Origin of the sequence: Dactylosporangium sp. CA-139114 (assembly GCF_050955725.1) — a bacterium.
Taxonomy (GTDB): Bacteria; Actinomycetota; Actinomycetes; order Mycobacteriales; family Micromonosporaceae; genus Dactylosporangium.
This window is the reverse complement of the sequence record NZ_CP192080.1, coordinates 6,927,612-7,150,775: the sequence shown is the minus strand read 5'-3', so window position 1 is coordinate 7,150,775 and position 223,164 is coordinate 6,927,612. Positions and strand designations below refer to the sequence as shown.

Sequence of the window (223,164 nt, the reverse complement as noted above, 5' to 3'; positions counted from 1 at the left end):
GTTCTGGGTCCAGGTGGCCCGCTGCGAGCGCTGCGAGAAGAAGGTCGCCGGCAGGCCGAGGGCGGTGGCGAACACCTCCTGCATGGCCAGCGCCACCCGGGTCATGTGCCCGGTGTACTCCCGCGCGGTCGCCTCGAACTCCGGCATCTCCCGCGGCCACTTGTTGTCCGGGTAGTAGGCGTGGTCGAAGGCCGCGTCACCGGTGCGGTGGTCGGGGCCCATGTGGAACGCCTCGTGCAGGTCGGGCGACATGGTCAGGCCGTCGACCGCGCTCGCCTGCAGCGCGCCGAGGCCGCGCCAGCCGTTGTCGTACGGCCGCTGCACCTCGTACTGCCGCTTCAGCTCGTCCGGCAGCTGCAGCAGGGCGTGGCCCTGGCGGCGCATCCGGTCGGTCAGCTCGGCCGGGACGCCGTGGTTGCGCAGCAACAGGATCCCGGTGAGCCGCAACGCCGCGTCGAGCTCCGCGGCGAGCTCGCCGCGCCGGCGGTCGTCGGCCGACTCCCACTCGGCCAGGTCGAACACGGGTACCGCGTCGTGCATCTCGGTGTCCTCTCTGCTCGTACGGTTGTCACACGCGCGCCGGGTCACCGCTGCGGCGGACGAAGCGCTGCAGATCGCCGATCGGTCCGTCGGGCCGCCAGCTCAGCGCCGGGATGTGTGCGTTGATGAGCTCGCCGTCCTCGCGCAGCGCGGACGACGACGGGTGGTACATGTGCAGCAGCGGGTCGTCGTAGTGGTCGAACGCCGAGTTGATGTCCATCCGGTAGGCGAAGTCGTTGTCCTCGCCGCCCCAGCCCTCGAAGCGCTCGTCCATCCCGCCGATGCGGTGGTACGCGCTGGTGCGCACCCAGACGCAGCAGCCCGGCGGCCGGCGCAGCACGAAGGCCCGCAGGTGGGCCGGGTCGACCGCGCCCTCGCCGCGGCGCAGCCGGGCGTCGATCGCGTAGGCCGTCGACGGCTCGTCGAGGCACCACATGTCCCGGTAGCTGAGGTGGCCCATCGTGCCGGCCCGGCGGAACCGGGCGGCGTTGCGGGCGATGAAGTCCCGGTCGACCAGGACGTCGGCGTCGAGGACGCAGACGACCTCGGCGTTGCCGGGGCAGTTGACGACGGCGGCGTTCACCGCCCACGCCTTGTTGAACAGGCCGCCCTTCTCGGCGAAGAGGTAGTGCTCGGCGTACGGCTCGATGACCTCCTGCCACCGGGGCACCTCGTCGGTCTCCACCACCGCGACCCGGTAGGAGCCGCGCGGCGCGGACTGGTCCCGCAGCGCGGTCAGGCAGGCCAGCAGGTTGCGCAGCCGGTTGCGCGACGCCGTGCGGTCGCGGAACGGCACCACGACCAGGACCTCGCAGTCGCCGGCGGCCGGCCGCGCCGGACCGGCCGGCAGGCGGCGCAGTGCGTCGGGGCCGACCGGGCCGACGCCCGGGTCCGTGCGGTAGCGCGAGCCCAGGTGGATGCCGAGCCGGCAGTTGGACTCGGCGTCCCAGGCCCGCACGAACAGCGGCTCGGCCGCCGCGGCCGGGTCGGCCGCGACGATGTCCGCCAGCGCGGCCCGCAGCGCCAGGTAGGCGGCCGGGTCGCGGGGGTCGGCCATCAGCCGCTCGGCCAGCGCGGCCACGGCCGGGTCCCGGTACTGCCGGGCCGCGTCGGCGACCGCGTGCAGGTACGGCCCGCCGCGGTCCCAGTAGAAGATGCTCGCCTCCGGGCTCTGCGGGTCGGCCGCCAGCACCAGGCTGTCCACGACGGCGCCGGCGAGGGTCTGCGGGTCCGATGGATGGATGAGCGACATGTGAGGGGCTCCCTTCCAGTCAGCGGTCGAGGTGGTGTCGGTGGCGGTCATCGGTCGGTCCACCGCAGGTCGCCGGCGGCGCGTCGGCGGCCGGCCGACTCCCGCTCGTAGGGCAGGGCACCGTCGGGCATCCGGACCAGCTCGATGTGCAGGCCCAGCGGCGAGCGCACATAGACCCAGCGGTCCCCGGCGATCGGGCCGTCCGGGATGGTCTGCGGTTCGCCGAGCACGGTGAAGCCGGGCTGGGCGGCCAGATACGCGGCCGCGGCGTCCACGTCCTCGACGTGGATCGCGAGGTGCCGCCCGCCCACGTCGCTGTTGCGGGGCGGGGACCCGGCCGCGCCCGGGGGCGAGGTCAGCTCGAGGTTGTCGGTCGGGCCCAGGCGCAGCGCGGCGTGCTCGACCGCCCCGCCGGTGCGGTAGAGCAGCTCGGCGCCGAGCACCCCGGTCCAGACGGCGATTGCCGCGTCGAGGTCGGCCACCGTGTACCCGACGTGGTCGACGCAGCGCAGCCCCGGCACCGGCGACGGCTCGGGCCGGCCGTCGTCGCGGTTGGTCCAGTACGGCTCCGGCTCGCACCGCCGCGCGGCCGTCTCCCGCTCGTACGGCAGCGAGCCTGGCGTGGTGCGCAGGTCGATCGGCAGGCCCCAGGGCGCGATGAGGCGCATCGAGCGCGTGCCGGCCTGCGGGGCGCAGGGCGGCGCGGTGAGCACCGGCCCGGCCGGGCGCGCGCCCCCGGCCACCAGCGCGGCCGCCGCCGCCTCGACGTCGTCGACGGCCAGCCCGAGGATCTGGCAGCCGGGCCGCGACGGCGGGGGCGGGACCGGGTCGTGGTCGGGCGCGCGGTATTCGAACAGCTCGAGGTTGGTCCGCGGGCCCAGCCGCACCAGGGCGATCTCCGCCGACGCGCGCGGGTGCACGTCGAGCTTGTCGCGCATCCAGTCGTCGTCGCGGGTCAGCGGCGGCAGCCGGTAGGCCACCCGCCCGCCCAGTGTCCCCACGGCGAAGGCGACGGCGGCGTCGAGGTCCGGCACGGTCAGGGCGATGTGGTCGACCCGCTGCGCGCCGGGGATGCCGGTCACGGCCCGGGTGCTCAGCGATGGTGCGGTGCCGGTCAACGGAGGCTCCTCTCCTGGGCGGTGTGCAGGTCGTAGAGGGCGAGCGCGGCGAGCGACGCCGCGTCGGTCAGCCGGCCCGCGCGCACCAGCGCATCGAGCTCGGCCCGGCTCACCAGCCGCTGGCGCATGTCCAGCTCGGTGGCCTCGCGCTCGGCCGGGCCGGCGGTGAGGTCCTCGGCCAGGAACACGTGACAGCCCTGGGAGGAGTAGCCGTACGCGGTGTGGATGCGGCCGAGGCGGCGCAGCCGGCCGGCCCACAGCCCGGTCTCCTCGCGCAGCTCCGCGGCGGCCAGGCGCAGCGCGTCGGCGTCGGCGTCGGCGACCTGCCCCGCCGGCGCCGGCCCGGCCCAGGAGCCCTGCGGGAACTCCCAGAACCGGTCGCCGACCGGGTAGCGGTACTGCTCGACGAGGTGGAACCCGCCGTCCTGGACCGCGATGACGATCGCGAAGTCGGGCTTGTCGACGACGCCGTAGATGCCGGTGCTGCCGTCGGTGCGGCGCACGGCGTCCTCCCGGACGCTCATCCAGGCGTTGCGGTAGACGGTGTGGCTGCCGAGCTGCCGCACCGCCGGCTCGGGCGTCATACGCCGGCCCGGGCCGGCGCCAGCAGGTCCCGGGCGCCGGCCGCCACGCCGCGCACCGCGATCCCCGCGGTGGCCGGGTGCCGGTGGCGCAGGACGCTGGTCAGGCAGCTGTTGCGGGGCCGGTCGGCGTAGCGCCCGCCGGCCCGGGCCACGCCGGTCACCAGTTCGTCCGGCACGCCCAGCCGGGCCGCGATCGCGCGGGCCCAGTCGGCCCGGGACAGCCGGTCCGGGCCGCCCAGGTGCAGCAACGGCAGGTCGGCCGCGCCGAGCACCGCGGCGGTCACCGCGGCGACGTCGTCGACGAGCACCGGCGTGGTCCACTGGTCGTACGGCGCCGTCACCGGCTCGCCGCGGCGCAACCGGTGCGCGCAGGCGGCGAAGAAGTTGAGCCACTTGCCGCCGTCCTCGGGCTCCCAGCCGTAGACCAGGCTGACCCGCAGGACCGTGGCGCCGGGCCGGCCGGCCAGGGCCCGTTCGGCGGCGAGCTTGGCCCGGCCGTAGGCGTTGGCCGGGGCCGGTGGGGTGGCCTCGGAGGGCAGCTCGATCTCGCCGTCGAAGACGTTGTCGGTGGAGATCAGCACGAGCCGCCGTCCGTCCGCCGCGTCGGCCAGCCGCTCGGCCGCGCCGGCGTGCCCGTCCAGCGCCGCACGCGGGTTGGCGGTGCACCAGGTGACGTCGGAGGGGCCGTGCACCAGCACCATGGCGTCGGCGCCGGCCCGGTCGGGGGCACGGCGGCACGCCTCGGCGTCGGTCACGTCCAGCGGCATCCAGGGGATCGGCACGGCGCCGGGCGCGGCCGGCGGGCGGCGGGCGGCGAGCACGGCCTCGCCGCCGTCGTCGATGAGCCGCGCGGCCAGGGCCCGCCCGACGAATCCGCTGCCGACGATCAGGGTCCTCATCCGGCCACCCCCGCGGTGCGGGCCGGCAGCCGGTGCGCGAGCAGCCGGCCCATGCCGATCAGGCTGTGGTCGTCGTCGGCGGCGCCCAGCGCCAGCATCGCGCGGATCTGCGCCGCGGTGAGCCCGAAGCAGCCGGCCCGGACCAGCTGGTCGCCGAGCACCTCGATGAACCGCGGGCCGACGGCAACGGCGAAGCCGCCGATGAAGAGGTACCGCCGGACGCCGATCGCGGCGAACACCGCCCCGACCGCGGCCGCGAGCGGGCGCAGCGCCGCCTCGAGCACGCCCGTGGCGAACGGGTCACCGGCCCGGATGGCGGCCGCGAGATCCTCGTTGGCGATCTGCTCGGGCCGCCCACCGGCGCCGGCCCACAGCGCGGAGCCGGCGAAGTCGCCGGGGCGCTCGGCCGCGGCCCGCCGGGCGGCGGCGAGCACGCCGCGGCCGGAGGCGATGCCGCCCAGATGACCGCGCCCGCCGCAGTCGCACCGTGGCGCGGTCGCGGCCGGGTCGACCCGCCAGTGGCCGAGCTCGCCGCCGTAGCCGCCCGCGTCGACCAGCACCTCGCCGTGGCGCAACACCTTGCAGCCGATGCCGGAGCTGATCGTGAACAGGCAGAACGGCTCCGGCTCGGCATCGGCGTAGCGCCAGGCGGCGGCGGTGATGTCGTTGGCCACCAGGACCGGCAGGCCGAGCGCCGCCTCGAGGACCGGGCCGACGGCGAGCGGGGCCCCGCCGGCGCCCCAGACGGTGGGTGCGGCCAGGGCCAGGCCGTCGGCGGACATCGGCCCGGCGAACGACAGGCCGACCGCGTCGGCGCCGGCCCCGGCCGGGGAGCCGAGGTAGGCGCCCAGCTCGCCGATCAGCTGGGCGACCACCCGCCGCTGCAGCTCGCCGGCGTCGGCGTGCGGGTGGCGGCCGAGCCCGTCGGTGGGCATGCGGCGCGCGTCGGTGACCGCGGCAGCGCCGCGCTCCATCCGGGCGATGCGCAGGGAGGTGCCGCCGAGGTCGGCGACGACGTCGAAGGTCATCGCCCGGCCCCCTGCAGTGCGGCGGCGGGCTGGACGAAGCCGTCCTCGAGCACGATGGCGCCGTCGATGTCGGCGCCGGCCGGCACCCGCGCGCCCGGCAGCAGGACGGTGTCGCTCACCCGGGCGTCGGCGCCCACCCGCACGCCCGGGTAGACCACGCAGCGCTCGATCCGGCCCTCGTTGACCAGGTCGGCCGGCACGATGCTGTCCCGCACGCCGTCCTCGTCGGCCACCCGCCGGCGGGCGAGCCCGGGCCGCACGGTCCGGGGCAGCGCGTCCAGGGCGAGGGACGGCGGGTCGGCCAGCAGCAGTCCGTGGGCGCGGTGGTAGCGATCCACGGTGCCGATGTCCTCCCAGTATCCCGGCACGAGGTGACCGCGGATCCGCTCGCCCGCGGCCAGCATCGCCGGGATCACGTCGCGGCTGATGTCGTGTTGCCAGTGCGAGCCTTCGAGGCGCTCCAGCCAGCGGTGCAGTACACCCGCGTCGAAGAGACAGAAGGCCGCGAACACCAGGTCGCTGGTCGGCTCGGCCGGCTTCTCCACGAACTCGGTGAGGTTGCCCGCGGCGTCGAATGCGACCATGCCGAACAGGTGCACGTAGCGCATCTCGATCCGCTGGTACGCGATGGTCAGCGCCGCCCCGGACCGCCGGTGCTCGCGCAGCATGTCGCGGTAGTCGAAGCGGTACACGTGGTCGGCGTGCTGCACCAGCACGTCCCGGGCCCCGTCGAACACGTACTTCGCCTTGCTGATCAGGGCATCCGCGGTGCCGCGCTCGGCCGGCCAGGTTCGCTCGGGAAGCTCGGCCGGCAGCTGCCCAGGCGGCGCCGCACGGTAGGCGGCGTCGTACGGGCCGAAGTGCGCCCGGAAGCCGGGTCGCGTGTTCCACACGGTGTGCAGGTCGTCCATCAGCCGGCGCTCCTCGTGCTGCGAGAGGATCAGCACCTCCCGCAGGCCGGACGAGCGGGCGTTGAGCAGGCTGAAGTCGATCAGCCGGGCGGTGCCGCCGAACGGCACCAGCGGCTTGAGCCGGCCCTGGCCCAGCCGGCCCATCCGGCGGCCCTCGCCGCCGGCCAGCAGGACCGCGCGCACGTCGTCCATCACGCCTCCATCCGGGCCGGCTCGGCGACCTCGGCCACGGCCCGCTCGATCTCGGCCGGGGTGACGTCGTTGACGAAGCAGGCGTCGCCGATGCCGGCGGGGAGCGGCATGAGCTGCCGGCCGTCGCGGTGGCGCACGGTGTCGGCCAGGGCGGCCACCAGCAGCTCGGGCGCGCAGACCCGGTGCCAGCAGGGCAGGCCGAGGGTGTCCATGACGGACCGGGCCCGAGCCGCCTCGTCCCCGGTGAGCAGGCCGCGGTTGCGGGCGATCACGGTGGTCAGCGCCATGTCGACGCAGACCGCCTCGCCGTGCAGCAGCTCGGGCAGCGCCGCCATCTCGATGGTCGGCGAGAACGAGTGACCGTAGTCGACCACCCGCTCCAGCCGGTGTTCCCACAGGTTGGGCTGCAGTTCCTGCAGCATGCCGTGGATGGCGCGGTGCATCACGGCCCGCGCCGCCGCCCCGCCGTCCGCCGCGCCGCGCCGCTGCATGCGCTCGGCCACCAGCCGCGGCCCGTGCTCGGCCAGCAGGTCCAGCAGGCCGGCGTCTTTGACCAGCGCGATCTTGAGGATCTCGGCGAGGCCGTTGCGGATGTGCCGGGCCGGCAGGGTGGCCAGGAACGCCGGGTCGACCAGGGTCGCCTCGGCCGGATGATAGGAGCCGAGACGGTTCTTGTACTCGTGGAAGTTCACCCCGGTCTTGGCTCCGATGCCGGCGTCGACCATGCCGATCAGCGTCGTGGGCACCCGCACATACGGCGTGGAGCGGCGGTACAGGCTGGTCGCCAGCCCGACGATGTCGGTCAGCACGCCGCCGCCGATGGCGATCACCGGCTCGCGCCGCCGCCCGACGCCGAACTCGTCCATCGCCCTGACCACCTTGAGCACCGAGTCCATGGTCTTGACCCGCTCGTGCGCGTCGATCAGGCAGATCTCGTGGCCGCCGCCGTACGCGGCCAGGTAGCGGCGCAGCCGGTCGCCGAAGAGCATGCCGACCCGCTGGTCGACCACCACGAGCCGGCGGCGTGTCGAGTCCGGCGTGCCGGTGGCGAGGAGGGCGGGGTTGCCGGGGTCCAGCAGGTCCTGGCAGACCCGCACCTCGTAGCTGACCAGCCGCCGCGCGGTGACCCTCCAGTGCGGATCGGCGTTGCCCTCGCCGGAGGCGAAGAGTCCCTCGGAGGCACGCTGTGCCGATGACACCGTCAAAGTGGACATGGTGATGTCGTTCTCCTCCCACGCGCACGGCCAGCCCTGCCGCGCGCCGGTCGGCGAGCGGGCAGCATGATTGCCGTGTCAAGAACTTCGCTCGGCTGGAATCACGGACAGCCGGACCGGCCCGCCCTCGTTGACAACGTATCGACATCGATTGTCACACAAGTTGCCAAGCCGTGCCAAACGTTGCCAAAGGCGATGTTGCCCTCGGCCGGCCCGGCTCAGCCGGCGGAGAGCCCGGCGCCGGCCACCGGCGCCGGGCCCGGCTGCTGCGTCGCGGCCCGGCGGGTGCGCAACCAGGCGGCCAGCAGCAGCAGGAACGCGAAGATCGTCAGCGCCGCGCAGACGTAGAAGACGTTGGTGAAACCGGCCCACTGGGTCACCACGCCGGTCACGGCGCCGCCGAGCAGGATGCCGCCCTGGAAGGCGCTGGTGAACAGCGAGGACGCCACGCCCACCCGATGGCGCATCTCGTCCTGCAGCATGGTGACCGGGATCCCGAGCACAATCGCCGTCCAGAACGCGTTGGGCACCTGCAGCAGGATCAGGGCGAGTTTCGAGTGCGCCAGCGGCAGCAGGGCGAAGAACACCGCGGCGCACAGGACCGCGGCCAGCACCACCCGCCACTTGCCGATGCGGTCCGCGTGCCGGCCCACCACCAGGATCACCCCGACCTCCAGGGCCGCGCCGAGCCCGAGCAGCAGGCCGGTGAAGCCCGCGTCCATCCCGAGGTCGCGGGTGATGAACAGGGCGATGTCGATCTGGTAGATGTTGTTGACGGTCAGCATCACCATGACGGCGAGAACCAGCAGCCACAGCGACAGGGGAATGCCCGCCCACGGGTTGCCCCGCGCCCGCTCGTGGTGCACCGGCTTGGACAGGTCGGGCAGCAGCCAGCGGCACAGCACCGCGGACGTGAGGTAGAGGGCCGCCGCGACGAGGTAGAGCGGGCTGAACCCGCTGGTGCCGATGAGCAGGAACCCGATCGGCGGCCCGATGATCCAGCACAGCGTGGTGACCGAGCGCAGCACCGCGTTGAGCAGGGTCGGGTTGAGCGCACGGGACTCGGCGAAGTCACGGTTGTAGGCGAAGATCTGCGCGAACCCGGCGCCGCCCAGCGCGAAGAGCACCGCGCCGGCCGCGAACAGCACGTAGTACTCGCGGATCACGGCGTAGGCCAGGCCGCCCGCTGCCGACAGGAACGGGCACAGGATGAGCAGCGGCCGGCGCTGCGGCAGCCGGTCCGACAGCGCACCCAGCCCGAGGCCGGCCGCGATCTCCAGCAGGCCGCGGCCGGTGAAGAACAGGCCGATCATCAGCGGGGTGGCGCCGACCGCGTTGGCCAGGAACAGGCTGCTGGACGTGTTGACCAGGGCACCGCCGGTGCCGACGATGGCGGTGTTGGCGATCACGCCGCGCAGCGGACGGTCCCGCAGCAGCTGTGCCACACCCGTGTTCGACTTCACCGTGGTCATGTCCGCACCTCCGCGACGTCCAGTTTGCCGGGTGCGGCAACGTTCGGCAAACCGGCCGACGCATTTGGCAACGCCGTGTCAAGCCTTACGACTCGAGCACGGCGGCCAGGGTGTGGCGGGCGGTTGCGGCCATCGAAGGGTTCGTGTCGACGTAGTACGGCAGCGCGACGATGGCCTGCAGCAGGGCCCAGCCGCGGCCCCGATCCCAGGTCGCGTCATCGATCTGCAGCACATCACGGAAGGCGGCCCGGGCGCCCGCGGACAGCAGGTTCCACGCCGGCATCAGGTCCACCGCCGGGTCGCCGATGCACGCGGTGCCCAGGTCGATGACGGCGGCCAGGCGCCCCGGCCGCACCAGCAGGTTGCCGGGCATCAGATCGGCGTGCAGCCAGACATCGGGCCCGGACGGCGCCGCCGCGTCCCGGCAGCGGTCCCACACCCGGGCGATCGCGTCGACGTCGACCAGCTCGGCGCTTCGCCGCAGCGCCGTCCGGACGCCGGCGTCGCGGGTGGCCAGTGGCCCGCCGCGGGAGCGCCCGTCCCACCCGCGGCCGCCGGTGTCGATCCCCCGCACCTCGCGGACGAACCCGGCCAGGTCGCGGGCGAACGCGACGGAGCCGGCCACGTCGGCGGCGTCGGCGGTCTCACCGGCGATCCAGCGATAGGCGCTCCACCAGCCGGGGTAGTCCGCTCCGGGCTCCCCGAGCCCGAGCGGCTCGGGCACCGGCACGGTGGTGTGCGCGGCGAACCGGCGGGCGACGTCCTGCTCATACCGCAGCGACTCGCGCATCCCGGCACCGTCGTCCGGCCGCAGCGGCAGCCGCACCACGACCTCGTCGCCGAGCCGGAACAGCGCGTTCACCGTGCCGTGCGACGCGACCGGCCGCACCGGCAACGCCCGCCACTGCGGAAACTGCGCGGCGACGAGCCGGGCCACCGCGTCCGCCGCCACGTCCACCTGGTCCGCGTGCATCCGCATAGCTGAGGCTAACCCCCATGATCCCCGCGCCGCACCAGCCCCGGCGGCGCGTCATGGGTGCCCCGATCGCGACAGCGCGTTCGTCTGAACTCGGCGTATGCAGCTATTTCACGACATGAACCCCCGGCCGAGGTGGATCATGTAAAGAGCTGGTAACAGGTGAAAGTCGGTTGTCGACAATCAGCCGTCGACCGTTAAGGTTCTCGCATGCCCCAGACCGCGGTGCTGATCGCCACCTACCTGGAGCCCGAGCACGTCGGCCGCATCGCGGCGGCGGCCCCGGGCGTCGAGGTCCTCTACGAGCCGGAGTTGCTGCCGATCCCGCGGTACCGCTGCGACCACACCGGCACCCCGCGCACCCTGAGCGCGGCCGGGAACGCCCGCTGGGAGCAGGTGCTGGCGGAAGCCGACGTCGCCTTCGACTTCGACTGGCAGGACCCGGCCCGGCTGCCGCAGCGCGCGCCCAAGCTGCGCTGGGTGCAGGCCACCAGCGCCGGCATCGGCGGCTTCGTGCAGCGCACCGGCCTGGAGGGGACCGGCATCACGTTCACGACCGCGGCCGGCATCCACGCCGTGCCGCTGGCCGAGTTCGCGGTCACCGGCGCGCTGTACTTCGTCAAGGGCGTCCCCGAGCTGCGCCGCCGCCAGGCCGCCCACCGCTGGGAGCGCTACACCACCGCCCAGCTCGCCGGCCGCACGGTCACCGTCGTCGGCCTCGGCGGCATGGGGCGGCAGGTGGCCCGCTCCTTCGAGGCGCTCGGCTGCACCGTCGTCGGCCTCGGCCGCGACCGCATCGCCGAGCTGGACGAGGTGCTGCCGGGCACCGACGTGCTCGTGCTGTGCTGCCCGCTCACCCCGCAGACCGAGGGGCTGATCGGCGCCGCGCAGCTCGAGCGGCTGCCCGAGGGCGCGATCCTCGTGAACATCTCACGCGGCCCGGTCGTCGACGAGACCGCGCTGATCGAGGCCCTGGCGGGCGACCGGCTCGCCGGGGCCGCGCTGGACGTGTTCGCGACCGAGCCGCTGCCGGCCGGGTCGCCGCTGTGGGGCCTGGACAACGTGCTCGTCTCGCCGCACTCCGCGTCCACGGTCGCCACCGAGAACGCGGCCATCACCGACCTGTTCTGCGACAACCTGCGCCGCTACCTGGCCGGGGAGCCGCTGCGCAACCTCTACCACCGCGACCGCGGCTACTGAAGGAGCGGCATGCTCAGGGGAACCTGGTACATCAGCCCGACCCCGTTCACCGAGGCGGGCGACGTCGACACCGAGAGCCTCGGGCGGATCGTCGCGGCCGCGGCGAGCTGGGGCGTCGACGGCATCACGATCCTCGGCGTGATGGGCGAGGCGGCCGACCTCACCGCCGCCGAGCGCGAGACCGTGCTGAGCACCGTCGCCGCCGCGGCCCGGGACACGGTGCCGTTCGCCGTCGGCTGCTCGGCGCCGTCCGCGGCCGTCGTCGCGGGCAACGCGCACCGCGCGGTCGAGGCGGGCGCGGCCGCGGTGATGATCTCCGCGCCGCCGCTGCTCAAGGACACCGACCAGATCGCCGCCTTCTACCAGGCCGCCACCGCGAACCTGACCGTGCCGGTGATCGTGCAGGACGAGCCGGCCGCGACCGGCGTGACGCTGCCCGTCTCCGCGCTGCTGGCCGCCCTGGACGCCAGTGGCAGCACCGTGGTGAAGCTCGAGGACCCGCCGACCCCGCCGAAGATCGGCCGGCTCCTCGCGCAGCGGCCCGGGCTCACCGTGTTCGGCGGGCTCGGGGGCGTCAGCGCCTACTCCGAGCTGCGCCGCGGCGCCGCCGGCACGATGACCGGATTCGCGTACCCCGAGATCCTGCGCGCCATCCGGCTCGCCTTCGAGGCCGGGGACACCGCGGCCGCGGCCCGGATCAACGACCGGTTCCTGCCGTACCTCGTCTTCGAGGGTCAGGTCCGCGTCGGCCTCGCCATCCGCAAGGAGGTGCTGCGCCGCCGGGGCGTCCTCGCGACCGCCCGCACCCGCGCGCTGAACCCGCTGCCGGACGAGGCCACCCTCACCGAGCTCGACGACGTGCTCGCCCGCGTCGGCCTGACGCCCTCGATCGACCCGTTCGCGGTGACCGCGTGACGGCCGTCGTCGGCGGGGCCAGCTCCGGCCTCGGCGCGGCCATCGCCCACGAGCTCGCCCGGCGCGGCCACGACCTGCTGCTGTGGTCCCGCGGGCAGGAGCGCCTCGACCTCGTCGCCGCCGAGCTGCGCGCCCGGCACGGCGTCGCCGCGCACACCCTCACCGCCGACGCCGGCGACCCGGCCGCCGCGCAGGCCGTCGCCGAGGCCGCCCTCGACCGGCTCGGCCACGTCGACGTGCTCGTGCTCAACGCCGGCGGCCCGCCGCCCGCGCCCGCCGACGCCACCGACGCCGACGGCTGGCGGGCGGCGCTGCAGCTGCTCACCGTGACGCCGATCGACCTCGCCACCCGGCTCCTGCCGGGCATGCGCGAGCGCGGGCACGGGCGCATCGTCGCCGTGCTCTCCTCGGGGGTCCGGGAGCCGCTGCCCGACCTGTCCTACTCCAACGGCGGCCGGGCCGCGCTGACGGCCTGGCTCAAGACCGTCGGGCGGCTCGTGGCCGGTGACGGCGTCACGGTCAACGGGGTCGTCCCCGGCCGCATCGACACCGAGCGGGTCGCGGCCCTCGACGCGGCCCGGGCCAGGCGCACCGGCACGGACGCCGCCGCCGTGCGGGCGGCCGCGATGGCCGACATCCCGGCCGGGCGCTACGGGCGGCCGGAGGAGTTCGCGGCCGTCGTCGGCTTCCTGTCGTCCCCGGAGGCGTCGTACGTCACCGCGAGCCTGCTGTCCTGCGACGGCGGGCTGATGCGGAGCCTGACGTGATCGCGGCCGAGGTCGCGGGCACCGCGGCGTCGGGCATCCGGGCCATCGCGAACGCCGCCTGGGCCATCCCCGGCGCGATCCGCCTCGAGCTCGGCGAGCCCGACTTCGCCACCCCGGCGCACATCGTCGAGGCCGCGCACGCCGCCGCGCTCGCCGGGCACACCCGCTACGGCCCGAGCGCGGGGCTGCCCGTGCTGCGCGAGGCGGTCGTGGCCAAGCTCGCCCGGGACAACGCCCTCGACGGCGTGACCCCGGACCGGGTGGTGGCCGGCGCGGGCGGCGTGGGCGCGCTCTTCGCCGCCTACCGCACCCTGCTCGGCGCCGGCGACGAGATCCTGGTGCCGGACCCGGGCTGGACCAACTTCTCGACCCTGGCCACCATGCTCGGCGCGGTCCCGCGCGGCTACCGGCTCGACCCGGCGGCCGGGCACACCCCCGACTACGAGCACCTCGACGCCCTGTGCGGGCCGCGCACCCGCGCGATCCTCGTCAACTCCCCGTCCAACCCGGTCGGCTACCAGTGGGACGCGGAGCAGCTGGCGGCGGTGGGGGAGTGGGCCGCGCGGCGCGGGCTGGTCGTCGTCTCCGACGAGTGCTACGACCAGCTGTGGCTCGACCGGCCGGCGGTCACCTTCGCCGCGGCCGCGCCCGAGGTGGCGTCCATCACCGTGTACTCGCTGTCGAAGAGCTACGCGATGACCGGGTGGCGGGTCGGGTACGCGGTCACCACCCCCGAGCTCGCGGCCGGCCTGGCCCGGGTGCAGGAGGCGACCGCGTCCTGCGTCAACACCGTGGCCCAGCACGCGGCGGTGGCCGCCCTGACCGGCGACCAGACGCCGGTGGCGGCCATGCGCAACGCCTACCGCGACCGCCGCGACACCGCGCTGCGGACCGCACAGGACCTGGGGCTGTCCGCCACCCGCCCGGCGGGCGCCTTCTACCTGTGGCTCGAGACCGACGTATCCCCAGTGGACCTGCTGCACCGGACCGGCACCGCGGTAGCGCCCGGCACCGCGTTCGGTGCGCGAGGAGCCGGCCATGTCCGGCTCTCCCTCGCGGCGGCCCAGGACGACATCGTCCGGGGCTTGACGAACATCGCGGCACCCTCATCCCCCCAGAAATCCCCCAAGAAGTAGACGAAGGAGGCTCGGATGCCTTCCACACGGAGAATCGTCCTGGCGGCGCTCACGGCCGGCGCGGTCGCGCTCACCGCGGCCTGCGGCGGCGGCGACGCCGGCACGAGCGCCACCCCCGGCGCCGGCGGCAGCGAGCAGGCCCGCTACGGCGGCACCATGACCGTGGCCTACCAGAGCGACCCCAAGACCTTCGACCCGGCGGTGTGCTACGACGCCACCTGCTGGAACAACATGCGCATGCTGTACGACCGGCTCTTCGACTACGTCGGCGACACCATGAACATCGAGCCGCAGGCCGCGACCGCGCTGCCCGAGGTGAGCGCGGACGGGCTGACGTACAGCATCAAGATCCGCCCCGGCATGACCTTCAGCGACGGCAAGCCGGTCACGGCCAAGGACTTCGCCTACTCCTTCACCCGGATCCTCGACCCGGCCACCAAGTCGCCGGTGCAGAGCTTCTGGACCGGGGTCGCCGGCGCCGCGGACTACGCGAAGAACCCGGGCGGCACGTTCGCGGGCATCACCGCGACCGACGACACCACGCTGCAGATCAAGCTCACCGCGCCGAACAGCTCGTTCAAGTACGTCCTGGCGATGCCGCACGCGTCGGTCATCGAGTCGGGCAGCGCGGCCAAGCCGGTCGGCTCCGGCCCGTTCGTGCTGGACCACTTCACGCCCGGCCAGGAGATCGTGGTCAACCGCAACCCGAAGTACTGGAACGCGCCGAAGCCCTACGTCGACAAGGTCGTGGAGAAGCTCGGCGTCGACCCGCACGTGCAGCTGCTGTCGCTGCAGAAGGGCTCCATCGACCTGATGGGCGACCCGATCCCGGCCGCGGACTACCTGAGCGTCTCGGGCGACGCGGCACTCAAGCCGCAGATCAAGACGATCGTGAAGCCCTCGACGTACTACGTCACCATGAACACGCAGATGGCGCCGTTCGACAACCCGAAGGTGCGCGAGGCGGTCTCCTACGCCTTCGACCGGACCTTCCTGCTCAAGCTCGTCGCCGGCCAGGGCACCGTGGCCAACGAGTACCTGCCGCCGGGCATCACCGGCTACACCAAGGACAAGCTCGTCCACGACCAGGACATCGCCAAGGCCAAGCAGCTGCTGGCCGAGGCCGGGTTCCCCAACGGCTTCTCGACCACGATGTACTCCTGGAACACCTCGCCCTGGACCGCGCTGCTGCCCCAGCTGCAGCAGGACCTCGGCAAGATCGGCATCACGGTCGACGCCAAGCCGATCCAGCAGAGCGCCTTCTTCGACCTCGCCGGCACGCCGGGCAAGGCGCCGATGACGCTCACCTTCTGGGTCGCCGACTACCCCGACGCCAGCGACTTCTACCAGGCGCTGCTGTCCTGCGCGGCGGCGATCCCGAACGGGCAGAACTACTCGTTCTACTGCAACAAGAAGGTCGACGACCTGGTCAACCAGGCGCTCGCGGCCAAGGACGCCGACTCGGCCAACGCCACCTACGTCGAGGCCACCAAGGCGATGCTCGCCGACAACCCGGTCGTGCCGCTCTACTACGGCTCCAAGACCGAGGTCTTCGGCAAGACCGTGGGCGGCTACCACTCGCAGCCGATCTGGGGCTGGGACATGACCAACTACTGGAAGACGACGGGCACGGCCAGCCGCTGACGCGGTGCTCCCGCCCGGGGGCTCGCACGAGCCCCCGGGCGGGACCTAGCTGAGGACATTGATGTGACGACACTGCTTGAGGTCGACGACCTGACCGTCGACTTCGAACGCGACGGGGAGCGCTCCGCCGCCGTGCGCGGCGTCTCGTTCGCCGTGCAGGCGGGCGAGCGGGTCGGCATCGTCGGCGAGTCCGGCTCCGGCAAGTCCGTGACCGCGCAGGCGGTGATGCGGCTGCTGCCCCAGACCGCCGGCGTCGGCGGGCGCATCGCCTTCGACGGCCACGACGTGCTCGCCTTCGACGCCAAGCGGCTCGCGAGCTGGCGCGGGGCCGACATCGCCATGGTCTTCCAGGACCCGATGTCGAGCCTCAACCCGCTGCTGCGGATCGGCACCCAGCTCGCCGAGGGGCTGCGTCACCATCGGGGGCTGAGCAAGGCGGCCGCGCGGGACGAGGCGGCCCGGCTGCTGCGCACGGTGGGCATCGCCGACGCGCAGCGGCGGCTGCGGGAATACCCGCACGCGTTCAGCGGCGGCATGCGCCAGCGCGTGTGCATCGCCATCGCGGCGGCCTGCACGCCGCGGCTGATCGTCGCCGACGAGCCGACCACCGCGCTCGACGTCACCGTGCAGGCCCAGGTGCTCGACCTGCTCGACGAGCTCACCGACCGCCACGGCACGGCAACCATCCTCATCAGCCACGACCTCGGCGTCGTGTCGGGCTTCTGCGACCGGATCCTCATCATGTACGCCGGGCGCGTCGTCGAGTCCGGCCCGACCGACGAGATCGTGGCCCGCCCGACCCACCCCTACACGCGGGCGCTGCTGGAGTCCATCCCGCGGCTGCGCGGCCCGCTGCCGCGGCGGCTGCCCACGATCCCGGGCGCCCCGCCGTTCGGCGGCGTGCCGGCCGGGCAGTGCGCCTTCGCCGACCGCTGCCCGCGGGCCCGGGAGCTGTGCCGCACGGTCGATCCCGAGCTGCGCCCGACCGGCCCCGGCGTCGCCGCCGCGTGCCACTTCCCGCTGGAGGGCGGCCATGCCTGAGCCCGCCGTGGACGTGCGGAACCTCACGGTGTCCTACCGCAAGCGGGTCGCGGTCGACGCGGTCGGCTTCACCATCGAGCCGGGCCGGACCCTGGGCCTGGCCGGTGAGTCCGGCTCCGGCAAGAGCAGCGTGGCCCGGGCCCTCATGCGGGTCGTCGAGCCGGCGTCGGGCTCGGTGCGCATCGGCGGCCAGGAGGTCACCAGCCTGCGCGACGGCGCCCTGCGGCGGTTCCGCCGGCACATGCAGATGGTGTTCCAGGACCCCTACGACTCGCTCAACCCGCGGCTCACGGTGGGCGAGAACGTCGCCGAGGCCCTCACCGCCGCCGGGGTGCCCCGCCCCGACCACACCGCCCGCGTGCGCGAGCTGTTCGGGCGGGTCGGGCTGCCGTCCGGGTTCACCGGCCGCTACCCGCACCAGCTCTCCGGCGGCCAGCGCCAGCGGGTCTCCATCGCCCGCGCGCTCGCGGTCGGCCCGCAGGTGCTGGTCTGCGACGAGGCGGTCTCGGCCCTGGACGTCTCGGTCCGGGCCCAGATTCTCAACCTGCTCAAGGACCTGCAGGAGGCCGACGGGCTGGCCTACCTGTTCATCTCGCACGACATGTCGACGCTGCGGTTCATGGCCGACGACGTCGCCATCATGCGGGCCGGGCGGATCGTGGAGACCGGCGCGAGCGAGGCCGTGTTCGCCGACCCGGCGCACGAGTACACCCGCGCGCTGATCGCCGCGATCCCCGAGCCCGGCTCCGGAAGGAGGCAACGCCGTGACCGTACCCGTTGAAGTCGGCACCGAGATCGCCGCGCCCGGGTTCTGGCGGCGGGCCCGGCGCAGCCTGCGCCACGACTGGCCGGCGCTGGTCTCGATCACGCTGCTCGTCCTGCTCGCCCTGGCCGCGATCCTGGCGCCGCTGCTGGCCCCGCACCCGCCGCTGAGCACCTACCCGGAGGGCCTGGAGATCACCGGCGCGCCGGTCGGCCCCGGCGGCGACTTCCCGCTCGGCGCCGACCCCAACGGCCGCGACGTGCTGTCCCGGCTGCTCTACGGCGCCCGGGTCTCGCTCGTCATCGGCATCCTCGCCAACGGCCTCGCGACCGTCCTCGGCGTGCTCGTCGGGCTGGTCGCCGGCTACCTCGGCGGCTGGGTCGAGACCGTGCTCATGCGGATCACCGACGTCGTGATGTCGTTCCCGATCCTGCTGTTCTGCATCGCGCTGATCTCGGTGACGGGGCCCAGCGCCCGCAACGTCGTCGTGGTCATCGCGCTCATCTACTGGACCGCGCTGGCCCGCATCATCCGCAGCCTCGTGCTGTCGCTCAAGGAGCGCGAGTTCGTCGTGGCCGCGCGGACCCTGGGCCTGTCGCACTGGAGGATCATGCGCAAGCACCTCTTCCCGCACCTCGTGCCGACGATCATCGTCTACGCCACCCTCGGCGTGGCCTCGTCGATCCTCATCGAGGCGTCGCTGTCGTTCCTCGGCGTCGGCGTGCCCGTGCCCGACCCCTCCTGGGGCCAGATGATCGAGCAGGGCAAGGAGTACTTCCAGATCGCGCCCTGGCTGCTCTTCGCCCCCGGCGTGTGCCTGCTGCTGACCGTCCTGTCGTTCAACCTCGCCGGCGACTGGCTGCGCGACCTGCTCGACCCGACCGCACCGGAGCGTCGCTGACATGGGCCGGTTCCTGCTGCGCCGGCTGCCTCAGGCGATCGTCGTGCTCTTCGGCGTCGTCACCCTGGCCTTCTTCATGACCCACGTGGTGCCCGGCGACCCGGCCCGGCTCATCGCCGGCCCCAACGCCAGCCCCGCCACCGTCGCCTCCATCCACGCCCAGCTGGGCCTGGACCGCGGCCTCGGCTACCAGTACTGGGCCTACCTGCGCCAGGTGCTGCACGGCGACCTCGGCGTCAGCTACGCCCTGCAGGGCAAGTCCGTCGGCGACGCCATCTGGCGGGCGCTGCCGGTCAGCGCGGCCGTGGCCCTGCTCGGCGTGCTGTTCGAGGTGCTGCTCGGCGTCCCCGCCGGGATCGTGGCCGCCTACCGGCCCAAGGGCCTGCTGGACCGCACGGTGACGCTCGCGTCGCTGGTCGGGCTGTCCGCCCCGCCGTTCTGGCTCGGCCTGCTGCTGCTGTACGCCCTCGCCTACAAGTCCAGCGTCTTCCCGCTGAGCGGCTACGAGTCGCCGTACCTCAACTACCTGATCCTGCCCGCCTTCACCCTCGGGCTCGGCGGCGCGGCCTGGTACGCCCGGCTCACCCGCACCAACATGCTGGAGGCGCTGCGCAGCCCCTACGTGCAGACGGCCCGGGCCAAGGGCATGCCGGAGCGGGTCGTGCTGCTGCGCCACTGCCTGCGCAACGTCCTCAGCCCGCTGCTGACCATGCTCGGCATGGACCTCGGCTACTTCCTCGGCGGCGTCGTCGTCATCGAGTCCGTCTTCGGCCTGCCGGGCATCGGCAAGCTCACCTTCGACGCCATCGGCACCCTCGACATCCCGATGATCACCGGTGCGGTCCTCTTCGCCGCGTTCTTCATCGTCGTCATGAACCTGCTCGTCGACCTCGCCTACGCCGCCATCGACCCCCGCGTCCGGCGGTAGGACAACCCCCTGGAAAGGACCACCCCATGAGCGACAAGCTCCGCGTCGCCGTCGTCGGCTCGGGCCGCTGGGCCCAGCGCGCGCACATCCCCGGCTGGCAGCGCGACCCGCGCGCCGAGGTCGTCGCGATCGCCGACACCGACCCGGCGACCGTGGCCGAGGCCGGCGAGAAGTTCGGCGTGGCCAAGCGCGTCACCGACTACCGCGAGCTGCTCGACGACCCGGGCATCGACGTGATCGACGTGGCCACCGCCAACCGGGCCCACTTCGAGATCTCCGCCGCGGCGCTGGACGCCGGCAAGCACGTGCTGTGCGAGAAGCCGGTGCACCACGACTACCGCCAGACCCGGGCGCTGTCGGAGCTCGCCCGGGCCAAGGGGCTCAAGACCAAGCTGGGCTTCACGTTCCGCTACGCGCCGGCGATCCAGTACGCCAAGCACCTCATCGACACCGGGTTCGTCGGGCAGCCGTACGTCTTCAACGGCTACGAGCAGAACAGCCAGTGGATCGACCCGGCCACCCCCATGCGCCAGGTCGACCCCGACGCCGACCCGGCCGTCATCGCCACCTCGTCGATCGAGGGCTACGGCGCCCCGATCATCGACATCATGCACTGGTGGGCCGGCACCGACCTGCAGTCGGTCGTCGGCACCATGCGCAACTTCGTGCCCGAGCGCGTGGTCCGCGACACCGGGCTCATGCAGCGGCTCAACATCGACGACGGCGACATGTGGATCGCCGAGTTCGGGGGCGGGCTGCTCGCCTCGATCCAGTCCTCGTACGTGACCGTCGGCAACTTCCCCGGCATCGAGGCGCGCATCTACGGCTCCGAGGGCGCCATCATCGTGCGGCTGGTCGAGGAGTTCGGCATCTGCCAGACCATCAGGACCGCGACCCGGCACGAGGTCGAGTTCGTCGAGCGGGACATCCCGCAGGAGTTCTTCCCCGAGGGCGGGCACTCCCGCGAGGACTGGGACTTCCTGTTCTACTCGAACCTCTGCGCCGACTTCACCACCGAGATCCTCTCCGGCGGGCCGAGCAACCAGGGCGACTTCGGCCAGGGCGCGCTCGTGCAGGAGACCATCAACGCGTTCGAGCGCTCCTTCCGCACCCGCTCCTGGGTGAACCTGCCGCTGCCCGAGGACGCGGCATGAGCTGGGGTTCCCTCGGCGACGACGCGGTCGCCGCCCGCCTGCTCGACTCGGCCCTGGCCGCCGTGCCCGGCCGCGTCCAGTTCGCCGACGCCCGGCTCATCGAGGCCGAGGAGCTGCGGTCGTACGTCCAGAAGGGCGCCGACCCCGACGAGCGGATCGAGCAGAACATCGGCATCGGGGTCCGCGTGCTCGTGGACGGGCAATGGGGGTTCGCCGCCCGTCCCCTCGCCGAGGAGTCCGACGCGGCCGCGGCCGCGGCTCAGGCCCACCGGGTCGCCGTCGCCCTGGCCGGCCGCGGCAGGCCGGTCGACCTGCCGCCGCGGGAGCCGTCCAGCGGCCGCTACGAGACCGTGGTCGAGCAGGACCCGTTCGCGGTCTCGTCCGCCCGGCGCCAGGAGCTGCTCGCCGCCTGGCTGGCCGCCGCGACGGCGCCCGCCGAGGTGGCCGCGGCGCAGGCCGGGATCAACGCCAAGCGGCAGCACCGGCACTACGCCGACACCGAGGGCTCCCGCCAGCACCAGCACTTCACCGAGACCGGCGCGATGCTCATGGTCACCGCGAGCGGCCACGGGGACGTGCAGCGGCGCAGCTACCCGAACTCGTTCCACGGCAACACCGCGGCGGGCGGGTGGGAGTACCTCGCCTCGCTGGGCATGCTCGACAACGCCGCCCGGGTCGGGGAGGAGGCGGTCGCCCTGCTCACCGCGCCGGTCGCCCCCGCCGGGCACGCCGACGTCGTCATCGGCGCCCAGCAGGTCTCGCTGCAGATCCACGAGTCGTGCGGGCACGCGCTCGAGCTCGACCGGATGCTCGGCGACGAGGCCAACTACGCCGGCACCTCGTTCGTCAGGCCCGGCGACGTGGGCTCGCTGCGCTACGGCTCCCCGGCCGTCACCATCACCTCCGACCCGACGGTGCCGGGCACCCGCGGCAGCTTCGCCTTCGACGACGAGGGCACCCCCGCCCGGGCCAGCCACCTGATCGAGGCCGGCATCGTGCGCAACACGCTGTCGAACCGGGACTCGGCCGCCCGGGCCGGGCTCGCCCTCACCGGCGCCGCCCGCTCCGACGGATGGGCCTACCTGCCGGTCTGCTTCGCCACCCACGTGTTCCTGCAGCCCGGCGACGGCGGCAGCCTCGACGAGCTGCTGGCGCGGATGGGCGACGGCTACTACATCGACGACAACCGCAGCTGGTCGATCGACAACCAGCGGCTCAACTTCCAGTTCGGCACCGAGGTCGCCTACGAGGTCAAGGGCGGGCGGCGGGGCCGGCTGCTGAAGAACTTCTCCTACGGCGGCGTGACCCCGCGGTTCTGGGGCTCGGTCGAGGCGGTGGCCGGCCCGTCGCAGTTCCGCGCGTTCGGCTACCCGTGCGGCAAGGGCGAGCCGAAGCAGTGGGGCTTCCTCAGCCACGGCGCCGCGCCGATGCTCGTGCGCGACCTGCAGATCGGAGTGGCCTGATGACCGCGATCGTCGACCCGGACCGGCTCCTGGCCGCCCTGGCATCAGCGGCCGGCACCGCCGACGCCGACGCCGTGGAGATCGCGCTGCTGGGCAAGGCGGGGGAGTACACCCGCTTCGCCGGCGGCCGCGTGCACCAGCCGCAGGACATCACCGAGACGCAGTTCACGGTCCGGGCCCTGGTGGACGGGCACGCCGCGCGCGCCGCGACCGGGGTGCTCGCCGGCCTCGGGACCGCCGTGGCCCGCGCCGCCGAGCTGGCCCGCGCCGTCGCCGGGAGCGCCGGGCGGCCGGGCGTCGCGACCATCGCCGAGCCCGCCGGGGCCCCGGAGCTGGACCTGTGGCACGAGGACACCGTCGCGTTCGACGCCGGGGCCCGGGCCGGTCTGGCCGCGTTCACGATGGGCGAGGCGGAGCGGGCCGGCGGGCACGCGGCCGGGATGTTCGGCCGGGCCGTCACCCAGCTCGCCGTCGTCAACAGCGCCGGGGTCGCCCACCACACCCTCGCCACCGAGGCGATCGGGAGCCTGACCGCCACCGTCGACGAGGGCACCTCGCACTGGATCGACCTGCACCGCTCGGCCGCCGCCCTGGCCGCCGAGGAGTCGGTGCGGCGCACGGTCCGCGAGGCGGTCGCCGGGCGCGGCCGGGGCCCGCTGCCCGACGGGCACCACACCGTCGTGCTCGGCCCGCAGGCCGCCGGGGAGCTGCTGGGCTTCCTCGAGGCGTTCGGCTTCTCCGGCGAGCTCGCCGCGGCCGGCGTCGGGCTCGTGGCGAACCGGGCCGGGGAGAAGGTCGCGTCCGCGCTGGTGACCGTCGCCGACGACGCCACCGCGCCCTACGGGCTGCCGATCGGCTTCGACCTGGAGGGCACCCCGAAGTCGCGGGTGCCGCTGCTGACCGCCGGGGTCGTCGGCGCCGCCGTCACCGACCTGGCCAGCGCGCGGGCGCTCGGCACGGCCCCGACCGGGCACGCACACGTGGCCCGCGAGGAGCCGCCGAGCCCGGTCGCCGCGAACATCGTGCTGAGCCCGGGCGAGCACACCGAGGAGGAGCTGATCGCCGGCGTCGAGCGCGGCGTGTACGTGCAGCGCTTCTGGTACACCCGCCTCGTCGACCGGGTGGCGGGCACCATCACCGGGGTCAGCCGCGACGGCTGCTTCCTGATCGAGAACGGGCGCCTCGCCGCGCCCGTCGCCGGGGCCCGGTTCACCCACTCGGTCCTCGACCTGCTCGCGACCGTCGACGGCGTCGGCCGTACCGTGCGATCGCAACCGGTCATGAACGTGTGGAACGGTGCCGTGAGCGCACCGGCGCTGCGCGGCCACGGCTTCCGCTTCGGGGCGGCGTCATGAGCGGGGTCCGGACCAATCGGGAAAGGCTTGTCACGCAGATCCTCGTGGGCGAGGTCTGGCCCGCGCTCGCCGATCGGCACGGATACCGCGTCGACGCCGACGGCACCCCGTTCCTGCTGCCCGGCATGGGCGGGGTCACCCTCGGCGCGCACGTCGGCGACCCCGCGACCGGCTACGCCGCCGACCACCTGGAGCCGGGCCTGTCGGTGCGGGCCGCCGACCCCGGCGCCAACATGGCCCTGCAGTTCCTGTCCTGCGTCGGCAACACGGTCACGGTGCGCAGCGGCCCGGCGGCCGGGGCCACGGGACGGGTCATCGGGCAGCACGCCTACGTCCTGGTCGACATGCCGGAGGCGGTGCTGGAGCAGGTCAGCTCCGGCGACCGGGTCAGCGTCGCCGCCACCGGCCAGGGCCTGAAGCTGCTCGACCACCCGGCGATCGTGGCCAAGAACCTCGACCCGCTCGCCCTCGACGCCCTGCCGATCGCCACCCGCGCCGACGGGCGGCTCGAGGTCGGGGTCGCCGCCCGGGTGCCCGCCGCCGCGGTCGGCGCCGGTGCCGGCATGGTGTCGGAGTTCGCCAACACCGACCTGATGGGCGCCTACGCCGGGCAGGGCGAGGACCTCTCGCTGGGGCTGGAGTCACTGCGCATCGGCGACCTCGTCGTGCTGGCCGACCAGGACCACCGCTTCGGGCGCGGGTTCCGGCCGGGGTACCTCACCGTCGGCGTCATCAGCACGGGCCACTGCCGCCTCTTCGGCCACGGCCCGGGGCCCAGCACCATCCTCAGCGGGCCCGCCGAGGCGTTCGCGATCGTCGACGACGCGGACGCGAACCTTGCACTGTTGGGAGTTCGACTGTGAGCACGGTCGCCATGAACCTGACGGGGGCGGTGGAGACCCCGACGATGGGGTCCTCGCCCTACCTCGTCGACGCCGACGGCGCCCCGTACGTGCCGATCGGCTCCTCGGGCGTGGTGCTCGGGGTCCGCCTCGGCGACGGGGTCTTCGACCACGACGCCGACCACGCGGCCCCGGGCGTCACCCTCGAGCACCGCGACCAGGCCGCCCGGCACGCGCTGACAACCTTCGCGTGCCTGGGCAACGAGGCCGTCGTGCGCACCGGCGCCGCCGCCGGCGCCCGCGGGACGGTGCTCGGCAAGCGCGGCGAGCAGGGCCGGGTCATCGTGCTCTTCCCCGACGAGGTCCTGGCCCGGCTGCTGCCCGGGGACGCCGTCGCGGTGCGCGCCCACGGGCAGGGCACGACGCTGCCGGGGCTCACGGTGCTCAACACCGACCCGCGGATGCTGCCCCGGCTCGCGCTCCCGCTCGGCGTGCGCGGGGTCGTCCCCTCGTCCGTCGTCGGCAACGGCATCGGCCGCCCGGCCCAGATGTGGGACCTCGACCTGCAGGAGGTGCCGCCCGGGCTGCGGCTCGGCGACCTCGTGGCCGTGGACGACCTCGACGTGCGCCACAACGCCGGCTACCGGCGGGGCTGGCGCACGGTGGGCGTGATCGTGCACGGCGGCAGCCCGCTGCCCGGCCACGGCCCCGGCCTGATGCCGCTGCTGTGCGGCCCGGCGGCGGACCTGCCCGTGCACGCCGACGGCGACCAGCACCTCGGCCTGCGGGCCGACGACCTAGACTTCCGGCCATGACCGACCCCGGATCGTTCCTGCACCGGTCGCTGCCCGAGGCGGTGTACCTGGTGCTGCGGCGCAAGATCCTCAACAACGAGTACGCCGCCGGGCAGCGCCTCGTCGAGGCCCCGCTGGCCGAGGAGCTCGGGGTCAGCCGCTCGACCGTCCGCGAGGCGCTGCGCCAGCTCAGCGTCGACGGCCTCGTGGACATCTCGCCGCGGCGGCACAGCATCGTGACGCGGATGTCCTACGAGGACATTCGCGACGCCTGCTATGCCCGCTTCGTCCTGGAGGCCGGCGCGGTGCGCTGCATCAGCGGCAACCGCGACGACGTCCTCGGCCGCATGCAGCAGGTGGTGGACCGGATGGCGGACACCGCCGCCGACGGCGACGTGGCCACCATGATCGACCTCGACACGGAGTTCCACGGCTGCATCATCGACGCCGCGGGCAAGCAGCGCCTCGCCGTGCTGTGGCGGACCCTGGACGCCCAGATGGGCGCGCTCATGCGCTCGTCGATCGACCGCCAGCACATCGGCCTGGACGAGGCCGTGCGCCGCCACCAGTACGTGGTCGACGTGTTCCGAGTCGGCTCGGGCGAGGAGATCGTGGCGATGCTGGAGGACCACTACCTCGGCGCCGTGGACAGCATGGCCGAGGCGGGCGTGCTGGAGGGCAAGGCCACCGGGGCTCAGGCCTAGGCGGCCGCGCGGTCGGCCGACGGGCGGCGGCGCAGCGCGGTCTGCTGCAGCTCCGGCGGGTTGTAGGCCATGTCGAGGTGGCCCACGTCGGTGCCGGGCGCGACGATCGCGTCGATCTCGTCGAGGATCGCGTCGTCGAGGGCGATCTCCGCCCCGGCGAGCAGGTCGTCGAGCTGCTCCATGGTGCGCGGGCCGATGATGGCCGAGGTGACGCCGGGGTGGGCGACGGCGAAGGCCATCGCGAGGTGGGTCAGCGACATCCCGGCCTGCTCGGCGAGCGGCACCAGCCGCTCGACGGCGTCGAGGCGGCGCTCGTCGCGGTAGTGCTGGAACGGCAGGTTGCTGCGGTGGGTGCCGGCCTGCTGCCCCTTGCGGAACTTCCCCGTGAGCATGCCCTGGGCCAGGGGGCTCCAGACCAGCGTGCCCATGCCGTAGCGCTGGGCGACGGGCAGGATCTCGCGCTCGATGCCGCGGTCGAGGATGGAGTACGGCGGCTGCTCGGTGCGGTACCGCTCCAGCCCCCGCCGCTCGGCCGCCCACTGCGCCTCGACGATCGCGGAGGCCGGGAACGTCGAGGAGCCGATCGCCCGGACCTTGCCGCTGCGCACGAGATCGGTGAGCGCGGACAGCGTCTCCTCGATGTCGACGGTCGGGTCGAGGCGGTGCACCTGGTAGAGGTCGATGTAGTCGGTCCCCAGCCGCCGCAGCGAGTGCTCGACCTCGGCCATGATCCAGCGGCGTGAGGTGCCGCGCCGGTTCGGGTCGTCGCCCATGGCCCCGTTGACCTTCGTGGCGAGCACGACGTCCTCGCGCCGGCCCCGCAGCGCCTTGCCCACGATCTCCTCGGACTCGCCGCGGGAGTACACGTCGGCGGTGTCGATGCAGTTGATGCCGGCGTCCAGCGCCCGGTGGATGATGCGGACCGAGTCCTCGTGGTCGGGGTTGCCGATGGCGCCGAACATCATGGCGCCCAGGCAGTAGGGGCTGACCTGGATGCCGGTGCGGCCGAGCGTGCGGTAGCGCATGCTGCGCCTCCTTGCGTACGATGGGCAAAACGGAACGCTTTATCAGTTACTACGATACGGAACGTCTTCTCACTTATGCAACCGACATCCGGCAAACGCGTGCGCGCCGACGCCCAGCGCAACTTCGACGCCCTGGTCGAGGCGGCCCGCGAGGTCTTCCGGACCTCCGGCGTCGACGCGCCGGTGCGCGAGATCGCGACCCGGGCCGGGGTCGGCCTGGCCACCTTCTACCGCCACTTCCCGGAGCGCTCCGACCTGGTGACGGCGGTCTTCCGGCACGAGGTCGACGCGTGCGCCGACACCGCGGCCGTCCTCGCCGCCGAGCACCCGCCGCTGGAGGCCCTGGTGCGGTGGCTGCACCGCTACACCGGGTTCGTGAGCGCCAAGCGCGGCCTCTACGCGGCCCTGCACTCCGGCAACCCGGCGTTCGAGCCGCTGCCGCTGTACTTCCGCGAGCGCTTCGAGCCGGCCCTCGCCGGGCTCCTGGCCGCCGCGGCCGAGGCGGGCGACGTGCGGCCCGACGCCGAGCCCATGCACATCCTGCACGCCATCTCGCGCCTGTGCACCGGTGTGCACCCGGACGCCGACCGCTACATGGTCGACCTGCTCATCGACGGTCTGCGCTTCGGGGCCGGCTCCAGGGGCTGACGAACTCGCGCACGATCCGGTTCCAGGTGCGCCAGTGCCGCAGCATCGTGTGCCCCCCGCCCGGCACCGGGACGAACCGGGCGCCGTGCGCGGCCGTGAACCGGCGCGACGCGGCCGGGTCGGTGATCCGGTCGCGGTCGCCGTGCGCGATGAGCAGCGGCCGGTCCGCCGGCACGGGCAGGTCCTGGTCGGGCGGCTCGATCCAGGGGGCGAGCGCGCAGATGCCTTCGACGCCCGGCTCGGCCGCCACGTGCAGCGCGACCCGGCCGCCCATCGAGTGCCCGACCAGCACCACCGGCACCCCCGGGTGGCGCCGGGCGGCCTCGGCCAGGGCCCAGCGGGCATCGGCGACCGGGTGCCGCCGGGGCTCGTTCCAGCCCCGCAGCCGGTACCGCAGCCGCCACACGGTCACGCCCGGCCCCGCCACCGCCCGGCCGAACGGGAGCATCCGCAGGTAGGCGACGCCGTAGCGCCGGGCCGTGGCCGTGCTGTCCGCGTTGCCCCCGGGCAGGAGCAGGACCAGCACGCGGGGTTCGGCGGCGCCGCGGATGCTCAGGTGGGGCTCGCTGCTCATGCCGCTGATTCGACACCATGCGACCCCCGGCCGGGCAGGACTCGGATCACATCCCCGTCCGGCGGGTCCTTTCCCCTACCACACGGATAGCGTTTGCCGCTGGGCAACGAGTCCGGGTTTGCCGTACAGTTCGGCCGACCCCGCTCGGTGAAAGGACCCGCCGGAATGCCGAACGCCGACCGCGCCGCGACCATCCTGCTCGTCGAGGACGACCCGGGCGACGAGCTCATGGCGCGGGAGGCCTTCGAGGACGACGCGCTCTCCAGCGACCTGCACGTGGCGCGGGACGGCCAGGAGGCGCTCGACTTCCTCTACCGGCGCGGCCGCCACGCCTCGGCCCCGCGTCCGGACTTCATCCTGCTCGACCTGAACCTGCCCCGCGTGGACGGCCGGCAGGTGCTGCGGCAGGTCAAGTCGGACGCGGCGGTGGCGAGCATCCCCGTGGTGGTGCTGACGACGTCGAGCGCGGTCGAGGACGTGGCCGCCTGCTACGGGGCGCACTCGAACGCGTACATCACGAAGCCGTCCGGCTACGACGAGTTCGTGGACGTGGTGCGCCAGATCAACCAGTTCTGGATGGACACCGCGCGCCTGCCGTCCTGACGGCCTCAGCTCTCGATGGTGAGGATCGCGTCGAGGCCGGTCAGGGCGAAGACGCGGGACAGGGTCGTGTTCGGGGCGCGGACCACGAAGCGGCGGCCCTCGCGCACCGCGTGCTTGTGCGCGCGGACCAGGGCCGCCACGCCGGAGGAGTCGCAGTAGGCCAGGCCGCTCAGGTCGGCGGTCAGGGTGGCCGCGCCCGACTCGAACGCGCCGGTCACGGCCTCGCCGAAGCGCTCGGTCGAGGTGTAGTCGAGGGCGCCCGCCACCGCCAGCACGACACCGTCGGGCCCCGTGCCGGCCGTGATCGTCAGCCCCGAACCGGAACGCCTGTCACCATTCATGAGGAGGGCAGCGTAACGCGGCGCGCGGAGTCTTGCAGCTTGGGCGGTTGCGTGCCGGTTTGTGCCCCCGGGTCCCCGGGGGCCCCGGTCAGTCCGTCAGCCCCAGACCCCGGCGGCCGGTGGCGTTGAGCTGCTGCGGCGAAAAGCGGTCCGGCCAGGCGCGCTCGTAGTGCTCCTCGGGGAAGTCGCTCGGGCTGGAGCCGGTCGCGAAGGCGTCGCGGACGCTCGCCGCGTAGCGCTCGTTGCGGGCGCACCAGGGGGCCGCGGGGATGTACATGACGTTGCCCCAGCCGCGCTGGTTCCGCACCGGCGCCACACTGTGGATCATGTCGCAGTGCCACCACACCGAGTCGCCGGCCCGCACGTCGGGGATGCCGGCCTGGGCGCGCAGGAGCAGCGCGTGCCAGCGCTCGGAGGCCGGGAACACCTGGTTGACGGTGACCCCGCACATGTCGTCCTCGGGGACGTCGGCGAGCAGGGGGCGCAGCATGAGGTACGCCATCGCCGACGGGATCGGCACCGTGTGCAGCACGCCCTGGTCGTGGTCCATGTCGGACAGCGCCGTCCAGCCCTGGAACGTGCGGAAGGCCGAGCACATCGTCGAGCCCGGGTACTGCGGCCCGTCGGTGCGGTAGGCCGCGTCCCACGGGTCGTACTCCTCGACGCTGCCGTCGAAGAGGTGCCGGAACGCGCGCTGGTACGCCTCCGTCATCCACAGGTCGAGCGTGCCCGGGTCGAGGTGCGTGCCGAGCCCGCCCGAGTCCGCGCCCTCGGGCCGCCGCCGGATCCGGTCGGGGTAGAGCGAGTCGCGGTCGGGGTCGAACCACACCCGGCCCTGCGAGTCGTACTTCCACTGCCGGTTGAGCAGCGCCTGCACGCTCGCCATCCGCTCGCTCTGCCGCGCCTGCATCTGCGCCGGCGACCAGTAGATCGGGTAGATCTCGGGCCGCGACCCGACGGTGCCGAAGAAGTCGTCCCCGGGCCCGCGGTAGTGCTCGAAGAACGCGTTGCGCTCGACGTACTCGACGATGCCGCGGTCCCACCCGAGCGCCTGCTCCCGCTCGAAGTGGCCCCGCACGACGAGGCACCCGCGCCGCTTGAGCAGGTCGAGCTGCTGCGCCGGGACGGTGCCGGCGGCGATGTCCGCGTAGTCGATCACGGGCCACACCTGCTCGCCGTTCTTCAGCGCGGTCTCGATCTGCTCGACCTCGGCCTCGATGCGCCGCTCGAGGACGGCGAACACCTCCTCGACCGTGCGCCCGGAGGCCGCGATGCGGGCCCGGATGGCCTGCTTGATCTCGCGGATCGCGCCCGGCAGGTCGGCCGGGGTCTCCTCCCAGTGCGGCAACGCGGGTGCGGACACGGCGGGCTCCTTCTAGTCAGGTCTCCTTATTTGTAAGGCCGACGGTACGCGCCCCACGGTGTTCCAGGCAAGGCTCCTGCCTAGCATTGGCACATGGACCCCGCGCCGTCGTCGTCACCGTCGCTGGACCTGGTGCGCTCGCTGACCGACGAGCGGGTGCTGCGGGCCCTCATGCGGCACCGGCGGCTGACGCGGGCCGAGCTGGCCGCCGAGACGGGCATCTCGAAGCCCACGGCGGGGGAGAGCGTGCGGCGGCTGGAGGAGCGCGGCCTGGTCGCCGACACCGGCGAGCGCACCCCCGGCGGCCGGGGCCGGGGCCGGGTCGGCTCCTACTACGCCCTGTCGCCCGCGGCCGGCACGGCGCTCGCGGTCTCGATCGCCCCGGCGGGCATCACGGGGGAGCTGCTCGACGCCTACGGCGAGACGATCGCCCGGACCGCGCACCCGCTCGGCCGCCCGGCGTCGCCGTCCTCGGTCGCCGCCGCGCTGGCCGCGGCCGCCTCCTCGCTCGGCGCCGCCGCACCGCCGGGTGCCGCCGCACCGCCGGGCGGTGCCCGCCCGCGCCTGGCCGTGGTCAGCGCGGCCGATCCCGTCGACCGGGCCAGCGGCCGGCTCGTGCACCTGCCGGACTCGCCCTTCCTGGTGGGCGAGCTCGATCCGGTGGGGGTGCTCGCCGGGCACGTCGCCGGCCCCGTGACGGTCGACAACGACGTGAACTGGGCCGCGCGGGCCGAGCGGGAGCACGCCGGGGACGACTTCGCATACCTGTACCTGGGCGAGGGCCTGGGCTGCGCGACCGTCGGCGGCGGCGCGGTGACCCGCGGCCGCAGCGGCCTGGCGGGGGAGATCGCGCACCTGCTCACCGTCGGCCCCGGCGGCCGCGCGGTGCCGTTCATCGAGGTCTTCGGCCGGCTGGGGGTGCGCCGGCCCGGCTCCACCGCGATCGACCCCGACGCCCTGCTGGCCGCGATCGCGGCCCGGGAGCCCGACCGTCTGCTGGTGGCCCGGGCGGTCGCGGGAGTCGTGGCCGCGATCGTCGCCCTGGCCGACCCCGGCCTGATCGTGCTCGGCGGCCCGTGGGGCCCGTCGGTGCTCGCCCCGGTGCGGGAGGCCGTCGGCGGGCTGCCGCGCACGGTTGCGGTGGAGGCGGCCGTCCTGCGGCGGGAGCCGGCCCTCGCCGGGGCCCGCCGGGACGCCCTGGACCGCCTGCGCGGCGCGATCGTCGCCGACGCGGCGGCCTAGCTCGGGCCGGGCCTGGCTCGGGTCGGGCCTGGCTCGGGCCGGGTCCGGCCCGCGACCGGCCCGGCTCACGACAGGAGCAGGTCCTCGAGGTTCGACAGCAGCGTGCGGGCCGAGTACGGCTTCGTCAGGTAGGCGTCGGCGCCCGCCATGCGGCCCTCGGTCTCGAAGTTCACCTGGGTGCGGGCGGTGAGCATGATGATCGGCACCGACATCGTCGTGGAGAGCATGCGCAGCGTGCGGCACACCTCGACGCCCGACATGCCCGGCATGGACACGTCCAGCACGACCGCGTCGGGCGGGCGCCGCTGGATCAGGGCGATCGCCGACGGCCCGTCCGCCGCGGTCGCGACCTCGTAGCCGCCGTTGCGCAGCTGCGTGGCCATGAGCTCGCGCAGGTCCTCGTCGTCGTCGACCGCCACGACATATCCGTTGTGCCCGCCGGCCGGCTCGAACATGCCGTACCCCCTCGTGAGACGTCCCTGCCCCGATCCTGCGCCGGCCGGGGAGCACGAAACGCCCGTGCGGGGTGCAAGGCGGTTGCGGAAGCCGCCCGCCACGGGGTGTCCGGGACGGGCGCTAGGCCTCGGGGAGGGCCTCGCGCTCGGCCTGGGCGACGAGCTCGAGGGAGTCCTCGGGGCCGAGGCGCCGCTCGCACAGGTAGCCCAGCGTCGACCACGTCGCGTCGGAGACGTCCTGCTCCGAGTACGGCTCCAGCAGCCCCTCCTCGCCGAGCTGCGTGCGCAGCAGGGCCTCGCCCACCGCGGGGTCGACCTCCACGTCCTGCGCCATCGTGGCCACGAACTCGGCCACCGACTCGCGCGGCGTGTCCTCGTCGAAGAGGCTGCGCACGGCGAGGCGGATCGCGGCCCGCAGCACCGGCGCGTCGTGCTCGTCCGGCGGCTGCTCCGCCGCCCGCGCCGCGGCGTCCTCGTCGCCGGCCAGCAGCGCGACGAACACGGCCCCCACCCGGGACCGTGGCGTGTATCCGTCCTCCTGCTCACTGCCCATGCGACCGAGCGTAGCCAAGGAACGCCGCCGCCGAGGACCGCGCCGATCGCCCCCGGCCGTGGGCAGCGTCACCCTGCAAGGGCCCGGGCGGGCGGGCTTGAACAAAGATGCACGGGGAGTGCAAGATGTGTGCCATGTGGGTGTTCGGGGTCGATCGGCAGCGGTTCGGCGTCACGACCGTCGAGGAGGTCGCCGCGCCCCGGGCCGGGGACGGGGAGGTCGTGCTGCGCGTCGACCGGGTCGGGGTCACCGCCAACAACGTGACCTATGCGGTGCTCGGCGACGCCATGCGCTACTGGGAGTTCTTCCCGCCCGCCGCGTTCGGGCTCGCGCCGCGGTGGGGGCTGGTGCCGCTGTGGGGTTTCGCCGAGGTGGTCGGCTCGGCTGTGCCGCACGTGCAGCCCGCAGCGCGCGTCTACGGCTACCTCCCGCCCGCCGGGCACCTCGTCGTGCGGCCGGGCCGGATCGACGGGACCGGGTTCCGGGACACGAGCGAGCACCGGGCGCAGCTCCCCTCGCCGTACAACGCCTACCGGCTCACCACCGCCGACGCCGCCTACCGGGCCGACCGCGAGGACCTGCTGGTGCTCTTCCGGCCGCTGTTCTTCACCTCGTTCATGCTCGCCGACCAGGTGCTCGACCACGACGCCTACGGGGCCGAGCGCGTCGTGCTGTCCTCGGCGTCGAGCAAGACGGCCTACGCCGCCGCGTTCGAGCTGCGCGGGCGCGGCCCCCGCGTCACGGGGCTCACCTCGCCCGGGAACGTCGCGTTCACCGAGGCGCTCGGCTGCTACGACGAGGTGCTGTCCTACGACGAGGTGGGGGCGCTGCCGGCGGTACCGACGGCGTATCTGGACCTGTCCGGCGCGGCGGCGACGCGGGAGGCGCTGCGGGCGCACCTGGGCGAGCGGCTCGTGCGCGACATCGCGGTCGGGCTCACCACCCAGTCCCCGAACGCGCTCGCGGCCGGCGAGGTGTTCTTCGCCCCGGCCCGGATGCGCAAGCGCTCCGGCGACTGGGGGCGCGAGGGCCTCGACGCGCGCTTCGCCGAGGCCTGGGAGCGCTTCGCGGCCGCGGCCGGGGCCTGGGTCGACGTCCGGACGGGGCACGGGCCGCAGGCGCTGCGGGAGGCCTGGCTCGAGGTCGCCGCCGGGCGCACGCCGCCCCGGGCCGGGCACGTCATCCGGGCGTGAGCGGCAGGGCCTGACGCCCCGGGCCGCCGCGACCGCGACGCCGGCGGGCGCGGCCGGGCGCTAGCGGATGGAGGTCCAGCGGACCACGGCCTCGGTGCGGCTGCGCACCTGCAGCTTGGCGAAGACGTGGTTCAGGTGGTTCTTCACGGTCTTCTCGGTCAGGCGCAGCCGGTGCGCGATCGAGGCGTTGGACAGGCCCTCGCAGAGCAGCCGCATCACGTCCTGCTCGCGCTCGGTCAGGCCGAAGTGGCGGCGGACCTCGGCGCGGCGCTCGGTCTGCTGGTGCCGGCTGCGCTCGCGGGCCTGCTGGTCGCGGACCATCGACGCGGCGACGGAGGCGGCGACCGGCGACAGCCAGCCCCGGCCGCCGGCGACCTCGCGCACCGCGCGCAGCAGCTCGGCCGGGTCGAACTCGCCGTGCACGAGATAGCCGCGGGCGCCCTGGTGCAGCATGCCCGCGATGAGCTCGGCGTCGTCGTCGCTGGTGAGCACGAGGACGCTGCTGTGCTGCGCGACCGTGGCGATGACCGACAACCCGTCCGCGATCGGCATGCGATGGTCGAGCAGCGTCACGGTCGGCCGCAGGCGCCGGGCCGCGGCGATCCCCTCGCGCCCGTTGGCGGCCTCGCCGAGCACCCGCACCCCGTCGCCGGCGTCGAGGATGCCCCGCAGCGCGCCGCGCACGATCGGGTTGTCGTCCACGATGAGCACCCCGATGTGCGGCGCGCTCGGCCACGTCACGCGGCACCGACCGGGGCGCCGAGGGCGACGCGGACCGTGATCGTGGTGCCGGCCCCGGGCGCGGAGTCCACGTGCAGGTCGCCGCCGGCGTTGCGGGCCCGCTCGGTCATGCCCACGATGCCGAAGTGCCCGGCGCTCTGCAGGCGGCTGAGGTCCCGCGGCACGGCGAAGCCCTGGCCGTCGTCGGAGATCTCCAGGAGCACCCCGCGGCGGGTCGGGGCCAGCCGGACGACCACGCGGCGGGCGAGGGCGTGGTTCGCGATGTTCGCGAGGGCTTCGCGCAGGATGCGGATGAGCTCGTACGACACCGGAATCGGCGGATCGACGGGCTCCAGGATCGCGCGCACCGGCACCCCGCAGGCCGCGCTCCAGGCGTCGCACAGCTCGCGCACGCTGGTGGCGAAGTCGCGGTCGGGCACGTCCAGGCGCATCTCCTCGAGCAGCTCGCGGGCCTGCCGGGCGGCGGCGGTCGCGCCCGCGGCGACGGTGCCGGCGAGCTGCTCGGCCAGGGCCGGCTGGCGGCGCAGCGAGGTCGGCAGCGCGAGGGCGGCCAGGGACACGCCCCGCAGCGTCTTGCTCACCGAGTCGTGCAGCTCGCGGGCGAGGCGGGCCCGCTCGGACGCGGCCGCGGAGCGCTGGGCGGCGTCGACGAGGCTGCGCGACAGCTCCAGGTAGCGGGTCAGCGCCGAGGTCAGCACCGACGCGCCCAGGCCGGCGAGGGCGCCGGCGACCGGCAGGGCGACGACGAACGCGGCCATCTCGGCGGGCGGGTCGAGGCGGTGCAGCACGCGGCCGATGACGGCGAAGCCCAGCGCCGCGTGCAGGATCCACACCGGCACCGCCCGCAGCCCGAGCAGGACCCCGGCCAGGGCGCCGGCGCCGGCGGCGAAGCAGAAGTACGCGATGCCGCCGCGGCTCAGGGCCAGCACGGCGAGCACGAGGACCGCGTCGGCGGCGACGGCGGTGACCGGCAGCGCGGCGAGCCGGGGCCAGCGGGCGAGCAGGCCGAGCTGGACGCCCGTGCCCACGGCCACCAGCGCCAGCACCTCGACGAGCCGCCACCGGTCGCTCACCAGCAGCAACCCGGCCGCGGCCGCGATCACCGTCGCGAGCGCGCGGCCGACGAGCACGGCCCGGGCCAGCGCGGCCGCGGCCACCGCACGGTCGGTGTTCACCACGGCAGGGACGCTACTGGGCGCCTGCCCACACGCGCAGCGGGGGCTCGGGATTTGCGCCGCAGTTAAGCCAAACCTAAGTCAGGCGATCACGATTTCGTCGAGGTCCGGCGCCGGTGACTCGTCGTTGAACAGCGTCAGCCGGACCTCCCCGGCGGGCAGGTTCGCCGTGAACCGCAACGACTGTGGAACCGACCAGTCCGGGCCGGTCACCGGGAACACGCGTGGGGCGGCGGTGCCGATGCGGACCTTCAGCGCCCGGTTCCCGTCGGTCTCGTAGTACACGGTCACCGTCCGGGTGCCCGCGCTCGGCAGCGTGACGCGCACGACGAGGGTGCACTCGGCGCACATGTACCGCACCCGCTTCCCGCCCCGGCAGGTGCCGCACGCGGTCTCGGAGGCGCCGCCGGTGAGCGTGTTCGCGGGGTCCTCGGCCTGGATGCTGATCGGCGCGAACCCCGGGGGCGAAGCGCTCAGGCCCGGACTCGCACTCGCACTCGCACTCGCACTCGGGCTCAGGCCGGGCTGGAACGCGCTGGCGACCGTCTGCGGCGTGCGGCTCGGCCGCGGCTCGGCCCGGTCGTGGTCCGGGGCGATCAGCGGCGGCACGGCGACGGCCGCGCCCGTGATGCCGACGGCCACGGCCGTGACCCCGATCCACTGCCGCGCCCGGCGCGTCGGCAAGCCGCCGTCAGTCACACGTGCTCCTCGTCCCTCCGGCGACCCGCGCCCGACAATACGCCACGGCGCCGCCATCCCCTGCGGGACGACGGCGCCGGGCCTTACCGGTGGGGTGTGTTCCGGTTTGCTACGGCAGCACGTAGTTGTTGTTCAGCACGTACGGCGCGGGCTGCTGGTCGTCGCGCCCGTCGTGGCCCTGGGCGTCGCACTGCCGGGCCGCCACGATGCACCCGTCGATCATCGCCTTGAGGGTCCGGTCGTCCCACGCGTTGACGAAGTCGTAGTGGAACGTGGGGCCGGCGCCGCTGGCGAAGTGCACCTTCGACATGTCCCCGTTGACCGGCCAGGCCATCTTGAACTCGAGCTTCGGCACCGCGACCGGGTGGTCGTCGGGGCAGACCAGGCCCGCGGCCGAGTGCGTGTCGATCGGGTAGGCCATGTGCGACTGGTGGTCCGGCGAGTCCAGGTGCAGCCCGTCCCAGCAGCTCGGGGCCTGGTAGCGGATGTTGAGCTTCACGCTGCGCTCCGCCGGGCAGCTCAGCGGGATGTTCTTGTTCTCGTAGCTGTCGCCGCACTCGAAGCCCTTCTCGGTCGCGGCGAGGAACTTGTCGGCGTCGGTGTTCTTGGCGTTGCCCACGACGAAGCGCAGGCCCTTCGGGAACGGCCGGACGGTGCGGTAGTCCTGCACGCCGGTCTTGTAGTAGATGGTCTGCAGGCCCTCGGGGTTGACCGCGACGTCACCGTTGTAGAGCGTCGGCATCCAGTACGCGGACAGGTCGCCCTTGGCCTTGCACGTGGTCGAGCCCGCGGCGAGCGAGTCGACGGTCGTGTTCGCGTTCGTCGTGGTGTTGCCCATGAAGGTGTGCATGTGCGACGCGCCCGCGAGCCCGGGGAACACGATCGGGTCGTCCTGCAGGTTGCTGCGGCTGACCGAGCAGTTCGCCTGGAACTCGTGGAAACCGCCCTTGTTCGGCGGTACCTCGTGCGACGGCTTCACGTTCGTGACGGGGTTCGGCGCCATGATCCAGCCGGCCTGGGCGGTCGCGGTGGACGTCGGCGTGGCACCGCCGGTCGGGACCGGGCCGGCGCTGGACGGGCCGCCGGTGACCGGGCCGACCGTCGCGGTGGCCGGGGCGCCGGTGGTGCCGAAGACCTGGAACTCCCACAGCGAGAAGCCGTAGCCGGAGGAGCGCGCGGTGCCGTAGAGCCGGACGTAGCGGCCCATGCCGTTGGCCGTCAGCGTCTCCTTGCCGCCCTTCGACGTCGTGGTGGAGTACACCGTGAGCCAGGCGGTGCCGTCGGAGGACGTCTGGATCTGGTATGCGGTGCCGTAGGCGCGCTCCCACTGCAGCACGACCTTGCCGATCGCGGTGGGGGCGCCGAGGTCGACCTGCAGCCACTGGGGGTCGCTGAACGCGCTGGACCAGCGGGTGCCGGTGTCGCCGTCGACGGCGGCCGAGGCGGGGTAGGAGCGCCCCTCGCTGGAGGAGGCGGTCGCCGGCTTGCCCTGGGACACGGGCGTGGCGTCGGCGCTGGCGGAGAGCAGCGGCCCGGTGGCGAACCAGCCGAGCAGGCCGACGAGCGCCACCGCGATGCCGGCCAGGACGAACAGCCGCGATCGGGGCTGGTGCCGGAGGGACAGGGTCATCGATTCTCCCGTGGGGGTTGGATCACCACTTGCGTCAGGAACGCTAGTGATCGCCGCCCCCGCGATCCTGGGCCCAAAGACCCAGACCGGGTCCCAATCGGCGGGCTCCCGCGCCGCCTCCCGGCCTCCGCCGGGCTCAGGTGTCCAGGGGCTGCCAGAGGCCCGCGGCCACGCCGAAGGCGCCCGCCGACAGCACGGCGAGCGTGGCGTCGTGGGCCATGAGGCTCGCCGGGAGCGCGCAGCCGGCCGACAGCAGCGCGCCGGTCGCGATGCGGGTGCGCCAGCGCCGCACCGGGCGCAGGCCGGTCAGCGCCCGCGCCAGCTCCGGGTCCTCGCCGGACAGCGACTGCTCCAGCTGCCGCAGCCGCCAGTGATCATCGGACACCCCGGTGATTCTCGGGGCGAAGTACGACGAACGTGCGGAGACGGTATGACGAACACGCGACGGGGCCCGGGCGAACGCGGGCCCGGGTCGAGTTGCGCGGCGATCGAACCTTCGGCCGCCCCCGTCCGTAGTCGCCGGTAGATGGCCGACTCCCGGGCGGTGGTGGACGAATGACGGCTTCGCGCTACGACGTGCCGGTGACCGCGGTGCCGGTCACCTCGGTGATCGGGGCGGAGCGGGGCTGGGACGGCTGGGGCGACGGTCCGGTGCCGCCGCCCCGGCCGCCCGAGTGGAACCGCCCGTCACGCGCCTACGACCGGTGGCCCGATCCCGGCCGGGGCCCCGCGCCCGAGCCGCGGCGGATGCTGCGGCGCGGGGGAGCGGTGCTGCGGTGGGCCGTCGGGGTCGTCCTGCTCGTCGGGCTCGCCGCACTGGTCAGCGTCGCCGGGCTGGTGGCCACGCTGGAGGCGCGGTCGGACAGCCCCCGGCCGCGCCCCACACCGACCGCCGCGCGGCCCGGCGCGGTGGTCCCGGCCCCGCCCGGCGACGCGCTGCCGCCCACCCCGGAGGCGTCGGCGGCCACCTCGGCCCCGGCCGCGCCGCTGGACACGGCGACGATCGTGGCGACGGTCAACCGCAGCGTCGTGAACATCACCAGCACGCTCGGGCTGCGCAACGCCCGCGCCGCCGGGACCGGGGTCGTCATCGGCTCCACCGGGCTCGTGCTCACGAACAACCACGTCATCGCGGGCGCGACGGCGATCAGCGCCGTGACCGTCGCCAACGGCCGCTCGTTCGCCGCGACGGTCGTCGGCTACGACCGCACCCACGACATCGCCGTCATCCAGCTCGGCAACGTCTCCGGCCTGACCCGTCTCGCCGTCGCCGACTCGGGCCGCGTCCAGGTCGGCGACGAGATCGTGGCGGTCGGCAACGCGGGCGGCAACGGCGGGGAGTCCGTCACCGGCTCGGTCACCGGCCTCGACCGCACCATCACCGCCCAGGACCCCGAGGGCGGCGGCTCCCAGCGGCTGTCCGGCCTCATCCAGGTCGCGGCGGACATCAAGCCGGGCGACTCCGGCGGCCCGCTCGTCGACCGCGGCGGCCGGCTCATCGGCATCAACACCGCCGCGTCGACCGACACCGGCCAGGGCATCGGGTTCGCCATCCCGAGCAACGCGGCCCTCGCCATCGCCCGGCGCATCACCAGCGGCGAGTCGTCGGACACCGTCCACATCGGCCCGACCGCCCTGCTCGGCGTCACGGCGTCCGACGCCGAGGGCAAGGCGGGCGGCGCCGCGGTCTCGGGCGTCCTGGCCGGCAGCCCGGCCGAGCGCGCGGGCATCGGCGCGGGCGACGTGATCCGCACCGTGGACGACGAGGACGTGGCCGGCGCGTCGTCGCTGACCGCCCTCATCGACGCCCACCAGCCGGGCGACACCGTGCGGGTGACGTGGATGGACCGCGGCGGGCGCACCCGCGCGGCGAACATCCGCCTCGCGACCGGCCCGGCCGGCTGAGCCGACGTGGCGCAGCCCCGGCGGCACCGGGCCGGGAACCCCCGGGCGCTCGGCGCTGCCGGCCATCAGGGCAACGCCATCCCCCGATCTCGCAGGTATGCCATGAGGATTGCCCGACCGCTCAGGTGGTCTCCGGTGCGGGCGCCGGCAGGCCGCGCTTGCGGGCGATGCGCCGGCTCAGCGGCTCCAGCGCGCGGGCCAGGATCGGGCCGAGGACCGCGAGCACGAGCACGTACGCGGCGGCCAGGGGCCCGATGCTCTCGTTGAGCCCGGCGGAGACGGCCAGGCCCGCGATGACGATGTTGAACTCGCCGCGCGGGCTCAGCGCCACCCCGGCCCGGGCCCGGCCGAGCGGGCTGATCCCGGCCCGGCGGGCGGCCCACCAGCCGGTCGCGAACTTCGTGCCCACGCCCACGACCGCCAGCAGCACCGCGATGCCGAGCATCGGCGGCAGCGCGGCCGGGTCCGTGTGCAGGCCGAAGAAGACGAAGAACACCGCGGCGAACAGGTCCCGCAGCGGGCTGAGCAGCTCCCGGGCGGTGTGCGCGAGCGGGCCGGACAGCGCGATGCCGACGAGGAACGCGCCGACGGCGGCCGAGACCTGCAGCAGCTGGGCGACGCCGGCCACGAGCACGGTCAGGCCGAGCGCCTTGAGCAGCAGCACCTCCTCGTTGGGGGAGGCGACGAACATCTCGACGTACCGGCCGAACCTGAGCGCGATGACGAGGATGACGGTGATCGTCCCGGCCGCGATGGCCAGGGTCGTCAGGCCGGCCACGAGCCCGACCCCGGCCAGCAGGGCGGTCAGGATCGGCAGGTACACGGCCATCGTGAGGTCCTCGAAGACCAGCAGCGACAGCACGACCGGCACCTCGCGGTTCCCGAGCCAGTTGAGGTCCTTGAGCACCTTCGCGGTGATGCCGGAGGAGGTCACGTACGTCACGCCGCCCAGCGCCACCGCGGCCACCGGCCCCCAGCCGAGGATGAGCGCGGTCGCGACGCCGGGCGCCGCGTTGAGCACGAGGTCCACGACACCGGCCAGGGCGTTGTGCCGCAGGGTGCCGACGAGCTCCGGCGCGGTGTACTCCAGGCCGAGCGTGAACAGCAGCAGGATGACGCCGATCTCGGCGCCGGTCGCGGTGAACTCCTCGCTCGTGGCCAGGGGCAGGATGCCGCCCTGGCCGAACGCGAGCCCGGCGATGAGGTAGAGCGGGATGGGGGAGATCGCGAACTTCGCCGAGACGGCTCCGAGCAGGCCGAGGCCGAGGATGACCGCGCCGATCTCGATCAGGACAGCAGCACCGTGCATGCGCGCTCAGCCGTTGGCGAGGATGTTGGTGACCGCGTCGGTGCCGTCGGCCGTGCCGACCACGACGACGAGGTCACCAGGGTCGAAGACGAAGTCGGGCCGCGGGCTGGCGAGGATCTGGCCCGCCCGGATCACGGCCACGATCGACGCGCCCGTGCGGGTGCGGGCCTGGGTGGCGCCGAGGGAGCGGCCGTCGTACGGCGAGCCCGCCGTGATCGGCACCTGGACCGTCTTGAGCCCGGTGACCTGCCGCTGCAGGTCGGCGAGGCGCTCGACGATGCGGGCGGTGCCGAGCAGCTCGGCCACGCCGTTGGCCTCGTCGGTGCTCAGCGCGAGGGTGGCCACCACGGTGTCGGGGTCCTCGCTGCTGTAGAGGACCACGTCGCGCCGGCCGGAGACGTGCGACAGGACCGCCGCGTGCTGCCCCTTGGCGGTCACGAACTCGTGCCGAAGGCCGATTCCGGGCAGGGCGGTGCGTTCGACGTCCATCGTGCGTGCTCCCAGCTGACTTGCGTGCTCGAGGAGGCGGGCGGGCAGCCGTGTCCGCTGTCCCGCCCGCCGGTGCCGCAGCAACCCTGGCGAATCGATATGACCGTGGTCCCGCGGCGCTATGACAGTCTTGTGACGAACCGTCCCGAACCGTGCAGTGGCACTGGATGGTTGCCGGCGCTGATGGTTGTCAGGCGAAGTGGCGCAGCCAGACGTACCCCGCAGGCGATGACGGTCGTCACGATCGTCCATGCCGTCGACCCGGACGGGCCACGGCTGGTGCTGTTCGCGGAGTGCCTTCAGCAGGTGGGAGGACCCCGGCAGCCGGCGGGCTCGACGGACCACCCGATGCTGAGCTTCGTCGTGGACGCCTCCGGCGTACCGGCGGCGAAGCGCGGTGGCGCCTCGCCCTCGGTCGCGACCGGCGTCGCGGACACCGCGTCGCGCACGCCGGCGGCGAGCGCGGCGTGCGCGGGCGCGGCGCGCTGCACCTGGAAGGTGTCGCCGGGCACCGCGTGGTGCGCGAGGCTGAGCCCGAGCAGCAGCGCGCAGACCGCAAGGGCCAGTCCGGCCACCGCTGCGCGTGCTCGCATGCTCACCCCCTGGTGAAGCGCCGAGAATACCAGGGGGTGTGAGTCCACTATGGACGTTGCGCGGCCGGTCAGGCCGGCGGCCGCGCCCCGCTCGCCGCGCAGTTGCGGCTGGTGCGCACCTGGTCCGGGGAGTGCTCGTCGCTGGTGATGCCGGACGGCACCCCGTCGAACACCGCCTCCACCTTGTCCCCGTTGCCGCGGGTCCGCTTCGGGTCGAGCCGGTCGTTGAGCTGCTCGTAGTGCAGATGGTCGACGGTCGTGGACCCGGTGTGCCCGACCACCCCGATCGGCTGCCCGGGCGTGACGGCGTCGCCGGTGCGCACCCGCGGGACGGCCCCGAAGTGCCCGTACTCGGTGAACCAGCCGCCCCCGTGGTCGATGATCACGCCGTACCCGAGCCCGCCGCGGGTCCCGGACGACCCCGCCGGGGCCGGCTTGCCGTCGCCGAGCGTCGCGCTCCACCCCGCCCAGGTCACGGTCCCGCCGGCCGAGGCGAGCACGGTCCGGCCGCCGGTCGCCCCCGACGCGGCGAAGAAGTCGATGTCGAAGTCGTCATGCCCCGGGTACGTCGTGAGCGTCCAGACCTCGCCGCAGGGGAACGGCATCTGGAAGGCGGGCCGCGGCCCCGGCGGCGACGGCGGCGCGGGCGGCTCCCCGGCCCGCTGCCGGATCGCCACGTACGACACCGCGACGCACCCGGCGATGACCATGACGGCGACGAGCCGGTAGACGCCGCGCGGCGTCACCCGGACCGCCCGTACCGCACCATGGCCCCAACTGTGCCACGCGCGCGCCGCCGTGATCCTGGCCACACGGGCGCCTCCGCGGGGAGCTCCGGACCCGTTGTGGGTATGCGGGTGTCCTGCGGATGCCCCGTGGATGCCCCACGACCAGCCGAATCGACACCTAACCGTCACGTGGCGGACGGGCGGCGGGCGGTAGGGTAGCAGTGCGGCAGGGGTGTGGCATCCGGGCAGAGCTGGGGGGCGTTGCAGGAGACCATGGAGCTTGATGGGCGGTATCGCCTGGACCGGGTCACCGGGACCGGGGGGACCGCGGAGATCTGGCATGGCGCCGACCGGCTGTTGCATCGGCCGGTCGCGGTTCGCATTCCGCATCTGAGCACGGCCGACGTCACCGACCGCTTTCTCACCGGCGGCCGCATCGCCGCACGTCTCGTGCACGCCAACATCGCCGCCGTCTATGACGTGGGCGTCGCCGACCTGCCGGAGCGGGGCTCCACGCCCTACGTCGTCATGGAGCTCGCTGAGGGGCCGTCGCTGGACGTCCTGCTCGGCGAGGGAGCCCTGTCGTGGCGGGAGGCCGCCCGGATCGGGGCCCAGGTCGCGGCCGCGCTCGCCCACGCGCACGGGCAGTGGGTCACGCACGGCGGCCTGACGCCGGCCAAGATCCTGCTCGGCGAGCTCGGGGCCAAGGTCGTCGGGTTCACCGGGGACGGCGAGTTCGACCCCGCCGCGGCCGCCGCCGACGTGCGCGCCCTCGGCGGGGTCCTCGCCGGCTGCGTCGGAGGACAGGTCGGCGGCGGCGCCCCGGCCGAGCTGTTCGAGCTCGTCGACCGCTGCCTGCGCGTCGACGCCGCCGAGCGGCCCTCCAGCGACGAGGTCGCGCTCATCCTCGCCGACCTGTCCGGCACCACCGTCGACCTGCCGGCCTGGCTGAGCGAGGCGGCCGAGTCGCGCCGCACGGCGGTGCTGGCCAACCTGCGCCCCGACGCCCACCACGCCGACCGCCGCTCCCGCGCCGCCCGCCTGAGCCGCTCCCTGCGCTCCGGGAGTTCCGCCCTGGCCGACCGCTTCGGCAACGCCGCCCGGGCCATGCGCTCGGAGCGCGCGGCGCGCCCGGCGCACGCGGACCGGGCCGGCACCCCGGAGGACCTGATCCGCCCCGCCGGTGACCTCGCCTGGGCCACCGACCCCGGCCGCTCGGTGACCGGCCGCCCCGACCTCGATCTCGACCTCGCCCACGCCAACGCCGACGACGCCATCGTCATCCGCACGGCCGCGGCCCCCGCCGAAGACCACGCCCATCCGGTGCAGCCGGCACTGCGCCGCCCCGACTTCGTGCGCTCGGCCGCCGATCGCTCCGACCTCGCCCGGCTGGTCGCGGAGCGCTCCGGCCGGGCCGCGGAGGCGAGCCCGCCCCCGGCCGCGCCGTCCGGGTCCGCCCGTCAGCCCCGCCACGCGGCCGGCGAGGAGACCCGGCCGCTGTCCGTCGCGCCTCGGCGGCGGGCCGCGCGGAACCGGGCCGCAGCTGTCGCCGGAGCCGGAGCCGGAGCCGGGATCCTGGCGCGGACCGGGCTGGTCGGCGACGGCGGGCTCAACGGGACCCTCCGGGCGTTCGGGGACTGGATGCACGAGCAGGCCGGGCGGTTCCGGTCGCGGCGCTGGGCACTGCGCACCGCGGCGGTGACCGCCGGGGTCGCGGTGGTGCTGGCCGGAACGGTCGGGGCCCTCGGCTCGTCCGGGACCGGGATGGTGCCGTGGCTCGGGCGGTCACCCGAGGTCGTCGCGGTCCCGCCGGTCGACACGCCGCCGACCGGGCAGGACGTCGCGCCGCCGGCCACCGCCGCGCCCGCGGGGGAGGCGCCGCGGCCCACGCCCACCATCGCCTCGACCGGCAAGAACCGGCCGGTCACCAGCACGACCGGGCCCGTGCACCCGGCCCCGCCCCCGCCGTCGGTGCCGCCGACCGAGAGCTCGGCGTCGCCGACCACGTCGGCCTCGCCGTCCGCGTCCGCCTCGCCCACGGTGTCGGCCTCGCCGACCGGGTCGCCGGATCCGACCGGCTCGGCCGAGCCGAGCGAGCCGCCCGCGTCGAGCCCGGCCGAGGTGGTCAGCGCCCCGCCGGCCGGTGCCGACCCGAACGCGACCACGGGGCCGCCGCCCGGGTTCGTGGAGACGTCCGGCTAGCGCGCGGGCCTGAGCCTGCGCGTTCAGGGAACGTCCAGGTTGAGGCCGTATGCTCGGTCGCCGAGGGGAGTACCTCGCAAGGTCGTTCCGGTCAGGACGAGCCGCCGATGCGGTTCCCGGGCGGCCACCCGGGTGGGTGGGGGAGACTTCGAACGTGTGACGCTGCGTTCGAGGAGATCCGCATGCCCGCCGAGTCCATCGCGTCCCCCCAGCTCTGGGCGGCGACCATCGCCGTCCTGCTGGTGCTGCTCACCCTCGACTTCATCCTGACCCGCAAGCCCCACGACGTGCCGATGCGCGAGGCCGTGGCGTGGTCCGTCTTCTACCTCGCGCTCCCGGCCGTGTTCGGCGTCTACGTGTGGCTCGCCCACGGCGGCGAGCCCGGCGTCGAGTTCTTCACCGGCTACGTGGTCGAGAAGTCGCTCTCGGTCGACAACCTGTTCGTCTTCATGCTGCTGCTCGGCGCGTTCGCGGTACCGGCGAACCTGACCCAGCGCGTCCTGCTCTACGGCATCGTCGGCGCGCTCGTGCTGCGGGGCGTGTTCATCGCCGCCGGGGCCGCGCTGCTCAGCGCCGGCACGTGGGCGTTCCTGCTGTTCGGGGCGGTGCTCATCGTGACCGCGGCCAAGGTGCTGCGCGACGCGCTGCGCCACGACGAGCACGCGATCGACCCGGGCGACATGCGCGCCACGCGGCTGCTGCGGCGGCTCATGCCGGTCACGGACGAGTACCACGGCGCCCGGCTCACCGTCCGGCAGGCCGGGCGGCGCGCGCTCACCCCGATGGCCCTGGTCGTGGCCGCGGTGTTCCTGACCGACGTGGTGTTCGCGGTCGACTCGGTGCCGGCGGTGTACGGCGTGACGAGCGACCCGTACCTGGTGTTCGCCACGAACGCGTTCGCCCTGCTCGGGTTGCGCGCGCTGTACTTCGTGCTGCGCAACGCCCTGGCCAAGCTGCGCCACCTCAACCACGGCCTCGCGATCATTCTCGCGTTCATCGGCGCCAAGCTCGTGCTGCACTGGGCGCACACGGTGTGGTCGTGGGTGCCGCAGGTGCCGACGCCGCTCTCACTGGTCGTGATCATCGCGACCTTGGGCGTGGTGACCGCGACGAGCATCGTGGCCAACCGCCGGGAGGAGCTCGCCCGCGCACGACCATGACCGCCACACGCGGCGCGTGGGCCGCCCGCCGGGAGCTGGAGACCGACCCGGCGGGCGGCCGCCCCCCTGGTGCCGGGCAACGTCTCGCGCGCCCCCACAGCCAACCGTCCGGCCCGTCCGGCGTCCAGCACTCCGGACGGGTCCGGACGGGCGCGCCGGGCTCAGCAGGGCTGGGTGAAGGGCGCCGACGGCACGTACTGCTCCCACTCCGCCCGGCTGATCGCCGCCCCCGCGCCCGAGCAGATGCCGGCGCCCGCGTGCCGCGGGTCGGTGTCCCAGCGGCGGGTCGTGCCGTCGTCGGCGCCCGCGGCCAGGGTGCGCCCGTCGGGGCTGAACGCGACCACGTAGTACGCGTCGTCGGTGCGGCCCAGCGTGGCCAGGGCCGCGGGGCGGGACGGCTCGCGCACGTCCCAGAGCCACACGGTGCCGTCGGTCGACGCGGCGGCGAGGCGGTCGCCGCCGGGGGCGAACGCGACCCAGTCCACGTAGCTCGCGGGGCCGGTGAGGCGGCGGGGGAGCGGTACCGGATGCGCGGGGTCGGCGAGGGTCCACAGCTGGATGCTCTTGTCGGCGCTGCCGGCCGCGAGCAGGCGCCCGTCGGGGCTGAAGGCGGCGCTGTACGCGTAGCCGGTGAACCCGCCGAGCGTCGTGAGCAGCCGGGGCCGGGCCGGGTCGGCGAGGTCGAACAGGCGCACGCCGCCGTCGGTGTCGGTCGCGGCCAGCAGCGGGCGGACCGGGTCGAACGCGACGGAGAGCACGATCGCCTTGGAGCCGGGGATCGTGGCGAGCGGGCGGGCGGCGGGCACGTCCCACAGGTACACGTTGCCGTCGTCGCCGGCCGCGGCCAGCACGGTGCCGCCGGGGCCGAACGCGAGCGACTCGACGAGGTCCTTCCCGGCGGTCAGCGGCGCCCCGGCGCGGCTCGGGCGGGACGGGTCGGCGACGTTCCACAGGTCGATCTCGCCGGTGCGGGTGGCGGCGGCGAGCAGGCGGCCGCCGGGCGCGTAGGCGGCGGTGCCGGCATACCCGTCGGCGCCGGGCGGGCGGCTCAGCGGCGCGGTCCACAGGGCCGGGCCGGCCGGGTCGGTGAGGTGCCAGAGCCGGACGGTCTGGTCCTTGCCGGCGACCGCGAGGGTGCTGCCGTCGGGGCTGTAGGCGGTGGAGAACACCCCGCCGGGCGGGCCGGCGAGCAGCGGCCCGGGCAGCGTCCAGGTGCGGATGTACCCGTCGGTGCTCGCGCTGGCCAGCCCGTGCCCGTCGGGGGTGAGGGCGACGGCGGTGACCGGGGCCGGGTGCGGCAGGCGCTGGCGGCGGCGGCCGGTGGCGAGCTCGAACACGGTGACGCTCTTGTCGCTGGAGCCGGCCAGGAGGGTCTCGCCGCCGGGGGCGAACGCGAGCGCGTTGACCCAGCTCGCCGGGCCCGTGATGGGCGGGCCGTGCGCGGCCGCGCGGGCGGGGTCGGCGACGTCCCAGAGCCGGACGGTGGCGTCGCCGCTGCCGCTGGCCAGCAGCTGGCCGTCGGGGCTGAACGCGACGGCGAGGACCTTGCCGGTGTGCCCCGGCAGGGCGGCGAGGTGGGCGGGGGCGGCCGGGCCGTCGACGCTCCACAGGTGCACGAGCCGGTCGGCGGTGCCGGCGGCGAGGGTCCGCCCGTCGGGGCTGTAGGCGAGGGACTGCACGACGTCGGCCGCCCCGGGCAGGGGCGGCGCGGGCAGCAGCCCGGCCGCGCCGACCTGCCAGCGGTGCACGGCGTGATCGGCGCCGCCCGCGGCCAGGGTGTGCCCGTCGGGGCTGAACGCCAGGGCGTAGACGGTGCCGGCCGGCCCGTCCAGCGGCGGCAGGGCCTGCGGGTGCGCCAGGTCGTCGAGGCGCCACACGAAGACCTTCCCCTCCGCGCCGGCCGCGGCCAGCAGGCGCCCGTCGGGGCTGGCGGCGACCGCGTACAGGGCCTCGGCGGGGCCGGGCAGGGGCACGCCGGCGGGGACGGGCGTGGCCGAGGTCCGCCAGAGCCGGACCGTGTGGTCGGCCCCGGCCGCCGCGAGCAGCCCGCGCCCGGGCAGCAGCACGACCGCCTGGGCCGCGCGGTCGAACGGGCCGAGCCGGGCCGGGGTGGGCGTGGCGGTCGCGTCGAGCAGGGCGGAGCGCGCCTCGAGCGTCGGGGCGGTGCGGTACGCGGCCAGCGCCACCTGCCCGGCCAGGGTCGGGTCGCGCTCGCGGAGCCAGTCGGCGCGCCCGGCGATCATCCGGGAGAGGGCCTCGTTGCGCTGCTCGACGGCCGCGTGCCGCTGCTGGAACGCGTACCCGGCCAGCAGCAGCGTGCTGAGCGCGAGCACGGACAGGGCGGCGATCGTGCGGTACAGCCGCCGGGTCGTCCGCCGCGCGTGCCGGGCGCTGGCCCGCAGGAAGTCGGCCAGGGGCGGGGAGACCTCGGCCGGGTGCTCGTGGGCCCACTCCTGCGCCGCGGCCAGCCTCGTGCCGCCGTAGAGGGCCGCCGGGTCCCGCCGCTCCCGCTGCCAGGCGGCGGCGGCCGCGGCGAGCTGCTGGCGCACGACGAGCCCGGAGCGCCCGGCCCGCAGCCACCCGTGCAGCCGGGGCCAGGCGGTGAGCAGGGCCTCGTGGCTGAGCCGGACGGTGCCGTCCTCGGCGGTGATGAGCCGGTGGCGCACGAAGCGCTCGAGGGTGGCCTCGGCCTCGGCGGTGTCGGCGGTGTCGAGGGCGAGCTCGGCGAGCAGGCCGGCGGTCGGGACCACGCGCCGGGTGTCGACGGTGTCGACGCCGACGTGCACGAGCGCGGTGAGCAGGCGCCGGGCGGGTTCGCGGCCGGACGCGGGCAGCCCCGCCCAGACCTCCTCGGCGGTGGCCGCGACGGCGCCGCTGATCCCGCCGGCCCGCCGGTATCCGGCCAGGGTGAGGCGCCGGTCGGCCTGCCACATGATGAACAGCACGTGGGCCAGCAGCGGCAGCGTCGCGTGCTCGGAGCCGGCCTCGGCCAGCAGCAGCTCGACGAGCCCGTGCTCGACGTCGACGCCGGCCCGGCGGGCGGGCTCGGTGATCACGGCGCGCAGCTCGTCGCGGGTCATCTCCCCGACGGTGAACTGGTGCTGCTGGGCCGCCTCCAGCAGCGCCGGATACGCCAGTGCCGGCGCGTAGAAGTCGGCCCGCAGGGCGAGCACGACGACCGCGCCGGGCGGCGGGGCGAGGCTTGCGACAAACGCGGTGGGATCGGTACCGCCGGTCAGCAGTTCCTCCGCCTGGTCCACGACGAGCAGCGCCCGGCTGGCCACGACGGACGGGAAGGCGGGACCGGCGGCGCCGGGCGTGACGATCTCGGCCGTCCAGCCCTCGGCCCGCAGCGCCGCGACGAGCCCGGCCCGCAGCAGCGAGGACTTGCCGGAGCCGGACGCGCCCACGACGAGCAGCAGCCCGCCCCCGCCGGCGTGCCGGGCCGCGACCCGTTCGCACAGCGCGGCCGTCATCCGTTCGCGGCCGAAGAACCAGGGAGCGTCGGACGGCTGGAAGCTCGCCAGGCCCCGGTACGGCTCCCCGGCGGCGGCGCGGCTCACGGGCCGGTGCCGGATGCGGTGCCAGGCGGCCAGCCAGTCCCCGACCGCCCCGGCCGGGACCCCGCACGCCTGCAGCACCCGCGTGAACAGCGGCTGGGAGCTCAGCGACGGCAGCCCCTTGCCGGAGAACCAGTCGCCGAGGGTGCTCAGCGAGTTGCGGGCGCCCGCCTTCGCGGCGACCTGGCGCACCGACAGCCCGGCCCGCTCGCGCAGCGCGGTCAGGGCCTCGGCAAAGGCGTCGCGGTCGCCGATGTGCCGGGGGTCAGGAGTACTCATTGCGCAGGAGAAGGTACCGAATGCGACGGCCGGGGGGAATAGGACCTAGGATCCTAGGACGCGAAACCGGGTGTGATCCCGACTCGCAACCGCCGCTGCCGTCAACGCGGGCCCCACGGTGCCGACGATCCGGATGGTGCGGCCCGCGGATGGCACGGGCGCGGACGGGAGCAGCCGTGTCACGATCGCAAGCCAGGCGGCGAGTCGCGTTCATCGGGCTGGCCCTGGTGCTGCTGGCGCTCACCGGGGTGAGCGTGGTCGGCACGGTGGCGACCCGGCACGTGGCCACGTCGGCGCGCACGGCGGCCTGGCTGGCCGAGGTGTACCACCACGCGCACGAGGCGACCGCGGGCGAGGAGATCGCCAAGCAGCAGTACCGCATCGAGCCCGAGCGGCACGCCCGCGCCGAGCACGCCGACGCCGCGGCCTCGCTGGAGGCGTCGCTGCGCGACATCGAGGCGCGCGGCTCCGCGCACGACCGGGCCGTCGTGGCCCGGCTGCGCGGCCTGCACCAGCAGTACCTGGCCGCGGCCGAGCGGTTCTTCTCCGCCGTCGACCGCGCCGACCCGGTGGAGATCCGCCGCGTCGCCGCCGACGACATCGACCCCCTCGAGTCGCAGCTCGGCTCGCTGCTGCACGCCGCCGAGAATGAGCAGGACGCGGCGGCCGGCGCGGCCAGCGACCGGCTCGACCGGGTGGAGCGGCTCGTGTTCGTGGCGACGCTGTCGTCCTTCGCCGTCGGGCTGGGCATGATCGTGGTCTTCACCCTCGTCGCGACCGGCTACCAGCGGCGCCTGGTGCGCCAGGCGATGCACGACGAGCTCACCGGCCTGCCGAACCGCGGCGTGTTCCTGGCCCGCACCGCCGAGGCCCTCGACGGCAGGCCGTCGGTGCTCATGCTCGACCTGGACCGGTTCAAGGAGGTCAACGACACCCTCGGCCACCAGTACGGCGACGAGCTGCTGCGGCAGGTCTCGGCCCGCACGACGGCGGCGGTGCGCGCCGCGGACACGGTGGCGCGGCTGGCCGGCGACGAGTTCGCGATCCTGCTGCCGGGGACCGGCCCGGCGGACGCGGCCCGGCTCGCCGAGCGGGTCCAGGCGGAGCTGCACCGCAGCTTCGACCTCGGCGACGTGACCGTGGACATCGAGGTGTCGATCGGGGTGGCGTCGGCGCCGCAGGACTCGGGCTCGCCCGACGAGCTGGTGCGGTGCGCGGACATCGCGATGTACACGGCGAAGGACACCAAGGCCGGGGTGCTGGCCTACCAGCCGGAGATGCGCACGGAGGACTCGAGCCGGCTGCTGCTGCTCGGGGACCTGCGCCGGGCGCTGGAGGCCGACGACCAGATCTCGCTGTACTACCAGCCGAAGGTGTCGCTGGCCGACGGGGCCGTGTGCGGGCTGGAGGCGCTGGTGCGGTGGCGGCACCCGGTGCGCGGCCCGATCGCCCCGGCGGACTTCATCCCGGTGGCGGAGACGACCGGGCTGATCAACCGCCTGACGCTGTACGTTCTGCGCCACGCCCTCGCCCAGTCGCGCGCCTGGCTCGACGCGGGCCGCGAGCTGCCGGTGGCGGTGAACCTGTCCCCGCGCTGCCTGCTGGACCCGGGGCTGGTCGACGACGTGACGCGGCTGCTGGCCGAGCACCGGGTGCCGGCCGGGCGGCTGCGGCTGGAGGTGACGGAGTCGGCGGTGATGGCGAACCCGGCGCAGGCCACGGCGACGCTGCGGCAGCTGCACGATCTCGGGGTGCGGCTGTCGATCGACGACTACGGCACCGGCTACTCGTCGATGGCGTACCTCAAGCAGCTGCCGGTCGACGAGCTGAAGATCGACCGGACGTTCGTGCTGCACATGGACACCGACCACGACGACGCCGTGCTGGTGCGCGGGGCGGTGGAGCTGGGCCACAACCTGGGGATGACGGTGGTCGCCGAGGGGGTGGAGGCCGCGGCGCACGCGGATGCGCTGCGGGCGCTCGGGTGCGACATCGCGCAGGGGTACCACTACGCCCGGCCGATGGCGGCCGCGGATCTGGAGCACTGGCTGCAGGCGAAGGTCCTGAGCTTTCTGTAGCTCGGCCTCGGCAAGGGTGATGTCGACGGTGGTGACGCCGAAGGCGCCCTTCACGGTCGCGGTCCGCGGGTTCAGCCGTTCGGGTGAGCCGCTTGCGCTCCTCCCGCCGGTGCGGGGGTTGGGTCGATAAGTCGGGCACTGCGTGCCGCGACTTATCGGATTTTTCGCCCGCCGGGGTATTTGCGCGATTCGGCGCTCGTGCCCGCGGTCTCGCCGCCGGATCCGGGCCGGCGTCGCCGCCGGTTTCGTCAGGTGCGCAGGGTGCGGCTCGGCAGGTGGCCGTAGACCGCGCGGTACTCGGCGGTGAACCGGCCCGGGTTGGCGAATCCCCAGCGGCGGGCGATCGCCTTCACCGTCACGCCCGCGCCGGGCTCGGCCGCCTGCAGCTCGCGGTGCACGCGCTCGAGCCGGACCCGCCGCAGGTACTCCAGGGGCGTCTGGTCCAGGTGCCGGCGGAACGCGACCTGGAGTCCCCGCACCCCGATCCCGGCGGCGGCGGCGATCGTGGCGGCGGTGAGGGGTTCGTCGGCGTGGGCGTCCATGTAGGCCACGGCCCGGCGCACCGCGGCCGGCGGGATGCGCCCCGGCTCGGGCAGGCGCGCCGCTGTCATCGTGGTGTTCGGGAACACCGTGAGCATTGACGCGCCGGCTAATCGGCGCAGCTGGTCCAGCAGCAGCGGCGGCAGGTCGGCGTCGGGCACGGCGAGGTGGCGGGTCAGGTGCACGGCGGTCCCGGCCCAGTAGTGGCGCATCGCCTCCGACACCGGCGTCACCGCCTCGAAGCGCAGGTCGGCGGCGGGCATCCCGGTCGCGGCCTCGGCCATGGGGGCGATGACGTCCAGCGGTACCCGCACGGTGGCCAGGGACGCGTCGTCGTACTCCGCGGCGAACTCGACGCCGAGCGGGTACAGGAACCCACCGTGGCGCGGCAGCTCGGCGCTGTCGTCGCGGCCGTGCACGACCCCGCGCCCGTCGGCGACGAACCCGGCGAGCAGGAAGTCGACCGGCTCGACGGCGGCCGCGTAGTGCATGCCGCCGAACCGTATCAGGTCGGCGCCGAGCCCGTCGTAGTTCGCGGTCCGCAGCGACACGCCGCCCGCTTCGGTGTCGTCGAAGCGCATCCGGGGCCGGTGCACGGCGACCCGGTTGAGCGACTCCGCGGCCTCCTCCCGGTTGCGGGTGCGGATTTCGAAGTACCTGGAACTCCCCACGACACCCTCCAGTCACAGCAGCCCCGTGCGCATCATGTTGCCGCAATCGACGCCCGTGCGGGTGCGGTCGGCCAGGTTGGCCGTCGCGCGCCGGGCGTCCCGGGCCGCGCGATGTCTGCCGCGCGGGGTCGGAGCGGGCGGTGGCGAACGCAGTGACCAGCGCGTACGTCCGGCAGCCCGGCAGAGCGCACGCCGGCCCGCTCGTGCCGGGGGCGGTCGCGATATTTGGGATCCGAACGACTTTGTTGCCGGCGCCCCGCGACGGCGATTTCGGTTTCCGGCCAACTCGTTCGCCGCGGCGCGACGCCCAGCCGTACCGCGGGTTCTGGCGCAGTCCGCGGGCGACGCCGGCGCCGGCCGGGCGTGCCATCGTCATCGGGATCGGCTGCTGCATCGCCGACGGCAGCGGGTGCGGTGGCACCGGCCGGGTGTGAGGACGCGGGCCGGGAGGCGGCGATCGCGCAGCGGCACGGCGATCTTGCAGCGCCACGGCGGTCGCCCAGGCCACGGCGGTCGCGCAGGGCCACGGCGGTCGCGCAGGGCCACGGCGGTCGCGCAGGGCCACGGCGGTCGCGCAGGGCCACGGCGGTCGCGCGGCGCCACGGCGGTCGCCCAGGCCACGGAAACCGCGAGGCCGGCGCAAATCGGCGGAGACGCGGCGACCACCCCGGCCGGGGCTGTCCGACCGCCGCCGTATCATCAACGTCAATCCATAGTGGACCGAACGCAACCAGCCACTCGTAGTGCGCGCCACGGGCAATGTGCGAATGCGCATCGGGCACTGCGCGCCACGGGCAATGTGCGAATGCGCACCGCGCTCCGCGACCAAGACGAGCTGCCCGAGTGAACGATCCGGGCCGTGCGCACGTGCGTTGCGCGGTGCGTGCAATGCCGACCGCGTGAGTGAACGGTCCCGGACTGCGCGCGGCGGAACACGAGCTCGGTGAGGGTCAGGCCAGGTAGCCCGCGGCCTGGAGACGGAACAGCTCGCTGTAGCGGCCGCCCGCGTCGATCAGGTCGTCGTGGGTGCCCTGCTCGACGACGCGGCCGTGGTGCAGGACGTAGATGCGGTCCGCGTGCCGGACGTTCGCCAGGCGATGCGTGATGAGCAGCGTCGTCAGCCGCCCCTGCCGGTCGCGGATCGCCTGGAACAGGGCGTCCTCCGCGCGCGGGTCCAGCGCCGACGACGGCTCGTCCATGATGAGCAGGTCCGCGGTGCGCAAGAAGCCGCGTGCCGCCGTGATGCGCTGCCACTGCCCGCCCGAGAGGTCCTGGCCGTTGGCGAAGGTGCGGTCCAGGAGCGTCTCGTAGCCGTGCGGCAACTCGGCGATCATCTCGTGCGCGGCCGCCCGGACCGCCGCGGCCTCGATCCGCGGCTGGGACGGCTCGGCCGCGGCGTCGCCGATGGCGATGTTCGTCGCGGCGGTGAACGGCCACTTGTGGTACTCCTGCGTCACCACGGCGATGCGCGCCTGCAGCGCCGCGGTGTCCCACGCGGGCAGCGCGCGGCCGTTCCACTCGATCGCGCCCGCGTCGGGCGTGCGCAGCCCCGCGATCATCGAGGCCAGCGTGGTCTTGCCGGAGCCGTTCTCGCCCACGAACGCGACGGTCTGCCCGGCGTACACCGTGAGCGACACGTCATCGACGGCCGGCGTGTCGCGGTCCGGGTAGGCCAGGCGCACCCCGCGCACGTCGAGTCGTCGCAGTGTGTCCGGTTCGCCGCGGTTCTCGACACCGTCGTGCGGCAGGTACTGCTCCGCCCGGTCCATGAACCCGGTGTAGTCGCCGAAATGCCGGCCGTCGGTGTAGATCCGGTCGATCTGCAGCGTCACGGTCGTGAGCGAACGCTGCGCGGTCTGCACGGCGATGACGCACGTGGCCGCGGCCGCGATCGGGATCTGCCCGCGCATGAGCAGCACCCCGAGCAGCGTGTAGACGCCGACGGTGGCGATGCCGCCGATGACCGATCCGACGCTCGTGGTCGTCGTGACCCGCCGGGCCAGGGCGAGCTGGATGTCGGTCTCGGCGCCCATCACGCGGTCGTACTGGTCGAGCAGGAACCGCCGCAGCCCGTAGGAGCGCAGCTCGGTCGCCGAGTCGCGTTCGGCCATGAGCCGGTGCAGCAGCCACAGCCGCCGGCGGCGCACCGAGCCCGCGATGAAGGTCTGGTACCGCTGGTGCCCCGCCCGCAGCGACGCCCACGCGTTCGGCACGGTCGCCACGAGCAGCGCGAGCAGCAGCAGCGGATGGATGACGATCACGGCGGCGGCCACGGCGAGCAGCCCGGCCAGCCCGGCGAGCAGGTTCATGGCGCCCTGCACGAGCCCGACCGCCGAGTCGGTGCCGCGCGAGGCGCGCTCCATGTCGTCGGCGAACGCGTCCGCGTCGAACGCGTCCAGCCGCACGGCGGTGGTCACCTCGAACAGTGAGCGTTCGACCTCCCGGTCGACCCGCGGCGTGAGCCCGTTCTGCGCGTACCCGGACGCGATCCCGAGCGCCGCCCGCAGCCCGGTCACGGCGGCCAGCGTGGCGAGCGCCGGCAGCGCCGCGGAGACCCGCTGCGGCGTCGGCCCGCCCGCGAACAGCTCCACCAGCACCTGCCGGGTCGCGAGCAGCCCGAACGACGCGAACACGCCGGAGCCGACGGTCGCGACGCCGACGAGCAGGGTCCGGGCCCGGTCGGCCCGCCAGCTGAGCCGGACGGCGGCGGCGAGCAGGCGGGGCAGCTCGGCGAAGACCGCCCAGGTGCCGGCCTCGGCCCGGGCCCGGGCCCCGCTCTCCCACCACATCGCCCGCAGCTCGGGCAGCACCGAGTCGGCGGGTCCGGCCTGGCGCGGCACGGTCCGGTCCCGGGTGTCGGTCGAGTCCTCGGCGCTGGGTGCGACCACGGCGAGCCTCCGTCCGTCGACATCCGACGATGCCTGACGGCGGGGGTCGTGGACAAGTCTCTCAACCTGAAGGGTGCCGTTGTTCATCTGTTCATGCATGAGGGGCACGCTGCGAGGGTGAAAGCGGCCGGGCGCCGCGCAGTGGAGTGGCTCACGCACCTCGTTCGCTATTGCAAACTACTTGCGATAGCGGAAGACTGCTCATCGTGCACATTCCCGACGGGTACCTGAGCCCGCAGACCAGCATGGTGTTCGGCGTGGCGATGCTGCCGCTGTGGTGGCAGTCGGCCGCGCGCGTCAAGAAGGTCGTCAAGAGCCGGTACGTGCCGCTGGTCGCGCTCGGCGCCGCGTTCTCGTTCGTGGTGATGATGTTCAACATCCCCATCCCCGACGGCACGACCGCGCACGCCGTCGGCGGCGGGCTCATCGCGATCCTGCTGGGACCGTGGGCCGCGTGCATCGCCGTGTCCATAGCCCTGCTGATCCAGGCGCTCTTCTTCGGAGACGGCGGCATCCTCGCGTTCCCCGCGAACGCCTTCAACATGGCGGTCGTCCTGCCGTTCGTCAGCTACGGGGTGTACCGCCTGCTGACCCGCAACGCCGCCCTGACCTCCCGCCGCCGGATGTGGGCCGCGGTCGCCGGCGCCTACGTCGGGCTCAACGCGTCCGCCCTGGCCACGGCGGTCGAGTTCGGCATCCAGCCCGACCTGTTCCACAAGGCCGACGGCACCCCGCTCTACGCGCCGTTCCACCTCTCCCAGGCGATCCCCGCGATGATGCTCGCCCACCTGCTCATCGCCGGGTTCGTCGAGGGCGTGCTCACCGGGGGAGTGGTCGCCTACCTGCAGCGCGCCAACGTGCCGCTGCTGCGCATCAACGCCCCCGAGGTGCCGCTCACCGAGGCCGAGGTGCGGCGCAAGCCGGTCTCCCCGGTGCGCGCCGCGCTCGTCACGCTCGGGATCATGGCCCTGATCAGCCCGCTCGGCCTGCTCGCGCCCGGCGGGGCGTTCGGCGAGGACGCGCCCGAGGACCTCGACCTGGGCAAGTACGGGCTCAGCGCCGTGCCGTCGGGCCTCGCCAAGTACACCGACTTCTGGGGCAGCACGCTCCTGCCCGGCTACGGGGACGGGAGCTGGTGGCAGTACATCCTCAGCGCCTTGATCGGCGTGGCCGTCGTCGCGGCCCTGGTCTTCGGCGTCACCTGGCTCATCGGGCGGCTGCGCGGGGGAGAGCGGGAAGCGGCCGACCTCGACACGCCGCCGGTGCGGCCATGACCGCCCCGGCCTCGACCTCGGCGCCCGCCTGGCTGCTGCAGCCCGAGGTCGGACTGTGCCCGTGCGGCTGCATCGGCCGGCGGCGCAAGGGCAGCTTCGTCGGCAAGACCCTCGCCGGCGCGTCCGGCGTGCTGCGGCAGGCGATCTTCTCCGAGGACGTCGCCGCCGCCAGGGGCCCGCTGCAGCGCCTCGACCCGCGGGTCAAGCTGCTGTCGATGATCGGGCTGCTCATCGCCGTCGCCCTCGTGCACTCGCTGCCCGTCCTCGCCGGCGCCTACGTGGCCACCGTCGCGCTCGCTGTCGCCTCCGGCCTGTCGCTCGGGTACTTCGTCAAGCGCGTCTGGCTGTTCATCCCGATCTTCACCGGCATCGTGGTGCTCCCCGCGACCCTCTCCGTCGTCACCCCCGGTGACGTACTGCTGCCGCTGTGGCACTGGCACGGCCACACCCACGGCGTCACGGAGCAGGGCCTGCACGGCGCCGGGATCATCATCGCCCGCGTCGCGACCTCGATCTCCCTCGTCGTGCTGCTCACCCTGACCACGCCGTGGGCCCGGCTCCTGGCCGCCCTGCGCGCCCTCGGCGTCCCGAAGATCTTCGTGCTCATCATCGGGATGGCGTACCGCTACCTGTTCCTCCTGCTCGACGCGGTCGACGACATGTACACCGCCCGCAAGGCCCGCACCCTCGTGGCCGACGACGGCCGCCGCCAGACGAAGGCCGGCCGCGCGTTCGTGGCGGCCGGCGCCGGTACGCTCTTCGGCAAGGCTCACCAGCTCTCCGAGGAGGTGCACCAGGCGATGACCGCCCGCGGCTACACCGGCGACGCCCGCACCCTGCACGGCTTCCGGCTCTCGCCCCTCGACGGCTGGTTCGTGGCCGGCGCCGCGCTCTTCGCCGCGGCGCTGCTGGTGGCCGGCCGATGAGCGTGGTGTTCGACTGCCACGAGATCCGCTATCGGTACCTCGAGCGCTTCCCCGCCCTCGACGGCGTGAGCCTGCAGGTCAACGCGGGCGAGACCGTGGCCCTGCTCGGCGCCAACGGCTGCGGCAAGTCGACGCTGCTCAAGCTCCTCGACGGCCTGCTGTTCGCCGAGAGCGGCACGTTCACCGCCTTCGGCGAGGAGGTCACCGAGGACAAACTCGAGGACGAGCAGTTCAACCACGGCTTCCGCGCCCGCGTCGGCTTCGTGTTCCAGAACTCCGACGCGCAGGTGTTCTCCCCGTCGGTACGGGAGGAGATCGCCTTCGGCTGCCTGCAGCTGGGCCTGGACCGAGCGACCGCCGCCCAGCGCGTCGACGACGTCCTGGCCATGCTCGACATCACCGACCTCGCCGACCGCGCCCCGTTCCAGCTGTCGGGCGGCCAGAAGAAGCGCGTCGCGATCGCCTCGGTCCTCGTCATGAACCCCGAGGTCCTGCTCTTCGACGAGCCGACCGCGGCCCTGGACCCGCGCACGCAGTTCTGGCTGATCGAGCTCCTGGAGCAACTCCGATCGGCCGGCAAGACCATCGTCCTGGCGACGCACGATCTGGACTCCCTGCCGTCACTGGCCGACCGCTGCGTAGTCTTCGGCGAACACCATCAGGTCCTGGCCGACGCCCCGACGCCGACCATCCTGGACGACCGCGACCTGCTGCTGACGGCGAACCTGATCCACGCCCGGTCACCGTCGCGCACCTAGTCACCCGCCGACGGCCTCGGCTGGCGCGGCCTCTTCCTCGTCGCGATGTTCACGTCGCCGCGGTACCCACGCTTCCGCTCAGCCGCTCCTCCCGCCCCGCCGCATCCCGGTGCGCTTCAGCCGCACGCCTTCCCCGCGTCCCTTGCCTAGCCGCCCACCCACCCGGCCTCGGGACCCTCCACCCGGTTTATCGCCGCAACGTCCGATTTTGCGCCTCATTTCGCGAATTGCGTCATTTGGCAGTTTTCGCTCCACCGCGGCCCTCAGCTCGAGCCGAATTCGGGCAGACTGTCGCACCATGAGCATCGAGGTCCACGCCTACGACCCCGCCTGGCCGAGCTTCGCCGCGGCCGCGATCACCGAACTGCAGACCGCGCACCCGGGCGTCTTCACCGTCATCGAGCACCTCGGCAGCACCGCGGTGCCCGGCCTGCCGGCCAAACCGGTGATCGACCTCATGGCCGCCGTCGACACCCTGGCCGCCGTACCCGACCCCGGCCTCGGCTACACGCTCATCGAAACCGGCATGCCGGAGCGCCTCTTCTACCGCCGTGAGCCGACCCCCGCACCCGCGCGTGTCGAAAACGACTCCGAAGCCAAGCCCACGCCGGCGCCGACTCCCGCTTTCCTGCCTGCGCCCGCGTCCGTGCCCGCGTCGGCGTCCGTGCCTGCGCCGGTGTCCGTGCCGACATCCTCGAGGTCCGCCGTGGCCGCCGCCGATCCCGCCGCCCGACCCGCGACGGCCTCAGCGCTCCCGGCGCCGGCCGACCACCGCGACGACCGACCCGCCGCCTCCGAACCCGCCGGCCAACCCGCAACACCCGCCGGCCAACCCGCAACCGCCGCAGCCCCCACCCAGCGGGCCGCCGAACCAGGCAACGCCGAGTCAAACGCCGCCGAATCCAACAACGCCGAACCGGGCAACGCCGAACCGGGCAACGCCGAGCCCGGTAAGGCCCGGCGCGGCAAAGCCGAGGCCGCGGAGCGGCAGCACCCCGATCCGGCCGAGCGCCCCGCCGTCCACCTGCACATCGTGACCACCGAATCCTGGCCCACCCGCAACGAGCGACTCCTCCGAGACCACCTCCTGCGCCACCCTGCCGCCCGCGACGAGTACGGCCGCCTCAAGCAGTCCCTCGCCGCCACCAACCCCGACGGCGACACCTACACCCGCGCGAAGACCGACCTCATCCAGCGCCTCGTCGACGCGGCCCGGACCGAACGAGGCCTCCCGCTCCAACCCGTCTGGGAAACGTGACGGCGGGCACCTCGGTCGGCGCCGTTCCGTTCCAATCAACCGTAACCTACTGAGACAAGTTCACGTTTCGGCGATCACCCAGCGCGAACTCGGGCGACGCACGGTAGTGGACCGCGGCCCACCCGAGCGTCACGGTGAGCACCGCGACCGCACCCAGGAAGCCCCGGTCCAGCGCGCCGTCCGCTTGGCCCAGCAGGCCGAACACCGTGTGCGCGGCGAGCGCCCCGGTGCACGCCGCGATCAGGTGCGCCCGCGTCCACCCGGGCGCGGCGCTCCACCGGCGCATGCGGTACACGAGCAGCACCACGATCGCCGTCGCGCCCGCCATCGGCAGCAGCGCCCACGTGCCGTGGGTGAACAGCGGCTGCCGCGCACCGCCGAAGGGCCAGGCGAGGCCGAAGAAGAGCAGCGCGGCGCCGCCGGTGGTCAGGGCCACGGCCAGGGGGCGCGGTGGTCGCAGCGCATCCGCCGGGCGCAGGTGTACGCGCAGTGCCACCCCGCCCGCCCCCAGCGCGACGGCCGCGAAGCCGAGCACCGCGCCCAGCGGCAGCGTGTAGCCCGGGTCCTCCGACGGCGGCACCGCCAGCCGCACGAGCCCGGCCCCGGCCAGCGCGATCAGCCCGGTCGCGATCAGGCCGCCGCGGCGCAGGTACGGCCGGGTGCCGTGGCCGGGGAAGCACAGCTCGACGAGCACGACCGGGATCGTGACGCTGAAGACCGCGTGGTAGACGAGGTTCAGCAGCGTGTAGTCCGTGTTCAGGCCGAACAGCCGCGGTGCCCAGTCCGCCGCGTGGTACAGGTGCGGGCTGGTCAGGCTCTGCAGCACCAGACCCTCCTCGACCACCCCGTAGGCGACGCCCATCAGCAGCAGGTTCGCGTAGCCGCCGCCGGTGCGCCGCACGATCTCGCGCAGGAAGAGCGCGCCGCCGCCGTACAGCGGGGCGAACACGAGCAGGACCCACGCCGTGCGCAGCGGGATCGTGCCCAGGGTGAGCTCGGCGACGAGCGGCGCGACGAGCACGAGCAGCCACGCGGCCCGGCGGTTGCGGGGCCGCTCGTCCGGCACGGCCGGGAACGCCGAGCGCACCACGGGCCGGTTCACCGCCACGATCAACGATGCCAACAGCAGCAGTTGTACCGTCTGGACGCCCCGCATCCACCCGGGGTACTCGCCGCTCAGCAACAGGTACGCCACCGCGACGAACCCCGCCGCGGAGATGATCCGCACCCGCCGGTACCCCCGCGCGACCCCGGCGAGCAGCTGCCGCGTCACCCACACGTAGAGCACCGCGAGCGCCAGGACCGGGACCGGCCGTGTCCACAATGTACGGTCGAGCGCGGCCGGGTCGGCGCCGGGGTGCCGCGCCTGCTGGTAGATCAGCACGTCGTGGCGGAAGACGAGTGTGAGCAGGGCGAAGAGGGCGCTCATCGACAGGCTGGCGACGAGCAGGCCCACGACGAGCCGGATCGCCTTGCGCTGCTTGGGATCCATGCCGTCGACGTTAGGCCGGGCGGCGTCGGCCGGCGTCGGACCACGGACCGGTCTTTCGCCTCAGTCCTCAGGATGAGGGGCGCGGCCTGACCAGTCCGAGGTCGTAGGCGAGCACCACCGCCTGCACCCGGTCGCGGACCCCGAGCTTGCGCAGGATCGCCGACACGTGCGTCTTCACCGTCGCCTCGGTCACCACCAGCCGCGACGCGATCTCCGCGTTGGCCGAGCCGCGCGCCAGCAGCCCCAGCACCTCCCGCTCCCGCTCGGTCAGCTGGGCGAGGACCCCGACCGGGGCCGGCGGCGTCGTGTCCGTGGCCACGAACCGGTCCAGCAGCCGCCGCGTCGCCGTCGGCGCCAGCAGCGCCTCCCCGCGCGCCACGACCCGGATCGCCTCCACCAGCTCCGCCGGCCGGACGTCCTTGAGCAGGAACCCGCTCGCCCCCGCGCGCAGGGCGGCGTAGAGCGTCTCGTCGAGGTCGTACGTCGTGAGGATGATGACCCGCGGCGCCGGCCCGGCCGCCGTCAGCCGCCCGGTCGCCGTGACCCCGTCCATGCCCGGCATCCGCACGTCCATGAGCACCACGTCCGGCGCCGTCTGCGCGGCGAGCCGCACCGCCTCCGCGCCGTCGCCGGCCTCCCCGACGACCTCGAGGTCGTCGCGCGCCTCGATGATCATCCGGAATCCGGAGCGGACGAGCGCCTGGTCGTCCGCGATGAGCACCCTGATCGTCACGCCGCTCCTCCCGATGCCTCGCCGACCGGCAGCCGCGCCTCCACCCGGAACCCGCCGTCCGGATGCGGCCCCGCGCTGAACGCCCCGCCGAGCAGGCTCGCCCGCTCCCGCATGCCCGCCAGCCCCTGCCCGCTGCCGCGGTTCGCCGACGGGGAGGCTCCCGCGTTGCCGTCATCCTGCACCTGTACCACCAGTGCCTCCCCATCGATCCGAACCCGGACGACCGCCTTGGAACCCTGCGCGTGGCGCAACGCGTTCGTGAGCGCCTCCTGCACGATCCGGTACGCCCCGAGCTGCACGGCCGCGGGCACCGGACCCGAGCCCTCCCGCACCACCTCGACCGCCAGCCCCGCCCCGCGCACCGACTCCGCCAGCCGCTCGAGGTCGTCCAGCGACGGCTGCGGCGAGCCCTCGGCGCCGTCCTCGTCGCGCACGGTACGCAGGAACCACCGCAGCTCGGCGAGGGCTTGGCGCCCGGCTTCCTCGGTGCGCCGCAGCGCCTCCCGCGCCTTGGCCGGGTTCACCTCGAAGACGTCGTCGGCCGCGGCCGCCTGCACCACCATCACCGACACCGTGTGCGAGAGCACGTCGTGCAGCTCCCGCGCGATGCGCGCCCGCTCCTGCAGGGCCGCCTGCCGCCGCTCCGCCACCCGCCGCGCCCCGCGCGCCCGCGCCTGCGCGCCCCAGCTCCACGCGAGCAGGCACGCCACGAGCCACAGACCGGCCGGCAGCCACCGCTGCTGGACCAGCGCCGGCCCGGACACGGCCACCGCGGCGAGCCCGAGCATCCACAGCGACTCCGCGGCCGGGCGCATCCACGCGTACGTGCACAGCACGACGAACGCGACCCCCGGCCCGAACGCCGGAAAGAGCACCTGAAACCCGGCGCCGGCCGCGAGCACGATCGCCGCCGCACCGCGCGGCCGCGCATCGAGCCAGAACAGCGCCGCCGCCTGTACCGCCATCAGCCCGACGGCCACGATCCGCGCCGCCGCCGCCCCGAGCGCCGCCGGCTCGAACGACAGCATCGGCAACGACACGGCCACCGAGCCGATCACGAGCAGCCGGCGCCACTTCGGTGCCAGCCGCGCCGTGTACCCGTCGCCCCCCATGCCGAGCACCTTACGCAGTTATTCCGTTGCCCGCCCCGGGCCACGGTGCGTATCGTCGTCCATGGAAGCGAACGAGGCACACACACCGAGAGGCCGCAGCGATGACGACGTGGACGGGAACCGAGGCCGGGCAGCGGCAGCTGCTGGGTGCCGGCCTGCTCGCGGTCGCTGAGTGGCCGGGACGGTGGCGAGCGTAGAGCTCGAACGAGAGCCGCTCTCAGCCGCCCGCCCCGCACAGGGACCGGGCGGCTTTTTCGTACCGCTTTTCGTACCGCAGAGGGGCGTAGCTCAACTGGCTGAGCATCGGTCTCCAAAACCGGCGGTTGCAGGTTCGAATCCTGTCGCCCCTGCGCAACGCTGTTCGTTGACAACTCCACAGCGGATGGATCTCGTGACGTCCCGGCGCCTCGGCTCCGGGGCGAGGCGCGGGATTTGCTTGGCGGGTTCGGCCAGCGGTCAGGCCGCCGCGTTCTCAGCGCGGAGACAGGGGTTCGACTCCCCTACTCGCTACCAGGCCATCGGGGTGTCCACGGTGACATGCTTGGCTTCCACCCAAGAGTAGCGGGTTCGACTCCCGCCGATGGTTCGAGGAGCGCGGGACGCTCCTGTGTGGACGTGGCGCAGCGGTAGCGCATCGCCTTGCCAAGGCGAAGGCCGCGGGTTCGAATCCCGTCGTCCACTCGTCGTGCGCCGGCCCGGAGTCCGGCCGGCGCCGTTGGGGATTGGCGTAACCGGCAGCATGGCTGGCTCTGCACCAGCCGGTCCAGGTTCGAATCCCGGGTCCCCAGCGGATTCGGGGCTCGAGTCCCCGCTTGTCCACGCGGCACGGCACACCCGCCCGGGTAGCCCAAAGGGAGAGGCCGTCGGCTCAGACCCGACGTGTTGGGGGTTCGAATCCCTCCCCGGGTACCGAGCATCCATCCACTGTGGAGCGTCGCCGGGAAAGGGCACCCATGCACAAGCTACGCACGCTGCACCTCGGCCAACGGGACTTTCTGTGGCGCGCCGCGGTCTGGTACGTCCCGGTCGTCGGCGCGGAACCGCACCGCACGGTTCGCGTCCGCGTGTGGGGCGGCGGCAAGAACGGCCGCGTGCTGCAGGCGCACCTACAGCCCGCGGAGCCGGACGACTCGTGCTTCGCGACGCCGAAGGACGTGCGCGCGATCGTCGAGTACGCGCTCGAGCACGGCTGGCGCCCCGAGGCGCGCGGCGGCATGTTCGTCGTGCGCGGCACGCTCGCACCCCGCGGCACGCCGTTCCCGGCCGAGGTCGTGGCGGCCGCAACGGAAGCGGTCGCCGCGGGCTGAGCGCACGGCCGCCCAGCCGGGTTCGTGCGGTCGTAGAGGGCGCTGCGTGCGGCGAGGCCGAGCGCGGCCGGTCTGGTCGGGTTCGTGCGTCGTCGGGGGGTGCTGTGCGCGGCGAGGCTGAGCGCGGCCGGTCTGGTCGGGTTCGTGCGGTCGTCGGGCGGTGCTGTGCGCGGGGAGGCTGAGCGAGGTCGGCCGGTCGGGTTCGTGCGGTCGTCGGGGGCGTTGCGCGCGGCGAGGCTGAGCGCTGCTGGTCCGGTCGGATTCGTGCAGTCGTCGGGGGGCGTTGCGCGCGGCGAGGTAGTGCGCGGCCGGGTCGTGTGCGGTCGGGGGGACCGCACCGGCCCGGCCGCGGTTGCGGTGGGGGTTGGGCGGCGGTCACTGACCGGTAATGTGCTCCGGCTCGATGGTCACCAGGAGGCGGACCTGGTCGCGGCCGCCGAACCACGGGTACGGCCCGCCGAGGTATCGCTGGGACAGCACCTCGATGTGCTCGGCCGCCCCCTCCTCGGTGACGGCGATGACGCGCCCGCGGACCTGGAAGTATCGCCGCGACTCGTCCGGGTCGCCGATCGCCACGGCGACGCGCACGTCGCGCTCGATGTTGCGCACCTTCTGGTGCCCGCGGACGGTGTTGATCAGGACATGCTTGCCGTCGGTGTCGGCCCAGGTCTGGGTGATCTGCGGCGAGCCGTCAGGCATGAGCGTGGTCAGATAGCAGAGACTGTTGCGCTCCAGCAGGTCGCGCAGCCCATCGGGAAGATCCACGCGGCCAAGGCTACTCGCCACCCGCGCACCCCGCCGCGCATCCCACGCCCAGCCCACCCAGCGGCACCGCCCATCCCGCGCTCATCCCGCGCGGCGCAGGATCGCTCATGCCGCACGCAGCACGCGCAGCCCGCGCACCGGTGCCGCTCATCACGCGCGCAGTGTGTGCAGCAGTGCCGTTCAGCCCGCGCGCAGCCTGTGCAGCAGTGGGCCGTTCAGACCGCGCGCAGCCCGCGCACCGGTGCCGCTCGTCGCGCGCGCGGCATGTGCAGCGGTGCCGTTCAGCCCGCGCGCAGCCTGTGCAGAAGTCGGCCGTTCAGCCTGTGCGCAGGCTGTGCAGCAGTGGGCCGTTCAGACCGCGTGCAACGCGCGCAGCAGTGTCGCTCATGTCGTGCGTAGCACGCGCAGTAGGGCCAGGGCGTACGCGTCCTCGGGTGAGGCGCCGAACGAGTCCGCCCGGTCCGCCACGGCGACGCGCCAGCCGTCGCCGGAACGTTCCAGGGCCCGGAAGCCGGGGCCGAGCAGTTCGCGCAGCTGGTGTTCGTGCGGCAGCCAGACGGCCTCGTCCCGCTCGACGTCGTCCAGCGCCCACTCGGTGGTGCCGTTGAAGCCGATGACCGCCTCGCCGCCGGGCAGGTCGTGCAGCTGGACGATCATGTCGCTGAGGACGAAGGCCTGGTCGTCCAGGCCGCGGTCCGGGATGGCGAAGCGGTCGCCCGGGGCGGGGCGCCACCGCAGGCCGGCCTCGCGCAGCTCGATGGCCAGTTCGACGCTGATCACGATTCCATGGTGCCGCAGATGCCGCGATGCCGGGCGGGCCGAGGTCCCGTAGGGTCGGGGCATGATCGTGATCACCGGGGCGGCCGGGGGAGTCGCGGGGCGGCTGCGGCTCGACGGAGACGTGCGGCGCACCGACCTCCCGGCACGGAACCGGAGCGGGCGAGGGGACGACCTCGCGGCACGGAACGGGAACGGCCCAGGGGACGGGAGCGGGCCGGGGGACGGGAACGGCCCAGGGCACGAGAGCGGGCCGGGGGACGGGAACGGCCCAGGGCACGAGAGCGGGCCGGGGGACGGGAGCGGGCCGGGGGACGGGAGCGGGCCAGGGGACGGGAGCGGGCCGGGGGACGGGAGCGCGCCATGGGACGGGAATGCGCCGGGCGACGCGAGCGCGCCATGGGACGGGAGCGCGGCAGAAGGCGAGTTCGTGGCCGGGGACCTCGCCGACGCCGGGTTCGCCCGTGACGTCATCGCCGGGGCCGACGCGGTGGTGCATCTCGCCGGCAACGCCGACCCGAACACGCCGTGGGCGGGACTGCGCGTGCCGAACGCCGACGTCGTCGCGAACGTGCTCGATGCCGCCGTGGCCCACGGGGTGCGGCGGGTGGTGCTGGCGTCCTCGCTGCACGCGATGGCCGGGCACGTCGACGCCGGGAGGAGCTTCGTGGCGGAGGACCTGCCGCCGTACGCCTGCTGCCCCTATGGCGCCGGCAAGGTCCTCGGCGAACAGCTGGCCCGCTGCTACGCCGACGTGTGGGGCCTGTCGACGGTGTGCCTGCGGCTGGGCGGCGTGGCCGAGCGCCCGCCCGCGGCGAGCTGGCGCGGCGGCTGGCTGAGCCCCGGCGACCTGAACCGCCTGGTCGCGGCGGCGCTCGCGGTGGATGTGGGCTTCGGGGTGTACCACGGCGTCTCCGCGAACACCCCGCGCGTGTACGGCTGCACCCTGCCCGGCTACACCCCGGTGGACGACTCCGCCGCGTTCGGCGACCTCCCCGACGACCTGACCCCGCCGTCGAAGGACCGTCCCCGCTGGGGCATCGCGCACCGCAGTTGAAACGCCGCGCAGGCGCAGCGCCGGGTGTGCAGGTGTCGGGGAGGTTCGGTGCACGGACGCGGATTCGCGCGCCCCGCGGCCTAGCGTCGGGGACGTGCGGAGCATCGATGTGCTGGTGGTAGGGGCGGGGCTCGCGGGGCTGCACGTCGCGCGGCTGCTCGCCCGGCAGGGGCTCGACGTCGTGGTCGTCGACAAGCGCCGGTCCCTCGCGGCCGGGGTCCGCACGACCGGGATCTTCGTGCGGCGCACGCTCGAGGATTTCCCGCTGCCCGAGCACCTGCTCGGGCCCGGGGTGCGGGACGTGGTGCTCTACCCGCCGTCCCGGCGGCGGCCGGTCCGGCTCACCAGCGACCGCGACGAGTACCGGGTGGCCGACATGCCCGGCGTGTACGAGTACGCGCGGCGGGAGGCGGAGGCGGCGGGCGCCACGGTCTGGCTCGGGACGCGGTACGACGGGTCCGTGCACGGCCTGGTCCGCCTGCACGGGCGGGAGCCGGTGCGCGCGCGGTTCCTCGTCGGCGCGGACGGCGCCCGTTCCCGGGTCGCCCGGGACCTCGGGCTCGACGTCAACCGGCGGATGCTGGTCGGGGCCGAGATCGTCCATCCGGTCGCCGGGCCGGGCCGGACGCCGACGTTCCACTGTGTGCTCGACCCGCGGGTCGCACCCGGGTACCTCGGCTGGGTCATCGACGACGGGCGGCACGCGCACGTCGGCGTGGCCGGGTACGCGCGGCTGATGGACAGGGGGGTCCGGCACCTGCTCGACGAGTTCGCGGGCGACGCGCCCGGGCGGGCGGAGCCGGCGGGGCCGGTGCAGCGGCGGGGCGGGCCGATTCCCGTCGGCGGGGTGCTGCGGCGGCTGGCGTGCCCGGGTGGGCTGCTCGTCGGTGACGCCGCCGGGGCCGTGTCGCCGTTGACCGCGGGCGGGCTCGATCCCTGCCTGCGGCTGTCGGAGCTGGCCGCGGCGGTCGCCGGCGCGTATGTGCGCAGCGGGGACGAGGGGGCGCTGCGACGGTACGACGGCGGCGTGCTGCGATCCCGGTTCCGGGGGCGGCTGCTGCTGCGGCGGGCGTTCGGCGGGCTGCGTTCGGCGGCGCTGGTGGAGGCGGCGGTCGCGGGGACGCGGGGCCGGGCCGGGCGGGCGGCGGCGGCCCGGGTGCTGTTCGGGGACGGGTCGTTCCCGGACGTCGGGCCGCTGCCGCGGCTGACCCGCCCGGCGCAGGGGTGAACGCCGCCGGGCGGGACGGCGGCGGACGGGGTCAGGACATGGCGGCCAGGCGCTGCTCGAAGTACGACGTCCGGGCCCCGGCCTCGAGGACCCGGGCGAGCTCGGCCGCCTCCCGCCACTGCCGGCGCGCGCGGCCCCGATGGCCGGCCGCCTCGTCGAGCGCGGCGATGCGCGCGTGGACCTCGGCCTGGGCCAGGCGCGACGCGGTGTCCTCGGGGTCGAGGACCGCGCGGCGGCGCCGGCTGGCGAGGGCGAGGCGGTAGAGGTCGCGCGCGAGGGCGGGGTCGCCGGTGTCGCGCAGCCAGTCGCCGAGGCGCTCGCGGGACTCGGCGAGGTCGCGGTGCAGGGCGCCGGTGCGCGGGAAGCGCTGCACGAGCGCCTCGGTGACCTCGGCCGAGCGTTCGAGATGGCCGCGGACCTCCTCCGGCCGGGCGTTCGCGAGCGCGTAGTCGGCCTGCCGCCGCAACGCGGTGGCCAGGTCCCGCTGCGCGTCGACGCTGCCGGTGTCGTCGTCGGCGAGCCGCTGCGCGAGGGTCAACGCGCCCGCGAAGTGCCCGGCGGCGCAGGCCAGGTCGCCGGCGCGCAGGTCCATGTCGCCGAGGCGCCAGGACGACCGCAGCAGCCTGCGCTGGAAGCCGGTGTTGCCCGGGTCCGCGTCGGTGAGCCGGTCCGCGATCGCCGCCGCCTCCATCGTGAGGTCGCGGAAGTGCTCGGCGTCGAGGTCCGCGAGCGCGTACAGGCAGTCGAACAGGTTCGACAGCAGCGAGGCGTCGTCCGGGTCGCCGGAGGCGAGCTGCCGCCAGATGCCGAGCGCCTCCTCCAGCAACGGCCGGGCCTGTTCGGGTTCGGCCGTTTCGGCGACGGTACCGAGGCAGACCGCCAGATCCCACTGCAACGACCCCTGCTGCGGGTCGGCCGCGGCCAGCTCGCGGCGGATGCGCAGCGACTCGGCGGCCGCCGTGCGGGCCCGGTCCGGGTCGGAGTCGTCCAGCGCGACGCGCACGAGCTTGAGCTGGCTCAGGCCGACGTTGCGCCGCAACTGCAGGTCGTCGGGGTCGGCCGCGGCGAGCCGGGTGTCGATCTCCAGCGCGCGCTCGTAGGCGCGGCGGGCGTCGGCGAGGCGGCCGAGGCGGTGCAGCAGCCGGCCCTGGCTGTCGAGGGCGGCGCTGAGCGAGACCTGCGCGCCGGCGTCGCCGGGCTCCGCCTTGGCGGCGCGGCCGGTGATCGCGACCGCCTCCTCGCCCTTCTCCGCGGCCGCGGCGGTGCTGCCGGTGCCTCGAGGGCGTCGCGCTCGCGGGTGAGCAGCGACAGGTACGCCGGATGCCGGGCCGGCAGCCGCTCGGTCACGTCGCCGAGGAACGCCGCGACCGACACCTCGCCGGAGAGCTTCGCCATCACCGCGCCGGCGAAGTCGGCGAGCTCGTCGCCGCTGAGGTGGTAGACCCCTTCGAGCGCGGTCGCGAAGTCCGCGCGGCCCGCGTCGACCAGCCGCCGGCACGCGGCCGCCGCCCGTGCGTGCCGTTCGGCCAGCCGGTCGCCCTGCGCCTTCGTGAGCGCCTCGCGCAGCCACGGCTCGACGACCGCGCCGTCCTCGGACACGCGCACGAGGGTCAGGTCGCGGAGCCGATCGAGGTGCGCGGCGACCGCCGCGGTGTCCTCGGTGGACGGTTCGCGGCCGAGCGTGGCGAAGGCGAGGTCCTCGGTGCTCATCGCGATCCGGGACACCGCCAGCAGCAGCAGCGTCTCGCGGGCGGCGGCGCCGGCGAGGTCGAGCAGCTCGGTCAGCAGCACGTCCTGCGCGCCGAGCGCGACGGCCTGGCGGGCGGCCTCGGACGCGCCCGCGCGTTCGAACTGCTCGTTGCTGCTCAGTGTGCGCAGGCGCTCGGTCACCTCCGGCAGCCGCGCGCCGCCGTGCAGCAGCGCGTCGACGAACTCGACGAGCCGCGGGTGCCCGCCGACCGTCTCCATGATGAGCGTCATGTCCCCGGTGGACAGCTCGCGCAGGCCGGGCAGGCGCAGCATGAGCCGGACCAGCTCGGCGTCGCCGAGCGGGCCGACGTCCACACGCGACAGTGCGGGCGCTCCCGGCACCGGATAACGGCTCGTCACCAGGATCTTGCCGCGCTCGGCGGCCGCGGCGAGCGTCGCGAACACCTCGCCGAAGCCCGGGTCGGCGAACGCGTCACCGCCGACGGTCAGATTCTGCTCGAAATCGTCGAAGACGAGCAGGATCCGCCGCGCGTGCAGGGCCTCGGCCAGCTCCCCGGGGTCGCGCGCGTCGACACCGGCCGCGGCGAGGTCCTCGAACAGCCGCGGCGGGTTCCACGCGCCGGCGTGCACGACGATCGCCCACGGGTCGGCGTCGTCGCGCAGCCGGCCCACCACCCGCCCCGCCAGCGCCGTCTTGCCGATCCCGGCCGGCCCGGTCAGCACGACGCCGTTGACCAGCGGGCCGGCGACGATCTCGTCCCGCAGCGTCTGGGTCACCACGCGCAGCAGCCCGCGCCGCCCGACCAGGTCCCCGAGCAGCAGCTCGCGCACGCCGGCGCCGGTCGGCAGATCCGTCGGATTTTCCAGGTGTACCGCGGGTGCCGCGCCGTCCCACAGGGGCCCGTCGGACGCGGCGAAGAGGGCCGGCACCGCGTATTCGGGGCGCTTCGGCGGCTGCGCCCCGGCCGTGGCCTCGAACAGCTCGGCGCGCGCCCGCGCCACGGCCGCGGCGACGGTCGCGTTGTCCTCGGCGAGCGCCCGGTACACGCCGGTGAGCAGGCGTGTGGCGTACCAGTCGGTGATCGACGTCTGCATCGCCAGCACCCGCTCGGCGCCGTGCCGCAGCAGGGTCACGGCCAGCCCGGCGTCGGCGTCGGCGGCCCCGCCGCAGCTGGACAGCACGATGAGCGGCAGCGGACGGCCGCCCCGGCGCAGCGCGCGCACAAGGTCCTCGGCGCGCACGTCGACCGCGTTGCCGTCGCGGTCCTCGAGCTCCACGCCGTACGGGGAGCCGTGCGCGGACAGGTGCAGCACGTGGTACGCGTCGCGGCGCAGCGCCTCGGCGATCTCCGCGACCCCGGCCACCTCCAGGATCGTGATCTCCGCGCGCCCGACGCCGCCGACGACCGACACGATCGCCTGCATCTCCGCCTCGACGTCCAGCGGCGGGTTGGCGGTCCGCTCGGGCGCCCCGACCGCCACGAGGATCTTCAGCGGCCCGGGTGACGCCGGATGCCTCGGTACGCGCACGCCGCTGACCGTCCGCGTCAGCCGCACCCCGTCGACGGCGACGAGCACCCGCTGGTCGGTGAGCCGCAGCAGTTCGAACGGCAGCTCGTGCGCGGGCCCGTCGGCCTCGACGACGACGTCGAGCACGGTGCCGGGGACGCCGGCGGTGAGCAGGACGGTCACGTAGTCCAGCGCGTCCGCGTCGAACAGCGCCCGGCTCAGCCGCTGCCCGAGCCGCGCCAGCCGCGCCTCGGCGTCGGGCAGGTCCAGCAGGTCCCACACCTCGTCCCGGCCGAACGGCAGCGGCTCGTCGCGCTCGCACACGAGCTCCCCGGCGAGCGTGACGGCGCACCGCACCCGGCTGCCCTCCACCGCCACGCCGAGCCGGAGCTCGTGCCGGGGCGTCTCGGCGGCGCGGCGCGCGCGCAGCCACGCGATCTCCTCGTCGCCGACCTTCACGATCGCGCGCCGCTCACCGCCCACCTCGAGCACCACGGCGTCGGCGTCGGCACCGTCGCGGGCCTCGAGCCGCGCGTCGAAGCCGGCCGCCCGGACCAGTATCCAGAGGTCCCGCACGGCGTCGGCGTGCGCCGCGGCGCCGGGCGCGTAGACGATCGTGACCGCAGCCGAGTCAGCCATGCGCGACATCATGACAGCCCCCGGATCCGCCCCGGCGCGCACACCGGCCCCGGCCGCGCGGGCGGGCGTACGGTGGCCGGGTGGAGTACCTGACCGGCTTCGGCCGCCCCATCGGCACCTGCGCGCCGCGCGCCGCGTTCGACACCGACGCGCCGCGCCTGAGCCTCAACGGGGTCTGGCGGTTCCGGCTCGCGCCCAGCGCGGCCGAGGCGGCCGACGGGTTCTGGGCGCCCGGTTTCGACGACTCCGGCTGGTCCCGGCTGCCGGTGCCGTCGAGCTGGCCGATGCACGGCCACGGCCGCCCGGCGTACACCAACGTCGTCTACCCGTTCCCGCTCGACCCGCCGCACGTGCCCACCGACAACCCGACCGGTGACCACCGCCTCGTCTTCGAGGTGCCGGCCGCGTTCGAGGGGCTCGGCGCCCGGCTGCGCTTCGACGGCGTCGACTCGTGCGGGCGGGTGTGGCTCAACGGCGTCGAGCTGGGCGTCACCCAGGGCAGTCGCCTGCCCGCCGAGTTCGACGTGACCGCGGCGCTGCGGCCCGGCGGCACCAACGTCCTGGCCGTGCGGGTGCACCAGTGGTCGGCCGGCAGCTACCTCGAAGACCAGGACATGTGGTGGCTGCCGGGCATCTTCCGCGACGTCACCCTGCTCGCCCGCCCCGCCGGCGGCGTCGACGACGTGTTCGTCCACGCGACCTTCGAGCCCGGCGGCCACGGCCGGCTGCGCGTCGACGGCCCGCCCGGCGCGACGGTGAGCATCCCCGCCCTCGGCCTGGCCGGCCTGCCGGCCGGGGTCGCGCACGACGCGGGCCCGGTCGAGCCGTGGACCGCCGAGACACCGCGCCTCTACGAGCTCGTCGTCGCCACCGCCACCGAGACGGCGACCCTGCGCGTCGGGTTCCGCACCGTGGCGATCACCGGCGGCATCCTCACCGTCAACGGCCGGCGGATCGTGCTGCGCGGCGTGAACCGGCACGAGTTCCACCCCGACCTCGGCCGGGTCGTGCCGATCGAGGTGGTCCGCGCCGAGCTGGAGCTCATGCGGCGCCACCACGTCAACGCGATCCGCACCAGCCACTACCCGCCGCACCCGGCCGTGCTCGACCTGTGCGACGAGCTCGGCTTCTGGGTCCTCGACGAATGCGACTACGAGACGCACGGCTTCGAGACGGTGGGCTGGCGCGGCAACCCCAGCGACGACCCGCGGTTCGCCGAGGCCTGCGTCGACCGGATGCGCCGGATGGTGGAGCGGGACAAGAACCACCCGTCGGTCATCATGTGGTCGCTGGGCAACGAGGCCGGCGTCGGCGCGAACCTCGGCCTGATGGCCGACTGGGCCCGCGAGCGCGACCCGGACCGGCCCCTGCACTACGAGGGCGACCGCGGCTGCGCGCACGTCGACGTCTACAGCCGCATGTACGCGACGCACGCCGAGGTCGACGCGATCGGCCGCGGCGAGGACCACGGGCCGCACCTGCCGTTCATCCTGTGCGAGTACGCGCACGCGATGGGCAACGGGCCGGGCGGCCTCGCCGAGTACGACGAGCTGTTCGACCGCCATCCGCGCTGCCAGGGCGGCTTCGTGTGGGAGTGGCTCGACCACGGCATCCGCCGCCCCGGCGGCGACTTCGCCTACGGGGGCGACTTCGGCGAGCCCCTGCACGACGGCAACTTCGTGATCGACGGGCTCGTCTTCCCGGACCGCACACCGTCGCCGGGGCTGACCGAGCTGGGCGCCGTGTACGCGCCGGTCCGCCTCGCCGTCCGGCCCGGCGAGGTGACGGTGCGCAACCGGTACGCCTTCCGCTCCCTCGGCGGCGCGGGCCTGCACTGGTCGGTGACGGTCGACGGGGTGCCCTCGGCCGAGGGGGCGGTGCGGCTGCCGGCGGTCGCGGCGGGGCAGACCGCGGTGGTGGCGCTGCCGCACGCCCCGGTGCCGCCCGGGACCGGCGAGGCCTGGCTCACGGTGCACGCCGTCGCCGCGGACGGGCTCGAGATCGGCAGCGGGCAGGTCCAGCTGCGCGCCGGTCCCGCCCCGGTCGCCGTCTCGATGCCGGCGCCCCGGCGGGAGGGCGGCGTGATCCGGTTCGGAGCGGCCGAGTTCGAGCCGGTGCACGGGCGGCTGACGCGGCTCGGGGACCTCGCGCTGCCGCGCGGGCCGGTCCTGGACGTCTGGCGCGCGCCGATCGACAACGACCGCCTCGGACCCGATCCGGTCGCCGGGCGCTGGCGCGCCGCGGGGCTGCACCGGATGACGCACCGGCTGCTCGGGATCGACCTCGCGCCCGATGCCGTGGTGGTCGCGACTCGCGTGGCGGCGGCGTCCTCGGATCGGGCGTTGCTGACGTGGTACACGTGGCGGCCCGTCGACCGGGGCGCCGAGCTGACCGTCCGCGTCGAGCCGACCGGCGGGTGGGACGTGCCGCTCCCGCGCCTCGGGGTCCGGCTGGAGCTGCCGCCGGACCTCGGCGACGTCAGCTGGTTCGGGGCGGGGCCGGGCGAGGCGTACCCGGATTCGCGGACCGCGGCGCTGATCGGGCGCTATCGGTCCACAGTGGACGACCTAGCCACGCCGTACGTGTATCCGCAGGAGAACGGCAACCGGGCCGACGCCCGGTGGCTCACGCTCACCGGGCCGGACGGCACGGGCCTGCGCGTCGAGGGTGCGCCGCGCATCGACTTCACCGCGCGGCGCTGGTCGACGCCGGACCTGGACGCGGCCCGCCACCGGGCGGACCTGGTGCCGGGCGACCGCATCCATCTGCACCTCGACCACGCGCACCATGGGCTGGGCAGCGCGGCCTGCGGGCCGGGGGTGCTGCCGCCGTATGTGCTGCGGGCGGAGCCGGCGACGTTCAGCGTGGTCTTCCGGGCGTTGCCCGGATCTCGCGGGCGGCGATGAGGGCCGGTGCTCGCGTCGGACGACTACGACCAGGGTGGTACCCGAACGTGACGACCCTGGTCCGACGACACCGCACCCTATCGGCTGACCGGGTCCGCGGTGGCGGCCTGGCGGAGCTCGGCCGGGCCGCGGGGCGACGAGGAACTGGTGCGGGTGCTCGGCTTCGGGGCCTTCACCGCGGTCTCGCGGCTCGCCGACCGGGTGGCGGTCGCCGCGTAGACCGCCGCGCCCCGCCGCGGGCGCGCGTAGCCGATGAGCGGATGGCCGATGCGCGGCGATCCGGGTGTTGTCGCCACAGCCGGCCGGGGAACCGTCGGGACGCCGGCCGCGTCCTACCGGGCGAGTCATCCGGAGATGGGGAGTCATGCGACGCTCGGCCGCGGCCGCGTTCACGCTGCTGGTCCTGACGATGTCCGCCTGTGCGGCGCGCAACCAGGCGCCGCCGGAGGTGAGCGCCTCCGCCGGGCCGGAGGTGGGCGCCTCCGCGGCGCCGGAGGGCTGGCGATGGGAGTCCTACGGCGGGATCGAGGTCGCCGTGCCTGGGAGCTGGGGCTGGGCCAACGGCAGCCAGCGGCTGCACGCGTGGTGCATCACGCGAGCGGACGAGCTCGCGCGGCCGGTGGTCGGGCGCCCCGGTGCGGTGGCCACGGTCGGCTGCTGGGTCGGGGGCTCACCCGACCCCATCACGCTGGTCCGCAAGACGGGGCAGCTGGTGACCTTCGACCGCACGAGCGAGCCGCCCGGCGTGCGGCAGGAGGGCGACCAGACGGTCGTACTCCGTGACGGTGTCATGATTACCGTCAACGCGCCCCAGGAGCTGCGGCAACGCATCGTCGGCACGATCCGCCGGGTGGACGTCGACAGCTACGGCTGCCCGGTCGAGCACCCGATCGGCCTCCACCCGCAGCAGCGGCCGCGCAAGCCGGTGGGCGTGGCGTCGCTGCGGGACGTGGCGAGCGTATCGGCCTGCAAGTACGAGGTCGCCGGGGGAGCCGGCAGTTCGAGCCCGCGCCTGGTCTCTTCGCTGCGACTGGACGGCTCCGCGGCTGCCGGGGCGGTCCGCGAGATCGCGAAGGCGCCGGTCGGCGGAGGCCCCGACGCCCCGCAGACCTGCTTGCCGGAGGTCTCCTACGGCGACGAGGCCATCGTCCTGCTCGTCCGGTCCGCCGCCGGCCCGACCGAGATCCTGCTGCGGTACGACGGATGCGACCACAACGGGTTCGACGACGGCGTCTCCGTCCGCACGCTGACCGCCGCCGCGGTGGCGCCTCTGATCGCCGGTCCCAACGTGGTGTTCAACTTCTCGGGACCGCAGGAGAAGGTGCCGATCCTGCGGCCGAGCTGACTGCGGACCGCCGGGTGCCGGGCGGGCACTCGCCCGGCGTCACGCCGCCGAGGTGAGCAGCCGGCCGGCCCGCGCGATCGTCTCGCGCAGGTTGGGCTCGGTGGCGAGGCCCAGCGCCTCGGCCACGGTGACCCAGCGCAGGGGCGCGTCGGGCTTCTCCGGCCGGGCCGCTTCGGGGCGGCCGGTGGCCAGCACGAACCGCACATCGGCGTGCTCGTGCGCCGGCTCGTCGCCCTTCGCGTTCACCGGCACCACGACGACGTGCACGATCTCGGCGCGGGCCGGATCGGGGTAGGGGACGAGGTCGGCGAGGCCGGTCTCCTCCTCGCCCTCGCGCAGCGCGACGGCGACCGGGTCGGTCTCGCCGGGGTCCCCGTGCCCGCCGACCTGCAGCCACGCCTCCTGCCGCGCGTGCCAGCGCAGCAGCACCCGCCCCGAGGCCGGGTCGACGATCAGCGCGGACGCGGTGACGTGCAGCGGGGTCGCCCGCGACCATACGTCACCGCCTCCGCCGAGCAACGCCCGCACCCGCGCGACGTCACGCTCCTCGTCGGCATCGGCGGGACGGTACGCGGCGATCAGCTCATGCAGCACGGCCAATCACCCTAGCGCCCGGCCGTCATGCCGGTGACAGGCGCCGGCACGCCTGCCGCGACCGGCTCGTCACCGCGGCCGGGCGGGACCTGAGCCGCTGCGCGTGATGGGGCTGCGCCACGGCGACGACGTTCTCGCCGCCCAGGAGCGCCGGTCGAGGGAGCGCTCTCCCCGGGTGTCCTGAATGAGAGTCTTGGGAGAGCGCTCTCCGATTCGGCGAACCGGGCACAAGGCCATTGACATGCGTCAAGTGCGGGGTCCACAGTGGGAACCTCACAGAGAGCGCTCTCTGGCAAGATCGGCCGGACTCCGCCCCCGGCCGACCCGCCGACCCCGGAGGATGCTTCATGACCACCCGACCCGCACGCGCGGGCCGATCCCGGCTGCGCACGATCACGTTCGGCGCCGCGGCCACCGCGCTCGTCGCCACCTTCATCACCGGCCTCGCACTGCGCTCCGCCGATGCCGCCGAGACCCCCATCTCCCAGGGCAAGCCCGCCACCGCCTCGTCGAGCGAGAACGGCGGCACCACCGCCGCGGCCGCCGTCGACGGCAACGCGGGCACCCGCTGGTCTAGCGCCTTCAGCGACCCGCAGTGGCTGCAGGTGGACCTGGGCTCGAGCGCCACCATCACCAAGGTGGTGCTCAGCTGGGAGGCGGCCTACGCCAAGGACTTCACCATCCAGACCTCGGCCGACGGCGCCGCCTGGACCACGATCAACACCACGGTGAACGGCACCGGCGGCACCCAGACGCTGACCGTGAGCGGCTCCGGCCGTTACGTGAAGCTCAACACGACCAAGCGGGCGACGCAGTACGGCGTGTCCCTGTGGGAGTTCCAGGTCTTCGGCACCGGCGGCAGCACCACCCCGCCGAGCAGCGGGGCCGGCTGGGTGACCATGGACCAGAACAAGTGGCAGGCCCAGGTGGCCGCGTTCAACGCGCTGCCGACGCACCCGGCGCCGGCCGACGCGGTGCGCGTCTCGGAGTTCAACGCGGCGTGCACCTACAGCCACTCGTTCAAGGACGACCCGATCGTCTTCCCCGGGCTGCCCGGTGCCTCGCACATGCACAGCTTCCTGGGCAACCGCAGCACCAACGCGAACACGACGACCGACACCCTGCTCAACAACAGCGCGTCGTCCTGCTCACCGGCGGGGGACCTGTCGGCGTACTGGATTCCGACGCTGTACGAGAACGGCGTGGCCGTCGAGCCCAGCGGCGTGACCGTGTACTACGGCTCGCGGCTGCCGGACCCGAGCGCGACGATGCCGTTCCCGCAGGGCTTCCGGATGATCTCGGGTGACGCCAAGCTCCAGGTGGCCACCCCGGCCGGCTCGCCCAACCAGTTCTGGTGCGCCGGAGCGGGCGGCGAGATCGGCCGCAGCACCGACGGCAACTGGCCGCGCTGCGCCCAGACCGCGTACCTCAACTACCAGCTCGTCTTCCCCGACTGCTGGGACGGCGTCCATCTGGACAGCCCGGACCACAAGTCGCACGTGGGCGGGGCGGTCAACGGCAAGTGCCAGGGCCAGTTCCCGGTCGCGATCCCGAACATCTCGTTCGTGATCGCGTACCCGACCCACGGCAGCGCCGCCGGCTTCACGCTGGCGTCGGGCATGGCGTCGTCGATCCACGGCGACTCGTTCCTCGCCTGGGACAACACGGCCATGGGCCAGCGGGTGAAGGACTGCGTCCGGCAGAAGGCCAAGTGCAACACGGCCGGCAACTTCTGAGCGAGCCCGGCAACTTCTGAGCGAGCACTGCAGGACGGTGTGCCGCCGGCCCGGACGCCGGCGGCACACCGCGCCCGGGAGCCCAGGTGCCGGTCGGCCGCGAGATTGCCCGGGGGCTTCACGGGTAGTTCGCCCCGGTGGGAGCATCGCCGCGCCGGCTCGCCCGCTGGCGGCCCGCGTACTCGCCATTGGTGCTGTCGTACCTCATCATCGTGCTCAGCGAGACCTGGCTCACCCAGCCCCACCCCGGCGTGCTCGGCTGGCCGCTGACGGTGCTCTGGACCTGGCCGATCTTCACCACCCTCACCGGCATCGTCGGGCTGCGCCGCACCCGCAAGGCGCTGCGGGCCTCCGCCGCGCGGTGGTCCGGCCGCGCCTCACCCACCAGCGACAGGCTGCTCGTGGTGGTGGTGCCGACGATCGGGCGGCACGACACCCACCCCGCGCTCGAGCGCTCCATCCACTCGTACATCACCTGGCTCCCCCCGTGCTTCCCGCGCCTGCGCATCGACGTGCTCGTCGACGAGGGCAGCGAGGGCCACGAGCGGATCGCCGCCCTGGCCGCACACAGCGAGATGGTCCGGCTCGTCACCGTGCCGGCCGGGTACCGCACGCCCAACGGCACCCGGTTCAAGGCCCGCGCCGCCCACTACGCCCACGAGCTGCGCATCCGCGAGGGTGAGGCCCGCGACGACGTGTGGGTGCTGCACATGGACGACGACACCGGCGTCGGGCCCGACACGGCCCTGGCGATGGCGCGGTTCATCGCGGAGCAGGACGAGGCCGGGGCCGCCGCGAAGCACCTGGCCCAGGGCATCCTGACGTATCCGCGCGAGTACGCGGTCAACCGGCTCACCTGGCTCGCGGACTCGGCCCGCCCGGCCGAGGACGTCGGGCGCTTCTCGGCCTGGACCGGCAGCGGCACCCCGCGCGTGGGCGTGCACGGTGAGCTGCTGCTGGTGCGCGCGTCCGTCGAGGCCACCATCGGCTGGGACTTCGGCCCGCGCAGCCTGGTCGAGGACGCGCAGTTCGCGCTCATCTTCAGCGACCGGTACGAGGGCCGCAGCGCCTGGTTCGGCGGCCGGTGCTACGGCGCGTCGCCGGCCAGCGTGCGGGACTTCTTCCGGCAGCGGGAGCGCTGGTCGTGGGGGCTGGCCGGGCTGGTCTTCAACCCGACGCTGCGGCTGCGCAACCGGCTGCTGCTGGGCTACTCGGTGATGTCGTGGGTGATCGGGCCGATCCAGAACGTCGCCGTCGTCATGCTGATCGGGCTCCTGATCGCCGACCCGAACACGTCGCCGACCACGGTGCTCATCATCCCGCTGTGGGCGGTGAACATGGCCTACGTGGTCTGGATGTACTGGGAGGGCCTGCGGGTCAACGCGGGCGTCTCCGAGGACGGCCGGCGCCGCTGGTGGGAGCCGGTCGCCGTGGTCGCGCTCATCCCCCTGTTCGGGCTCATGGAGGGCCTGCCGGGGCTGCGTGGCTTCATGAAGTTCGCGCGCCGGACCGAGAACCGGTTCCTGGTCATCGCGAAGCCCTCGTGAACACCGTCGCCTCACGCGAGGTGGCCTTGATGCCGTCGAAGAGCCGGCGGCCCCAGTCCGTCAGGCGGTCCGCGTCGAAGCCCTCGGCCGCGTCGAGATACTCCACCCCGTCCCCGTTGCCGCTCCACGACCAGCCGAGGTAGCCGATGCCACGCGCGTCGGACTCGCGCATGATCGCGTCCGCGGCCACCGGGCCGTCGGTGTGCCGCCACCCGAACTCGCCGACGACGAGCGGCAGCCCGGTGCGGCGGAACGCGTCGAAGTAGTCGGTCACCTTCGCGGGCGAGCCGTACACGCCGTACATGTGCACCGAGAACACCGTGCTGCGCAGCGGGTCGCGGGCGAACACCGCCGGGGCGGAGTCGCGCATGGTGCCCGACCAGTCCTGGCCCCAGTTCGGCGCGTCCACCATGAGCAGGTGGCGCAGGCCCGCCGCGCGCACCTTCGCGACCGCGTCCCCGGTCGCCTTGGCCCAGCCCGAGGTGTCGCCGTTGCCGTAGGGCTCGTTGCCGATGTTCACGACGACGTAGTCCTCCGACCCCCGCAGCACCGGCGCGAGCCCGGCCCAGTAGTCCGCCGCACGGTCGAGGGTGACGGCCCCCTCGCGGTCGCCGTAGCCGGTCGTGTCGTGGTCCTCCAGCACGCACACGAGCCGGTTCTCCTTGCACCGCGCGACGATCCCGGCCACCTCGCGGCCCGGCACGTCGCCGGTGAGCACCACCCGCACCGTGTTCGCGCCGAGGCGCTTGATGTCCGCGAACGCCGCGGCGTGCTGGGGGAACCAGGCGTACGGATAGCTGATCCCGCGCATCAGCAACGGCTCGCCGCCGGCCTGCACGATCTCGGAGCCGCGCACGTGCAGCCCGCTCACGGGCGGGTTCGCGGCCCCGGCCGCCACCCGGGCGGCGGACCGGTCGTGCCGCCAGAATCCGAATACGGCAAGGAGCACTGCCATGATCGCGAGAATAGGAATCGCTCGGCGCATCCGCACGAGGCTGCCAGCAGGATCACCCGCACCACCACCCCGCTGGCCGGAGTCAGGGCCGGTCGCGATGCTCGGGTCGCGCCGGAACGCGACCGCCCGGCCGGTGTGCGCGGCAGCTTCGGCGGCCGGAGTGTGCCCTGGACCACAGGCGGGTGAGCACCTGGGCCGCGGCCCCGGTCGTCAGGAGAGACGTGGGACGAGGTCGACGTCGGCCGTGGCGCCGGCCGTGGGGCCGGCCGTGGCGCCGGCCGCGGAGGAGCAGGCGGACTCGCCGCCTACTCGGTGCGGGGTGCGCGCGTAGGTCATGATCGCGGCCCCGCTCGCGAACGTGGTGTGCCCGGTCAGCGTCCACGACACGGGCTCGTACGGGCCCGCGAACAGGGGGATGCCCGCGCCCGCGACCACCGGGTACCGCTTCACGACCAGCTCGTCGATCTCGGGCAGCACGGCGCCCGCCACCCGGGCGCCCCCGCACAGCCAGATGCCGAGCCCGTCCTGGGCCTTGAGCTCGCGGACCAGCCGGAGCGGGTCGTGCTCGGCGCCGGCGATGGTCGTGGAGACGATGTGTTGGCGCAGGTGGGCGTATGGCTCCGCGATGCCCGCGTCGACCGCCGGCTGGTAGGTGGCCCGGCCCATCACCACGGTGTCGAAGCGCCGGTTGGGCGCATCCACGCCGAGGTGGGCCCGGGCCGTGGTGGGCAGTGTCTCCGGATACTCCGCGGCGATGTGCCCGAGCACGTCCCCGGACAGCGGGAAGCAGTCGGTCTCGCCGCCGGGGCCGGCGATGTACCCGTCGATCGTGGTCCCGATGTAGTAGGTCAGTGCTCGCATACGTACCACTCCGTTCGTAGTGATCTGAACGTAGTACTATGTCCGTAGTGATGTCAACGGCGAAGGAGCGCGGATGTCCCGGAAGAACCCGAACCGGCGGGCGGCGCTGCTCGACGCGGCGATCGAGGTGCTGGCGCGCGAGGGGTCCCGCGGCCTGACCTTCCGCGCGGTCGACCTCGAGGCCGCGGTCCCGCCCGGCACCGCCTCGAACTACTTCGCGAGCCGGGACGCGCTCATCGACCAGACGGGCGGGCGGGTCTACGAGCGCCTGCGCCTGAGCTCGCTGGGGGCCACCCCCGGCGCCACCCTCAAGCAGCTCATGCACGAGCTGGTGGCCCGGCTGTCCGGGTTCCCGAGCGGCTACCTGGCCCTGCTGGAGCTGCGGCTGGAGGCGATCCGCCGCCCGGCCCTGCGCGCGGTGCTCACCGAGATGGTCGGCACCGACCTGGCGGCCAACGTCGCCTTGCACCGCGAGTCCGGTCAGCCCGGCGACGAGACCGCGGTCCGGCTGCTGTACCTGGCGCTCAACTGGCTCATCCTCGATCGGCTCACGCTGCCGGGCGTGTTCACCGACGCCGAGGCCGGCGCCCTCGTCGACGCCGCCGTGGACCGGCTCACGGCCACGGGCGCGACCGGCGGCTGACGGCCGGGCCGCCGGGCCGTCCGCAACCGTGTCGCAACCGGGTGTGCTCGGCCGCGCTACCGGGCCGCCCCAGTCTGGGAGGACATCGTTGGCGGCGTTCTGACAGGGCGGAACATGCTAGAGCAGCAGCACACCGAGGCGGCCTCGCCCGACGTCGTCGTCGGCCGCCAGGCGATCTACGACGCCGCCGGCGCCGTCGCCGGCTACGAGTTGCTCTTCCGCTCCGGCCCGCACTCGCTCGGGGCCGACCGCTCCGGCGCCGCCGCCACCAGCCAGGTCATCGTCTCCGCGTTCACCGCGTTCGACTTCGACGAGCTGACCGGCGGCCTGCCCGGGTTCGTCAACCTCACCGACGACTTCCTGCGCGGCGACCTGCCCGTGCCCCTGGTGCCGGGCCGGGTCGTGCTCGAGGTGCTGGAGACGGTGCGGGTCGACGACCGCGTGGTGGAGGGGGTCGCGGCCCTGGCCGCGGCGGGCTACGCCGTCGCGCTCGACGACTTCGTGCCCGGCTCCGAGCACGAGCGCCTGCTGCCCGTCGCGAGCTACGTGAAGATCGACTTTCTCGGGCTCGACGCGGCCGGTCGGGCCGTCATCCACAGCCTCCGCGCGCGCCACCCGCACCTGCGCTTCGTCGCGGAGCGGCTCGAGACGCCGGCCGACGTCGCCGCGGCCCGGGATCTCGGCTACGAGCTCTTCCAGGGCTACGCCCTCGACCGCCCGGTCGTGGCGAGCACCCGGACCCTGAGCGCCTCGCGCATGCGCTGCATCCAGCTGCTGGGCGAGTTCATGGAGGCCGAGAGCGACGTGCCGGCCATCGTCGCCCACGTCTCGGCCGACCCGGCCCTGAGCTACCGGCTGCTGCGCGCCGCGAACTGCGCCTGGAACGGCTCGGCCCGGCGGGTCTCCACCGTGCACGGCGCGGTGATGCTGCTCGGCATCGCCCAGGTCCGCGACTGGGTCATGCTCATGCTCGTCGGCGACCTGACCCTCGCCGGCGACGAGCGCATGGCCGACGCGCTCATCCGGGCCCAGCTGTGCCGGCTCGTGGCCGAGCAGGCGGGCCAGTGCGGCGAGGAGGCGTTCGTGGTCGGGCTGCTCTCCAGCGTCGCCGAGCTGATCGGGCAGCCGGCGAAGGTGCTCTCCGAGCAGCTGCCGCTCAGCGACGCGACCCGCTCGGCCCTCGTGGACGGCGCCGGGCCGCTGGGCGCGACCTTCTCGGCCGTGCAGGCCTACCTGCACGGCACCCCGCCCCCGGCGGAGGCGGGCGACCTGGTGACCCCCTATCTGCAGGCCGTGCGCTGGGCCACGGAGACGGTCCGGCGCATCGGAGACTGACGGTCGATCGTCACCCCCCCCGGCCGTGTCGCGCTCGGCCGGGGGCGCCTCCATGCCGGGCCGGCGCTGCCCGATCGCGCCGCCGATCGTGTCCAGCCACCGGATCCCGGCCACCCCGCGCAGGAGCACGTCGCCGACGAGCGATGGCGAACGCGGGCGTCCTGCCCTCGACGCCGGCCCGGCGCCACGAGTCGGGGGCGCCGGCGGACCGCTCCGGCGGGAAGGCCTTGATCGGCCGCGTCCGACAGGTGCGCCGCACCACCGGGACCCCAGCTCAGGGCGGTCGGACTTTCACGCTTCTGTTACGCGCAGGTGTCCGGCGTGTCCTTGACACGCTCGGCAGCCCTCGCCAAGATGTAAAAACCAAGCGCTTGTTAGGTTTTGAATCGAGCGAACAATCCCTCCGAGGCTGACGATTCGTATAATTCCGACAGGGGTAGACATGGGCGTTTTAGCGACGAGGTCTCGTCGTATCGTCGTCGGCCTGGCGCTCACGGCGCTCGCGCTGGCGGGCTGTGGCGACAAGGCGGGTGACGAGAAGCCGAGCAACGGCACCGCGACCGGCGAGCCGATCATCATCGGCATGGACGAGGACAGCACCGGCTCCGGCGCGGCGTACAGCGTCATCGCCGGCAAGACGATCCGCCTCGCGATCCAGGAGATCAACAACAAGGGCGGGGTCCTCGGCCGGCCCCTGAAGCTCGTCGTCGAGAACGACGAGTCCGACCCGACCAAGGTGCCGGCGACGCTGCAGAAGCTGGCCAGCCAGGGCGCCAAGGCGCTGTTCCTGCAGAGCGGCAGCGCCGCGATCCTGCAGGCCAAGTCGACGCTCACACAGCTCGGCCTGCCCGCGATCGCGCCGACCGGCGTGACCGCCACGCTCGTGACGCCGCCGGACAACGAGCTCATCTACATGCTGGCCAACACGACCAACGACTGGGCCCAGGTCTACTGCGGCGCGTTCGCGGCGGCCGGCATCACCAAGATCGGTGTCCTCACCGACGACACCACGACGATCGCCGCCCTCGACAAGGCCCTGTTCGCGCAGATGACGTGCGTGCAGTTCGTGGCCCAGGAGAAGGGCGCGGCCAACGCCAGCGATCTGTCGGCCCAGGTGGCGCGGCTCAAGAACGCCAAGCCGGATGCCGTCCTCGTGACGAGCGTCGGCGGCGCCTTCGAGGTGCTCGCGCAGAACACCCTCGGCACGCAGATGGCCGGCACCAAGCGCTTCTCGCTCGCCTCCATCGGCAACCAGCCGTCCTCGTGGAAGCTGGCCTCGCCGGGTGCGCTCAACGGGCTCATCTTCATGGGCTCGATCAACACGGAGAACCCGCGCACCAAGGAGCTCATCAAGCTCCTGCAGGACAAGAACGGCAAGGACTACGACATCACCGCGTACGACGCCCAGGCGTGGGACGCCGTGCACGTGCTGAAGCAGGCCATCGAGAAGGCCGGCGGCGTGGACGACTCGAAGAAGCTCAACGAGGCCCTCCAGAGCATCCAGGCCTACCCGGCTACGTTCGGCCAGGCCAACTTCACGCTCAGTTTCAGCGCCAGCAAGCACCTGGGCGCCGACGGGCCGTGCGGCCTGTCTCTGGTCGAGTTCGGCTCGGACAACAAGCCGAAAGGCCCCTGGGCCACCTTCCAGCCCCCGTGTAACAAGTAACCCCACCCGCTAGAAAGGCAACGTCGTGGGCCAGTTGCAGCTGTGGTTGTCCGCGCTGGAGATGGGATGCTTCTTCGGTCTGCTCGCGCTGGCCTACTACCTGGTGCTGGTCGGGGCGGGGTTCTTCAACTTCGCCATCGGCCCGTACGCGATGGTCGGCGGTCTGTGCACGTCCTACCTCGTGCTCTACGAGGACATGAACGTCTGGGCCGCCGCCGCGATCGCGGTGCTCGTGGCCGCCGCGCTGGCGGTGGTCACCGAGCTCGCGGTGGTCCGGCAGGTGCAGCGGCGCGCCGGGCGCGGTGAGCTGCCGGCGCTGGTCGCGGTCGCCGCGGTCCTGTTCGCGATCCAGCAGCTGGGCGGCTACCTCTTCGGCTACACCACCCTGCCGGGCCAGGCCCTGCTGACGTTCGACCCGGTGCCCCTCGGCGACACCGTGGCGCAGCCCAGCACCGTGCTGCTGCTCGGCTTCACCGTCGTCGCGTTCGCGGCGGCCGCCCTGTGGATCCGGTACACCCGGACCGGGCGGCTGCTGCGGGCGGTCGGCGACAGCACCCACGCCGCGGGCCTGCTGGGCCTGCCGGTGAACCGGGTGCGGCTCATCGCCTTCCTCGTCTCCGGGCTGCTGGCCGGCATCACCGGCCTGCTGTTCGCCCCGAAGGCGGGCGTGAGCTCCCTGTCCGGGCTGAGCTGGGCGCTGTCGGGCTTCCTGGCGATGGTGGTCGGCGGCACCGGCTCGGTCTGGGCCCCGCTCGTCGGCGGCCTGCTGCTCGGGCTGGTCGAGGTCTTCGTCCCGTACTACTTCGGCGGCCAGTCCCACGTCTACGGGCTGCTGCTCGTCGCCCTGCTGTTCTTCGCCTTCAAGCCCAGTGGCCTGTTCGTACGGAGGATTCGAGCATGAAGCGGGTTCCCGGGTCCTTCGGCCTCCTGCTGGGCCTGGTCGGCGCCGCCCTGATCCTGGTGTGGGTCGGCGCCGACGGCTACAAGCAGACCCTCATCACCACCACGGCCACCTACGCGCTCATCGCGCTCGGGATGTACGTGCCGTACCTCATGGCCGGCTCGCTGTCGATGGCCTACGGCGCCTACGCGGGCATCGGCGGATACGCGGTCGGCCTGCTGTCCTCGCGCACCGGCCTGCCGCTGATCCTGGCCTGGATCGCCGGCCCGGTCGTCGCCGCCGCCGTCGCGGTGCTGCTCGGCCTGGCCACCCGGCGGCTGTCGGGGTTCTTCCTGGCCGCCGTCACGCTGCTGTTCGGCATGGCCTTCACCGCGCTGCTCGTCGACGCCGAGAGCCTCTCCGGCGGCTCCGGCGGCCTCGGCTCGCTGCGCAGGCTCAACATCCTCGGCTGGGAGCCCTCGCACTACCAGATCGTGGTGGGCTCGCTGCTCGTCGTGTGCGTCATCGCGTTCCTGCTCGACCGGCTGCGGATGTCGCCGTGGGGCGTGATCGTGCGGACCATGCGCGACGCGCCCCGCGCCGTGGAGGCGGCCGGGGTGCGGGTGTCGGTGATGAACCTCGTGTCGCTGGCCATCGGCGCCGCGATCGCGGCCGTGGGCGGCGGGCTGTTCACCTACTCGGCCGGCAGCGTCACGCCCGACACGTTCACGCTGAACCTGGTGTTCCTGGCCATCTTCATGCCCCTCATCGGCGGCTCCGCGACCCCGTGGGGCGCCGTGCTCGGCGCGGTCATCGCCGTCGAGCTGACGCTGAACTTCCCGGCGGTGCAGACCAGCGGCACGCTGATCCTCGCGCTGGGAGTGCTCGTGATCCTGCTGCTCGCGCCGCAGGGTGTGATCGGCTACGCCGGCCGGCTGGCCCGACTCGTGGGGGGAAGACGTGGCTGAGACCTTGCTGGTCGGCTCCGGGCTGACCAAGCGGTACGGCGGGGTCACCGCCCTGCAGGACGTCTCGTTCGAGCTGCGGGCGGGCGAGATCCTGGGCCTGGTCGGGCCCAACGGCGCCGGCAAGACCACGCTGGTCGACCTCATCTCCGGGGCGCAGCCGGCCACGGAGGGCGAGCTGACGCTGCGCGGGCAGCGGCTCTCCGGGCCGGCCGCCCGCCGCGCCAAGGCCGGGCTCGCGCGCACGTTCCAGTACCCGCAGCTGGCCCTCGACCTCACCGTGGCCGAGAACCTGCTGCTGGGCCGGGCCGCGCGCCGCCACGGCACCGTGTGGCAGATGGTCGCCGGCAGCTTCGCCGGCGCCCTGCGCCCGCACCTGGCGGCGGACACGCAGGCCGTGGCGAAGCTCGCCGAGGAGCTCGGGATCGACCGCCTCGACCGCCCGGCCGGCGACCTGTCCCTCGGCGAGCAGCGCCTCGTCGAGGTCGGCCGCGCCCTGGGCCAGGACCCGCTCGTGCTGCTGCTCGACGAGCCCTTCGCCGGCTCCGACGCGAGCGGTGTGCACGGCATCGTCGAGGTCGTCCGCACGGTGCAGCGCCGCGGCCACGCGGTGATCCTGGTCGACCACAACGTCGACCTGGTCGCCGGGCTGGTCGACCGGATCATGCTGCTCGACCGCGGCCGCGCCGTGTTCGACGGCAACCCGCAGGAGTGCCTCGGCAGCCCCGAGATGCAGCAGGTGTACTTCGGGGTCACCGAATCCGACGATGCCGCCGACGATGCCGCCGACGAAGCCTCGCAGGACGATCAGGAGGACGCTTCCCATGTCGTCTCATGAGCTGCGGCTCGAGGGCCTGACGGTCCGCTACGGCCACGCCAGCGCCGTGACCGGCCTCGACCTGACCGCGCCGGGCGGCCAGGTCAGCGCGCTCGTCGGCCCCAACGGCGCCGGCAAGAGCAGCGCCCTGCTCGCCGCCTACGGCTCGGTGGCCGCCACCGGCAAGGTGTTCCTCGACGGCGAGGACGTGAGCCGGCTCAAGCCCGCCGCGCGCGCCCGGGCCGGGATCGCCGTCGTGCCCCAGGGCCGCCAGCTGTTCCCGAAGCTCAACGTCGCCGACAACCTGCAGGTGATGGCGGAGCTGCTGCGGCTGCCCCGCTCGGCCGTGGACACCGCGATCGACCGCTTCCCGATCCTGCGCACCCGGCTGAAGAGCCTCGTCGGCGTGCTCTCCGGCGGCGAGCAGCAGATGCTCGTGGTCTCCCGGGCCCTCATGGGCTCGCCGCGCGTGCTCCTGCTCGACGAGATGATGACCGGGCTCGCCCCGCTCATCGTCCAGGAGCTGCTGCGCACGGTGACGCAGCTGGCGCGCGACGGTGTCGCGGTGCTCATGGCCGAGCCGGCCCTCGGCGCCGTCCGGGGCGCCGTGGACCGCGGCTACGTGCTGGTGCGGGGCGAGACGGTGGCCGCGAGCGAGGCCGGTGGGAAGGCACTCGACGCGGTGTACCAGGCGAAGATGGGCGTCCTCAAGAGCGCCGTCTGACGGTGCTCTTGAGGGCCCGGCTAGGAGGCGTTGGACCGCTGCCGGCGGCGTCCGGCCCGGACCAGCAGGCCGCCCACTCCGGTGACGGCGACGCCGGCGACGAGGATCCCGGTGAGCGTGCCGCTGCTCGCGCCGCCGGTGACGGGCAGCGACGTCGGGGACGCGGTGACGGTGCGCGACGGCGACTGGGTCGGCGACTTGGACGGCGACATCGACGGCGACTTGCTGGGCGACTTCGACGGGGACTTGCTCGGCCGGGGCGTCGGTGACTTGGACTCGTGGGTGCGGGACGGGAACGGCGTCGGCCACCAGTCCCCGTTGGCCGGGGCCGGGGCCACGGCCGGATGGGACCAGCTCGGCAGGACTCCGGGTCCGGCGACGAGCAGGACGATGCCGGCTCCGGCAAGCAGCATGATACGAACGAATACACGTGACATGCCGGGTAGCTAACCGGCAGGTCTGGTGAGGAGGTCGTCACATTGGGGGGCGGTGTCCCGGCGGCCCCCGCATCACCCGGGTCCGGTGGCCGCGGCGGGCGCCGGCCGCCTCCCGGATCAGCCGCTCATGAGGGAGCCCGTCCGGCGAGCTGCCGCATCGCGACGATCTCGGCCTGATGCTCGGTGCCGATCCTGGCGGCGAGCTGCTTGACGCCTGGATCGGTGGCCTTCGTCCCGGCCAGGACGGCCATCGCCACGGCCTGCTCGTGGTGCGGGAGCATCATCCGCACGAACATCGCGTCGGCGCTGTTGAACGTCGGGTCGACGCTCACGCTGCCGTGGCCCGGTGCTGCGGGAGTGTCGCCGCCGCTCGCGGTGCCACCGCAGCCGGCGAGCGTGACGGTGGCGGTGAGCGCGGCGACACCGACCGGCACGGCGCGGCTGCGCAGGGACTGCATCATGGGGCACTGCCTCGCTTGCGACTCGGCGTGATGAACTGGGCGGCCCTCCCGCTGTTGCAGCCGGCATGCTTCCCGGACCGCGCGGCGATATGCGGCACAGCGAGCATCACCTGCCGCGGCGATCGTCGCCGCCGCGGCCGGGCGCCCCCTCGCCCGGCCCCGGCGCCGGGCTTCTCACCGATCACCGGCAAGGGCGGCCGCGATCACCGTCACACCGTCCGCCGCCCCGAGCCGGGTCACCGCAAGCGTCGATCGTGGTCTCCTGAGAGGAAGTTGAACACGTTCAAAATGGAGGAGGACGTCATGGGGCTGACCGAGTGGGCGCGCGTGCTCGTCGCCGCGCTGGTTGGGCTGGGCATGCTCGTGGTGGTGCCGCTGGGACTGCGCCTGATCCCCGGTGCGTGGCCCGCCGGCCGGATCCCGTGGTGGTTCGCGGGGGCCGTGCCCGGCGCCGTCTCGCTCTGGCTGCCGCGCGGGCCGGTGGCGGCCGGGCTCGCCACGCTCTACCTCCTCGTCGCGCTCGCGCTGCTCGCGCGCGCCCGGCCGCGGCTCGGCGTCGCGGCGTGCACGGCGCTCGCCACGCCCGCCGTGGCGGCGAGCGCGCTGGTGGCGGAGCGCGCGGGGTACCGGCTGATGGGCTTCCGCCTCGACGTGCTGGCGCTGACCGAGGCGCACTTCCACTACGCCGGGTTCGCGGCGGCGCTCGTGGCCGGGCTCGTCAGCGCGTTCGACGGCGGCAATCGTGCCGGGCGGACCGCCGCGCTCGCCGTGCCCGCGGGCACCGGGCTGGTGCTCGCGGGCTTCTTCGTGGGGGAGTGGGTCGAGCTCGCCGGGGCCGCCGTGCTGACGGCCGGGATGTGGCTCGCCGCGTGGGTCACGCTGCGCGCGGTGCGGCCCGCCACCGCGGATCCGCTCACGCGGGCGCTGCTGGCCGTGTCGGCCGCGGTGCTCGCCGTGACCATGCTGCTCGCGCTCGACTGGGCGGTGGGCCACGTGACGGCCGTGCCCCGCCTGTCGTTGTCGTGGATGGTCGCGACCCACGGCGTTGCCAACGCGCTCGGGTTCGCGTTGTGCTCGGTGCTGGCCTGGCGGCGGGTCGGCGGGTTTTCTTGACTCATTCCAGAAAACCCGGGAGACTACCGAGCGTCTTTCGTACTGCCTATCACGCGACTTTCGCGCCGGATTCCGAGCCCCAGGAGAACACCGTGGGAAGTGACAGCAACGGTCTCATCTCGAGCGAGGCGCCCGTCCGCCCGCCGAAGGCCCGGTCCAACAAGGACTGGTGGCCCAACCAGCTCGACGTGAGCGTGCTGCACCAGAACTCGCCCGCCGCCGACCCCATGGGCGGCGACTTCGACTACGCGGCCGAGTTCACCAGCCTCGACCTCGCCGCCGTGAAGGCGGACATCACCGAGGTCATGACGACCTCGCAGGACTGGTGGCCGGCCGACTACGGCCACTACGGCCCGCTGTTCATCCGGATGGCCTGGCACAGCGCGGGCACCTACCGCATCACCGACGGCCGCGGCGGCGCCGGCTCGGGCGAGCAGCGCTTCGCCCCGCTCAACAGCTGGCCCGACAACGCCAGCCTGGACAAGGCGCGCCGGCTGCTGTGGCCGGTGAAGAAGAAGTACGGCAAGAAGCTCTCCTGGGCCGACCTCATGGTGCTGGCCGGCAACTGCGCGCTGGAGTCGATGGGCTTCGAGACCTACGGCTTCGGCGGCGGCCGCGCCGACGTGTGGGAGCCGGAGCAGATCAACTGGGGCACCGAGGACACCTGGCTCGGCGACCAGCGTTACCACGGCGAGCGCCAGCTCGAGAAGCCGCTCGCCGCGGTGCAGATGGGCCTGATCTACGTCAACCCCGAGGGCCCCAACGGCAACCCCGACGCGCTCGCCGCGGCCCGGGACATCCGCGAGACGTTCCGCCGCATGGCGATGAACGACGAGGAGACGGTCGCGCTCATCGCCGGCGGCCACACGTTCGGCAAGGCCCACGGCGCCGCGTCGCCGGACGGCAACGTCGGCCCCGAGCCCGAGGCCGCTCCGCTGCAGGAGCTGGGCATGGGCTGGAAGAACGGCTACGGCTCCGGCAAGGGCGGCGACACCATCACCAGCGGCCTCGAGGGCGCCTGGACGCCGACGCCGACCAAGTGGGACAACAGCTTCTTCGAGACGCTGTTCAGCTTCGAGTGGGAGCAGACCACCAGCCCGGCCGGGGCCAAGCAGTGGAAGCCGACCGACCCGGCCGCCGGTGACCTGGTGCCCGACGCGCACGACGCCGGCAAGCGCCACGCGCCGATGATGCTCACCACCGACCTGGCCCTGCGCGTCGACCCGGTGTACGAGGAGATCTCGCGCCGCTTCTACGAGAACCCGCAGGAGTTCGCGGCCGCCTTCGCCAAGGCCTGGTTCAAGCTGACCCACCGCGACATGGGCCCGCTGCGCAACTACCTCGGCCCCCTGGTGCCGGCCGAGCCGCTGATCTGGCAGGACCCGGTGCCGGCGGTCGACCACGAGCTGGTCGGCCCGGCCGACATCGCCGCGCTCAAGGCGAGCATCCTCGGCTCCGGCCTGTCCGTGGCCGAGCTCGTCGCCACCGCGTGGGCGTCGGCCTCGACGTTCCGCGGCACCGACAAGCGCGGCGGCGCCAACGGCGCCCGGGTGCGCCTGGCCCCGCAGAACGCGTGGGAGGTCAACGACCCCGACCAGCTGGCCCGCGTCCTGCGCACGCTCGAGGGCATCCAGCAGGAGTTCAACGCCGGCGGCAAGCGCGTCTCGCTCGCCGACCTCATCGTCCTCGGCGGCGCCGCGGCGGTCGAGCAGGCCGCGAGGGCCGCCGGGGTCGAGGTCGAGGTGCCGTTCACGCCCGGCCGCACCGACGCGACCGCCGAGCAGACGGACGTCGAGTCCTTCGCGGTGCTGGAGCCGACGCACGACGGCTTCCGCAACTTCCTGGGCAAGGGCCACAGCCGCCCGGCCGAGCAGCTGCTGATCGAGCGCGCCCAGCTGCTGCGCCTCACCGCGCCGGAGATGACCGTGCTCGTCGGCGGCCTGCGCGTCCTGGGCGCCAACACGGCCGGCTCGGCCCAGGGCGTCTTCACCGACCGCCCGGGCGTGCTGTCGAACGACTTCTTCGTCAACCTGCTCGAGTTCGGCACCACCTGGACGCCGACCTCGGACACCGAGGAGTCCTTCGAGGGCCGCTCCGACGACGGCGCCGTGCGCTGGACCGCGAGCCGCGTCGACCTCGTGTTCGGCTCGAACTCGGTGCTGCGCGCGCTGGCCGAGGTCTACGCCAGCGACGACGCCGCGGAGAAGTTCGTCGCGGACTTCGTGGCCGCGTGGAACAAGGTGATGACGGCCGACCTGGCGTGACCGCCTCGTCGTCGTGAGGGGCGCCGGGCACGTCGCCCGGCGCCCCTCGCACGTCGTCGTCCTGGTGGAGCGGCTCGCCGCGGGAGCCCGCTCGTCGTGGACCTGCGGCGCAAAAGCGGCCCGCCCGGGGGGTCAGCCCGCGAAACTTTCAGGTCCGACCAGCGCCGATGCCCGGCCCCGGGGCCGGGCGTTGACGGCCGGTCCGGGCGCGGCGGGACACTCGCCCGCGTGGAGATCGTGGTGGCGTTCGCGGGCGACGGCGGCGGGGTCGAGGAGCTGACCTGGGGGCAGCGCGACGTCTGGGACCTCATGCGGCGCACCGGCCGGACGATGAACATCGGCGGCACGGTGCCGGCCGCCCCGGGCGAGACCGTCGAGCACCTCGCCGGCCTGCTGCGCTTCATCGTGAGCCGGCACCAGGCCCTGCGCACGCGTCTGGTGAGCACCGGGGCGCACACGCCGCCGCGGCAGGAGGTGCACCGGTCCGGCGAGATCGCGATGGAGCTCGTCGCGGCCGGGGCGGACGCGGCGCTCACGGCGGAGGCGCTGCGCGTGCGCTACCAGACCACGCACTTCGACCCGTTCGGCGAGTGGCCGGTGCGGATGGGCGTCGTGGTCGACGGCGAGCGGCCGACGCACGTGGTGCTCATGTACTACCACGTCCTCGTCGACGGCTTCGGCATCGACGCGATCGTGCGCGACCTCGCGAACCTCGCCGACCCGTCGGCGCCGGTGCTGGGGGTCCGGCCGCTGGAGCTCGCCGCGCGGCAGCGCGAGACCGCCGCGCTGCGCCGCAGCGAGAAGGCGCTGCGGCACTGGGAGCGCCAGCTCGACCGCGTCCCGCCGCCCCCGCACCCGGAGCCGGCCGATCCCGGCCTCGGCGCGCCGCGGCACTGGGAGGTCGTGTGCTCCTCGCCGGCCCTGGCCCTCGCCGTGCGCGCCGTCGCCGCCCGCACCGGCCTCGCCTCCGGTCCGATCCTGCTCGCGGCGTACGCGACCGCCCTGGCCCGCGCCACCGGCATCGCGACCGCCGCGGTGCGGATCGTGGTCAGCAACCGGTTCCGGCCCGGCTTCGCGGAGGCGGTCACGAGCCTGCGGCAGTTCGGCCTCTGCGTGCTCGGCACCGACGCCCCCTTCGACGAGGTCGTCGCGCGGTCGTGGGCGGCGATGCTCGCGGCCTTCAAGCACGGCTACTTCGACGGTGCCGCCGCGGGCCGCGACCTGGAGGCCTGGTCGTGCTACCTCAACGACCGCCGCCGCGGCACCGACGACCCCGCCGGCGAACCGCCCACGGCCGGGGCGATCCGCGCCGCCCAGGCCGAGGGCAGCGTGCGCTGGGGCGTGCGCGAGGACACCTACGACGGCACGTTCTACCTGCACCTGGAGGACGAGCCGGGGCGCATCGCCTTCAGCCTGTGGGGCGACACCCACCGCTATGCCCCCGCCGTCATCGAGCGGTGCGCGCGCGACGTGGAGGCGGTCGTGATCGAGGCCGCCCTGGCCCCGGCTACCGTGGGGGCGTGAGCGACGACGACACCGGGTGCACGCTGACCGTCTGCCGCGACTGCTGCTGCGGCAGCGCGGCCAAGCATCCGGGGGTCGACCACACCGCCCAGCTCGACGGTCTGCGGGCCGCGCTCGCGCCGCGCCACCGGGTCCGCACGAGCCTGTGCCTGGACGTGTGCGAGCAGTCCAACGTGCTCGTCGTGCACCCGGCCCCGGCCGCCCGCCGCGCGGGCGCCCGACCGGTCTGGTTCGGCCTGGTGCTGGCCGAGGAGATCGTGGCGGACGTGGTGCGGTGGGTGGACGCCGGCGGCCCCGGCGTCGCCGAGCTGCCCGCGACCCTGGAGCTGTCGGTGATCCCCGGCCGGGCCGTGGGATCGGCCGCGATCGGCTAGATTGCCGTCATGGCGGCGCGCTGGACGGTCCCGGCCGGGCTCGGGGTGCTCTGGCTGGCGGCGGTCGCGCTGCTGACCCGGGACGTCCTGGCCCGCGTGGTCGAGGTCGCCGGGCCGGACCCGGTCACCGGCCGCCTCGAGTTCGTCCTGGCGGGGGTGCTCATCGCCGGGCCGCTCGTCGTGGCCGGGGTCGCGGCCCTGCTGCGCGTCGCCCGGCTGCCGCAGGTCGCGCTCGTCGTGGCCGGGGTGACCGTGCTGCCCGCGATCATCCTGAGCCTCAACGGCTCCCGGCAGCTGGCGACCCCCGAGCCGGAGCCGACCCGGGGGCGGCAGTGCGTCGTGTTCAGCGGCGGCACCAACACCTGCCCCGGCGGCTGAGTGGCGGGAACGGCCCGGTGACGGTACAAGATGTCATGGACTGGACCGTCATCCCGCCGCTGCTGCTCGCCCTGCTCCTCGGGGCCGTCGTCGGCCTGGAGCGCGAGATCGGCGCCCAGCCGGCCGGCCTGCGCACCCACATGCTCGTCGCGGTCGGCGCGGCGCTGTTCACCGTGGCCGGCTTCGAGCTCGGCACCGACCGGACCCGGATCGCCGCCCAGGTCGTGACCGGCATCGGGTTCCTGGGCGCGGGCGCGATCTTCAAGGATGGGGTGAACATCAGCGGGCTGACCACGGCCGCCTCGCTGTGGGTCACCGCCGCGATCGGCCTGGCCAGCGGGTTGCGGCTCTACTGGGCCGCGGTCGTCGTCACCGCCGTCGCGCTCGCCGCGCTGTGGCTGTTCAAGGTGGCCGAGGCCAACTGGCTGCCGGACCGGCACCGCATCCGGATCACGCTGACGCTGGCGCCCGACCACGCCCTGGACGAGGTCGAGCGGGCCGCGGTGCGGACGCTGCCGACCGCGCACGTGCTGCGCATCGACTACGCCGGGCACGACCAGTCGATCGTGCTCACCGCCCGCGGGGACAACGACACCTCGCTGTCCGCGATCGCCGAGGCGCTGCGGCGGCTCGACGGGGTGCAAGGGGTCGAGATCTCTCGCTGAACGCTCTCGCGCGTACACGTACCGTCGCTAAAGAAGATTTAAGAACGGACTTGGCAAAAAACGTAATCGAGTCGGGTCATGGGGCCTGACAACGATCTTCCAGAGAGCGCTCTCTAAGTTTTCCTTTGGTCTCTTGAATGCGCATGCGAGCCCTTTGAATACTGGCCGCGGCACCCGAGCCGGCAGAGAAGGATCGACATGCCCAATGCGAGAACCCGCCTGAGAACCCGCGTCCTCGTCGCGGCCGCCGCGGTCGCCGTGGCCGGTGGCGCCGGCGGCGTCTACATGGCGACCGCGAGCGCGCAGGAGAACACGGCGCCGAAACTCGAGGCCGAGAGCTTCTCGGCCCAGTCCGGCGCGCAGACCGAGAACACCGCGGACACCGGCGGTGGCAAGAATGTCGGCTGGCTCGCCGACGGCGACTGGCTGCAGTACGACAACGTGACGCTCGGCGGCTCCGACCTCAGCGTCCGCATCGCCGCCCAGAACAAGGCCGGCGGCTCCATCGAGCTGCACCTCGGCTCGCCCACCGGCCAGTTGCTGGCCACGTTCCCGGTGGCGTACACGGGCAACTGGCAGTCGTGGAAGACCGTCACCGCGACGGCCACCTCGGTGCCGGCCGGCAAGCAGACCGTCGTCGCGGTCATGAAGAGCGCCCAGCAGTGGGACTTCGTCAACATCAACTGGTTCACGCTCGGCAGCGGCGGCCGCCCGCCGGCCACGGCCACGGTCGCGCCGCCCACCACCGCCGCGCCGTCGCCGACCAAGGGCAACCCGACCCCCACCGGCGGCACGGGCACCGGCACCGCCGGCTGGGTGGACGTCGACCAGGCCGCCTGGCAGCAGCAGGTCGCGGCGTTCAACAAGCTCCAGCAGCTCCCGGTCCCGGCCGGCACGACCCGCGTCTCGGAGTTCCACACCGACTGCTCGGTGTCGGGCGAGGCGCCGGACGACCCGATCGTGTTCCCGGGCCTGGCGGGCGCGTCGCACATGCACACCTTCTTCGGCCCGAAGGTCACCGCGACCAGCAAGCCGGCCGACCTGTTCGGCGCGACCACCAACTGCAACGCCCCCGGCGACAACAGCGCCTACTGGGTGCCGCAGCTGCAGAAGAACGGCCAGCCGGTCAAGATGAAGAGCTTCCGGGTGTACTACGGGTCGCGCCTGCCCGACCCGTCGGTCACGATGCCGTTCCCGCCCGGGCTGGTCATGATCTCCGGTGACGCCAAGCGCCAGGTCGCCACGCCGAAGGGCGCGAACGGGCAGTTCTGGTGCGCGGGCAGCGCCGAGGTCGGCCGCAGCGCCGACGGCAACTGGCCGGTCTGCGCGGCCGGCGGCAACCTCATCTTCCAGCTGACCTTCGCCGACTGCTGGGACGGCAAGCACATCGACTCGCCGGACCACAAGTCGCACATGGGCAACGCGGTCAACGGCAAGTGCCAGGGCGACTACCCGGTCGCGATCCCCAACCTGTCCTTCATGGTCAACTACGACTCGCTGGGCGGGGACGGGCTGGCGCTCTCCTCCGGCATGGCCTCCTCGATGCACGGCGACTTCATGAACGCGTGGAAGCCCGAGAACCTCGGCCCGCTCGTGAAGGTGTGCCTCGACGCCAAGGCCAAGTGCGGCACCACCCCGTCGTTCACCGGCGGCTGATCCGCGACCCGCTCCACGCCGCCGCGGGCTGAAGTTTCATCTCCATGAAACCCAGCTCGCGGCGGCGGGCGGTAGTGTCCCGTCATCTTCGACGACATCGATCCCTTCATCGGCACCGCCGCGACCGACCTGCCTCCCGCCCGGGGCCTGGCCGGCACCTGGTGGTGGCCGAAGCCGCAGGTCGGCAACACGCACCCCGGTGCCACCTCGCCCCTGGGCATGGTCTCCGCCTGTGCGTACTCCGGGGCGTACCCCACCGGCTACGGCCGGTACGCCAAGAACACCGAGGGGGTGCCGGAGCTGCTCTTCGACCGGCTCCAGGCCTCCGGGTTCACCCACTTCCAGCAGTCCGGCACCGGCGCGATCCGCAAGTACTACAACTACGTGCGCGTGACCCCGATGGTGCAGCAGCTCGACGGGCTCGGCGAGGCCTGGCCGCTGCGCGACGAGGTGGCCGAGGCCGGGTACTACGCCGCGACCCTCGGCACCGGCGTGCGCTGCGAGATCACCGTGGGCGAGAAGGTCGCCGTGCACCGGTACACCTTCCCGGAGAGCAGCAGCGCCCGGATCGTCATCGACCTGTCCTGCGGCGGCCTCGCCATCGACCTGGGCCGCACGGTGCCGCTGCGCGCGCAGGCCGAGAGCCTCGGCCACGGCCGGGTGCAGGGCACGGTCGACATGGAGGGGGTGCCCCTCTCCGTGCACGCCGAGGTGGTGAGCCGCGGCTGGCGGCAGATGCTGTGGTACGACCGCCGCCTCATCGACGGCGGGACACGTCTCGATTTCGACAGCATCCGCCACACGACCCTGCGCCCGTTCGGCATGCTGTTCATGGGCCCCACGCGGGCCGGCCAGACGGTCGAGATCCGCCTCGGCTTCTCCCTGCGCGGCTGCGACCAGGCGGCCCGCAACCTGGAGCGCGAGTGCGGGCCGGCCGGCGACGCGTTCGACCGGGTGCGCGACGCGACCCAGGACCGCTGGCGCGAGCACCTCGGGCGGGTGCGGGTCGACGGCGGCAGCCCGGCCCGGCGCACGGTGTTCGCGACCGCGATGTACCACTCCCTGATCAAGCCGTGCTTCGCCGACGACGAGAGCCCGTTCTGGCCGAGCTCCGGCCCGTTCGCGTTCGACGTCTGCACCATGTGGGACATCTACAAGACGCAGCTGCCGCTGCTGGCCGCGGTCGCCCCCGAGCGCTCGGCCGACCTGCTCGAGTCGCTGATCCGGGTCTGCGAGGAGGAGGGCAACTTCCCGATCGGCTACCGCATGGCCCGCGGCGCCGACCGCTTCTTCCGCCAGGCCAGCGCGCTCGCCCACACCGTGCTCGCCGACGCCCACGCGCTCGGCACGGCCCCGCTGGACTGGAACTGGGCGCTCGTGCACATGGTCGACGACCTGCGCCGGATGTACGGCGAGGACTTCTTCGAGCACGGCATCGTGCACCCGATCAGCCACACCCTCGACCTCGCCTACGCCCACCACTGCACCGCCAAGGTGGCCCGCGCCCTCAACGACGTGCACCTCGCCGAGGACCTCGAGCGGCGCAGCCGGCACTGGATCAACGCCTTCGACCCGGTCACCGGCCTGCTGCGCGACTCGGAGTTCTACGAGGGCGGCAAGTGGAACTACTCGTTCCGGCTGCTGCACGACATGGCCGCCCGGATCGCCCTCGGCGGCGGCGACGAGGAGTTCGTCGGCAACCTCGACCGGTTCTTCGGCTTCGGCGCCCCGCCGGTCACCCGGCCGGGCCGCCGCCCGCCGCCCGCGGAGATGCTGGCCGGCTACGCGCTGAACCGGTTCGAGGGCCTCAACAACGAGCCCGACATGGAGGCGCCGTGGGCGTACCACTACGCCGGGCGCCCCGACCGGACCGCCGAGATCGTGCAGGCCGCGCTCACCTGGCAGTTCGGCACCGGGCCGGGCGGGCTGCCGGGCAACGACGACTCGGGCGGGCTCAGCTCCTGGTACGTCTGGGCGTCGCTCGGGCTCTTCCCGGTGGCCGGGCAGAACCTCTTCCTGATCAACGCGCCCGCCTTCGAGCGCTCCGCCGTGCGCGTCGGCGACCGGGAGTTCATCGTGGAGACCAGCGGCCACCGATCGACGCCCATCGGCGCGGACGGGCTCGACGGTGACCCGGCCCCGCAGTACGTGCAGTCGGTGAGCCTCAACGGCAAGCCGCTGGACGCCACCCACATCAGCGCCGCCGAGATCCATCGGGGCGGCCGGCTGCACGTGCGCCTCGGCCCGGAGCCCTCCGGGTGGGGCCGCGACCGCCGGCACCGGCCCCCGTCGGCGTCCGACCGCGTACTCGCAGCGAAGGAGACCAGGTGACGTACATCAACCGCCGCCTCGTCATCGTGGTCCGGGCGGACCCGGTCATCTGCGGCCACTCCGGCGAGGCACGCAACCTCGCCGAGGTCGCCCTCCAGCGCGGCTTCGACGACGTCCGGCTGCTCACGTGGCCGATCGGCGCGCTGCAGGCGGCCGGGCTGCCGCTCAAGCCGCTCGACCGGCTGCTGCCCTACAGCCCCGGGATCACCGTCGAGCGGCCGGAGCCGGTCGGCGACTACCGGGTGCCCGACGGCCGGTACCTCGCCGGGCTCACCGGGCGGCTGACCGAGCTGCTGCTGGAGCCGGTGCCGACCACCTGCCTGTCCATGTACCTCGTCCCGCACGCCACCGTCGTGACCGACGCGGTCGCGGCCGTGCGCGCCGCCGGCTTCAACCCGGACGTGCGCACGGTCGCCAAGGCCGTCGGCTCCGACGTGACCAACGTGATCCGCTCCTGCCTGCGCGACGGGCGGATGGGCGCGGCGATCGCCCTGTTCACCACGTTCCTGGGCAACGACGAGCTGGTGGCGGTGTCGCAGTACACCCGCGACGAGATCGTCGCCGCGGCCGAGCAGGTCGACGCCCGCTGCGGCACCCGCTTCGCCGAGCAGTGCCGGCTGCGGGTCACCATCGGCTACCCGCCGATCGACGCCTCGGCCTACCTCGACCTCGATCCCGCCGCCGTCGACCGCGCGCTGGCCCGGCGCGGGCTGGAGCGGGACGGGTACATCCTCTTCCTGTCCCGGGTCGCGCGGGCCAAGGGCATCCACGACCTCGTGGAGGCGTACCGGCGCATGCGCTGCCGCCCCGCCGTGAAGCTCGTCGTCGCCGGCACCGGCCCGGCCCTGGAGGAGATCCGGGCCCTGGCCGCGGGCGACGAGCGGATCGTGTTCCTCACCGACGTCGACGACGCCGAGAAGCCGCTGCTCATGCGGGGCTGCGCGGCGTACGCGCTGCCGACCCGGCCCGAGCCCGACTTCGTCGAGACGTTCGGCATCGCGCTGACCGAGAAGATGCTGGCCGGCGGCGGACCCGTGGTCACCACGCTCACCGGCGGCACCGGCGAGGCGGTCGGCGACACCGCCGTGATCGTCGAGCCCTTCGACGTGGACGGGCTCGCCGCGGCGCTCGACCGGGTGGTGCTGGAGATGCCGCCGGCCGAACGGGCGGAGCGGGAGACGCGGGCGCGGGCCTACGCGATGGCGTTCGAGCGGAGCGCGGTCTTCGATCGCCTGTTCCCGGATGCGGTACCGTCCGTCCGGTGAACGACTACCGTGCGCTGGGCGAGGCCGCGTGGGCGTGGGTGCTGGAGCAGGTGCGCTGGTGCGACGGGCCCTGGCTGCCCACGACCGTGCCCGGCGACATGGCCGACGACCGGGACTCGCTCTACGCCGGGATCGCCGGGCTCGCGCCGGTGCTCGCGGAGATCCGGCAGTATCGCGCGCTCACGGCGGCCGAGCAGGAGCTGGCCGCCGGCATCGTCGCGCGGCTCTCCCGGGAGGTCCCGTCGCGCACGGACGTCTCGCTCTACGACGGGCTGGCCGGGGACGTGACGGCGCTGCGGCTCCTGGCGCCCGGCTCGGAGGCGGTCGCCGTCGCGCGCATCCTGTCGTTGCCGTCGCCGGAGTACCACGACGTCATCTCCGGCACCGCGGGCGTGCTGCTCACGCTGTCCTGGCTGGGGCTCGGCCGCCCGTCGGCCGCCGCGGCCCTCGCCGAGGCCGGTGAGGAGGCCGAGGGCGGGCTCGACTGGCGGATGAAGCCCGGCTACCCGTCGAGCAGCCCGAACTTCTCGCACGGCACCGCGGGGGTCGCCGCCGCGCTGGCCCTGGCCGGCCGCACCGACGCCGCCCGGCGCGGGGCCGGGCATCTCCTCGCGATCGCCGACCTGTCCGACGGCGGGTTCGTCGTGGAGCACACCATTCCGCGCTCGAAGCGGGAGGTGGAGCCGGTGACCTTCACCTGGTGCCACGGGCCCGCCGGCACCTCGCACGTCTTCGCCGCCCTGGCCCGCGCGGGCGTGCCGTCGATCGGCGACCACACGGTGACCGAGCTGCGGCGGCGCTGCCTGCGCTCGACGCTCACCTCGGGCATCCCGCAGCGGCTGCGGCCGGGCTTCTGGGACAACGACGGGCGCTGCTGCGGCACCGCGGGCGTCGGCGACATCCTGCTGGACGCGGCCCAGTCCCTGGGCGACGCCGAGTACCTCGACGGCGCCCGCACGATGGGCGACGCCCTGGTGTCGCGGGCCGTCGACGGGCGCTACTGGCGCTTCGTCGAGTACCGCATCGAGGAGCCGCTGCTGCCGCCGGGCACGACGTGGATGCAGGGCGCGGCCGGGATCGCGGCGTTCCTGCTGCGCCTGGCCCGCGTGTCCCAGGACGGGCTCTCGGCCCCGATCGTCGATCGCCCCGACCAGTACTTCGCCGTCCCGGACGAGCTGCGCGTCTCGCTCAGGGGCCTTCCCGGCTCGGCAACGCCAGCCGGGCCAGCCCGGACCGGGTGAGCCGGACCCGGCTCGTGTCGTGGCCGCCGGCCGCGGCGATCTGGTCGGCGAGGTCGTGGGCGGCCGCGAGGCGGTGCCGCCGGCGCCGGCGGTCCCGCAGGCCGCCCGCGGCACGGTAGCGGTGGCGCTGCCGCCAGCCGCCGGCCAGCGCGTCGAGCTCGGCGGGCGTCAGCACGCCGGTGTCTACCTCGGGCTGCATGACCGCCCGCATGGCGTCGCGCTCCGGGCGCACCGCGATGTGGAACACGGTGCTGACGATCGCGATCGCGGCCAGGGAGATGACCACCATCAGCACGATGACGACCAGGCCGTCGCCGCCGCTGAGCACGGTGGTGGAGTCCCACAGGAAGTGCAGCACCATGGCGGTCAGCATGAGGACGGGCCCGAGCACCGGGCGCCGCCGCTGCCCGGGCGTCCCGAGCAGGTAGACGAGGCCGGCGCCGAAGACGGCGCTGTAGAGGATGTGCGACGTGAAGCCGGTCAGCAGGCGCAGGACGTCGGTGTGCAGACTCGTGGCGAGCTGGTGGCTGCCGAACTCGTCGGGCGCGGACCGCAGCGCGTAGAGGACGTCCTCGACGACCTCGAAGCCCAGGCCGGTGAACGCGCCGAGGATGAAGCCGTCGTAGGCGGTGCGCACCACGCGCGGGGCCAGGAACATCAGCAGGAGCACGCCGCTGCCCTTGCCGAGCTCCTCGAAGACCGGCGCGGTCAGCCCGGCGCCCCAGTCGAGGGAGAACTCCTGGCTGAGCAGTTTCTGGTACAGGTGCAGCATGCTGGTGTTGGCGTGGACGGCGATGGTCCAGGTGGCGCCGAGACCGCCCCACACGAAGCCCGCGATCACGAGGCCGCGCGGCTGCCGGGAGTAGCGGTCGATGCGGGCCGTGAACCACCACAGCAGCAGCCCGTAGACCGCGAAGATTCCGCAGCCGGTGGCCAGGGCCGGCCCGTACACGCGCACCTGCGAGCCGACCAGGTCGTACGCGTAGTGCAGACCGTAGCCGACCACGCCGGCGTAGACCCAGAAGCAGGCGTTGCGGGGCTGCCACAGGCTGAACCCGTTGCCCCACCCGGTCCGCTCGATCGCCGCCTGCCGCGCCGCGATGCTCATGCGCTCCCTCCGTCCTGCGCCGGCTGCCCTTCACGCGTCGGCTGCACCGAGCGGATCATGCCCGTGATCGCCGGTGCGGAGCTGACGTCTGCCGTCTCCGGGCCCAGCACTTCGATCTCCACCCCCGTCCGGCCGAACACGAACGCGGCCACCAGCCCCCGGGCGTGCGCCCCGGCGAGGTGCGCGGCCACCCCGCGCCGGCCCGAGCCGGTGCGGATCGCCACCGGTGTGCCGGTCACCCGCGGGTCGCCGTTGCCCCGCAGGCCCGCGTCGGTCTTGCGGATCTGTGCCAGCAGCTGCGCCGGCGTGCCGTCGTAGCGGTCGGCGGTCACCGTGAACCGGGCGCCCTCGTATGTCACCGAGGCCCGGTTCGGATAGCCCGCGCCGCCGGTGGAGCGGCGCAGCCCGCTGACCAGGTTCGCGCCGGCCGCCGGGCTGAACTGCACGTCCGGGCCGACCTGCACGACGTCTCCGGCGCGCACCGGGTCGCGCAGCGGCACGGCGGCGTCGACGGCCGGCAGGATCCCCAGCGCGACGGCCACCAGCAGCGCGACCAGCCCGGCCGGCACCAGCGTGCGGCGGTCCAGCCCGAGAAGCCGGCGCTCGACCGGCACCCAGTGCTCGCGGCGGTGGCGGCCTGGACCTGGGCCTGGGCCTGGTGCCGCGATGTGCGTCATGGAGCCTCCCAACCCCGCCGCCCATCGGGGCCGCCGGGTGATCGATCACGACGCTACCAGCCGAATTGTCGGTTTCGCGGCTTCGGTGCCCGGGGGCTCGGGCCGGGTAGCCGCCGTCGACCTGGGGCTTCTGGCCGGTCTCCGGCGGTTTCTGGTTGTGGTGGCTGGGGTTCGGGCCGGGTGGCCGCTGTTGACGTGGGGCTTCTGGCCGGTTTCCGGCGGTTTCTGGTTGTGGTGGCTGGGGTTCGGGCCGGGTGGCCGCTGTTGACGTGGGGCTTCTGGCCGGTTTCCGGCGGTTTCTGGTTGTGGTGGCTGGGGTTCGGGCCGGGTGGCCGCTGTTGACGTGGGGCTTCTGGCCGGTTTCCGGCGGTTTCTGGTTGTGGTGGCTGGGGTTCGGGCCGGGTGGCCGCTGTTGACGTGGGGCTTCTGGCCGGTTTCCGGCGGTTTCTGGTTGTGGTGGCTGGGGCTCAGGCCGCGTAGCCGCCGTCGACGTCGAGCTTTTGGCCGGAGATGAACCGCGCCCGGTCGCTCGCCAGGAAGCACACCGCCTCGGCGATGTCGGCCGCGGTGCCGAAGGCGCGCAGCGGGATGTTCGAGCGCGTCACCGCCAGCGCGTGCTCGTGCAGGTCGCCGCTGGCCATCAGGCGGGCCGCCATGCCGTCGGTGAGCATGCCGGGGCCGACGCAGTTGGCGCGGACGCCGAAGCGGCCCTCCTCGGCGGCGATGCCCCGCATCAGCGACTCGACCGCGCCCTTCGGCACCGCCGACAGCCCGTCGCGCACCGGGAAGCGCCGCGTGGCCGCGGTGGTCACCGCGACGATGCTGCCGCGGCTCGCGCGCAGCGCGGGCAGGGCCGCGCGCACGATGTTGAACGTGGCGAGCACGTCCTGGGCGACCTGCTCGGCGAACCGCTCCGGCGCGATCGTGCTCAGGTGCATCATCGGCACGTGGGGACCGGCCGCGTGCACGAGCGTGTGCACCTCGCCCGCGCCGGCGATGAGCGCGGCGCAGGCCGCCGGATCGGTGAGGTCCGCGCGTACGGCGGTCGCTCGCCTCTGGGTGGTCGCTCGCCAATCGGTGGTCGCGCCGGTTTCGTGCACTTGCTCATCTGCGGTGTTCGCGCCGGCCTGGGTCGCGCCGGCCCGGGTTGCGCCGGCCTGGGTTGCGCCGGCCTGGGTCGCGCCGGCCCGGGTTGCAATGGCCTCGATCGCGCCGGTCGGAGCCGCGCCGGCCTGGGTCGTGCCCGTCCGGGCCGTGCCGGCGTCGGTGCCGGTGTCGGTGTCGGCGGGGTTGGCGGCGTTGAGCTCGGCGGCCAGGGCGGCGGCCGCGTCGGCGTCCGAGCGGTACGCGAGCACGACCGCGCACCCGCGCGCGACGAGCATCCGGGCGACCGCGGACCCGATGCCGCCCGTCGCCCCCGTGACGACCGCGACGCCCGGGCGCGCGGCGAAATCCTGCTCCATGACGGGTACATTACCAAGCAAGCGTTTGTTAGAGTGTCGGCCGTGGAGCTGAAACTCGGGGTCATGCCCGCGCACGGCGGTGCGGGCCCGGCCACCGTCGCGCGGTTCGTGCGGCTGCTGGAGGAGCTCGGCTGCGAGTCGGTGTGGGCGGTCGAGCACGTGATCGTGCCGGACGACTACGACAGCTCGTACCCGTACGACCCGAGCGGCCGCATGCCGCTGCGCGGGGACGACAACATCCCGGACCCGCTGCACTGGCTCACGTTCGCCGCCGCGCACACCACGACGCTCAAGCTCGGCACCGCGATGCTCATCCTGCCCGAGCACAACCCGGTCGACCTGGCCAAGCGCCTCGCCACCGTCGACGTGCTCAGCGGCGGGCGGCTGCTGGCCGGGATCGGCGTCGGCTGGCTGCGCGAGGAGTACGACGCGCTCGGGGTGCCCTTCGCCGGGCGCGGGGCGCGCGCCGACGAATACCTCGAGGCCATGCGCGCGCTGTGGACGCAGGCGCCGGCGCGGTACGACGGCCGCCTGGTCTCGTTCGGACCCGTGCACTCCCGGCCCCGGCCCACGCGCGGGACCGTGCCGATCGTCGTCGGCGGGCACAGCCTGGCCGCGGTGCGCCGCGCGGCCCGGTTCGGCGACGGGTGGTATCCGCTGGGCGTGCGCGGCGACGAGTTCGCCCGGCTCCGGCAGGCGCTGCGGGACGAGTGCGCGGCGCTGGGCCGCGACCCCGACGAGGTCGAGGTGACCGCCCGCGGCCCGGGCGAGCGGGGCGAGCTCGAGCGGCTGCGCGCGCTCGGCGTGGCCCGGGTCGTCATCCGTGCGGACCCGGACGATCTCGTCGGCATACGGGACAAGGTTCGTCGCTACCAGCGGGAGGTTCTCGGGGCATGAGAACGGTCATCATCACCGGCGCCGGCCAGGGGCTCGGCCGCGCGCACGCGCTCGCGTTCGCCGCGGCCGGCTACCACCTGGTGCTCAACGACCTCGGCGCGGATCGGCTGCGGAGCGTCGCCGAGGAGTGCGCGTTCGGACAGGGCGCCGTGACCTGCGTGCCGGGGGACATCGCCGACTGGGACTTCGCGGCCGCGCTGATCGAACGCGCGGTGGCCGTGCACGGACGTGTCGACGCGCTGGTGAACAACGCCGGGCTCGCTCGCGACCGGATGACCACCAATGTCACCGAGGACGAGTGGGACTCCGTCATCCGGGTCAACCTCAAGGGCCACTTCGCCCCGCTGCGGCACGCGTCCGCGCACTGGAAGGCGCTCGCCAAGGCCGGGGAGCCCGTGGCCGCGCGGATCGTGAACACCACCTCCGGGGCGGGGCTCATGGGCAGCGTCGGGCAGGTCAGCTACAGCGCCGCGAAGGCCGCCGTGGCCGCGGTGACGCAGGTGGCGGCGGTGGAGCTGCGGCGGTACGGGATCACGGTCAACGCGATCGCGCCCAGCGCCCGCACGCCGATGACCGAGGACGTCTTCGCCGACGCCATGCGCGCGCCCGAGTCCGGGTTCGACGCGATGGCGCCGGAGAACGTCTCGCCGCTGGTGGTGTGGCTCGCCTCCGAGGAGGCCGGGTTCGTGACCGGCCGCGTGTTCGAGGTCTCCGGCGGCAGCGTGGGCCTCGCCGACGGCTGGCAGCACGGCCCGGCGACGGACGTGGGCCGTCGCTGGGAGCCGGACGAGCTCGGGCCGGTCGTGCGCGGCCTGCTCTCCCGCGCGCCCGAACCGGCGGCCGTGTATGGCGCCTGACGTCCACACCGCCGGCGCTCCGGACGACGCCCGTCCGTCCGGCGCGTCGCCGGCGTCCGGTGATGTCCGTTCGTCCGCCGCGTCGCGAGCGTTTGACGATGTCCGTTCGTCCGGCGCGTCGCCGGCGTCCGGTGATGTCCGTTGGTTCGGTGGGTCGCCGGTGTCCGGCGACTTCCGTCAGGAGGTGCGGGCCTGGCTCGCCGAGCACCTCACCGGACGGTTCGCGCCGCTCGTCGGCTCCGGCGGCCCCGGACGCGAGCACGAGCACCTGCGGCTGCGCGCGGAGTGGGAGCGCGAGCTGGGGGCCGGGGGCTGGATCGGGCTCGGCTGGCCGGAACCCTACGGCCGCGGCGCGAGCATCGCTGAGCAGGTCGTGTTCTTCGAGGAGTACGCGCGCGCGGGCGGTCCGGGGCGGCTGTCGCACATCGGGGAGTACCTGCTCGCGCCCACGCTCATCGCCCACGGCACCGAGGAGCAGCGGGCCCGGTTCCTGCCGCCGATCGCCCGCGCCGAGGAGCTGTGGTGCCAGGGGTACTCGGAGCCCGGCGCCGGCTCCGACCTCGCCGGGGTGCAGACCCGCGCCGAGCTCGCCGGCGGCCGCTGGCGCATCACCGGCCAGAAGGTGTGGACGTCGCTGGCGCACATCGCGGACTGGTGCTTCGTGCTCGCGCGCACCGGTGCGCAAACGCGCAAGAACGGACTGTCGTACCTGCTCGTGCCGATGCGCCAGCCCGGCGTCGACGTGCGCCCGATCGTGCAGCTGACCGGCACCTCCGAGTTCAACGAGGTCTTCTTCGACGGCGCGGAGGCCGACGCGGGACTGGTCGTGGGGGAGCCCGGCGACGGCTGGCGGGTCGCGACGAGCACCCTCGCCTTCGAGCGCGGCGTCGCGACCCTGGGTCAGCAGCTCGGGTTCGCCCGGGAGCTGGAGTCCATCATGGACAGAGCGCGATCCACCGGTACCGTGGAGGATCCGATCATCGCCGACCGCATCGCGAGCGCCTGGGCGGGACTGCAGGGCCTGCGCCATCACGCGCTGCGCACCCTCTCCGCGACCGAGCCCGACCCCACCGCCGCGTCCGTCGCCAAGCTGCTGTGGGCCAACTGGCACCGCGACCTCGGCGAGCTGGCCCTGGCCGTGGAGGGCGCGGCCGCGACGGTCGCCCGGGCCGCGCCCTACGAGCTGACCGACGCCCAGCGCCTGTTCCTGTTCACCCGCGCCGACACCATCTACGGCGGATCGAACGAGATCCAGCGCAACATCATCGCCGACCGGCTCCTCGGCCGCGTCCCCCGAGCCTAGGAGTGTCCACAGTGGAGTCCTTTGCCGGTGAGTTCACGCCGGAGCAGACGGCGCTGCGCGAGTCGGTCCGCGACTTCTTCGCCTCGCCCGGGTACAGCTGGGCCCGCCTCGCCGGCGAGCTCGGCCTCACCGCGCTCGCCGTCGCCGAGGAGCACGGCGGCTTCGGCGCCACCGCGGTCGAGGCCGGCATCGTGCTGGAGGAGGCCGGGGCCGCGCTGCTGTCCGCGCCGCTGCTGTCGACCACGGCCGCGATCCTGGCCCTGGACCCCGCGTCCGGCCCGCCGGAGCCGCCGATCGGCGCCCCGGCCCTGTATCCCGCGTCCGGACTGCTGGCGTCGCTGGCCGCCGGCGCGACGATCGGCGCCCTGGCCCTCGGCGACGGCGTCGAGGCCCGGCCGAGCGCGAACGGCATCGTCCTCGACGGCCGGGTCGAGCACGTCCTGGACGGCGACGCCGCGGACGTGTTCCTGGTCGAGGCGGCCGGCGACCTGTACGCGACCGACGCCGCCGTCGTCCAGGCCGTGCCCACGCTGGACACCACCCGCGGCCAGGCGACCCTGATCCTCACCGCCGCCCCGGCCCGCCCCGTCGCCCCGGGCGGTGCCGCGCACGCCCTCGCCGTCGTGCGGGCGCTGCTGGCCGCCGAGTGCGTCGGCGTGGCGCGGGCCGCGCTGCAGTCCACTGTGGATCATCTGCGCACCCGCCACCAGTTCGGTGTGCCGCTGTCGACGTTCCAGGCGCTGCGGCACCGGGTCGCGGATCTCTACGTGCTGCTGGAGCAGGCGACCTCGACGGCCCGCTACGCCCTGCGCTGTCACGGCACCGCCGAGTTCGCGGTCGCCGCGCCGCTGGCGAAGCTCTGCGCCGCCGAGGCCGCGTGGACGATCACCCGCGAGTCGATCCAGCTGCTCGGCGGGATCGGGTTCACGTGGGAGCATCCGGCGCACCGGTACCTCAAGCGGGCCACCGCCGGCCACCTGCTCTTCGGCGACCCGCCCACGCTGCGGCGGCAACTGCTCGCGCAGGTACTGTAATCGGCAGATGTCGATTGCGTCACCTAGACTGCGCGGCATGAGACGAACCCTCGTCATCGCCGCGGCGGTGGTGCTCGCCGCCGTCACCTCCGCCGCCGTCGCCCCGTCCGCCTCCGCCGCCACCGTCCGCCCCTTCGGCTCGGTCGTCGAGGCCGAGTCCTACGACGCCCAGCACGGCGTGCGCGTCTTCGCCGACCCGGCGGCCTCCGGCGGCCACGCGGTCGCCTTCTCCGGCGGCGACCGCCTGCGCCTCGACGCCGTCGACTTCGGCGCGCCCGGCCAGGCCAGCGGCTTCGCCACCTGGCGCTCCTGCGCGACCGGCACGGGCACGGTCGAGCTGCGGCTCGACTCGCCCACGGCCACCCCGTTGCTGACCTTCCAGCCCGCGGGCGGCACGTGCGCCCAGTGGTTCCAGTCGAGCACGCGCATGGGCGTGGCCACGACCCCGACCGGCGTCCACGACCTGTACCTGTCGTTCACCTCGCCCTCGCGGTGCGAGTTCTACCGGCTCGACAGCTTCCAGATGATCAAGCAGACCGGCCCGCCGATCCCGTAAGTTTCACGCCGCACCCGGTCGAACGCCGCGCCCCCGGATCGATCGGCGGCGTGTGCCCCCTGGCGCGCGGCAGCCGGCGCGTCGCTGACGCGGACGGGGGCGTTACTGCGGCGGGGCGGGCGGCGCGGCGGCTGCCGTGGCGTCCAGGAAGCGCGGGACCTGGCCGCCGCCGTCGACGAGCAGGGACGTGCCCGTGATGTAGCCGGCCAGCGGGGACGCGAGCAGCAGCACCGCGTCCGCGATGTCGTCCGGGGTCGCCATGCGTCCCAGCGGTACCGTCGCCGCCACCGCCGCCAGCGCGGCCTCGTCGCCGTAGTGGGCCTCGTTGTCCGACGTGCGCACCACGCCCGCCGTCACCGTGTTGACCCGCACCCGCGGGGCCCACTCGAGGGCCAGCGCGCGCGTGAGGACCTCCAGGCCGCCCTTCGCCGCCGCGTACGCGGCGGTCCCGGGCGCTGGGCGCAGGGCCGACACCGAGCCGATGTTCACGATCAGGCCACCCGTGTCCTGGGCCTGCATGACCGCGTTGGCCGCCTGGGCGACGAAGAACGGGGCCAGGAGGTTGAGCCGGACCACGGCGGTCACGAGGTTCGCCGAGGCGGTGGCGGCCGGCACCGGCGGGCCCCCGCCGGCGTTGTTCACCGCGAGGTCGAGCCGGCCGAAGGCGTCCACGGCGGCGGCCACGAGCGCCGCGGCCTCCTGCGGCTCGCGCACGTCGGCGCGGTGGAAGGCCACGCCCTCGGGCAGGTCGCCGGGGTCCTTGCGGCCGCAGGTGAGCACGCGGTAGCCGGCGAGCGCCAGCCGTGCCGCGATGGTGCGGCCGATGCCGCGGGTGCCGCCGGTGACGAGCGCCGCCGGACTAGAGCCGCTCGATGATGGTGACATTGGCCGTACCCCCGCCCTCGCACATCGTCTGCAGACCGTACCGGCCGCCGCGCGCCTCCAGCTCGTGCAGCAGCGTCGTCATGAGCCGGGCGCCGGTCGCGCCGAGCGGGTGGCCCAGCGCCACCGCGCCGCCGAGGGGGTTGACGCGTTCGAGGTCGGCGCCGGTCTCGTGCTGCCAGGCGAGCACGACCGGTACGAAGGCCTCATTGATCTCGACGAGGTCGATGTCGTCGATCGTCAGGCCGGCCTTGCGCAGGGCGTGCGCGGTCGCCGGGATGGGGCCGGTGAGCATGTAGACGGGGTCGTCGGCGAGCACGCTGAGGTGGTGGATGCGGGCGCGGGGGCGCAGCCCGTGCTCGGCGACCGCGCGCTCGGAGGCGACGAGCAGGGCCGCGGCGCCGTCGGAGATCTGGCTGGCGAGGGCGGCGGTGACGACCCCGCCGGGCTTGAGGGTGGGCAGGGAGGCCATCTTCTCGAGGGTGGTGTCGCGGCGCGGGCCCTCGTCCACCGAGACCCCGGCGATCGGCTCGATCTCGCGCTCGAACCGGCCGGCGTCGATCGCGGCGGCGGCGCGGCGGTGGCTCTGCAGGGCGTAGCGCTCCATCTCCTCGCGCGTGAGGGCCCACTCGGCGGCGATGAGCTCGGCGGCGCGGAACTGGCTGATCTCCTGGGTGCCGTACCGCGCGTGCCAGCCGGACGAGCCGCGGAACGGGTCCTCGAAGCCGTACTGCTGCCCGGCCAGCATCGCCGCCGAGATCGGGATGGCGCTCATGTTCTGCACGCCCCCGGCCACGACCAGGTCGGCGGTGCCGGACATGACCGCCTGCGCGGCGAAGTGCAGGGCCTGCTGCGAGGAGCCGCACTGCCGGTCCACGGTCACCCCGGGCACGTGCTCGGGCAGCCCGGCCGCGAGCCAGCTGGTGCGGGCGATGTTCCCGGCCTGCGGGCCGAGCGCGTCGACGCAGCCGAAGATCACGTCGTCGACCGCGGCCGGGTCGACGCCGCTGCGCTTGACCAGCGCGGTGAGCACGTGTGCGCCCAGGTCGGCGGGGTGGATGGCGGCCAGTGCGCCGCCGCGCCGGCCGACCGGGGTGCGGACCGCCTCGACCAGATATGCCTCCGTCATGCCCGAGACCTTACCAAGCGAGCGCTTGGTTGGTAAGGTGCCTCGCATGGAACCGTTGGACGCCCGCACGATCCCCGATCTGGTGCGGGCCGGCGCGGCGCACTACCGGCGGCGCGAGGCGGTCGTCGACGGCGACGTCCGGCTCACCTTCGCCGATCTCGCCGCCGAGGTGACCCGCTGTGCCGAGGCGCTCGCCGCGCGCGGCATCGTCAAGGGCGACCGGGTGGCGCTGTGGGCGCCGAACGGGTGGCGGTGGATCGTGGCCGCCCTGGGCATCGTCTCAGCCGGCGGAGTCCTCGTGCCGCTGAACACGCGGTTCAAGGGGGCCGAGGCCGCGTACATCCTGGCCCGCAGCGGCGCCCGGCTCCTGCTCGTCGACGACGGCTTCCTCGGCAACCGCTACATCGACTCGCTCGCCGAGGCGGCGGCCGAGACCCCCACCCCGGCGCTCACCGACATCGTGTCCTTCGCCGACTGGGACCGGTTCATCGCGGTCGGCAAGGGCGTCGACGCGGTGGTCCACCCCGGCGACCTCTCCGACCTCTTCTTCACCAGCGGCACCACCGGCCGGCCCAAGGGCGCCATGCTCACCCACGGGCAGAGCACCGAGCTCTACGTCGCGTGGAGCGAGCTCGCGGGGCTGCGGGAGGGGGACCGGTACCTCCTGGTGAACCCCTGCTTCCACACCTTCGGCTACAAGGCCGGCGTCATCGCCTGCCTGCTGCGGGGCGCCACGATCGTGCCGCAGGCGGTCTTCGACGTGCCGGTCAGCCTCGACCTCGTGCAGCGGGAGCGGATCACGGTGCTGCCCGGGCCGCCGACCCTCTACACCTCGATGCTCGACCACCCCGGCCGCTCCGGCTACGACCTGTCCAGCCTGCGGGTCGCGGTCACCGGCGCGACGACCGTCCCGGTGGTGATGATCGAGCGGCTCCGGGCCGAGCTGGCCCTGCAGACCGTGCTCACCGCGTACGGGCTCACCGAGTCGTGCGGGACGGCCACCATGTGCCGCCCCGACGACGACCCGCGGACCGTCGCGACCACCTGCGGCCCGGCGGTCCCCGGCGTCGAGGTCCGCGTCGACGAGTCCTCCGGCGAGGTGCTGGTCCGCGGCTACAACGTGATGCGGGGGTACTTCCAGGACCCCGCCGCCACCGCCGAGGCGATCGACGCCGAGGGCTGGCTGCACACCGGCGACGTCGGCGTGCTGGACGAGCGCGGCTACCTGCGCATCACCGACCGCCTCAAGGACATGTTCATCGTCGGCGGCTTCAACGCCTACCCGGTCGAGATCGAGCAGGTGATCGCGAGCCACCCGGCCGTCGCCGACGTCGCCGTCGTGGGGGTGCCCGACGCCCGGCTCGGCGAGGTGGCCCGCGCCTACGTGGTGCCCCGGGCCGGGCTGCAGATCGACGACCTCGCGGCCTACTGCCGTAACCGCCTCGCCAACTACAAGCAGCCCCGCTCGTTCGTCCTGCTCGACGCCCTGCCGCGCAACGCCAGCGGCAAGGTGCTCAAAACGACACTCCGGAGCGCCTGAATGGACACCGTCATCGTCACGGGCGGCGGCAGCGGCATCGGCGCCGCGGTCGCCCGCCTCGCCGCGGAGCAGGGCCTGCGCCCGGTCGTGTGGGACCTGCGCGGCGGCGACCTGGAGGTGGACGTCCGCGACCCGGGCGCGGTGCGGGCGGCCCTCGCCGAGACCGGACCCGCCCGCTATCTCGTCAACAACGCGGGACCGGCCAGCGGCGGCCCCGCCCTCGCGTTCGGCGACGGGCTCGTCGCCACCGCCGGCAGCATGGAGCTCGTCACCTCGGCCTGGCTGGCCACCGGCCCGCCCGAGGGTTCGGCCGTGGTCAACGTGGCCTCCGTCGCCGGCAACTTCGTCGGTACCGACTCCGCCTGGTACAGCGCCGGCAAGGCCGCGATCGCGGGCTACACCCGGCACCTGGCCACGAGAGTCGCGCCCCGGGTGCGAGCCAACGCGGTCGCGCCCGGCTTCATCGACACGCCCCGCATGGCCGGCTTCGCCGACACCCCGCTCGGCCGCTCACTCATCGAGCGCAACCCCATGGGCCGCGCCGGGCGCCCCGAGGACGTCGCCGCGGCCGTGCTCTTCCTGCTCTCGCCCGCCGCCGCCTACGTCAACGGCGTCCTGCTGCCCGTGGACGGGGGCTGGACCGTCACCCAATGACCACGCCCACCGCATACGGTCACGACACCGTCCAGCCGGCGGGCGCCACCCCCCGCAACTCGGAAGGGAGTCCACTGTGGACGCCGTCATCGTCTCCGCCGCGCGCTCGCCCATCGGCCGCGCCTACAAGGGCTCGCTCGCCGGTGTGCGCGCCGACGACCTCGCCGCCCAGATCGTCGGCAAGGCCCTGGCCAAGGTGCCCGCGCTCGACCCGGCCACCCTCGACGACCTGATCCTCGGGTGCGCGCAGCCGGCCGGCGAGCAGGGATACAACCTCGGCCGCCAGGTCGCGATGCACCTCGGGCTCGACATGGTGCCTGGCACCACCGTCAACCGGTACTGCGCCTCCTCGCTGCAGGCGATCCGGATGGCCTTCCACGCCATCAAGGCGGGGGAGGGCCACGCGTTCGTCGCGGCCGGGGCCGAGATCGTCTCGCACTACCCGGCCGGGAAGGCCGACGGGATGCCGGACACCCGCAACCCCCGCTGGCCCGAGCGCACCTCCACGCTGCCCTGGACCGATCCGCGCGCGAGCGGGGGGCTGCCGGACGTGTACATCGCGATGGGCGAGACCGCCGAGAACGTCGCGTCGCTGTGCGGCATCACCCGCCGCGAGCAGGACGAGTTCGGCGTGCGCAGCCAGAACAACGCCGAGAAGGCCCAGGCCGACGGGTTCTGGGAGCTCGACATCACGCCCGTCACCCTGCCCGACGGCACCGAGCTGGCCCGCGACGACGGCCCCCGCGCGGGCGTGACGCTGGAGAAGGTCAGCACGCTGCAGCCGGTGTTCCGGCCCGACGGCACCGTCACCGCCGGCAACTGCTGCCCCCTCAACGACGGCGCGGCGGCCGTCGTCGTCATGAGCGCGTCCCGGGCCCGCGAGCTCGGCCTCACCCCGCTGGCGCGGATCGTGGCGACGGGCGTGTCCGCGCTGAGCCCCGAGATCATGGGCCTCGGCCCGGTCGAGGCGAGCCGGCGGGCCCTGCACAACGCCGGCATGTCCATCTCGGACATCGACCTCATCGAGATCAACGAGGCCTTCGCCGCGCAGGTGATTCCGTCGTACCGCCAGCTCGGCGCCGACCCCGACAAGGTCAACGTCCACGGCGGCGCGATCGCGGTCGGCCACCCCTTCGGCATGACGGGCGCGCGGATGGCCACGACCCTGCTCAACGGGCTGTCCTTCCGCGACCGTAGCGTCGGCCTGGAGACCATGTGCACCGCGGGCGGGCAGGGCATGGCGCTGATCCTGGAGCGGCTGTCGTGACCGGTCACCTGGCGGGCAAGGCCGTCGTCGTCACCGGCGCGGGCCGCGGGCTCGGCGCCGCGTACGCGCGCCTGGCCGCGGCCGAGGGCGCCGCCGTCGTCGTCAACGACGTCGACGCGGACCTGGCCGCCGCGGTCGTCGAGGAGATCCGCGGCGCGGGCGGCCGGGCGGCGCCGTTCGTGGGCTCGGTCGCCGACTGGGACCGGGCCGGCGAGCTGGTGACCGCGTGCGTCGAGGAGTTCGGCGCGATCGACGGCCTGGTCAACAACGCCGGCATCTTCCGCCTCGCCGCCCCGCTGGAGCAGGACCCGGCCGAGTTCCGCGCCGTGCTGGAGGTGAACGTCCTCGGCACCGCGTACTGCGGCCTGCACGCCATCCGCGCGATGCTCGAGCGCGGCACCGGCTCGATCGTCAACGTGACGTCGGGCTCGCACGCGGGCTCGGCCTCGATGGGCGCCTACGGGGCCAGCAAGGGGGCGGTGGCCTCGTTGACGTACTGCTGGGCCACCGACCTCGCGGGCACCGGCGTGCGCGTGAACGCCGTGTCCCCGAACGCGCACACCCGGATGGCCGACGCGTACGAGGCGTACCTGGGCGCGGCCGCCCAGGGCCAGAACGTGGCTAAGTCGCCGGCCCTGAACGCCCCGGCGGTGGTCTACCTGCTCGCGGACGCGTCCTCGGCCCTGCACGGCCAGATCGTGCGCATCGACGGCGACGAGCTGTCGATGGTCGCCCACCCGGTCGTCCAGGGCCACGGCGCCCGGAACCCGGCCTGGACGGTGCCGGCGGTGGCGGCCGCCTTCGCCGCGGGCGAGGTCGGCCCCCTGAGCCCGCTCGGCCTGCAGCGCGTCTGACCCGCCAGGCGCTCCCGGCCGGGTCTGCGATCGCCGTCGTCCGCCGGGTCAGTATGGCCCGCCTCACCTGGTGCTCCGCGCGGGGTCGCTGTTAGCCTCCCGCCGTGCGAGTGACGGTGGGAGTTCTGGCGGTCGGCGTGATGGCGCTGGCCGGCTGCGGCGATGCGCCCGCGGCCCCCTCGGCGGCGGCGTCGGCCACGTCGGCCACGTCGGCGGCGGCTCCCACGTCGGCGGCCGCCCCGCCCCCGTCGGCGTCCGCGGCCCCGGTCGCCACCCCGGCCGCGGCGGACACGATCGCCTACACCGTCGTGCAGCCCAAGACGCTGCTCGGCCGGGCGGCCGCCACCGAGGCCGCCATCAAGGCGCAGGGCGTCAAGCTGAGCGACGCGTGGGGCGTGCGCTCCGGCGGGACGAAGGTGGCCGGCGCCTACGGCACCACCGGCAAGGAGAACGTGCTGCTCTTCGCCGCGTCGACCGCCGACATCACCGACCCGGCCGCGTTCGTGGAGCAGGTGGCGACGCAGGGCTTCGGCAAATACAGCTTCCGGCCCGTCGACGGCGGTCCGCTGCGGGGCGCGGTCCGGTGCGCCGACGCCTCCACCGCGGCCACCCCGGCGACCGTATGCCTGTGGGCCGACGCGTACGACACCGGCGTCATGTACTTCTTCTTCGGCGCCGCGCGCGACGCGGAGCGCCTGCTGCCGCAGGCGCGGGTCGAGATCGAGGTCGACAAGAACAAGTAGGCCCGCGGCCGAATCGGGTTGATCGCGGGCCGGGCGTCTGCCACGATGCCTCGACTCATCAACGCCGGGGGATGTCGGGGGATCTCGTGTCGGACACCGATGCGGCACGGTTCGTGCTGGTTCGTTCGCGCTGGCAGGCGGCCGTCCCGCTGGGGATCACGGTCGTGTTCCGGGCGCTGATCGTCGCCTACGCCCTGGCGCTCGGCGCCCAGGGGCTCATGCTGTTCGCCGTCCTGGCGGTGTTCGGGGTGACCGGGGCCATCGGCCTGCTCGCGTTCGTGGCCACGCTGACGGCGCCGCCGGCCGAGGTGACCGGTGACGGGCTCCGGCTGCGTGAGCTGGCCGTCTCGACCGGGCTGACCGACATCGCCTGGCCCGAGGTGCGGGCCGCGTGGATCGCGTACCTCGGCAGCCAGCGGTGCCTGTTCGTGCTCGCCGGCGACCGGGACCGCCCCTACTTCTCGCCCGTTCCCGAGGGGCCGGGGGCCGCGGCCGCGGTGCGGGACCTCAGTGGCGGCACGGTCACCGTCGCGGACGAGCCGCCGCCCCGCCCGCAGACCGGCTCGCCGGTGTTCCGGCTGGCCGGATACGGGCGGGTGCGCCGGACGCCGTTGGCCGTGGCGGTCCTGCCGTGGGTGGCGATCCTGGTCCTGCTGCCGTGGCTGACCCATACGACACCGGCGTGGGACCAGCCCTGGTGGCCCGGCAACCACTGAGCTGACCCCGGGCCCGGCCGGCATTTGCGCGCATGGATCACCATCGCAAGGGTGATGGGATCTTCACACGCCGTGTCAGGGGCCGCCGGGTGGCTGGCGGGCTGTGCGGCACTCGCGGCCGCGGGCGTGCCGGCCGCGCCGCCGGTGGTGGTCGTCGGGACGGTGGTCGCGGCCGGGGCGGCGCTGCTGCCCGACTGCGACCACCCCAGCTCCTGCGTCGCGCACACGTTCGGCCCGGTGACGAAGTTCCTGTGCCGGCGCATCGGGCGGGCCTGTGCCGTGCTGCACGCCCGGACGCGCACCCCGCTCGACGTCCGTGACCTCGACGGGCACCGCACGCTCACGCACACCGTGCTCTGGGCGCTCGTCACGGGACTGGTCGCGGCCGTGGGCGGGTGGCTCGGGGGCATCGCGGCGGCCGCGGTCGTGACGTTCGCCACGACCGGGCTCGCCGTGCGGGCGCTGTGGCCGAAGCGCAAGCGGGGCACGCTCGGGGCGACGCTCGGCGGGGCCGTCACCGCCGCGGCGCTCGTCACGTTCGGGCCGGCCGGCGGCTGGTGGTGGCTCGGGCTGCCGGTCGCGTTCGGGTGCCTCGCCCACATCGCCGGGGACGCGCTGACCAACACCGGGGTGCCCGCGCTGTTCCCGCTCCGGCTCGGCGGGCGGCGCTGGCGGCGGCTGCGGGCCCCGCGCGGGCTGCGCTTCGGCACCGGTGGCCGCGCCGAGCACCTCGTCCGCTGGGCGATGGTGGCCGGCGCGATCGGAGCGGGCTGGCTGCTGGCCGCCTAGCCCGCGCGCACGTCACTTGCGGGACAGGCCGTCCACGAACAGCGAGGTGCAGTCCTCGGCCAGGCGCGTGATCGGGTACTCCCTGGTCGGCTTGAACCAGCGCACCGACAACCACACCGCGTCACGCATCAGGCGGTACAGAATCTTCGGATCGAGGTCCGAGCGGATCACGCCCTGGTCGATCCCGGCCTCGATGACCTGCAGCCAGGCGGCCTGGACCTCCTTGCCGGCGGTGCGCAGGTATCCGAACCGCTCGATCTGGATCAGGTAGTTGACGTCGTTCTGGTAGATCTCGGTGGCGTGCGGATGTGCCTCGACCACCTCGAGCGACGCCACGATCAGGTCGTGCAGGCGGGTGCGCGGGTCCGTGTCGGCGGCCAGCACCCGCTTGTAGCGTGTCCGCAGGTCCTCGAGGTAGGAGGTGATGATCTCGTCGACCATCGCCTCCTTGGACTCGAAGTGGTGGTAAAGGCTCCCGGACAGGATGCCGACCTCGTCGGCGATCTCACGCACTGTGGTCGCCGCCACGCCCTTGTTGGCGAACAGCGCCGCGGCGCTGGCGAGAATCCGCTCGCGTCGTTCTCCAGACTCCCGCGCCATGCCGTTGTCCTTTGCAGAGAAGGTGATGTATCCCGCCGGAGTGTACCGACCCCGCGAGAAAACGAGTGTAGCGTAATCAAGCAAGCGCTTGGTACGGTCGTGTGGCAAGTCAGCCTGCGGGAGTAAGGCGGCCAAACACAGCGATGGCGAACAAGCAGATGTCCCCCGACGAGGTCGTGGCCCGGTTACGCTCCGGCATGACCATCGGGATCGGCGGCTGGGGGTCGCGGCGCAAGCCCATGGCCCTGGTGCGCGCGATCCTGCGCTCCGACCTCACCGACCTCACGATCGTGACCTACGGCGGCCCCGACGTGGGCCTGCTGCTGGCGGCGAAGAAGGTCCGGCACGTGATCTACGGGTTCGTGTCGCTCGACTCGATCCCGCTCGAGCCGCACTTCCGCGCGGCCCGGGAGAGCGGCGCGGTCGAGGTGACCGAGTACGACGAGGGCATGCTGCGCTGGGGGCTCTACGCGGCCGCCTGCCGGCTGCCGTTCCTGCCCAGCCGCGTGGGCCTCGGCTCCGACGTGCTCACCGTGAACCCGTCCCTGCGGATGGTCACCTCGCCCTACGGCGGCGAGGAGTTCGTCGCGATGCCGGCCCTGCGGCTCGACGCGGCCCTGGTGCACCTGAACCGGGCCGACGTGCACGGCAACGCGCAGTACCTCGGCAAGGACCCGTACTTCGACGACCTCTTCTGCACCGCGGCCGAGCAGGCCTACGTGTCCGTCGAGCGGATCGTCCCCACGGCCGAGCTGACGCGGGACGCACCCGTGCAGAGCCTGCTGCTGCAGCGCTGGATGGTGCACGGCGTGGTCGAGGCCCCCGGCGGCGCGCACTTCACCTCCTGCGACCCGGACTACGGGCGCGACGAGGCCTTCCAGCGCGAGTACGCCGATGCCGCCGCCGATCCCGAGCGCTGGCGGCAGTTCTACGAGCGGTACCTCGACGGCGACGAGGCCGCCTACCGGGCCGCCGTCGAGGCCAGGAGCGTGGCGGCATGAGCGGTCCGGAGCGGAGCGGAGGGGCCGCTCATCATGAACGCAGTTTCCTCATGCCGGCGCCGGAGCTTGCGGAGGTGACGGCATGAGCGGTCCGGAGCGAAGCGGAGGTGGCGGCATGAGCGGCGTCACCCGTGCGGAATACTGCGCGATCGCGTGCGCCGAGGCCTGGCGCGGCGACGGGGAGATCCTGGCGAGCCCGACCGGCGTGGTGCCGAGCATCGCCGCCCGCCTGGCCCGCGCCACGTTCGCGCCCGACCTGCTGCTCTCCGACGGCGAGGCGATGCTCGGCGTGGGCACCTGGGCGCTCGGGCAGGCCCCGGCCGAGGTCGAGGGCTGGGCGCCGTTCCGGGCCGTGTTCGACCTGCTCTACACCGGGCACCGGCACGTCATGATGATGCCGAGCCAGATCGACCGGTACGGCAACGCCAACATCTCCGCGATCGGCGACTTCGCGCGCCCGACCCGCCAGCTGCTCGGCGTGCGTGGCGCGCCCGGCAACACCGTGAGCCACCCGACGAGCTACTGGGTGCCGCGCCACGGCAAGCGCTCGTTCGTGGCGGCCGTCGACATGGTCAGCGGCGTCGGCTACGACCGGGCCGCCGCCGACCCGGCCGCCGGCAAGTACCACGAGCTGCGGCGGGTCGTCAGCAACCTCGGCGTCTTCGACTTCGGCACCGAGGACCACCGCATGCGTCTGGCGTCGGTGCACCCGGGCGTGACGGTCGACGAGGTCCTCGCCGCGACCGCCTTCGATCTGGTCGTACCGGCCGAGGTCCCGCAGACCCGCGAGCCCACCGAGGACGAGCTGCAGCTCATCCGCGAGGTGATCGACCCCAAGGGCGCCCGCTCCCGGGAGGTGTCCGGGTGAGCAGTGCGCTGCGGACGCCGATCTGCGAGCTGTTCGGGGTGCAGTACCCCATCGTGCAGACCGGCATGGGCTGGGTCTCCGACGCCGGGCTCACCGCGGCCACCGCCAACGCCGGCGGCCTGGGCATCCTCGCCAGCGCCACCCTGTCCTACGACGAGCTCGTCACCGCGATCGCCGGCGTCCGGGCCCGCACCGACAAGCCCTTCGGGGTCAACCTGCGCGCCGACGCGCCCGACGCCGGCCGCCGGGCCGACCTGCTCATCCGCGAGGGGGTCCGGGTCGCCTCCTTCGCCCTGGCGCCCAAGCCGGAGCTGATCGACAAGCTGAAGTCGGCCGGCGTGGTGGTGGTGCCCTCCGTCGGTGCGCGCCGGCACGCCGAGAAGGTCGCGGCCTGGGGCGCCGACGCCGTCGTGGTGCAGGGCGGCGAGGGCGGCGGGCACACCGGCCCGGTGCCGATCTCCCTGCTGCTGCCCCAGGTCGTCGACGCCGTCGGCATCCCGGTCGTCGCGGCCGGTGGCTACCACGACGGGCGCGGGCTCGTCGCCGCGCTCGCCTACGGCGCGGCCGGGATCGCCATGGGCACCCGGTTCCTGCTCACCACCGACAGCCCGATCGCCGAGGACGTCAAGCGCCGCTACCTCGCCGCGACCGTCACCGACACCGTGGTCACCGACGCGCTCGACGGGGTGCCGCAGCGCGTGCTGCGCTCCGGGTTCGTCGACGCCCTCGCGAAGCCGTCGGTCCCCGGGCGGCGGCTCGCCCGCGCGTTCGGCAGCGCCCGGGCGTTCCGGAAGCTCTCGGGGCGCTCGTGGGTGTCGCTGCTGCGCGAGGGGCGGGCGATGCGCGGGCACGGGCTGCGGTACGACCAGGTGCTCCTGGCCGCGAACACCCCCATGCTCATCCGCAACGCGATGGTCGAGGGGCGGCCCGACGCCGGCGTCATGGCCAGCGGGCAGGTCGCGGGGCTCATCGACGACCTGCCCAGCGTCGCCGAGCTGGTCGAGCGGATCATGGCCGAGGCCGAGGCCGCGCTGAAGCGGCTGGCCTGATGCCCGCGTACGCGATCGACGGCGTCGTCCCGGTCGTGCACCCGGAGGCCTACGTCCACCCGACCGCGGTGCTCATCGGCGACGTCCACGTCGGCCCCGGCTGCTACGTGGGGCCCCTCGCCAGCCTGCGCGGGGACTTCGGCCGGATCGTCATGCTGGACGGCTCGAACCTGCAGGACTCCTGCGTCATGCACACGTTCCCGGGCACCGAGGCGGTGCTCGGCCGGCACGGCCACGTCGGGCACGGCGCGGTGCTGCACGGCTGCGTCATCGGCGACGGGGCGCTCGTGGGCATGAACGCGGTCGTGATGGACGGTGCCGAGATCGGGGCGGAGGCGTTCGTCGGCGCGCACGCGTTCGTCAAGGCCGGCTTCGTGGTGCCGCCGCGCACCCTCGCGGCCGGGTCGCCGGCTCGCGTCGTGCGCGACCTGACGCCGGCGGAGCTCGCCTGGAAGGCCAACGGCACGCGGGTGTACCAGGAGCTGGCCGTGCGCAGCCGGGCCTCCCTCCGCGAGGTCGAGCCGCTGCCGGCGCCCGAGCCCGACCGGCCCGCGCTGCCGACCGGCCCCGAAACCGCGGTCCCGCTCGGCATCGCCCGGGCTAGTGAACCAAACAAGCGCTTGGTAGAGTGATCGCATGCTGGAGAAGACCCCAGGTCACGGCCTGCTCGCCGGGCGCACGGTGCTCGTCACCGCCGCCGCCGGCACGGGCATCGGGTTCGCGACCGCCGAGCGCTGCCTGGAGGAGGGCGCCACCGTCGCGATCAGCGACCGGCACGAGCGCCGTCTCGCCGAGACCGCCGAGCGCCTCGGCGTGCTCGCGGTGCCGTGCGACGTCACCGACGAGGCCCAGGTCCAGCGGCTCTTCGACACCGTGACCGAGCGGCTCGGCGGGCTGGACGTGCTCGTGAACAACGCCGGGCTCGGCGGCACCGCGAACATCGTGGACATGACCGACGAGCAGTGGTCCACGGTCCTCGACGTGACGCTCACCGGCACCTTCCGCTGCACCCGGGCGGCGCTGCGGCACATGATGCCCCGCGGCCGGGGCGTGGTGGTCAACAACGCCTCGGTCATCGGCTGGCGGGCGCAGGAGGGGCAGGCGCACTACGCCGCGGCCAAGGCCGGGGTCATGGCGCTCACCCGCGTGTCCGCCGTCGAGGCGGCCCGGGCCGGGGTGCGGGTCAACGCGGTGGCGCCCAGCCTCGCGATGCACCCGCACCTGGCCAAGGTCACCACCGAGGAGCTGCTCGCGGAGCTGTCCCAGCGCGAGGCGTTCGGGCGGCCGGCCGAGCCGTGGGAGGTGGCGAACGTGATCGTCTTCCTGGCCAGTGACTACAGCACGTACATGACCGGCGAGGTCGTGTCGGTCAGCAGCCAGCATCCGTAGAGGGAGTGTCATGGTCGACGACAGTGCCGCCGGACGCATCGGCGAGCCGTTCACCCTCGACATCGAGCGGGGCAAGATCCGCGAGTTCGCCCGGGCCACCCGCTCGGCCAACCCGGCCTACCTGGACACCGAGGACCCGGTCGTGCCGGCGACGTTCCTCACCACCGCGTTCTTCTGGCAGTCCGGCGCCGCCGACCCGTGGGAGGCGGTGGCGATGGACCAGCACAAGGGGCTGCACGCCGAGCAGGAGTTCGTGTTCCACGGCCCGCCGCCGCGCGCCGGGACCCGGCTCACCGGGGTGTCCCGGATCGAGTCGGTGACCCGCAAGGAGGGCCGCTCCGGGCCGCTCGCGTTCGCCGTCATGGTGACCGAGTTCCGCGACGAGACCGGCCGGCTCGTCGCCACCGCGAGGCTGACGGGGGTGGAGGCCGGATGAGCCCCTTGGTCGTCGGGCCCCTCACGCGCACCGACCTGGTGAAGTACCAGGGCGCCTCGGGCGACTTCAACCCGATCCACCACGACGAGACCTTCGCCCGCGACTCCGGCCTGCCGGCCCCGCTCGCGCTGGGCATGCTGCAGGCCGGGTTCCTGGCCACCTGGGCCACCGACGCGTTCGGCGCCGAGAACGTCCGTGCGTTCCGGGTCCGCTTCGCCGCCCGGGTCTTCCCCGGCGACACGGTCACCTGCGACGGCACCGTCACCGCCCGCCGCCCCGGCGAGCTCGACGTCGAGATGACCTGCACCAAACAGGACGGCACCGTCGCCGTGTACGGCTGGGCGACCTTCGCGACCGAAGAGGACGAATGATCACCTCGACTGTGGACGAGCGCGGCATCGCCGAGATCGTCATGGACAACCCGCCCGTGAACGCGCTGCCGGTCAAGGGCTGGTTCGACCTCGCCGCCGCGCTGGACGCGGCCGGGGCCGACCCGGCGGTGCGGGCGGTGGTGCTGCGGGCCGAGGGCCGCGGCTTCAACGCCGGCGTCGACATCAAGGAGCTGCAGGCCGCCAAGGACTTCGGCGCGCTCGTCGGGGTGAACAAGGGCTGCGCGGCCGCGTTCGCCGCCGTCTACGACTGCCCCGTGCCCGTCGTCGTGGCCGTGCAGGGCTTCTGTCTCGGCGGCGGCATCGGGCTGTGCGGCAACGCCGACATCATCGTCGCCGCCGACGACGCGACCTTCGGGCTGCCCGAGGTCGACCGGGGCGCGCTCGGCGCCGCGACCCACCTGTCGCGGCTGGTGCCCCAGCACCGGATGCGCGCGATGATGTACACCTCGGCCACCGCGACCGCCGCCGAGCTGCACGCCTTCGGGTCGGTGCTGCGGGTCGTGCCGCGCGGGCAGCTGCGGGCGGCGGCGTTCGAGGTCGCGGCGAACATCGCGGCCAAGGACCCCAACGTCATCCGGGCTGCCAAGGAGTCGCTCAACGGGATCGACCCCTGGGATCCGAAGCGCAGCTACCGGTACGAGCAGGGCTTCACCTTCGAGCTGAACCTCACGGGCGTCGCCGACCGCGTGCGGGACGAGTTCGGCCGATGAGCGTGGACCTGTCCGACACGCCCGCCGAGGCCGCGTTCCGGGCCGAGGCCCGCGACTGGCTGCGCGTGAACGTGCCCGCCGAGCCGCTGCCGTCCGGCGACACCCGCGAGGGCTTCGCCGCGCACCTGGACTGGGAGCGGCGGCTGTTCGACGCGCGCTGGGCGGTGGTGTCGTGGCCGTCGGCGTACGGCGGCCGGGACGCGTCGCTGTGGGAGTGGCTGACCTTCGAGGAGGAGTACTACGCCGCCGGCGCCCCGCAGCGGGTCACCCAGAACGGCATCTTCCTGCTCGCCCCGACCCTGTTCGAGTTCGGCACCGACGAGCAGCGCGACACCCTGCTGCCGCGGATGGCCGCGGCCCGGGACCTGTGGTGCCAGGGCTGGTCCGAGCCCGGCGCCGGCAGCGACCTCGCCGCGATCGCGAGCCGCGCGGTGCGGGCCGAGGGCGGCTGGCGGCTGCGCGGGCAGAAGACGTGGACGACCCGGGGCGCGTTCTGCACCCACCTGTTCGGGCTCTTCCGCACCGACCCGGACGCGCCCCGCCACCGCGGCCTCACGTACTTCCTCGTCCCCCTCGACACCGAGGGCGTGACCGTGCGCGGCTTCGGCCGCCTCGACGGCGACGAGGGCTTCGCCGAGGTCTTCTTCGACGACGTCTTCGTCCCCGACACGGCCGTCCTCGGCGGCCTGCACCAGGGCTGGAAGGTGGCGATGGCGACCACCGGCTCCGAGCGCGGCCTGACCCTGCGCTCCCCGGGCCGGTTCCTGCACGCCGCCGAGCGCCTCATCGCGCTCGCGATCGCCCACCGGGACCGGCTGCGGCCGGCGACCCGGGAGCGGGTCACCCGGGCCTGGCTGCGCGCCCGCGCGTACCGCCACTTCACCCTGCACCAGGTCACCGGCCTGGTCGAGGGCCGCCCGCCCGGCGCCCGCTCGAGTCTCAACAAGCTCTACTGGTCGCAGCTGGACATCGACCTGCACGAGGTGGCGCTGGAGCTGCTGGGCGCGCAGGCACTGCTCGACGGCCCGTGGACGCGCGGCTACCAGTTCTCCCTCGCCGGCCCCATCTACGCGGGGACGAACGAGATCCAGCGCAACATCGTCGCCGAGCGGGTGCTCGGCCTGCCCCGATAGGTCCGCCGATGCGATTCGCCCCCACTGACGAGCAACTCGCCTTCGCCGACGCGGTCCGGGCGCCCCTGGCGGCCGGCGACTGGGATGCCCTCGCCGCGATGGACGTCTTCGCCGACCTCGGGCTCACGGCGACCGAGTTCGTGGGGGTGCTGGAGGCGGCCGGGTACGCGGCGATCGACGAGCCCTTCTCCGCCACCGCGTTCGTCGCGGGGCCGCTGCTGGCCGCGCTCGGCGATCCGCGGGGCACCGACGGCTCCCGCATCGCCCTGGCCGGGCCGGGCGGGCTGACCCCGTTCGGCGCCAAGGCCGACTGGATCCTGCACCTCGACGCCGGCGTGGCCCGCATCGGCGCCGCGGCCGGAGCCCCGGCGTCCACCGTGGACCCGTTCCTCGCCGCGGCCGTCTCCACCGGCGCCGACGTCCTCACGCACGACCCGGCCCTGGTGCGCCCGGCGCGGCTGCGGGCCGGGCTGGCGCTCGCCGCCGAGCTCGTCGGGCTCGGGCGGCGGATGCTCGACCTCACCGTCGCCTACGTCAAGCAGCGCCACCAGTTCGGCGCGCCCGTCGGCAGCTTCCAGGCCGTCAAGCATCACCTCGCCGACGCCCTGCTCGGCCTCGAGTTCGCCGCGCCCGAGGTGCTCGCCGCCGCCTGGGCCCTGGAGCACGACGAGGACGCCGAGCGGGCCGTGGACGCCGCGGTCGTGCTCGCCGCCGAGGCCGCCCACGAGGCCGGGCGCGCCGCGATCCAGTGCCACGGCGCGATCGGCTACACGGTGGAGTACGAGCTGCACCGGTACGTCAAACGGGCCTGGGCCCTGGAATCCCTGGCGGAGACCGGTGCCCGGCTGGACCGCATCGCCGCATCCCTCGCCCTTTCGGAGGCAACCTCATGAGTGACGACGTCGTCCTCTACCGCACCGAAGGCCCGGTCGCCGTCGTGACGATGCACCGGCCGCAGTACCGCAACGCCCAGAACTCCCGGATGACCTACGCGCTCGACGACGCCTTCGGCCGGGCCGCCGCCGACGACGACGTCAAGGTGATCGTGCTGGCCGGCGCGGGCGAGCACTTCTCCGCCGGCCACGACATCGGCACCCCCGGCCGTGACATCGACCAGAGCTTCGAGCGCCGCGCCGGCCTGTGGTGGGACCACGTCGGCAAGGAGGGCGCCGAGAGCCGCTTCGCCCGCGAGTCCGAGGTCTACCTCGGCATGTGCCGGCGCTGGCGGGAGCTGCCGAAGCCGACGATCGCCATGGTGCAGGGCGCCTGCATCGCCGGCGGGCTCATGCTCGCCTGGTGCTGCGACCTCATCGTCGCCGCCGACGACGCGTTCTTCGCCGACCCGGTGGTGCGGATGGGCATCCCCGGCGTCGAGTACTTCGCGCACCCGTGGGTCATGGGCCCCCGCTATGCCAAGGAGTTCCTGTTCCTCGGCGAGCGCGTGCCGGCCGAGCGGGCCCTGGCGCTGGGCATGGTGAACCGGGTCGTGCCGCGCGCCGACCTGGAGACGTCCACGATGGACATCGCGACCCGGATCGCGGCCATGCCGCGGCTGGGGCTGGCGCTGACGAAGAAGGCGGTCAACCAGGCCGAGGACCTGATGGGCCTGCGGGCCGGGATGGACTCGGTCTTCGGCCTGCACCACGTGGCCCACGCGCACAACGCCGAGGTGGGCAAGGACGCCCTGGCCGGGCACGACGCGCGCTCGATGCGTTCCTCATGAGCGCCCAGCGGTACTCCGGCAGCGTCGCCCTCGTCACCGGGGCCGCCTCCGGCATCGGGGCGGCCACCGTCCGCCGGCTGCTGCGCGAGGGCGCCCGGGTCGCGGCCCTGGACGTGGCGCCCATGGAGGAGTCGGGCGACGACGTGCTGGCGCTGCGGTGCGACGTGCGCGACGAGGCCGAGGTCGCCGCGGCCGTGGCGCGCGCCGCGGACTGGGGCGGCCGGCTCGACCTGGTGGCCAACGTCGCCGGGGTGGCGTCCTACCAGCACACCTCGGACGTGACGCTCGCCGAGTGGGAGCGCATCGTCGGCATCAACCTCACCGGCACGTTCCTGGTGGCGCGGGCCGCGCTGGAGCCGCTCGTGGCCGCCCGCGGGGCGATCGTGAACGTGGCCTCCCTCGCCGGGGTGCGCGGGTGGCGGTACAGCGCCGCCTACTCGGCCGCGAAGGGCGGCGTGGTCGCGCTGACCCGCTCGCTGGCCGTGGAGCTGGCGCCCTCGGGGGTGCGGGTCACGTGCGTGTGCCCCGGCTCCGTCGACACGCCGCTGCGGGCGGGGCTGGCGCCGGTGCCGGATCCGCATCCCCGGCTCGCGGGCATCGGCGGGGCGCTGGTCGACCCGCCCGTGGCCGATCCGGCCGAGGTCGCGGCGGCCATCGCATATCTGGGCTCGGCCGAGGCCCGCTTCGCCGCCGGTGCGGTGCTGCGCCTGGACGGGGGAGCGGGTGTCTGAGTTCCCGGCGTCCAGAGTGGACGCGTTCTACGCCGACGGCTCCTGGAGCGCCGACACGATCGCGGACTACGTGGCCCGCAACGACCCCTCCGGCATCGCGTTCCACGCGCCCGAGGGGACGTTCACCTGGCGGGAGTACGACGAGCTGTCCTCGCGCCTCGCCATGTCCTATGTGGAGCAGGGCTTCGCGCCGGGGGACCGGCTCGCGGTGCTGCTGACCGGCGGCGCGCTGACCCACATCGCGTATCTGGCCGGGCAGAAGGCCGGCCTGGTCACGGTCGGCATCGGCCCGCGGGCCGGCGACGCCGAGATCGCGCACCTGCTGCGCAAGACCGGCGCCGCCCTCGCCACCCGGGCCGAGCACCGGGGCCGCCCGGGCGCCGCCATCGCCGCCGCGTGCGGCGCGCACCGCCACGTGCTGCTGGACCTCGAGACCCTGCCCGCACGGGGGCTGGCCGAGGCCCGGATGGGCCCGGACGACCTGTTCTTCCTCAACTCCACCTCGGGCACGACCGGCCTGCCGAAGGTGGTGCGCCAGACGCTGAACAACCGCAAGTACTTCGGCCCCCTGGCCCACGCCGCCGGCCGCTTCGGCCCGGACGAGGTCGTCGCGAGCGTGCTGCCCGCCCCCTACGGCTTCGGCCTGTGGAGCGCGCACGTCGTCCCGGCGATGTACGGCTACCCGGCCGTCCTCACCGCCGAGTTCGACGCCGCCGAGACCCTGCGCCTGATCGAGCGGCACCGGGTGAGCGTGCTGTGCGCGGTGACGGCCCAGTTCATCATGCTGCTCAACAGCCCCGGCTTCGCCTCGGCCGACCTGTCCTCGCTGCGCGTCATGTTCACCGGCGGGGAGCGGGTGCCGCTGGCCCGGGCGCGCGAGTTCGAGGAGCGCACGGGCTGCACGGTGCTGCAGTTCTACGGCTCCAACGAGGCCGGCCCGATCTCGGTGACCACGGTGGACGACCCGCCGCACCGGCGCCTGACGACCGCGGGGCGCCCGATCCCGGCGATGCGGCTGCGCCTGGTCGGCGACGGCCAGATCTCCGTCGACGGCCCCGGCTGCACCCCCGGGTACCTCGACGACGACGCGGCCAACGCGGCCCTCTTCCGCCCCGACGGCCGGCTGCTGACCGGTGACGTCGGCGCGGTCGACGCGGACGGGTACCTCGCGATCACCGGCCGCATCGCCGACTTCATCATCCGCGGCGGGCACAACGTCAGCGCCCCCGTTGTGGAGGAGGCCGTCGCCGGGCACCCGGCGGTGGCGGCGGTCGCGGTGGTCGCCGCGCCCGACCCGGTGCTCGGCGAGCGGGCGTGCGCCTACGTGGTGACCCGGGCCCCGCTCACGCTGGACGACCTGCGCACCCACCTCGACGCGGGCGGGGTCGGCAAGCAGAACTGGCCCGAGCACCTGGTCGAGCTGCCGGCGCTGCCGCTCGGCACCGGCGGCAAGGTGGACAAGGCCGCCCTGCGCGCCGATGCCGCGAGGCGCTTCGCCCAGGCCTAGCCGGTCCGGACGGGCCGGCCGGCGATGCGCCGACCGGCCCGCGTGCCGCGGCGCGTCACCCCGTCCCGCCGGCCGGCGGGCGGATCCGCAGGACGTGCACGCCCGCCTCGCCGCTGTTGGCCGACGTCCGCGTCAGCCCGGTGGCCGCGGGTGTCCACGCCGGCCCACCGCGCCGCCACCATCGGCGAGCGCAGGTCGGCCGCCCAACCCGCGCGGCGCGCCGGTGGCCCGTTCCCGGCCGTGTTCAGCCCGCGAGGCTGATCAGCGTCTGGGCCACCTGCCCGTCGCCGATCTCGCGGCCGTCCACTGTGGCCGCGACGTCGAAGAGGTACCGCCGGCCACGCACCTCGGCCAGCACCGCGGTCACGGTCACGGCCTGGCCGATGCCGGCCGGGCCCGAGTGCCGCACGCCGATCCAGGTGCCCAGCGACGCCGTCGCCGGGGCGAACTGGGCGCGCAGGATGTCGGCCGCGGTGTCCTCCATGAACGCGATCATCGACGGGGTGCTCAGCACCGGCTCGGCGCCCGGCACGTGGTCCGTCGTCACGTCCTTCGTCACCGGGAACAGCCGGGTGTACGCCGCGCCCGGGGCCAGGTCCGTGCGCAGCAGCGCGTGCGGTCTTGCGGTGCGGGCCGGGCCGCGGCGGATGCGCACGTCGGCGACGATCCGGTCGGCGGCCGCGATGCGGACGGTGGCCGTGGTCGTGCTGCGCGCCGCGACGTGCGCCCGCAGCGGGCCGGTGAGCGGGTCGCCGTGCCAGATCAGCTGCTCCACGTGGCATTGCTCCGGCAGCGGTACCGGTGGCAGCCCCGCCGTCACCGTCAGGTCCAGGGGTTCGCCGATCGGCGCCAGCCAGATGTCGTCCACGCGCGCACTCCCGCCTTGACACGGTCTCTCCGACCGACACAGAATGGCACAACCAAGCGCTTGTTTGGTAGATGCGAGAGGGGTCGGCTCGTGCACTTCCCACCCGGAACGGCTCCGGCCGCCGGCAGCGTTCACGAACGGTACGTCGCGGACCGGCTGGCCGACGTCGGCCGCTGGGGCGACGAGACCCTGCCCGGTGTGGTGCGCCGGCACGCGGCCGAGGACCCGGACGGGCTCGCGTTCATCGCCGGCGACGACCGCATGACCTGGCGCGAGTTCGACGCGTGGTCGACGGCCTTCGCGCACCGGCTGGTCGCGGCGGGGCTGGAGCCGGGGGCGCGGGTCGGCGTGCTGCTGCCCGACGGGGTCGAGGTGCACGTGGTGTACCTGGCCGCGATGAAGGCCGGGGTGGTCGTGGTCGCGATCGGGCCGCGCGCGGCGCGGCTGGAGGTGCGGCACCTGCTCACCGTGGGCGGCGCGACGGCCCTGGTGAGCTTCGCGGAGCACCGCGGCGAGCCGGTCGCCGGGATCGTGGCAGGGCTCGGCATCGACACGCACCTGGTGATCGCCGACCTGTCGGCGCCCGTCGAGCCGGCCGGCCCGCTGGACGGCCGGGAGCTCGGGCTCGGGGACATCCACCTGCTCAACTCGACGTCCGGGACGACCGGGATGCCGAAGTGCGTGGTGCACAACCAGAACCGCTGGTTCTACTACCACGAGCTCGCGGTCGAGTGCGGCGACCTGCGCACCGACGACGTGTTCCTGACGCTCATCCTGGCGCCCTACGGCTTCGCGCAGTGGACGGCCAACTTCACCCCGACGCTGCTGGGCGCCCCGACGGTCGTGATGCCCCGCTTCAGCGCCGACGAGGCCCTGCGGCTCATCGAGCGCGAGCGGGTCACCGTGGTCTGCTGCGTCAGCACCCAGTTCATCATGATGCTCAACTCGCCGGTGCTGGAGGAGGTCGACCTGTCGTCGCTGCGGTGCATGTTCACCGGGGGCGAGGCGGTGCCGTTCGAGCGGGCGGCCGAGTTCGAGCGGCGTACCGGGGCCCGGGTGCTGCAGTTCTTCGGCTCCAACGAGACCGGCGCGCTGTCGCGGACCTCCGTCACCGACACCGTCGATCAGCGGCTGCGCACCGCCGGGAAGGTCATCGACGAGATGCGGGTCCGGCTCTTCGCCGAGGACGGCACCGACGTCACCGCCGCGGGCGGCCCGGGCCAGGCGGCGTGCGCGGGCCCGGCGACCTGCCTCGGGTACTTCGCCGACCCCGAGGCCAACGAGAAGCTCTTCACCGCGGACGGCTGGATGCTGACCGGTGACATCTGCACCATCGACGCCGACGGGTACCTTCGGGTGGTCGACCGCAAGTCCGACTTCATCATCCGCGGCGGCAAGAACATCTCCGCCGCCGCCGTCGAGGACCAGGTCGGCACCCATCCCGCGGTGGCGATGGTGGCCGCGGTCGCGGTGCCCGACCCGACCTTCGGCGAGCGCGTGTGCGCGTTCGTCGTGCTGCGCGAGGCCGCGACCCTGGACCTCGACGCACTGCGCGCCCACCTCGACGCCCGCGGCGTGTCCCGCGAGAACTGGCCGGAGCGCCTCGAGATCGTCGAGGACCTCCCGCGCGGCTCCGGCGGCAAGGTGGCCAAGGCGCAGCTGCGCGCCCGCCTCCGCGGGCCGCAACCGGCCGCGTAGCGTCCGCCTCCGCGGGCCGCGACCGGCCGTGTAGCGTCGGCCGCTGCGGAGCGCAACCGGTTGCGGAGCGTCGGCCTCCGCGGGCCGCAACCGGCCGCGTAGCGTCCGCCGCCGCGCCGACGGCGGAGGGTGAGGCCACGGGAGTAACGGTCCGCACCACGACGGACATCGCGGTAGCTCTCTGCTGCTGTTGCTTCTTGTTGTCAGCTCGAACGGGCCTGGAGCGCCTCGAGGGCCTTGTCGGCGTGGACGTCCATGCGGATCTCGCTCTTGACGACGGCGAGCACCCGGCGGTCGGTATCGATGACGAACGTCGCGCGTTTCGTCGGGACCAGGCCGCCGCCCAGCCCGCGCTTCACGCCGAACTGCTCGCGCACGGTGCCCACCGGGTCGGACAGCAGCGGGTAGCCGAGGCTGTGCCGGCTCGCGAACTCGGCCTGCTTCGCGACCTCGTCGCCGCTGATGCCGACCGGCTGCCCGCCGGCCTCGCGCAGCTCGCCGGCCATGTCGCGGAAGTGGCAGGCCTCGCGGGTGCAGCCGGCGGTGAGCGCGGCCGGGTAGAAGAACAGGACGACCGGGCCACCCTCCAGCAGCGTACTGAGCCTGCGCGGGGTGCCGGTCTCATCGGGCAGTTCGAAGTCCTCGACCACGTCGCCGACCTGCATTGGGGCTCCTTCCCGGGAACATCTCGCGCTCAATCCTGCCCCGGGCGCGGGCACCGGCGAAGACCGGGGTGGCGCCTAGGATGACGCCGTGACGATCACACTCGAGGCGGTGCGCGCGGCGCTGCTGGAGGCCTGCCCCGGCCTCGCGATCGGCGACATCCGGCCGCTGGACGCCGGGTTCACCAGCCGCCAGTGGGTCGCCGACACCGACGAGGGCCCGCTGCTGGCCAAGACCCCGACCCGCAACCCCGACCCGGCCCGCCTGCGCCGCCTCATCGCCGCGACCCGCCGAGCCGCCGACGGGGGCGTGCCGGTGGTCCGGTTCCGGGCCCTGCTGCCCCACTCGCCGGACGTGGGCGGCCCGCTGCTCGTGCAGGAGTACCAGGACGGCACGCCCGCCGACGGCGCCTGGGACACCATGGACACCGCGGCCCGCCTGACGTTCGCCGCCGACCTGGGCACCGTGGTCGGCCGCATCCACGCCTGCACCGGCCCCTGGTTCGGCGACGTGCTGGGCCGCTCCCACCACCCGGACGGCCGCACATTCCTGCACGCCCGCGTCGGCGAGTAGCTGTCGAAGGCCCCCGGCGTCCTGCCGCCACCCCTGATCGACCGCGCGGGGGAGGCCCTGCACCGCGCCATCGACGACGTACCCCCCGACACCCCGCCATCATTGGTCCACGGCGACCTGTGGCGCCCGAACCTGCTGCTGCGATCCGGCCGCATCACGTGCGTCCTGGACTTCGAACACGGCCGCTGGGCCGACCGGTTCCTCGATTTCGGTAAACTGGACGAGCACATCTTCGGAGCCTGGCCGGAGGGCCGCGACGCGTTCCTGACCGCGTACGATTCCGTGCTCCCGCTCCCGGACGACTGGCAGTCTCGAATCCGCCTGGGCAATGCGATCCACGCCTTGTCGTCGGCGGTATATTTCGCACGCTGGAATCCGGAGTTCGTGCCGGAGTACATTGCGTCACTGTCGGCGTGGCTGCACGAATCGTAGTTCGTCGCGCCTTCGTCGGATCCTGGAGGCGGCCCGCCGACGTCACCGCCGGGACGTTCGCGGTGCACCCGGTCGCCGTCGCGCTCGCCGACGTCGCCGAGGCCTGCACGAGGTGGGTCCGCGGTGGCCGGAAACCGTGCCACTTCGGCGGGCGACGCCGTTGCCGGCTGGCGCCGAACAGCGCGGCACACTCCTGCACTCGTGACTTCGACAGCGACGTGACGCGAGAGACCCCGCCGACCACTGCAGCTCCTCGGCCTGCTGCCGTAGCGCAACACGGTCAAATCCCTACCTTGCCAAGGCCCTGGCTGCGATTGGCTCGCAGAAGCGAGTACGCCACGCGTTGCACCCGCGATGCAGGACGATCGGCGCCCTGATTGCCGGGGCGCTGACAACGACGCAGGGGTGCTACCGGTGGCGGCGCCGTGCTCGACCCGGATGTGCGTGGTGTCTCACCCCGCTCGGTGAGCAGGACCAGCAAGCTGCTCGTGTCGCCGCCGTGCAGCGGGCCCGGCCGGACGCGACGTCGGTTGCTGCGCGGGGCGTGCCGCGTGCAGAGCGTCAGCAGGACCCGTGCGATACGCCGACGGGCGCGGTCTTGCCGTCACCAGGTGTCAGGCGTCGGGTGATGACGGTGGTGTCGCGTACTGATGTGGGCGTCGGCCGGGTTTGCGAGGCGTTTACGGGGAACCGGCTGGTTGTCAGGAACGGCCGGACGCGGTGCCGATCCGGAACCGATCCGGAACCGATCCGGAACGGACCTCACCCGATTCGCCGATTTTCAGGAAGTGAGCGACATGGCGACTGTTCGAGAGAAGGTCATGCAATACCTGCAAGACGCGCGTGCGGCGGAGTACGCCTTGACCACCCTGCTTGCTGTCAACATCGCCCTGACCCCGGAGGGGGAGTACCGGCGGCGGCTGGAGTCGCAGCGGCGACAGTCGCGCGAGCGGGTGTACCGGTTGTCGGATCGGCTGGACGAGTTGGGAGCCCGCCGCAGCGTGCGGCACCTGGGCATGGACATGGTCCGGGTGATGGGCGGGCAGGCCGTGGCGTTGGCGGCGGTGCCGGTGCAGCTGATGCGGGGGCCGGGGGGTGAGGAGCGGGTGTTGAAGAACGCCCGCGATCTGTGCGCGGCTGCGGCCGTGGCCGACGCCAACTATCGGGCGCTGGAGCAGGTCGCCCAGACCTGCCGGGACGAGCGCACCGCGAAGCTCGCTGTCGACCTGCGCGCGGAGAGCGAGGCGATGCTGTCGGAGTGCTTCGCGTCGCTGGACCGGCTTGCCGAGGCGGTGATCTTCGGCGAGGCCGAGGGGGAACCGGTGTATCAGGTCCAGCGCATCGGCGCGGTGCAGATGCTCGGAATCCCGCAGTTGCGCGAAAGCACGCACCGACTGCGCGACGAGGCCGCCAGCGTGTTGCAGCTCGCCCGGCGCGAAGCCACGCGCCAGGCGGACCAGAGCGTCGTCTGGGACTATGACAACCTCATGGAAGAGCAGATCCTCGAATGGCTGCCGCGGATGTCCCAGACGGAACTGGCCACTGTCGACGCCCGCGAGCGTGCGACGCGCAACCGGATGGAGATCCTCGAGACCATCCGCCGCCTGCAGGGCGCGGAGCCGTGGCCGGGGTACGACCGGATGAACGCCGGCGAGATCCGTGCCCGTCTGCGGGAGGCGGGCGAGGAACAGATCCGCGCGGTGCTGGACTACGAGCGCGGCCACAAGGACAGGTCCTCGATCCTCAACGCCTTTGAAGTCCAGGTTCCTGTCGCCACATGACGCCAGCAGTATGCCCGCGGAGGGCCCGCCAATGGTGGGCCTTCGCGGTACCTCGCCCTAACCTCGGCGCAATCCCATCACCGGGCGGCCGCACAACAACAGGCCCACCACGACCGCGACGAGCGCCACAGCGTAGCCGATCCGCTGGCCGTCGCGGGTAGCGAGGCCGAACTGCGGGGCGAACTGCGCCAGGTAGGCCGCGACGGCGAGGGCGAGCCAGGCCGTAGACGCGCCGTACGCGACGAGCATGACCAGCAGCATCGCGTACCACGGGTAGGCCGGCGCGGTAACCAGCAGCGCGGTGCCGACCATAGCGGCGGCGGCCCGCCACGGCTCGTCCACATCGACGGTCCGTAGCACGAGCACCGCCACGGTGGCCAGGACCACGACCGCGACCGGGCGCACGAGCGGGCCCGGCAGCACCAGGTCGAGCAGGGCGAAGCGAGAACCGCTGGCGTACCCCTCCTCGTGAAGGTATCCCGGCAGGTAGCCGAGGACGCCGCCGGGGCCGACGGCCAGCACGTGCGGCAGGTAGACGGCGCCGACCGCCCCGGCCGCGGCAAGCCCGACGGCGAGGGGCCGGCGCCGGGCCAACGCCGGCGCGAGCAGCGCGGGGGTCAGCTTGGTGGCGACCGCCAGCCCGAGGGCGGCACCGCCGAGCGCCGCCGCTGCCCCGGTCCGGGCCCGGGCCAGCACCAGCACCGCGACCGCGCTGAAGGCGGCCGCGACCACGTCCACGTGGGCGTTGTTGCCGGCCTCCAACGCGACCAGCGGGCACCAGGCCCACAACACCGCACGTCGGGGGTCGCGGCCGAGCCGGCGCAGCGCGTACCAGAGGAAGGCGCCGAGCCCGAACGCGAACACGGTCATCGTCAGCTGCATCGGCCGTTCCCGGCTGCCGGCGGGTGTCACGGCTGCCACGCCGGCGAAGACGGCCTCGGCGACGGGCGGGTAGATCGTCAGCACCTCGGGACGGTTGATCAGCGTGCAGCCGCCGGGAACGCACCAGTTTGAGGCGGCCGGCCAGAGGAAGGCGTCGCGGAGGTGCGCAAGCTGCGGGGCGGAGGGCGGATACTGGTACGGGTCGGTGCCGGTGAGCTGGACACGGCCGTCCCAGACGTAGCGATACATGTCGTCACTGCTGTTCGGCGGGTGCAGCGCGGCGATGAGTGGCAGCGCGGCACCACCGAGCAGGACCAGCGCGAGCGCGGTCCGGCGGTGCAGGCCGAGCACCAGGCGGGCGCCGACCGCGAACGGCAACCACATCAGCAAATACCATCGGCCCGGCAGCAACAGCAGGGCCGACATGGCAGCGAGACAGGCCGACGCCGCGAGCCGCCGGGTCACAGTCCGCCCCGGCCGGGATCGGCATGGTCGGTGCGAGATGCCCCGAACGCGGCCGGGCCGGCATCGAGGAGCGGCACGCCCACGACGTCGTGGAACATGAGCACGGCGGCGAACACTGTGCAGGGAGCGAGGAACGCAGGCTGCCGGTGCGGCGTGAACCGGCGCGACACCGTGGTCAGAGCGTCAGGCGAACGAACCATCGGTCGGCCTCCGTCTGGTCGGCCCGCGTGCCGGCCGGCACCATCGTGGTCACCGCCCGGGCGAACCGGCCGCTCGGGCATGCGGCGGCGACCTCGGCCGCGTCAGCCGCGGTGTCGACGTCCCGCAGCACGGGGAGGGCCGCCACCCGGAGGCCCAGCCCTACGAGCGCTGCGCGCGTGCGCGCGCCGGTCTCCCGGGTCGACATCGGGACGCCTGCGAGGACGTGGGCCGCCGCGGGGTCGCGCAGGCCGAGCGCCCACCAGCCGCCGTCCTGCGCCGGGCCGAGCACCGCATCCGCGTCCGCCAGGGCGTGCGCGGCGGCGACGAGGTGGCCGCGGTGCACCTGCGGCGTGTCCATGCCGACGAGGAGGGCAGCCACGCCAGGCAGCGCCGTGTCCGCGTAGGCGGCCGCCAACCGCTCACCGAGACCGTTGCCGCGCTGGTCGCGGCGGCGCCAGCCGGGCGGCGCCGGTAGCGGGCCGTCGGCCACCAGAGTCCGGGCCGTCGCCGGTGCCGCGGACAGGACGTCGACGGTGTCGGCGATCGCGGCGGCCGCGATCGTCGCCGCCTGCTCGGGTGTCCACGGTGGACAGAGCCGGGTCTTGACACGGCCGGGCACCGGCGCCTTGGCGAACAGCAGCAGCTGCAGCGGGTACGCGGTCATCCGGCAAGCACTCTGCGCATGTCGCGGACCGCCCGGGCGGTGCCGCGCACCGTGCCGGTCACCTTCGACCGCCCACCCGCGGTCCGCGGCGCGTAGTCGACGTCGACCTCGCCGATTCGCCAGCCGGCCGCGGCTGCCCGGACCACCATCTCCAGCGGGTATCCGAACCGCCGGTCGGTCAGGTCGAGCGCCAGCAGTGCCTCCCGCCGGGCGGCACGCATCGGGCCCAGGTCGTGGACCCTGATGCCGGCGGCCTGCCGGAGCCGCCAGGCCACGACGGCGTTGCCGAGCCGGCCGTGCACCGGCCACGCGCGCCGGGTCGTCGGGCGGCGCCGGCCGAGCAGCAGGTCCTGCGCCCCGGCCGCGACGGGCTCCGCCACCCGGGGCAGCTGCGCCGGGTCGAACGAACCGTCGGCGTCCATGAAGCAGACGACGTCGCGCGTCGCGGCGGTCAGTCCGGCGTGCGCGGCTGCGCCGAAGCCTTGCGGCGCCGCGTGGACGACCGTCGCGCCGTGCGCCTCGGCGATCGACGGCGAGCCGTCGGTCGATCCGTTGTCGGCCACGATCGGGTGGTAGCCGTCGGGCAGCCGGGACAGGACCCAGGGCAGCGCTGCGGCCTCGTTGAGGCACGGCAACACGACATCAGGCACGTTTCCGACGCTACCCACGGGTGCGGCGCAAGGTCGTACAAGCGAAGAATGACCCGACGATTGAGCCGGTACCAGCCACGAAATCACCCGGTGTCTACCCCGACCGGCACCTACCGTCAAGGCATGCGGATCCTGATCACCGGCGGCGCCGGATTCATCGGCCGGCACGTCGTCGACAAGCTCCGCGACACCGGGCATGACACGGTGGTGCTCGACCTGCTGCACCCGGCGGCGCACCGCCGGCCCTCCATGGACGATGGCGACGCGTCCGTCGTCCGCGCCGACCTACGCGACGCCGCCGCTGTCGCTGCCGTGCTCGCCGGTGTCGACGTCGTCGTGCACCAGGCCGCGATGGTCGGCATGGGTGTCGACCTCGCCGACCTGCCCGAGTACGTCGGCTGCAACGACCTCGGCACCGCCGTCCTGCTGGCCGGCATGGCCCGCGGCGGCATCGCCCGGCTCGTACTGGCCAGCTCGATGGTCGTCTACGGGGAGGGCGCCTACACCTGCCCGCGGCACGGCTCCACCCGCCCGGCCGCCCGTGCAGCCGCCGCACTCGCCGCCGGGCAGTTCGAGGCGTGCTGCCCGCACTGCGCCGCCGTCATGGACCCCGGCGAGGTCGATGAGGACGCACCGCTGCACCCGCGCAGCGTCTACGCGGCGACCAAGGTCGCACAGGAGCACCTCGCATCGGCCTGGGCCGCCGCCTGCGGCGGGAGCGTCGTGGCCCTGCGTTACCACAACGTGTACGGCCCCGGCATGCCGCGCGACACCCCGTACAGCGGTGTCGCCGCGATCTTCCGCTCGGCCCTCGAAGCGGGCCGCCCGCCCAGGGTATTCGAGGACGGCCAGCAGCGGCGGGATTTCGTCCACGTCGCCGACGTCGCCCAGGCCAACCTCCTCGCCGTCGCGGCGACGGGATCCGGCGAGGGCTTCCGCCCGTACAACATCGCCTCCGGCACACCGACGACCGTCGGCGCAATGGCGACGACCTTGGCCGACGCGATGCACGGCCCCGCACCCGTCCTCACCGGCGAATACCGGGCCGGCGACGTGCGCCACGTCGTCGGGTCCACGCTGCGCGCCCGGCGCGAACTGGGTTACGTCGCCCGGATCGGACTCAACGACGGCATGCGCGACTTCGCCGTCGCGCCGCTGCGATCCTGATGCCTCGCCAGAGCGCGGTGCAGGCGATGGGCCGCTGACCCAATCGTAGGGCGTGCGGGCCGAGACCCGTCCTCAGCGAAGGCAGGGCACGACCGGCATCCGGCTGCGACCGCGGTCACTCGTCATTGCGGCCCGCCTGGCCGCGGTCTGTAGTGGCAGTCGGCGCCGCGCCGCTTGCCGAGCCGGTGGCCCGGCGGGCACGGCGCAGCGACAGGGCGAAGGCGAGCGCTGACGCGCCGTACAGCAGTCCGGTGATCGCCAACCAGCGGCCGAGGTAGCCGCCCGGTGGTAACCCGGTGGTGACCTGGAATGCGGGTACGATCCCGAGGATCAACGGGAACCAGACCAGCAGGAGCAGGCCGGACAGGAACGTCGGGACGCGCACGTAGGTGACCCACGGCACCGTCGGTAGGTCGGCGGCGCGATGGCGCGTCACCAGTTGGGCCGACCGGTCAGCGAGGGCGTACAGCGGGAACAGGATGAGGTCGTGTGCGATTGCTGCACCGACGAGCCACACGGCCACGCCAACGGGTTGGACGCTGAACAGTCGCACGGCTGCGTAGCCGGCCAGTGCGAAGGCGCAGAGCAGGGCGAGCAGGTGCAGCGGATTCGCGCCGTACCAACGGATGAAATGCGCCACGGTCAGGTCCGGAAGGTCAGTCCGGCCACCCACTTGGTGTTGTTCACACCGGGGTTGGCCGGGACGATGACCCGGGCGGGGTAGCCGTGGTCGAGCGAAAGCTCGGCGCCGTTCACCCGGAGAGCGAGCAGCGACCGCGGGTCGCGGATCTGGTTGTCGCGCAGGACCACGGACCGGAAGGACCCGGTCTTCTGCACGGACTCCACCAACACATTCGCGGCATCCGGCAGCCCCGCGAGGGCGGCCAGGTCGGCAAGCCGAACCCCGCTCCAGTGCTGATCCTCGGTGGACCATCCTTCGACACAGGCGATCGGCAGCGCGGCGGTGTGCTGCGGCAACTCCAGCACCTGGTCCCGGGTCAGGCTCAGTTCGCGGTCGCCGCCCCGCACGACCAGCCGCCACGCCGCGCCGACGTCAGCGGCGGCGACGCCGACGGCCGCCGCCGTCTTGTTGATCTGGAAGCCGTTGGGGCCGCTGCCGGGGTTGCGGTTGCGGGGGGCCAGTAACGCCGTGGACCGCGCCCAGCCGCCGAGGCTCTGTCCGGCCGTGACCGCGAGCAACACCAGAGACCCGGCGCCGACCAGCGCCACCGCGCCCCGCCGCGTCACCGTCGGTGCGGCCGGTTCGGCCGGCACCAGGCCGTCGGGGTCCGGAGGCTCCGGCCGGGTATGCGCCAGGTCGGTACGCAGTTCGTCGCGGAGTCCGCGGGAGCGCAGGGCGCTGGTCATCCGGCCGAGTCTCAGGACCACGTGGACGACGAACGCGGCGATGAACACCCACGCGCCGTAGAAGTGCAGGCTGTAGAAGGAGCCGGGAAAGACGTAGAACAGCTGGATGTTGAGCAGCCCGGTCACGAATTCGAAAATCGCCCCACCCACCAGCAGCAGCAGCGACAGCCGCTCCAGGGCCTGCGCGGGACTGCGCACGGGTGGCCAGTCGAACAGCTTCGGGATGACCGACCACAGCTTGGCCAGCAGCACCGGAATGAGCACCACGCCGAGGGTGACGTGGACCCCCTGAGTGAGCCGATACAGCCACGCCGGATGCGTCGGCCAGTCGAACAGGTACAACCCCAGCAACCCCTTGTCAGGGGTGGTGTCGTTGCCCAGATCCGGGTTGTACGCGGCGTAGGACAACAGACCAGTCACGAACATCAGCGCGACACCGACCAACAGCACGAGGCCGAACACCGAGGTGAGCCAAGGACCACGAATCGGACTGCGCCAGAACCCGCGACGGAACGGACCCGGTGGCGTAGCACCAGGCACGCACCAGCGGGACCGCCCTTGCGGCGCCTCGCGTCCGCAGCGCCCCGCCGCATCGGGACGCTGATCCCCTGCCATTCCCGCTCCTCTTCTCACATCTCGCAGCACGGCCCGGGGCACTGCTGTCTCGCGAGACATGCCGACCCACCGTTGTCGCGGCAGGGTTCGCGTCATCCGTTGAGTAGTCGCATTCGCCGGAAGCCAGCATGAGGCCGGCGGCATGCTGCCGGCCGTGACTGCCCGCTCGGCTTGGCGGCAAACCTGGCCTCGCGCTCTCACGCAGCCAGCCGTCATGCAGCCGGCCGGTAAGCGTGAGAGAAGGTCGCCTCGGCAGACGCGCAGGACAGGACGTGGTTCCTCGTCGCAGCGCTCCTCGCCGGCTGGATGGCCCACGTGGCCCGTGCCCGGGCGGTCGAGCTGGCCGAACGCCGCCGGGAGGCCGATCTGCTTGCCGAGCTGGACCGCCTCGTGCCCGCCCGAGCACGACAACAGCTCCTCGGCCTGGGCAGCGGCAACCTGTGCGCCGGGACCACGCTCTACCTCAGCGTCAACGTGCCGGGGGCGCTGAAGTCGCGGAGTCGACGGGAACGCAGCCGGGCCACGCAGCGGTAACAGATGCCCATGCGGCATCCGCTGGGCATGAGCACACCGGCGTTCTCGCCGACGACGAGCAACGGTGTGCCGTCGTCCGCGTCGGCCGCGCGTTCGCTCGCGACAAAATGGACCCGGCCGCCGACCCCACCGGACACTTGGGCTGAGCGGAGACGCTCGAAGATGACATCCTCGGCGACCGGCGCGCAGAGCACCAGCACCACATCCGGCGATCAGCCGGCCGTAGAACTGCAGCCACATCCCGTGGTCGAACGTGACCGCGGCGGTGATGCGATCTCGGCCTGGTCGACGGCGTTGCCCCAGTGCTCCAGGGCCATGAACTGGTAGTCGTGGACCGGGTGCGGGAACCGTGCGACGTCACCGGCGACGAGGAAGAGTCTCCTCACGAGCTCCTCCCCGATGTCTCCACGAAGGTGGGCTGAACCGCCGGGGCGTCAGTCGTCCTGGATCAGCGCGCGCAGGCGGGTACGCTGGATCTGGCCGGTCGCCGGGGTTCTCGGGATGGCGTCCACGACGCAGACCCGGCGCGGCTGCTTGAACGACGCCAGGCGGCCGGCCACGTGGGCGCGTACCTCGGCGACCGTGGGGGGCTCGGCGCCGGGCGGCACGACGAGCACCGCGCAGACCACCTCGCCCCAGCGCGGGTCGGGCACGCCGACGACGGCCAGGTCCAGCGCGCCCGGCAAGTCGCGCAGGGCGTGCTCGACCTCGGCCGGGCCCACCGACTCGCCGCCGGTGCGGATCACCTCGCGGGTGCGGCCGGTCAGGTAGAGGTACCCGTCCGCGTCGAGGCGGCCGATGTCGCCGGAGCGGTACACGCCGCCGTCGAGGGGATCGGCGCCGAGGTAGCCGTTCATGAGCGCCGGGCCGCTCGTGCACACCTCGGCGCCGGCGTCCAGCCACAGGGCGTTCGGGGTCGCGGGGCGTCCGACGCTGCCGGGGTGGGTCGCGAGCTCCCAGTCGTGCAGGGCGGCCATGCGACCGGCCTCCGTCGAACCGTACAGGATCGTGGTCGTCGTGCCCGGCAGCCGCGACTTGATGCGCTCGACGAGGTCGGCGGCGACGGCGGACGTGCCGGTGTCGGCGTGCAGCAGCGAGCGCAGGTCGGCGTGGCGGTGCTCGGGGTCGAGCAGGCGCTCCCACACGGCGGGGATGCAGTAGAGCGCGGAGGGCCGGCGGCGCTCCACGACGTCGATCATGTCCGCGGCGTCGGCCCGGCGGACCAGGTGCACGGCGGTGCGGTGCTGCCAGGCCTCCATGACGTAGTGCCAGCCGCCGTAGTGGTACAGCGGGAAGGTGCACACGACGCCGCCGTCGCCGCGCAGGCCGCTGGTGAACGTGCCGCCGCCCGGGGCCGCGCGCAGCCAGCTCGCCCGGTGGCTGACCAGGGCGCCCTTCGGGGTGCCGGTGCTGCCGCTGGTGAGGTACAGGATGTGCGGCTCGCGATCGTCGACGGGCACCCGCGTGAATCCGGGGGCGCCGCCGTCCAGGGCGGACGGTGGCAGTACGGATGCGGAGAAGTCCACATCGGACAGCACGACCTTCGGGTCCACATAGGAGCGGATGCGGTCGCGCTCCTCGCCGGGCAGGGCGGGGTTCACGGGCGCGAACAGCGCGCCGAGCCGGGCGCACGCGACGAACACCTCGACCGAGCGCAGCGTCGGCGTCACGCACCACAGCACCGTGTCGCCCCGGCCCACGCCGAGCCCGGCCAGCGCGTTGGCGGTGCGGTCGGCCCGCGCGTCGAGCTCGCGGAACGTCAGCTGCGCGGGCCCGAGGGTGGCGGCTAGCCGGTCCGGCACGGTGAGCGCGGCCGTGGTCACGATGTCGCCGATGAGCAGGCTCACGCGCGGGTCCCCCAGTCGAAGAGCTCCACCTGGGCCGGGCCGAGCGCGGCATGCTTCGACTTGTACCGCGTGATCTCCAGCGCCTCCGGCAACGCCTCCACCCCGTCCAGCCGATGGCTGATCAGCCCCTGCACGTCCACGTCGCCGCGGTGCACCAGGCGCAGCGCGTGCTCGAAGACGCTGCTGCCGGGCGCGTAGCCGCCGGCCCCGGAGCGCGGGTGCAGCACCGACACCGACCGCTCGCGCAGGAGGGCGAGCGGGGCCGGGGCGTGGCTGGGCAGTACCGACACCATGACGATGGTGCCACCGCGCCGGACGCACCGGGCCGCCTGCTCGAACTCGCCCGCGCACTCGAAGACGACGTCGGCGCCGATGCCCTCGGTGGCCTCCAGGACCCGGGCGACCACGTCCTCGCGGGTGGCGTCGATGACCAGGTCGGCCCCGCAGCGCTCGGCGAGCGCGCGCTTGGCCTCGCTGCGGCCGGTCGCGATGACCAGGCCCGCGTTGCCGCGCCGCGCGACCTGGGTGTGCAGCACGCCCATGACCCCGGCGCCGATGGCGAGGACGGTGTCCCCGGGCCGCACGGCGGCGATCGCGTGCCCGTGGATCGCGCCCGCCAGGGGCTGCACGGCCGCGGCGTGGGCCGCGCAGACCCCCTCGGGCACGTGCACGACGGTCTGCGCCGGGACGAGCACCCGCTCGGCGAACGCGCCCGGTCCCGTGAAGCCGAGCACGGCGGGGGAGGGGCAGGCGTCCGGCCGGTTGCGCCGGCACGCGGCGCATCGGCCGCAGGCGGCGGTCTCCACGGCCGTGACCCGGTCCCCGATCGCCAGGCCCGCCGGCGCGCCGGGGCCGACGGCGCTGATCACGCCCGCGAACTCGTGGCCGCCGAAGCGGGTCGGGCCGGTCGCGAGGCGCTCGGCGAGGACGGTGTGCATGGCGATCGGCTCCCCGGCCAGCAGCATGCATTCGGTGACGCTCGGCTGGACGCAGGCCACGTCGATGACGACCTCACCCGGGCCGGGCACGGGGTCGGGGACGTCCTCGACGGCCACGTCGCCGAAGCCGCGCATGACCAGTGCCCGCATTCCGTGACCTCCCTTGACGCTCGGATCAGATTTTGTATTCAATATTCAAACCGCGTCAAGGCCCGGGCGGGCCGAGCCGAGGCCGGAGGGCCACCGTCAAGGCCCGGGCGGGCCGGGCCGAGGCTCGGAGAACGGGGTCGAAGCCCGGCGAACGGCGTCGAGTCGAGGCCGGAGAGCCGCAAAGAGGCTCGGAGTGCAGTGAAGGAGGCGCGCGTGGAGCGTGAGGTGCTTGTCACCGGCACCGGCGGCCAGGGCATCCAGCTGCTGGCCAAGACCCTGGCCCTCGCCGCCACCCGCGAGGGCCGGTACGCGATGCTGGCCGCGGACTACGGCGGCGAGATGCGCGGCGGCCCCTCGAAGGCCGGCGTGGTCATCGGCGACGCCCCGCTCAAGGCCCTGCCCATCCTGCCGTCGGCCTGGTCGGCGATCTTCGCCCATCATCGCCACAGCGAGGGCGTCGAGGAGCGGCTGCGCACGGGCGCCCTGGTCCTGGCGAACACCCCGCTGGTCGACCCGGAGGCGTTCCGCGACGACCTGCGGGTGTTCGCGATCGACGCCGGGGCCGTCGCCAAGAGCGTCGAGGCGCCGAACGCGTCCGGATTCGTGCTGCTGGGCGCCTACAACACCCTGACCGGCATGGTCGGCGCCGGCGCGCTCGTGTCGGCCATGGAGGAGCTGCTGCCCCCGTACCGCCGCCAGCACGCCGCCGCCAACGCCCGCGCGCTCGAAGCGGGCGCCCGAGCCCTGGAGGGGGCTGCCGTATGACGCTGGAACTGCTGGAGGGCTCCGCGGCCATCGCCGAGGCCGCCATCGCCGCCGGGTGCCGGTTCTTCGCCGGCTACCCCATGTCGCCCTTCACCGGCCTGCTGGAGCAGATGTCCCGGCGCCTGCCCGAGGCCGGGGGCGTGTGCCTCAACGCCGAGAGCGAGATCGAGGGCGTCAACATGACCCTCGGCGCCGCCGCGGCCGGGGCGCGGGCCGCCACCGGCTCCTGCGGGCAGGGCATCGCGCTCATGCAGGAGACGATCGCCGAGGCCGCGCTCAACGAGACCCCGTTCGTCGTGTTCAACATGGCGCGCAACCAGCAGGATTACTTCCAGGCCACCCGGGGCGGCGGCTGGGGCGACTATCGCACGATCACCCTGGCCCCCAAGGACATCCCCGAGGCCGTCGAGCACACCCAGCTGCTGTTCCACCTGGCCGACAAGCACAGGGCGCCGGTCGTACTGTACGGAGACCCCCTCATCGCCCAGACGCGCGTCGGCGTCGAGGTCGGGCGCCGGGACTTCGGCGAGCTGCCGCCCAAGGACTGGGCGCTGGACGGCACCGGCGGCGGCACCGGGCACAGCCGGCAGGTGTGGACGTGGGCCATGGGCAAGGCGACCGCGCCCGGGCTCGGCCCCGACGGGCACTGGCGGGCCATCGCCGAGAAGTTCGACCGGATCAACGGCGAAGAGGCCCGTCACGAGCAGGACGACTGCGACGGTGCCGAGACCGTCGTGGTCGCGTTCGGCTCGGCGGCCAAGTTCGTCGAGCACGTCGTGGGGGAGCTGCGCTCGGAGGGGTACGACATCGGGTGGTTCCGCCCGATCACCCTGTGGCCCTTCCCCGGCGACGCGCTCGCCGCGGCGACCCGGACCGCGCGCAACGTCCTCGTGTTCGAGCTCAACGGCGGGCAGATGGTCGACGACGTGCGCATCCACGCCCACGACCGCCGGGCCGTGCGGTTCATCGGGGGCGTGAGCATCGCCGAGTCGGGGCTGTCGTACGGCCCGCTGCTCGACGCCCCCGTGCTCAAGCGCCGCATCCTGGAGGCACTGTGACCATCGACACGACCCAGCCGCCCAGCCGCGGCGCCAAGCAGGTCGCCGACTTCAAGCCCAGCCTCATCCTCGGCGAGCACTCGCTGTGCCCCGGCTGCGGCGAGCCCGTCGCCCTGCGCATCCTGCTGGAGGTGCTGCAGGAGCTCGACATCGTGCAGCGGACGATCGGCGTCGTCGGCCACGGCTGCTACGGCAGCTTCGTGCGCATCATGGACGTCGACGTGCTGCAGTGCCTGCACGGCCGCGCCCCCGCCTGCGCCACCGGCATCAAGCGGGTGCGCCCCGGCGTCGCGGTGTTCACGCTGCAGGGCGACGGCGACATGGCCAACGAGGGCCTGCAGGAGGTCCTGCACGCGGCCGCCCGCGGCGAGAACATCACCTGCGTCATGCTCAACAACGGCGTGTTCGGCGACACCGGCGGCCAGCAGACCGCGACCACGGTGCTCGGCCAGCGCACGAAGACCAGCATCGACGGGCGCGACCCGGAGGCCCACGGCTACCCGATCCCGGTCGCGGACCTGGTCGCGGGGCTGCGCGGCGTCGGCTACGTGGCCCGGGGTGCGGTCTCCACGGCCGGAGCGGTACTGCAGACGAAGCGCATGATCAGACGGGCCTTCGAGACCCAGCTGGCCGGCGGCGGCTTCTCGCTCGTGGAGATCCTCACGATGTGCCCGACCGGCTGGTTCGTGCCCACCGCCGAGGGGCCGACGTATCAGCAGGGCACGATGGAGCAGACATATCCGCTCGGTGAAATCATCAAGCCGTGAGACTCCAACGGGCCAACACCAGCGAGGCCGTCGCCGCCTACGTGCTCGGCCGCCTCTTCGCCGGCGAGCTGACCAGCGGCCAGCGGCTCGACCTCGACGCCATCGCCGGGGAGCTGGGCGTGAGCCGCGTGCCGGTCCGGGAGGGGCTCATCCAGCTGGAGCGCGACGGACTCGTCGAGCGCGCCCACTACAAGCGGGCGTTCGTCGCCGAGTTCGACGACTCGACGGTCCGGGAGGCCTTCGAGCTGTACGGCATGCTGAGCGCCCTGACCAACCGGCGGGTGGCGCGCCGGGGCGACCCGGGCGTGCTGGAGGAGCTCGCGAAGCTCGACGAGGCCCTGGCCGGCTGCGACGAGCCGGACGCGTTCGAGGCCCTGGCCCGCGAGTTCCGCCGCGTCGTCAACGTCGCCGGCGCCGGCAACCACCTGCGGGCGCTGCTGCGCTCGTTCTCCGGGCTCGTGCCGGTCGCGGCCCGCTTCGCCATCGACGACGCCCTCGCCGACGAGCGGGCCGCCCTGCACGCCGAGTTCGTCGCGCTGCGCGCCGGCGACCCGGCCGCGGCGGGGGAGGCGGCCCTGGCCCACATCCGCCTCACCGCCGCCAACGCGATCGCCGCCCTGCGCCGCCGGGGCGTCTTCGGCGCGCCCGGCACGTCAGACACGTCAGCAGAGGGCTGGGACGACGTCGCCAGCGTGGTCGAAGGGAGCCAAGCGTGAGCCGGACCACTCGCGGCACGCTCGTCATCGCCGCCGACAAGTGCAAGGGCTGCGAGCTGTGCGTGGCCGCCTGCCCCCCGCAGGTGCTCGCCATGTCGGCCGAGGTCAACGAGCTGGGGTACCGTTTCCCCGTCCTGCACGAGGGGTGCACCGGCTGCACGGCCTGTCAGGTCGTGTGCCCGGACTACGTGTTCTCCGTCTACCGGTACACGAGCCCTTGATCGACCGGGCCGCCGTCTACCATGTCGGAGTCCGAATCCGAGCAGGTGCACGAGCGGCAAGAGGGACATGAGCGACGAACTGATCGACCGTCTCGCCCGGGCGGGTGTGGTGGATGTGCTCACCGACGACGCCCACCGCTCCGCGTACGCCAGCGACGCCTCGCTGTACCGGGTCGTCCCGCGCGCGGTCGTGCGGCCCCGCGGCGACGAGGACGTCGCGGCGACGCTCGAGGTGTGCCGGGCGCTCGGGGTGCCGATCACCGCCCGCGGCGCGGGCACCTCCGTGGCCGGCAACGCGATCGGCCGCGGCGTCGTGCTCGACTTCAGCCGCCACATGGACAAGGTCCTGGAGGTGGACCCCGGCACGCGCACCGCCCGGGTGCAGGCCGGCGCCGTGCACGCCACCCTGCAGGCCGCCGCCCGGCCGCACGCCCTGCGCTTCGGCCCCGATCCCTCGACGCACACGCGGTGCACGATCGGCGGGATGATCGGGAACAACTCGTGCGGGTCGCGCACCCTCGGATACGGCCGGACCTCGGACAACGTCGTCGGGCTGGACGCGCTCACGATCGACGGCGAGCGGTTCTCCACCGGGCGCGACGAGCGCGGCCGGCCCACCCTGGAGGGGGCCAAGGCGATCGCGGACACCCTCCAGGCCGTCGTCGGCGGCCACCTGGCCGTCGCCCGCACCGAGTTCGCGACGTTCCCCCGGCAGGTCTCCGGCTACGCCGTCGAGCACCTGCTGCCCGAGCGCGGCCTGGACCTGACCGGCCTGCTCGTCGGCAGCGAGGGCACCCTGGCGGTGGTGACCGAGGCGACGGTACGGCTGGTGGCCGACCCGGAGCACCGCCTGCTGGTCGTGCTCGGGTACCCGGACTTCGGCACCGCCGGCGACGTGGTGCCCACGATCCTCGGCTTCGACCCGACCGCCTGCGAGGGCATCGACTCGCGCATCGTCGAGGTCGTGCGCAGCCGGCGCGGCCCCGGCGCCGTGCCGCCGCTGCCGGGCGGCACCGCGTGGCTGTTCGTCGAGATCGCCGGCGACGACCTCGACGAGTGCCGCGAGCGCGCCGGGCGCCTCGCCGCGCAGGCCGGGGCGCTCGACGCACTCGTGGTCGAGGACACCGCGAAGGCCGCCCCGCTCTGGCGCATCCGCGAGGACGGCGCCGGGCTGGCCGGGCGGGCGCCGTCCGGGCGGCCCGCGCACGCCGGCTGGGAGGACGCGGCCGTCCCGCCCGCCCGCATCGGCGACTATTTGCGCGACTTCGACGCGCTCGTCGAGCGGCACGGGCTCAGCGCGATGCCGTACGGCCACCTCGGCGACGGCTGCGTCCACGTCCGGCTCGACTACCCGCTGGACCGGCCGGGCGGCACCGCGAAGTTCCGCGCGTTCCTCGAGGACGCGGCGGACCTCGTGGTCGGCTACGGCGGCTCGCTGTCCGGCGAGCACGGCGACGGCCGGGCCCGCAGCGAGCTGCTGCCGCGCATGTACTCCGCCGAGGCGATGGACCTCTTCCGCGCCGTCAAGCACGCCTTCGACCCCGGCAACCTGCTCAACCCGGGCGTGCTCGTCGACCCCGACCCGGTCGACGCCGACGTGCGGGTGGCCGCGGGCCGCCCGGTCAAGCAGCCGCTGGCGTTCGGCTACCACGCCGATCACGGGGACTTCAACCAGGCCGTGCACCGCTGCACCGGCGTGGGCAAGTGCCGCGCCGACACCACCGTGCTCGGCGGCGTCATGTGCCCGTCGTTCCTGGCCACCCGCAATGAGAAGGACTCGACCCGCGGCCGGGCCCGCGTGCTGCAGGAGATGCTCGACGGCGACCTCGCCCCCGACTGGCGCGCGCCCGCCCTGCACGACGCCCTCGACCTGTGCCTGTCCTGCAAGGGCTGCGCGTCGGACTGCCCGACCGGCATCGACATGGCCGCCTACAAGGCCGAGGTCCTGCACCAGGGCTACAAGGGCCGGGTCCGCCCGCGCTCGCACTACTCGCTGGGCCGGCTGCCGATGTGGTCGCGGCTCGCGTCCCGGCTGCCCCGCGTGGCCAACGCGCTCACCTCGGCGCCCGGCCTGCGCAACCTCGCGCTCTTCACCGCGGGCGTGGACGCGCGCCGCTCGATCCCGAAGTTCGCCCCGCAGACGTTCCGCCGCTGGTTCCGGGGCCGCGCGGTCGCCCCGGGCACGCCCGTGCTGCTGTTCGTGGACAGCTTCACCGACCACTTCGCCCCCGGCATCGCCCAGGCCGCCGTCGAGGTGCTCACCGCGGCCGGCTACGCGCCCGAGCTGACCAGCGAGTCCGCGTGCTGCGGCCTGACCTGGATCAGCACCGGCCAGCTCGACGCGGCCAAGCGCATCCTCGGCTCGACCGTGCAGAAGCTCACCGACGCCGTCGAGCGCGGCGTGCCGATCGTCGGCCTCGAGCCCTCCTGCACCGGCGTGCTGCGCAGCGACCTGGTCGAGCTGCTCGACACCGACGCCGCCCGCAAGGTCAGCGCCGCCACGGTCACCGTCGCCGAGCTGCTGGCCCGCACGCCGGGCTGGACCCCGCCGTCGCTGGAGGGGGTCACGGTCGTGGCCCAGCCGCACTGCCACCACCACGCGGTCATGGGCTGGGAGGCCGACGCGAAGCTGCTCAAGCAGACCGGCGCGACGGTCCGGCGGCTCGGCGGCTGCTGCGGTCTGGCCGGCAACTTCGGCGTCGAGCGCGGCCACTACGAGGTGTCCGTCGCCGTCGCCGAGCAGCAGCTCCTGCCCGCGCTGGAGCAGGCCGGGCCGGACGACGTCTTCCTCGCCGACGGGTTCTCCTGCCGCACCCAGGCCGCCGACCTCGCCGACCGCCCGGGCAAGCACCTCGTGGAGCTGCTCGCCGACGCGCTGCGCCGGAAGGCTTGACAGCCCGGCAAGTCCACTAGTTCACTAGCGCAATGGTGGTTTTGACGCTCTTCCGCGTCGACCGGCGCTCCGGCACGGCCGTCTACGTCCAGCTCGTGCGGCAGGTCCGGCAGGCCGTGCGGCTGGGCCGGCTCGCCCCCGGCGACCGGCTGCCCACGGCCCGCGAGGTCGCCGAGGGCCTGGGCATCAACCCCAACACGGTGCTCAAGGCCTACCGGGAGCTCGAGCTGGCCGGGGTGGTCGAGGCGCGGCAGGGGTCGGGGACCTACGTGCGCGACCAGCCCCCGCCCCTGGACGTGGACGACCTGCGGCGCGAGCTCGCCGACTGGGTCGCCCGCGCGAGCGCCGCCGGGCTGGACCGCGCCGAGATGCACGCGCTGCTGGACGACGCCGGTGTCACCGTCTGAGCCCGCCCTGATCGCCGACGCGGTCACCCACGCCTTCGGCGGCCGGCCCGCCCTGGCGGACTGCTCGTTCGCCGTGCCCGCGGGCTCGGTGACCGCCCTCGTCGGGCGCAACGGCGCCGGCAAGACGACCCTGCTGCGCGCGGCGGCCGGCCTGCTGCACCCGGACCACGGCGCCGTGACCATCCCCGCCGGTGCGCGGATCGGGTTCCTCGCGCAGGACGCGCCGCTGTACCGCCAGCTGACCGTCGCCGAGACCCTGCGCCTCGGGGCGCGGCTCAACCCCGTGTGGGACGCGCCGTTCGCCGCGTCGTTCGCGGCCGGCCTGCCCGCCTCCGCGCGCGTCGGCCGGCTGGCCCCGGGGCTGCGGGCCCGGCTTGGGCTCGCCCTGGCCCTCGGCAAGCGTCCGGACCTGCTGCTGCTCGACGAGCCGCTGGCCGCCCTCGACCCCGTCGCCCGGGCCGAGGCCGTCGCGGTGCTGATGGGGGAGGCGGCGGGGCGCGGTACGACCATCGTGCTCTCCACGCATGCGGTGGCGGACCTGGCCGGCGTGTGCGACCACGTGGTGGAGCTGCACCGCGACGAGACCGGCTCGTCCATGCCTTGAGCTGGGTAATTCTGCGTCTCGCGCGCGCGGGGCGAACTGGCGGTGGTCGTCTGTGCCGAAGACGTCGAGGCCGCGGTGTTGTCCCTCAAGCGGCTCGAGCTCGCCGCGCACCCCCTGACACTGGCCGAGATTGCCGGCGACCTCGATCGCGCCGACAAGGGCTGTTCGCCGGACTAGCTGCGCTTGTCTTCGACGTGGACGACTGTCAGGTCGTGGCCGTCCCGGTTCCGTTTGCTTCGGCCGTACAGACCGATCGTCAGGTCGTCGTCGCTCGTGATCTCGTCCGGGGCTACGTAGGTCAGGACGTCGTTGTGATGGCCGTACACCACCCAGCCCGGCCCCGGGTCCAGCGTGATCGTGCCGAAGTCGCCCGCCGCCGAGCCGGCGTGCACCGGCCCGTACTCGCGCAGGATCTCGACGGCCGCCTGGGCCAGGTCGTCGTTCTCGGCGGGCGAGGGCAGCACGACGACCGTGCCGTGGGCGAACGCCACCCACGACTTGCCTTCGCCCTGGATGATGCGCCGCCACACCGATGCCAGCTCGTGCTCCGTCACGGCCATGATTCTCGTGCACCGCGGCCGGGAGGCGCCACCGGGCCGGCGGCCTGCGAGGATCCGGGCATGGCGAACGTCTGGTCCGGGGTCACGATCGACTGTCTCGACCCCGTGCGGGTGGCGCAGTTCTGGAGCGCGCTGCTCGGCCGCGAGCCCGGCCCCGCGCAGGACGGCTGGGTGTACCTCGGCGAGCGCGGCGACCCCCAGCCGCGGCTGGTGTTCCAGCCGGTGCCCGAGCCGGCGCGGGGCAAGGTGCGCATCCACCTCGACATCGCGTGCGACGACATCGAGGCCGGGATGGCGCAGGTCGCCGGGCTCGGCGGGCGGTTCACGGGCGAGCGGCACGACTACGACGCCGGGGTGGTCGTCGTCATGGCCGATCCCGAGGGGCACGAGTTCTGCCTGGTGCAGTACTACGGCTGACCGGCGGCGCGCGTGGCGTGCGCGCCGCCGGGCGGCCGTCAGCCCTTGACGCCCGAGGCGGCCACGCCCCGCACGAAGAAGCGCTGGAACGCGATGAACACGACGGCGACCGGGACGATGGTCAGGATCGAGCCGGCCATCATCACCGGATAGTCGAAGCTCTGGCCGCCCGCCCCGCCGCGGCCCAGCGTCGACAGGCCGAACGGCAGCGTCCACAGCGACGGACTCGCCCGCACCACGATCAGCGGCAGCAGGAACTCGTTCCACACGCCCTGGAACGACAGGATCGTGAGGGTCAGCAGCGCCGGGCGGGCCAGCGGCAGCACGATGTGCCAGTAGGCGCCGAAGATCGAGGCGCCGTCGATGCGGGCCGCCTCCTCCAGCTCGCGCGGCAGCTCGACGAAGAACTGGCGCATGAGGAAGATGCCCATGGCGTCCACGGCCAGGGGCAGGATCAGCCCGGTGTACGAGTTGAGCAGCGTCAGCTCCTTGAGCACCAGGAACCGGGGCACGGTGAGCACGATCGGCGGCACCGCGAGGACCGACACGACGCCGGCGAAGACGATCCCGCGCCCGCGCCACTCCAGCCGGGCCAGCGCGTAGCCGGCCAGCGAGTCCAGGAACACGCGCAGCAGCGTGGCCACGACCGTGACGAGCAGCGAGTTGAACGTCCACAGGGGAAAGTCGCTGTGCACGAGCACGTCGGTCCACGCCCGCAGGTCGGGGCTGGCCGGCCAGGGGGTGACCGGGTGGGCCGCGACCTCGGGGCGGGACTTGAACGAGGTGGCCAGCGACAGCACGAACGGGTAGATGAAGATGATCGCGAACAGGGTCAGCAGGGCTCGGCGGATCATCAGCGCTCCCGGCGCAGGACCAGCCGCTGCAGGCCGGTGAAGATGAGGATGATGACGAACACGATGAAGGCGATCGCGGCCGCCCGGCCCATCGCGGAGTTCTGGAAGCCCTCGCGGTAGACGAGGTACGCCGGCGTCAGGGTGGTCTTCTGGGGGCCGCCGGAGGTCATGGCGTACACCTGGTCGAACACCTGCCACGTGCCGATCAGCCCCAGCGTGATCACGAGGAAGAGCGTGGGCTTGAGCATCGGCAGCGTCACGCGCCAGAACAGCTGGAACCGGGAGGCCCCGTCGACCTCGGCGGCCTCCTCGACCTCGACCGGGATGTTCTGCAGCCCGGCCAGGAACATGAGCATGAAGGTGCCGGTCGTCGTCCACGTCGCCAGGATCATGATGGAGCTCAGCGCCACGCTCGGTCCGGACAGCCAGTCCCACCACGACAGGTCGAGGAACTCGTGCCGCAGCGGGCCGGGCGGCGAGCCGACGCCGGCGGCGCGCAGCAGCAGGTGGATGAGCCCGTCGGAGTCGTCGAGCCAGACCAGCCCGACCTTGCCCGGCAGCAGCGCGGACAGCACCGTGTTGACCACGCCGTTCGGGCTGAACAGGAACACGAAGATGAACGCGACCGCGATCGAGCTGGTGACCGACGGGAAGTAGAACGCGGCCCGGAAGAACGTGCGGCCCTTGAGCAGCTTGGCGTTGACGATGACGGCCAGCACCAGCGCCAGGAGCGTCTGCGCGGGCACCACGCCGAGCACGTAGTACACGTTGTTGCGCAGGCTCTTGGCGAAGTCGCCGCGCACGACGCCCGTGTGGGTGAGCAGGTCCTGGTAGTTGCCGGTCCCGGCCGGGGCCGAGGCGGACAGCGGGGCCAGTCCGCTCCAGTCGCGGAAGCTCACCCAGAGGGCCAGCAGGATCGGCGCGACCATGAACACGCCGAGCAGGACGAGCGCGGGCGACACGAACAGCCAGCCGGCCAGCCCCTGCCGCCCGCGGATCCCGCCCCGGCCGCGCTCGCGCGCGACCGGGGCGGCAGGTTCCGCACGCATCAGCCCAGCACCGATCCGCCGGCCTTCTGGGTGCTGGAGATCACGTCGTCGACGGACTTGTTGCCCTTCGCCAAGCCCTGGATGCCGTCGTTGAAGGTGTCGATGACGGTGCTGAAGCCGGGCACGAACACCGACTTCTTCGCGTAGTCGCCGCCGGCCACGAACGCCTTGAGCTCGGGCTTGTCCGTCAGCCACTTGTCGGCCAGCGACTTGCGCGACGGCATCACCGGGAACTCCTTGGTGATGGTGAGCTGCTCGTCGGGCGAGGTCAGGAACTTCACGAGGTCGACCGCGGCGGCCTTGCTCTTGGACGCCTTGGCCACGCCGTAGCAGACCGAGAACGACATGGTGCCCTTGCCCTTGGGACCCGCGGGGAGCTCGGCGACGCCGTACTTGATGTTCGGGAAGTCGTTCTTCATCGCCCCGACGATCCAGTTGCCCTCGACGGTCATCGAGGTCAGGCCCTTGCCGAAGGCCTCGCCGCCCCAGCCGGCGCCGACCGCCGCGGGGGTGCCGAACGAGCCCGCCTTGTGGTTGTCGGTGAGGTACTGCAGCGCCTGACGCATCGGCTGCGTGTCCATCGTCATCTTCGTGATGCCGTCGTCGGTCGGCCACGCCCCGGCCTGGGCGAAGAACGCGCCCCACCGGTAGAACTCCGGCGCCAGGACCAGGCCGGGGTGCCCGGGCTTGGTGAGCGCCTTCGCGGTCGTGGCGAGCTCCTCCCACGTGGTGGGCGGCTTGAGCCCCGCGGCCTCGAAGTCGGCGGTGTTGTAGACCAGCTGCAGCGTCGAGAAGTCCTTGGGCGCGCAGTAGTACGTGCCCTGGTAGGTGAACGACTGCTTCAGCGTGTCGTAGAAGTCGCCGGGGTTGTCGACCTGGTCGCCGGTGGGCTCCAGGGCGCCGCTCTTGCCGAGGTCGGGCAGCTTGTTGTCGTTGAGGTAGAACACGTCCGGCGGCTGGCCACCGGCGAGGGCGGTCGTGAGCGCGGTGTCGTACTCGGGCAGCACCTTCAGGTCGACGGTGTTGCGGCCCTGCTTGTTGTAGTCGTCGATGGCCTTGCGCAGCACGGCGTCCTCGGCTGGCGACGACGAGAACGCGAACATGGTGAGCTTCGCGCCGGTCGTGCCGCCCTGCTTGCCGCTGCCGTCGTCACCGCAGGCGGCGGTGGCCGACAGCACGCCGGCGAGCACGAAGGCGAGGGCGGGTCTCATGATGCTCATCGGTTGCTCCTTGGGGGTGTCAGGGCGAGATGCTGGACCCGCGGACGATCAGGTCGGGGGGCAGCAGGCGGGCGGGTGGCGGGTCTCCCGCCGCCGGGGGCTTGAGCAGGGCGGCGATCATCGCGTGGCCGGCCGCCTCGATCGGCTGCCGGACGCTGGACAGGTCGAGGGCGGAGGCGGTGGGGGTGTCGTCGAAGCCGACGACGGCGAGCCGGGCGCCGCGGGCGTGCACGGTGCGCAGCACCCCGGCGGCGAGGGTGTCGGTGGCCGTGACGATCGCGGTGGGCGGGTCGGGGTCGTCCAGGAGCCGGGCTGCGAGGGCGGCGCCGACCGCGAGGGAGTCCTCGCCGCGCAGGTCCGGCCCGGGCGGCAGGCCGAGCTCGGCGCAGGTGTCGCGCCAGCCCTCGGCGCGCCGGTCGCCGACGCCGCCGTCGGGCGGCCACCCGGCGAAGGCGATCCGCCGGTGCCCGGCCTCGGCGAGGTGGCGGGTCGCGGCCGCGGTGCCGGCGGCGTTGTCGACGTCGACCCAGGGGTGGCCGCCGTCGTCGCCGGTGCGGCCGAACGCCGCGAACGGCACCCGGTGCGCGCGCAGCGCCGCCGGGCGCGGGTCGCCCACGTGCAGGCCGTAGAGGACGAGGGCGTCGATCGCGCCGGCCTTGTGCAGGGCGACGGCCCCGGCCACCTCGCCCTCGGCGTCGTCGGCGGTGTAGAGCAGCAGGTGGTGGTCCTCGGCGCGGCCGGCGTCGGCGAGGGCGTGCAGGAAGCGGTCGTGGATGCTGGCGAGGGCGTGCGGGTGCACGGGCTCCAGGCGGTAGCCGATCATCCGCGACGACGAGGCGCGCAGGCCCTGGGCGAGACGGTTCGGCCGGTATCCGAGCTGGTCGATGGCGGCCTCCACCCGCTCGCGGGTCTCCGGCCGGACCCGCTCGGGTGCGTTGAGCACGTTGGACACGGTCTGCCGGGAGACCCCGGCGGCCTTCGCCACGTCCTCAACAGTGGGCTGCACATTCGCTCCCGAATGTCGTATGGTGCGTCGTGTTGAACGTTCAAAAAGGCAATCGGGGAAGCGTTTGAACGTTCAACACCGGATGTCGGGACGTTCCCACTCGCTCGTCGGCTTGTCAAGAGGTACCGATATGCGCCAGCCCTACCTGCACGAGCACGTCACGTGCGTGGCCGCCCCCGCGACCTGGCTCTCCGGCCCGTCCGGCGACCTGCGCGCCGACCCCGACGGCCTGTTCGTCGAGGACCGCCGCGTCCTCGCCCGGCTGACCGTCACCGTGGCCGGGCACGACCCCGTGCCCATCGGCGCCCGGCGGGCCGGGGCGGCCGCGGCCGAGTTCGCCGCCGTGGTGCGCGAGCTGGGCGACGACGGCCCCGACCCGACCGTCACGCTGACCCGCCGCCGCGAGGCCGGCCCGCGCGGCGGCACCGAGACCCTGGCGCTCGCGAACGCGTCCCACGAGTCGCTGCGCGCGACCGTCGAGGTGTCGGCGGCCACCGACTTCGCCACCATGGGCGCGGTCAAGGACGGCCTCGCGGCGCAGCTGTCCACCGTGGACGTCTTCCCGGAGGCCGCGTCGCCCGATGGGATGACGGTGACGGTCGCGGCCGAGCCGGCCCCGGCCGGTCCCGGGCTGCGCTGGGAGGTGACGCTGGCCCCGCGGGAGACGTGGACGGCCCGGCTGACCTTCGCCCGCACCGACACCGCCGGCGCCGCACGGCCGGCCGGCTCGTCGCCGCTCGCCGTCACGGCCGGCGACCGGCGGCTCGACGCGCTGGTGCGCACCGGGGTCGAGGACCTCGAGGCGCTGCGCCGCAGCGACGGGCCCGACGTGTACTACACCGCGGGCAGCCCCTGGTACCTCACGCTCTTCGGCCGCGACTCGCTGTGGGCCGCCCGCCTCGCGCTGCCGCTGGGCACCGAGGTCGCGGCCGGCACCCTGCGCGCCCTCGCCCGCCGCCAGGGCACGCGGCACGACCCGGACACCGACGAGGAGCCGGGCAAGATCCTGCACGAGGTCCGGCCGGCCGACGCGTCGTACCATCTCCCGCCCGTCTACTACGGCACCGTCGACGCGACCGCGCTGTGGATCAGCACCCTCGCCGACGCGTGGCGCTGGGGCCTGCCGGCCGCCGAGGTCGAGCCGCTGCTGCCGAACGTCGAGCGGGCCCTGGACTGGCTGGGCGGGCACGACGGCTTCATCGCCTACCGCGCGAACGGTAAGGGCCTGGTGAACCACGGCTGGAAGGACTCGGGCGACGGTGTCCAGCACGCCGACGGCCGCATCGCCCGGGGGCCTCTGGCGCTGAGCGAGGTCCAGGCCTACGCGTACCGGGCCGCCCTGGACGGCGCCGCCCTGCTCGACGCGTTCGCCCGCCCCGGCGCCGAGACCTGGCGCGCGTGGGCCGCGGACCTCGCCGAGCGCTTCCGCAAGGCGTTCTGGTGCCCGGGCGGCTACCCGGCGATCGCCCTGGACGGCTCCGGCGAACAGGTCGACAGCATCGCGTCGAACATGGGCCACCTGCTCGGCACCGGCCTGCTCAACGCCGGCGAGAGCCGCGCGGTCGCCGGCCACGTCGCGGCGCTGGCCTCGCCGTTCGGGCTCCGCACGGTGTCGCCGGCCTCGGCGGGGTACAACATCCTGTCCTATCACCTCGGCTCCGTCTGGCCGCACGACACCGCGATCACGCTGCTGGGCCTGGCCCGCGACGGCCACCACACGCAGGCCGCGGCGCTGGTGCGGGCGCTGCTGGCGGCCGGGGAGCGCTTCGGGTTCCGGCTGCCGGAGCTCTACGGCGGCGACGACGCCGCCACCGCGTACCCGGCGTCCTGCCGCCCGCAGGCCTGGTCGGCGGCCGCGGGCCCGGCGCTGCTGACGGCGCTGCTCGGGCTCGACCCGGACGTCCCGGCGGGACGGGTCACGATCAGTCCGCTGGCCCCGTCCCCGGTCGGCGCCTTCCGCGTGCGGGGGCTGCGCGTCGCGGGGGCGCACCTCGACGTCTCCGTCGCGGCCGACGGCACCCCGACGATCCACAGTGGACCGCCCGGTCTTCAGGTGGCGAGGAGGTCCGGCGGCGCCGGGGTGTAGCCGGGGGAGCGCAGGGCCGTGAGGGGGTTCTCGGCGCCGGCGAAGACCAGCGTCGCGCTCCAGGCCGACGGAGATGCATGCAGGGCCCGTGCACATTGCCCCTGGCGGCGAAAAACTTCCAGCGTTAGTTTGGAGCGCATGAGCGCGACCCTGTCCCTCGCCGCCGTGCTGGCCGAGTCGGCCCGCAAGCACCCGCAGCACATCGCCGTCGTGGACGGGGAGCAGCGGGTCACGTACGAAACCCTCTGGCGGGAGGCGCTGTCCTGCGCCGCCGCGCTGCGTGATCTCGGCGTGGGCCCGGGCGACCGGGTCGCGCTGCAGATCCCGAACGTCGTGGACTTCCCCCGGGTGTACTTCGGGGCGCTCGCCCTGGGCGCCGTCGTCGTGCCCGTGCACCTGCTGCTGACGGCGCAGGAGGCCGCGTACACGCTACGGGACAGCGGCGCCCGCCTGCTCGTGTGCCACCCGGGCCTGACCGCGATGGGCTCGGAGGCGGCCGCGGCGGCCGGCGTCCCGCTCGTCGCGCCCGCGGACCTGCTCGGCGCCGCGCCGCTGCGCTCCTACGTCTCGCGGGCGCCCGAGGACCCGGCCGTCGTGCTCTACACCAGCGGCACCACCGGCGAGCCGAAGGGCGCCGTGCTCACCCACCTCAACCTGGTCATGAACGCGATGGTCAACGTGTTCGACGCCAACGACGCCCGCCCGTCCGACGTGGTGCTCGGCTGCCTGCCGCTGTTTCACACCTTCGGCCAGACCGTGGGCATGAACGGCACCTTCCGCCTCGGCGCCACCCTCGTGATGCTGGCCCGCTTCACCGGCGAGGCGGCGCTGGAGCTCATGGTGCGCGAGAACGTCACCGTCTTCCACGGGGTGCCGACCATGTACGTCGCGCTGCTCGCCGCGGCCGAGGGCCGCGCGGACCTGCCGCGGCTGCGCCTGTGCGTCTCCGGCGGGGCCCCGCTGCCGGTCGCCGTGCTCGAGAAGTTCGGCGAGACCTTCTCGACGGGCATCTTCGAGGGGTACGGCCTGTCGGAGACGTCCCCGACCGCGACGACGAACCAGCCGCACTTCGGCACCCGCGCCGGCACCGTGGGCCACCCGATCTGGGGTGTGGAGGTGGAGATCGCCCGCCCCGAGATCGAGGAGCGCATCGAGCTGCTGCCGCCCGGCTCGCTGGGCGAGATCGTGGTCCGCGGCCACAACGTCTTCGCCGGCTACCTGAACCGCCCCGCCGACACCGCCGCCGCGATCGTGGACGGGTGGTTCCGCACGGGCGATCTCGGCACGAGGGACGAGTCCGGCTTCGTGACCATCGTGGACCGCAAGAAGGACCTCGTGATCCGGGGCGGGTTCAACGTGTACCCGCGCGAGGTCGAGGAGGTCCTGGCCCGGCACCCGGCGGTCATGCAGGCGGCCGTGATCGGCGTGCCGCACGAGGTGCACGGCGAAGAGATCTGCGCGGTCGTGGTGCGGGACCCGACGGTGGCGGTCACGGCCCCGGAACTGGTGGACTGGGCGCGGGAACGGCTGGGGCGGCACAAGTACCCGCGCGAGATCCGCTTCGTGGAGACCCTGCCGCTCGGCCCGAGCCACAAGGTCCTCAAGCGCGAGCTCCGGCGCACGTTCGACCTGCTGTAACTTGGGGCGATGGCAAAGGGCAGGGCGAGGGCGATCGCGCTCTACGGCGAGCCGGTGCTGCACGCCCCGTGCGCGCCGGTGACCGGCTTCGACCGCGACCTGGCCCGGCTGGTGGCCGACATGATCGCCTCGATGAAGGCCGCCGACGGGGTGGGCCTGGCGGCGAACCAGATCGGCGTGCCGCTGCGCGTCTTCGTCTTCGACTGCCCGGACGCCGACGGCACCCGCCGGGCCGGGCACGTCGTGAACCCCGTGCTGTCGCCGTTCTCCCGGCGGGAGGCCACGACGAGGGACACCGAGGGGTGCCTGTCGGTGCCGGGCCCGCACACGGAGCTGCGGCGGGCGGCGCTGGCGACGGTGACCGGCGTGGACCTGGAGGGCCGCCCGGTGACGGTGACGGGCAGCGGCTACCTGGCGCGCTGCCTGCAACACGAGTGCGACCATCTGGACGGCACCGTGTACGTCGATCTGCTGTCCGCGCGCCGCCGCCGCAAGATCCTGACCGAGGCCGGTCTGGGCGAGCGGCCGGGACGGGACTGACCGGCACACCACGGCGGACTGGAGCAGCGATGCGGGTTGTGGAAGGCTTGCTGTACCTGGCTTTGCAGAGCGTCGGCGCCGCGCTGTTCGCCAACGCCGTGGTGTCGGTCGGGTTGCTGCGCCGGCCGACGACGCAGCGGATGTGGGGCACGCTCGGCGCGCTGCCGAGGGCCCGTTTCGTGGCGTACTTCGGCGGCCTCGGCCTCGCCTGGTTCATCGCCGTATGGCTGATGTGGTTCTGGCGCGGCGCGCCGTACACGGTGCCGATCGCCGCCGTTCTCGCCGCGATCGCGCTCGTGCTCGCCGTCGGGTGGGCCGTCGCGGTTGTGCGGAGGGCTCGCTGACGGGTGGGTTACGTTGGGGGCATGGTGACCCTGGACGAGGTGGCGGCGCTGGCGCTGCGGCTGCCCGAGGTGGCTGAGGGCGTGCGCTACGGCAACCGCAGCTGGGGCGTCGGCGGCAAGGTGTTCGCCTGGGAACGGCCGTTCAGCAAGGCCGACATCAAGCGGTTCGGCCGTGAGGAGCCGCCGCCCGGGCCGATCGTCGCGATCAGTGTCGGCGATCTCGGGGAGAAGGAGGCGGTGCTCGCCGAGGGCCGGCCGGGGTTCTTCACGATCCCGCACTTCGACGGGTACTCGGCGGTGCTCGTCGCGTTGCCCGCAGTGCAGCTGCGGCACGTCGAGGAGTCGCTTGTGGATGGTTGGCTCTCGTGCGCGCCGCGCGGGCTCGCGGAGGAGTACCTGGCCGGGCGCTGACGGTTCGGCAAACGCGTTTCCCCGCGCGCCGGGCGGGTAGCGGGACGGGTATGGCGGATATCGATTCCCGGGCCGGTCGTGAGTACGCGCGCAAGGCACCCGACGAGCGGCCGCTGCGAGGGTACGCCGCGGTCCTCGGGATCTTCGCGGGGGCCGCGGGGGCCGTGGCCGGCGCGGCCCGGCTCACCGGGCGGGAGCTGCCCGAGCGGCCCGCGGCCGGTGACATCGCGCTGCTCGCCGTGGCCACGCACAAGCTGTCGCGGCTCATCACCAAGGACGCGATCACCAGCCCGATCCGGGCGCCGTTCACCGAGTTCGAGGAGCCCGCCGGGGAGGCGGAGCTCAACGAGAGCCCGCGCGGGCACGGGGCTCGCCACGCCGTCGGGGAGCTGCTGACGTGCCCGTTCTGCACCGGGGTCTGGGTGGCCGGGGGACTCGCGGCGGGGCTCGTGTTCGCGCCGCGGCTGACCCGGTTCGGGATGGGCGTGGCCGCCGCCGTCGCCGGGTCGGACTTCCTGCACCTGGCCTACGACGCGGCCAAGCGGAAGGTCGCTTGACAGATCTATTCATTCGATGAATAGTCACGTGCGTGACCGCGTCGTACGTGCTGCTCGGCCTGCTCGGTGCCGGGCCGCGCCACGGGTACGACCTGAAGCACGCCTATGACCGCACGCTGCCCAAGGCCAAGCCGCTCGGCTTCGGCCAGGTGTACGCGACGCTCGGCCGGCTCGAGCGCGACGGGCTCGTCACCCAGGCCGGGCAGGACCGCGCCGCAGGGCCCGACCGGACCGCGTTCGCCATCACCGCGGCCGGGCGCGACGAGCTCGAGCGCTGGGTCGCCACCGTCGAGCCGCCCGCCCCGCACGTCGGGGCCGCGCTGCTGACCAAGGTGATGGTCGCGCTGCTGTGGCCGGACACCGGGCGGGCCGTCGCCTATCTCTCCGCCCAGCGCAAGGCCCACGCCGACCGCCTGCGCGAGCTCACCGCGGCGAAGGCCGCCCCGGGGGCCGGGCTCGGGGACGTCATCGCGGCCGACTACGCCATCGCCCATCTCGACGCCGACCTGGACTGGCTGCGCACCACGCTGGCCCGGGTCGCCGGCCTGTCCCGGGGAGCACCGACATGACCGACATCCTGAGTGCCCGGGCGGTGGTGCGCTCCTACGGGGCGACGCCGGCCCTGCGCGGCGTCACGCTCGACGTCGCCGAGGGGGAGATCCTCGCCGTGACCGGGGCCAGCGGGTGCGGGAAGTCGACGCTGCTGCACTGTCTCGCCGGGATCATGCGGCCGGATTCGGGCGAGGTGACGTACCGCGGCAACCGCATCGGCACGATGAGCGAATCGGCCCGCTCGCGCCTGCGGCGCACCGAGTTCGGGGTGCTGTTCCAGTTCGGCCAGCTCGTCGCCGACCTGACCGCGGCCCAGAACGTCGCCCTGCCGCTGCTGCTCGCGGGGGCCGGGCGGCGGGAGGCGCGCACCGCGGCGCTGGGCTGGCTGGAGCGGGTCGGGGTCGCCGACGTCGCCGACAGCCGGCCGGGGGAGATGTCCGGCGGGCAGCAGCAGCGGTGCGCGATGGCCCGGGCGCTGGTGACCGGGCCGCGGGTGGTCTTCGCCGACGAGCCCACCGGCGCGCTCGACACGCTCACCGGGGAGCAGGTGCTCGGCCAGCTCGTGCGGGTCGCGCACGAGCAGCACACCACCGTCGTGCTCGTCACCCACGAGGCCCGCGTCGCCGGCTACGCGGACCGCGAGATCGTGCTGCGCGACGGGGAGGTCGACGCCACCGGTCTGGGGATCGCGGTACCGACCGGCAGGCACGGGCGATGAGGGCAAGCACCCTGCTGCGGCTGGGCCTGGCGGGCTCGCGCACCGACACCGTGCGGGTGCTGCTCACCGCGCTGAGCTCCGCCCTGGCCACCCTCGTCGTGCTCACCGCGGCCAACGTCGTGGCCATCGGGCGCTTCTCGTTCGGCGGCACCGGCTCCGACGAGTGGGCGCAGCAGTACAGCAACGCGCTGTTGCGGGAGCCCGGCCTGCGCCCCGGCACCACGCTCACCCTGCTGCTCATGACCATCCCCGTGTTCGCCCTCGCGGGGCAGTGCACCCGGCTCGGCGCGCCCGAGCGGGACCGGCGCCTCGCCGCGTTGCGGATGGCCGGCGCCACGCCCGCGCAGACCGTCGCGATCTCCAGCGCCGAGACCGGGTTCGCCGCGCTCATCGGCTCCCTCTGCGGGCTCGGGATCTTCGCGGCCGGGCACCGCCTGCTGGACCGGCCCGGGCCGGACGGGCTGCTGCCGCTGCCGACCGACGTCTGGCCGGCCGCGTGGTTCCTGGCCGTGGCCGTCGCCGGGATTCCGGTGCTGGCGGCGCTCGCCGCCGCGATCGTCATGCGGCGGGTCACGGTGAGCCCGTTCGGGGTCGTGCGCCGGGTCCGCCGCACGCGCGGGCCGCGGCCGTGGGCGGGCGTCTTCATCCTGCTCGGCACCGCCATCCTGGTCCTGGTGGCGTCGATGCCGAGGCTGCACTGGTTCCCGCCGGGCTGGCTCGTCGCGATGCTGCTGCTCACGGGCGTCGCCTCGGCCGGGCTCGGGGTCGTCCTCGGCACCGGGTGGCTGACCTGGTGGGCCGGTCGCCTGCTGGCCCGCTTCGCCCGGCGTCCGTCGACGGTCCTGGCCTCGGCCCGGCTGGTCGCCGATCCGTGGAGCGGCAGCCGCACCCTCGCGGTTCTGCTGATCTGCGTGCTCTTCGGCGCCGGCGCGGCCGGGATCCGGGCCCAGTTCACGGCCGTCGGCGAGGCCCGGCGCGCCTACTACGCGCTGACGAGCCCGGGCGACCCGCGGCTGCAGCAGGACGCGCAGGACCCCTTCTACCTGCGCACCATGGATCTGGTCGACCTCGCGGTCTACACCGCCATCGGGCTCACGGCGGCCGCCATGCTCGTGATCGTGGCGGAAGGGATCGTGTCGCGGCGGCGCGAGTACGCCGGGCTCGTCGCGGCCGGCGTGCCCCGCGGCACCCTGGGCCGGGCGATCCTCTGGCAGGGCCTGCTGCCCGCGATCCCGGCCGTGCTCCTCGCGCTCGTCGTCGGCGTCGGGCTGGCGCGAACGCTCGGCACCGAGGAGCGCTACGGCGGCTTCGAGTCGGCGCAGTGCCTCGCGGCCGACGAGGAGGCGTGCCGCACCGGCAACCCGCGGACGCACCCGGAGCAGTGGCGGGTCGAGCGCGATCCGCAGGTCGTGCGGGCGGTGGCCGTACCGTGGCGGGACCTCGCGCGCGACGGCGGGGTGGCACTGCTGGCGGTCCTGGCCACGACCGGCGCCGGCCTGGTCTTCCTGCGCCGCAGCACCGACCTGTCGGAGCTGCGCACCACGTAGGGCCCGGTGACGCGGCTGCGCCACGGCACCGCCGACTGCTCGGACCCGTACGAGGGCGACGAGTGCCGCATCGAGCGGGGTTGACAGGCGTGCGAAAGTGGCGGTACGACGAGAGAGCGCTCTCTCGCAAGATCGATCCGGGAGTCACCGCCATGACGTCTCGCCCGCGCCTGCTCGGGGGCGCCCTCGCCCTCGTGCTCGCCGCCGCCCTCGCCTGGGTGCTCGTCCCGCCGGCCCACGCCGCCGAGGTCGTGCTCTCGCAGAACAAGCCCGTCACCGCCTCCTCGCAGGAGAGCGCCGGGACCCCGGCCACCGCCGCCGTCGACGGCAACACCGGCACCCGCTGGTCCAGCGCCTTCGCCGCGAGCCAGTGGTTCCAGGTCGACCTCGGCGCGGCCGCGTCCGTCAGCCGCATCGACATCACCTGGGAGAACGCGTACGCGAAGGCGTTCACGATCCAGTTCTCGTCCGACGGCAGCGCGTACACCCAGGCCTACTCGACCACGACGGGCCCCGGCGGCAAGCAGAGCATCGCGGCCACCGGCACCGCGCGGTACGTGCGCATCAACCTGACCACCCGGGCGCTGGCGGCCTACGGCTACTCGTTCTGGGAGTTCCAGGTCTTCGGTACCGCGACCGGCAGCCCCGCCACCACCCGCGCGATCAACGGGCTGTCCCTCGTCAACGACGTGTCCCGCAAGCCGATCCTCGGCCTGAGCCCGCTGGTCGACGACGCGGTCGTGGACCTGACCCGCCTGGCCAACCGCAACCTCAGCCTGCGCGCCGACATCGCCGCCGGGGTGAGCCCGGGCAGCGTCACCTTCACCATGACCGGCGCCAAGGGCAGCACCTACACCCGCACCGAGTCGCAGGCGCCCTACTTCCTGTGCAACGACTACGTCGACTGCCCGCTGCTGTCCACGCCGGACACGTACACCCTGACCGTGCAGGCGCTGTCGTCCTCGGGCGCGGCCCTCGGCCCCGCCTACACGATCCACTTCACCGTGACGGCGACGGCCACGGCCCCGGCCGCCGTGGACGTGCTGTTCGTGGGCAACAGCCTGCTCGGCACCGCGACCGGGGCCTCCGGCGAGGACACGCCCGCCCTGGTCAAGCACCTGGCGTCGGCGGCCGGGCGCACACTGAACGTCACCGAGGTCATCCACTTCGGCAACACGTTGCAGCAGACCTGGGACGGCGGCGAGGTCGCGACCGCCCTGAGCGGGGCGAAGCGATACGACTACATCGTGCTGCAGGAGTACTCCACGCTGGTCGCGACGAACCCCGCCCAGGCGACGAACACGCTGCTCGGCACCTACGCGCCCACGTTCGCGCGCTCGCTCAAGCCGGGCGGGCGGATCGTGCTGTTCAAGAACTGGGCGCTGGTCGACCCGGCCCCGTTCGCGACGCGGGCGGCGGAGACGGCGGCGATCGACACGAACTACGCGGCCCTGTCGGCGTCGCTGGGCACCCCGAACCTGGTCGCCCCGATCAGCGACGAGTTCGAGACGATCATCGCGGCCAACGGCACGTCGTACCTCATCGTCGCCGACGGCAAGCACCCCAACGACACCGCGATCTACCTGGACGCCGCGACCCTCTACGGCATCCTGTTCCGCGAGTCGCCGCGCGCGCTGTCCAACCAGTACCTGGCGGCGGCGGTGGCGACGAACATGCGCAACGTCGCCGCGGCGGCGATCGGCTACTGATCCTGTCCGTTCCGCCGAGGCATTCTCCTTGCCGTGTTGCAACGATTTTCACCGTGCGTGCTGCTCGTTTCGCCACGGTCCTGGTCGCGGTGCTGCTCGCGGGGGCGTGCGGCTCCTCCGGCTCACCCGGGCCCCAGGGCGCGCCGCCGCCCCCGACCACGGTCCCGGCCGGGCCGCCGCCCACCACGGCGGCGGCCGGGCCGGGGTCCGGGTCCGGGGCCGGGGCCGGCGTGGGTGAGCAGGTGCTCAAGACGGTCACGGTGAGCGAGCCGAATCCGTACGGCAACTTCGAGTACGGCGACAACTCGCCCGACTACCAGCCCGGCAACGCCGGCAACGGGGTCCGGTTCAAGTACTGGGACTGCCAGAAGGCGCCCGCGGACGTGTTCAACAACGTCGTCTTCCGCATCGCGGTCGGCACCAACGGCGACAACGGCTACCTCGACGGGCACGACGAGAGCGACCGCAACCCGGTCGAGGGGACCACGCCCACCGGCCAGGGGCTCATCCACGTCTGGGGCACCGGGCCGGAGGGCCGCAACCACTACCCGGTCGACGTCGTCAGCGAGGGCCGCTGCAAGTTCCGGCTCGACTTCGTGACGCAGGGCGCCGGCGGGGCGAACGCGCGGCAGCCGATCTGGAAGCAGGACGGCCACGGCAACGACAACCTCGACACCCCGGCGCTGAAGACCCCGTGGCAGCTCGCGTGGTCGTACAGCTGCCCGGCGCCGCAGCGCTTCGAGATCGCCGACGACAAGCTCGGCGGCCGTGACATCGTGTCGAAGTCCGGCACCGGCGAGAGCGGCGTCTTCGAGCAGGGCGGCAGCGCCGGTGCGCGCACGCTCATGGTGGTCACCCCGGACGAGTGCACCTGGACCCTGGCGCTCTACCAGTAGACGGCGCTCCAGCAGGGTTCGCGGCTACCGGTGGCGCAGCGTGTCCGACGGCAGCTGGCCGTAGACCTCGTGGTAGTGGGCGGTGAACCGGCTGTGGCTGGCGAACCCCCACCGGGCCGCGACCGCCCCGACGGTCGTCGTGGCCGGGTCCGCGTCGAGCAGGTCGCGGTGGGCGTGCTCGAGGCGGACCCGCCGCAGGTAGGCGCCCGGCGTGGTGTCCAGGTGGCGGCGGAACGCCAGCTGCAGCGTGCGGATCGTGACGTGCGCGGCCGCGGCCACGTCGGCCGGGCTGATGTCGCGGTGCGCGTTGGCGTCGATGAAGGCGACCGCGCGGCGCAGCGTGACCGGGTGGGCGTCGTGGCGGTCCTCGATCGTCGGCTCGTGGCTGACGTTGCTGGGGAAGGTGGCCAGCGCGGTCGCGAGCAGCAGCCGGGCGGCGTTGCCGGCCAGCAGGGGCTCCAGCGCGGCCGGGGTGTCGGCGACGTTGTCGCGCACGAAGTCGTAGGTGGTGCCCCACAGCCGCGCGGCCTGGGCCGAGAGCGGGTGGAAGCCGGTGAACCGGAACGGCTCCGCGCCGCGGTCCGGGCCGGTGTCGGCGACCTGGGCCAGCAGCGCCGGGTCGATGACCGCGAACTCCAGGTCGACGTCGATGTTGATGGACTGGTAGGGCGCGTCCGGGTAGGCGAGCATGAAGATGTCGCCGGCCTCGTTGTCGCACTGCTCGGCGCCGCGGCGGTAGGAGAAGGAGCCCCCGAGCACGCGGCCCATCGTCACCCGGCGGATCGGGTCGGCGTCGACCTGGAAGCGCATCGTGAACGTGTTGTGGTGCAGCTCGATCGGCCCCACCACGGTGCGTGCCACCCGCGCCCGGGGCCGCTCGCCGGTGCAGCTGAAGCGCATCGCGCCGTAGGTCGCCACGAGCATCTGGTGCGCGGCCTCGGCATCCGTCGTCTCGAACAGCGTCGCCACGCTCACACCCGCAGGGTCCGGCTGGGCGGCTGGCCGTAGACGGCCCGGTACTCCGCGGCGAAGCGGCCCGGGTTGGCGAAGCCCCAGCGCCGCGCGGTCTCACGCACCGTGACGCCGTCGCCGGGCCCGGCGGCCCGCAGCTCGCGGTGGACGCGCTCGAGGCGGACGCGGCGCAGATACTCCATCGGCGTGATCCCGAGGTGGCGCCGGAACGCGACCTGCAGCCCCCGCGAGCCGACCCCGGCCGCGGCGGCGACCTCGGCGACGGTGAGCGGGCGCTCCGGGTTCTCCTCCATGAACGCCTTCGCGCGGCGCACCACGGCCGGGGCCACGCGGCCGTCGGCGGGGGTGCGCGCGGCGGTCATCGTCGTGTTCGGGAACACGCTGAGCATCGTGACCGCGCCGAGGCGCCGCAGGTGCTCGGCGAGCAGCGGCGGGAGCTCCAGGCCGGGCGTGGTGAGCTGGCGGGACAGGTAGGCGGCGGTGCCGGCCCAGTATCGCCGCATCGCCTCCGACACCGGTAACGCCCCCTCGAATCGCAGGTCGGCCGCGGGCAGCCCGGTCTCGGCCTCGGCCAGACCCGCCACATACGGCAGCGGGAGGCTCACCGCGCCCACCGCCGAGCGTCCGTATTCGCCGACGAACGAATGGCTCACCGGGAACAGCATGCCGTCCTCGGGCCCCACCTGGATATCCCGGCCCCGGGCCCGGACGGTGATTTCACCACTTTCGACGATGCCCGCCAGGAGGTACCCGACCGGCTCCGAGGCCGCCGAATACCCCACGCCCCCGAGCCGCACCCGCAGCCCGCCGAGCTCGCCGTGCTCGCGCGAGCGCATCGACAGATCGACCTCGGCCGGATCCGTGAACGTGATCCGGGCCCGGTGCGTGACGACGTGGTTCAACGCTTCCGCGATCACGTCCCGGTCCCGGGTGCGGATGTCGACCAGACCCGGATGACCTGCGGTCGAATGCACGATCCACCTCCAGTTTCCGGCACGTTACCCGCTCAGTGACGTTCCTGTCCGGATAACGCACCTTCGCACTTGAGCTAACCACACGGCGATCGTTCGCTTGGCGTGGTAGTGGGGACCCTTTGCCCACCGTCACGCTGGGCACACTCACAGTGGGCGCCGCGGCTCTTCCCGGCACGGTTCGCGCCGCGCGGCCCTGTCCGGGCGCCGCCGGCGTTGGCCCCTGCCGGTCGGCCGCCGCCAGGGTGGCCGCCGCCGCTCGGCTGCCGGGCGGTGCGTCGGCGCCCACGACGCCGGTGTCAGGCACGAGCGCACGACGGGACGGGAGCGACGATGGCCACGGGCGACGACCGAGCCGGCTGGATCACCACGCGGAACCGCCCGGAGTCGCACACCGTCCTCGTCGTGGCCGGCGGTCGCCTCGAGCGCCTGAACCGTCCCCAGCTGGCCGCCGTCCTGCGCGCCGCCATCGCGAGCGCCCCCAGCGCCGTCGAGGTCGACATCGACCGGGCCACCCTGATCGACCCGGCCATCGTGCGCGCCCTGCTCGACGCCCGCGACCTGGCCGCCGAATACGGCTGCGGCTTCCGCGTGCTGGACCCGACCGGCCTGCCCGCGAGGATCCTGGAGGCGACGGGCACCCGCGCGGCGCTGTGCGACCCGGCCCCGCCCCCGTCCGCGTTCCGTCTGCGCCGCTGAGGCCGCCGCGGTGCCGCGATCGGCTCCGGTTCGCCCGTGCCGCGATCGGCTCCGGCCATGCGGTCCCGCGGGCCGGCCGCTTGAATGGGACGGTGACCGCACCGCCGCCCCGCTCGCTCATCTTCCTGTTCGCCGTCGCCGGCGGTGCCGCGGTCGGCAACCTCTACTGGGCCCAGCCGCTGCTCGACCTCATCGCCCACGACCTGCACGCCTCCAAGGCCGCCGCCGGCTGGCTCATCACCGCGACCCAGCTCGGCTACGCCGCGGGCATCCTGCTGATCGTCCCGCTCGGCGACGTGCTGAACCGCCGCCGACTGATTCCGATCATGCTCGTGTGCTCCGCGGCCGCCCTCGGACTGTGCGCGGCCGCCCCGTCGATCGGCACGCTGCTGCCGGCCATCACCGCGCTGGGCGTGACCACGGTGGCCGGCCAGATCCTGGCTCCGCTCGCCGGCGACCTGGCCCCCGAGCAGCAGCGCGGCCGCGTGGTCGGCACCGTCGCCTCGGGCATCCTGACCGGCATCCTGGCCTCGCGCACCATCAGCGGCCTCGTCGCGGGCGTGGCGGGCTGGCGGGCCGTCTACGCCGCCGCCGCGCTGGTGATGCTCGTCCTGGCCGCGGTCCTGGCGCGGGCCATCCCGGCGCTGCCGCCGAAGGACCGCCTGCGCTACCCGGCCCTGATCGCCTCGATCGCCACGATCGCCCTGCGCGAGCGCGCGGTCCGCTGGACCCTGGTCCTGGCGGCGACGGGCTTCGCCGCGTTCACCCTGTTCTGGACCGCCCTGACGTTCCTGCTGAGCGGGCCGCCGTTCGGCTACCCGGCGCCGATCATCGGCCTCTTCGGCCTGGCCGGCCTCGCCGGGGCCGTGGCCGCCCAGCGAGCCGGCCGCCTGCACGACCGCGGCTGGTCCCTGCCGGCCACCGGAGCCGCGTGGGCCGCGATCCTGCTGTCGTTCGCCGTCGCCGCCTTCGCCCGGCACTCCGCCGTCCTGGTGGTCGTGGCGATCATCATCCTGGACGTCGCCATGCAGACCCAGGCCATCCTGAACCAGTCCCGCGTCTTCGCCGTCTCCCACCAGGCCCGCAGCCGCCTGAACACCGCGTATGTCACCGGCATCTTCGCCGGCGGCGCCCTGGGCTCGGCCGCGGCGGCCGTGTTGTGGTCGGCGGGCGGCTGGACGGCGATCACGACCGCCGGCCTGGCGCTGAGCGCGTTCGCCCTGCTGGTCTGGGCGCTGGGCCGCCGTGGCCCGCTGATCCCCGCCGGTCCGGCCCCCACCGCCGACGAGACCACGGTGCCCCGGTAGCCCGGCGACCGCGAACGATCACCCGGCCGCTCGCCGCCCGCCGCCCCGCCGTGCGGTGGCCCGGCCGTGCGGTGGTTCGCGCCGGCCGGGCCGGGCTCGTCAGGAGGGCTGCGCGGTCAGGCAGAAGGGCTTGCCCGCCGGGTCGGTGAAGACCCGGAAGAACCGGCCCGCGCCCGGCTGCCGCGCCGCCCCCAGCGCCACCACCGCCGCCTCCCCGGCATCGAGGTCGTCCACCTCGATGTCCAGGTGGACCTGCTGGGGGTGGGCCGGGTCCGGCCACCGCGGCGCGCTGTAGTCGGCGACCTGCTGGAACAGGATCGGCTGGGCGCCGTCCTCGCCGATCATCGCGACCCCGTCCGCCTCGTAGGTCAGCGGCTTGCCGAGCACCTCGGAGTAGAAGCGGGCCAGCCGGTTGGCGTCGGGGCAGTCCAGCATCACGCCCATGAGGGTCACGCCGGTCACGTCCGGGGACAGGCACAGGTCGAAGGGGTGGCCGGCCGGGTCCGTCAGGGTGTGCCAGCCCTCGTTGCGCTGCTGCAGCGTCGCGCCCAGCGACACCGCGCGGGCCGAGCCGGCCTCGAGGTCGGGCACGCGCAGGTCGAGGTGGGCCTGCTGGGGCTGCGACTGGCCGGGCCAGCGCGGCGCGCGGTGGTCGGGGGCGAGCTGGAAGGCGACCCGCCAGCCGTCGGGCGTGCCGAGCGTGATCCAGCCGTCCTCGACGCTGTCCTCGGACCAGCCCGCCAGCGCCTGGTAGAACGCGGACAGCCCGGTGATGTCGGCCGCGTCGAGCACGACCATCTCCAGCTTGCCGATCATGTCGCCCCCAACTCTGCGAAGTCATCGACATTGTGCCCGGGGGGTACGACAAAAATCGGCGAGCGCGGTATCGCGCCGCCGGAGCTGGGGAAACTGATCTGCATGGCCCGCGACACCACCACCGATCAGCAGCACGAGCTCGTGGCCGAGCCGACCGAGGCGCCCGGGGACCCGCAGACGCCCGGTCCGTCGGCGCCGAGCGTGACCATGGCCGTGCCGCCGCAGTGCCCGACGCGGACCAGGCTGTACCGCGACGGCGAGCTGCTGGACGAGGGCTTCCCGGCCGAGCAGCTCTCCGAGCGCCTGGCCGCCGACGAGCGGGCCGTGGTGTGGCTGGACCTGTACGACCCGGACCAGCGGGACCTGCAGATCGTCGTCGACGAGTTCGGCCTGCACCCCCTCGCCGTCGAGGACGCCATCACCTCGCACCAGCGCGCGAAGGTGGACCGGTACCGCAGCCATCTGTTCGCCAACATGTACGCGGTGAGCGTCGACGGCACCGCGGTCACGCTCACCGCCGGCGAGATCGCCGTGTTCATCACGCCGCGGGCGCTGGTCACGGTGCGCAAGGACGACTTCGACATCGACACGCTCATCGCGCGCTGGGATCTCAACGCCGATCTCGTGGACGCCGGCAACCAGGTCAGCGCGCTGGTGTACGGCCTGATCGACGTCGTCGTCGACGGGCACTACCACGCCGTGGAGCAGCTCGACGACGCCGTCGACGAGCTGCAGACGCACCTGTTCCAGGCCCACACCGACGTGGACGTGCGCCGCCGCGCCTACGAGCTCGGCGCCAGCCTGGCCGCGCTGCGGCGGGTGGTGGCCCCGATGCAGGAGGTGGTGAGCCGGCTCTCCCGCGCCGACAGCCACCTGCGTGACGAGGTCCTGACGCCGTACTACCAGGACGTCTACGACCACGCCCTGCGCACGGTGGAGTCCGTCGACGCCGCCCGCGACCGGGTCGACCGGATCGCCGACACCCAGCTCAACGAGCAGGCCGCCGAGCTCAACGAGATCACCAAGCGGCTGGCCGCCTGGGCCGCGATCATCGCCGTGCCGACCGCCGTGACCGGCTTCTACGGCCAGAACGTCCCCTACCCGGGCTTCGGCCGGACGGGCGGCTTCGTGGCCAGCTGCGCGATCATGCTCTCGCTGGGCGCGCTGCTGTACTGGTACCTGCGCCGCAACCGCTGGCTGTGACGCGGCGCCTGGCATGATCCCGCCATGGACGACGTGGCACGGCTGCTCGAGCGGTTCCGCACCGCCCCCGAGAACATCTATCTGGAGGACCACCTCGGCGATCCGCGCCTGTACCCGTTCCTCGTCGAGCTGACCGCCGACGGCTGCGCGTACGATCTGGCGCGCATCGAGGCGATGAAGGTGCTGGGGCTCTGGCCGCCCGCCGACCGCCGCGCCGCCGGGCGGGCGCTCGTGGTGGCGCTGCGCGACGAGGACGAGCTGGTCCGGCAGTACGCGGCGATGGCGCTCGGCCCCTACGCGGCCGACCCGGACGTGGCGGCGGCGCTGCGCGCGGCGGCCCGCGACGACGAGGACGAGAGCGTCCGCAGCGGCGCGCGGGCCGCCCTGCGGGAGCACCCCACCGTTTGCGGCCCTTGACCCGCTCCTGGATCATGGAGGCCGGAAACGGCTGATGGGAGCGGGGGTGGGCTGGCTGATCGGGGCGATCGCGCTCGTGGTCGCCGGGTTCGCCGCCGCGTACGTCCCCCGGCGGCGAACGACCGCTCAACGGCGCGCGGCGGCCTGGGCCGACGCCCGGGCCGCGATCGCCGTCGCCGGGGTGAGCCGGGACGCCGCCCCCGAGCGGGTCGCCGCGGCCGAGGAGCTGCTGGGCCGGGCCGAGTCCATCGCCGCCGGGCCGGGCGGGGCCGGTGCCGCCCGGGAGGCCGCCCGGTGCGCCCGCGCCGCCGATCGGCTCTGGCAGGAGACCGGCCGTGCTTGAGGCGATCCGGACCCGCGTCCGCCGGCACTCGGGTGTCGTGCGCTGGACCCTGCTGGGCATCGCCGCGCTCAGCGTCACCGCGTTCCTCGTCGCGCAGCGGCAGAGCGCCGACGTCACGTACGGCCAGTCGCCGCCCACCGCCACGATCGCCGAGGGCTCGGCCGGTGAGCTCTCCGACGCCGGCCTGCCCTCCGTCGAGGACATGCGGGCCCGGGTCGCCGCCGACCCCGTGGTCCGGGTGCCGGGCTCGGTCGCGACCTGGGACGAGCAGGCGGTGCGCGCCGCGATGGGCACCCAGCAGGTGCGGATCATCGTCGCGCCGCCCGGGCTCAGCAAGGAGCAGCAGCAGGTCCGCGAGGTCGACAACGCCACCATCCGCATCATGGGGACCGAGGTCACCGGCGGCCCGTACCAGTCCAGCAGCAGCCTGCTGCCCGAGTGGCGGGCCCAGTTCGCCCGCAACGACGTCACCGCCCAGCTCATCGGGCTCATCAACGGGCTGAACAAGACCGAGGTCGCGACCCCGCCCGCCGGCGGGCTGTGGCGCGAGCCGACCGCCGCCGAGCTGAGCACGGTCACGGATGCGCTGCGCGCCGGCGGGCAGTACAGCGACCCCGCCGTCGGCCTGCCCACCGTCTCGCCGAAGCGGCTGACCGAGGCGTTCGGCACCGCCGACGCGCTCGTCGTCGCGCTGCCCGCCCAGCCCCGCGACACGCCCGCCCCCGACTACGGCCCGGCCCTGGCGAAGGCGTTCCCGGACAAGGCGCTGGTGCTCATGGTCGGCGACTGGATCGAATACCACGGCCCGCACCGGGCCGAGTTCGCCGACATCGCCGCGTCCGGCTTCTACGCCCGCTTCGACGAGCGGCTCAGCACCTACGCCTACCCGGCCGAGAACGTCCTCGGGGCCTACCTGGGCTGGGTCGCCGACGTGCGCTACTCGGGCCTGTTCGACCGGCCGCTGCCGTACCGCCCCGTCGACCCCGTCCGCGTGGCGCTGCCGGTGCTGCCGTGGCTCTTCGCGGCCTGCGTCGTGGGCTTCCTGCTGCTGTCGGCCGCTCGCGTCGGCCCGGCGCGCGGCCGCGCCGTCGCCCCCGGCCTGCCCGCCCGGCTGGCCGCGCTGAGCTCGCTCGCCGTCGAGGTCTCCGGCCTCACCGGCCCCGCGACCGACCCGGACCTGACCCGCGCCATCACGCGGCTCGGCGCCGCCCGCGAGGCCATCGGCGGCGGACGGCCCGACTCGCAGATCCGCGGCCTGCTCGACGACGCCGAGCGGGACCTGGACCGGGTGGGCCGCGCGGTGGGCGTGCGCGGCTACCGCCCGGCCGAATACCTGCGCGGGCCGCTCGCGTGAGGGCGGCCGTGCGGCGCTGGATCGCCACCCCGTTCGGTCTGGCCGTGCTCGCCTGCCTGGTGTTCGCGGGCTGGGCCGCGTGGAGCGGCGGCGCCCTCGACGGGCCGATCGCCCGGCAGGTGCGGACCCAGTCGGTCTACGCGGACCCGGGCACCGGCCTCGACGTCGCCGCGGCCGAGCGGGTCATCGGCAACCGGCGCCTCGTCGTCATCCTGCTGCGCCCGGGCGCGGACCTGCGCGACGCGTGCCACGCGGTGCGGCGCGCCGCCGCCGGCACGCTCGTGCTCGTGATCAGCCGCAAGAGCGACGGCTACGACCGGTACGGCTGCTCGCAGCTGCCCGGCAGCGGCGACGAGCACTTCGGCGACGCGTTCGTGGCCGAGTCGGTCATCGGCGAGGGCATCGCGCCGTTCGCCGACCGGCCCCTGGACGCGGTCAAGGTGATCGCGGTCAGCTACGACAAGCTCGCCAAGGCCGACGTCGTGCCGACCGACTCGCGGACCATCAGCCCGTCGCTGCCGCGCTACCTCGTGGCGGCGGCCGCCCTCGGCTCGGTGCTGGCCGGGTCGGCGGTGCTGTACTTCGGGGCCCGCCGCGCCGGCCGCCTCGCCGCCGCCCGCCGGGAGCGCCGCGAGCAGGCGACGGACGGCCGGACGGTGCTCAGCGCCGCGATGGCGGCCGTGGCCCAGCAGATCGTCGACCTCGACGGCGCGCCCAAGCGGACCAAGGCCGCCCGGCAGCGCTTCCGCGCGGCCGCGTCCGACTACAGCGAGCTCCTCGAGGACATCGCCGCCGCCGACCGCCGCGGCGCCGAGGACTTCACGCGCCTCACCGAGCGCGCCGAACGCATCGGCGAGCGCCTTCGCACCCTGGCCTGACGCACGCCGGAAACGGCCGCGAAACCGCCCGCTCCGGTGAGGACCATCTCACGGCGAGTTGTTCCGGATGAAACTCCGCCGAAACACGCGATTTCTTGACTGGGCCCCATCACCAGCCGGTGGAGGGGGGTGCGATGCCCGAACGGTATGTGTTGGTGCGCTGGCCCGACGGTGCCGCGCAACGGATCTATTCGCCATCGACAATCGTCGAGGAATTCTTCGCCGCGGGGCAGCGGATGCCGGTCGCCGACTTCGTCGACCAGGCCCGCCATGCGCTCGGCCTCGCCAGCGACCGCGTGCGCGCCGCGTACGGATACCCGTGCGGCCGCGCCGCCCGCTCGCTCGCGTTCGTGGAGGCCCGGGCGGCCGTCCAGCCCGATGCCGGAGACGTGGTCGTGGAAGGGATCGAGGCATGACCGAGCACCACCCCGTCGTGGTCGTCGGCGGCGGGCAGGCGGGGCTCTCGATGAGCTGGCATCTGCGCGCGCTCGGCATCGGCCACGCCGTGCTGGAGCGGGCGAGCGTCGGGCACGAGTGGCGCGAGCGCCGCTGGGACTCCTTCTGCCTCGTCACGCCCAACTGGCAGTGCCGGCTGCCGGGGTACGCCTACAGCGGCGACGACCCCGACGGGTTCATGGCCGGCCCCGAGGTCGTGGCGTTCCTGGAGCGGTACGCGGCGAGCTTCGACCCGCCCCTGCGCGAGGGCGTCGACGTGACGCGCCTGCGCCGCAACCCGGCGGGCGTCTTCGAGCTGCACACCAGCGCGGGAGCCATGACCGCGGACCAGGTCGTCGTCGCGACCGGGCCCTACCACCGCCCGGCCGTGCCCCGCGTCGCCGAGCGGCTGCCCGGGCACATCGTGCAGCTGCACTCGTCGCAGTACCGCAACCCGGACCAGCTGCCCGCGGGTGAGGTGCTCGTCGTCGGCACCGGGCAGTCCGGCTGCCAGATCGCCGAGGACCTGCACCTCGCCGGGCGCATCGTGCACCTCGCGGTCGGCGGGGCGCCCCGCGCGGCGCGCCGCTACCGGGGACGCGACACCCTCGCCTGGCTCGAGGAGATGGGCCACTACGACCGGGGCGTGCACGAGTTCGGCGACGCCGACGAGGTGCGGCTGCGCGCCAACCACTACATGACCGGGCGCGACGGCGGGCGCGACATCGACCTGCGGCGGTTCGCGACCGAGGGCATGCGGCTGTACGGCCGGCTGCGCATGATCGCGTCGGGCCGGGCCACGTTCGCCGACGACCTCGCGGCCAACCTCGACCACGCGGACGCCGTCGCCGAGGGGATCAAGGACGCCGTCGACGCGTACATCGCGCGGCACGGCATCGAGGCGCCGGTCGAGCGCCGGTACACCCCGGTCTGGCGGCCGGAGGGGGGTCAGGGCGAGCTCGGGCTCGACCGGATCGCCGCCGTGGTGTGGAGCACCGGCTTCCACCGCGACCACCGCTGGATCGAGGTCCCGGTCTTCGACGGCCGCGGCTACCCGACCCACGACCGGGGCGTCACCAGCTGCCCCGGCCTCTACTTCCTCGGCCTGCCCTGGCAGCACACCTGGGGCTCGGGCCGCTTCGCCGGCGTGGCCCGCGACGCCGCCCACCTCGCCGGGCACATCACGGCCGCCCGCCGCCGGCGGCTGACCGAGGGCGTCAGCTGGCTCGCGGGCACCCCGACGGAGACCTACCCGGACCTGGAGTGGGCGGCATGAACGACGCGCACCGCCACCTGGGCGTCCTGCCCGCCTACCCGTTCTACGGCGGGCCGCCGGTCAGCCCCGACACCACGGCCCGGGCCACCATCGACGAGCTGCTCGCGGACCTCGACCGCGAGGGCACCGAGCGCGCCCTGGTGCTGCCCAACTACGGCGTCCCCGACCCGGACGTGGCCTTCGGGTTCAACGAGCTGGTGGTCGAGGCCGCCCAGCGCGACGACCGGGTCCGATGTGGACTGTGGGTGTCCGCGAAGGACAGTGACCGCGACCGTACGGCCGCGGCACTGCGCCTGGCCGGCGAGCCCGGCGTGCGGGCGCTCAAGCTCAGCTTCCTGCTCGGCGGGGGCGCCGAGGACCCGGGTCTCGAGCCCATCTTCGCCGCCGCGCGCGCCCACGACCTCGTCGTCCACGTGCACACCTCGCCCGGCGCCGCCTCCGACATCGACCGGGTCGGCGAGCTCGTCGAGCGCTACGGCGACGACGTGCGGATCCACCTGGTGCACTTCGGCGGCGGCATGAGCGGCCACATCAAGCTGGCCGGCGGCCGCTTCTTCGACTGGGTCGCGGCCGGCAAGCAGGTCTACACCGACCTGTCCTGGGCCATCGGGTTCACCCCGCGCTGGCTCGCCGCCGAGATCGACCGGCGCGGCCTCGGCCACGACCGGGTGCTGTTCGCCAGCGACGAACCCTGGGGCGACCACGCGGGGGAGCACGCGAAGCTCCGCGCGGCCGTCGCCGGAACGGAGCTGTCCGACCTCGTGTTCACCACCACGTTCGAGAAACTCTACGGCTGAAGGAGCACAGCATGTCCGACCTCACCGACCTCGAGCAGAAGAGCCTCAACGAGATCCCGCACCCGGCGCTGGCCGAGGGCTCCAGCATCTACGGCGGCACCAAGGTCTTCCCCGACTACCAGGCCGAGGAGGGGCAGAGCTACTTCACCCTCGTGCACGGCATCGCGCACGAGTCCTCGGTCAGCTTCGTCGCCGTGCTGCAGGCCACCCGCGCGCTGCGCAAGGGCTTCGAGTCGGCGATCTACTTCTACGGCCCCGGCTCGCTCAACTGCCTCGCCACCCGCGGCTTCCCCACCACCGGCAACTCCGCGTTCCCGGGCGAGCACAACATCAACAACTCGCTGAAGACCTTCATGGCCGAGGGCGGGAAGGTGTACTGCTGCCGCTTCGGCCTGTCCCTGCACGGTGCCCGCGAGGAGGACCTCATCGAGGGGGTCATCCCCACGCACCCCCTCGACGTGCAGGACGCGCTGATCCACTACGCGCGCAAGGGCGCCATCATCAACTCGACGTACATGTTCTGATGAGCATCGACGTTCGCGCCGACCTGGCCGTGCGCGGCGTGCGGGTGCCCACACCCGTGCGCCGCCCGGCCGGGGCCGGCCCCAGCGACGACGGGCACGTGGTCATCGACGGGCGCAACGCGGCCCTGCCGATCGACCCCGCGAGCCCGTACGAGATCCGCGGCAGTCGCCTCTGGCTCGGCGAGGCCGACACCGGGCTCTCCCTCGACGTCGTGCGCCGTCCGCGCTTCTACGACCTGGTGACCGCGGACGGTGTGCCCTACGAGAAGATCGCCCGGCTGCACGGGCGCGACGTGCTCGCCACCACCGTGGTGCAGACCTGCATCCGCTACGCCGAGGCGCAGCGCTGCCGCTTCTGCACCATCGAGGAGTCGCTGCGCTCCGGCGCGACGACCGCGGCGAAGACCCCGGCCCAGCTGGCCGAGGTCGCCGAGGCCGCCGTCCGGCTCGACGGGGTCCGGCAGATGGTGATGACGACCGGCACCACCGCCGGCCCGGACCGTGGCGCCCGCAACCTGGCGAAGGCCGTCCGGGCGGTCCTCGCGGCCGTGCCGGGCCTGCCGATCCAGGTGCAGATCGAGCCGCCCGGCGACCTGGCCGCGATCGACGAGCTGCACGCGGCCGGCGCGGTCTCCATCGGCATCCACGCCGAGTCCCTCGACGACGCCGTCCGCCGGCGCTGGATGCCGGGCAAGGGCTCGGTGCCGATGGCCGAGTACGAGGCCGCCTGGGACCGCGCCGTCGAGGTCTTCGGGCGCAACCAGGTCAGCACCTACCTGCTCATCGGTCTCGGCGAGGACCCCGACGAGCTCGTCGCGGGCGCGGCCCGGCTCATCGAGCGCGGGGTCTACCCGTTCGTGGTGCCGCTGCGGCCCATGGCGGGCACCCTCGCCCACCGCGACGGTGTGCCCGGCCCCGCCCCGTCGCTGGTGCGGGACGTCACCGAGCGGGTGGCCGCACTGCTGCGGGCGGCCGGGATGCTCGGCGCGGATCAGCGGGCCGGCTGCGCCGCGTGCGGGGCGTGCGGCGTGCTGCAGGCGGCCGGCGCATGACCGACCTCGTGCCCGCGCTGCTCGGCGCGCCGCCGCGGTTCCTCATCGAGCCGGCGCAGGACCGCGGCGACTACGACCGGCTGCGGACCCGGGTCTTCGTCGACGAGCAGCGATTGTTCGAGCGGGAGGACCGCGACGAGCGCGACGACGACCCGCGCACGGTGGTCCTCGAGGCCCGCGCGGCCGACGGCGCGCTCCTCGGCGGCGTCCGGGTCGGGCCGGCCGCCGACGGGCCGGATCTGGGCTGGTGGGTCGGCGGGCGGCTGGCCGTCGACCCGTCGGTGCGGGGCGCCCGGCAGATCGGGCCGGCGCTCGTGCGTGCCGCGTGCGCCTACGCCGAGCAGGCCGGTGCGCTGCGCTTCGACGCGACGGTGCAGGCCCGCTGGCAGCGCATGTTCCAGCGCCTCGGCTGGCGGCCGGTGCGGCCGGTCACCGTGGCCGGGCGCCCGCACGTGCTCATGCGCTGGCCGATCGGCCGGATCGCGGCCCTGGCCGCCGCGACCAAGGCGCCGCTCGGCCCGCTGCTGCACGGCCTGGCCCCGGGCGGGGCCGGGTTCGTCGGCGACGACGGCGCCCCGGTGCCCGGCAGCGACCTCGTGGCCGCCTGCGACGCCATCCTGCCGTCCATGGTGGAGCGCGACCCGGACTGGGCCGGCTGGTGCGCGGTGCTCGTGAACGTCAACGACCTCGCGGCGATGGGCGCGACCCCCGTCGGGCTGCTCAACGCGGTCGCGGGCCGGGACGCGGCGGCCGTCGCCCGGGTGCTCGGCGGGCTGCGCCGGGCCGCGGACGCCTACGGCATCCCGGTGCTCGGCGGCCACACCCAGCTCGGCGTGCCCGCCGCGCTGTCGGCGACCGCGCTCGGCCGCGCCGCGCATCCGGTGCCGGGCGGGGGCGGGCGGCCCGGGCAGCGGATCCGGCTCACCGCCGACCTCGGCGGCGGCTGGCGCCCCGGCTACCACGGCCGGCAGTGGGACTCGACGAGCCGGCGCACGGGCGCGCAGCTGCGCGCGATGCTCGGCTTCGTCGCGGCGGCCCGGCCGGCCGCGGCCAAGGACGTGTCCATGGCCGGGATCGCCGGGACGCTCGGCATGCTGGCCGAGTCGAGCGGGTGCGGGGCGGTGCTCGACGTCGTCGCCGTGCCGCGGCCCGCGGGCGCGAGCATGGGGGACTGGCTCACCTGCTTCCCCGGTTTGGCGATGCTCACCGCCGGCTCCACAGTGGACGCGCCCGCCGGGCCCGCGGTCACCGCCGAGTGCGGCGAGCTCGTCGCCGAGGCGGGGGTGCGGCTGCGGTGGCCCGACGGCGAGCTCACCGACGTCATCGACGGGGCAGTCACGGGAATGGGGGTTGCGGCATGAGGATGGCGGCCGTGGCGGCGGCGTTCGACCGGGACCTCGAGGCGGACTTCGCCCGCATCGAGGGGCTCGTCGCGTCCGCGCGGGCTCAGGGAGTACAGCTGCTGGCGCTTCCGGAAGCGTGCCTGGGCGGCTATCTGGCGCACCTGGACGGGGGCGCGGACCAGCCGCCGGCGCTGCGTCTCGACGGCCCGGAGATCGCGCGGCTCACCGTGATCGCGGGCGACATGGTGGTGTGCGCCGGCTACTGCGAGGACGGCGGCGACGGCACCCGGTTCAACAGCGTCGTCTGCGTCGGCGCGGGGCGGGTGCTGGGCAACCACCGCAAGGTGCACCAGCCGCTGCGGGAGAACGCCAGCTACGACTCCGGCGACTCGTTCGCCGCGTTCGACACGCCCGTCGGCCGGCTCGGGCTGCTCATCTGCTACGACAAGGCGTTCCCGGAGTCGGCCCGCGACCTCGCCCTCGACGGCGCCGAGATCATCGTGTGCGTCTCGGCCTGGCCGGGCAGCCGCACCGGGGCCCCCGACGACCTCGCCGAGGACCGCTGGACCCGCCGCTTCGACCTCTTCGACCGGGCCCGGGCGCTGGAGAACCAGGTCGTGTGGCTCTCGGCGAACCAGGCCGGGCGGTTCGGCTCGCTGCGGTTCGTGTGCAGCGCGAAGGTCGTCGACCCGGGCGGGGACGTGCTCGCGACGACCGGCGTCGAGGCCGGGCTGGCGGTCGCCGACGTCGACGTGGCCGGCGCGCTCGCGACCGCCCGGCGGTCCATGGCCCACCTGCGGGATCGGCGCCCGGACGCGTACCGCGCCCTCGCACCGTCGATGATGTGACCCATGGCCCCGACCCGCGTCGCCGCCGCCGCGGCCCACTTCGGCCGCGACCTCGACCACGACCTCGGCCGCATCGGCAAGCTCATCGCCGACGCCCGGGCCGAGGGCGCGGCGCTGCTCGTGCTGCCCGACGCGGCGATCGGGGGCTACCTGGCCGACCTGCGAAGGCCCGACCCCGAGGCGCTGCCGCCCGCGCTCAAGCCCGACGATCCCATCTTCGAGCAGGTGGCCGCCATGGCCGGGGAGATGGTGGTGTGCGTCGGGTTCTGCGAGGCCGACGGCGACGACCGGTACAACGCCGCGGTGTGCCTCACCGGCGACGGCGTGCTCGGCCGGCACCGCAAGGTGCACCTGCCCGCGGCCGAGCACATCGCCTATCGGGCCGGCGACACGTTCGCCGCCTTCGACACCCCGGCGGGGCGGATCGGGATGCTCATCGACTACGACAAGACGTTCCCCGAGTCGGCGCGCAGCCTCGCCCTCGACGGCGCCCAGATCGTCGCGTGCCTCTCCGCGTGGCCGGCCAGCATCACCAACGCGGCGCCGAAGCTCTCCCAGGACCGCCAGTCGCGGCTGTTCGACCTCTACGACTGTGCCCGGGCCGCGGAGAACCAGCTCGTCGTGGTCTCCTCCAACCAGACCGGCGCGGCCGGCGGCATGCGCTTCCTCGGCCAGGCCAAGGTCGTCGGGCCGGCCGGGAACATCCTCGCCCGCACCTGGGCCAAGGCCGGGCTCGCCGTCGCCGCGCTCGACGTGGCGGCCGAGATCGCGCACGCCCGCCGCGTGCTGAACCACCTCGACGAGCTGCGCCCGGGCGTCTACCGGAGCGGCCGATGAGAGTCGCGCTGCTGACCTACTCCACGCGCCCGCGCGGCGGGGTCGTGCACACCCTGGCGCTGGCCGAGGCCCTGGCCGCCGCGGGCGCCGACGTGACCGTGTGGACGCTCGCCCGGGGCGGAGGCTTCTTCCGGCCCGTCGACCCGCGGGTGCGGCTCGAGCTCGTGCCGTTTCCGGACGTGCCGGGGGAGGCCGTCGGGCCGCGCATCCTGCGCTCGATCGCGCTGCTGCGGGCGGCGTTCCGGCCGCACGACTTCGACGTCGTGCACGCCCAGGACTGCATCAGCGCCAACGCCGTCGACCGGTGCGTGCGCACCGTCCACCACCTCGACCACTTCACCACGCCGGAGCTGGCCGCCTGCCACGAGCGCGCCATCGTACGGCCCGAGGCCCACGTCACCGTCTCGTCCACGGTCGCCGCGCAGCTGCGGGCCGGCTGGGGCATCGCCGCGACGGTCATCCCCAACGGCGTCGACGCCGCCCGCTTCGCCGCCGCCGTGCCGCTGGTGCGCGAGCGCCCCTACGTGCTGTCGGTCGGCGGCATCGAGCCGCGCAAGGGCTCCATCGACCTGCTCGACGCCTTCGCCCACGCCCGCCGGACCCTGCCCGGCCTGGAGCTCGTCATCGCGGGCGGCGAGACGCTCTTCGACTACCGCGACTACCGCACCGCGTGGCAGGCGCGCGCCGACGCGCTCGGCCTGGCGCCCGACGTCCTCGGCCCGGTCCGGCACGACGAGCTGCCCTCCCTCGTCGCCGGGGCGGCGGCCTTCGCGTTCCCGTCGACCAAGGAGGGCTTCGGACTCGCGGCCCTGGAGGCGCTCGCGGCCGACGTGCCCGTGGTCGCGCGCGACCTGCCCGTGCTGCGCGAGGTGTTCGGCTCCTCGGTGCGCTACGGCCACGACCCGCAGTCGCTCGGTGCCGCGCTCGTCGATGCGGTACGGCACGGCAAGGGCGACCCCGCGCTGGCGTCCTCGTACACGTGGGAGGAGGCCGCGCGCCGCCACCTGGAGTTCTACGGCGGCCTGGCCTGAGCTAGAGTGGGCGGACGGCGGTGGGGCCCGCCGACCCCGGCACGATCCGGGGTGAACCGCGACGACGCCAACGGTCCCTGCCAGTGGAGCTGTGTGGTGCGCTGGTGGGGAGGAGCATCGTGACCGAGGTCGACCCCGACGTCGATGTCCACGTTCCCGCGCAGCGTGCCGAGCTGCGGCCGAGCCCGTGGCCGGTGCTGGGCGCGATCTCGGCCGGCGGGGTGTGCGGCGCCCTCGCGCGCTTCGGGGTCGCCCAGGCCTGGCCGCACGCGCGCGGCGGCTTCCCGTGGTCGACGCTGCTCGTCAACGTCACCGGGTGCCTGCTGATCGGCGTGCTGATGGTCATCGTCAACGAGGTGGCCACCGGGCGGCGCCTGCTGCGGCCGTTCGCCGGTGTCGGGGTGCTCGGGGGGTACACCACCTTCTCCACCTATGCCGTGGAGATCCACCAGACCGCCTCGGCCGGCTCGCCCTGGGCGGCCCTGGCGTACCTGGCCGGGACCGTCGTCGGCGCGCTCCTCGCGGTGTGGGGCGGCAGCGCGGCCGCCCATGCGCTCGTGCGGCGCCTCCGGAGGAGCCCGTGACCGTCCTGCTGATCGCGCTCGGCGCCGCGATCGGGGCGCCGATGCGCTACCTCACCGACCGCTTCGTGCAGTCCCGGCACGACTCGGTGTTCCCGTGGGGCACGCTCACCGTCAACGTCTTCGGGTCGCTGCTGCTCGGCCTGCTCGCCGGCCTGCCCGCGAACGCGACGCTCACGGCCCTGCTGGGCACCGGCTTCTGCGGCGCGCTCACCACGTATTCGACGTTCAGCTACGAGACCCTGCGCCTGGCCCAGACCGGCGCCCGCTTCTACGCGGCGATGAACATGCTCGCCTCGGTCGTGGCCGGCCTGGGCGCGGCCGCGGTGGGCCTGCTGCTCGCCCAGGCGTTCAGCTGATCTCGCACCGCATGACGTATTCGACGACCGAGGGGTCCCGCGGGTAGGGCTGCGCCTCGCCGGTCGGGCGGAACCCGTGCCGCTCGTAGAGCCGCCGGGCGGCCACGTTGTCGCCGACGACCCAGAGGTCCACGGCCTCGAGATCCTGCTCGCCGGCCCACCGCAGCGCCTCGGCCACGAGCAGGTCCCCGACGCCTGACCCCCGCCACCCCGGGCGCACCCACATGCTGAACAGCTCGCCCGCGCCGTCGCGGTCCTCGGGCACCCAGACGCCCACGATCCCGGCGGTGCCCTCCGGCTCGCGGGCCACGGCCTTGAGCCCCTTCGCGGGCTCCAGCCACGCGCGCCAGCGGTCCTCGTCGAAGGCCTGCTCCCGCTCCAGCGTCGAGGCGAACGCCCGCGGCGAGTCGGCGAGCGCGGCGAGGCGGACATCGCGCCACAGCGCCCAGTCCTGGGGTCCAAGTCGTCGCACATCCACGCACTCATCCTCGCAGCGTGAGCAACGTGGTTTTTGTACTGTGTGCCGCACGGTGAGCGCGGACGTCCACCGGCTCAGCGCCGAGGGGCTGCGGCTCCACGCGCGGCCGACGTCCACCTGGCGCGGGCTCAACGACGCGATGGAACCACTGCTGGAGGGCGCGGCGGCGCCGTGAACACCGAGGCGGCCGCGGCGCTTCGGTCACCCGGCGGAGGTGGGGGCCCGCAACGGCACCCCGGCCGCGGATCGCCGTGGCCTGTGCGCGCTCAGCCGGCCGGCCGCAGAGCCGGGTCGAGCATGCCGTCGGGGTTCCAGGCGGCGTCCTCGTCGCCGGCGCCCGCGGCGGCCAGGAACGCGGTCTCGGCCGGGCGCAGGTGCTCGAGCAGGGCCGGGAGCCGGTACCGGTCGGTGAAGCGCGCCCCGTCCGGGCCGGTGAGCAGCACGGCGATGGGCTCGTCACCGCCGAGGGGCAGGTCGGGGTAGACGTTGCCGCCCCTCGGCGCCGGGCGCGGGCTCGTCCAGCCAGGCCTCGAACGCCTCGCGTGACATCGGGATCCGGGCCGCCAGCATGTAGGAACGTCCGCTCACGCGGCGATCGTAGCCCGGAGGCGCCGGCCCGGCCGGCCCGCGTCCACAGTGGACCGGATCACGGCGCCCGCCCGCCCCTTCGCGCCGCCGGGCCGCCGCCTCCGGGGACGTCACCCCGCCGAGAACCGGAGCTGCGGTCGGACGGCAACCCCGCGTAGGCTAAATTCGGTCGGTGAGCACTTCCGAGGTCCCCGTACGCACCCGCATCGCCCCGTCGCCGACCGGCGACCCGCACGTCGGGACCGCGTATGCCGCCCTGTTCAACCTGGCGTTCGCACGCAAGCACGGCGGTGAGTTCATCCTGCGCATCGAGGACACCGACCGCACGCGCTACGTGGAGGGCAGCGAGCAGCAGGTCTTCGACACCCTGCACTGGCTCGGGTTCAGCTGGGACGAGGGGCCGGACGTGGGCGGGCCCGCCGAGCCCTACCGGCAGTCCGAGCGGCTGCCCGTCTACCGTGAGGTCGCCGAGCGCCTGCTCGCCGACGGGCACGCCTACCAGTGCTGGTGCTCGTCCGAGCGGCTCACCCAGATGCGCACCCGCCAGCAGCAGCTGAAAATCCCCACCGGCTACGACCGGATGTGCTACGGCAAGACCCGCGAGGAGCGCGCCGAGCTGCCCGGGTTCACCGACGTGCCGGTGATCCGGATGCTCGTGCCCGACGACGCCAGGATCTCGTTCACCGACCTGATCCGCGGCAAGATCACCCCGCCGGAGCCGGACGACCAGGTCATCCTGAAGGCGGACGGGTTCCCGACCTACCACCTCGCCGTCGTCGTGGACGACAACGCGATGGGCGTCACGCACGTCGTCCGCGGCGAGGAGTGGATCAGCTCGACCGCCAAGCACATCCTGCTCTACGACTGGCTCGGCTGGACCGCACCGACCTACGCGCACATGCCGCTGCTGCGCAACGCCGACCGCTCGAAGATCAGCAAGCGCAAGAACCCGGCCGCGCGGCTCAAGTGGTTCCAGGAGGAGGGGTACCTCCCCGAGGCCCTCGTCAACTTCCTCGCGCTCATGGGCTACTCGATGCCCGACGGCCAGGAGATCTTCACGTTCGACGAGATGGTGGCGTCGTTCGACTTCGCCCGCGTCAACCCCGTCGGCCCGGTCTTCGACATCGACAAGCTGAACTGGCTCAACGGCCACTACCTGCGCACGCTGGACGACGACGCGTTCCTGCGCGCGGCCGAGCCGTTCCTGCCCGAAGGCCTGAGCACGCAGGACGTGCGCTCGCTCGTGGTACCGCTGCGGGAGCGCACGAAGAAGCTCGCCGAGATCCCCGAGCAGCTCGACTGGCTCGCCGCCGACACCGTGACGGTCCAGCCCGCCGACCTGGCCAAGCACGGCCTGCCCGCGGCCGACGCGCGCGCGATCCTCGAGGCGTTCGCGAAGGACCTCGAGCAGCTCGAGCCGTTCGGCAAGGAGCAGATCACCGCCACCCTCGACCGGGTCGTCGCCGAGGCCGGCACCAACCGCCGACGCTCGTTCATGACCGCCCGGCTGGCCCTGGTCGGCCGGCCGGTCTCGCCGCCGCTGGACGACACCATGGTCGCCCTCGGCGCCGAGCGCACCGCCGCCCGCCTGCGCCGGGCCGCCGGCGCGATCGAGGGCTGAACGAGCCGGTTCCCGATTGGGGCGAACGGACGTGGGTAACCCCGAGGTCACCCCGTCCGGTTCGTCCCAAAGGAGCCAGCATGGCGCTGCGTCGGTGCGTCTCGGTTGCCAAGGCGGAGTTCGCCGAGCGGTACTGGGACCGCACCCCGCTGCTCTCGCCGGCCCTGGGCAACTACCGCGACCTGCTCACCGTCGACGGCGTCGACGACCTCCTGGGCGCCCGGGCGCTGCGGACCCCGTTCGTGCGCATGGCCAAGGACGGGCGCGTCATCCCGGCCGCCCGCTACACCGGCGGCGGCGGGGCCGGGGCCGAGATCGGCGACCAGGTGCACGACGAGAAGGTCCTCGCGCTGCTCGCCGACGGGGCCACCCTCGTGCTGCAGGGCCTGCACCGCATGTGGCCGCCGCTCGTGGCGTTCGCGGCCGTCCTGCGCCAGGACCTCGGCACGCCCGTGCAGATCAACGCGTACCTCACCCCGCCGTCGAGCCGCGGCTTCGACCCGCACTACGACACCCACGGCGTGTTCGTCCTGCAGGTCAGCGGGTGCAAGCGGTGGCGCGTCCACCCGCCCGTGCTCGAGGCGCCGGTGCCGCGCCAGCCGTGGGGCGGCGTGGCCGACGAGGTGGCCGCGGCGGCCGGCACCGATCCCGCGATCGACACGGTGCTGCGCGACGGCGACGCGCTCTACCTGCCCCGCGGCTGGGTGCACGCGGCCACGACCGAGGGCGAGTGGTCGCTGCACCTCACGATCGGCCTGCACGCCCCGACCCGGCTCACCGTCCTCGACGCGCTCGCCCGGCTGGCCGTGTCCGAGCCGGCGCTGCGCGCCGGGCTGCCGATGGGCCTCGACCCCGCCGACGGCGACTCGGTCGCGCCCGCGCTCGCCGACACGGTCGCGGCCCTGCACGCCTGGCTCGACACCGTCACGCCCGGGGACCTCGCCGCCCAGCTGCGCGGGCCCGCGTGGACCTCGGGCCGCCCGGCCCCGCTGCGGGCCGTCACCCAGGCCGCCGCGCTGCCCGGCCTCGGCCCCGACGACCAGGTCGCGGCCCGGCCCGGGCTGCCGTTCCGGCTCGACGAGCCCTCGGGCGGGCGGGTCGCCGTACACCTGCCGGACCGCACCCTCGCGATGCCCGACGCCTGCGCCGAGGCCCTGCGCACCGCCTTCGACGGCCGCCCGCACCGCATCGGCGACCTGCCCGGCCTCGACGACGCCGACCGGCTCGTCCTGGCCCGGCGGCTGCTGCGCGAGGCGGCGCTGGTCCTGGCGTAGCTGACAGCGCCCGGCGCCCGCCGGGCGAGGCGGCCACAGCCTCCGGGGCTGCCGGGCCAGGCGGCGCCGGTTCTGACGTATACACAGCGCCCGGCGTCCCAGGCCCGGCCCGGCGCCGCCGGTCTGCAGCAGGTGAGGCGTCCCGCCGTGCTCGCCGGCATCCCGCTGCTCGCCGCGGCGGAGGCCGGCCCGCACGCGGGCGGCGCCACGCTGATCCGCACCGAAAGCGTGTGCATGGTGGCCCTCACCCGTGGGCGGCGCCGCCGGGCACGCCGCCCGACCTGCTCGATTCCCGGCTGAGCGTCGCAGACCCGTACGCTGGGCCGCATGAGGGCGCACGCCGCCACCGCCGCCGATCTGGCCCCGGGCGATCACGTGTGCTGGCGGTTCGGCGACGACGACAGCCGTCGCGATGCGCTGGCGGGCTACATCGATGGCGCGCGGCGGGACAATCACAAGGTCCTGCACTACCGGGCCGAGGCCGACGAGCCCGATGTGCCCGAGTTCGACGGGTTCGTCACCCAGGCCGTCGACGTCACGGGCCCGTTCGACCCCGACGCGTGGATCGCGATGCTGGGCGAGGTGCTCGGGCAGGCCCGGGCCGAGGGCTTCGACGGCGTGCGGTTCGCGGGGGAGATGACCTGGTCGCGCGGTTACCTGACGGACGATCGGCTGGTCGCCTACGAGCGGCAGGTCAACGCCTTCTACGCGCACTCGGGGGCGATCGGGTTGTGCCTGTACGACACCCGCCGCTTCGAGCCCCGCGTGCTCGCCGAGATCGAGCGCGTGCACCCCGACACGGCCTCCGCGGACGGCCACGGCGACGCGCCCCTGGGCCGGCTGGCCGTCACCGGGGCGCCGGTCGGCGTGCGGCTCACCGGCGAGTTCGACGCGTCCAACGGCGGCTGTCTCGAGCCCGTGCTGGCGGACCTGATCCCGCACGCCGGCGGCCACCCGCTCGTCGTCGACGTCGCCGCCCTGCGCTTCGCGGACCTGACCGCGGTGACCGCCCTGCTGCGGGCCGCGCGGACGATCCCCGGCGGCCTGCGCATCCTCGGTGCCGAGCCGTCCTTCGAGCGGATCGTGCGCCTGTGCGGGCCGGCCCCGGTGGTGTTCGCGTGACCGGCTCCGTCTTCACGCACACGGCCCTGTTGTACGCCACGGCGGCCGAGTACCTCGACGCGACCGTCGCCTTCGTGCGGGCGGCGCGCCGGGAGGACCGGCCGGTGCTCGTGGCGGTGCCCGGCGCCGACCTCGAGCGCATCCGCGCCGGCGTGGGCGGCGACGACGGCGTGACCTGGTGGGACGCCGAGGCCACCTCGCGCAACCCGGGCCGGATCATCCCGGCACTGCTCGGCTACTGCGCCCGGCACGCCGGGCGCCGCCCCGCGCTGCTCGGCCAGCCGATGTGGGTGGGCCGCACCGGCGCCGAGCGCGCCGCCGTCGCCGTGCACGAGGCCCTGGTCAACCTCGCCTTCGCGGGGGTGGAGGCGACGGCGTTGTGCCCGTACGACACCGCCGGCCTGCACGCCTCGGACGTGGACGTGGCCCGGCGCACCCATCCGAGCCTGGCCGGGATCGCGGGCCTCGCCGCGAACGCCGGCTACGCCCCGGACTCGGTCCTCGCCGAGCGCAACGCGCCGCTGGTCGCCCCGGCGGCGGCCACGGCGATGCCGTACGACGCCATCGCCACCCTGCGGCTGCTGCGCCGCGCGGTGGGGGAGCGGGCCGCGGCCGTCGGCCTGTCCGAGGACCGCGCGGCCGACCTCGAGTTCGTCGTCACCGAGCTGGCCACGAACACGCTGCGGCACGGCGGCGGCCGCGGGGTGCTGCACCTGTGGGCCGACGGCGACGCGCTGGTGTGCCAGGTCAGCGACGGCGGGGTCCTGAGCGACCCGCTGGCCGGGCGCCTGCCGGTCGAGCCGACCGCCGAGCGCGGGCGTGGCCTGCTGCTCACCCACCAGATGTGTGACCTTGTGGAGGTGTCCACCGGCCCGACCGGCACCGTGGTCAGAGTGCGCATGCGTCGTTGATTTTTCAACAGTACATCTCGATACTTCGATGCATGCTTCGACGTCTCGGTCGCGTGGCCGCTACCGCGCTGCTCGCCATCGCCACCACCGGCACCATCCTCGCCGTGTCCGCGTCCCCCGCCCTCGCCGACGGCTGCTACACCTGGAGCGGCACCCTCGCCCAGGGCTCGTCCGGTGAGGCGGTCCGCCAGCTGCAGATCCGGGTCGCCGGCTACCCCGGCTCCGGCGGGGTGCTGGCCCTCGACGGGCAGTTCGGCCCCGGCACCAAGGCGGCCGTGCAGCGCTTCCAGAGCGCGTACGGTCTCGCCGCCGACGGCATCGCCGGCCCGCAGACGTTCGCGAAGATCTACGCCCTGCAGGACGACGACTGCACGCCGGTGAACTTCTCCTACGGCGAGCTCAACAGCTGCAACAGCACCTGGACCGGCGGCGCCGTCCCGGCCGCCACGGCCAAGGCGAACGCCCTGGTCACCATGTGGAAGCTGCAGGCGCTGCGGCACGCGCTCGGCGACGTGCCGATCACGGTCACCAGCGGGTTCCGCAGCACCTCGTGCAACAGCGCGGTCGGCGGCGCCGCGGGCAGCCGCCACCTCTACGGCGACGCCGCCGACCTGGTCTCGGGCTCCCGGTCGCTGTGCCAGCTCGCCCAGGAGGCCCGCAACCACGGCTTCGCCGGCATCCTCGGGCCCGGCTACCCCGACCACAACGACCACACGCACGTCGACGGCCGCCCGTCGCGCTTCTGGTCGGCCCCGAACTGCGGCGTGGCGAGCCTCACCGGCGGCCTCGACCCGCTCGGCGACGACTGAGCCGGCCGAGCCGCCGGACCCGGGTGGGCGTGCGCCCGCCGGGGTCCGGCGGACGGTTCGCGGCGGTGCTGGACCTAGCCTTCGCGAGCGTCGGCGCCGAAGAGCCCGGCCAGGAGCGGGCGGTACACCCGGGCCGAGTCGCCGAGCGGGCTGAAGTGCGACCCGGCGTTGTCGTCGAGGTAGGTGGTCGCCACGTCCACCGTGTCGATCGGGTGGCCGGCGCGCGCCGCGGCGAGCAGGACGCGCATCTCGTAGTCGAAGCCGTCGCCGGGGATGCCGAGCAGCCAGGGCAGGTGCTCGGCCGGGTAGGCCCGCAGGCCCGTCTGGGTGTCGCGGACGCGCAGGCCGGTCGCGGCGCGGAACAGGGCCGCGGTGAGCCCGTTGCCGACGCGGCTGCGCAGCGGGACGCCGGCGCCGAACTCGCGCACCCCGAGCGCGATGCGGCCGGTGACCTCGGTGTGCCGGGCGACCCGCCGCACGTCCTCGGCGCGGTGCTGGCCGTCGGCGTCGGCGCAGACCACGCCGTGACCGGGCCACGCCTCGGCGATGTGGGCGAGGCCGGTGCGCAGGGCGGCGCCCTTGCCGCGGTTGGCCGGGTGGTGCAGCACGGTCGCGCCGAGCGCCCGCGCCGCGTCCAGCACCGCGGCGGCCCCGGGCCCGCCGCCGTCGTCGACCACCACCGCCGGTGCGTCGTTGCCGAGCGCGGTGAGCAGCTGGGGGAGGTGGAAGCTGGGGCGGTACACCGGCAGCAGCGCGATCATCCAAGGTCGATACCCCGCCGGGGGCGAGATCACTCACCGGCCGCCGCGGCGGGCCAGGGCGACCGCGAGGCGCTCGCGGCGGCGCAGGGCCGCGGGGCTGGACGCGCCCAGGAAACACAGGCGGGAGCCGAGCCGCAGCAGCCGCTCGGGCTGCCACGGGCCCGCGGCCGGGATGTCGAGCAGCGCGGCGCCCCGCAGCCGCAGGATCTTGCCGGCCAGGTACCGCACCCGCGGCAGATGCCACGCGTGGGAGACCAGGCCGAGCGGCTCGGCGGGGCTGTACGGCCCGCCGACGAGCCCGTCCTCGACCAGGTTGAGCAGGTTCTCGAGGGTGCTGCGGGAGCGCGTCTCGGCGAGGAGGCGGCTCGCCCGGCCCAGGCCCGCCTCCCGCGCGGCGCGCAGCATCAGGTCGCCCTCGCGGTGGCCCGGGGGCGGCTCCGGCGCGCCCAGCGAGGCGCCGGCCCAGCCGCCGGTGAAGACGATCCGCGCGGGGGCGCCGGCCCGCTCGACGTGCTCGGCGGCGGCCCGGACGCGGGCCAGACTGTCGTCGGTGAGCGCCCAGCCGGCCTGGTGCCGCACCACGCCGCGGCCGAAGACGAGCAGCGTGCTGGCGTTCGCGGGCATGACGTGACCGTAACCCGGTCGATATGCTGCCCGGCATGAGGGGGCGCGGGGCGCGGCGCATCGCGGCGGTGCTCGCCTGTGTCGCGGCCGGCGTGCTCGGGGCCACGCCCGCGCCCGGCGAGGCGGCCCGCCCGCCGCTGCGGGTGCTGCAGCTCAACCTGTGCGACAGCGGGTTCGCGGGCTGCTACACGGGCCGGGCGGTCGCGGTGGCCGCGGGCGAGCTGCGCACGCACCGGCCCGACGTGGTCACGCTCAACGAGATCTGCGCCGGGGACGTCGAGGCCCTCGGCGCGGTGCTCGCGTGGGTGTTCCCGGGCGACACGATCGTGCGCGCGTTCGAGCCGGCCGGGGACCGGCGCGGCGGGGGGCCGTTCGCGTGCGTGAACGGGGAGGAGTACGGCATCGGCCTGCTCGCCCGCGTCACCGGGCCGCGCCGCGCGACCGTGATCGACGGCGGCCTCTACCCGGACCAGGACGTCAACGACCCCGAGGAGCGCGCCTGGGTCTGCGTGCACGCGCGCGGGGCGTACCAGGCGTGCACGACCCACCTGGCCAACACCGTGCCGGCGGTGGCGTTCGCGCAGTGCCGGTACCTCTTCGGCATCGCGATCCCCGGGCTGCACACGCGCGCCGGATACGAGCCGACCGTGGCCGCGGGCGACTTCAACCTCGCCGACCAGGCGCAGGGGTGCGTGCCCGGCGACGGGTACGTGCGCGCCGGCGACGGGTCGGTGCAGCACGTGTTCGCCACCGCCGACCACGCGCTCACGGGCACGGACGCGCTGGACCTGCGGCAGGCGACGGATCACCCCGGGCTGCTGGTGTCGCTCGCCCCGCGCTGAGCCGGGTGCGTCGGCGGCCCGCGGTGCGGCGGCCCGATCATGCCCGTAGGCTGCCGCCGTGCTGGTCGTCGCTGTGCTGCTGCTGGTCGCCGTGCTCGGATTCGCCGTGGCGCGGCCGTTCGGGCTGCCCGAGGCCGTGGCCGCGGTCCCGGCGGCGGTCCTGGCGGTGCTCTTCGGCCTCGTCTCGCGCACCGCTGCCTGGGCCGAGGTCCGCGAGCTCGGCCCCACCGTGGGGTTCCTCGCGGCCGTGCTGCTGCTGTCGTACCTCGCGGAGGTGCACGGCGTCTTCGCGTACATCGGCGACCTGGCCGCCCGCCACTCCCAGGGCCGCCCGCAGCGCCTGCTGGGGGCGGTCTTCGCCGCGGCCGCCCTGGTCACCGCGGTCCTCAGCCTCGACGCGACGGTGGTGCTGCTGACCCCGGTCGTCTTCGCCGCCGCCCTGCGCATCCGCGCCCGCCCCGACCCGCACGTCTACGCCTGCACCCACCTGGCGAACTCGGCCTCACTACTCCTGCCGGTCTCCAACCTCACCAACCTGCTCGCGTTCGCCGCGAGCGGCCTAGGCTTCGCGGCCTTCGCCGGGCTGATGGCCGCCCCGTGGCTGGCGGTGGTCGCGGTCGAGTACGTCATCCTGCGCCGCTTCTTCGCCTCCGACCTCGCCGTGGCGTCCACGCCACCCGCCGCCGAGCCGGCGAAGGCCCCGCGCTACGCCCTCGTCGTGCTGGTCCTCACCCTCGCCGGCTTCGCCGCGGGCCAGCCCGTGGGGATCCACCCCGCCTTCGCGGCCGCGGCCGGCGCCCTGGCCCTGGCCGTCCCCCTGATCCGCGCCCGCACACTGGAGCTCAAGGCCGCGATCAAGGCCGCGAACCCGGCCTTCTGCGCCTTCGTCCTCGGCCTGGGCGTGGTGGTCCTGGCGGTGCGCGAGCACGGCCTGGGCCGGCTCGTCGACGCGCTGACCCCGCGCGACGCGTCCTTCCTGGGCCTGCTGGCGGTCGCGGCCCTGGCGGCGCTGCTGGCGAACCTGCTGAACAACCTGCCGGCGACGCTGGTGCTGGTGCCGGCGGTGCAGCACTCGCCGGGCCTGCTGCTGGCGGTGCTCATCGGGGTGAACGTGGGCCCGAACCTTACGTACGTCGGCTCCCTCGCGACCCTGCTGTGGCGCCAGATCCTGCACGCGCGCGACGCCGCTCCCTCGGCTGGGCGGTTCCTGCGGCTGGGCGCGCTGACGGTGCCGGCGGCGCTGCTGGCGGCGGTGGCGGCGCTGTGGGCCGGTCTGCGGATCGCGGGGATGTGAACGTTCGCTTCTTGTGTCCGATATGTCGGGCGCTTCGCGCCGCGACATATCGGATTTATACCCTGTCGGGGGATCTGCCCGATTCGGCGGCGGCCGCTTCGTCTTCGCCAAAGGCCGCCCCGTGGCGATCGTGCGCGCGGAAGGCGCCTGAAGGGCCGCGGTGCCGGGCCTCGGCGGTGGGCCTCGACTCAGACGTCGTGGAGGAACATGGTCATGGCGTGCAGGCGGTCGCCGGCCGGCGTGAGCACCATGAGCCCGCCGGGTCGCTCGAAGGCGGTACCCACGAGCTGTGAGGCGAACGCGGGCTGCCCGTTCATGCGAGTCGGGCGCAGCCGGAGCCGCAGCCCTTGACCGGCGCGCCAGGCGGCACTGGCCCGCAGGAACGAGGCGATCGCCGCCGGCCCGCGGTACTCGTGCGGGGCGGGCGGCATGGCCAGCCAGGCCTCGTCGGTGAGCAGCCCGACCACGGTGTCGATGTCGCCGCCGGTGAAGGCCTCGGCGAAGCGGTCGACCAGCCGGCGTTCCTGTGCCGACCCGGCCGCGGGTGCTGCCGCGCGGGTGGGTTCGCGGTGTCGTTCGATCGCCCCGCGGGCGCGCTGGAGCAGGCCTTTGACGGCGGCCGGTGTGGTGTCCAGCATCGGGGCGACAGCACCCGGCGGGTACCCCAGCACGTCACAGAGCACCAGCGCGGCGGCTTGCCGGGGTGTGAGCCGCTGCAGCGCGGCGACGAACGCCAGCTCGATGGCCTCCCGGGTGGTGTAGCGCGCCTCGGGGCCGGGATCGGTGTCGGGCAGCAACACGTCCGGGTACGGCTGCAGCCAGGTCGCATGAGTGCGACGGCTGGGCTCGGGGGGCTGGAACGGGGGCCGGGGCTCGGCCGGGATCCGCCGGCCGCGATCGCGCAGCGCGTTGAGGCAGCGATTGGTGGCGATCCGGTACAGCCACGACCGCGGCGACGCGCGGCCCTCGAACCCGTCGAGGCCGCGCCAGGCCGCCAGCAGTACCTCCTGCAGCACGTCCTCGGCGTCGGTCACCGAGCCCAGGAGGCGGTAGCAGTGCACGAGCAGCTCGCGCCGGTGCTCCGCCACCAGGTCCTCGAAGGTGACCTGTGTCACAGCCGTTCCATTTCCCGGGTCGTCGGTGTCGGTACGGGCACCACACCGATTGGAGAGATCATGACCAGTCCAGCATTGCAGATCGCCGTGGCCCACCACCGCGCATGGACGGCCGGGGACCTGGAGGCGGCGATGACCTACATCGCCGACGACGTGGTGCTCGACGCCCCCGCCGGGCGACTCGTCGGCCTGCGGGCGTACCGCGAATTTCTGGCGCCCTTCGCCGGACAGCTCCTGATCCGCTCGGAGATGCTCGCGGCGTTCGGCGACGAGAAGACGGCCCTGATCATGTACGACACCGAGACGGTCCCGGCCAGGAGCGCACCGGCGGCCGAGTGCGTCACCGTCCGGGACGGAAAAATCGTCCACAACCGGTTCATCTTCGACCGCGTGCCGTTCGAGGAGTTCCGACGCGGGCAGGCCGGCGATGGCGTTCGATGAGCACCTGGCCGCCCGGGTGCGGAAGATCGTCACCGAGCAGCCGGGCGTGACGGAGCAGCGGATGTTCGGCGGTCTCGCCTGGCTGGTGCACGGTCACATCGCCGTCGTCGCCCGGCACGACGGCGGCCTGATGGTGCGCGTCGCCCGGCCCGACCACGAGGCGATGCTCGCCGAGCCGGGCGCGGCCACGACGACGATGCGGGGCCGGCCCCTGCGAGGCTGGATCACGGTGGCCGAGCACGCCTGCGCCACACGTTCGGACCTGACCACCTGGGTTCGGCGCGGCCTGACCCACGCGCTGACGCTGCCGACCGATTGACGCCGACCGCCACCCGCCGACACCGCCGGGCGGGTGGCGGTCGGCACCGGTTCGTCGGCGCTTCGCGGTCGCTGCCGGGGCGGTTGCCGCGAGCCCTGCGTCAGGGAATTCGCCCGATTCGGCTCACGGGTGGCGACATGCGTGGATCGTCTGGGAACCTCGGTACATGCATGTGCTCGTCTGGCTAGCCGAGGGCACCTGGGCCGCCGCCGCCGAGGCCGCCGCCCGGCACGCCCCCTCCGATGCGCGCATCACCCTCCTGCACATCGTGGACCCGACCACGGCCGGCGAGGTGAGCGGCGCCTGGAGCGGCCTGCTCGGTCGCGGCCACCGCGACCCGGGCCCGGCCATGGCCGCGGCGTCCGAGGCCGCCGAGCGGGACCTCCTGACCGCGGCCGCCGCGTCGCTGGACCGGCCCTGCGAGACGGCCGTACGCCGTGGCCGCACCGAGCACGAGGTCATCGCCGCGTGCAACGAGCTCGGCGCGGACATGCTCGTGGTGGCGCGCGACGGCGACCGGACGCGGGTGGGCCCGCGGAGCCTGGGCCGCTTCACGCGCTTCGTGGTGGACCATGCACCGTGCCCCGTGCTGCTTGTATGGCCGGAGCAGCCACTGGTCACGACGCCGCCGCCCCCACCGCCGCCAGGTGCCGAGCCGCCCCCGCCGCCGCATCATCATCACGGCCCGCCGCCCCCACCGCCGGGTGTCGAGCCGCCCCCTCCGCCGCATCATCATCACGCCCCGCCGCCCCCGCGCCACTAGGGCGGGCCCGACCTGGATATCGCGGCGCACCGCCGGCCGATCACCGCAATTCGTGCGAGTCGGGACAGGCGCGACCGGCGCGGCGGTGGAATCGCACGGAGGCGACTGCGGAATTGCCGCTTCGGGTCCGGGGCAGACGCGGCTACGATTTTGCTCGGCGGATTCGCGTAGGTCGGGAAGCGATCGTGTCGGAGCATTCTCTATGGAACCGTGGATCCGACGCAGCTTCTCCGCGTGCCGCCTCACCAATCCCCAATCACGCCGCCGCTGCGCCTCCCGACGGAACTCATCCTTCCCGAGCCACCAGTTCCGAGCCTTCGTACGATCCCGCATAGCAGCCAATTCCCGCGAACTGAACAACTGCATCTGCCCCATACGAACAATTGTCCCAGAACACGACCGAAACCACGATCCCGAACCACGCCAAGCTCAAATAGCGAAGATTTTGCAACCGGGATCACCGAATGATGACCCGCACCGGCCCGGCACAGGAAATCGGCCAAGAGGAATGCCCAGTGGGCAACGACGCGGCGGGACCACGCTTACTCATTGGGCGGCCGCCGACGTCCCGCAGCCCGCGGCACGAGGATGCACAACCACGACCCTGAGGCGCGAGGATGCCCGGCCGCGTTCGCGAGGTGCGGGGGTGCGCAATCACGTGCCCGGGGTGCGCGTGTGCGGGGTGCCGGGGTGTGCGTTCACGTGCGGAGTGCGGGGATGCACAACCACGTCCCCGGGTGCGGAGGTTCGCAGTCGCGTGCGCGAGGTGCGGAACGTGCAGGTCGCGTGCGCGAGGGCGAGATGGTGGGCCGGACGATCCAGTGATCATCAGTGGCCCAGAGAGTCGACTTATCCCCGGTCAGGGTATAAATCCGACATGTCGCGGCGCGGAGCGCCCGACATGTCGTGTGGCAACATGATCCGAATGCGCCACGTGGACGATGACGGACGTCCGCGTCACCGTCACGCCCACCGATCCAGGGGTGGCGCTGCTGCCCGTGCTCGACCCGACCGTCACGGGCCGGCGGGGTCGCGACTGCTACCTCGGCCCGCACCGGGCGCGGATCGTGGACGGGCGCGGCAACGCGGGCGCGAAGGCCTGGGTCGGCGGGCGGTTCGTGGGGTGCTGGACGCAGGACGACGCCGGGGTCGTGCGCGTGCATCTGCTGCAGGACGTCCCGCGCAAGCGCCTCGACGAGGAGGCCGAGCGGCTCACGGCCTGGCCGGCAGGGCTTCGTGTCCCCGCGGCCTACCTGTCGCCGGCCGTGCGGGCGGGTAGATTCCCAGCGTGAGGACTGCCTGGTACGCGCTGCGCCGCGCCGACGTCGACGGCGGGACGATGCCGGTGCCGCCGGAGTGCGCCGAGGCCGAGACCGTCGTGCTCGACCACCGCGCCCACGGGGTCACCCCGGGCCGGCTGGTCTTCGACGCCGTGGCCGAGCGCGACGAGGACGGCGTGCGGATCGGTGTCGCGTGGCCGCCGGACGCGCATGTCGGCGTGCTCGTGGGGCTGACCTGGCAGCCGGCCCGCCGCCAGGTGCAGCTGCGCACGAAGCCGCTCGACGAGCCGCTGAAGGTCGACGGGATCGCGTACTTCCACGAGTACGACCCCCTGATCGTGACCCACGAGTTCCGTCCCGCCAACTCCAACCGGGGCAAGGTGCTGGACGCGGTGCGGCGCCACGGGCGGGTGTTCGAGGACGGCAGCGCGGTGTTTCCCGAGGCGGATCTCGTCAAGCGTGCCGGGCTCGGGCGCGGGACCCGCGGGACCTTCCTGCTGCGCAACGCGATCGACCAGCTCATCCGCGAGGGGTACGTCACCCGCGTCGACGGCAGCCTCGACGCCGAGGGCCGGCCGTCGTTCCCGCCCGCCGACGGCTGCGAGGTGGTGCCGATGCTGTTCTACGCGCCGCTGCTGGAGCCGGCCGTGCGGCCCGAGGAGCCGGCCGAGACCGACCCCTCCAACCGGCACGAGCACTGGGTCGCCGGCTTCATCCGCAAGCTGCAGCCCGGCACCCGCCCGTCCCCGCGCGCCCTCGCGCTGCACCGCCAGGCGATCGACAGCGGCCAGTTCCCCGACGAGCCGCTGGCGCCCGGGTACACGTTCGTGAAGAAGCACCACCGCAACGGCTGAGGCCTCACAGCGGCTTGGTGCAGAGCACGTCGGGCATCGGCAGGTAGCCGAGCGCCTGCCAGAACCGCAGCCCCGACGCGTTCTGCGGCATCACGAGCAGGTTCACGCGCGGGCAGCCGAGCGCCTTCAGCCGCTCCTCCAGCTCGGCGACGAGCCGGGTCGCGATGCCCTGGCGCCGCCGGGACGCGTCGACGGCGAGCCGGAGGATGAAGCCGCGGCGCCCGTCGTAGGTGCCCAGCACCACGCCCACCAGCGCGCCGTCGCCGGCCTCGGCGACCAGGAACAGCTCCGGGTCCCGGGTCAGCTTCGCCTCCAGCTCGGCCCGCGGCAGGACGTCGTTTCCGCCGGCCTCCCACAGCGCCACCGCGCCCTCGTAGTCGGCCCAGCGGAACGTGCGGATGCGCAAGGTGTGCTCCCCGGGCCGGGCCGCGGACGTGTGGGTGCCCATGTGTCGCACGGTACCGGGTCACGGGCACCATCACCCTGGAACGTCGGCCGGAGCAGTGGCCGGCCCGGCCGGGTGGTCCGCCGAGTAGCCGGCCGCCTGCAGCTCGAACAGCCGCGCGTACGCGCCGCCGGCGGCCATGAGCGCCGCGTGCGTGCCCTGCTCCACGATCCGGCCCTCGGCGAGCACCACGATGAGGTCGGCGGTGCGCACGGCGCTGAGCCGGTGCGAGATCAGCAGGTTCGTGCGCCCGGCCCGGTGCCGGTGCAGGTCGCGGTGCAGGTCGTGCTCGGCCTCGGCGTCCAGCCCGGCGCTGGGCTCGTCGAGGATCGCCAGGTCCCGGTCGCCGCGCAGGTAGGCCCGGGCGAGCGCGACCCGCTGCCACTGCCCGCCGGAGAGCAGCACCCCGGCCTCCGGGTCGTCGTCGCCGTCGGCGGCGTCGAAGAAGGTGCGGCTGAGCATGGTGTCGTAGCCGCGCGGCAGCCCCGACAGCGTCCCGTCGATCCCGGCGAGGGTCGCGGCCGCCCGCAGCCGGTCCCGGTCCTCTAGCGCGCCGAGGTCGCCGAGCCCGACGTTCTCCGCGGCGGTGAGGTCGAAGGCGACGTAGTCCTGGAACACCGCGGCGAGCCGCCGGCGCAGGCTCGCCGGGTCGAAGCCCCGGATGTCGGCGCCGTCCCACAGCACGGCGCCGCGCTGCGGGTCGTAGAACCGGCACAACAGCTTCACCAGCGTCGACTTGCCGGAGCCGTTGAGCCCCACGAGGGCGACGGCCTGCCCGCGGGGCAGGAACAGGTCGACGCCGCGCAGCACCCAGGGGTGGGCGTCGTCGTAGCGGAACCACACGTCGCGCAGCTCGATGCCCTCGCGCAGCGCGGGCACGGGCGGGGCGGCGGGCGCCACGGGCAGGTCCGGCCCCGCGCGCAGCACCGCGCGGTAGTGGCCGAAGTGCAACAGAGCCTCGTACGCCCCGCCGAGCTGGCCGACGAGCCCGACCAGTCCACTTTGGACACCGGCGACGGCGGCGACGAACACGGCGATGTCGCCGACGGAGAGCCGGCCGCCGGCCGCGTCGGCGACCACCCGGACGAGCCCGGCGCCGGCCGCGATGCCGCCGAGCGCGCTGAGCCCGGCCTGCACGAGCACCTCGCGCCGGTCCAGGGCCTGCTCGCCGTCGTTGGCCGCGCCGACCTCGCGCAGCAGCCGCCCGCGCAGGAAGCCGCCGAGGCCGAACAGCCGCACCTCCTTGGCCGCGCGCAGGTCGGTGAGCAGGTCGGCGTAGAACAGCTGGCGGCGGGCCCGCGGGCTCATCCGCCAGGCCATCGCCGCCCGCGCCCGGCCCAGCAGCACCTCGGCCGCGACCGCGGGGGCGGCGGCGAGCAGCACCACGGCGGTCATGACCGGGCTGAGCACCGACAGGGTGGCGACGAACCCGCCGACGGTGACCAGCATCCGGGCCGCGTCGATGCCGGGCTGCACGATCTGGCTGGCCGCGGCCTGCCCGGCCTGCTCGGCCATGCGCAGCCGGTCGTGGAAGCGGGGCTGCTCGAAGCGGCACAGCCCGACGAACCGGTTGACGGCCGCGAAGAGCTCGGCGCGGGCCAGCAGGTCGATGCGGCGGCGCAGCTGCGCGTCGAGGTACCGCTGCAGGTGCGGCACGGTCGCGCTGAGCACCCCGACGACGGCGAGCCCGGCGGCGAGCGCGATCAGGGTGCCGAGCGCCGGCCCGGGCCGCCCGATCCGGTCGATGACGAGCTTGGTCAGCCAGGCCCCGGCGACCGGCCAGGCCCCGGCGAGCAGGGCGAGGGCGGCCGAGCCGAGCAGCGCGCCCTTGCCGGCCCGCCACACGAGCGCGACGGCCGCCCCCGCCCGCGCTCCCAGCCCGCCCGCCTGCGGCCCCGGATCGGCCCAGGAGCCGGTGCTCATAGCGGCACGGGCTCGGAGAGGGACTCGACGCTGATCGCGTTCGCGCGCACCACGCCGTCGCGGACGAGGTAGAACGTCGGGAACAGGTGGTTGTCGAACGCGGTGGCGACGGGGCCGTCGAGGGGCTCCCGCAGGACCGTCGCGAAGGCTTCCAGCCCCTCGGTCAGGCGGTGCGCGTCGGCGTTGTCGGGGCCCGCGACGACCACGAGCGCCCGCTCGGGGGCGGCGCGCCCGGCCAGGAACGCGGCCAGGTCCGGCAGCTCGGTGACGCAGACCGAGCAGGTGGTGGACAGCAACGCGAGCACCTCGAGGTCCGGGCGGGACCCGGCGAAGGACGGCAGGGGGGTGCCGGGGCGCAGCAGTCCCGCGTCCGGGGACTTGGCCTTGAGCTCGGCGAGGGCAGTGGTGTGCTCGCGCAGGCGGCGGATGACCGCGACGGTGAGCAGGAGGTCGACCAGGCACAGCAGTCCGACGAGCGCGACCGCGGCGATGAGGAAGGGCATGAGGGGCTCCCGGAGGCTCGCGACCGCCGGCCGGCACCGTTCCCGGCGCCGGCCGGCGGCGTCAGGACGTCAGCAGCAGTCGTAGCAGACGTGGGTGCACGTGGTCTGCGTGCTGCACCGGCGCATCTTCTCCGAGCGGCCTCCCGTCCAGATGTAGCAGTAGATCTCGCAGCTGCCGCTCTCCCCGACGATCTGGCCGCGGCACGTGATTGCGTGCGCGGTCGTCTTCGGCAGCAGCGCGCCGAGCATCCGGTCGCCGAGGGCGTTGAGCACTCTGGACATGCGGGAACCTCCTGTATTGGCGTCCTTGCGGGCGCGGCGGCGATGACCGCCGGATCGACGCTCGCAAAGCCGGCTACGGGAGTCCTACCGCGTTGCTACCGAGCGGCCAGCCGGCGCCGCAGCACGCCGAGGATCCGGTCGGCGGGCAGTAGGCCCCACTCGCGCGAGTCGTAGCTGACCGCGCCGTCGCCGACGACGACGTACCGCCCGGCGGGCACCGGCGCCCCGGCGTCCAGCCCGCACGCCTCGGCGGCGCTGGCGGGCACCGGGTCGCCGGGCCCGGCGGCGACGCGCTTGATGTTCCACGGGCCGCGGGTGCCGGTGCGCCGCGGGAGGGCGTCCCAGTCCAGGTCGTCGGGGGGCGGCTGCAGCACCACGATGTCGCCGGGGCGCGCCGGCGGGGCCGGGCGGCGGCGCACCAGCAGCCGGTCGCCGTGCGCGAGGGTGGGCTCCATGCTCGGCCCGCTGACGGTGACGACGACGAACCGGCGGCGCAGGAACACGAAGGCGCCGGCGCCTCCGAGGAGGACGCCGGCGCCGATCAGGAGGGGCCTCATGGGCCCGAAGGGTATCGGGTCAGGAGACGGTGTAGGGGATCGTGAGGGTGGACTGGTTGCCGTTGGCGGCGGTGGCGTCCACGCGCACGGTGGTGTTCGCGTTGCCGATGGCGTTCCACAGCTCCAGCTTCACGCAGCCGCGGTTCATCGCCGACAGGGTGCCGGACGAGGACGCGAGGCCCGCGGCCTGGGTGTACTGCTCGGTGCCCGCGACCGGGTCGGTGGCGAAGTAGCGGTACGTCTCGACCCGGCCGTAGGTGCCGCCGCCGGTGAAGTCGTACGAGACCCGGGCCTGGACGCCCTGCCCGACCGCGGTGCCGGCGTCGATGTGCAACGCGAACTGGGTCGCCGCGCCGTTGGTCGCGCCGGTGATGCCGCATGCCGTGTAGGTGACCGGGTTGTGCGGGGTGCCGTCGTAGTTGCCGTTGGCCGCGGTGATGGTCTGCGTGGCCGCTCCGGCGCCGGCCGCGGTGTTCAGGGCCGGCCCCGAGCGCAGGAAGAACTTGTTGGAGCCGGCGGGCGGCGGCGGCGAGCTCGAGGCCGAGCGCGACGGCGACGGGGACGTGGTGGTGGGCGGCGGCGACGACGGCGGGTTGCTGGTCCCGTTCCCGCCGCTCCACGTGAAGGCCCCGTTGGTCGCGGTCGTCCCGGCCCCGACGCTCAGCGTGTGGCCGTCGGAGAACGTGACCGTGAGCGCCGTCGAGCCGAGGTTCGTCGCGGCGTACGTGCGCTGGCCGTTCTTCGTGAACACCGCGTACAGCGGCGTGTTCGCGGTCACCGAGGCGTCCACGGTGCCCAGCGCGGCGAGGTTGCGGATCCAGTGGAAGGTGTGCGCCCTGCTCTCGCCTTCCTCCGGGGTGTACCCGGGGTTCGCCCGCAGGTTCGCGAGCGCCTGGTCGCCGTTGCCCAGCGCCTGGAACGACCACAGCACGTCCTGCCACACCGTGGGCGGGCCGCCGTTGTTGGTCGTCATCTCGTTGTAGTTGGTGGCGATGTACGAGGGCTTGTACCCCATGTAGAAGGAGCCGCCGGTCACCGGGAGCATGTTGATGCCCTGGATCATCTCCGGCTCGCCGCTGAACCAGGTCGCGTAGGCCCCGCCGTCGCCCCAGACCATGCCGACCGTGTTGTGCGCGAACGTGGACGGGAAGTTCTGGTTGGCGGAGTCGAACCAGTACTCCTGGATCGCCTGCGCCTGCGTGGAGTAGATGTAGAGCCCGGCGTCGCGGACCGCGGTGTTGCCGGTCGCGATGCCCCACTGGATGAGCGCGTTGGCGAAGTTCATGCCCTCCGACGAGGACTCCTGGTTGTTGCCGGCCCCGAACGACCCGTGCCCGGACGCCCAGTCGTGCCCGGCGTAGATGTCGAAGTCGCGCAGGAACGGGAACATGGTGTCGCCCCGGTCCGGGTTGTTGGCGTCCCGGATGAGCAGGTTGACCATCCCGCCGTACGCGCTCGTGGCCGCCCACGCCTTGTCGAACTTGGCGAGGGTCGCGGCCGCGGCGATGTAGTAGCCGTAGTGGAAGTGGTGGTCGTTGAGCTCCTGGTCGGAGCCGTACGAGGCCGGGTAGCCGATGAGCGTGCCCCACGCCTGGTTGTAGACGAACAGCCGCTGCGACTCGCCCGAGCCCGCGGTGAACCAGTCGGTCAGGCGGGTGCGGATGGCGTTCAGCAGCGCGTCGCGCTGGGCGGTGCGGCCGAGCTGGTCGGCGAGCTCGGCGGCCCGGGCGGCGCGGCCGAGGGCCTTGCCGGTCCAGTAGGTGTCGTTGCCGAACCCGGCCAGCGGGTCGCCGGTGGCCACCTGGTCCAGGTAGGCGCCGACGGTGCTCAGGTCGGCGCCGGCGGAGTCGGCGACCGCGGGGATCTCCGGCAGCACGCCCTGGTAGCGGGTGGCCGTCGTGAACGCGCCGGTGCCCGTGAGCACCTTCATCGTCCCGCGCGGGGAGACGTAGGTCTGCGTGATCGGGGTGCTGCCCGACAGGCTCTTCCACTGGTGCGGGTAGAGCGCGAGCACCGTGCCGGAGCCGGTGCCCTCGCGGGCGGTGGTGGTGACGGTGTAGCTGGCGTTGACGGTGCTCGCCGACTGGTTGTAGCTCCACGCGACGCGGGTGCCGGTGACGTGGTTGTGGGCGTACGTGCCGTACGTGTTCGCAAGCGCCGTGCGGTCCGCGGCCGAGGTCGACGTGGTGGTTGGCAGCAGCGCGACGGAGAAGTAGTCCTTGCCGGCCAGCGTCGAGGTGATGGTCGAGCCGCTGACCGTCCACGTCGCCCCGGTGGGCGCGTAGGCCATGTAGTCGTGGCCGCGCACGGTGAACCCGACGCGGGCGCCGCTGTTGGACCACACGGTGGGCGCGCCGCCGAAGGTCAGCTGCGCGTTGCCGCCGGAGGTGCGGGCGTACACGAACGGGATCCCGTGGCCGATGGTCGTCTTCAGCGTGCGGGCGCCGTCGGACCACGAGGGGGTGACGGTCCAGTCGGTCCAGCCGTCCACCAGGGTGTTCGGCGCGTTCAGGCCGGCCACGCCGAGGGTGAACTCGGTGGTGTACGGGAAGTGGTACTCCCCGACGCCGGTCGCGGTGCCGGAGATGGCGGCCTCGGTGGTGTACGAGACGCCGAGGCCGTTCGCGGCGGGCTTGAACGCCATCGGGTGGGCCTCGAGCGGCAGGGAGTAGTTGCAGTCGGTCCGCTTGAACAGCAGCGACGACCACCAGTCGTTCGTGGGCACGGCTCCGGCGGGGGCGTTCGCGGTGACGTACTGCCGCGGGTTCGTCGCGATGCCGCCGCAGCCGGTCGGGCCCGTGGCACCGGCCGGGGTGGTGGTGGCGTAGCTGCCGGAGCCGAGCGTGGCGGCCTCGGCGCTGGGGAGGGCGAGGAAGGTCAGCGCGGTGGCGACCACGGCGACGGCGATCGCACCGGCCGCGATGGGCCGGCCTTTTCTCAGGCGCATGGGGTGGACTCCGTGAGTTCGAAGTGGCGGGCTTCGGGGGTCCTTGCGAATTCTGCGCACCATATGCGACCAGTGTCAATGACGGGTTTCCGGAGAGCGCTCTCAATCTCCGCCGTGAGCTGCCCATACGTGTTGAGAGCGCTCTCGCCACAAGTCGGACCCATCCGGCGCGGTCCCGGCTGCGAATCATCGGCGAAGGTACCGATTGAAGGGGATTACTCATGGTTCGCACCAAGTTCGCCGCCGTGGCCGCCGCCACCGCCCTCGCCCTGTCCCTCGCCGCGTGCGGGGGCGGCTCGTCGCACGACACGGCCGCACCGTCGGCGCCGACGTCGGCCCCGATGACGACCGCCGCCGCCCCGTCCAGTGCCGCGCCGATGACGGGCACGGGAACGCAGTTCGGCTCGGGCTGCGCGGCGGTGCCGACGGACCCGGCCAACCCGGGCAGCTTCGACGCGATGGCCAAGGTCCCGGTCGCCTCCGCGGCCGCCGGCAACCCGCTGCTGTCCACCCTGGTCGGTGCGGTGAAGCAGGCCAACCTGGTCGACTCGCTCAACAACGCCAACGGCATCACCGTCTTCGCGCCGACCAACGACGCGTTCGGGAAGATCCCGAAGGCCGATCTGGACAAGGTGCTGGCCGACCCGAAGACCCTCGCCGCCGTGCTGACCTACCACGTGGTGTCCGGCAAGCTGAGCCCGTCGGAACTGGCCGGCACCCACAAGACCCTGCAGGGCACCGACCTCATGGTGACCGGCTCCGGCACCAGCTTCACCGTCAACGGCAACGCCATGGTCGTGTGCGGCAACGTGCAGACGGCGAACGCGACCGTCTACATCGTCGACACCGTGCTCATGCCCAAGAGCTGATGTCCACCGTGCAGAGCCGCCGCCGCGCCGGCCGGTCGGGCCTCGCGGGCCTGCTGGCCGCGGCGGCGGGAGTCGCCGTCGCCGAGCTGATCGCGGCGCTCACCGACCCGGCGGCCGGCCCGGCCGTCGCGGTCGGCGGGGTGCTCGTCGACGCGGCCCCGACGCCGGTCAAGGAGTTCGCGGTGCGCACCTTCGGCACCGCGGACAAGCCGGTCCTGCTCGGCGGGATCGCCGTCGCGCTGGCCGTGGTCGCCGTGGTCGTCGGGCTGCTCGCGGCCCGGCGGCGCCGGTACGGCACGGCCGGGGCCGCGCTCTTCGCCGTCGTCGGCGCCGCGGCGGCCCTGAGCCGCCCGGCCGCCGGCCCCCTCGCGGTGCTGCCGTCCCTGGTGGGCGGGGCCGTCACCGGGATCCTGCTGTGGACGGCGCACCGGGAGCCGCCCCGGCCGGACGGGTTCGACCGGCGCGCCTTCCTGCGGGCCGCGGCCCTCGTCGCCGTCGCGGGCGGGGGAGCGGTGCTGACCCGCCGCGTGCGGGGCGGGCAGGCGGCCCGGGACCGCGCCGCCGTACGGCTGCCCGCCCCCGCCGATCCCGTGCCGCCCCTGCCGGCCGGGCAGGACCCCGGCTTCGTGACCGCGAACGAGGACTTCTACCGCGTCGACACCGCGCTCACCGTGCCGCGGGTCGACCTCGGCGCCTGGCGGCTGCGCATCCACGGCCGGGTCGAGCGGCCGCGCACGTTCACCTTCGCCGAGCTGCTCCAGCGGCCCCTGGTCGAGCGGCACATCACGCTCAACTGCGTGTCGAACGAGATCGGCGGCCCGTACATCGGCACCGCCCGCTGGCTCGGGGTGCCGCTCGCCCCGCTGCTGCGCGAGGCCGGGATCGACCCGGGCGCCGACCAGGTCGTGGCCCGCTCGGTCGACGGGATGAGCATCGGCACCCCGCTCGGCACCGTGCTCGACACCCCGGACGTGCTGCTGTGCGTCGGCATGAACGGGGAGCCGCTGCCGCTCGAGCACGGGTTCCCGGTGCGGATGCTGACGCCGGGGGTGTACGGCTACGCGGGCGCCTGCAAATGGCTCACCGAGATCGAGCTGACCACGTTCGCCGCCGTCGACGCGTACTGGGTCGAGCGCGGCTGGGCGCCCCGCGGGCCGGTCAAGACCGCGTCGCGCATCGACCGCCCCGGCTCGTTCGGGCACGTGCGGGCCGGCTCGGTCCCGGTGGCCGGGGTCGCCTGGGCCCAGGGCCGCGGGATCGCCGCGGTCGAGGTGCAGGTCGACGCCGAGCCGTGGCGGCGGGCCGAGCTGTTGCCGGTGCCCTCGGACGACACCTGGGTGCAGTGGCGGCTGACGTGGGCCGCGCCGCCCGGCCCGCACACGCTGCGCGTCCGGGCCACCGACCGGACCGGCGCGCTCCAGCCGGAGCGGCGGGCCACCCCGTTCCCCGACGGCGCCACCGGCTGGCACACGGTGACGGTCACCGTCGACGGCTGATGCGCGCCCGCGTACGGTGTGATCATGTTCAGCGTATCCCTCGGGGGCGGGGCCGAGCTGCGCCCGCTGGAGCCGTGGCAGGCCGCGGAGTTCCTCGCCCACATGGACCGGGCCCGGGAGACGGTCGACCCCTGGATCCCGTGGGCGTCGGTCAGCACCGACCTCGACTCGGCCCGCGCGACCCTGCAGCGCTACGCCGACCTGCAGGCCCGCGACGCCGGGCGACTGTTCGGCATCTGGCTGGACGGCACGCTCGTCGGCGGGACCATGTTCGTGCACTTCGGCGCCGACGCCGGGGCCTGCGAGATCGGGGTCTGGCTCGAACCCGCCGGGCAGGGCCGCGGCCTGGTGACCGCGGCGGCGCGGGTGCTCATCGACTGGGCCGTCAACACCCGGGGCCTGCACCGGGTCGAGTGGAAGTGCAGGCCCGACAACACCGCGAGCTCCGCGGTGGCGCGCCGGCTCGGGATGCGCCTCGACGGCGTCCTTCGGGAGTCGTACCTGTACCACGGCGCCCGGCACGACACGGAGGTCTGGTCACTGCTGGCGACCGACTCCCTCGGGGCGGCGGGCTGACGGCTCGGGCGCCTCGGGCCGGCCCTCGACGGAGGCCGGCCACCAGAACCACTCGCCCAGCAGCAGGGCCAGGGCCGGCACGACGATCGTGCGCACGACGAGGGTGTCGACGACCACGCCGATGCCCACGATGACGCCGATCTGGGTCAGCACGATCACCGGGAGCACGCCGAGCACCGCGAACACCGCGGCGAGCAGGATGCCGGCCGAGGTGATCACGCCGCCGGTCGTGGCCAGGGCCCGGACCATGCCCGCGCGGGTGCCCAGGTGCGGGGCCTCCTCCCGGGCCCGGGTGGCCAGGAAGATGTTGTAGTCGACGCCGAGCGCCACGAGGAACAGGAATGCCAGCAGCGGCACGGCGGTGCCCAGCGCCGGGATGTCCAGCACGTGGCGCAGCACGAGACTCGCGGCGCCGAGGCTGGCCGCGAAGCTCACCACGACCGTGACCAGCAACAGCAGGGGCGCGACCAGCGAGCGCAGCACGAGCACGAGGACGAGCAGGACGACGGCGAGCACCAGCGGTACGACCACGTAGTCGTCGCGAAGGTTGGCCTCGCGCTCGTCGAGGTCCGCCGCGGGGTCCCCGCCCACGAGCGCGCCCGCGCCCGGGATCCCGGCCAGGGCCGCGCGCAGGTCCTGGACCGTGCGGTCCGCCGCGGCCGTGCCGGAGCCGCTGGTCAGGTCCACGGTGAAGGTCACGAGCGCGCCGTCGTCGGAGCGCTCGGGCTCGCCGACCTCGGCGACGCCCGCGACCCCGTTCGCGGCGGCCCGGGCACGGTCGGCGGCGGGCGCGTCGACGATGACCGCGACCGGCTGGGCGGCGCCGGCCGGGAAGTGCCGCGCGAGGGCCTCGGCGCCGGTGACGGACTCGACCTCGGTGCGGAACTGCTCGGTCTGCGACAGCCCGATCTTCGTGCCGGCGAGCCCGGCGGTCAGGGCGGCGAGGAGCACGACGGCGGCGGCGAGCACGAGGCGGGGGCGGCGCTGGACCCCGCCGGCGACGCGTGACCAGAACCCGGCGTGGGCCGGGTCCTCGGAGCCGACCCGCGGCACGAACGGCCAGAACACGCCGCGGGGCAGGCACACGAGCGCGGCCGGGAGCACGACGAGGCCGAAGACGAGCGCGACGATCACGCCGAGCGCGGCGGCCGCGCCCAGCGTGCGGTTGGTGGTCAGCACCGCGAAGAGCAGCGTGAGCAGGGCGAGCACCACGGTGGTGGCGCTGCCGATGACGGCCGGGGCGGCCCCGCGCAGGGCGGCGGCCATGGCCCCGCGGCGGTTCCCGGTGTGGCGGAGCTCTTCGCGGTACCGGGCGATGAGCAGCAGCGCGTAGTCCGTCCCGGCCCCGAAGACCAGCACGGACACGATGCCGCTGATCTGGCCCTGCGTGGGCTGGCCGGCGACCTTGGCGACCCAGGGCAGCAGCTTCGCGACGACCTGGTCGGCGGTGCCGATGACCGCGAGCGGGACGAGCCACAGGATCGGGCTGCGGTACGTCACCAGCAGCAGCACCGCCACGACGATCGCGGTCGCGGCCAGCAGCGTGAGGTCGGCGCCGTCGAACGCGGCCGAGATGTCCCGGGCGAACGCGGGGCCGCCGGTGACGCGCACCCGCAGTCCCTCGGGCGGCTGGACGCCGGTCACCGCGGCGCGCAGCCGCTCCACCTCGCCGGCGACCTGCTCGGTCCCGCCGGCCCGCAGCGGCACCGCGACGAGCATCGCCTGCCGGTCGTCGGACGGCGCCGCGGGCGCGACCCGGCCGCCGAGCGCGATCGGCCCGGCGGCGGCCCGGGCCCGGTCGACCGCCTGCCGGTCGGCGTCGGTCAGCGGCCCGCCCTCCCGCTCGAAGATCACCAGGGCGGTCTGCGTGCGGCCGCTGGGGAACCGGTCCTGCAGCTCGGTGACCCGCGTCGACTGCTTGCCGGCGGGGAGCCCGTCGGTGGCCCGGGCGGCCGGCTGCTCCGGCGAGGTGGCGAACGCCAGCGCCGTCAGGCCGGCCGCCACGAGCAGGACGATGATCGCCCCGATCCGGCCGGTGATCGCCGTCGCAATCCGCATCGCGTAGCCTTTCGGAGAGATCTTTCGATGATGGAAAGGTTTCCCCGAGTGATACCCCGCAAACTCGACCCGACGCAAGAATCGACGCAACACCCGTTGTGTCACCCTGGGTCACCCCACCGGTTCGGCCCCCGCGTCGCGCCAGGCGGTCCCGCGCCGCTCGTACTCGAACAGCTCCTGCACCGCGATGGCGACCCGCGGCCCGTACTCGCGCTCGACCAGGTGCAGTCCCAGGTCCAGCCCGGAGCTGACCCCGCCCGCGGTGACCAGGTCGCCGTCGTCGACCACCCGGGCGCGCACGGGCCGCGCGCCGGCCGCCGCGAGCGCGTCCATCCCGAGCGTGTGCGTGACCGCGGGCCGCCCCCGCAGCAGCCCGGCCAGCGCGAGCGCGAGCGAGCCGCCGCAGACGGTCGCGACCGTGACCCCGGGGGCGTCCAGGGCCGCGCGGACCTGCGCGATCAGGGCCGACCGGGCGACCCGGCCGAGGATCGCCGGGATCTCTGCGACCGCCCCGCCGGCCCCCGGCACGATCACGTACCCCGGCGCCGCGGGGTCCAGGGCGGCCGTCGCGCGCAGGCCCAGCCCGCGGGTGGCCCCGGTGACCTCGCCCGGGCCGTGCGCGGCCACGAGCCGCACCTCGTCCTGCGGCCGCCCGGCGAGGTCGGCCCCGGCGGCGAGGACCTCGAACGGGGCGATGACGTCGAGCGGGTCGAAGCCGTCGAACAACACGATCTGCATCAGCATGCCCACGATGCTCGCCGCGGGCGGGCCGGGCGCCCAGTGGCAAGATTGCCGTAGTCCGGCTGTTTCGTGCCAAGGGGTTCGTGTGCACACCGTAGTCGTCCTCGCCCTGCCCGACACGATCGCGTTCGACCTCGCGACGCCGATCGAGACGCTCGGGCGGGTGCCCGGGTACCGCGTCGAGGTCTGCGCCGCGACCGAGGTCGTCGACGCCGGCCCGATGCGCATCGCGGTGCGGCAGGGGCTCGAGGCGCTCGCGACGGCCGACACGATCGTCGTGCCCGGCCGCAGCGCCGACGCCCCGGCCGATCCCGCGACGCTCGACGCGCTGCGGGCGGCCGCGGCGGCCGGCACCCGCATCACGTCCATCTGCGTCGGCGCCTTCACGCTCGCCGAGGCCGGGCTCCTCGACGGGCGGCGCGCCACCACGCACTGGGCCGCGGCGGAGGAGTTCCGCCGGCGGTACCCCCGCGTCGACCTGGACCCGGCCGTGCTCTACGTCGACACCGGGCAGTTCGTCACCTCGGCCGGGGCCACCGCCGGCGTCGACATGTGCCTGCACCTGGTCCGCCGCGACCACGGGGCCGCGGCGGCCGCGCACGCATCACGGCTCGCGGTCGCGCCGCTGCACCGGGACGGGGGACAGGCGCAGTACGTCGCCCGCCCCGCCCCGCCCGACGACGCCGGGCTCGGGCCGGTGCTCGCCTGGCTGGAGCGGCACGCGCACCGGGACCTGAGCCTCGCGGAGATCGCCGCGCGCGCAGGCCTGAGCGTGCGCACCCTGAACCGCCGCTTCCACGAGGAGACCGGCAGCAGCCCGATGCGGTGGCTGGCCGCGGCGCGGGTGCGGCGCGCGCAGGAGCTGCTGGAGACGACCGGGCACGGGGTCGAGCGGATCGCGCACCTGGCCGGATTCGTGTCGCCGACGAACTTCCGGGCGCAGTTCAAGCGCGCGACCGGGGTGACGCCGCAGGCTTACCGCACCACGTTCCGGTGAGACGGTCCACGGCGGCGGGTGCGAAGATTGGTCCGTGGTCGATCAAACACCCAAGCAGGCCTTTGTCCACGCGGCCGGGGCCGGCGGGGCCTGGGCGGCGGTGCTGACATACGGGCGGCACCGCCGCGAGGTCCAGGGCACCGAGCCGGGCGCGCCCGCCGACCGGATGGCGCTGACCGCGGTCGTCGCGGGCCTGGAGTGCCTGACCCGGCCGACCGTGGTCGAGGTGCGGGTGCACAGCGACTACGTGCGCGGGGGCGGCGAGGGTGGGCTGTGGGAGCGGCTGCGGGCCGCGACCCGGACGCACGAGGTCACGTGGGCCTGGTCGGGCGACCACCCGGAGCTGGCCCGGGCGCGGGAGATGGTCGGCTCCGCTCGTTCGGCGCCCGACGCTGCCCCTGATACGGCGGACGCCGCCGCCGGCGCCGAGCCCGGCGCGGCGCCGGAGGAGTTCGCCGAGGCGCTCGGGGAGCACGTCGCCAACGACCCCGACGCCCCCGACCCGGCCGAGCTCGTCGAGCTCGCGGACGCGATGATCGAGGACGAGCACCGGGCCATCGTCGCCGTCGGCCCGGCCGCGATCACGTTCGAGGAGATCGGCGCGGTCAAGGTGCCGCCGGAGATCGCCGCCCAGGCCCGGGTGGGCTGGCGGATCCTGCTCTCCGCGGCACATGTCGAGGGGAACTGGTATCTGCTGGACGTCGCCGGCTGATGCGCCCCGAACCCGGCCAGGTGCTGCACTTCTCGGAGGATCCGGCGATCGAGCGGTTCGCCCCGCACGTGGCCGCGACCGCGCAGCAGCTCGAGGCCTACGTCTGGGCCGTCGACGCCGCCCGCGCCCCCGACTACTGGTTCCCGCGCCAATGTCCCCGCGCGATGGCGTGGGCGATCGGGACGACCACCGGCACCGACCGGGACCGCATCGCCGGCGCCGGCTGCGGCCCACGGGTGCACGCCATCGAGTTCGGCTGGCTGGACGCGATGCGCACGACGCGGCTGTACGCGTACCGCTTCGCGGCCGCTGCCTTCCGCCCGTTCGGCGACGCCGGGCACGCCCAGGTGGCGGAGGAGCCGGTGGTCCCGCTCGGCCCCGCGGAGCCGGTCGGCAACCTGCTGGACCTGCACGCCGAGGCCGGGATTCAGCTGCGCGTGCTCGGCAACCTGTGGCCGTTCTGGGACGCGGTGACCGCGAGCACCATGGCCTTCAGCGGCATCCGCCTGCGCAACGCCCGGCCGCGCCCCCACCTGCTCTGATCACGCCCCCGCTCGCGGCGGGCGGCGCCGGACGCGCGCCGGTGCCGGGCCGTCGGAGGCGTCGGGGAACGCTGCCGCCGCGTCGCGCACGCACGGCCGCACGTGCCGCCGGCCGCGTGTCGTCGTGCGCGCTGGCCAGGCGGTGCTGCTCGTTCGAGTAGTGGGCGGCGTCCCGTCCGGGACCTAGCGTCGGGATCGTGTACGGCTACGTTATCGCGGACGTTTTCACCGATACCGCGCTCGAAGGCAACCCGCTCGCCGTCGTTCCCGACGCGGCCGGGCTCTCCGCCGAGTGCATGCAGCGCATCGCGCGCGAGATGAACCTCTCCGAGACCACGTTCGTGTTGCCGCCCGTCGCCGGCGGGGACGTGCGCGTGCGGATCTTCACGCCCGTCGGTGAGCTTCCGTTCGCCGGGCATCCGACGTTCGGCACCGCCGTGGTGCTCGCCGCGACCGAGCATCCCAGTGTGCGCGACGGCGGGCTGCGCATGGAGACCGGCATGGGCGTCGTGCCGTTCCGGTTCACCGGGCGGGAGTCCCGCGCCCGGCGGGCCATCACCGCGCGCATGCGGCAGCCGATTCCGGTGTGGGAGCCGTACGCGCGCGCCGCCGAACTGCTCGCGGCGCTCGGGGTCGAGCAGTCCACGCTGCCCGTCGAGGTCTACCGCAACGGCCCCCGGCACGCCTTCGTGGGCCTGGACAGCGTCGAGGCGCTCTCGGCGCTGCGCGTCGACCTGCGGGCCCTCGCCGAGCACGAGGACCTCGCGGCGAACTGTTTCGCGCCCACCGACGACCCGCTCGTGTGGCGGGCGCGGATGTTCTCGCCCGCCTACGGGGTGACCGAGGACGCCGGCACCGGCTCGGCCGCCGGCCCCCTCGCGCTGCACCTCGGCCGGCACGGGCTGGTGCCGCTCGGCGGGGCGATCACCGTCCGGCAGGGCGTGGAGATGGGCCGGCCGTCCACGATCCGCGCGCAGGTCTCGATGCTCGGCGGCCGGGTCGAGCGGGTCGAGATCGCGGGCAGTGCGGTGGTCGTGGCGGACGGCCGTCTCCACATCTGAGCGACCAGGGGGGTGCCCGTGCCCGAAACGGCGCACCGGCTCCGGCGGCGCGCTCGCCTGGTCCTTCGCCTGCGGCGGTCACCTCGTGGTCACCCTCGGCGGCCGCAACGTCAGCCCGCAGGCCCGAACGCGTACCGCCCCGCCTCACATAAGCACCCGTGGGGCGGGGTAGTGCCGCGCGATGACGGATTGCACGATCGGGGAGTACCTCCTCCAGCGACTGCGGGAGATGGGCGTCCGGCACATGTTCGGTGTGCCCGGCGACTACCAGCTCGAGTTCCTCGACCAGATCGAGGCGGCCGACGGCATCGACTGGGTCGGCAACTGCAACGAGCTCAACGCGGCCTACGCCGCCGACGGCTACGCCCGGCTCAACGGCATCGGGGCGGTCGTCACCACGTTCGGCGTCGGCGAGCTCAGCGCGCTCAACGGCGTCGGCGGCGCCTTCGCCGAGCGCGTCCCCGTGGTGTCCATCGTGGGCACGCCCGCCACCTTCGTGATGCGGGAGCGCCAGCCGGTGCACCACACCGCCGGCGACGGCGACTTCGCCCGGGCCGCGAGGTGCGCCGCGGAGTACACGGCCGGCCAGGCGCTGCTCGGCCGCGACAACGCCGCCGAGGAGATCGACCGGCTGCTGCGCCTGTGCTGGCTGGAGAAGCGGCCGGTGTACCTCATGCTGCCCGCCGATGTCGCCCAGCAGCGCATCGCCGCGCCGAAGGCCCCGCTCGCCCTGCCGGAGCCGTCCAGCGACCCGGCGATGCTGGCCCGGTTCGCCGCCGACGTGCGCGAGCGCATCCGCTCCGCGGTCTCGGTCGCGATCCTCGCCGGGCCGGAGGTGGACCGCTACCGGCTCGGCTCGCGGCTGCTGGCCCTGGCCGAGGCGCTCGGCTGCCCGGTCGCGACGCTGATCAGCGCCAAGGGCGTCTTCCCGGAGACCCACGACCAGTTCATCGGGGTCTACGCGGGCGCGCTCGGGCCACCGGAGGCGCGGGTGGCCGTGGAGGACGCCGAGTGCCTGCTCGCGGTCGGGTGCCAGTTCACCGACACGGTCACCGGCGGCTTCACCCACCGCATCGAGCGGGCCCGCATGGTCGAGCTGCACCCGTCGGCGGCCTCGGTGGGCAGCACGCCGTACGCCCACGTCGCCCTGAAGGACGCCCTGAGCGCGCTCGCGGAGTCGCCCGAGCCGGCGCCCGGCCGCGAGCCCGCCACACACCGGCGCATCCCGTCCCGGCCCGAGCCGCGGCCGGGCGCGCCCCTGCTCCAGGAGCGCTTCTGGCCGCAGGTCGCGGCGTCCCTGCGCCCCGGGGACGTCGTCGTGGCCGAGCAGGGCACGTCGTACTTCGGCATCGCCGCCCAGCCCCTGCCGCGCGACTGCGCCTTCGTCGGGCAGCCGCTGTGGGGCTCGATCGGCTACACGCTGCCGGCGCTGCTCGGCACCATGCTCGCCGCGCCCGACCGCCGCCACGTGCTGTGCATCGGCGACGGCGCGTTCCAGCTCACCGCGCAGGAGCTCGCCACGGTGCTGCGGCTCGGGCTCAACCCGGTCATCGTGCTCGTGAACAACGACGGGTATACCGTGGAGCGCTGCATCCTCGGCGAGTACGCCGCCTACAACACCATCGGCGCGTGGCGGTACGACCGGCTGGTCCAGGCCTTCGACCCGCACGACCGGGCCGTCACCGCCGCGGTGGCCACCGAGGACCAGCTCGCCGCGGCGCTGGACAAGGCGGCGGCGACCCGCGACCGGCCGGTGTTCATCGAGGCGCGGATGGGCCGGCTGGACGCGCCCGAGTCCGTCGTGCGCATCGGCAAGGCGTTCGCCGGGGCCGACTACCATCACGCGCCGGTGTAGATCCGGTAGCCACCGCAGGTGAGGCATCCGGCGGCGCGGCGATCCACCGTTGAGCCCATGGAGCAGGTCGCCGTCGCGGATCCGCCGGTACCACACCGAAAACCCCGCCTCACCCCGCTCGTCGGGCCGGCCGTCGTCGCCGCCGTCGCGTACGTCGACCCCGGCAACGTGGCCACGAACCTGACCGCGGGCGCCACGAGCGGGTACCTGCTCGTCTGGGTCGTCGTCGCGGCGAGCCTCGTCGCGCTGCTCGTGCAGTTCCAGGCCGCGAAGCTCGGCGTGGCGACCGGCCGGAGCCTGCCGCAGCTGTGCCGCGAGCGGCTGCCCCGCTGGGCGAGCCGGCTGCTGTGGGGCCAGGCCGAGCTCGTGGTGCTCGCGACCGACCTGGCCGAGTTCGTCGGGGCGGCGATCGGGCTGCGGCTGCTGTTCGGCCTGCCCGTCGCCCCGGCGGCGCTCGTGACGGCGGTGGTCTCGCTGGTCCTGCTGGAGCTGCGCCGCCGCGGCCGCCGCCGGTTCGAGCTGTTCACGGCCGCCGCCCTGCTGCTCGTCGGGGCCGGCATCCTCTACGACGTCGTCGCCGTCGGCCACCAGTCCGCCGCGGGCCTCGCGGGCGGTCTCGTGCCCCGGCTCGACGGCGCGCACGGCGCCCTGCTCGCCATGGGCATCGTCGGGGCGACCGTCATGCCGCACGCGATCTACCTGCACTCGGCGCTCGCGGTGCGGCCCGAGTTCCGGGTCGCCGAGGCGATCGGCGGCCGGACCCCGGGCGTGGTGCGCCGGGCCCTGCGGCTGGACTGCGGGATCGCGCTGGGCGGCGCCGCCGTGGTCAACGTCGCGATGATCGCGCTCGGGGCCGGCCTCGCCGCGCTCACCGCCGGCGGCTGGACGGGCGACATCATCGCCGCGCACGAGCAGATCGCGGCGCGGGCCGGCGGGGCGGCGGCGCTGGCGTTCGCCGTCGCGCTGCTCGCCTCCGGGGTCTCCTCGTCCGGGATCGGCACGCTCGCCGGGGACTTCGTGATGGGCGGGTTCCTCGGATGGCGGATCCCGAGCCTGCTGCGCCGGGTGCTGACGATGCTGCCGGCGGTCGCCGCGCTGCTGCTGGGGGCGCCGCTGACCGCGCTGCTGGTGCTCAGCCAGGTCGTGATCTCACTGGGCGTCCCGGTGGCGCTGTTTTTGCTGGTGCACTTCTGCCGGGACCGGTCGCTCATGGGCGGGCTCGTGAACGCCGCGGCCACGACCCGGGTGGCCGCGGGCGCCGGCTTCGTGGTCGCCGCCGCGGGCCTGTCCCTGCCGGTCCTGCTCGTCGTCTGAGGGCCGGATGCCGACGCTCCCGCGGCTGCGGTCGCGCATGCTGGCCTTCGCCGCGGCCGCCGCGCTCGCCCTCGTCCTCGGGGCCGGCCCGGTCGCCGTGCTGGCCCTCGTCTTCTGCGCCGTGGCGATCCCCGCCGCCGTGCTGATGTCCGGAGGCGTACCGCAGGTGCGCGCGCTGTGCCGCCCGCGGTCCGCCGAATCCCCGAAGGCGCGTGCATGAGTCCCGAAAGCATCCCCCAGCCCGAGCGCGGGCTGGAGGGCGGCCCCGACACCGGGCCGCGCAACGTGGAGCTGGACCGGCAGAACCCCGACCTGCTCGCGCCGCCGGAGACGGACGCCGGCACGCTGCCGAACCTGAAGTTCCAGGCCCTCGACGACGGCGTGGAGTTCCTGCTGGTCTTCGACGACGGCGAGTTCTCGGAGAACTCGACGTTCATGATCAG

Annotated in this window: 223 protein-coding genes, 6 tRNA genes and 1 pseudogene (2 of these 230 running past the window's edge); 151 read left to right on the top strand and 79 right to left on the bottom strand. The window is 74.2% G+C overall.

Annotated elements, in window-relative coordinates; genetic code table 11:
- The 10 genes from ACQP2P_RS31970 to ACQP2P_RS31925 form a co-directional block, all read right to left on the bottom strand.
- Nucleotides 1–540, bottom strand: the 5' portion of a protein-coding gene (locus tag ACQP2P_RS31970) for an isopenicillin N synthase family dioxygenase (protein ID WP_433607139.1). It extends 438 nt beyond the left edge of the window; the window shows 540 of its 978 coding nt (coding positions 1–540); it begins with the start codon at nt 538–540; its stop codon lies beyond the left edge, outside the window.
- A gap of 28 nt (nt 541–568) precedes the next feature.
- Nucleotides 569–1,792, bottom strand: coding sequence for a glycosyltransferase family 2 protein (locus ACQP2P_RS31965; protein WP_433607137.1), 1,224 nt, complete (start codon nt 1,790–1,792; stop codon nt 569–571).
- Nucleotides 1,793–1,839: 47 nt separating this feature from the next.
- A complete protein-coding gene (locus ACQP2P_RS31960) occupies nt 1,840–2,910 on the bottom strand; it encodes a VOC family protein (protein WP_433607135.1) in 1,071 nt (356 codons plus the stop codon).
- On the bottom strand, nt 2,907–3,494 hold the full coding sequence (locus ACQP2P_RS31955; RefSeq protein WP_433607133.1) for an NUDIX domain-containing protein: 588 nt from the start codon (nt 3,492–3,494) through the stop codon (nt 2,907–2,909). Before ACQP2P_RS31955 ends, ACQP2P_RS31960 begins: the two co-directional genes overlap by 4 nt.
- Nucleotides 3,491–4,393, bottom strand: a complete 903-nt coding sequence (locus tag ACQP2P_RS31950; RefSeq protein ID WP_433607131.1) for an SDR family oxidoreductase — start codon at nt 4,391–4,393, stop codon at nt 3,491–3,493. The genes ACQP2P_RS31955 and ACQP2P_RS31950 overlap by 4 nt, the downstream gene beginning before the upstream one ends.
- Entirely contained in the window at nt 4,390–5,421 is a 1,032-nt protein-coding gene (locus ACQP2P_RS31945; RefSeq protein WP_433607129.1) for an ROK family protein, read from the bottom strand. The genes ACQP2P_RS31950 and ACQP2P_RS31945 overlap by 4 nt, the downstream gene beginning before the upstream one ends.
- Entirely contained in the window at nt 5,418–6,524 is a 1,107-nt protein-coding gene (locus ACQP2P_RS31940; protein ID WP_433607127.1) for a sugar phosphate nucleotidyltransferase, read from the bottom strand. Before ACQP2P_RS31940 ends, ACQP2P_RS31945 begins: the two co-directional genes overlap by 4 nt.
- On the bottom strand, nt 6,524–7,723 hold the full coding sequence (locus ACQP2P_RS31935; protein WP_433607125.1) for a sedoheptulose 7-phosphate cyclase: 1,200 nt from the start codon (nt 7,721–7,723) through the stop codon (nt 6,524–6,526). The genes ACQP2P_RS31940 and ACQP2P_RS31935 overlap by 1 nt, the downstream gene beginning before the upstream one ends.
- Nucleotides 7,724–7,956: 233 nt before the next feature.
- Nucleotides 7,957–9,210 (bottom strand): sugar efflux transporter, encoded by a 1,254-nt coding sequence (locus ACQP2P_RS31930; protein ID WP_433607123.1) that lies wholly within the window; start codon nt 9,208–9,210, stop codon nt 7,957–7,959.
- A gap of 85 nt (nt 9,211–9,295) precedes the next feature.
- On the bottom strand, nt 9,296–10,189 hold the full coding sequence (locus ACQP2P_RS31925) for an aminoglycoside phosphotransferase family protein (RefSeq protein WP_433607121.1): 894 nt from the start codon (nt 10,187–10,189) through the stop codon (nt 9,296–9,298).
- Nucleotides 10,190–10,396: 207 nt separating this feature from the next.
- Here ACQP2P_RS31925 and ACQP2P_RS31920 point away from each other — a divergent pair, with 207 nt between their 5' ends.
- The 15 genes from ACQP2P_RS31920 (at nt 10,397) to ACQP2P_RS31850 (ending at nt 25,793) form a co-directional block, all read left to right on the top strand.
- Nucleotides 10,397–11,386: a D-2-hydroxyacid dehydrogenase gene (locus ACQP2P_RS31920; RefSeq protein ID WP_433607119.1), complete on the top strand. Its 990-nt coding sequence runs from the start codon at nt 10,397–10,399 to the stop codon at nt 11,384–11,386.
- 9 nt (nt 11,387–11,395) lie between these two features.
- Nucleotides 11,396–12,301, top strand: a complete 906-nt coding sequence (locus ACQP2P_RS31915) for a dihydrodipicolinate synthase family protein (protein WP_433607117.1) — start codon at nt 11,396–11,398, stop codon at nt 12,299–12,301.
- The gene (locus tag ACQP2P_RS31910; RefSeq protein WP_433607115.1) at nt 12,298–13,068 is read left to right on the top strand and encodes an SDR family oxidoreductase; all 771 of its coding nucleotides are present in this window, start codon (nt 12,298–12,300) and stop codon (nt 13,066–13,068) included. The genes ACQP2P_RS31915 and ACQP2P_RS31910 overlap by 4 nt, the downstream gene beginning before the upstream one ends.
- The gene (locus tag ACQP2P_RS31905) at nt 13,065–14,204 is read left to right on the top strand and encodes a pyridoxal phosphate-dependent aminotransferase (RefSeq protein ID WP_433607114.1); all 1,140 of its coding nucleotides are present in this window, start codon (nt 13,065–13,067) and stop codon (nt 14,202–14,204) included. The genes ACQP2P_RS31910 and ACQP2P_RS31905 overlap by 4 nt, the downstream gene beginning before the upstream one ends.
- 15 nt (nt 14,205–14,219) lie before the next feature.
- Complete coding sequence (locus ACQP2P_RS31900) at nt 14,220–15,848, top strand: ABC transporter substrate-binding protein (RefSeq protein ID WP_433607112.1); 1,629 nt, start codon at nt 14,220–14,222, stop codon at nt 15,846–15,848.
- Between the two features lie 63 nt (nt 15,849–15,911).
- The gene (locus ACQP2P_RS31895; RefSeq protein WP_433607110.1) at nt 15,912–16,889 is read left to right on the top strand and encodes an ABC transporter ATP-binding protein; all 978 of its coding nucleotides are present in this window, start codon (nt 15,912–15,914) and stop codon (nt 16,887–16,889) included.
- Nucleotides 16,882–17,670, top strand: coding sequence for an ATP-binding cassette domain-containing protein (locus ACQP2P_RS31890; RefSeq protein WP_433607108.1), 789 nt, complete (start codon nt 16,882–16,884; stop codon nt 17,668–17,670). Before ACQP2P_RS31895 ends, ACQP2P_RS31890 begins: the two co-directional genes overlap by 8 nt.
- Nucleotides 17,654–18,553, top strand: coding sequence for an ABC transporter permease (locus ACQP2P_RS31885; RefSeq protein WP_433607106.1), 900 nt, complete (start codon nt 17,654–17,656; stop codon nt 18,551–18,553). Before ACQP2P_RS31890 ends, ACQP2P_RS31885 begins: the two co-directional genes overlap by 17 nt.
- A 1-nt stretch (nt 18,554) precedes the next feature.
- Nucleotides 18,555–19,481 carry an ABC transporter permease gene (locus ACQP2P_RS31880; RefSeq protein WP_433607104.1) on the top strand — a complete coding sequence of 309 codons (927 nt, stop codon included), beginning with the start codon at nt 18,555–18,557 and terminating at the stop codon, nt 19,479–19,481.
- A 26-nt stretch (nt 19,482–19,507) separates the two neighbouring features.
- Entirely contained in the window at nt 19,508–20,635 is a 1,128-nt protein-coding gene (locus ACQP2P_RS31875) for a Gfo/Idh/MocA family protein (protein ID WP_433607103.1), read from the top strand.
- Nucleotides 20,632–22,098: a TldD/PmbA family protein gene (locus tag ACQP2P_RS31870; protein WP_433607101.1), complete on the top strand. Its 1,467-nt coding sequence runs from the start codon at nt 20,632–20,634 to the stop codon at nt 22,096–22,098. Before ACQP2P_RS31875 ends, ACQP2P_RS31870 begins: the two co-directional genes overlap by 4 nt.
- Nucleotides 22,098–23,453 carry a TldD/PmbA family protein gene (locus ACQP2P_RS31865; RefSeq protein WP_433607099.1) on the top strand — a complete coding sequence of 452 codons (1,356 nt, stop codon included), beginning with the start codon at nt 22,098–22,100 and terminating at the stop codon, nt 23,451–23,453. The genes ACQP2P_RS31870 and ACQP2P_RS31865 overlap by 1 nt, the downstream gene beginning before the upstream one ends.
- Nucleotides 23,454–23,497: 44 nt before the next feature.
- Nucleotides 23,498–24,316 (top strand): DUF4438 family protein, encoded by an 819-nt coding sequence (locus ACQP2P_RS31860; RefSeq protein ID WP_433607097.1) that lies wholly within the window; start codon nt 23,498–23,500, stop codon nt 24,314–24,316.
- Nucleotides 24,313–25,110, top strand: coding sequence for a DUF4438 family protein (locus ACQP2P_RS31855; protein ID WP_433607095.1), 798 nt, complete (start codon nt 24,313–24,315; stop codon nt 25,108–25,110). The genes ACQP2P_RS31860 and ACQP2P_RS31855 overlap by 4 nt, the downstream gene beginning before the upstream one ends.
- On the top strand, nt 25,107–25,793 hold the full coding sequence (locus ACQP2P_RS31850) for a GntR family transcriptional regulator (RefSeq protein WP_433607093.1): 687 nt from the start codon (nt 25,107–25,109) through the stop codon (nt 25,791–25,793). The genes ACQP2P_RS31855 and ACQP2P_RS31850 overlap by 4 nt, the downstream gene beginning before the upstream one ends.
- Here the strand turns inward: ACQP2P_RS31850 and ACQP2P_RS31845 are convergent.
- Nucleotides 25,790–26,818 (bottom strand): aldo/keto reductase, encoded by a 1,029-nt coding sequence (locus ACQP2P_RS31845; RefSeq protein WP_433607091.1) that lies wholly within the window; start codon nt 26,816–26,818, stop codon nt 25,790–25,792. The genes ACQP2P_RS31850 and ACQP2P_RS31845 overlap by 4 nt on opposite strands.
- A 75-nt stretch (nt 26,819–26,893) precedes the next feature.
- Here ACQP2P_RS31845 and ACQP2P_RS31840 point away from each other — a divergent pair, with 75 nt between their 5' ends.
- Complete coding sequence (locus ACQP2P_RS31840; RefSeq protein WP_433607089.1) at nt 26,894–27,466, top strand: TetR/AcrR family transcriptional regulator; 573 nt, start codon at nt 26,894–26,896, stop codon at nt 27,464–27,466.
- Here ACQP2P_RS31840 and ACQP2P_RS31835 read toward each other — a convergent pair.
- Nucleotides 27,426–28,040 carry an alpha/beta hydrolase gene (locus ACQP2P_RS31835; RefSeq protein WP_433607087.1) on the bottom strand — a complete coding sequence of 205 codons (615 nt, stop codon included), beginning with the start codon at nt 28,038–28,040 and terminating at the stop codon, nt 27,426–27,428. The two genes, ACQP2P_RS31840 and ACQP2P_RS31835, sit on opposite strands and share 41 nt — an antisense overlap.
- A gap of 165 nt (nt 28,041–28,205) precedes the next feature.
- On the opposite strand from ACQP2P_RS31835, the gene ACQP2P_RS31830 reads away from it, so the two are divergent.
- Nucleotides 28,206–28,643 (top strand): response regulator, encoded by a 438-nt coding sequence (locus ACQP2P_RS31830; RefSeq protein WP_433607085.1) that lies wholly within the window; start codon nt 28,206–28,208, stop codon nt 28,641–28,643.
- Between the two features lie 5 nt (nt 28,644–28,648).
- Here the strand turns inward: ACQP2P_RS31830 and ACQP2P_RS31825 are convergent, their stop codons facing one another.
- Nucleotides 28,649–28,984, bottom strand: a complete 336-nt coding sequence (locus ACQP2P_RS31825; protein ID WP_433607083.1) for an STAS domain-containing protein — start codon at nt 28,982–28,984, stop codon at nt 28,649–28,651.
- Between the two features lie 88 nt (nt 28,985–29,072).
- Complete coding sequence (locus ACQP2P_RS31820) at nt 29,073–30,347, bottom strand: YbiU family protein (RefSeq protein ID WP_433607081.1); 1,275 nt, start codon at nt 30,345–30,347, stop codon at nt 29,073–29,075.
- A gap of 93 nt (nt 30,348–30,440) precedes the next feature.
- On the opposite strand from ACQP2P_RS31820, the gene ACQP2P_RS31815 reads away from it, so the two are divergent.
- Entirely contained in the window at nt 30,441–31,589 is a 1,149-nt protein-coding gene (locus tag ACQP2P_RS31815; protein WP_433607079.1) for an ROK family protein, read from the top strand.
- Between the two features lie 65 nt (nt 31,590–31,654).
- On the opposite strand, the gene ACQP2P_RS31810 is transcribed toward ACQP2P_RS31815, so the two are convergent.
- Entirely contained in the window at nt 31,655–32,044 is a 390-nt protein-coding gene (locus ACQP2P_RS31810) for a response regulator transcription factor (RefSeq protein WP_433607077.1), read from the bottom strand.
- A 121-nt stretch (nt 32,045–32,165) separates the two neighbouring features.
- Entirely contained in the window at nt 32,166–32,597 is a 432-nt protein-coding gene (locus ACQP2P_RS31805) for a hypothetical protein (RefSeq protein ID WP_433607075.1), read from the bottom strand.
- A 134-nt stretch (nt 32,598–32,731) separates the two neighbouring features.
- On the opposite strand from ACQP2P_RS31805, the gene ACQP2P_RS31800 reads away from it, so the two are divergent.
- Entirely contained in the window at nt 32,732–33,790 is a 1,059-nt protein-coding gene (locus ACQP2P_RS31800) for a DUF2855 family protein (RefSeq protein WP_433607073.1), read from the top strand.
- Between the two features lie 60 nt (nt 33,791–33,850).
- Here ACQP2P_RS31800 and ACQP2P_RS31795 read toward each other — a convergent pair whose 3' ends face one another.
- The 5 genes from ACQP2P_RS31795 to ACQP2P_RS31775 form a co-directional block, all read right to left on the bottom strand.
- The gene (locus tag ACQP2P_RS31795) at nt 33,851–34,531 is read right to left on the bottom strand and encodes a LuxR C-terminal-related transcriptional regulator (protein ID WP_433607071.1); all 681 of its coding nucleotides are present in this window, start codon (nt 34,529–34,531) and stop codon (nt 33,851–33,853) included.
- Entirely contained in the window at nt 34,528–35,709 is a 1,182-nt protein-coding gene (locus ACQP2P_RS31790) for a sensor histidine kinase (protein WP_433607070.1), read from the bottom strand. Before ACQP2P_RS31790 ends, ACQP2P_RS31795 begins: the two co-directional genes overlap by 4 nt.
- 78 nt (nt 35,710–35,787) lie before the next feature.
- Nucleotides 35,788–36,405: a hypothetical protein gene (locus ACQP2P_RS31785; RefSeq protein WP_433607068.1), complete on the bottom strand. Its 618-nt coding sequence runs from the start codon at nt 36,403–36,405 to the stop codon at nt 35,788–35,790.
- 109 nt (nt 36,406–36,514) lie between these two features.
- Nucleotides 36,515–38,035: a DUF1996 domain-containing protein gene (locus tag ACQP2P_RS31780; RefSeq protein ID WP_433607066.1), complete on the bottom strand. Its 1,521-nt coding sequence runs from the start codon at nt 38,033–38,035 to the stop codon at nt 36,515–36,517.
- A gap of 136 nt (nt 38,036–38,171) precedes the next feature.
- The gene (locus ACQP2P_RS31775) at nt 38,172–38,420 is read right to left on the bottom strand and encodes a DUF3040 domain-containing protein (RefSeq protein WP_433607064.1); all 249 of its coding nucleotides are present in this window, start codon (nt 38,418–38,420) and stop codon (nt 38,172–38,174) included.
- Between the two features lie 170 nt (nt 38,421–38,590).
- On the opposite strand from ACQP2P_RS31775, the gene ACQP2P_RS31770 reads away from it, so the two are divergent.
- The gene (locus tag ACQP2P_RS31770) at nt 38,591–39,940 is read left to right on the top strand and encodes a S1C family serine protease (RefSeq protein WP_433607062.1); all 1,350 of its coding nucleotides are present in this window, start codon (nt 38,591–38,593) and stop codon (nt 39,938–39,940) included.
- 121 nt (nt 39,941–40,061) lie between these two features.
- Here the strand turns inward: ACQP2P_RS31770 and ACQP2P_RS31765 are convergent, their stop codons facing one another.
- From ACQP2P_RS31765 to ACQP2P_RS31750, 4 genes are all read right to left on the bottom strand, one after another.
- Nucleotides 40,062–41,249 (bottom strand): cation:proton antiporter, encoded by a 1,188-nt coding sequence (locus ACQP2P_RS31765; RefSeq protein WP_433607060.1) that lies wholly within the window; start codon nt 41,247–41,249, stop codon nt 40,062–40,064.
- A 6-nt stretch (nt 41,250–41,255) separates the two neighbouring features.
- Nucleotides 41,256–41,738, bottom strand: a complete 483-nt coding sequence (locus ACQP2P_RS31760; RefSeq protein WP_433607058.1) for a cation:proton antiporter regulatory subunit — start codon at nt 41,736–41,738, stop codon at nt 41,256–41,258.
- A gap of 299 nt (nt 41,739–42,037) precedes the next feature.
- Nucleotides 42,038–42,331 carry a hypothetical protein gene (locus ACQP2P_RS31755; protein ID WP_433607056.1) on the bottom strand — a complete coding sequence of 98 codons (294 nt, stop codon included), beginning with the start codon at nt 42,329–42,331 and terminating at the stop codon, nt 42,038–42,040.
- A 68-nt stretch (nt 42,332–42,399) separates the two neighbouring features.
- Entirely contained in the window at nt 42,400–43,077 is a 678-nt protein-coding gene (locus ACQP2P_RS31750; protein ID WP_433607054.1) for a M23 family metallopeptidase, read from the bottom strand.
- A 255-nt stretch (nt 43,078–43,332) separates the two neighbouring features.
- Between ACQP2P_RS31750 and ACQP2P_RS31745 the strand changes: the two genes are divergently transcribed.
- Nucleotides 43,333–45,261 carry a protein kinase gene (locus tag ACQP2P_RS31745; protein ID WP_433607052.1) on the top strand — a complete coding sequence of 643 codons (1,929 nt, stop codon included), beginning with the start codon at nt 43,333–43,335 and terminating at the stop codon, nt 45,259–45,261.
- A 182-nt stretch (nt 45,262–45,443) separates the two neighbouring features.
- Nucleotides 45,444–46,421: a TerC/Alx family metal homeostasis membrane protein gene (locus ACQP2P_RS31740; protein ID WP_433607050.1), complete on the top strand. Its 978-nt coding sequence runs from the start codon at nt 45,444–45,446 to the stop codon at nt 46,419–46,421.
- Nucleotides 46,422–46,582: 161 nt separating this feature from the next.
- On the opposite strand, the gene ACQP2P_RS31735 is transcribed toward ACQP2P_RS31740, so the two are convergent.
- Nucleotides 46,583–50,260: an AAA family ATPase gene (locus tag ACQP2P_RS31735; RefSeq protein ID WP_433607048.1), complete on the bottom strand. Its 3,678-nt coding sequence runs from the start codon at nt 50,258–50,260 to the stop codon at nt 46,583–46,585.
- A gap of 176 nt (nt 50,261–50,436) precedes the next feature.
- Between ACQP2P_RS31735 and ACQP2P_RS31730 the strand changes: the two genes are divergently transcribed.
- Nucleotides 50,437–52,338: a putative bifunctional diguanylate cyclase/phosphodiesterase gene (locus ACQP2P_RS31730; RefSeq protein WP_433607046.1), complete on the top strand. Its 1,902-nt coding sequence runs from the start codon at nt 50,437–50,439 to the stop codon at nt 52,336–52,338.
- A gap of 248 nt (nt 52,339–52,586) precedes the next feature.
- On the opposite strand, the gene ACQP2P_RS31725 is transcribed toward ACQP2P_RS31730, so the two are convergent.
- Entirely contained in the window at nt 52,587–53,549 is a 963-nt protein-coding gene (locus ACQP2P_RS31725) for a helix-turn-helix domain-containing protein (protein WP_433607044.1), read from the bottom strand.
- Between the two features lie 950 nt (nt 53,550–54,499).
- Nucleotides 54,500–56,338 (bottom strand): ABC transporter ATP-binding protein, encoded by a 1,839-nt coding sequence (locus ACQP2P_RS31720; protein ID WP_433619341.1) that lies wholly within the window; start codon nt 56,336–56,338, stop codon nt 54,500–54,502.
- A 305-nt stretch (nt 56,339–56,643) separates the two neighbouring features.
- Between ACQP2P_RS31720 and cbiM the strand changes: the two genes are divergently transcribed.
- The 4 genes from cbiM (at nt 56,644) to ACQP2P_RS31700 (ending at nt 60,653) form a co-directional block, all read left to right on the top strand.
- On the top strand, nt 56,644–57,711 hold the full coding sequence (gene cbiM / locus ACQP2P_RS31715; protein ID WP_433607042.1) for a cobalt transporter CbiM: 1,068 nt from the start codon (nt 56,644–56,646) through the stop codon (nt 57,709–57,711).
- Nucleotides 57,708–58,637 carry a cobalt ECF transporter T component CbiQ gene (gene cbiQ, locus ACQP2P_RS31710; protein ID WP_433607040.1) on the top strand — a complete coding sequence of 310 codons (930 nt, stop codon included), beginning with the start codon at nt 57,708–57,710 and terminating at the stop codon, nt 58,635–58,637. The genes cbiM and cbiQ overlap by 4 nt, the downstream gene beginning before the upstream one ends.
- Entirely contained in the window at nt 58,634–59,395 is a 762-nt protein-coding gene (locus tag ACQP2P_RS31705) for an energy-coupling factor ABC transporter ATP-binding protein (RefSeq protein ID WP_433607038.1), read from the top strand. The genes cbiQ and ACQP2P_RS31705 overlap by 4 nt, the downstream gene beginning before the upstream one ends.
- A 208-nt stretch (nt 59,396–59,603) precedes the next feature.
- Nucleotides 59,604–60,653, top strand: coding sequence for a GrpB family protein (locus ACQP2P_RS31700; protein ID WP_433607036.1), 1,050 nt, complete (start codon nt 59,604–59,606; stop codon nt 60,651–60,653).
- 46 nt (nt 60,654–60,699) lie between these two features.
- Here ACQP2P_RS31700 and ACQP2P_RS31695 read toward each other — a convergent pair whose 3' ends face one another.
- The 3 genes from ACQP2P_RS31695 to ACQP2P_RS31685 form a co-directional block, all read right to left on the bottom strand.
- A complete protein-coding gene (locus tag ACQP2P_RS31695; RefSeq protein ID WP_433607034.1) occupies nt 60,700–62,145 on the bottom strand; it encodes a hypothetical protein in 1,446 nt (481 codons plus the stop codon).
- 67 nt (nt 62,146–62,212) lie between these two features.
- Nucleotides 62,213–62,878, bottom strand: a complete 666-nt coding sequence (locus ACQP2P_RS31690; RefSeq protein WP_433607032.1) for a response regulator — start codon at nt 62,876–62,878, stop codon at nt 62,213–62,215.
- The gene (locus ACQP2P_RS31685; RefSeq protein WP_433607030.1) at nt 62,875–63,990 is read right to left on the bottom strand and encodes a sensor histidine kinase; all 1,116 of its coding nucleotides are present in this window, start codon (nt 63,988–63,990) and stop codon (nt 62,875–62,877) included. The genes ACQP2P_RS31690 and ACQP2P_RS31685 overlap by 4 nt, the downstream gene beginning before the upstream one ends.
- Before the next feature lie 277 nt (nt 63,991–64,267).
- Between ACQP2P_RS31685 and ACQP2P_RS31680 the strand changes: the two genes are divergently transcribed.
- The 7 genes from ACQP2P_RS31680 (at nt 64,268) to ACQP2P_RS31650 (ending at nt 65,297) form a co-directional block, all read left to right on the top strand.
- Nucleotides 64,268–64,340 (top strand) — tRNA-Trp (locus ACQP2P_RS31680).
- Between the two features lie 88 nt (nt 64,341–64,428).
- A tRNA-Glu gene (locus ACQP2P_RS31675) sits at nt 64,429–64,503 on the top strand.
- Between the two features lies 1 nt (nt 64,504).
- Nucleotides 64,505–64,576 (top strand) — tRNA-Gly (locus ACQP2P_RS31670).
- Between the two features lie 23 nt (nt 64,577–64,599).
- A tRNA-Gly gene (locus ACQP2P_RS31665) sits at nt 64,600–64,671 on the top strand.
- Between the two features lie 35 nt (nt 64,672–64,706).
- A tRNA-Gln gene (locus tag ACQP2P_RS31660) sits at nt 64,707–64,778 on the top strand.
- Between the two features lie 48 nt (nt 64,779–64,826).
- Nucleotides 64,827–64,899 (top strand) — tRNA-Leu (locus ACQP2P_RS31655).
- Between the two features lie 44 nt (nt 64,900–64,943).
- Nucleotides 64,944–65,297: a hypothetical protein gene (locus ACQP2P_RS31650; RefSeq protein WP_433607028.1), complete on the top strand. Its 354-nt coding sequence runs from the start codon at nt 64,944–64,946 to the stop codon at nt 65,295–65,297.
- Nucleotides 65,298–65,672: 375 nt separating this feature from the next.
- On the opposite strand, the gene ACQP2P_RS31645 is transcribed toward ACQP2P_RS31650, so the two are convergent.
- Together ACQP2P_RS31645 and ACQP2P_RS31640 are read right to left on the bottom strand one after the other, a co-directional pair.
- Complete coding sequence (locus tag ACQP2P_RS31645) at nt 65,673–66,062, bottom strand: PPOX class F420-dependent oxidoreductase (RefSeq protein WP_433607026.1); 390 nt, start codon at nt 66,060–66,062, stop codon at nt 65,673–65,675.
- Between the two features lie 384 nt (nt 66,063–66,446).
- Complete coding sequence (locus ACQP2P_RS31640) at nt 66,447–66,842, bottom strand: pilus assembly protein CpaE (RefSeq protein WP_433607024.1); 396 nt, start codon at nt 66,840–66,842, stop codon at nt 66,447–66,449.
- Between the two features lie 427 nt (nt 66,843–67,269).
- On the opposite strand from ACQP2P_RS31640, the gene ACQP2P_RS31635 reads away from it, so the two are divergent.
- Together ACQP2P_RS31635 and ACQP2P_RS31630 are read left to right on the top strand one after the other, a co-directional pair.
- Nucleotides 67,270–67,896, top strand: coding sequence for an NAD-dependent epimerase/dehydratase family protein (locus tag ACQP2P_RS31635; protein ID WP_433607022.1), 627 nt, complete (start codon nt 67,270–67,272; stop codon nt 67,894–67,896).
- Nucleotides 67,897–67,990: 94 nt separating this feature from the next.
- On the top strand, nt 67,991–69,124 hold the full coding sequence (locus ACQP2P_RS31630) for an FAD-dependent oxidoreductase (protein ID WP_433607020.1): 1,134 nt from the start codon (nt 67,991–67,993) through the stop codon (nt 69,122–69,124).
- Between the two features lie 31 nt (nt 69,125–69,155).
- Here the strand turns inward: ACQP2P_RS31630 and ACQP2P_RS31625 are convergent, their stop codons facing one another.
- Both ACQP2P_RS31625 and ACQP2P_RS31620 read right to left on the bottom strand, forming a co-directional pair.
- Nucleotides 69,156–70,163 carry a hypothetical protein gene (locus ACQP2P_RS31625; protein ID WP_433607018.1) on the bottom strand — a complete coding sequence of 336 codons (1,008 nt, stop codon included), beginning with the start codon at nt 70,161–70,163 and terminating at the stop codon, nt 69,156–69,158.
- Nucleotides 70,142–72,982: a CHAT domain-containing protein gene (locus ACQP2P_RS31620; RefSeq protein ID WP_433607016.1), complete on the bottom strand. Its 2,841-nt coding sequence runs from the start codon at nt 72,980–72,982 to the stop codon at nt 70,142–70,144. The genes ACQP2P_RS31625 and ACQP2P_RS31620 overlap by 22 nt, the downstream gene beginning before the upstream one ends.
- 80 nt (nt 72,983–73,062) lie before the next feature.
- Between ACQP2P_RS31620 and ACQP2P_RS31615 the strand changes: the two genes are divergently transcribed.
- The gene (locus ACQP2P_RS31615; protein WP_433607014.1) at nt 73,063–75,888 is read left to right on the top strand and encodes a glycoside hydrolase family 2 TIM barrel-domain containing protein; all 2,826 of its coding nucleotides are present in this window, start codon (nt 73,063–73,065) and stop codon (nt 75,886–75,888) included.
- Between the two features lie 364 nt (nt 75,889–76,252).
- Nucleotides 76,253–77,233 (top strand): hypothetical protein, encoded by a 981-nt coding sequence (locus tag ACQP2P_RS31610; protein WP_433607012.1) that lies wholly within the window; start codon nt 76,253–76,255, stop codon nt 77,231–77,233.
- Nucleotides 77,234–77,272: 39 nt separating this feature from the next.
- Here the strand turns inward: ACQP2P_RS31610 and ACQP2P_RS31605 are convergent, their stop codons facing one another.
- A complete protein-coding gene (locus tag ACQP2P_RS31605; protein WP_433607010.1) occupies nt 77,273–77,833 on the bottom strand; it encodes an NUDIX hydrolase in 561 nt (186 codons plus the stop codon).
- A gap of 341 nt (nt 77,834–78,174) precedes the next feature.
- Here ACQP2P_RS31605 and ACQP2P_RS31600 point away from each other — a divergent pair, with 341 nt between their 5' ends.
- Together ACQP2P_RS31600 and ACQP2P_RS31595 are read left to right on the top strand one after the other, a co-directional pair.
- The gene (locus tag ACQP2P_RS31600) at nt 78,175–79,563 is read left to right on the top strand and encodes a DUF1996 domain-containing protein (RefSeq protein ID WP_433607008.1); all 1,389 of its coding nucleotides are present in this window, start codon (nt 78,175–78,177) and stop codon (nt 79,561–79,563) included.
- 137 nt (nt 79,564–79,700) lie between these two features.
- Complete coding sequence (locus ACQP2P_RS31595; protein WP_433607006.1) at nt 79,701–81,110, top strand: glycosyltransferase family 2 protein; 1,410 nt, start codon at nt 79,701–79,703, stop codon at nt 81,108–81,110.
- Here ACQP2P_RS31595 and ACQP2P_RS31590 read toward each other — a convergent pair.
- On the bottom strand, nt 81,091–82,065 hold the full coding sequence (locus tag ACQP2P_RS31590) for a glycoside hydrolase family 5 protein (protein WP_433607004.1): 975 nt from the start codon (nt 82,063–82,065) through the stop codon (nt 81,091–81,093). The two genes, ACQP2P_RS31595 and ACQP2P_RS31590, sit on opposite strands and share 20 nt — an antisense overlap.
- Nucleotides 82,066–82,275: 210 nt before the next feature.
- Complete coding sequence (locus ACQP2P_RS31585; protein WP_433607002.1) at nt 82,276–82,926, bottom strand: dihydrofolate reductase family protein; 651 nt, start codon at nt 82,924–82,926, stop codon at nt 82,276–82,278.
- A 73-nt stretch (nt 82,927–82,999) separates the two neighbouring features.
- Here ACQP2P_RS31585 and ACQP2P_RS31580 point away from each other — a divergent pair, with 73 nt between their 5' ends.
- The 7 genes from ACQP2P_RS31580 (at nt 83,000) to ACQP2P_RS31550 (ending at nt 89,956) form a co-directional block, all read left to right on the top strand.
- Entirely contained in the window at nt 83,000–83,569 is a 570-nt protein-coding gene (locus tag ACQP2P_RS31580; RefSeq protein WP_433607000.1) for a TetR/AcrR family transcriptional regulator, read from the top strand.
- Nucleotides 83,570–83,683: 114 nt separating this feature from the next.
- A complete protein-coding gene (locus ACQP2P_RS31575) occupies nt 83,684–84,904 on the top strand; it encodes an EAL and HDOD domain-containing protein (protein ID WP_433606998.1) in 1,221 nt (406 codons plus the stop codon).
- A gap of 442 nt (nt 84,905–85,346) precedes the next feature.
- Nucleotides 85,347–86,570 carry an ABC transporter substrate-binding protein gene (locus tag ACQP2P_RS31570; protein WP_433606996.1) on the top strand — a complete coding sequence of 408 codons (1,224 nt, stop codon included), beginning with the start codon at nt 85,347–85,349 and terminating at the stop codon, nt 86,568–86,570.
- Between the two features lie 25 nt (nt 86,571–86,595).
- Nucleotides 86,596–87,471 carry a branched-chain amino acid ABC transporter permease gene (locus ACQP2P_RS31565; protein ID WP_433087741.1) on the top strand — a complete coding sequence of 292 codons (876 nt, stop codon included), beginning with the start codon at nt 86,596–86,598 and terminating at the stop codon, nt 87,469–87,471.
- Nucleotides 87,468–88,418, top strand: a complete 951-nt coding sequence (locus tag ACQP2P_RS31560) for a branched-chain amino acid ABC transporter permease (protein WP_433606994.1) — start codon at nt 87,468–87,470, stop codon at nt 88,416–88,418. The genes ACQP2P_RS31565 and ACQP2P_RS31560 overlap by 4 nt, the downstream gene beginning before the upstream one ends.
- Nucleotides 88,411–89,253 carry an ABC transporter ATP-binding protein gene (locus ACQP2P_RS31555; protein ID WP_433606992.1) on the top strand — a complete coding sequence of 281 codons (843 nt, stop codon included), beginning with the start codon at nt 88,411–88,413 and terminating at the stop codon, nt 89,251–89,253. The genes ACQP2P_RS31560 and ACQP2P_RS31555 overlap by 8 nt, the downstream gene beginning before the upstream one ends.
- On the top strand, nt 89,240–89,956 hold the full coding sequence (locus tag ACQP2P_RS31550; protein ID WP_433606990.1) for an ABC transporter ATP-binding protein: 717 nt from the start codon (nt 89,240–89,242) through the stop codon (nt 89,954–89,956). Before ACQP2P_RS31555 ends, ACQP2P_RS31550 begins: the two co-directional genes overlap by 14 nt.
- 20 nt (nt 89,957–89,976) lie before the next feature.
- Here the strand turns inward: ACQP2P_RS31550 and ACQP2P_RS31545 are convergent, their stop codons facing one another.
- The gene (locus ACQP2P_RS31545; protein WP_433606988.1) at nt 89,977–90,369 is read right to left on the bottom strand and encodes a hypothetical protein; all 393 of its coding nucleotides are present in this window, start codon (nt 90,367–90,369) and stop codon (nt 89,977–89,979) included.
- 149 nt (nt 90,370–90,518) lie between these two features.
- Nucleotides 90,519–90,854, bottom strand: coding sequence for a DUF305 domain-containing protein (locus ACQP2P_RS31540; RefSeq protein WP_433606986.1), 336 nt, complete (start codon nt 90,852–90,854; stop codon nt 90,519–90,521).
- Between the two features lie 303 nt (nt 90,855–91,157).
- Between ACQP2P_RS31540 and ACQP2P_RS31535 the strand changes: the two genes are divergently transcribed.
- The 10 genes from ACQP2P_RS31535 to ACQP2P_RS31490 all read left to right on the top strand — a co-directional run bounded on the left by ACQP2P_RS31535 (nt 91,158) and on the right by ACQP2P_RS31490 (nt 103,665).
- Nucleotides 91,158–91,967 (top strand): YndJ family protein, encoded by an 810-nt coding sequence (locus tag ACQP2P_RS31535; protein ID WP_433606984.1) that lies wholly within the window; start codon nt 91,158–91,160, stop codon nt 91,965–91,967.
- The gene (katG, locus tag ACQP2P_RS31530) at nt 91,964–94,231 is read left to right on the top strand and encodes a catalase/peroxidase HPI (protein ID WP_433606982.1); all 2,268 of its coding nucleotides are present in this window, start codon (nt 91,964–91,966) and stop codon (nt 94,229–94,231) included. Before ACQP2P_RS31535 ends, katG begins: the two co-directional genes overlap by 4 nt.
- Before the next feature lie 228 nt (nt 94,232–94,459).
- The gene (locus ACQP2P_RS31525; protein WP_433606980.1) at nt 94,460–95,755 is read left to right on the top strand and encodes a condensation domain-containing protein; all 1,296 of its coding nucleotides are present in this window, start codon (nt 94,460–94,462) and stop codon (nt 95,753–95,755) included.
- Between the two features lie 23 nt (nt 95,756–95,778).
- Nucleotides 95,779–96,129 carry a hypothetical protein gene (locus tag ACQP2P_RS31520; protein WP_433619339.1) on the top strand — a complete coding sequence of 117 codons (351 nt, stop codon included), beginning with the start codon at nt 95,779–95,781 and terminating at the stop codon, nt 96,127–96,129.
- A 9-nt stretch (nt 96,130–96,138) separates the two neighbouring features.
- Nucleotides 96,139–96,507 carry a hypothetical protein gene (locus ACQP2P_RS31515; protein WP_433606978.1) on the top strand — a complete coding sequence of 123 codons (369 nt, stop codon included), beginning with the start codon at nt 96,139–96,141 and terminating at the stop codon, nt 96,505–96,507.
- A gap of 17 nt (nt 96,508–96,524) precedes the next feature.
- The gene (locus tag ACQP2P_RS31510) at nt 96,525–97,172 is read left to right on the top strand and encodes an MgtC/SapB family protein (protein WP_433606976.1); all 648 of its coding nucleotides are present in this window, start codon (nt 96,525–96,527) and stop codon (nt 97,170–97,172) included.
- Between the two features lie 198 nt (nt 97,173–97,370).
- The gene (locus ACQP2P_RS31505; protein WP_433606974.1) at nt 97,371–98,828 is read left to right on the top strand and encodes a DUF1996 domain-containing protein; all 1,458 of its coding nucleotides are present in this window, start codon (nt 97,371–97,373) and stop codon (nt 98,826–98,828) included.
- 84 nt (nt 98,829–98,912) lie between these two features.
- Entirely contained in the window at nt 98,913–101,159 is a 2,247-nt protein-coding gene (locus tag ACQP2P_RS31500) for a GH92 family glycosyl hydrolase (protein WP_433619337.1), read from the top strand.
- The gene (locus ACQP2P_RS31495; protein WP_433606972.1) at nt 101,156–102,424 is read left to right on the top strand and encodes a glycosyltransferase; all 1,269 of its coding nucleotides are present in this window, start codon (nt 101,156–101,158) and stop codon (nt 102,422–102,424) included. Before ACQP2P_RS31500 ends, ACQP2P_RS31495 begins: the two co-directional genes overlap by 4 nt.
- Nucleotides 102,421–103,665: a lanthionine synthetase LanC family protein gene (locus tag ACQP2P_RS31490; protein ID WP_433606970.1), complete on the top strand. Its 1,245-nt coding sequence runs from the start codon at nt 102,421–102,423 to the stop codon at nt 103,663–103,665. Before ACQP2P_RS31495 ends, ACQP2P_RS31490 begins: the two co-directional genes overlap by 4 nt.
- On the opposite strand, the gene ACQP2P_RS31485 is transcribed toward ACQP2P_RS31490, so the two are convergent.
- From ACQP2P_RS31485 to ACQP2P_RS31475, 3 genes are all read right to left on the bottom strand, one after another.
- Nucleotides 103,613–104,773: a PrsW family intramembrane metalloprotease gene (locus ACQP2P_RS31485; RefSeq protein WP_433606968.1), complete on the bottom strand. Its 1,161-nt coding sequence runs from the start codon at nt 104,771–104,773 to the stop codon at nt 103,613–103,615. The genes ACQP2P_RS31490 and ACQP2P_RS31485 overlap by 53 nt on opposite strands.
- A complete protein-coding gene (locus ACQP2P_RS31480; protein ID WP_433606966.1) occupies nt 104,770–105,387 on the bottom strand; it encodes a hypothetical protein in 618 nt (205 codons plus the stop codon). The genes ACQP2P_RS31485 and ACQP2P_RS31480 overlap by 4 nt, the downstream gene beginning before the upstream one ends.
- Before the next feature lie 530 nt (nt 105,388–105,917).
- Entirely contained in the window at nt 105,918–106,913 is a 996-nt protein-coding gene (locus tag ACQP2P_RS31475) for an SDR family oxidoreductase (RefSeq protein WP_433606964.1), read from the bottom strand.
- A 42-nt stretch (nt 106,914–106,955) separates the two neighbouring features.
- Here ACQP2P_RS31475 and ACQP2P_RS31470 point away from each other — a divergent pair, with 42 nt between their 5' ends.
- From ACQP2P_RS31470 to ACQP2P_RS31450, 5 genes are all read left to right on the top strand, one after another.
- Nucleotides 106,956–107,810 (top strand): LLM class F420-dependent oxidoreductase, encoded by an 855-nt coding sequence (locus ACQP2P_RS31470; protein WP_433606962.1) that lies wholly within the window; start codon nt 106,956–106,958, stop codon nt 107,808–107,810.
- Nucleotides 107,807–108,667 carry an SDR family oxidoreductase gene (locus tag ACQP2P_RS31465; RefSeq protein ID WP_433606960.1) on the top strand — a complete coding sequence of 287 codons (861 nt, stop codon included), beginning with the start codon at nt 107,807–107,809 and terminating at the stop codon, nt 108,665–108,667. The genes ACQP2P_RS31470 and ACQP2P_RS31465 overlap by 4 nt, the downstream gene beginning before the upstream one ends.
- Before the next feature lie 160 nt (nt 108,668–108,827).
- Nucleotides 108,828–109,970, top strand: coding sequence for an acyl-CoA dehydrogenase family protein (locus ACQP2P_RS31460; RefSeq protein WP_433606958.1), 1,143 nt, complete (start codon nt 108,828–108,830; stop codon nt 109,968–109,970).
- An 11-nt stretch (nt 109,971–109,981) separates the two neighbouring features.
- Nucleotides 109,982–111,004, top strand: coding sequence for an acyl-CoA dehydrogenase family protein (locus ACQP2P_RS31455; RefSeq protein WP_433606956.1), 1,023 nt, complete (start codon nt 109,982–109,984; stop codon nt 111,002–111,004).
- A 37-nt stretch (nt 111,005–111,041) separates the two neighbouring features.
- The gene (locus tag ACQP2P_RS31450) at nt 111,042–111,560 is read left to right on the top strand and encodes a carbohydrate-binding protein (RefSeq protein ID WP_433606954.1); all 519 of its coding nucleotides are present in this window, start codon (nt 111,042–111,044) and stop codon (nt 111,558–111,560) included.
- A gap of 102 nt (nt 111,561–111,662) precedes the next feature.
- Here the strand turns inward: ACQP2P_RS31450 and ACQP2P_RS31445 are convergent, their stop codons facing one another.
- Together ACQP2P_RS31445 and ACQP2P_RS31440 are read right to left on the bottom strand one after the other, a co-directional pair.
- Nucleotides 111,663–112,445, bottom strand: coding sequence for an SDR family oxidoreductase (locus ACQP2P_RS31445; protein ID WP_433606952.1), 783 nt, complete (start codon nt 112,443–112,445; stop codon nt 111,663–111,665).
- On the bottom strand, nt 112,420–113,571 hold the full coding sequence (locus tag ACQP2P_RS31440) for an acetyl-CoA C-acetyltransferase (RefSeq protein ID WP_433606950.1): 1,152 nt from the start codon (nt 113,569–113,571) through the stop codon (nt 112,420–112,422). Before ACQP2P_RS31440 ends, ACQP2P_RS31445 begins: the two co-directional genes overlap by 26 nt.
- Before the next feature lie 46 nt (nt 113,572–113,617).
- On the opposite strand from ACQP2P_RS31440, the gene ACQP2P_RS31435 reads away from it, so the two are divergent.
- From ACQP2P_RS31435 to ACQP2P_RS31405, 7 genes are all read left to right on the top strand, one after another.
- Entirely contained in the window at nt 113,618–115,111 is a 1,494-nt protein-coding gene (locus ACQP2P_RS31435) for a FadD3 family acyl-CoA ligase (RefSeq protein ID WP_433606948.1), read from the top strand.
- Nucleotides 115,112–115,765, top strand: a complete 654-nt coding sequence (locus tag ACQP2P_RS31430) for an SDR family NAD(P)-dependent oxidoreductase (RefSeq protein ID WP_433606946.1) — start codon at nt 115,112–115,114, stop codon at nt 115,763–115,765. It abuts the gene before it with no gap.
- Nucleotides 115,766–115,841: 76 nt separating this feature from the next.
- Nucleotides 115,842–117,032 carry an acetyl-CoA C-acetyltransferase gene (locus ACQP2P_RS31425; protein WP_433606944.1) on the top strand — a complete coding sequence of 397 codons (1,191 nt, stop codon included), beginning with the start codon at nt 115,842–115,844 and terminating at the stop codon, nt 117,030–117,032.
- Nucleotides 117,029–117,886, top strand: a complete 858-nt coding sequence (locus ACQP2P_RS31420) for an SDR family NAD(P)-dependent oxidoreductase (protein ID WP_433606942.1) — start codon at nt 117,029–117,031, stop codon at nt 117,884–117,886. The genes ACQP2P_RS31425 and ACQP2P_RS31420 overlap by 4 nt, the downstream gene beginning before the upstream one ends.
- A gap of 104 nt (nt 117,887–117,990) precedes the next feature.
- Nucleotides 117,991–118,629 (top strand): hypothetical protein, encoded by a 639-nt coding sequence (locus ACQP2P_RS31415; RefSeq protein ID WP_433606940.1) that lies wholly within the window; start codon nt 117,991–117,993, stop codon nt 118,627–118,629.
- Between the two features lie 113 nt (nt 118,630–118,742).
- A complete protein-coding gene (locus ACQP2P_RS31410; protein ID WP_433606938.1) occupies nt 118,743–119,345 on the top strand; it encodes a hypothetical protein in 603 nt (200 codons plus the stop codon).
- A 72-nt stretch (nt 119,346–119,417) separates the two neighbouring features.
- Nucleotides 119,418–120,134: a metal-dependent hydrolase gene (locus ACQP2P_RS31405; protein WP_433606936.1), complete on the top strand. Its 717-nt coding sequence runs from the start codon at nt 119,418–119,420 to the stop codon at nt 120,132–120,134.
- Nucleotides 120,135–120,146: 12 nt separating this feature from the next.
- On the opposite strand, the gene ACQP2P_RS31400 is transcribed toward ACQP2P_RS31405, so the two are convergent.
- Nucleotides 120,147–120,734, bottom strand: a complete 588-nt coding sequence (locus tag ACQP2P_RS31400) for a TetR/AcrR family transcriptional regulator (protein WP_433606934.1) — start codon at nt 120,732–120,734, stop codon at nt 120,147–120,149.
- 143 nt (nt 120,735–120,877) lie between these two features.
- On the opposite strand from ACQP2P_RS31400, the gene ACQP2P_RS31395 reads away from it, so the two are divergent.
- The 13 genes from ACQP2P_RS31395 (at nt 120,878) to ACQP2P_RS31335 (ending at nt 131,673) form a co-directional block, all read left to right on the top strand.
- On the top strand, nt 120,878–121,735 hold the full coding sequence (locus tag ACQP2P_RS31395; protein WP_433606932.1) for a CoA transferase subunit A: 858 nt from the start codon (nt 120,878–120,880) through the stop codon (nt 121,733–121,735).
- 115 nt (nt 121,736–121,850) lie between these two features.
- On the top strand, nt 121,851–122,603 hold the full coding sequence (locus ACQP2P_RS31390) for a CoA-transferase subunit beta (protein ID WP_433606930.1): 753 nt from the start codon (nt 121,851–121,853) through the stop codon (nt 122,601–122,603).
- Nucleotides 122,600–123,652 (top strand): NAD(P)H-dependent flavin oxidoreductase, encoded by a 1,053-nt coding sequence (locus ACQP2P_RS31385; RefSeq protein ID WP_433606928.1) that lies wholly within the window; start codon nt 122,600–122,602, stop codon nt 123,650–123,652. Before ACQP2P_RS31390 ends, ACQP2P_RS31385 begins: the two co-directional genes overlap by 4 nt.
- Nucleotides 123,652–124,284, top strand: a complete 633-nt coding sequence (locus ACQP2P_RS31380; protein ID WP_433606926.1) for a hypothetical protein — start codon at nt 123,652–123,654, stop codon at nt 124,282–124,284. Before ACQP2P_RS31385 ends, ACQP2P_RS31380 begins: the two co-directional genes overlap by 1 nt.
- Nucleotides 124,285–124,288: 4 nt before the next feature.
- Nucleotides 124,289–125,041: an SDR family oxidoreductase gene (locus ACQP2P_RS31375; RefSeq protein WP_433606924.1), complete on the top strand. Its 753-nt coding sequence runs from the start codon at nt 124,289–124,291 to the stop codon at nt 125,039–125,041.
- A gap of 10 nt (nt 125,042–125,051) precedes the next feature.
- On the top strand, nt 125,052–125,477 hold the full coding sequence (locus ACQP2P_RS31370) for an FAS1-like dehydratase domain-containing protein (protein ID WP_433606922.1): 426 nt from the start codon (nt 125,052–125,054) through the stop codon (nt 125,475–125,477).
- Complete coding sequence (locus tag ACQP2P_RS31365) at nt 125,474–125,848, top strand: MaoC family dehydratase (RefSeq protein ID WP_433606920.1); 375 nt, start codon at nt 125,474–125,476, stop codon at nt 125,846–125,848. Before ACQP2P_RS31370 ends, ACQP2P_RS31365 begins: the two co-directional genes overlap by 4 nt.
- Complete coding sequence (locus tag ACQP2P_RS31360; RefSeq protein WP_433606918.1) at nt 125,845–126,579, top strand: enoyl-CoA hydratase family protein; 735 nt, start codon at nt 125,845–125,847, stop codon at nt 126,577–126,579. The genes ACQP2P_RS31365 and ACQP2P_RS31360 overlap by 4 nt, the downstream gene beginning before the upstream one ends.
- Nucleotides 126,576–127,712 carry an acyl-CoA dehydrogenase family protein gene (locus tag ACQP2P_RS31355; RefSeq protein ID WP_433606916.1) on the top strand — a complete coding sequence of 379 codons (1,137 nt, stop codon included), beginning with the start codon at nt 126,576–126,578 and terminating at the stop codon, nt 127,710–127,712. The genes ACQP2P_RS31360 and ACQP2P_RS31355 overlap by 4 nt, the downstream gene beginning before the upstream one ends.
- 8 nt (nt 127,713–127,720) lie before the next feature.
- Nucleotides 127,721–128,605, top strand: a complete 885-nt coding sequence (locus ACQP2P_RS31350; protein WP_433606914.1) for an acyl-CoA dehydrogenase family protein — start codon at nt 127,721–127,723, stop codon at nt 128,603–128,605.
- Complete coding sequence (locus ACQP2P_RS31345; RefSeq protein ID WP_433606912.1) at nt 128,602–129,435, top strand: enoyl-CoA hydratase; 834 nt, start codon at nt 128,602–128,604, stop codon at nt 129,433–129,435. Before ACQP2P_RS31350 ends, ACQP2P_RS31345 begins: the two co-directional genes overlap by 4 nt.
- On the top strand, nt 129,432–130,166 hold the full coding sequence (locus tag ACQP2P_RS31340; RefSeq protein ID WP_433606910.1) for an SDR family NAD(P)-dependent oxidoreductase: 735 nt from the start codon (nt 129,432–129,434) through the stop codon (nt 130,164–130,166). The genes ACQP2P_RS31345 and ACQP2P_RS31340 overlap by 4 nt, the downstream gene beginning before the upstream one ends.
- Nucleotides 130,159–131,673 (top strand): class I adenylate-forming enzyme family protein, encoded by a 1,515-nt coding sequence (locus tag ACQP2P_RS31335; RefSeq protein ID WP_433606908.1) that lies wholly within the window; start codon nt 130,159–130,161, stop codon nt 131,671–131,673. The genes ACQP2P_RS31340 and ACQP2P_RS31335 overlap by 8 nt, the downstream gene beginning before the upstream one ends.
- Nucleotides 131,674–131,917: 244 nt before the next feature.
- On the opposite strand, the gene ACQP2P_RS31330 is transcribed toward ACQP2P_RS31335, so the two are convergent.
- Nucleotides 131,918–132,541: a thioesterase family protein gene (locus ACQP2P_RS31330; RefSeq protein ID WP_433606906.1), complete on the bottom strand. Its 624-nt coding sequence runs from the start codon at nt 132,539–132,541 to the stop codon at nt 131,918–131,920.
- Nucleotides 132,542–132,631: 90 nt separating this feature from the next.
- Here ACQP2P_RS31330 and ACQP2P_RS31325 point away from each other — a divergent pair, with 90 nt between their 5' ends.
- Nucleotides 132,632–134,239 (top strand): class I adenylate-forming enzyme family protein, encoded by a 1,608-nt coding sequence (locus ACQP2P_RS31325; protein ID WP_433606904.1) that lies wholly within the window; start codon nt 132,632–132,634, stop codon nt 134,237–134,239.
- A gap of 203 nt (nt 134,240–134,442) precedes the next feature.
- Here ACQP2P_RS31325 and ACQP2P_RS31320 read toward each other — a convergent pair whose 3' ends face one another.
- Complete coding sequence (locus ACQP2P_RS31320) at nt 134,443–134,904, bottom strand: peroxiredoxin (protein WP_433606902.1); 462 nt, start codon at nt 134,902–134,904, stop codon at nt 134,443–134,445.
- Nucleotides 134,905–134,992: 88 nt separating this feature from the next.
- Between ACQP2P_RS31320 and ACQP2P_RS31315 the strand changes: the two are divergent.
- A pseudogene (locus tag ACQP2P_RS31315) lies at nt 134,993–135,907 on the top strand (phosphotransferase family protein).
- Between the two features lie 788 nt (nt 135,908–136,695).
- Nucleotides 136,696–137,688, top strand: a complete 993-nt coding sequence (locus tag ACQP2P_RS31310) for a hypothetical protein (protein WP_433606900.1) — start codon at nt 136,696–136,698, stop codon at nt 137,686–137,688.
- A gap of 57 nt (nt 137,689–137,745) precedes the next feature.
- Here the strand turns inward: ACQP2P_RS31310 and ACQP2P_RS31305 are convergent, their stop codons facing one another.
- From ACQP2P_RS31305 to ACQP2P_RS31295, 3 genes are all read right to left on the bottom strand, one after another.
- Nucleotides 137,746–138,954 (bottom strand): glycosyltransferase 87 family protein, encoded by a 1,209-nt coding sequence (locus ACQP2P_RS31305; protein ID WP_433606898.1) that lies wholly within the window; start codon nt 138,952–138,954, stop codon nt 137,746–137,748.
- A gap of 256 nt (nt 138,955–139,210) precedes the next feature.
- Nucleotides 139,211–139,900 (bottom strand): TIGR04282 family arsenosugar biosynthesis glycosyltransferase, encoded by a 690-nt coding sequence (locus ACQP2P_RS31300; protein ID WP_433606896.1) that lies wholly within the window; start codon nt 139,898–139,900, stop codon nt 139,211–139,213.
- On the bottom strand, nt 139,897–140,550 hold the full coding sequence (locus ACQP2P_RS31295) for a glycosyltransferase family 2 protein (RefSeq protein WP_433606894.1): 654 nt from the start codon (nt 140,548–140,550) through the stop codon (nt 139,897–139,899). The genes ACQP2P_RS31300 and ACQP2P_RS31295 overlap by 4 nt, the downstream gene beginning before the upstream one ends.
- 123 nt (nt 140,551–140,673) lie before the next feature.
- Between ACQP2P_RS31295 and ACQP2P_RS31290 the strand changes: the two genes are divergently transcribed.
- Nucleotides 140,674–141,717, top strand: a complete 1,044-nt coding sequence (locus ACQP2P_RS31290; protein WP_433606892.1) for an NAD-dependent epimerase/dehydratase family protein — start codon at nt 140,674–140,676, stop codon at nt 141,715–141,717.
- Nucleotides 141,718–141,832: 115 nt separating this feature from the next.
- On the opposite strand, the gene ACQP2P_RS31285 is transcribed toward ACQP2P_RS31290, so the two are convergent.
- Together ACQP2P_RS31285 and ACQP2P_RS31280 are read right to left on the bottom strand one after the other, a co-directional pair.
- Entirely contained in the window at nt 141,833–142,357 is a 525-nt protein-coding gene (locus ACQP2P_RS31285; protein WP_433606890.1) for a hypothetical protein, read from the bottom strand.
- A 2-nt stretch (nt 142,358–142,359) separates the two neighbouring features.
- The gene (locus ACQP2P_RS31280; RefSeq protein ID WP_433606888.1) at nt 142,360–143,547 is read right to left on the bottom strand and encodes a molybdopterin-dependent oxidoreductase; all 1,188 of its coding nucleotides are present in this window, start codon (nt 143,545–143,547) and stop codon (nt 142,360–142,362) included.
- A gap of 468 nt (nt 143,548–144,015) precedes the next feature.
- Between ACQP2P_RS31280 and ACQP2P_RS31275 the strand changes: the two genes are divergently transcribed.
- Nucleotides 144,016–144,234: a hypothetical protein gene (locus tag ACQP2P_RS31275; RefSeq protein ID WP_433619589.1), complete on the top strand. Its 219-nt coding sequence runs from the start codon at nt 144,016–144,018 to the stop codon at nt 144,232–144,234.
- Here the strand turns inward: ACQP2P_RS31275 and ACQP2P_RS31270 are convergent.
- The 4 genes from ACQP2P_RS31270 to ACQP2P_RS31255 all read right to left on the bottom strand — a co-directional run bounded on the left by ACQP2P_RS31270 (nt 144,159) and on the right by ACQP2P_RS31255 (nt 147,169).
- Nucleotides 144,159–144,371, bottom strand: coding sequence for a 2Fe-2S iron-sulfur cluster-binding protein (locus tag ACQP2P_RS31270; protein WP_433619335.1), 213 nt, complete (start codon nt 144,369–144,371; stop codon nt 144,159–144,161). The genes ACQP2P_RS31275 and ACQP2P_RS31270 overlap by 76 nt on opposite strands.
- A 75-nt stretch (nt 144,372–144,446) precedes the next feature.
- Nucleotides 144,447–144,620: a hypothetical protein gene (locus ACQP2P_RS31265; protein ID WP_433606886.1), complete on the bottom strand. Its 174-nt coding sequence runs from the start codon at nt 144,618–144,620 to the stop codon at nt 144,447–144,449.
- A gap of 48 nt (nt 144,621–144,668) precedes the next feature.
- Nucleotides 144,669–146,081, bottom strand: coding sequence for a class I adenylate-forming enzyme family protein (locus tag ACQP2P_RS31260; RefSeq protein ID WP_433606884.1), 1,413 nt, complete (start codon nt 146,079–146,081; stop codon nt 144,669–144,671).
- Entirely contained in the window at nt 146,078–147,169 is a 1,092-nt protein-coding gene (locus ACQP2P_RS31255; protein WP_433606882.1) for a zinc-dependent alcohol dehydrogenase, read from the bottom strand. Before ACQP2P_RS31255 ends, ACQP2P_RS31260 begins: the two co-directional genes overlap by 4 nt.
- A gap of 213 nt (nt 147,170–147,382) precedes the next feature.
- Between ACQP2P_RS31255 and ACQP2P_RS31250 the strand changes: the two genes are divergently transcribed.
- The 9 genes from ACQP2P_RS31250 (at nt 147,383) to ACQP2P_RS31210 (ending at nt 154,777) form a co-directional block, all read left to right on the top strand.
- On the top strand, nt 147,383–147,934 hold the full coding sequence (locus ACQP2P_RS31250; RefSeq protein ID WP_433606880.1) for a 2-oxoacid:acceptor oxidoreductase family protein: 552 nt from the start codon (nt 147,383–147,385) through the stop codon (nt 147,932–147,934).
- A complete protein-coding gene (locus ACQP2P_RS31245; protein ID WP_433606878.1) occupies nt 147,931–148,992 on the top strand; it encodes a hypothetical protein in 1,062 nt (353 codons plus the stop codon). Before ACQP2P_RS31250 ends, ACQP2P_RS31245 begins: the two co-directional genes overlap by 4 nt.
- Complete coding sequence (locus ACQP2P_RS31240) at nt 148,989–149,759, top strand: thiamine pyrophosphate-dependent enzyme (protein WP_433087789.1); 771 nt, start codon at nt 148,989–148,991, stop codon at nt 149,757–149,759. Before ACQP2P_RS31245 ends, ACQP2P_RS31240 begins: the two co-directional genes overlap by 4 nt.
- A complete protein-coding gene (locus ACQP2P_RS31235; protein WP_433606876.1) occupies nt 149,756–150,475 on the top strand; it encodes a GntR family transcriptional regulator in 720 nt (239 codons plus the stop codon). Before ACQP2P_RS31240 ends, ACQP2P_RS31235 begins: the two co-directional genes overlap by 4 nt.
- Nucleotides 150,472–150,696, top strand: coding sequence for a 4Fe-4S dicluster domain-containing protein (locus tag ACQP2P_RS31230; RefSeq protein ID WP_433606874.1), 225 nt, complete (start codon nt 150,472–150,474; stop codon nt 150,694–150,696). The genes ACQP2P_RS31235 and ACQP2P_RS31230 overlap by 4 nt, the downstream gene beginning before the upstream one ends.
- 67 nt (nt 150,697–150,763) lie before the next feature.
- Entirely contained in the window at nt 150,764–153,589 is a 2,826-nt protein-coding gene (locus ACQP2P_RS31225) for an FAD-binding and (Fe-S)-binding domain-containing protein (RefSeq protein WP_433606872.1), read from the top strand.
- Nucleotides 153,590–153,621: 32 nt separating this feature from the next.
- Nucleotides 153,622–153,996, top strand: coding sequence for a GntR family transcriptional regulator (locus ACQP2P_RS31220; RefSeq protein ID WP_433606870.1), 375 nt, complete (start codon nt 153,622–153,624; stop codon nt 153,994–153,996).
- Nucleotides 153,983–154,600, top strand: a complete 618-nt coding sequence (locus tag ACQP2P_RS31215) for an ATP-binding cassette domain-containing protein (RefSeq protein ID WP_433606868.1) — start codon at nt 153,983–153,985, stop codon at nt 154,598–154,600. Before ACQP2P_RS31220 ends, ACQP2P_RS31215 begins: the two co-directional genes overlap by 14 nt.
- Before the next feature lie 42 nt (nt 154,601–154,642).
- Entirely contained in the window at nt 154,643–154,777 is a 135-nt protein-coding gene (locus ACQP2P_RS31210; protein WP_433606866.1) for a hypothetical protein, read from the top strand.
- On the opposite strand, the gene ACQP2P_RS31205 is transcribed toward ACQP2P_RS31210, so the two are convergent.
- A complete protein-coding gene (locus ACQP2P_RS31205) occupies nt 154,774–155,154 on the bottom strand; it encodes a hypothetical protein (RefSeq protein ID WP_433606864.1) in 381 nt (126 codons plus the stop codon). The genes ACQP2P_RS31210 and ACQP2P_RS31205 overlap by 4 nt on opposite strands.
- Before the next feature lie 66 nt (nt 155,155–155,220).
- Here ACQP2P_RS31205 and ACQP2P_RS31200 point away from each other — a divergent pair, with 66 nt between their 5' ends.
- Nucleotides 155,221–155,577: a VOC family protein gene (locus ACQP2P_RS31200; protein ID WP_433606863.1), complete on the top strand. Its 357-nt coding sequence runs from the start codon at nt 155,221–155,223 to the stop codon at nt 155,575–155,577.
- Nucleotides 155,578–155,615: 38 nt separating this feature from the next.
- Here the strand turns inward: ACQP2P_RS31200 and ACQP2P_RS31195 are convergent, their stop codons facing one another.
- Genes ACQP2P_RS31195 through ACQP2P_RS31180 form a run of 4 tightly spaced genes read right to left on the bottom strand, consistent with a single transcriptional unit; the run spans nt 155,616 to nt 159,706 of the window.
- Nucleotides 155,616–156,431, bottom strand: a complete 816-nt coding sequence (locus tag ACQP2P_RS31195) for a carbohydrate ABC transporter permease (RefSeq protein ID WP_433606861.1) — start codon at nt 156,429–156,431, stop codon at nt 155,616–155,618.
- Nucleotides 156,431–157,480: a carbohydrate ABC transporter permease gene (locus ACQP2P_RS31190; protein ID WP_433606859.1), complete on the bottom strand. Its 1,050-nt coding sequence runs from the start codon at nt 157,478–157,480 to the stop codon at nt 156,431–156,433. The genes ACQP2P_RS31195 and ACQP2P_RS31190 overlap by 1 nt, the downstream gene beginning before the upstream one ends.
- Nucleotides 157,480–158,700 carry a sugar ABC transporter substrate-binding protein gene (locus tag ACQP2P_RS31185; protein WP_433606857.1) on the bottom strand — a complete coding sequence of 407 codons (1,221 nt, stop codon included), beginning with the start codon at nt 158,698–158,700 and terminating at the stop codon, nt 157,480–157,482. The genes ACQP2P_RS31190 and ACQP2P_RS31185 overlap by 1 nt, the downstream gene beginning before the upstream one ends.
- 19 nt (nt 158,701–158,719) lie before the next feature.
- Nucleotides 158,720–159,706, bottom strand: coding sequence for a LacI family DNA-binding transcriptional regulator (locus tag ACQP2P_RS31180; protein ID WP_433606855.1), 987 nt, complete (start codon nt 159,704–159,706; stop codon nt 158,720–158,722).
- Nucleotides 159,707–159,836: 130 nt separating this feature from the next.
- Here ACQP2P_RS31180 and ACQP2P_RS31175 point away from each other — a divergent pair, with 130 nt between their 5' ends.
- The 11 genes from ACQP2P_RS31175 to ACQP2P_RS31125 all read left to right on the top strand — a co-directional run bounded on the left by ACQP2P_RS31175 (nt 159,837) and on the right by ACQP2P_RS31125 (nt 170,704).
- Nucleotides 159,837–161,792 (top strand): glycogen debranching N-terminal domain-containing protein, encoded by a 1,956-nt coding sequence (locus tag ACQP2P_RS31175; protein WP_433606853.1) that lies wholly within the window; start codon nt 159,837–159,839, stop codon nt 161,790–161,792.
- A gap of 138 nt (nt 161,793–161,930) precedes the next feature.
- Nucleotides 161,931–163,430 (top strand): long-chain-fatty-acid--CoA ligase, encoded by a 1,500-nt coding sequence (locus ACQP2P_RS31170; protein ID WP_433606851.1) that lies wholly within the window; start codon nt 161,931–161,933, stop codon nt 163,428–163,430.
- 9 nt (nt 163,431–163,439) lie between these two features.
- On the top strand, nt 163,440–163,970 hold the full coding sequence (gene def, locus ACQP2P_RS31165; protein ID WP_433606849.1) for a peptide deformylase: 531 nt from the start codon (nt 163,440–163,442) through the stop codon (nt 163,968–163,970).
- A gap of 29 nt (nt 163,971–163,999) precedes the next feature.
- Nucleotides 164,000–164,314 (top strand): hypothetical protein, encoded by a 315-nt coding sequence (locus tag ACQP2P_RS31160; protein WP_433606847.1) that lies wholly within the window; start codon nt 164,000–164,002, stop codon nt 164,312–164,314.
- A 21-nt stretch (nt 164,315–164,335) separates the two neighbouring features.
- A complete protein-coding gene (locus ACQP2P_RS31155) occupies nt 164,336–164,725 on the top strand; it encodes an MmcQ/YjbR family DNA-binding protein (RefSeq protein WP_433606845.1) in 390 nt (129 codons plus the stop codon).
- Between the two features lie 50 nt (nt 164,726–164,775).
- Entirely contained in the window at nt 164,776–165,282 is a 507-nt protein-coding gene (locus ACQP2P_RS31150) for a DUF1360 domain-containing protein (RefSeq protein WP_433606843.1), read from the top strand.
- 32 nt (nt 165,283–165,314) lie between these two features.
- Complete coding sequence (locus tag ACQP2P_RS31145) at nt 165,315–165,851, top strand: PadR family transcriptional regulator (RefSeq protein WP_433606841.1); 537 nt, start codon at nt 165,315–165,317, stop codon at nt 165,849–165,851.
- Nucleotides 165,848–166,552, top strand: coding sequence for an ABC transporter ATP-binding protein (locus tag ACQP2P_RS31140; RefSeq protein ID WP_433606839.1), 705 nt, complete (start codon nt 165,848–165,850; stop codon nt 166,550–166,552). Before ACQP2P_RS31145 ends, ACQP2P_RS31140 begins: the two co-directional genes overlap by 4 nt.
- The gene (locus ACQP2P_RS31135) at nt 166,549–168,099 is read left to right on the top strand and encodes an FtsX-like permease family protein (protein ID WP_433606837.1); all 1,551 of its coding nucleotides are present in this window, start codon (nt 166,549–166,551) and stop codon (nt 168,097–168,099) included. Before ACQP2P_RS31140 ends, ACQP2P_RS31135 begins: the two co-directional genes overlap by 4 nt.
- A 152-nt stretch (nt 168,100–168,251) precedes the next feature.
- Nucleotides 168,252–169,808, top strand: a complete 1,557-nt coding sequence (locus tag ACQP2P_RS31130; protein ID WP_433606835.1) for a discoidin domain-containing protein — start codon at nt 168,252–168,254, stop codon at nt 169,806–169,808.
- Between the two features lie 53 nt (nt 169,809–169,861).
- Nucleotides 169,862–170,704 (top strand): hypothetical protein, encoded by an 843-nt coding sequence (locus ACQP2P_RS31125; RefSeq protein ID WP_433606833.1) that lies wholly within the window; start codon nt 169,862–169,864, stop codon nt 170,702–170,704.
- Nucleotides 170,705–170,728: 24 nt separating this feature from the next.
- Here the strand turns inward: ACQP2P_RS31125 and ACQP2P_RS31120 are convergent, their stop codons facing one another.
- Together ACQP2P_RS31120 and ACQP2P_RS31115 are read right to left on the bottom strand one after the other, a co-directional pair.
- Nucleotides 170,729–171,679: a helix-turn-helix transcriptional regulator gene (locus tag ACQP2P_RS31120; RefSeq protein WP_433606831.1), complete on the bottom strand. Its 951-nt coding sequence runs from the start codon at nt 171,677–171,679 to the stop codon at nt 170,729–170,731.
- Nucleotides 171,676–172,650: an AraC family transcriptional regulator gene (locus ACQP2P_RS31115; protein ID WP_433606829.1), complete on the bottom strand. Its 975-nt coding sequence runs from the start codon at nt 172,648–172,650 to the stop codon at nt 171,676–171,678. The genes ACQP2P_RS31120 and ACQP2P_RS31115 overlap by 4 nt, the downstream gene beginning before the upstream one ends.
- A 330-nt stretch (nt 172,651–172,980) precedes the next feature.
- Between ACQP2P_RS31115 and ACQP2P_RS31110 the strand changes: the two genes are divergently transcribed.
- Both ACQP2P_RS31110 and ACQP2P_RS31105 read left to right on the top strand, forming a co-directional pair.
- Nucleotides 172,981–173,346, top strand: a complete 366-nt coding sequence (locus ACQP2P_RS31110; RefSeq protein WP_433606827.1) for an STAS domain-containing protein — start codon at nt 172,981–172,983, stop codon at nt 173,344–173,346.
- Nucleotides 173,347–173,438: 92 nt separating this feature from the next.
- Nucleotides 173,439–174,653 carry an MFS transporter gene (locus ACQP2P_RS31105; RefSeq protein WP_433606825.1) on the top strand — a complete coding sequence of 405 codons (1,215 nt, stop codon included), beginning with the start codon at nt 173,439–173,441 and terminating at the stop codon, nt 174,651–174,653.
- A 99-nt stretch (nt 174,654–174,752) separates the two neighbouring features.
- Here the strand turns inward: ACQP2P_RS31105 and ACQP2P_RS31100 are convergent, their stop codons facing one another.
- The gene (locus tag ACQP2P_RS31100) at nt 174,753–175,469 is read right to left on the bottom strand and encodes a VOC family protein (RefSeq protein WP_433606823.1); all 717 of its coding nucleotides are present in this window, start codon (nt 175,467–175,469) and stop codon (nt 174,753–174,755) included.
- Nucleotides 175,470–175,571: 102 nt separating this feature from the next.
- On the opposite strand from ACQP2P_RS31100, the gene ACQP2P_RS31095 reads away from it, so the two are divergent.
- From ACQP2P_RS31095 to crcB, 16 genes are all read left to right on the top strand, one after another.
- Complete coding sequence (locus ACQP2P_RS31095; protein WP_433606821.1) at nt 175,572–176,672, top strand: magnesium transporter CorA family protein; 1,101 nt, start codon at nt 175,572–175,574, stop codon at nt 176,670–176,672.
- A gap of 24 nt (nt 176,673–176,696) precedes the next feature.
- Nucleotides 176,697–177,089 carry a HEAT repeat domain-containing protein gene (locus ACQP2P_RS31090; protein WP_433606819.1) on the top strand — a complete coding sequence of 131 codons (393 nt, stop codon included), beginning with the start codon at nt 176,697–176,699 and terminating at the stop codon, nt 177,087–177,089.
- A gap of 46 nt (nt 177,090–177,135) precedes the next feature.
- The gene (locus ACQP2P_RS31085) at nt 177,136–177,432 is read left to right on the top strand and encodes a DUF6403 family protein (protein ID WP_433606817.1); all 297 of its coding nucleotides are present in this window, start codon (nt 177,136–177,138) and stop codon (nt 177,430–177,432) included.
- Entirely contained in the window at nt 177,425–178,786 is a 1,362-nt protein-coding gene (locus ACQP2P_RS31080; protein WP_433606815.1) for a hypothetical protein, read from the top strand. Before ACQP2P_RS31085 ends, ACQP2P_RS31080 begins: the two co-directional genes overlap by 8 nt.
- Before the next feature lie 8 nt (nt 178,787–178,794).
- Nucleotides 178,795–179,664, top strand: coding sequence for a hypothetical protein (locus ACQP2P_RS31075; protein WP_433606814.1), 870 nt, complete (start codon nt 178,795–178,797; stop codon nt 179,662–179,664).
- A 134-nt stretch (nt 179,665–179,798) separates the two neighbouring features.
- On the top strand, nt 179,799–180,080 hold the full coding sequence (locus tag ACQP2P_RS31070) for an MSMEG_0570 family nitrogen starvation response protein (RefSeq protein ID WP_433606812.1): 282 nt from the start codon (nt 179,799–179,801) through the stop codon (nt 180,078–180,080).
- Complete coding sequence (locus ACQP2P_RS31065) at nt 180,077–181,375, top strand: MSMEG_0569 family flavin-dependent oxidoreductase (protein WP_433606810.1); 1,299 nt, start codon at nt 180,077–180,079, stop codon at nt 181,373–181,375. Before ACQP2P_RS31070 ends, ACQP2P_RS31065 begins: the two co-directional genes overlap by 4 nt.
- The gene (locus tag ACQP2P_RS31060) at nt 181,372–182,172 is read left to right on the top strand and encodes an amidohydrolase family protein (protein ID WP_433606808.1); all 801 of its coding nucleotides are present in this window, start codon (nt 181,372–181,374) and stop codon (nt 182,170–182,172) included. Before ACQP2P_RS31065 ends, ACQP2P_RS31060 begins: the two co-directional genes overlap by 4 nt.
- Nucleotides 182,173–182,183: 11 nt before the next feature.
- Entirely contained in the window at nt 182,184–182,696 is a 513-nt protein-coding gene (locus tag ACQP2P_RS31055) for an MSMEG_0572/Sll0783 family nitrogen starvation response protein (protein ID WP_433087818.1), read from the top strand.
- The gene (locus tag ACQP2P_RS31050) at nt 182,696–183,748 is read left to right on the top strand and encodes an MSMEG_0568 family radical SAM protein (RefSeq protein ID WP_433606806.1); all 1,053 of its coding nucleotides are present in this window, start codon (nt 182,696–182,698) and stop codon (nt 183,746–183,748) included. The genes ACQP2P_RS31055 and ACQP2P_RS31050 overlap by 1 nt, the downstream gene beginning before the upstream one ends.
- The gene (locus tag ACQP2P_RS31045; RefSeq protein WP_433606804.1) at nt 183,745–185,109 is read left to right on the top strand and encodes an MSMEG_0567/sll0787 family protein; all 1,365 of its coding nucleotides are present in this window, start codon (nt 183,745–183,747) and stop codon (nt 185,107–185,109) included. The genes ACQP2P_RS31050 and ACQP2P_RS31045 overlap by 4 nt, the downstream gene beginning before the upstream one ends.
- Nucleotides 185,106–185,939, top strand: coding sequence for a carbon-nitrogen hydrolase family protein (locus ACQP2P_RS31040; RefSeq protein ID WP_433606802.1), 834 nt, complete (start codon nt 185,106–185,108; stop codon nt 185,937–185,939). Before ACQP2P_RS31045 ends, ACQP2P_RS31040 begins: the two co-directional genes overlap by 4 nt.
- Before the next feature lie 3 nt (nt 185,940–185,942).
- Complete coding sequence (locus ACQP2P_RS31035; RefSeq protein ID WP_433606800.1) at nt 185,943–186,776, top strand: carbon-nitrogen hydrolase family protein; 834 nt, start codon at nt 185,943–185,945, stop codon at nt 186,774–186,776.
- Nucleotides 186,773–187,807, top strand: coding sequence for an MSMEG_0565 family glycosyltransferase (locus tag ACQP2P_RS31030; protein WP_433606798.1), 1,035 nt, complete (start codon nt 186,773–186,775; stop codon nt 187,805–187,807). The genes ACQP2P_RS31035 and ACQP2P_RS31030 overlap by 4 nt, the downstream gene beginning before the upstream one ends.
- Nucleotides 187,808–187,926: 119 nt before the next feature.
- Nucleotides 187,927–188,391: a fluoride efflux transporter FluC gene (locus ACQP2P_RS31025; RefSeq protein ID WP_433606796.1), complete on the top strand. Its 465-nt coding sequence runs from the start codon at nt 187,927–187,929 to the stop codon at nt 188,389–188,391.
- Nucleotides 188,388–188,747 carry a fluoride efflux transporter CrcB gene (crcB, locus tag ACQP2P_RS31020; protein WP_433606794.1) on the top strand — a complete coding sequence of 120 codons (360 nt, stop codon included), beginning with the start codon at nt 188,388–188,390 and terminating at the stop codon, nt 188,745–188,747. Before ACQP2P_RS31025 ends, crcB begins: the two co-directional genes overlap by 4 nt.
- Here the strand turns inward: crcB and ACQP2P_RS31015 are convergent.
- Nucleotides 188,740–189,225, bottom strand: coding sequence for a GNAT family N-acetyltransferase (locus ACQP2P_RS31015; RefSeq protein WP_433606792.1), 486 nt, complete (start codon nt 189,223–189,225; stop codon nt 188,740–188,742). The genes crcB and ACQP2P_RS31015 overlap by 8 nt on opposite strands.
- Before the next feature lie 52 nt (nt 189,226–189,277).
- Between ACQP2P_RS31015 and ACQP2P_RS31010 the strand changes: the two genes are divergently transcribed.
- On the top strand, nt 189,278–189,400 hold the full coding sequence (locus tag ACQP2P_RS31010; protein ID WP_433606790.1) for a hypothetical protein: 123 nt from the start codon (nt 189,278–189,280) through the stop codon (nt 189,398–189,400).
- Between the two features lie 91 nt (nt 189,401–189,491).
- On the opposite strand, the gene ACQP2P_RS31005 is transcribed toward ACQP2P_RS31010, so the two are convergent.
- Together ACQP2P_RS31005 and ACQP2P_RS31000 are read right to left on the bottom strand one after the other, a co-directional pair.
- Nucleotides 189,492–189,668 (bottom strand): hypothetical protein, encoded by a 177-nt coding sequence (locus ACQP2P_RS31005; RefSeq protein WP_433606788.1) that lies wholly within the window; start codon nt 189,666–189,668, stop codon nt 189,492–189,494.
- Nucleotides 189,669–189,681: 13 nt separating this feature from the next.
- Nucleotides 189,682–189,813, bottom strand: coding sequence for a hypothetical protein (locus ACQP2P_RS31000; protein ID WP_433606786.1), 132 nt, complete (start codon nt 189,811–189,813; stop codon nt 189,682–189,684).
- A 172-nt stretch (nt 189,814–189,985) separates the two neighbouring features.
- Here ACQP2P_RS31000 and gltX point away from each other — a divergent pair, with 172 nt between their 5' ends.
- The 6 genes from gltX (at nt 189,986) to ACQP2P_RS30970 (ending at nt 195,550) form a co-directional block, all read left to right on the top strand.
- Nucleotides 189,986–191,434: a glutamate--tRNA ligase gene (gene gltX, locus ACQP2P_RS30995; RefSeq protein ID WP_433606784.1), complete on the top strand. Its 1,449-nt coding sequence runs from the start codon at nt 189,986–189,988 to the stop codon at nt 191,432–191,434.
- A gap of 80 nt (nt 191,435–191,514) precedes the next feature.
- A complete protein-coding gene (locus tag ACQP2P_RS30990) occupies nt 191,515–192,708 on the top strand; it encodes a cupin domain-containing protein (protein WP_433606782.1) in 1,194 nt (397 codons plus the stop codon).
- Nucleotides 192,709–192,840: 132 nt separating this feature from the next.
- On the top strand, nt 192,841–193,008 hold the full coding sequence (locus ACQP2P_RS30985; RefSeq protein WP_433606781.1) for a hypothetical protein: 168 nt from the start codon (nt 192,841–192,843) through the stop codon (nt 193,006–193,008).
- A gap of 27 nt (nt 193,009–193,035) precedes the next feature.
- Nucleotides 193,036–193,830, top strand: coding sequence for an MEDS domain-containing protein (locus tag ACQP2P_RS30980; protein ID WP_433606779.1), 795 nt, complete (start codon nt 193,036–193,038; stop codon nt 193,828–193,830).
- Nucleotides 193,827–194,741 (top strand): anti-sigma factor RsbA family regulatory protein, encoded by a 915-nt coding sequence (locus tag ACQP2P_RS30975; RefSeq protein WP_433606777.1) that lies wholly within the window; start codon nt 193,827–193,829, stop codon nt 194,739–194,741. The genes ACQP2P_RS30980 and ACQP2P_RS30975 overlap by 4 nt, the downstream gene beginning before the upstream one ends.
- Before the next feature lie 32 nt (nt 194,742–194,773).
- Nucleotides 194,774–195,550: a D-Ala-D-Ala carboxypeptidase family metallohydrolase gene (locus ACQP2P_RS30970; protein ID WP_433606775.1), complete on the top strand. Its 777-nt coding sequence runs from the start codon at nt 194,774–194,776 to the stop codon at nt 195,548–195,550.
- A 74-nt stretch (nt 195,551–195,624) separates the two neighbouring features.
- Here ACQP2P_RS30970 and ACQP2P_RS30965 read toward each other — a convergent pair whose 3' ends face one another.
- Both ACQP2P_RS30965 and ACQP2P_RS30960 read right to left on the bottom strand, forming a co-directional pair.
- Nucleotides 195,625–196,311: a glycosyltransferase family 2 protein gene (locus tag ACQP2P_RS30965; RefSeq protein ID WP_433606773.1), complete on the bottom strand. Its 687-nt coding sequence runs from the start codon at nt 196,309–196,311 to the stop codon at nt 195,625–195,627.
- Between the two features lie 33 nt (nt 196,312–196,344).
- The gene (locus ACQP2P_RS30960; RefSeq protein WP_433606771.1) at nt 196,345–196,935 is read right to left on the bottom strand and encodes a YdcF family protein; all 591 of its coding nucleotides are present in this window, start codon (nt 196,933–196,935) and stop codon (nt 196,345–196,347) included.
- A 35-nt stretch (nt 196,936–196,970) separates the two neighbouring features.
- Here ACQP2P_RS30960 and ACQP2P_RS30955 point away from each other — a divergent pair, with 35 nt between their 5' ends.
- Together ACQP2P_RS30955 and ACQP2P_RS30950 are read left to right on the top strand one after the other, a co-directional pair.
- Nucleotides 196,971–197,777, top strand: coding sequence for an endonuclease/exonuclease/phosphatase family protein (locus tag ACQP2P_RS30955; RefSeq protein ID WP_433606770.1), 807 nt, complete (start codon nt 196,971–196,973; stop codon nt 197,775–197,777).
- Nucleotides 197,778–197,835: 58 nt separating this feature from the next.
- Nucleotides 197,836–199,071 (top strand): SLC13 family permease, encoded by a 1,236-nt coding sequence (locus ACQP2P_RS30950; RefSeq protein WP_433606768.1) that lies wholly within the window; start codon nt 197,836–197,838, stop codon nt 199,069–199,071.
- A 188-nt stretch (nt 199,072–199,259) separates the two neighbouring features.
- Here the strand turns inward: ACQP2P_RS30950 and ACQP2P_RS30945 are convergent, their stop codons facing one another.
- Entirely contained in the window at nt 199,260–200,186 is a 927-nt protein-coding gene (locus ACQP2P_RS30945; protein ID WP_433606765.1) for an RNA polymerase subunit sigma-70, read from the bottom strand.
- A gap of 60 nt (nt 200,187–200,246) precedes the next feature.
- Between ACQP2P_RS30945 and ACQP2P_RS30940 the strand changes: the two genes are divergently transcribed.
- The 5 genes from ACQP2P_RS30940 to ACQP2P_RS30920 all read left to right on the top strand — a co-directional run bounded on the left by ACQP2P_RS30940 (nt 200,247) and on the right by ACQP2P_RS30920 (nt 203,843).
- Nucleotides 200,247–200,627: a nuclear transport factor 2 family protein gene (locus ACQP2P_RS30940; RefSeq protein ID WP_433606763.1), complete on the top strand. Its 381-nt coding sequence runs from the start codon at nt 200,247–200,249 to the stop codon at nt 200,625–200,627.
- A complete protein-coding gene (locus ACQP2P_RS30935) occupies nt 200,614–200,946 on the top strand; it encodes a TfoX/Sxy family protein (RefSeq protein ID WP_433606761.1) in 333 nt (110 codons plus the stop codon). The genes ACQP2P_RS30940 and ACQP2P_RS30935 overlap by 14 nt, the downstream gene beginning before the upstream one ends.
- A gap of 166 nt (nt 200,947–201,112) precedes the next feature.
- The gene (locus ACQP2P_RS30930) at nt 201,113–201,709 is read left to right on the top strand and encodes a universal stress protein (protein ID WP_433606759.1); all 597 of its coding nucleotides are present in this window, start codon (nt 201,113–201,115) and stop codon (nt 201,707–201,709) included.
- A 941-nt stretch (nt 201,710–202,650) separates the two neighbouring features.
- Nucleotides 202,651–203,001, top strand: a complete 351-nt coding sequence (locus tag ACQP2P_RS30925; RefSeq protein WP_433606757.1) for a DNA glycosylase AlkZ-like family protein — start codon at nt 202,651–202,653, stop codon at nt 202,999–203,001.
- A complete protein-coding gene (locus ACQP2P_RS30920; RefSeq protein ID WP_433606755.1) occupies nt 202,998–203,843 on the top strand; it encodes a hypothetical protein in 846 nt (281 codons plus the stop codon). Before ACQP2P_RS30925 ends, ACQP2P_RS30920 begins: the two co-directional genes overlap by 4 nt.
- 4 nt (nt 203,844–203,847) lie before the next feature.
- Here the strand turns inward: ACQP2P_RS30920 and ACQP2P_RS30915 are convergent, their stop codons facing one another.
- The 6 genes from ACQP2P_RS30915 to ACQP2P_RS30890 form a co-directional block, all read right to left on the bottom strand.
- Nucleotides 203,848–204,291 (bottom strand): GNAT family N-acetyltransferase, encoded by a 444-nt coding sequence (locus tag ACQP2P_RS30915; protein WP_433606753.1) that lies wholly within the window; start codon nt 204,289–204,291, stop codon nt 203,848–203,850.
- 30 nt (nt 204,292–204,321) lie between these two features.
- Nucleotides 204,322–206,211 (bottom strand): ABC transporter ATP-binding protein, encoded by a 1,890-nt coding sequence (locus ACQP2P_RS30910; protein WP_433606751.1) that lies wholly within the window; start codon nt 206,209–206,211, stop codon nt 204,322–204,324.
- Nucleotides 206,208–206,714 carry a hypothetical protein gene (locus ACQP2P_RS30905; protein ID WP_433606749.1) on the bottom strand — a complete coding sequence of 169 codons (507 nt, stop codon included), beginning with the start codon at nt 206,712–206,714 and terminating at the stop codon, nt 206,208–206,210. Before ACQP2P_RS30905 ends, ACQP2P_RS30910 begins: the two co-directional genes overlap by 4 nt.
- Nucleotides 206,715–206,783: 69 nt before the next feature.
- Nucleotides 206,784–206,996 carry a hypothetical protein gene (locus ACQP2P_RS30900; RefSeq protein WP_433606747.1) on the bottom strand — a complete coding sequence of 71 codons (213 nt, stop codon included), beginning with the start codon at nt 206,994–206,996 and terminating at the stop codon, nt 206,784–206,786.
- Between the two features lie 95 nt (nt 206,997–207,091).
- Entirely contained in the window at nt 207,092–207,553 is a 462-nt protein-coding gene (locus tag ACQP2P_RS30895; RefSeq protein WP_433606745.1) for a S26 family signal peptidase, read from the bottom strand.
- Nucleotides 207,554–207,572: 19 nt separating this feature from the next.
- A complete protein-coding gene (locus tag ACQP2P_RS30890) occupies nt 207,573–210,500 on the bottom strand; it encodes a glycosyl hydrolase (protein ID WP_433606743.1) in 2,928 nt (975 codons plus the stop codon).
- 221 nt (nt 210,501–210,721) lie between these two features.
- Between ACQP2P_RS30890 and ACQP2P_RS30885 the strand changes: the two genes are divergently transcribed.
- Genes ACQP2P_RS30885 through ACQP2P_RS30875 form a run of 3 tightly spaced genes read left to right on the top strand, consistent with a single transcriptional unit; the run spans nt 210,722 to nt 213,441 of the window.
- On the top strand, nt 210,722–211,369 hold the full coding sequence (locus tag ACQP2P_RS30885) for a fasciclin domain-containing protein (protein WP_433606742.1): 648 nt from the start codon (nt 210,722–210,724) through the stop codon (nt 211,367–211,369).
- Nucleotides 211,369–212,865, top strand: a complete 1,497-nt coding sequence (locus tag ACQP2P_RS30880) for a molybdopterin-dependent oxidoreductase (RefSeq protein ID WP_433606740.1) — start codon at nt 211,369–211,371, stop codon at nt 212,863–212,865. The genes ACQP2P_RS30885 and ACQP2P_RS30880 overlap by 1 nt, the downstream gene beginning before the upstream one ends.
- A 24-nt stretch (nt 212,866–212,889) precedes the next feature.
- Nucleotides 212,890–213,441, top strand: a complete 552-nt coding sequence (locus tag ACQP2P_RS30875; protein ID WP_433606738.1) for a GNAT family N-acetyltransferase — start codon at nt 212,890–212,892, stop codon at nt 213,439–213,441.
- On the opposite strand, the gene ACQP2P_RS30870 is transcribed toward ACQP2P_RS30875, so the two are convergent.
- Both ACQP2P_RS30870 and ACQP2P_RS30865 read right to left on the bottom strand, forming a co-directional pair.
- The gene (locus ACQP2P_RS30870) at nt 213,403–215,499 is read right to left on the bottom strand and encodes an MMPL family transporter (RefSeq protein ID WP_433606736.1); all 2,097 of its coding nucleotides are present in this window, start codon (nt 215,497–215,499) and stop codon (nt 213,403–213,405) included. The two genes, ACQP2P_RS30875 and ACQP2P_RS30870, sit on opposite strands and share 39 nt — an antisense overlap.
- Before the next feature lie 111 nt (nt 215,500–215,610).
- A complete protein-coding gene (locus ACQP2P_RS30865) occupies nt 215,611–216,243 on the bottom strand; it encodes a DJ-1/PfpI family protein (protein ID WP_433606734.1) in 633 nt (210 codons plus the stop codon).
- A gap of 82 nt (nt 216,244–216,325) precedes the next feature.
- Between ACQP2P_RS30865 and ACQP2P_RS30860 the strand changes: the two genes are divergently transcribed.
- From ACQP2P_RS30860 to ACQP2P_RS30825, 8 genes are all read left to right on the top strand, one after another.
- The gene (locus ACQP2P_RS30860) at nt 216,326–217,237 is read left to right on the top strand and encodes a GlxA family transcriptional regulator (protein ID WP_433606732.1); all 912 of its coding nucleotides are present in this window, start codon (nt 216,326–216,328) and stop codon (nt 217,235–217,237) included.
- 34 nt (nt 217,238–217,271) lie between these two features.
- Entirely contained in the window at nt 217,272–217,949 is a 678-nt protein-coding gene (locus tag ACQP2P_RS30855) for a hypothetical protein (protein ID WP_433606730.1), read from the top strand.
- A complete protein-coding gene (locus ACQP2P_RS30850) occupies nt 217,949–218,491 on the top strand; it encodes a DUF6886 family protein (RefSeq protein ID WP_433606728.1) in 543 nt (180 codons plus the stop codon). Before ACQP2P_RS30855 ends, ACQP2P_RS30850 begins: the two co-directional genes overlap by 1 nt.
- Before the next feature lie 197 nt (nt 218,492–218,688).
- Entirely contained in the window at nt 218,689–219,552 is an 864-nt protein-coding gene (locus ACQP2P_RS30845) for a PhzF family phenazine biosynthesis protein (protein ID WP_433606726.1), read from the top strand.
- A gap of 181 nt (nt 219,553–219,733) precedes the next feature.
- Nucleotides 219,734–221,407: an alpha-keto acid decarboxylase family protein gene (locus tag ACQP2P_RS30840; RefSeq protein ID WP_433606724.1), complete on the top strand. Its 1,674-nt coding sequence runs from the start codon at nt 219,734–219,736 to the stop codon at nt 221,405–221,407.
- Between the two features lie 57 nt (nt 221,408–221,464).
- Nucleotides 221,465–222,721: an Nramp family divalent metal transporter gene (locus ACQP2P_RS30835; RefSeq protein WP_433606722.1), complete on the top strand. Its 1,257-nt coding sequence runs from the start codon at nt 221,465–221,467 to the stop codon at nt 222,719–222,721.
- Between the two features lie 7 nt (nt 222,722–222,728).
- Nucleotides 222,729–222,941, top strand: a complete 213-nt coding sequence (locus ACQP2P_RS30830; RefSeq protein ID WP_433606720.1) for a hypothetical protein — start codon at nt 222,729–222,731, stop codon at nt 222,939–222,941.
- On the top strand, nt 222,938–223,164 hold the start of the coding sequence (locus tag ACQP2P_RS30825) for a cupin domain-containing protein (protein ID WP_433606718.1). Its footprint extends 637 nt past the window's final position; 227 of the gene's 864 nt are visible here — the first part of the coding sequence; its start codon is at nt 222,938–222,940; its stop codon lies off the right edge, out of view. Before ACQP2P_RS30830 ends, ACQP2P_RS30825 begins: the two co-directional genes overlap by 4 nt.

Excerpts from the sequence above, each read along its gene's own strand:
- ACQP2P_RS31965 (WP_433607137.1), bottom strand. The coding sequence starts at position 1,792 with ATGTCGCTCATCCATCCATCGGACCCGCAGACCCTCGCCGGCGCCGTC.
- ACQP2P_RS31955 (WP_433607133.1), bottom strand. The coding sequence starts at position 3,494 with ATGACGCCCGAGCCGGCGGTGCGGCAGCTCGGCAGCCACACCGTCTAC.
- ACQP2P_RS31950 (WP_433607131.1), bottom strand. The coding sequence starts at position 4,393 with ATGAGGACCCTGATCGTCGGCAGCGGATTCGTCGGGCGGGCCCTGGCC.
- ACQP2P_RS31945 (WP_433607129.1), bottom strand. The coding sequence starts at position 5,421 with ATGACCTTCGACGTCGTCGCCGACCTCGGCGGCACCTCCCTGCGCATC.
- ACQP2P_RS31940 (WP_433607127.1), bottom strand. The coding sequence starts at position 6,524 with ATGGACGACGTGCGCGCGGTCCTGCTGGCCGGCGGCGAGGGCCGCCGG.
- ACQP2P_RS31930 (WP_433607123.1), bottom strand. The coding sequence starts at position 9,210 with ATGACCACGGTGAAGTCGAACACGGGTGTGGCACAGCTGCTGCGGGAC.
- ACQP2P_RS31925 (WP_433607121.1), bottom strand. The coding sequence starts at position 10,189 with ATGCGGATGCACGCGGACCAGGTGGACGTGGCGGCGGACGCGGTGGCC.
- ACQP2P_RS31920 (WP_433607119.1), top strand. The coding sequence starts at position 10,397 with ATGCCCCAGACCGCGGTGCTGATCGCCACCTACCTGGAGCCCGAGCAC.
- ACQP2P_RS31915 (WP_433607117.1), top strand. The coding sequence starts at position 11,396 with ATGCTCAGGGGAACCTGGTACATCAGCCCGACCCCGTTCACCGAGGCG.
- ACQP2P_RS31900 (WP_433607112.1), top strand. The coding sequence starts at position 14,220 with ATGCCTTCCACACGGAGAATCGTCCTGGCGGCGCTCACGGCCGGCGCG.
- ACQP2P_RS31890 (WP_433607108.1), top strand. The coding sequence starts at position 16,882 with ATGCCTGAGCCCGCCGTGGACGTGCGGAACCTCACGGTGTCCTACCGC.
- ACQP2P_RS31880 (WP_433607104.1), top strand. The coding sequence starts at position 18,555 with ATGGGCCGGTTCCTGCTGCGCCGGCTGCCTCAGGCGATCGTCGTGCTC.
- ACQP2P_RS31875 (WP_433607103.1), top strand. The coding sequence starts at position 19,508 with ATGAGCGACAAGCTCCGCGTCGCCGTCGTCGGCTCGGGCCGCTGGGCC.
- ACQP2P_RS31870 (WP_433607101.1), top strand. The coding sequence starts at position 20,632 with ATGAGCTGGGGTTCCCTCGGCGACGACGCGGTCGCCGCCCGCCTGCTC.
- ACQP2P_RS31865 (WP_433607099.1), top strand. The coding sequence starts at position 22,098 with ATGACCGCGATCGTCGACCCGGACCGGCTCCTGGCCGCCCTGGCATCA.
- ACQP2P_RS31850 (WP_433607093.1), top strand. The coding sequence starts at position 25,107 with ATGACCGACCCCGGATCGTTCCTGCACCGGTCGCTGCCCGAGGCGGTG.
- ACQP2P_RS31845 (WP_433607091.1), bottom strand. The coding sequence starts at position 26,818 with ATGCGCTACCGCACGCTCGGCCGCACCGGCATCCAGGTCAGCCCCTAC.
- ACQP2P_RS31840 (WP_433607089.1), top strand. The coding sequence starts at position 26,894 with ATGCAACCGACATCCGGCAAACGCGTGCGCGCCGACGCCCAGCGCAAC.
- ACQP2P_RS31835 (WP_433607087.1), bottom strand. The coding sequence starts at position 28,040 with ATGAGCAGCGAGCCCCACCTGAGCATCCGCGGCGCCGCCGAACCCCGC.
- ACQP2P_RS31830 (WP_433607085.1), top strand. The coding sequence starts at position 28,206 with ATGCCGAACGCCGACCGCGCCGCGACCATCCTGCTCGTCGAGGACGAC.
- ACQP2P_RS31825 (WP_433607083.1), bottom strand. The coding sequence starts at position 28,984 with ATGAATGGTGACAGGCGTTCCGGTTCGGGGCTGACGATCACGGCCGGC.
- ACQP2P_RS31815 (WP_433607079.1), top strand. The coding sequence starts at position 30,441 with ATGGACCCCGCGCCGTCGTCGTCACCGTCGCTGGACCTGGTGCGCTCG.
- ACQP2P_RS31810 (WP_433607077.1), bottom strand. The coding sequence starts at position 32,044 with ATGTTCGAGCCGGCCGGCGGGCACAACGGATATGTCGTGGCGGTCGAC.
- ACQP2P_RS31805 (WP_433607075.1), bottom strand. The coding sequence starts at position 32,597 with ATGGGCAGTGAGCAGGAGGACGGATACACGCCACGGTCCCGGGTGGGG.
- ACQP2P_RS31800 (WP_433607073.1), top strand. The coding sequence starts at position 32,732 with ATGTGGGTGTTCGGGGTCGATCGGCAGCGGTTCGGCGTCACGACCGTC.
- ACQP2P_RS31780 (WP_433607066.1), bottom strand. The coding sequence starts at position 38,035 with ATGACCCTGTCCCTCCGGCACCAGCCCCGATCGCGGCTGTTCGTCCTG.
- ACQP2P_RS31770 (WP_433607062.1), top strand. The coding sequence starts at position 38,591 with ATGACGGCTTCGCGCTACGACGTGCCGGTGACCGCGGTGCCGGTCACC.
- ACQP2P_RS31765 (WP_433607060.1), bottom strand. The coding sequence starts at position 41,249 with ATGCACGGTGCTGCTGTCCTGATCGAGATCGGCGCGGTCATCCTCGGC.
- ACQP2P_RS31760 (WP_433607058.1), bottom strand. The coding sequence starts at position 41,738 with ATGGACGTCGAACGCACCGCCCTGCCCGGAATCGGCCTTCGGCACGAG.
- ACQP2P_RS31755 (WP_433607056.1), bottom strand. The coding sequence starts at position 42,331 with ATGCGAGCACGCGCAGCGGTGGCCGGACTGGCCCTTGCGGTCTGCGCG.
- ACQP2P_RS31745 (WP_433607052.1), top strand. The coding sequence starts at position 43,333 with ATGGAGCTTGATGGGCGGTATCGCCTGGACCGGGTCACCGGGACCGGG.
- ACQP2P_RS31740 (WP_433607050.1), top strand. The coding sequence starts at position 45,444 with ATGCCCGCCGAGTCCATCGCGTCCCCCCAGCTCTGGGCGGCGACCATC.
- ACQP2P_RS31735 (WP_433607048.1), bottom strand. The coding sequence starts at position 50,260 with ATGAGTACTCCTGACCCCCGGCACATCGGCGACCGCGACGCCTTTGCC.
- ACQP2P_RS31720 (WP_433619341.1), bottom strand. The coding sequence starts at position 56,338 with ATGTGGTGGGAGAGCGGGGCCCGGGCCCGGGCCGAGGCCGGCACCTGG.
- cbiQ (WP_433607040.1), top strand. The coding sequence starts at position 57,708 with ATGACCGCCCCGGCCTCGACCTCGGCGCCCGCCTGGCTGCTGCAGCCC.
- ACQP2P_RS31705 (WP_433607038.1), top strand. The coding sequence starts at position 58,634 with ATGAGCGTGGTGTTCGACTGCCACGAGATCCGCTATCGGTACCTCGAG.
- ACQP2P_RS31695 (WP_433607034.1), bottom strand. The coding sequence starts at position 62,145 with ATGGATCCCAAGCAGCGCAAGGCGATCCGGCTCGTCGTGGGCCTGCTC.
- ACQP2P_RS31685 (WP_433607030.1), bottom strand. The coding sequence starts at position 63,990 with ATGGGGGGCGACGGGTACACGGCGCGGCTGGCACCGAAGTGGCGCCGG.
- ACQP2P_RS31650 (WP_433607028.1), top strand. The coding sequence starts at position 64,944 with ATGCACAAGCTACGCACGCTGCACCTCGGCCAACGGGACTTTCTGTGG.
- ACQP2P_RS31620 (WP_433607016.1), bottom strand. The coding sequence starts at position 72,982 with ATGGCTGACTCGGCTGCGGTCACGATCGTCTACGCGCCCGGCGCCGCG.
- ACQP2P_RS31610 (WP_433607012.1), top strand. The coding sequence starts at position 76,253 with ATGCGACGCTCGGCCGCGGCCGCGTTCACGCTGCTGGTCCTGACGATG.
- ACQP2P_RS31600 (WP_433607008.1), top strand. The coding sequence starts at position 78,175 with ATGACCACCCGACCCGCACGCGCGGGCCGATCCCGGCTGCGCACGATC.
- ACQP2P_RS31590 (WP_433607004.1), bottom strand. The coding sequence starts at position 82,065 with ATGGCAGTGCTCCTTGCCGTATTCGGATTCTGGCGGCACGACCGGTCC.
- ACQP2P_RS31585 (WP_433607002.1), bottom strand. The coding sequence starts at position 82,926 with ATGCGAGCACTGACCTACTACATCGGGACCACGATCGACGGGTACATC.
- ACQP2P_RS31580 (WP_433607000.1), top strand. The coding sequence starts at position 83,000 with ATGTCCCGGAAGAACCCGAACCGGCGGGCGGCGCTGCTCGACGCGGCG.
- ACQP2P_RS31575 (WP_433606998.1), top strand. The coding sequence starts at position 83,684 with ATGCTAGAGCAGCAGCACACCGAGGCGGCCTCGCCCGACGTCGTCGTC.
- ACQP2P_RS31570 (WP_433606996.1), top strand. The coding sequence starts at position 85,347 with ATGGGCGTTTTAGCGACGAGGTCTCGTCGTATCGTCGTCGGCCTGGCG.
- ACQP2P_RS31560 (WP_433606994.1), top strand. The coding sequence starts at position 87,468 with ATGAAGCGGGTTCCCGGGTCCTTCGGCCTCCTGCTGGGCCTGGTCGGC.
- ACQP2P_RS31550 (WP_433606990.1), top strand. The coding sequence starts at position 89,240 with ATGTCGTCTCATGAGCTGCGGCTCGAGGGCCTGACGGTCCGCTACGGC.
- ACQP2P_RS31545 (WP_433606988.1), bottom strand. The coding sequence starts at position 90,369 with ATGCTGCTTGCCGGAGCCGGCATCGTCCTGCTCGTCGCCGGACCCGGA.
- ACQP2P_RS31540 (WP_433606986.1), bottom strand. The coding sequence starts at position 90,854 with ATGATGCAGTCCCTGCGCAGCCGCGCCGTGCCGGTCGGTGTCGCCGCG.
- ACQP2P_RS31535 (WP_433606984.1), top strand. The coding sequence starts at position 91,158 with ATGGGGCTGACCGAGTGGGCGCGCGTGCTCGTCGCCGCGCTGGTTGGG.
- ACQP2P_RS31515 (WP_433606978.1), top strand. The coding sequence starts at position 96,139 with ATGGCGGCGCGCTGGACGGTCCCGGCCGGGCTCGGGGTGCTCTGGCTG.
- ACQP2P_RS31505 (WP_433606974.1), top strand. The coding sequence starts at position 97,371 with ATGCCCAATGCGAGAACCCGCCTGAGAACCCGCGTCCTCGTCGCGGCC.
- ACQP2P_RS31485 (WP_433606968.1), bottom strand. The coding sequence starts at position 104,773 with ATGAGCATCGCGGCGCGGCAGGCGGCGATCGAGCGGACCGGGTGGGGC.
- ACQP2P_RS31475 (WP_433606964.1), bottom strand. The coding sequence starts at position 106,913 with ATGGAGCAGGATTTCGCCGCGCGCCCGGGCGTCGCGGTCGTCACGGGG.
- ACQP2P_RS31465 (WP_433606960.1), top strand. The coding sequence starts at position 107,807 with ATGAGAACGGTCATCATCACCGGCGCCGGCCAGGGGCTCGGCCGCGCG.
- ACQP2P_RS31450 (WP_433606954.1), top strand. The coding sequence starts at position 111,042 with ATGAGACGAACCCTCGTCATCGCCGCGGCGGTGGTGCTCGCCGCCGTC.
- ACQP2P_RS31445 (WP_433606952.1), bottom strand. The coding sequence starts at position 112,445 with ATGTCACCATCATCGAGCGGCTCTAGTCCGGCGGCGCTCGTCACCGGC.
- ACQP2P_RS31440 (WP_433606950.1), bottom strand. The coding sequence starts at position 113,571 with ATGACGGAGGCATATCTGGTCGAGGCGGTCCGCACCCCGGTCGGCCGG.
- ACQP2P_RS31435 (WP_433606948.1), top strand. The coding sequence starts at position 113,618 with ATGGAACCGTTGGACGCCCGCACGATCCCCGATCTGGTGCGGGCCGGC.
- ACQP2P_RS31430 (WP_433606946.1), top strand. The coding sequence starts at position 115,112 with ATGGACACCGTCATCGTCACGGGCGGCGGCAGCGGCATCGGCGCCGCG.
- ACQP2P_RS31400 (WP_433606934.1), bottom strand. The coding sequence starts at position 120,734 with ATGGCGCGGGAGTCTGGAGAACGACGCGAGCGGATTCTCGCCAGCGCC.
- ACQP2P_RS31395 (WP_433606932.1), top strand. The coding sequence starts at position 120,878 with ATGGCGAACAAGCAGATGTCCCCCGACGAGGTCGTGGCCCGGTTACGC.
- ACQP2P_RS31390 (WP_433606930.1), top strand. The coding sequence starts at position 121,851 with ATGAGCGGCGTCACCCGTGCGGAATACTGCGCGATCGCGTGCGCCGAG.
- ACQP2P_RS31380 (WP_433606926.1), top strand. The coding sequence starts at position 123,652 with ATGCCCGCGTACGCGATCGACGGCGTCGTCCCGGTCGTGCACCCGGAG.
- ACQP2P_RS31375 (WP_433606924.1), top strand. The coding sequence starts at position 124,289 with ATGCTGGAGAAGACCCCAGGTCACGGCCTGCTCGCCGGGCGCACGGTG.
- ACQP2P_RS31370 (WP_433606922.1), top strand. The coding sequence starts at position 125,052 with ATGGTCGACGACAGTGCCGCCGGACGCATCGGCGAGCCGTTCACCCTC.
- ACQP2P_RS31365 (WP_433606920.1), top strand. The coding sequence starts at position 125,474 with ATGAGCCCCTTGGTCGTCGGGCCCCTCACGCGCACCGACCTGGTGAAG.
- ACQP2P_RS31360 (WP_433606918.1), top strand. The coding sequence starts at position 125,845 with ATGATCACCTCGACTGTGGACGAGCGCGGCATCGCCGAGATCGTCATG.
- ACQP2P_RS31355 (WP_433606916.1), top strand. The coding sequence starts at position 126,576 with ATGAGCGTGGACCTGTCCGACACGCCCGCCGAGGCCGCGTTCCGGGCC.
- ACQP2P_RS31350 (WP_433606914.1), top strand. The coding sequence starts at position 127,721 with ATGCGATTCGCCCCCACTGACGAGCAACTCGCCTTCGCCGACGCGGTC.
- ACQP2P_RS31345 (WP_433606912.1), top strand. The coding sequence starts at position 128,602 with ATGAGTGACGACGTCGTCCTCTACCGCACCGAAGGCCCGGTCGCCGTC.
- ACQP2P_RS31340 (WP_433606910.1), top strand. The coding sequence starts at position 129,432 with ATGAGCGCCCAGCGGTACTCCGGCAGCGTCGCCCTCGTCACCGGGGCC.
- ACQP2P_RS31320 (WP_433606902.1), bottom strand. The coding sequence starts at position 134,904 with ATGCAGGTCGGCGACGTGGTCGAGGACTTCGAACTGCCCGATGAGACC.
- ACQP2P_RS31305 (WP_433606898.1), bottom strand. The coding sequence starts at position 138,954 with ATGTGGTTGCCGTTCGCGGTCGGCGCCCGCCTGGTGCTCGGCCTGCAC.
- ACQP2P_RS31300 (WP_433606896.1), bottom strand. The coding sequence starts at position 139,900 with ATGACCGCGTACCCGCTGCAGCTGCTGCTGTTCGCCAAGGCGCCGGTG.
- ACQP2P_RS31290 (WP_433606892.1), top strand. The coding sequence starts at position 140,674 with ATGCGGATCCTGATCACCGGCGGCGCCGGATTCATCGGCCGGCACGTC.
- ACQP2P_RS31255 (WP_433606882.1), bottom strand. The coding sequence starts at position 147,169 with ATGCGGGCACTGGTCATGCGCGGCTTCGGCGACGTGGCCGTCGAGGAC.
- ACQP2P_RS31245 (WP_433606878.1), top strand. The coding sequence starts at position 147,931 with ATGACGCTGGAACTGCTGGAGGGCTCCGCGGCCATCGCCGAGGCCGCC.
- ACQP2P_RS31225 (WP_433606872.1), top strand. The coding sequence starts at position 150,764 with ATGAGCGACGAACTGATCGACCGTCTCGCCCGGGCGGGTGTGGTGGAT.
- ACQP2P_RS31220 (WP_433606870.1), top strand. The coding sequence starts at position 153,622 with ATGGTGGTTTTGACGCTCTTCCGCGTCGACCGGCGCTCCGGCACGGCC.
- ACQP2P_RS31200 (WP_433606863.1), top strand. The coding sequence starts at position 155,221 with ATGGCGAACGTCTGGTCCGGGGTCACGATCGACTGTCTCGACCCCGTG.
- ACQP2P_RS31195 (WP_433606861.1), bottom strand. The coding sequence starts at position 156,431 with ATGATCCGCCGAGCCCTGCTGACCCTGTTCGCGATCATCTTCATCTAC.
- ACQP2P_RS31190 (WP_433606859.1), bottom strand. The coding sequence starts at position 157,480 with ATGCGTGCGGAACCTGCCGCCCCGGTCGCGCGCGAGCGCGGCCGGGGC.
- ACQP2P_RS31185 (WP_433606857.1), bottom strand. The coding sequence starts at position 158,700 with ATGAGCATCATGAGACCCGCCCTCGCCTTCGTGCTCGCCGGCGTGCTG.
- ACQP2P_RS31175 (WP_433606853.1), top strand. The coding sequence starts at position 159,837 with ATGCGCCAGCCCTACCTGCACGAGCACGTCACGTGCGTGGCCGCCCCC.
- ACQP2P_RS31170 (WP_433606851.1), top strand. The coding sequence starts at position 161,931 with ATGAGCGCGACCCTGTCCCTCGCCGCCGTGCTGGCCGAGTCGGCCCGC.
- def (WP_433606849.1), top strand. The coding sequence starts at position 163,440 with ATGGCAAAGGGCAGGGCGAGGGCGATCGCGCTCTACGGCGAGCCGGTG.
- ACQP2P_RS31160 (WP_433606847.1), top strand. The coding sequence starts at position 164,000 with ATGCGGGTTGTGGAAGGCTTGCTGTACCTGGCTTTGCAGAGCGTCGGC.
- ACQP2P_RS31155 (WP_433606845.1), top strand. The coding sequence starts at position 164,336 with ATGGTGACCCTGGACGAGGTGGCGGCGCTGGCGCTGCGGCTGCCCGAG.
- ACQP2P_RS31150 (WP_433606843.1), top strand. The coding sequence starts at position 164,776 with ATGGCGGATATCGATTCCCGGGCCGGTCGTGAGTACGCGCGCAAGGCA.
- ACQP2P_RS31140 (WP_433606839.1), top strand. The coding sequence starts at position 165,848 with ATGACCGACATCCTGAGTGCCCGGGCGGTGGTGCGCTCCTACGGGGCG.
- ACQP2P_RS31135 (WP_433606837.1), top strand. The coding sequence starts at position 166,549 with ATGAGGGCAAGCACCCTGCTGCGGCTGGGCCTGGCGGGCTCGCGCACC.
- ACQP2P_RS31130 (WP_433606835.1), top strand. The coding sequence starts at position 168,252 with ATGACGTCTCGCCCGCGCCTGCTCGGGGGCGCCCTCGCCCTCGTGCTC.
- ACQP2P_RS31110 (WP_433606827.1), top strand. The coding sequence starts at position 172,981 with ATGGCCACGGGCGACGACCGAGCCGGCTGGATCACCACGCGGAACCGC.
- ACQP2P_RS31100 (WP_433606823.1), bottom strand. The coding sequence starts at position 175,469 with ATGATCGGCAAGCTGGAGATGGTCGTGCTCGACGCGGCCGACATCACC.
- ACQP2P_RS31095 (WP_433606821.1), top strand. The coding sequence starts at position 175,572 with ATGGCCCGCGACACCACCACCGATCAGCAGCACGAGCTCGTGGCCGAG.
- ACQP2P_RS31090 (WP_433606819.1), top strand. The coding sequence starts at position 176,697 with ATGGACGACGTGGCACGGCTGCTCGAGCGGTTCCGCACCGCCCCCGAG.
- ACQP2P_RS31070 (WP_433606812.1), top strand. The coding sequence starts at position 179,799 with ATGCCCGAACGGTATGTGTTGGTGCGCTGGCCCGACGGTGCCGCGCAA.
- ACQP2P_RS31065 (WP_433606810.1), top strand. The coding sequence starts at position 180,077 with ATGACCGAGCACCACCCCGTCGTGGTCGTCGGCGGCGGGCAGGCGGGG.
- ACQP2P_RS31060 (WP_433606808.1), top strand. The coding sequence starts at position 181,372 with ATGAACGACGCGCACCGCCACCTGGGCGTCCTGCCCGCCTACCCGTTC.
- ACQP2P_RS31055 (WP_433087818.1), top strand. The coding sequence starts at position 182,184 with ATGTCCGACCTCACCGACCTCGAGCAGAAGAGCCTCAACGAGATCCCG.
- ACQP2P_RS31050 (WP_433606806.1), top strand. The coding sequence starts at position 182,696 with ATGAGCATCGACGTTCGCGCCGACCTGGCCGTGCGCGGCGTGCGGGTG.
- ACQP2P_RS31045 (WP_433606804.1), top strand. The coding sequence starts at position 183,745 with ATGACCGACCTCGTGCCCGCGCTGCTCGGCGCGCCGCCGCGGTTCCTC.
- ACQP2P_RS31040 (WP_433606802.1), top strand. The coding sequence starts at position 185,106 with ATGAGGATGGCGGCCGTGGCGGCGGCGTTCGACCGGGACCTCGAGGCG.
- ACQP2P_RS31035 (WP_433606800.1), top strand. The coding sequence starts at position 185,943 with ATGGCCCCGACCCGCGTCGCCGCCGCCGCGGCCCACTTCGGCCGCGAC.
- ACQP2P_RS31030 (WP_433606798.1), top strand. The coding sequence starts at position 186,773 with ATGAGAGTCGCGCTGCTGACCTACTCCACGCGCCCGCGCGGCGGGGTC.
- ACQP2P_RS30990 (WP_433606782.1), top strand. The coding sequence starts at position 191,515 with ATGGCGCTGCGTCGGTGCGTCTCGGTTGCCAAGGCGGAGTTCGCCGAG.
- ACQP2P_RS30980 (WP_433606779.1), top strand. The coding sequence starts at position 193,036 with ATGAGGGCGCACGCCGCCACCGCCGCCGATCTGGCCCCGGGCGATCAC.
- ACQP2P_RS30970 (WP_433606775.1), top strand. The coding sequence starts at position 194,774 with ATGCTTCGACGTCTCGGTCGCGTGGCCGCTACCGCGCTGCTCGCCATC.
- ACQP2P_RS30965 (WP_433606773.1), bottom strand. The coding sequence starts at position 196,311 with ATGATCGCGCTGCTGCCGGTGTACCGCCCCAGCTTCCACCTCCCCCAG.
- ACQP2P_RS30960 (WP_433606771.1), bottom strand. The coding sequence starts at position 196,935 with ATGCCCGCGAACGCCAGCACGCTGCTCGTCTTCGGCCGCGGCGTGGTG.
- ACQP2P_RS30955 (WP_433606770.1), top strand. The coding sequence starts at position 196,971 with ATGAGGGGGCGCGGGGCGCGGCGCATCGCGGCGGTGCTCGCCTGTGTC.
- ACQP2P_RS30940 (WP_433606763.1), top strand. The coding sequence starts at position 200,247 with ATGACCAGTCCAGCATTGCAGATCGCCGTGGCCCACCACCGCGCATGG.
- ACQP2P_RS30935 (WP_433606761.1), top strand. The coding sequence starts at position 200,614 with ATGGCGTTCGATGAGCACCTGGCCGCCCGGGTGCGGAAGATCGTCACC.
- ACQP2P_RS30930 (WP_433606759.1), top strand. The coding sequence starts at position 201,113 with ATGCATGTGCTCGTCTGGCTAGCCGAGGGCACCTGGGCCGCCGCCGCC.
- ACQP2P_RS30925 (WP_433606757.1), top strand. The coding sequence starts at position 202,651 with ATGACGGACGTCCGCGTCACCGTCACGCCCACCGATCCAGGGGTGGCG.
- ACQP2P_RS30915 (WP_433606753.1), bottom strand. The coding sequence starts at position 204,291 with ATGGGCACCCACACGTCCGCGGCCCGGCCCGGGGAGCACACCTTGCGC.
- ACQP2P_RS30910 (WP_433606751.1), bottom strand. The coding sequence starts at position 206,211 with ATGAGCACCGGCTCCTGGGCCGATCCGGGGCCGCAGGCGGGCGGGCTG.
- ACQP2P_RS30905 (WP_433606749.1), bottom strand. The coding sequence starts at position 206,714 with ATGCCCTTCCTCATCGCCGCGGTCGCGCTCGTCGGACTGCTGTGCCTG.
- ACQP2P_RS30900 (WP_433606747.1), bottom strand. The coding sequence starts at position 206,996 with ATGTCCAGAGTGCTCAACGCCCTCGGCGACCGGATGCTCGGCGCGCTG.
- ACQP2P_RS30895 (WP_433606745.1), bottom strand. The coding sequence starts at position 207,553 with ATGAGGCCCCTCCTGATCGGCGCCGGCGTCCTCCTCGGAGGCGCCGGC.
- ACQP2P_RS30890 (WP_433606743.1), bottom strand. The coding sequence starts at position 210,500 with ATGCGCCTGAGAAAAGGCCGGCCCATCGCGGCCGGTGCGATCGCCGTC.
- ACQP2P_RS30885 (WP_433606742.1), top strand. The coding sequence starts at position 210,722 with ATGGTTCGCACCAAGTTCGCCGCCGTGGCCGCCGCCACCGCCCTCGCC.
- ACQP2P_RS30880 (WP_433606740.1), top strand. The coding sequence starts at position 211,369 with ATGTCCACCGTGCAGAGCCGCCGCCGCGCCGGCCGGTCGGGCCTCGCG.
- ACQP2P_RS30875 (WP_433606738.1), top strand. The coding sequence starts at position 212,890 with ATGTTCAGCGTATCCCTCGGGGGCGGGGCCGAGCTGCGCCCGCTGGAG.
- ACQP2P_RS30870 (WP_433606736.1), bottom strand. The coding sequence starts at position 215,499 with ATGCGGATTGCGACGGCGATCACCGGCCGGATCGGGGCGATCATCGTC.
- ACQP2P_RS30865 (WP_433606734.1), bottom strand. The coding sequence starts at position 216,243 with ATGCTGATGCAGATCGTGTTGTTCGACGGCTTCGACCCGCTCGACGTC.
- ACQP2P_RS30850 (WP_433606728.1), top strand. The coding sequence starts at position 217,949 with ATGCGCCCCGAACCCGGCCAGGTGCTGCACTTCTCGGAGGATCCGGCG.
- ACQP2P_RS30840 (WP_433606724.1), top strand. The coding sequence starts at position 219,734 with ATGACGGATTGCACGATCGGGGAGTACCTCCTCCAGCGACTGCGGGAG.
- ACQP2P_RS30835 (WP_433606722.1), top strand. The coding sequence starts at position 221,465 with ATGGAGCAGGTCGCCGTCGCGGATCCGCCGGTACCACACCGAAAACCC.
- ACQP2P_RS30830 (WP_433606720.1), top strand. The coding sequence starts at position 222,729 with ATGCCGACGCTCCCGCGGCTGCGGTCGCGCATGCTGGCCTTCGCCGCG.